At 67.1% G+C, this 230,686-nt stretch carries 212 protein-coding genes, 3 tRNA genes and 6 pseudogenes (2 of these 221 running past the window's edge); 90 read left to right on the top strand and 131 right to left on the bottom strand.

Annotation, left to right across the window (positions count from 1 at the left end; genetic code table 11):
* From C1A30_RS25500 to C1A30_RS25485, 4 genes are all read right to left on the bottom strand, one after another.
* Positions 1–386: the 5' portion of a VOC family protein gene (locus C1A30_RS25500; RefSeq protein WP_101951099.1), read on the bottom strand. 43 nt of this gene lie to the left of the window's left edge; 386 of the gene's 429 nt are visible here — the first part of the coding sequence; it begins with the start codon at positions 384–386; its stop codon lies beyond the left edge, outside the window.
* Between the two features lie 7 nt (positions 387–393).
* Positions 394–1,257: a DUF427 domain-containing protein gene (locus C1A30_RS25495; RefSeq protein ID WP_101951098.1), complete on the bottom strand. Its 864-nt coding sequence runs from the start codon at positions 1,255–1,257 to the stop codon at positions 394–396.
* Between the two features lie 90 nt (positions 1,258–1,347).
* Positions 1,348–1,977: a TetR/AcrR family transcriptional regulator gene (locus C1A30_RS25490; RefSeq protein WP_200828431.1), complete on the bottom strand. Its 630-nt coding sequence runs from the start codon at positions 1,975–1,977 to the stop codon at positions 1,348–1,350.
* Between the two features lie 44 nt (positions 1,978–2,021).
* Positions 2,022–2,699 carry a TetR/AcrR family transcriptional regulator gene (locus tag C1A30_RS25485; protein ID WP_101951097.1) on the bottom strand — a complete coding sequence of 226 codons (678 nt, stop codon included), beginning with the start codon at positions 2,697–2,699 and terminating at the stop codon, positions 2,022–2,024.
* 123 nt (positions 2,700–2,822) lie between these two features.
* Here C1A30_RS25485 and C1A30_RS25480 point away from each other — a divergent pair, with 123 nt between their 5' ends.
* Together C1A30_RS25480 and C1A30_RS25475 are read left to right on the top strand one after the other, a co-directional pair.
* A complete protein-coding gene (locus C1A30_RS25480) occupies positions 2,823–4,529 on the top strand; it encodes an MOSC and FAD-binding oxidoreductase domain-containing protein (protein WP_200828430.1) in 1,707 nt (568 codons plus the stop codon).
* A gap of 15 nt (positions 4,530–4,544) precedes the next feature.
* Complete coding sequence (locus C1A30_RS25475; protein WP_101951096.1) at positions 4,545–5,807, top strand: carboxylesterase family protein; 1,263 nt, start codon at positions 4,545–4,547, stop codon at positions 5,805–5,807.
* On the opposite strand, the gene hrpA is transcribed toward C1A30_RS25475, so the two are convergent.
* Positions 5,808–9,704 carry an ATP-dependent RNA helicase HrpA gene (hrpA, locus tag C1A30_RS25470; RefSeq protein ID WP_101951095.1) on the bottom strand — a complete coding sequence of 1,299 codons (3,897 nt, stop codon included), beginning with the start codon at positions 9,702–9,704 and terminating at the stop codon, positions 5,808–5,810. It lies immediately after the preceding gene.
* Positions 9,705–9,714: 10 nt separating this feature from the next.
* Positions 9,715–10,608 (bottom strand): mycobacterial-type methylenetetrahydrofolate reductase, encoded by an 894-nt coding sequence (locus C1A30_RS25465; protein WP_200828536.1) that lies wholly within the window; start codon positions 10,606–10,608, stop codon positions 9,715–9,717.
* A gap of 287 nt (positions 10,609–10,895) precedes the next feature.
* On the opposite strand from C1A30_RS25465, the gene C1A30_RS25460 reads away from it, so the two are divergent.
* Both C1A30_RS25460 and C1A30_RS25455 read left to right on the top strand, forming a co-directional pair.
* On the top strand, positions 10,896–11,108 hold the full coding sequence (locus C1A30_RS25460) for a hypothetical protein (RefSeq protein WP_101951093.1): 213 nt from the start codon (positions 10,896–10,898) through the stop codon (positions 11,106–11,108).
* A 43-nt stretch (positions 11,109–11,151) separates the two neighbouring features.
* Entirely contained in the window at positions 11,152–11,670 is a 519-nt protein-coding gene (locus tag C1A30_RS25455; protein ID WP_101951092.1) for a hypothetical protein, read from the top strand.
* A gap of 3 nt (positions 11,671–11,673) precedes the next feature.
* Here C1A30_RS25455 and C1A30_RS25450 read toward each other — a convergent pair whose 3' ends face one another.
* On the bottom strand, positions 11,674–11,910 hold the full coding sequence (locus tag C1A30_RS25450; protein WP_101951091.1) for a hypothetical protein: 237 nt from the start codon (positions 11,908–11,910) through the stop codon (positions 11,674–11,676).
* A gap of 104 nt (positions 11,911–12,014) precedes the next feature.
* Between C1A30_RS25450 and C1A30_RS25445 the strand changes: the two genes are divergently transcribed.
* Positions 12,015–13,415, top strand: coding sequence for a YdiU family protein (locus C1A30_RS25445; protein ID WP_235010369.1), 1,401 nt, complete (start codon positions 12,015–12,017; stop codon positions 13,413–13,415).
* Positions 13,416–13,433: 18 nt separating this feature from the next.
* On the opposite strand, the gene C1A30_RS25440 is transcribed toward C1A30_RS25445, so the two are convergent.
* The gene (locus tag C1A30_RS25440; protein ID WP_101951089.1) at positions 13,434–14,351 is read right to left on the bottom strand and encodes a CoA ester lyase; all 918 of its coding nucleotides are present in this window, start codon (positions 14,349–14,351) and stop codon (positions 13,434–13,436) included.
* A gap of 57 nt (positions 14,352–14,408) precedes the next feature.
* Here C1A30_RS25440 and C1A30_RS25435 point away from each other — a divergent pair, with 57 nt between their 5' ends.
* The 3 genes from C1A30_RS25435 (at position 14,409) to C1A30_RS25425 (ending at position 16,492) form a co-directional block, all read left to right on the top strand.
* A complete protein-coding gene (locus C1A30_RS25435; protein ID WP_101951088.1) occupies positions 14,409–15,164 on the top strand; it encodes a S9 family peptidase in 756 nt (251 codons plus the stop codon).
* Positions 15,165–15,235: 71 nt separating this feature from the next.
* On the top strand, positions 15,236–15,937 hold the full coding sequence (locus tag C1A30_RS25430; RefSeq protein WP_101951087.1) for a cutinase family protein: 702 nt from the start codon (positions 15,236–15,238) through the stop codon (positions 15,935–15,937).
* A gap of 39 nt (positions 15,938–15,976) precedes the next feature.
* Positions 15,977–16,492 (top strand): nitroreductase family protein, encoded by a 516-nt coding sequence (locus C1A30_RS25425; RefSeq protein ID WP_101951086.1) that lies wholly within the window; start codon positions 15,977–15,979, stop codon positions 16,490–16,492.
* Position 16,493: 1 nt separating this feature from the next.
* On the opposite strand, the gene C1A30_RS25420 is transcribed toward C1A30_RS25425, so the two are convergent.
* Both C1A30_RS25420 and C1A30_RS25415 read right to left on the bottom strand, forming a co-directional pair.
* Positions 16,494–17,081 carry a TMEM175 family protein gene (locus C1A30_RS25420; protein ID WP_235010191.1) on the bottom strand — a complete coding sequence of 196 codons (588 nt, stop codon included), beginning with the start codon at positions 17,079–17,081 and terminating at the stop codon, positions 16,494–16,496.
* Positions 17,082–17,108: 27 nt separating this feature from the next.
* Positions 17,109–17,765, bottom strand: a complete 657-nt coding sequence (locus C1A30_RS25415) for a hypothetical protein (protein WP_101951084.1) — start codon at positions 17,763–17,765, stop codon at positions 17,109–17,111.
* Between the two features lie 73 nt (positions 17,766–17,838).
* Between C1A30_RS25415 and C1A30_RS25410 the strand changes: the two genes are divergently transcribed.
* Complete coding sequence (locus tag C1A30_RS25410) at positions 17,839–18,861, top strand: zinc-binding alcohol dehydrogenase family protein (protein WP_235010189.1); 1,023 nt, start codon at positions 17,839–17,841, stop codon at positions 18,859–18,861.
* Here C1A30_RS25410 and C1A30_RS25405 read toward each other — a convergent pair whose 3' ends face one another.
* From C1A30_RS25405 to C1A30_RS25360, 10 genes are all read right to left on the bottom strand, one after another.
* Complete coding sequence (locus C1A30_RS25405; protein WP_200828429.1) at positions 18,862–19,728, bottom strand: hypothetical protein; 867 nt, start codon at positions 19,726–19,728, stop codon at positions 18,862–18,864.
* Positions 19,694–20,161 (bottom strand): cupin domain-containing protein, encoded by a 468-nt coding sequence (locus tag C1A30_RS25400; protein WP_101951081.1) that lies wholly within the window; start codon positions 20,159–20,161, stop codon positions 19,694–19,696. Before C1A30_RS25400 ends, C1A30_RS25405 begins: the two co-directional genes overlap by 35 nt.
* 23 nt (positions 20,162–20,184) lie before the next feature.
* Positions 20,185–20,907: an SDR family NAD(P)-dependent oxidoreductase gene (locus tag C1A30_RS25395; protein ID WP_101951080.1), complete on the bottom strand. Its 723-nt coding sequence runs from the start codon at positions 20,905–20,907 to the stop codon at positions 20,185–20,187.
* Positions 20,908–20,916: 9 nt separating this feature from the next.
* The gene (locus C1A30_RS25390; protein ID WP_101951079.1) at positions 20,917–21,477 is read right to left on the bottom strand and encodes a sigma-70 family RNA polymerase sigma factor; all 561 of its coding nucleotides are present in this window, start codon (positions 21,475–21,477) and stop codon (positions 20,917–20,919) included.
* Between the two features lie 77 nt (positions 21,478–21,554).
* On the bottom strand, positions 21,555–22,286 hold the full coding sequence (locus C1A30_RS25385; protein WP_200828428.1) for a triose-phosphate isomerase family protein: 732 nt from the start codon (positions 22,284–22,286) through the stop codon (positions 21,555–21,557).
* 48 nt (positions 22,287–22,334) lie between these two features.
* Positions 22,335–25,130 carry a LuxR family transcriptional regulator gene (locus C1A30_RS25380; RefSeq protein WP_101951077.1) on the bottom strand — a complete coding sequence of 932 codons (2,796 nt, stop codon included), beginning with the start codon at positions 25,128–25,130 and terminating at the stop codon, positions 22,335–22,337.
* Positions 25,131–25,250: 120 nt separating this feature from the next.
* A complete protein-coding gene (locus C1A30_RS25375; protein WP_101951076.1) occupies positions 25,251–26,006 on the bottom strand; it encodes an SDR family oxidoreductase in 756 nt (251 codons plus the stop codon).
* 79 nt (positions 26,007–26,085) lie between these two features.
* The gene (locus C1A30_RS25370; protein WP_200828427.1) at positions 26,086–27,105 is read right to left on the bottom strand and encodes a methyltransferase; all 1,020 of its coding nucleotides are present in this window, start codon (positions 27,103–27,105) and stop codon (positions 26,086–26,088) included.
* Positions 27,098–28,336: an RNA polymerase sigma factor gene (locus C1A30_RS25365; protein WP_101951074.1), complete on the bottom strand. Its 1,239-nt coding sequence runs from the start codon at positions 28,334–28,336 to the stop codon at positions 27,098–27,100. Before C1A30_RS25365 ends, C1A30_RS25370 begins: the two co-directional genes overlap by 8 nt.
* Complete coding sequence (locus C1A30_RS25360) at positions 28,333–28,740, bottom strand: YciI family protein (RefSeq protein ID WP_101951073.1); 408 nt, start codon at positions 28,738–28,740, stop codon at positions 28,333–28,335. The genes C1A30_RS25365 and C1A30_RS25360 overlap by 4 nt, the downstream gene beginning before the upstream one ends.
* Positions 28,741–28,909: 169 nt before the next feature.
* Here C1A30_RS25360 and C1A30_RS25355 point away from each other — a divergent pair, with 169 nt between their 5' ends.
* The gene (locus tag C1A30_RS25355) at positions 28,910–30,757 is read left to right on the top strand and encodes an FAD-binding oxidoreductase (RefSeq protein ID WP_101951072.1); all 1,848 of its coding nucleotides are present in this window, start codon (positions 28,910–28,912) and stop codon (positions 30,755–30,757) included.
* Here the strand turns inward: C1A30_RS25355 and C1A30_RS25350 are convergent.
* From C1A30_RS25350 to mdlC, 3 genes are read right to left on the bottom strand one after another with little or no spacing between them, the layout of a single operon-like run.
* Positions 30,735–31,721 (bottom strand): quinone oxidoreductase, encoded by a 987-nt coding sequence (locus tag C1A30_RS25350; RefSeq protein WP_101951071.1) that lies wholly within the window; start codon positions 31,719–31,721, stop codon positions 30,735–30,737. The two genes, C1A30_RS25355 and C1A30_RS25350, sit on opposite strands and share 23 nt — an antisense overlap.
* 10 nt (positions 31,722–31,731) lie before the next feature.
* Entirely contained in the window at positions 31,732–32,127 is a 396-nt protein-coding gene (locus C1A30_RS25345) for a tautomerase family protein (RefSeq protein ID WP_101951070.1), read from the bottom strand.
* A gap of 4 nt (positions 32,128–32,131) precedes the next feature.
* Positions 32,132–33,754 carry a benzoylformate decarboxylase gene (gene mdlC / locus C1A30_RS25340; RefSeq protein WP_101951069.1) on the bottom strand — a complete coding sequence of 541 codons (1,623 nt, stop codon included), beginning with the start codon at positions 33,752–33,754 and terminating at the stop codon, positions 32,132–32,134.
* A 96-nt stretch (positions 33,755–33,850) separates the two neighbouring features.
* On the opposite strand from mdlC, the gene C1A30_RS25335 reads away from it, so the two are divergent.
* A complete protein-coding gene (locus tag C1A30_RS25335; RefSeq protein ID WP_101952872.1) occupies positions 33,851–36,607 on the top strand; it encodes an AAA family ATPase in 2,757 nt (918 codons plus the stop codon).
* Positions 36,608–36,613: 6 nt separating this feature from the next.
* Here the strand turns inward: C1A30_RS25335 and C1A30_RS25330 are convergent, their stop codons facing one another.
* Both C1A30_RS25330 and C1A30_RS25325 read right to left on the bottom strand, forming a co-directional pair.
* Positions 36,614–37,444 (bottom strand): LLM class F420-dependent oxidoreductase, encoded by an 831-nt coding sequence (locus C1A30_RS25330; protein WP_101952871.1) that lies wholly within the window; start codon positions 37,442–37,444, stop codon positions 36,614–36,616.
* A 54-nt stretch (positions 37,445–37,498) separates the two neighbouring features.
* Positions 37,499–38,143: a dihydrofolate reductase family protein gene (locus C1A30_RS25325; protein WP_101951068.1), complete on the bottom strand. Its 645-nt coding sequence runs from the start codon at positions 38,141–38,143 to the stop codon at positions 37,499–37,501.
* Positions 38,144–38,221: 78 nt separating this feature from the next.
* Here C1A30_RS25325 and C1A30_RS25320 point away from each other — a divergent pair, with 78 nt between their 5' ends.
* The gene (locus C1A30_RS25320; protein ID WP_101951067.1) at positions 38,222–40,552 is read left to right on the top strand and encodes a Tex family protein; all 2,331 of its coding nucleotides are present in this window, start codon (positions 38,222–38,224) and stop codon (positions 40,550–40,552) included.
* Between the two features lies 1 nt (position 40,553).
* Here the strand turns inward: C1A30_RS25320 and C1A30_RS25315 are convergent, their stop codons facing one another.
* From C1A30_RS25315 to C1A30_RS25265, 11 genes are all read right to left on the bottom strand, one after another.
* Positions 40,554–41,039 (bottom strand): hypothetical protein, encoded by a 486-nt coding sequence (locus tag C1A30_RS25315; RefSeq protein ID WP_101951066.1) that lies wholly within the window; start codon positions 41,037–41,039, stop codon positions 40,554–40,556.
* A gap of 66 nt (positions 41,040–41,105) precedes the next feature.
* On the bottom strand, positions 41,106–42,236 hold the full coding sequence (locus C1A30_RS25310; protein ID WP_101951065.1) for an ABC transporter ATP-binding protein: 1,131 nt from the start codon (positions 42,234–42,236) through the stop codon (positions 41,106–41,108).
* A 3-nt stretch (positions 42,237–42,239) separates the two neighbouring features.
* Positions 42,240–43,145 (bottom strand): carbohydrate ABC transporter permease, encoded by a 906-nt coding sequence (locus C1A30_RS25305; protein ID WP_235010188.1) that lies wholly within the window; start codon positions 43,143–43,145, stop codon positions 42,240–42,242.
* Complete coding sequence (locus C1A30_RS25300; protein ID WP_101951064.1) at positions 43,142–44,035, bottom strand: carbohydrate ABC transporter permease; 894 nt, start codon at positions 44,033–44,035, stop codon at positions 43,142–43,144. Before C1A30_RS25300 ends, C1A30_RS25305 begins: the two co-directional genes overlap by 4 nt.
* A gap of 7 nt (positions 44,036–44,042) precedes the next feature.
* Positions 44,043–45,323, bottom strand: coding sequence for an ABC transporter substrate-binding protein (locus C1A30_RS25295; RefSeq protein WP_101952869.1), 1,281 nt, complete (start codon positions 45,321–45,323; stop codon positions 44,043–44,045).
* 5 nt (positions 45,324–45,328) lie between these two features.
* Positions 45,329–46,639: an alpha-galactosidase gene (gene melA / locus C1A30_RS25290; RefSeq protein WP_101951063.1), complete on the bottom strand. Its 1,311-nt coding sequence runs from the start codon at positions 46,637–46,639 to the stop codon at positions 45,329–45,331.
* Positions 46,636–47,556, bottom strand: a complete 921-nt coding sequence (locus C1A30_RS25285; RefSeq protein WP_101951062.1) for a DMT family transporter — start codon at positions 47,554–47,556, stop codon at positions 46,636–46,638. Before C1A30_RS25285 ends, melA begins: the two co-directional genes overlap by 4 nt.
* Before the next feature lie 16 nt (positions 47,557–47,572).
* On the bottom strand, positions 47,573–48,544 hold the full coding sequence (locus tag C1A30_RS25280) for a BadF/BadG/BcrA/BcrD ATPase family protein (RefSeq protein ID WP_101951061.1): 972 nt from the start codon (positions 48,542–48,544) through the stop codon (positions 47,573–47,575).
* 7 nt (positions 48,545–48,551) lie between these two features.
* A complete protein-coding gene (locus C1A30_RS25275) occupies positions 48,552–49,691 on the bottom strand; it encodes an SIS domain-containing protein (RefSeq protein WP_235010186.1) in 1,140 nt (379 codons plus the stop codon).
* Positions 49,684–50,997 carry a D-tagatose-bisphosphate aldolase, class II, non-catalytic subunit gene (locus C1A30_RS25270; protein ID WP_101951059.1) on the bottom strand — a complete coding sequence of 438 codons (1,314 nt, stop codon included), beginning with the start codon at positions 50,995–50,997 and terminating at the stop codon, positions 49,684–49,686. Before C1A30_RS25270 ends, C1A30_RS25275 begins: the two co-directional genes overlap by 8 nt.
* Positions 50,994–51,851 carry a class II fructose-bisphosphate aldolase gene (locus C1A30_RS25265; protein WP_101951058.1) on the bottom strand — a complete coding sequence of 286 codons (858 nt, stop codon included), beginning with the start codon at positions 51,849–51,851 and terminating at the stop codon, positions 50,994–50,996. Before C1A30_RS25265 ends, C1A30_RS25270 begins: the two co-directional genes overlap by 4 nt.
* Before the next feature lie 129 nt (positions 51,852–51,980).
* On the opposite strand from C1A30_RS25265, the gene C1A30_RS25260 reads away from it, so the two are divergent.
* Entirely contained in the window at positions 51,981–52,760 is a 780-nt protein-coding gene (locus C1A30_RS25260) for a DeoR/GlpR family DNA-binding transcription regulator (RefSeq protein WP_101951057.1), read from the top strand.
* On the opposite strand, the gene C1A30_RS25255 is transcribed toward C1A30_RS25260, so the two are convergent.
* Together C1A30_RS25255 and C1A30_RS25250 are read right to left on the bottom strand one after the other, a co-directional pair.
* Positions 52,757–53,095 (bottom strand): hypothetical protein, encoded by a 339-nt coding sequence (locus tag C1A30_RS25255; RefSeq protein WP_101951056.1) that lies wholly within the window; start codon positions 53,093–53,095, stop codon positions 52,757–52,759. The two genes, C1A30_RS25260 and C1A30_RS25255, sit on opposite strands and share 4 nt — an antisense overlap.
* Complete coding sequence (locus C1A30_RS25250; protein WP_101951055.1) at positions 53,092–54,240, bottom strand: hypothetical protein; 1,149 nt, start codon at positions 54,238–54,240, stop codon at positions 53,092–53,094. Before C1A30_RS25250 ends, C1A30_RS25255 begins: the two co-directional genes overlap by 4 nt.
* Positions 54,241–54,350: 110 nt before the next feature.
* Between C1A30_RS25250 and C1A30_RS36375 the strand changes: the two genes are divergently transcribed.
* Complete coding sequence (locus tag C1A30_RS36375) at positions 54,351–54,479, top strand: hypothetical protein (protein ID WP_255413258.1); 129 nt, start codon at positions 54,351–54,353, stop codon at positions 54,477–54,479.
* Positions 54,480–54,481: 2 nt separating this feature from the next.
* On the opposite strand, the gene C1A30_RS25240 is transcribed toward C1A30_RS36375, so the two are convergent.
* Positions 54,482–55,483, bottom strand: a complete 1,002-nt coding sequence (locus tag C1A30_RS25240; protein WP_101951053.1) for a glycoside hydrolase family 6 protein — start codon at positions 55,481–55,483, stop codon at positions 54,482–54,484.
* 53 nt (positions 55,484–55,536) lie between these two features.
* Entirely contained in the window at positions 55,537–56,832 is a 1,296-nt protein-coding gene (locus C1A30_RS25235) for a S1C family serine protease (protein ID WP_101951052.1), read from the bottom strand.
* Between the two features lie 135 nt (positions 56,833–56,967).
* Here C1A30_RS25235 and C1A30_RS25230 point away from each other — a divergent pair, with 135 nt between their 5' ends.
* The 3 genes from C1A30_RS25230 to C1A30_RS25220 all read left to right on the top strand — a co-directional run bounded on the left by C1A30_RS25230 (position 56,968) and on the right by C1A30_RS25220 (position 59,838).
* On the top strand, positions 56,968–58,005 hold the full coding sequence (locus C1A30_RS25230; protein WP_101951051.1) for an alpha/beta fold hydrolase: 1,038 nt from the start codon (positions 56,968–56,970) through the stop codon (positions 58,003–58,005).
* A gap of 82 nt (positions 58,006–58,087) precedes the next feature.
* Entirely contained in the window at positions 58,088–58,732 is a 645-nt protein-coding gene (locus C1A30_RS25225; protein WP_101951050.1) for a class I SAM-dependent methyltransferase, read from the top strand.
* 83 nt (positions 58,733–58,815) lie between these two features.
* On the top strand, positions 58,816–59,838 hold the full coding sequence (locus C1A30_RS25220; protein ID WP_101951049.1) for a fused (3R)-hydroxyacyl-ACP dehydratase subunits HadA/HadB: 1,023 nt from the start codon (positions 58,816–58,818) through the stop codon (positions 59,836–59,838).
* A 13-nt stretch (positions 59,839–59,851) separates the two neighbouring features.
* Here C1A30_RS25220 and C1A30_RS25215 read toward each other — a convergent pair whose 3' ends face one another.
* Positions 59,852–60,907 (bottom strand): glycoside hydrolase, encoded by a 1,056-nt coding sequence (locus C1A30_RS25215; protein ID WP_101951048.1) that lies wholly within the window; start codon positions 60,905–60,907, stop codon positions 59,852–59,854.
* A gap of 150 nt (positions 60,908–61,057) precedes the next feature.
* Here C1A30_RS25215 and C1A30_RS25210 point away from each other — a divergent pair, with 150 nt between their 5' ends.
* Positions 61,058–61,894: a class I SAM-dependent methyltransferase gene (locus C1A30_RS25210; RefSeq protein WP_200828426.1), complete on the top strand. Its 837-nt coding sequence runs from the start codon at positions 61,058–61,060 to the stop codon at positions 61,892–61,894.
* Here the strand turns inward: C1A30_RS25210 and C1A30_RS25205 are convergent.
* Positions 61,870–62,463 (bottom strand): DUF308 domain-containing protein, encoded by a 594-nt coding sequence (locus tag C1A30_RS25205; protein ID WP_101951047.1) that lies wholly within the window; start codon positions 62,461–62,463, stop codon positions 61,870–61,872. The two genes, C1A30_RS25210 and C1A30_RS25205, sit on opposite strands and share 25 nt — an antisense overlap.
* A gap of 76 nt (positions 62,464–62,539) precedes the next feature.
* Positions 62,540–63,115, bottom strand: coding sequence for a TetR/AcrR family transcriptional regulator (locus C1A30_RS25200; protein WP_101951046.1), 576 nt, complete (start codon positions 63,113–63,115; stop codon positions 62,540–62,542).
* 58 nt (positions 63,116–63,173) lie between these two features.
* On the opposite strand from C1A30_RS25200, the gene C1A30_RS25195 reads away from it, so the two are divergent.
* The gene (locus C1A30_RS25195) at positions 63,174–64,142 is read left to right on the top strand and encodes a GlxA family transcriptional regulator (RefSeq protein ID WP_101951045.1); all 969 of its coding nucleotides are present in this window, start codon (positions 63,174–63,176) and stop codon (positions 64,140–64,142) included.
* Here C1A30_RS25195 and C1A30_RS25190 read toward each other — a convergent pair.
* The 5 genes from C1A30_RS25190 to C1A30_RS25170 form a co-directional block, all read right to left on the bottom strand.
* Complete coding sequence (locus tag C1A30_RS25190; RefSeq protein WP_101951044.1) at positions 64,139–64,561, bottom strand: cupin domain-containing protein; 423 nt, start codon at positions 64,559–64,561, stop codon at positions 64,139–64,141. The two genes, C1A30_RS25195 and C1A30_RS25190, sit on opposite strands and share 4 nt — an antisense overlap.
* A complete protein-coding gene (locus tag C1A30_RS25185) occupies positions 64,558–65,475 on the bottom strand; it encodes an NADP-dependent oxidoreductase (protein ID WP_101951043.1) in 918 nt (305 codons plus the stop codon). Before C1A30_RS25185 ends, C1A30_RS25190 begins: the two co-directional genes overlap by 4 nt.
* Positions 65,476–65,493: 18 nt before the next feature.
* Positions 65,494–66,132, bottom strand: coding sequence for an HD domain-containing protein (locus tag C1A30_RS25180; RefSeq protein WP_101951042.1), 639 nt, complete (start codon positions 66,130–66,132; stop codon positions 65,494–65,496).
* A gap of 75 nt (positions 66,133–66,207) precedes the next feature.
* Positions 66,208–67,338: a 1,4-beta-xylanase gene (locus C1A30_RS25175; RefSeq protein ID WP_200828425.1), complete on the bottom strand. Its 1,131-nt coding sequence runs from the start codon at positions 67,336–67,338 to the stop codon at positions 66,208–66,210.
* Between the two features lie 109 nt (positions 67,339–67,447).
* Entirely contained in the window at positions 67,448–67,885 is a 438-nt protein-coding gene (locus C1A30_RS25170) for a hypothetical protein (protein WP_101951040.1), read from the bottom strand.
* Between the two features lie 238 nt (positions 67,886–68,123).
* Between C1A30_RS25170 and C1A30_RS25165 the strand changes: the two genes are divergently transcribed.
* A complete protein-coding gene (locus tag C1A30_RS25165) occupies positions 68,124–70,103 on the top strand; it encodes a hypothetical protein (protein WP_142392661.1) in 1,980 nt (659 codons plus the stop codon).
* 10 nt (positions 70,104–70,113) lie between these two features.
* On the opposite strand, the gene C1A30_RS25160 is transcribed toward C1A30_RS25165, so the two are convergent.
* A complete protein-coding gene (locus tag C1A30_RS25160) occupies positions 70,114–71,442 on the bottom strand; it encodes an MFS transporter (protein WP_142392660.1) in 1,329 nt (442 codons plus the stop codon).
* Positions 71,443–71,658: 216 nt separating this feature from the next.
* Between C1A30_RS25160 and C1A30_RS25155 the strand changes: the two genes are divergently transcribed.
* Genes C1A30_RS25155 through pdxA form a run of 5 tightly spaced genes read left to right on the top strand, consistent with a single transcriptional unit; the run spans position 71,659 to position 76,196 of the window.
* Positions 71,659–72,723, top strand: coding sequence for a zinc-dependent alcohol dehydrogenase family protein (locus C1A30_RS25155; RefSeq protein ID WP_101952867.1), 1,065 nt, complete (start codon positions 71,659–71,661; stop codon positions 72,721–72,723).
* A gap of 33 nt (positions 72,724–72,756) precedes the next feature.
* The gene (locus C1A30_RS25150; RefSeq protein WP_235010185.1) at positions 72,757–73,104 is read left to right on the top strand and encodes a PfkB family carbohydrate kinase; all 348 of its coding nucleotides are present in this window, start codon (positions 72,757–72,759) and stop codon (positions 73,102–73,104) included.
* Positions 73,101–73,652 (top strand): LOG family protein, encoded by a 552-nt coding sequence (locus C1A30_RS25145; protein WP_101951036.1) that lies wholly within the window; start codon positions 73,101–73,103, stop codon positions 73,650–73,652. The genes C1A30_RS25150 and C1A30_RS25145 overlap by 4 nt, the downstream gene beginning before the upstream one ends.
* An 18-nt stretch (positions 73,653–73,670) precedes the next feature.
* Entirely contained in the window at positions 73,671–75,110 is a 1,440-nt protein-coding gene (locus tag C1A30_RS35845) for a four-carbon acid sugar kinase family protein (RefSeq protein WP_200828424.1), read from the top strand.
* Between the two features lie 54 nt (positions 75,111–75,164).
* On the top strand, positions 75,165–76,196 hold the full coding sequence (gene pdxA / locus C1A30_RS35840) for a 4-hydroxythreonine-4-phosphate dehydrogenase PdxA (protein WP_200828423.1): 1,032 nt from the start codon (positions 75,165–75,167) through the stop codon (positions 76,194–76,196).
* A 37-nt stretch (positions 76,197–76,233) separates the two neighbouring features.
* On the opposite strand, the gene C1A30_RS25135 is transcribed toward pdxA, so the two are convergent.
* Entirely contained in the window at positions 76,234–77,043 is an 810-nt protein-coding gene (locus tag C1A30_RS25135) for a DeoR/GlpR family DNA-binding transcription regulator (protein WP_235010184.1), read from the bottom strand.
* Positions 77,044–77,234: 191 nt separating this feature from the next.
* Here C1A30_RS25135 and C1A30_RS25130 point away from each other — a divergent pair, with 191 nt between their 5' ends.
* Complete coding sequence (locus tag C1A30_RS25130) at positions 77,235–78,581, top strand: MFS transporter (RefSeq protein WP_160112787.1); 1,347 nt, start codon at positions 77,235–77,237, stop codon at positions 78,579–78,581.
* A complete protein-coding gene (locus tag C1A30_RS25125) occupies positions 78,568–79,461 on the top strand; it encodes a cyclase family protein (protein WP_101951033.1) in 894 nt (297 codons plus the stop codon). The genes C1A30_RS25130 and C1A30_RS25125 overlap by 14 nt, the downstream gene beginning before the upstream one ends.
* A 689-nt stretch (positions 79,462–80,150) precedes the next feature.
* On the opposite strand, the gene C1A30_RS36180 is transcribed toward C1A30_RS25125, so the two are convergent.
* The 9 genes and pseudogenes from C1A30_RS36180 to C1A30_RS25085 form a co-directional block, all read right to left on the bottom strand.
* Positions 80,151–80,294, bottom strand: coding sequence for a trypsin-like peptidase domain-containing protein (locus C1A30_RS36180; RefSeq protein ID WP_235010183.1), 144 nt, complete (start codon positions 80,292–80,294; stop codon positions 80,151–80,153).
* A 904-nt stretch (positions 80,295–81,198) separates the two neighbouring features.
* Positions 81,199–81,492 (bottom strand): annotated as a pseudogene (locus C1A30_RS25120) (intein-containing replicative DNA helicase); the annotation flags it as partial.
* A gap of 388 nt (positions 81,493–81,880) precedes the next feature.
* The gene (locus tag C1A30_RS25115) at positions 81,881–82,870 is read right to left on the bottom strand and encodes a LacI family DNA-binding transcriptional regulator (RefSeq protein WP_235010367.1); all 990 of its coding nucleotides are present in this window, start codon (positions 82,868–82,870) and stop codon (positions 81,881–81,883) included.
* Between the two features lie 5 nt (positions 82,871–82,875).
* Positions 82,876–83,526 (bottom strand): nucleoside/nucleotide kinase family protein, encoded by a 651-nt coding sequence (locus tag C1A30_RS25110; RefSeq protein ID WP_101951031.1) that lies wholly within the window; start codon positions 83,524–83,526, stop codon positions 82,876–82,878.
* Entirely contained in the window at positions 83,523–84,443 is a 921-nt protein-coding gene (locus C1A30_RS25105; RefSeq protein ID WP_101951030.1) for a PfkB family carbohydrate kinase, read from the bottom strand. The genes C1A30_RS25110 and C1A30_RS25105 overlap by 4 nt, the downstream gene beginning before the upstream one ends.
* Positions 84,421–85,203 carry an ATP-binding cassette domain-containing protein gene (locus C1A30_RS25100; protein ID WP_101951029.1) on the bottom strand — a complete coding sequence of 261 codons (783 nt, stop codon included), beginning with the start codon at positions 85,201–85,203 and terminating at the stop codon, positions 84,421–84,423. The genes C1A30_RS25105 and C1A30_RS25100 overlap by 23 nt, the downstream gene beginning before the upstream one ends.
* A complete protein-coding gene (locus tag C1A30_RS25095) occupies positions 85,200–86,195 on the bottom strand; it encodes an ABC transporter permease (RefSeq protein ID WP_101951028.1) in 996 nt (331 codons plus the stop codon). Before C1A30_RS25095 ends, C1A30_RS25100 begins: the two co-directional genes overlap by 4 nt.
* 8 nt (positions 86,196–86,203) lie before the next feature.
* Positions 86,204–87,202 (bottom strand): substrate-binding domain-containing protein, encoded by a 999-nt coding sequence (locus tag C1A30_RS25090; protein WP_101951027.1) that lies wholly within the window; start codon positions 87,200–87,202, stop codon positions 86,204–86,206.
* Between the two features lie 217 nt (positions 87,203–87,419).
* On the bottom strand, positions 87,420–87,986 hold the full coding sequence (locus C1A30_RS25085; protein WP_101951026.1) for a TetR/AcrR family transcriptional regulator: 567 nt from the start codon (positions 87,984–87,986) through the stop codon (positions 87,420–87,422).
* A gap of 131 nt (positions 87,987–88,117) precedes the next feature.
* Here C1A30_RS25085 and C1A30_RS25080 point away from each other — a divergent pair, with 131 nt between their 5' ends.
* On the top strand, positions 88,118–89,146 hold the full coding sequence (locus tag C1A30_RS25080) for an aldo/keto reductase (RefSeq protein WP_101951025.1): 1,029 nt from the start codon (positions 88,118–88,120) through the stop codon (positions 89,144–89,146).
* Between the two features lie 71 nt (positions 89,147–89,217).
* Here the strand turns inward: C1A30_RS25080 and C1A30_RS25075 are convergent, their stop codons facing one another.
* The 16 genes and pseudogenes from C1A30_RS25075 to rpsF form a co-directional block, all read right to left on the bottom strand.
* Entirely contained in the window at positions 89,218–90,903 is a 1,686-nt protein-coding gene (locus C1A30_RS25075) for an FAD-dependent oxidoreductase (protein WP_101951024.1), read from the bottom strand.
* Positions 90,896–91,159 (bottom strand): UBP-type zinc finger domain-containing protein, encoded by a 264-nt coding sequence (locus C1A30_RS25070; RefSeq protein ID WP_101951023.1) that lies wholly within the window; start codon positions 91,157–91,159, stop codon positions 90,896–90,898. Before C1A30_RS25070 ends, C1A30_RS25075 begins: the two co-directional genes overlap by 8 nt.
* Positions 91,156–91,608 (bottom strand): thioredoxin, encoded by a 453-nt coding sequence (gene trxA, locus C1A30_RS25065; protein WP_101951022.1) that lies wholly within the window; start codon positions 91,606–91,608, stop codon positions 91,156–91,158. The genes C1A30_RS25070 and trxA (C1A30_RS25065) overlap by 4 nt, the downstream gene beginning before the upstream one ends.
* 13 nt (positions 91,609–91,621) lie before the next feature.
* Entirely contained in the window at positions 91,622–94,246 is a 2,625-nt protein-coding gene (clpB, locus tag C1A30_RS25060; protein WP_101951021.1) for an ATP-dependent chaperone ClpB, read from the bottom strand.
* Positions 94,228–94,545, bottom strand: a complete 318-nt coding sequence (locus C1A30_RS25055) for a chaperone modulator CbpM (protein WP_101951020.1) — start codon at positions 94,543–94,545, stop codon at positions 94,228–94,230. Before C1A30_RS25055 ends, clpB begins: the two co-directional genes overlap by 19 nt.
* Positions 94,542–95,456, bottom strand: coding sequence for a DnaJ C-terminal domain-containing protein (locus C1A30_RS25050; RefSeq protein WP_101951019.1), 915 nt, complete (start codon positions 95,454–95,456; stop codon positions 94,542–94,544). Before C1A30_RS25050 ends, C1A30_RS25055 begins: the two co-directional genes overlap by 4 nt.
* Before the next feature lie 6 nt (positions 95,457–95,462).
* Entirely contained in the window at positions 95,463–95,981 is a 519-nt protein-coding gene (locus tag C1A30_RS25045) for a nucleotide exchange factor GrpE (protein WP_101951018.1), read from the bottom strand.
* Between the two features lie 6 nt (positions 95,982–95,987).
* Positions 95,988–96,314 carry a hypothetical protein gene (locus C1A30_RS25040; protein ID WP_235010182.1) on the bottom strand — a complete coding sequence of 109 codons (327 nt, stop codon included), beginning with the start codon at positions 96,312–96,314 and terminating at the stop codon, positions 95,988–95,990.
* Between the two features lie 18 nt (positions 96,315–96,332).
* On the bottom strand, positions 96,333–96,464 hold the full coding sequence (locus C1A30_RS36370) for a hypothetical protein (RefSeq protein WP_255413257.1): 132 nt from the start codon (positions 96,462–96,464) through the stop codon (positions 96,333–96,335).
* A gap of 74 nt (positions 96,465–96,538) precedes the next feature.
* Positions 96,539–96,688, bottom strand: a pseudogene (locus C1A30_RS35835) (replicative DNA helicase); the annotation flags it as partial.
* Positions 96,689–96,721: 33 nt separating this feature from the next.
* Positions 96,722–97,150 carry a hypothetical protein gene (locus C1A30_RS35830; protein ID WP_200828422.1) on the bottom strand — a complete coding sequence of 143 codons (429 nt, stop codon included), beginning with the start codon at positions 97,148–97,150 and terminating at the stop codon, positions 96,722–96,724.
* 398 nt (positions 97,151–97,548) lie between these two features.
* Positions 97,549–100,638: a replicative DNA helicase gene (locus tag C1A30_RS25030; protein ID WP_200828421.1), complete on the bottom strand. Its 3,090-nt coding sequence runs from the start codon at positions 100,636–100,638 to the stop codon at positions 97,549–97,551.
* A 484-nt stretch (positions 100,639–101,122) separates the two neighbouring features.
* Positions 101,123–101,578, bottom strand: coding sequence for a 50S ribosomal protein L9 (rplI, locus tag C1A30_RS25025; protein WP_101951017.1), 456 nt, complete (start codon positions 101,576–101,578; stop codon positions 101,123–101,125).
* A 19-nt stretch (positions 101,579–101,597) separates the two neighbouring features.
* Complete coding sequence (gene rpsR / locus C1A30_RS25020; protein WP_101951016.1) at positions 101,598–101,852, bottom strand: 30S ribosomal protein S18; 255 nt, start codon at positions 101,850–101,852, stop codon at positions 101,598–101,600.
* 42 nt (positions 101,853–101,894) lie between these two features.
* Complete coding sequence (locus C1A30_RS25015) at positions 101,895–102,401, bottom strand: single-stranded DNA-binding protein (protein WP_101951015.1); 507 nt, start codon at positions 102,399–102,401, stop codon at positions 101,895–101,897.
* Between the two features lie 80 nt (positions 102,402–102,481).
* Positions 102,482–102,772 carry a 30S ribosomal protein S6 gene (gene rpsF, locus C1A30_RS25010; protein ID WP_101951014.1) on the bottom strand — a complete coding sequence of 97 codons (291 nt, stop codon included), beginning with the start codon at positions 102,770–102,772 and terminating at the stop codon, positions 102,482–102,484.
* Between the two features lie 235 nt (positions 102,773–103,007).
* Here rpsF and C1A30_RS36175 point away from each other — a divergent pair.
* Positions 103,008–103,232: pseudogene (locus tag C1A30_RS36175) on the top strand (hydrolase); the annotation flags it as partial.
* Here the strand turns inward: C1A30_RS36175 and C1A30_RS25000 are convergent.
* The 15 genes from C1A30_RS25000 to C1A30_RS24930 all read right to left on the bottom strand — a co-directional run bounded on the left by C1A30_RS25000 (position 103,169) and on the right by C1A30_RS24930 (position 119,452).
* Positions 103,169–103,741: an HD domain-containing protein gene (locus C1A30_RS25000; RefSeq protein ID WP_101951013.1), complete on the bottom strand. Its 573-nt coding sequence runs from the start codon at positions 103,739–103,741 to the stop codon at positions 103,169–103,171. The pseudogene C1A30_RS36175 and the gene C1A30_RS25000 sit on opposite strands and share 64 nt — an antisense overlap.
* Positions 103,738–104,577, bottom strand: coding sequence for an inositol monophosphatase family protein (locus C1A30_RS24995; RefSeq protein ID WP_101951012.1), 840 nt, complete (start codon positions 104,575–104,577; stop codon positions 103,738–103,740). Before C1A30_RS24995 ends, C1A30_RS25000 begins: the two co-directional genes overlap by 4 nt.
* Positions 104,574–105,776 carry an alpha-D-ribose 1-methylphosphonate 5-triphosphate diphosphatase gene (locus tag C1A30_RS24990; RefSeq protein ID WP_101951011.1) on the bottom strand — a complete coding sequence of 401 codons (1,203 nt, stop codon included), beginning with the start codon at positions 105,774–105,776 and terminating at the stop codon, positions 104,574–104,576. Before C1A30_RS24990 ends, C1A30_RS24995 begins: the two co-directional genes overlap by 4 nt.
* Before the next feature lie 31 nt (positions 105,777–105,807).
* Complete coding sequence (locus C1A30_RS24985; protein WP_235010181.1) at positions 105,808–106,476, bottom strand: ATP-binding cassette domain-containing protein; 669 nt, start codon at positions 106,474–106,476, stop codon at positions 105,808–105,810.
* Positions 106,477–106,559: 83 nt separating this feature from the next.
* Positions 106,560–108,380, bottom strand: a complete 1,821-nt coding sequence (locus C1A30_RS24980; protein WP_101951009.1) for an alpha-D-ribose 1-methylphosphonate 5-phosphate C-P-lyase PhnJ — start codon at positions 108,378–108,380, stop codon at positions 106,560–106,562.
* On the bottom strand, positions 108,377–109,495 hold the full coding sequence (locus tag C1A30_RS24975; RefSeq protein ID WP_101951008.1) for a carbon-phosphorus lyase complex subunit PhnI: 1,119 nt from the start codon (positions 109,493–109,495) through the stop codon (positions 108,377–108,379). The genes C1A30_RS24980 and C1A30_RS24975 overlap by 4 nt, the downstream gene beginning before the upstream one ends.
* Positions 109,495–110,076, bottom strand: coding sequence for a phosphonate C-P lyase system protein PhnH (gene phnH / locus C1A30_RS24970; RefSeq protein ID WP_160112786.1), 582 nt, complete (start codon positions 110,074–110,076; stop codon positions 109,495–109,497). Before phnH ends, C1A30_RS24975 begins: the two co-directional genes overlap by 1 nt.
* Complete coding sequence (locus tag C1A30_RS24965) at positions 110,073–110,495, bottom strand: phosphonate C-P lyase system protein PhnG (protein WP_101951007.1); 423 nt, start codon at positions 110,493–110,495, stop codon at positions 110,073–110,075. The genes phnH and C1A30_RS24965 overlap by 4 nt, the downstream gene beginning before the upstream one ends.
* Entirely contained in the window at positions 110,492–111,247 is a 756-nt protein-coding gene (locus C1A30_RS24960; protein WP_101951006.1) for a GntR family transcriptional regulator, read from the bottom strand. Before C1A30_RS24960 ends, C1A30_RS24965 begins: the two co-directional genes overlap by 4 nt.
* A 96-nt stretch (positions 111,248–111,343) precedes the next feature.
* Positions 111,344–112,981 (bottom strand): phosphonate ABC transporter, permease protein PhnE, encoded by a 1,638-nt coding sequence (gene phnE / locus C1A30_RS24955; protein ID WP_235010180.1) that lies wholly within the window; start codon positions 112,979–112,981, stop codon positions 111,344–111,346.
* Positions 112,978–113,775 (bottom strand): phosphonate ABC transporter ATP-binding protein, encoded by a 798-nt coding sequence (gene phnC / locus C1A30_RS24950; protein WP_101951005.1) that lies wholly within the window; start codon positions 113,773–113,775, stop codon positions 112,978–112,980. Before phnC ends, phnE begins: the two co-directional genes overlap by 4 nt.
* A complete protein-coding gene (locus C1A30_RS24945; RefSeq protein ID WP_101951004.1) occupies positions 113,772–114,734 on the bottom strand; it encodes a phosphate/phosphite/phosphonate ABC transporter substrate-binding protein in 963 nt (320 codons plus the stop codon). The genes phnC and C1A30_RS24945 overlap by 4 nt, the downstream gene beginning before the upstream one ends.
* 182 nt (positions 114,735–114,916) lie before the next feature.
* Positions 114,917–116,563 carry a glycosyltransferase family 87 protein gene (locus C1A30_RS24940; protein WP_369974179.1) on the bottom strand — a complete coding sequence of 549 codons (1,647 nt, stop codon included), beginning with the start codon at positions 116,561–116,563 and terminating at the stop codon, positions 114,917–114,919.
* A complete protein-coding gene (locus C1A30_RS24935) occupies positions 116,560–119,034 on the bottom strand; it encodes a transglycosylase domain-containing protein (RefSeq protein ID WP_101951003.1) in 2,475 nt (824 codons plus the stop codon). Before C1A30_RS24935 ends, C1A30_RS24940 begins: the two co-directional genes overlap by 4 nt.
* On the bottom strand, positions 119,027–119,452 hold the full coding sequence (locus tag C1A30_RS24930) for a DUF5318 domain-containing protein (RefSeq protein ID WP_067797988.1): 426 nt from the start codon (positions 119,450–119,452) through the stop codon (positions 119,027–119,029). The genes C1A30_RS24935 and C1A30_RS24930 overlap by 8 nt, the downstream gene beginning before the upstream one ends.
* Before the next feature lie 112 nt (positions 119,453–119,564).
* Here C1A30_RS24930 and C1A30_RS24925 point away from each other — a divergent pair, with 112 nt between their 5' ends.
* The 9 genes from C1A30_RS24925 to C1A30_RS24885 all read left to right on the top strand — a co-directional run bounded on the left by C1A30_RS24925 (position 119,565) and on the right by C1A30_RS24885 (position 127,745).
* On the top strand, positions 119,565–120,425 hold the full coding sequence (locus C1A30_RS24925; RefSeq protein ID WP_101951002.1) for a DUF1707 domain-containing protein: 861 nt from the start codon (positions 119,565–119,567) through the stop codon (positions 120,423–120,425).
* Positions 120,426–120,533: 108 nt separating this feature from the next.
* On the top strand, positions 120,534–121,079 hold the full coding sequence (locus C1A30_RS24920) for a PadR family transcriptional regulator (protein ID WP_101951001.1): 546 nt from the start codon (positions 120,534–120,536) through the stop codon (positions 121,077–121,079).
* A 28-nt stretch (positions 121,080–121,107) separates the two neighbouring features.
* A complete protein-coding gene (locus C1A30_RS24915; RefSeq protein WP_101951000.1) occupies positions 121,108–122,184 on the top strand; it encodes an inositol-3-phosphate synthase in 1,077 nt (358 codons plus the stop codon).
* 10 nt (positions 122,185–122,194) lie between these two features.
* Positions 122,195–123,097: an alpha/beta fold hydrolase gene (locus tag C1A30_RS24910; protein ID WP_101950999.1), complete on the top strand. Its 903-nt coding sequence runs from the start codon at positions 122,195–122,197 to the stop codon at positions 123,095–123,097.
* Positions 123,098–123,145: 48 nt separating this feature from the next.
* Positions 123,146–123,937, top strand: a complete 792-nt coding sequence (locus C1A30_RS24905) for an LLM class F420-dependent oxidoreductase (RefSeq protein WP_101950998.1) — start codon at positions 123,146–123,148, stop codon at positions 123,935–123,937.
* Between the two features lie 57 nt (positions 123,938–123,994).
* The gene (locus C1A30_RS24900) at positions 123,995–124,699 is read left to right on the top strand and encodes a GntR family transcriptional regulator (RefSeq protein ID WP_101950997.1); all 705 of its coding nucleotides are present in this window, start codon (positions 123,995–123,997) and stop codon (positions 124,697–124,699) included.
* A gap of 48 nt (positions 124,700–124,747) precedes the next feature.
* Positions 124,748–126,511: an ABC transporter substrate-binding protein/permease gene (locus tag C1A30_RS24895; RefSeq protein WP_101950996.1), complete on the top strand. Its 1,764-nt coding sequence runs from the start codon at positions 124,748–124,750 to the stop codon at positions 126,509–126,511.
* Positions 126,511–127,245 (top strand): amino acid ABC transporter ATP-binding protein, encoded by a 735-nt coding sequence (locus C1A30_RS24890; RefSeq protein ID WP_200828420.1) that lies wholly within the window; start codon positions 126,511–126,513, stop codon positions 127,243–127,245. The genes C1A30_RS24895 and C1A30_RS24890 overlap by 1 nt, the downstream gene beginning before the upstream one ends.
* A gap of 56 nt (positions 127,246–127,301) precedes the next feature.
* Positions 127,302–127,745, top strand: a complete 444-nt coding sequence (locus C1A30_RS24885; RefSeq protein WP_101950994.1) for a MarR family winged helix-turn-helix transcriptional regulator — start codon at positions 127,302–127,304, stop codon at positions 127,743–127,745.
* Positions 127,746–127,756: 11 nt separating this feature from the next.
* Here the strand turns inward: C1A30_RS24885 and C1A30_RS24880 are convergent, their stop codons facing one another.
* Positions 127,757–129,097 carry an amylo-alpha-1,6-glucosidase gene (locus C1A30_RS24880; protein ID WP_101950993.1) on the bottom strand — a complete coding sequence of 447 codons (1,341 nt, stop codon included), beginning with the start codon at positions 129,095–129,097 and terminating at the stop codon, positions 127,757–127,759.
* A gap of 53 nt (positions 129,098–129,150) precedes the next feature.
* Between C1A30_RS24880 and C1A30_RS24875 the strand changes: the two genes are divergently transcribed.
* Positions 129,151–129,816: an SDR family oxidoreductase gene (locus tag C1A30_RS24875; RefSeq protein WP_101950992.1), complete on the top strand. Its 666-nt coding sequence runs from the start codon at positions 129,151–129,153 to the stop codon at positions 129,814–129,816.
* A gap of 7 nt (positions 129,817–129,823) precedes the next feature.
* Here C1A30_RS24875 and C1A30_RS24870 read toward each other — a convergent pair whose 3' ends face one another.
* The gene (locus C1A30_RS24870) at positions 129,824–131,095 is read right to left on the bottom strand and encodes a lipase family protein (RefSeq protein ID WP_235010178.1); all 1,272 of its coding nucleotides are present in this window, start codon (positions 131,093–131,095) and stop codon (positions 129,824–129,826) included.
* 67 nt (positions 131,096–131,162) lie between these two features.
* Between C1A30_RS24870 and C1A30_RS24865 the strand changes: the two genes are divergently transcribed.
* A complete protein-coding gene (locus tag C1A30_RS24865) occupies positions 131,163–131,579 on the top strand; it encodes an ester cyclase (RefSeq protein WP_101950990.1) in 417 nt (138 codons plus the stop codon).
* 25 nt (positions 131,580–131,604) lie between these two features.
* Here C1A30_RS24865 and leuS read toward each other — a convergent pair whose 3' ends face one another.
* Positions 131,605–134,445 (bottom strand): leucine--tRNA ligase, encoded by a 2,841-nt coding sequence (gene leuS, locus C1A30_RS24860; protein ID WP_101952862.1) that lies wholly within the window; start codon positions 134,443–134,445, stop codon positions 131,605–131,607.
* A 186-nt stretch (positions 134,446–134,631) separates the two neighbouring features.
* Between leuS and C1A30_RS24855 the strand changes: the two genes are divergently transcribed.
* Complete coding sequence (locus tag C1A30_RS24855; RefSeq protein ID WP_101950989.1) at positions 134,632–135,537, top strand: LpqN/LpqT family lipoprotein; 906 nt, start codon at positions 134,632–134,634, stop codon at positions 135,535–135,537.
* An 82-nt stretch (positions 135,538–135,619) separates the two neighbouring features.
* On the top strand, positions 135,620–135,961 hold the full coding sequence (locus tag C1A30_RS24850) for a hypothetical protein (RefSeq protein WP_067798037.1): 342 nt from the start codon (positions 135,620–135,622) through the stop codon (positions 135,959–135,961).
* A gap of 2 nt (positions 135,962–135,963) precedes the next feature.
* Here the strand turns inward: C1A30_RS24850 and C1A30_RS24845 are convergent, their stop codons facing one another.
* Positions 135,964–136,569 (bottom strand): YqgE/AlgH family protein, encoded by a 606-nt coding sequence (locus C1A30_RS24845; protein ID WP_101950988.1) that lies wholly within the window; start codon positions 136,567–136,569, stop codon positions 135,964–135,966.
* Between the two features lie 118 nt (positions 136,570–136,687).
* Here C1A30_RS24845 and C1A30_RS24840 point away from each other — a divergent pair, with 118 nt between their 5' ends.
* The 4 genes from C1A30_RS24840 to C1A30_RS24825 all read left to right on the top strand — a co-directional run bounded on the left by C1A30_RS24840 (position 136,688) and on the right by C1A30_RS24825 (position 145,582).
* Entirely contained in the window at positions 136,688–137,971 is a 1,284-nt protein-coding gene (locus C1A30_RS24840; RefSeq protein WP_101950987.1) for an MFS transporter, read from the top strand.
* Between the two features lie 10 nt (positions 137,972–137,981).
* Complete coding sequence (locus C1A30_RS24835; protein ID WP_101952861.1) at positions 137,982–138,755, top strand: TIGR03084 family metal-binding protein; 774 nt, start codon at positions 137,982–137,984, stop codon at positions 138,753–138,755.
* A 133-nt stretch (positions 138,756–138,888) separates the two neighbouring features.
* Complete coding sequence (locus C1A30_RS24830; RefSeq protein WP_101950986.1) at positions 138,889–142,233, top strand: AAA family ATPase; 3,345 nt, start codon at positions 138,889–138,891, stop codon at positions 142,231–142,233.
* A 37-nt stretch (positions 142,234–142,270) separates the two neighbouring features.
* A complete protein-coding gene (locus C1A30_RS24825) occupies positions 142,271–145,582 on the top strand; it encodes an adenylate/guanylate cyclase domain-containing protein (protein ID WP_101950985.1) in 3,312 nt (1,103 codons plus the stop codon).
* Here C1A30_RS24825 and C1A30_RS24820 read toward each other — a convergent pair.
* Together C1A30_RS24820 and C1A30_RS24815 are read right to left on the bottom strand one after the other, a co-directional pair.
* On the bottom strand, positions 145,577–146,065 hold the full coding sequence (locus C1A30_RS24820; RefSeq protein ID WP_101950984.1) for a pullulanase: 489 nt from the start codon (positions 146,063–146,065) through the stop codon (positions 145,577–145,579). The genes C1A30_RS24825 and C1A30_RS24820 overlap by 6 nt on opposite strands.
* Before the next feature lie 6 nt (positions 146,066–146,071).
* A complete protein-coding gene (locus tag C1A30_RS24815; RefSeq protein ID WP_101950983.1) occupies positions 146,072–147,520 on the bottom strand; it encodes a CCA tRNA nucleotidyltransferase in 1,449 nt (482 codons plus the stop codon).
* A 109-nt stretch (positions 147,521–147,629) separates the two neighbouring features.
* Here C1A30_RS24815 and C1A30_RS24810 point away from each other — a divergent pair, with 109 nt between their 5' ends.
* The 8 genes from C1A30_RS24810 (at position 147,630) to C1A30_RS24775 (ending at position 158,664) form a co-directional block, all read left to right on the top strand.
* On the top strand, positions 147,630–148,388 hold the full coding sequence (locus tag C1A30_RS24810; RefSeq protein WP_101950982.1) for an NUDIX hydrolase: 759 nt from the start codon (positions 147,630–147,632) through the stop codon (positions 148,386–148,388).
* Positions 148,385–150,781 carry a DUF6049 family protein gene (locus C1A30_RS24805; RefSeq protein WP_101950981.1) on the top strand — a complete coding sequence of 799 codons (2,397 nt, stop codon included), beginning with the start codon at positions 148,385–148,387 and terminating at the stop codon, positions 150,779–150,781. Before C1A30_RS24810 ends, C1A30_RS24805 begins: the two co-directional genes overlap by 4 nt.
* A 47-nt stretch (positions 150,782–150,828) precedes the next feature.
* Positions 150,829–154,524, top strand: a complete 3,696-nt coding sequence (murJ, locus tag C1A30_RS24800) for a murein biosynthesis integral membrane protein MurJ (protein WP_101952860.1) — start codon at positions 150,829–150,831, stop codon at positions 154,522–154,524.
* Between the two features lie 64 nt (positions 154,525–154,588).
* The gene (gene sigM / locus C1A30_RS24795) at positions 154,589–155,155 is read left to right on the top strand and encodes an RNA polymerase sigma factor SigM (protein WP_101950980.1); all 567 of its coding nucleotides are present in this window, start codon (positions 154,589–154,591) and stop codon (positions 155,153–155,155) included.
* 6 nt (positions 155,156–155,161) lie between these two features.
* Complete coding sequence (locus C1A30_RS24790) at positions 155,162–155,923, top strand: hypothetical protein (protein WP_369974178.1); 762 nt, start codon at positions 155,162–155,164, stop codon at positions 155,921–155,923.
* 82 nt (positions 155,924–156,005) lie between these two features.
* Positions 156,006–156,986 carry a thioredoxin-disulfide reductase gene (gene trxB / locus C1A30_RS24785; RefSeq protein WP_101950978.1) on the top strand — a complete coding sequence of 327 codons (981 nt, stop codon included), beginning with the start codon at positions 156,006–156,008 and terminating at the stop codon, positions 156,984–156,986.
* On the top strand, positions 156,983–157,318 hold the full coding sequence (trxA, locus tag C1A30_RS24780) for a thioredoxin (protein ID WP_101950977.1): 336 nt from the start codon (positions 156,983–156,985) through the stop codon (positions 157,316–157,318). The genes trxB and trxA (C1A30_RS24780) overlap by 4 nt, the downstream gene beginning before the upstream one ends.
* Positions 157,319–157,467: 149 nt before the next feature.
* Complete coding sequence (locus tag C1A30_RS24775; protein ID WP_101950976.1) at positions 157,468–158,664, top strand: N-acetylmuramoyl-L-alanine amidase; 1,197 nt, start codon at positions 157,468–157,470, stop codon at positions 158,662–158,664.
* A gap of 3 nt (positions 158,665–158,667) precedes the next feature.
* On the opposite strand, the gene C1A30_RS24770 is transcribed toward C1A30_RS24775, so the two are convergent.
* The 9 genes from C1A30_RS24770 to rpmH form a co-directional block, all read right to left on the bottom strand.
* Entirely contained in the window at positions 158,668–159,486 is an 819-nt protein-coding gene (locus C1A30_RS24770; protein ID WP_101950975.1) for an acetyltransferase, read from the bottom strand.
* Positions 159,487–159,703: 217 nt separating this feature from the next.
* Positions 159,704–160,690: a ParB/RepB/Spo0J family partition protein gene (locus C1A30_RS24765; RefSeq protein ID WP_101950974.1), complete on the bottom strand. Its 987-nt coding sequence runs from the start codon at positions 160,688–160,690 to the stop codon at positions 159,704–159,706.
* A gap of 31 nt (positions 160,691–160,721) precedes the next feature.
* Positions 160,722–161,699: a ParA family protein gene (locus tag C1A30_RS24760; protein WP_101950973.1), complete on the bottom strand. Its 978-nt coding sequence runs from the start codon at positions 161,697–161,699 to the stop codon at positions 160,722–160,724.
* Positions 161,696–162,397 (bottom strand): 16S rRNA (guanine(527)-N(7))-methyltransferase RsmG, encoded by a 702-nt coding sequence (gene rsmG / locus C1A30_RS24755; protein WP_200828418.1) that lies wholly within the window; start codon positions 162,395–162,397, stop codon positions 161,696–161,698. The genes C1A30_RS24760 and rsmG overlap by 4 nt, the downstream gene beginning before the upstream one ends.
* Positions 162,398–162,447: 50 nt before the next feature.
* Complete coding sequence (locus C1A30_RS24750; protein ID WP_101950972.1) at positions 162,448–163,002, bottom strand: R3H domain-containing nucleic acid-binding protein; 555 nt, start codon at positions 163,000–163,002, stop codon at positions 162,448–162,450.
* A 35-nt stretch (positions 163,003–163,037) separates the two neighbouring features.
* Complete coding sequence (gene yidC, locus C1A30_RS24745) at positions 163,038–164,033, bottom strand: membrane protein insertase YidC (RefSeq protein WP_235010365.1); 996 nt, start codon at positions 164,031–164,033, stop codon at positions 163,038–163,040.
* A 43-nt stretch (positions 164,034–164,076) separates the two neighbouring features.
* Positions 164,077–164,370: a membrane protein insertion efficiency factor YidD gene (yidD, locus tag C1A30_RS24740; RefSeq protein WP_101950970.1), complete on the bottom strand. Its 294-nt coding sequence runs from the start codon at positions 164,368–164,370 to the stop codon at positions 164,077–164,079.
* Positions 164,367–164,732 (bottom strand): ribonuclease P protein component, encoded by a 366-nt coding sequence (gene rnpA, locus C1A30_RS24735; RefSeq protein WP_101950969.1) that lies wholly within the window; start codon positions 164,730–164,732, stop codon positions 164,367–164,369. Before rnpA ends, yidD begins: the two co-directional genes overlap by 4 nt.
* Before the next feature lie 21 nt (positions 164,733–164,753).
* Positions 164,754–164,897 carry a 50S ribosomal protein L34 gene (rpmH, locus tag C1A30_RS24730; protein WP_003890928.1) on the bottom strand — a complete coding sequence of 48 codons (144 nt, stop codon included), beginning with the start codon at positions 164,895–164,897 and terminating at the stop codon, positions 164,754–164,756.
* 570 nt (positions 164,898–165,467) lie between these two features.
* Between rpmH and dnaA the strand changes: the two genes are divergently transcribed.
* The 10 genes and pseudogenes from dnaA to C1A30_RS24680 all read left to right on the top strand — a co-directional run bounded on the left by dnaA (position 165,468) and on the right by C1A30_RS24680 (position 177,432).
* Positions 165,468–166,970 carry a chromosomal replication initiator protein DnaA gene (gene dnaA, locus C1A30_RS24725; RefSeq protein WP_101950968.1) on the top strand — a complete coding sequence of 501 codons (1,503 nt, stop codon included), beginning with the start codon at positions 165,468–165,470 and terminating at the stop codon, positions 166,968–166,970.
* Positions 166,971–167,512: 542 nt separating this feature from the next.
* Complete coding sequence (dnaN, locus tag C1A30_RS24720; RefSeq protein WP_101950967.1) at positions 167,513–168,712, top strand: DNA polymerase III subunit beta; 1,200 nt, start codon at positions 167,513–167,515, stop codon at positions 168,710–168,712.
* A 19-nt stretch (positions 168,713–168,731) separates the two neighbouring features.
* Positions 168,732–169,637 (top strand): annotated as a pseudogene (gene gnd / locus C1A30_RS24715) (phosphogluconate dehydrogenase (NAD(+)-dependent, decarboxylating)); the annotation flags it as partial.
* A complete protein-coding gene (recF, locus tag C1A30_RS24710) occupies positions 169,638–170,798 on the top strand; it encodes a DNA replication/repair protein RecF (RefSeq protein ID WP_101950965.1) in 1,161 nt (386 codons plus the stop codon).
* The gene (locus C1A30_RS24705) at positions 170,795–171,355 is read left to right on the top strand and encodes a DUF721 family protein (protein WP_101950964.1); all 561 of its coding nucleotides are present in this window, start codon (positions 170,795–170,797) and stop codon (positions 171,353–171,355) included. The genes recF and C1A30_RS24705 overlap by 4 nt, the downstream gene beginning before the upstream one ends.
* A gap of 237 nt (positions 171,356–171,592) precedes the next feature.
* Positions 171,593–173,620, top strand: a complete 2,028-nt coding sequence (gene gyrB / locus C1A30_RS24700; RefSeq protein ID WP_101950963.1) for a DNA topoisomerase (ATP-hydrolyzing) subunit B — start codon at positions 171,593–171,595, stop codon at positions 173,618–173,620.
* A gap of 34 nt (positions 173,621–173,654) precedes the next feature.
* Entirely contained in the window at positions 173,655–176,162 is a 2,508-nt protein-coding gene (gyrA, locus tag C1A30_RS24695) for a DNA gyrase subunit A (protein ID WP_101950962.1), read from the top strand.
* 28 nt (positions 176,163–176,190) lie between these two features.
* Entirely contained in the window at positions 176,191–177,030 is an 840-nt protein-coding gene (locus C1A30_RS24690) for a DUF3566 domain-containing protein (protein WP_101950961.1), read from the top strand.
* Between the two features lie 126 nt (positions 177,031–177,156).
* Positions 177,157–177,230: transfer RNA gene (locus C1A30_RS24685), tRNA-Ile, on the top strand.
* 129 nt (positions 177,231–177,359) lie between these two features.
* Positions 177,360–177,432, top strand: a tRNA-Ala gene (locus tag C1A30_RS24680).
* A 13-nt stretch (positions 177,433–177,445) separates the two neighbouring features.
* On the opposite strand, the gene C1A30_RS24675 is transcribed toward C1A30_RS24680, so the two are convergent.
* Positions 177,446–177,694, bottom strand: coding sequence for a hypothetical protein (locus tag C1A30_RS24675; RefSeq protein WP_101950960.1), 249 nt, complete (start codon positions 177,692–177,694; stop codon positions 177,446–177,448).
* Between the two features lie 249 nt (positions 177,695–177,943).
* Between C1A30_RS24675 and C1A30_RS24670 the strand changes: the two genes are divergently transcribed.
* The gene (locus C1A30_RS24670; RefSeq protein WP_101950959.1) at positions 177,944–178,588 is read left to right on the top strand and encodes a hypothetical protein; all 645 of its coding nucleotides are present in this window, start codon (positions 177,944–177,946) and stop codon (positions 178,586–178,588) included.
* Positions 178,589–178,595: 7 nt separating this feature from the next.
* On the opposite strand, the gene C1A30_RS24665 is transcribed toward C1A30_RS24670, so the two are convergent.
* Both C1A30_RS24665 and cwsA read right to left on the bottom strand, forming a co-directional pair.
* Complete coding sequence (locus tag C1A30_RS24665; RefSeq protein WP_101950958.1) at positions 178,596–179,945, bottom strand: L-serine ammonia-lyase; 1,350 nt, start codon at positions 179,943–179,945, stop codon at positions 178,596–178,598.
* A gap of 4 nt (positions 179,946–179,949) precedes the next feature.
* Positions 179,950–180,372: a cell wall synthesis protein CwsA gene (gene cwsA, locus C1A30_RS24660; protein WP_101952858.1), complete on the bottom strand. Its 423-nt coding sequence runs from the start codon at positions 180,370–180,372 to the stop codon at positions 179,950–179,952.
* Positions 180,373–180,454: 82 nt separating this feature from the next.
* Between cwsA and C1A30_RS24655 the strand changes: the two genes are divergently transcribed.
* Positions 180,455–181,000 (top strand): peptidylprolyl isomerase, encoded by a 546-nt coding sequence (locus tag C1A30_RS24655; protein ID WP_200828417.1) that lies wholly within the window; start codon positions 180,455–180,457, stop codon positions 180,998–181,000.
* A gap of 3 nt (positions 181,001–181,003) precedes the next feature.
* Here the strand turns inward: C1A30_RS24655 and C1A30_RS24650 are convergent, their stop codons facing one another.
* Together C1A30_RS24650 and crgA are read right to left on the bottom strand one after the other, a co-directional pair.
* Complete coding sequence (locus C1A30_RS24650; protein ID WP_101950956.1) at positions 181,004–181,423, bottom strand: PH domain-containing protein; 420 nt, start codon at positions 181,421–181,423, stop codon at positions 181,004–181,006.
* A 155-nt stretch (positions 181,424–181,578) separates the two neighbouring features.
* Complete coding sequence (gene crgA / locus C1A30_RS24645) at positions 181,579–181,842, bottom strand: cell division protein CrgA (RefSeq protein ID WP_067798178.1); 264 nt, start codon at positions 181,840–181,842, stop codon at positions 181,579–181,581.
* Positions 181,843–181,938: 96 nt separating this feature from the next.
* Between crgA and C1A30_RS24640 the strand changes: the two genes are divergently transcribed.
* Positions 181,939–182,688, top strand: coding sequence for a DUF881 domain-containing protein (locus C1A30_RS24640; RefSeq protein WP_101950955.1), 750 nt, complete (start codon positions 181,939–181,941; stop codon positions 182,686–182,688).
* 71 nt (positions 182,689–182,759) lie between these two features.
* On the top strand, positions 182,760–183,434 hold the full coding sequence (locus C1A30_RS24635) for an aminodeoxychorismate/anthranilate synthase component II (RefSeq protein ID WP_101950954.1): 675 nt from the start codon (positions 182,760–182,762) through the stop codon (positions 183,432–183,434).
* Here C1A30_RS24635 and pknB read toward each other — a convergent pair.
* From pknB to C1A30_RS24600, 7 genes and pseudogenes are all read right to left on the bottom strand, one after another.
* Positions 183,412–185,292 carry a Stk1 family PASTA domain-containing Ser/Thr kinase gene (pknB, locus tag C1A30_RS24630; protein WP_101950953.1) on the bottom strand — a complete coding sequence of 627 codons (1,881 nt, stop codon included), beginning with the start codon at positions 185,290–185,292 and terminating at the stop codon, positions 183,412–183,414. The two genes, C1A30_RS24635 and pknB, sit on opposite strands and share 23 nt — an antisense overlap.
* Positions 185,289–186,587, bottom strand: coding sequence for a protein kinase (locus tag C1A30_RS24625; protein ID WP_101950952.1), 1,299 nt, complete (start codon positions 186,585–186,587; stop codon positions 185,289–185,291). The genes pknB and C1A30_RS24625 overlap by 4 nt, the downstream gene beginning before the upstream one ends.
* Positions 186,584–188,059 carry a D,D-transpeptidase PbpA gene (gene pbpA / locus C1A30_RS24620; protein WP_101950951.1) on the bottom strand — a complete coding sequence of 492 codons (1,476 nt, stop codon included), beginning with the start codon at positions 188,057–188,059 and terminating at the stop codon, positions 186,584–186,586. Before pbpA ends, C1A30_RS24625 begins: the two co-directional genes overlap by 4 nt.
* Positions 188,056–189,465, bottom strand: coding sequence for an FtsW/RodA/SpoVE family cell cycle protein (locus tag C1A30_RS24615; protein ID WP_101952857.1), 1,410 nt, complete (start codon positions 189,463–189,465; stop codon positions 188,056–188,058). Before C1A30_RS24615 ends, pbpA begins: the two co-directional genes overlap by 4 nt.
* A 930-nt stretch (positions 189,466–190,395) precedes the next feature.
* Positions 190,396–190,821, bottom strand: a pseudogene (locus C1A30_RS36450) (PP2C family serine/threonine-protein phosphatase); the annotation flags it as partial.
* Positions 190,822–190,925: 104 nt separating this feature from the next.
* A complete protein-coding gene (locus C1A30_RS24605) occupies positions 190,926–191,393 on the bottom strand; it encodes an FHA domain-containing protein (RefSeq protein ID WP_101950950.1) in 468 nt (155 codons plus the stop codon).
* 163 nt (positions 191,394–191,556) lie between these two features.
* Positions 191,557–192,987, bottom strand: a complete 1,431-nt coding sequence (locus tag C1A30_RS24600) for a DUF3662 and FHA domain-containing protein (RefSeq protein ID WP_101950949.1) — start codon at positions 192,985–192,987, stop codon at positions 191,557–191,559.
* Positions 192,988–193,247: 260 nt separating this feature from the next.
* Between C1A30_RS24600 and C1A30_RS24595 the strand changes: the two genes are divergently transcribed.
* Together C1A30_RS24595 and C1A30_RS24590 are read left to right on the top strand one after the other, a co-directional pair.
* Positions 193,248–193,330, top strand: a tRNA-Leu gene (locus tag C1A30_RS24595).
* 117 nt (positions 193,331–193,447) lie between these two features.
* Positions 193,448–194,629, top strand: a complete 1,182-nt coding sequence (locus C1A30_RS24590) for a hypothetical protein (RefSeq protein WP_101950948.1) — start codon at positions 193,448–193,450, stop codon at positions 194,627–194,629.
* Here C1A30_RS24590 and C1A30_RS24585 read toward each other — a convergent pair.
* The gene (locus C1A30_RS24585) at positions 194,626–195,204 is read right to left on the bottom strand and encodes a TetR/AcrR family transcriptional regulator (protein WP_101952856.1); all 579 of its coding nucleotides are present in this window, start codon (positions 195,202–195,204) and stop codon (positions 194,626–194,628) included. The two genes, C1A30_RS24590 and C1A30_RS24585, sit on opposite strands and share 4 nt — an antisense overlap.
* Positions 195,205–195,340: 136 nt before the next feature.
* Between C1A30_RS24585 and C1A30_RS24580 the strand changes: the two genes are divergently transcribed.
* The 4 genes from C1A30_RS24580 to C1A30_RS24565 all read left to right on the top strand — a co-directional run bounded on the left by C1A30_RS24580 (position 195,341) and on the right by C1A30_RS24565 (position 199,654).
* Positions 195,341–197,584 (top strand): molybdopterin-dependent oxidoreductase, encoded by a 2,244-nt coding sequence (locus C1A30_RS24580; protein ID WP_101950947.1) that lies wholly within the window; start codon positions 195,341–195,343, stop codon positions 197,582–197,584.
* A 10-nt stretch (positions 197,585–197,594) separates the two neighbouring features.
* On the top strand, positions 197,595–198,092 hold the full coding sequence (locus tag C1A30_RS24575; protein WP_101950946.1) for a pyridoxamine 5'-phosphate oxidase family protein: 498 nt from the start codon (positions 197,595–197,597) through the stop codon (positions 198,090–198,092).
* The gene (locus C1A30_RS24570) at positions 198,092–198,568 is read left to right on the top strand and encodes a nitroreductase family deazaflavin-dependent oxidoreductase (protein WP_101950945.1); all 477 of its coding nucleotides are present in this window, start codon (positions 198,092–198,094) and stop codon (positions 198,566–198,568) included. The genes C1A30_RS24575 and C1A30_RS24570 overlap by 1 nt, the downstream gene beginning before the upstream one ends.
* A 120-nt stretch (positions 198,569–198,688) precedes the next feature.
* Positions 198,689–199,654 (top strand): hypothetical protein, encoded by a 966-nt coding sequence (locus tag C1A30_RS24565; RefSeq protein ID WP_101950944.1) that lies wholly within the window; start codon positions 198,689–198,691, stop codon positions 199,652–199,654.
* A 50-nt stretch (positions 199,655–199,704) separates the two neighbouring features.
* On the opposite strand, the gene C1A30_RS24560 is transcribed toward C1A30_RS24565, so the two are convergent.
* The 5 genes from C1A30_RS24560 to C1A30_RS24540 form a co-directional block, all read right to left on the bottom strand.
* Positions 199,705–201,918 carry a S8 family serine peptidase gene (locus tag C1A30_RS24560; protein WP_101950943.1) on the bottom strand — a complete coding sequence of 738 codons (2,214 nt, stop codon included), beginning with the start codon at positions 201,916–201,918 and terminating at the stop codon, positions 199,705–199,707.
* A 95-nt stretch (positions 201,919–202,013) separates the two neighbouring features.
* Complete coding sequence (locus tag C1A30_RS24555) at positions 202,014–202,817, bottom strand: thioesterase family protein (RefSeq protein WP_101950942.1); 804 nt, start codon at positions 202,815–202,817, stop codon at positions 202,014–202,016.
* A gap of 27 nt (positions 202,818–202,844) precedes the next feature.
* Positions 202,845–203,177 carry a GNAT family N-acetyltransferase gene (locus C1A30_RS24550; protein WP_101950941.1) on the bottom strand — a complete coding sequence of 111 codons (333 nt, stop codon included), beginning with the start codon at positions 203,175–203,177 and terminating at the stop codon, positions 202,845–202,847.
* A gap of 7 nt (positions 203,178–203,184) precedes the next feature.
* A complete protein-coding gene (locus tag C1A30_RS24545) occupies positions 203,185–204,150 on the bottom strand; it encodes a pirin family protein (RefSeq protein ID WP_101950940.1) in 966 nt (321 codons plus the stop codon).
* Between the two features lie 16 nt (positions 204,151–204,166).
* Positions 204,167–204,571, bottom strand: coding sequence for an EVE domain-containing protein (locus C1A30_RS24540; protein WP_101950939.1), 405 nt, complete (start codon positions 204,569–204,571; stop codon positions 204,167–204,169).
* A 72-nt stretch (positions 204,572–204,643) separates the two neighbouring features.
* Between C1A30_RS24540 and C1A30_RS24535 the strand changes: the two genes are divergently transcribed.
* Positions 204,644–206,191, top strand: coding sequence for an acyl-CoA carboxylase subunit beta (locus C1A30_RS24535; protein ID WP_101950938.1), 1,548 nt, complete (start codon positions 204,644–204,646; stop codon positions 206,189–206,191).
* A gap of 173 nt (positions 206,192–206,364) precedes the next feature.
* On the opposite strand, the gene C1A30_RS24530 is transcribed toward C1A30_RS24535, so the two are convergent.
* Complete coding sequence (locus C1A30_RS24530) at positions 206,365–206,655, bottom strand: WhiB family transcriptional regulator (RefSeq protein WP_101950937.1); 291 nt, start codon at positions 206,653–206,655, stop codon at positions 206,365–206,367.
* 340 nt (positions 206,656–206,995) lie between these two features.
* On the opposite strand from C1A30_RS24530, the gene C1A30_RS24525 reads away from it, so the two are divergent.
* Positions 206,996–207,691, top strand: a complete 696-nt coding sequence (locus C1A30_RS24525) for a helix-turn-helix domain-containing protein (RefSeq protein ID WP_101950936.1) — start codon at positions 206,996–206,998, stop codon at positions 207,689–207,691.
* Here C1A30_RS24525 and C1A30_RS24520 read toward each other — a convergent pair.
* Positions 207,688–209,160 (bottom strand): annotated as a pseudogene (locus C1A30_RS24520) (MinD/ParA family protein); the annotation flags it as partial. The gene C1A30_RS24525 and the pseudogene C1A30_RS24520 sit on opposite strands and share 4 nt — an antisense overlap.
* Positions 209,161–209,649: 489 nt before the next feature.
* Between C1A30_RS24520 and C1A30_RS24510 the strand changes: the two are divergent.
* The 14 genes from C1A30_RS24510 (at position 209,650) to eccD (ending at position 224,721) form a co-directional block, all read left to right on the top strand.
* Positions 209,650–210,255: an EspA/EspE family type VII secretion system effector gene (locus C1A30_RS24510; protein ID WP_101950934.1), complete on the top strand. Its 606-nt coding sequence runs from the start codon at positions 209,650–209,652 to the stop codon at positions 210,253–210,255.
* Positions 210,245–210,595: a type VII secretion target gene (locus tag C1A30_RS24505; protein WP_235010176.1), complete on the top strand. Its 351-nt coding sequence runs from the start codon at positions 210,245–210,247 to the stop codon at positions 210,593–210,595. Before C1A30_RS24510 ends, C1A30_RS24505 begins: the two co-directional genes overlap by 11 nt.
* Positions 210,592–211,428, top strand: coding sequence for an ESX secretion-associated protein EspG (locus C1A30_RS24500; protein WP_101950933.1), 837 nt, complete (start codon positions 210,592–210,594; stop codon positions 211,426–211,428). Before C1A30_RS24505 ends, C1A30_RS24500 begins: the two co-directional genes overlap by 4 nt.
* A gap of 2 nt (positions 211,429–211,430) precedes the next feature.
* Complete coding sequence (locus C1A30_RS24495; protein WP_200828416.1) at positions 211,431–211,904, top strand: YbaB/EbfC family DNA-binding protein; 474 nt, start codon at positions 211,431–211,433, stop codon at positions 211,902–211,904.
* Positions 211,897–213,618 (top strand): type VII secretion AAA-ATPase EccA, encoded by a 1,722-nt coding sequence (eccA, locus tag C1A30_RS24490; protein WP_101952853.1) that lies wholly within the window; start codon positions 211,897–211,899, stop codon positions 213,616–213,618. Before C1A30_RS24495 ends, eccA begins: the two co-directional genes overlap by 8 nt.
* 3 nt (positions 213,619–213,621) lie before the next feature.
* Entirely contained in the window at positions 213,622–215,085 is a 1,464-nt protein-coding gene (gene eccB / locus C1A30_RS24485; RefSeq protein WP_101950932.1) for a type VII secretion protein EccB, read from the top strand.
* Entirely contained in the window at positions 215,085–217,316 is a 2,232-nt protein-coding gene (gene eccCa / locus C1A30_RS24480) for a type VII secretion protein EccCa (RefSeq protein ID WP_101950931.1), read from the top strand. Before eccB ends, eccCa begins: the two co-directional genes overlap by 1 nt.
* Positions 217,317–217,419: 103 nt before the next feature.
* Complete coding sequence (gene eccCb / locus C1A30_RS24475; protein WP_101950930.1) at positions 217,420–219,201, top strand: type VII secretion protein EccCb; 1,782 nt, start codon at positions 217,420–217,422, stop codon at positions 219,199–219,201.
* Between the two features lie 146 nt (positions 219,202–219,347).
* Positions 219,348–219,644 carry a PE family protein gene (locus C1A30_RS24470; protein ID WP_101950929.1) on the top strand — a complete coding sequence of 99 codons (297 nt, stop codon included), beginning with the start codon at positions 219,348–219,350 and terminating at the stop codon, positions 219,642–219,644.
* Between the two features lie 41 nt (positions 219,645–219,685).
* Positions 219,686–221,002, top strand: a complete 1,317-nt coding sequence (locus C1A30_RS24465) for a PPE family protein (RefSeq protein WP_101950928.1) — start codon at positions 219,686–219,688, stop codon at positions 221,000–221,002.
* 82 nt (positions 221,003–221,084) lie between these two features.
* Positions 221,085–221,387 (top strand): WXG100 family type VII secretion target, encoded by a 303-nt coding sequence (locus C1A30_RS24460; protein WP_067798276.1) that lies wholly within the window; start codon positions 221,085–221,087, stop codon positions 221,385–221,387.
* Between the two features lie 34 nt (positions 221,388–221,421).
* Complete coding sequence (locus tag C1A30_RS24455) at positions 221,422–221,709, top strand: WXG100 family type VII secretion target (protein ID WP_101950927.1); 288 nt, start codon at positions 221,422–221,424, stop codon at positions 221,707–221,709.
* A gap of 94 nt (positions 221,710–221,803) precedes the next feature.
* A complete protein-coding gene (locus C1A30_RS24450) occupies positions 221,804–223,195 on the top strand; it encodes a MinD/ParA family protein (RefSeq protein WP_101950926.1) in 1,392 nt (463 codons plus the stop codon).
* Positions 223,192–224,721, top strand: a complete 1,530-nt coding sequence (gene eccD / locus C1A30_RS24445) for a type VII secretion integral membrane protein EccD (RefSeq protein WP_101950925.1) — start codon at positions 223,192–223,194, stop codon at positions 224,719–224,721. The genes C1A30_RS24450 and eccD overlap by 4 nt, the downstream gene beginning before the upstream one ends.
* Here the strand turns inward: eccD and C1A30_RS24440 are convergent.
* The 6 genes from C1A30_RS24440 to C1A30_RS24415 all read right to left on the bottom strand — a co-directional run.
* The gene (locus C1A30_RS24440; protein ID WP_067798287.1) at positions 224,718–225,059 is read right to left on the bottom strand and encodes a YbaB/EbfC family nucleoid-associated protein; all 342 of its coding nucleotides are present in this window, start codon (positions 225,057–225,059) and stop codon (positions 224,718–224,720) included. The genes eccD and C1A30_RS24440 overlap by 4 nt on opposite strands.
* Positions 225,056–226,621, bottom strand: coding sequence for a PPE domain-containing protein (locus C1A30_RS36445; protein WP_101950924.1), 1,566 nt, complete (start codon positions 226,619–226,621; stop codon positions 225,056–225,058). The genes C1A30_RS24440 and C1A30_RS36445 overlap by 4 nt, the downstream gene beginning before the upstream one ends.
* A gap of 27 nt (positions 226,622–226,648) precedes the next feature.
* Positions 226,649–228,046 carry a type VII secretion protein EccE gene (eccE, locus tag C1A30_RS24430; RefSeq protein ID WP_101950923.1) on the bottom strand — a complete coding sequence of 466 codons (1,398 nt, stop codon included), beginning with the start codon at positions 228,044–228,046 and terminating at the stop codon, positions 226,649–226,651.
* Positions 228,043–229,377: a type VII secretion-associated serine protease mycosin gene (mycP, locus tag C1A30_RS24425; RefSeq protein ID WP_369974208.1), complete on the bottom strand. Its 1,335-nt coding sequence runs from the start codon at positions 229,375–229,377 to the stop codon at positions 228,043–228,045. Before mycP ends, eccE begins: the two co-directional genes overlap by 4 nt.
* Before the next feature lie 256 nt (positions 229,378–229,633).
* Positions 229,634–229,891 carry an HPr family phosphocarrier protein gene (locus C1A30_RS24420; protein WP_101950921.1) on the bottom strand — a complete coding sequence of 86 codons (258 nt, stop codon included), beginning with the start codon at positions 229,889–229,891 and terminating at the stop codon, positions 229,634–229,636.
* Between the two features lie 26 nt (positions 229,892–229,917).
* Positions 229,918–230,686, bottom strand: the final stretch of a protein-coding gene (locus tag C1A30_RS24415; RefSeq protein WP_101950920.1) for a fructose-specific PTS transporter subunit EIIC. Its footprint extends 1,229 nt past the window's final position; the window shows 769 of its 1,998 coding nt (coding positions 1,230–1,998); its start codon lies off the right edge, out of view — the gene reads right to left on this strand; the stop codon is at positions 229,918–229,920.

The following is a 230,686-nucleotide window of genomic DNA, read 5'->3' as shown; positions in this document are numbered from 1 at the left end:
GGATCGCGGAACTCGGCGAAGGTGGCGTAGTCGGTCCTGTCCGGATCGACGCCGGCGACGTACCCGCCTTGCCACTGGCCACCGCGAGTGTCCTTGTGCCTGAGTTCTCCGACATCGACGCCACGCTCGCCGAGTTCACGCCTCGCTGCCACGATGTCGGACACCACCAGGTAGAGGCCGCGCACCGAACCTGCGGGCGCATCGGTCAGTCCGACGCCGAATTGGATGGAGATACCCGACCCGTCGGGTGTCAACTGAATGACGCGGAAGTGCGGTGCGGGTGCGTAGTCGACGTCGAGGCCGAAGCCGACCTGGTCACGGTAGAACGCCAGCGACTGGTCAGGATCGGCGACGGGAAGGATGACGACTTCCAACGATGCTTTCATCGCGGCCTCAGACCTTTTGCAGGATCTCGTCGACGTCGAGACCGCGGTCGATGCCATGTGGCACCACGTTCTGGCCCGGTTCGAGGTGCAATTGCTCGCCGTCGAGGTAGACGTCGATCTTGTCGGGTTCGAAGGACAACAGGTTGCTCACCCGCGCCACTTCCGGCCAAGCCTCGATATACGACCATGCCGCACGCTTGGCGGCGCCGACGGTGTAATAACTAGCCAGTCCCTTGTAGGGACAGAAGGTTTGACCCTCGACGAGGACAAGCGCGGATTCGTCCACATCGTCGCGCGGTACATACCACCGCGGCGCGAAGCCGGATTCGTAGAGGGCCAGCGGTCGATGGGTGTCGGCGATGACCCGATCGCCGTCTCGCACCACCAGATGGCGTGAGGTGGAACGGATGTCGATGCGGTGGTAGAGGTCGGCCGCATGTCCGACGATGCGCTCGTCTTCTTCGTAGAACGCATCCATTGCCCGCCATGCAAATGCCACCCGATCGGCCAGCACATCGGCATGCTCCGGCAGCGAGCCGAACTCCCAGGCCGCGTGGCTCGCCTCGTGTCCCTCGACACGAACTGTGAACCAGTGAGTCTCGCCGAGGTCTCGATGCGCCGTAACACGATCTTCCGAGGTCAGTACGTCCGGCCGAATATCGGCTCTCGGAAAGTAGGCGACTGGATAGCGGCCTGGCTCGTGCAGCAGCACGACGTCGTCGCTGTCCACGATGAACTGGTCGCCGAACTTGACGCGCATCCGGCGGCGCAGCGGTTCCGCGTACAGGATCCGCTCAGGCATCGGTTGGGAAGTCAGGAAATGCCCGACCGTCGCGGTGGACAACGGGCCTTGTTGCCAGGCGAGTCCCATGGCTGCATCCTCTCGAACTGGGCTATGTAACCCAGTATTCTCGCCCTTCGGGCCGCTGGTGTCCAGCGCTGCCTTGCTGGGGGGATGCTGTCAGGATCTGCCCCGCGGCATGAACGAACGCACATAGGCGACCGCGGCGTTGACCGACACCTGCATCGGTTCGACGCTGTTGGCTGCATAGGTGAGCATCGCGCCGCCCTGATGGGCGATCACCAGCGCGACGGCGAGATGGCGCGGATCGGCGTCCTCGCGTAGATCGCCGCGCTCCCGCATCGTCGTGAGTCCGGCCCGAAACAGTTCGATCCACTGGTCGTAGCCCGCCGCGAAGTCGTCATGGATCTGGTCGTCACTTTCCAGCAGTTCGCCGACCAGCGAGCCGAAGGAACATCCTCCGCGCCGGTAGACCGTTTCGGCGTCGACGACGCACGCGTCCGCCCATGCCTGGAGCGCCTCGATGCTGTCCAGCCGACCCAGCCGCGGTTGGGTGTGAAACCGAAGGGTGTCTGTGCGGCGGACGTCGATCACCTGCCGGGTCAAGTCGCGTTTGTCGTCGAAGTAGTGAGTCAACTGCGATCCGCTGACGCCCGCGACCGCGCGTACATCCTCGAGGCTGGTGCCTTCCACACCGCGCTCGAACATCAGCGTCGCGGTCGCGTCGACGATCCGCTGACGCACCGAAAGCCCCTTGCGGGTGAACCGCCTCGAGTTGTCGTCGGACACGGTCTCGCCACCTTTGGCCCCACCAACTACTTCGCGCGCCGAGCCTACCTCTGCCGGCGGCGGCCACGTGGCCGGCGCGGCGGGCGGGGCGTCCGTTCCGCCGGGTCCTTCGCGAACAGCCTCAGGTAGTTGACCGCGTACCGGACCGCGTCGGCATGCGGCCACTCCTGCCGGTACGCGAAAGATACGGTGCCCCCGCCCTGGTGAGCGGCGACGATCACGGTCCCCAACTGCTCCGGGTCCGCCTCGGCGACCAGAACGCCGCGGTCCTTCATTCCCGCAATGGCTTGCGCGAGCAGTTCCACCCACTTCCCGTACCCGGCCGCGAGGGTCGCGCGTGTTTCGGCGTCGGACTTCATCAGTTGTCCGGCCAACGCGTGAAAGGTGGGCGTGCCCTCATAACCGATCTTCCTCAGGTATTTCATGTTGAGGTCGGCCCAGCGCTCGAAGTCGTCGAACGACTGCAGGCCGCCGAGTTTGGGCTGCCGGTGAAAGTCCAGCACGACGTCCGTCTGCCGGCTGATCACGGCTCGAATCAACGCCTGCTTGTCCACGAAGTAATGAGCAAGCTGAGAGCCGCTCACCGACGCCGCCTTTCGCACGTTCGCCATGCTCAGCGAGGACAGGCCGCGGGCGACGATCAGCTCGGCGGCGGACGTCACGATCCGCTCCCGAGTAGCCCGCCCCTTAGCCGTCAGCGGACGGTCATCGGCACGGGCCACGGCGTCAGATTAACCGCCGACCCGGTATCTTTGGGCCGGCTGGCCCATTTTTGTGAACTCTGCGCCCGCCCACGGTGTTACGTTGGACGTCGACGGCGGGGACCGCTGACGTGAGGAGGCGGCATGACTGCCAGGCTGATGTCGGTGAACGTCGGGATGCCGAACGACGTGTCGTGGAACGGAAAGACGGTGCGCACCGGCATCTGGAAGAGCCCGGTCGACGGACCAGTGATGGTGCGCAGGCTCAACATCGACGGGGACGGTCAGGGCGACCTCGCCGGTCACGGTGGCGAGCAACGCGCCGTGATGGTCTATCAGACCGAGTCGTACGACTACTGGCGCGACGTCCTTGGTCGCGACGACCTGGTGCCCGGCAACTTCGGTGAGAACTTCACCGTCACCGGCATGGCCGACCACGACGTCTGCATCGGCGACCGCTACCGCATCGGCGAGGCCGAGTTCGAGGTCACCCAGCCCCGTGTCACTTGCTTCCGGGTCGGTATGCGTATCGGCGAGCCTGACATGCCGAATCTGCTTGTCGCACACCGTCGACCAGGTTTCTACTTCAGGGTCATCGCCGAAGGCTTCGTGCAGACGGGCGACGATATCGTGCTGACGCGTCGGGGCAGGCACCAGCTCAGCGTCGCCGACGTCGACGCGCTGCTGTACCTGTCCGGTCGGGACAAGGATCTGCTGGACAAGGCCGTCGACGTCCCTGCCCTCAGCCCGGGCTGGCAGCAGTCGTTCCGCGACATGCTCACATCGGCCGAAAATCCCAGCGTGTCAAGACAAGTCGGATGGCCGGGGTTCCGGCCGCTGCGAGTGGCGGCCACGCACCGTGAGAGCCCCGCGGTGTTGTCGATCAGGTTGGAGGCGGCCGACGGCGGCGGCCTGCCTGCTGCGCTGCCCGGTCAGTACCTCACGGTGAAGGTCCCCGATGCAGGCGATCCGGCGCCGACCCGCAGCTACTCGCTGTCAGGGCCACCGGGCGCGGGGTATTACCGAATCAGCGTCAAACGCGAGGAACACGGCCAGGTCAGCCGCTGGCTGCACGACCACGCCGAGTCAGGCGTCGTGTTGGACTGCGCCGCGCCGCGAGGCGACTTCTACCTCGTCGAAGGCACCGGCCCTGTGGTCCTGGTGTCCGCGGGTGTCGGCGTCACACCGGTGATGGCGATGGCGCACGCGTTGGCGGCCGCGGGGAGTACCCGGCAGACCTGGTGGCTGCACACGACGCAGGCCGAAGCGACCTATGCGTTCGCCGACGAGGTCGCGGCCCTGCTCGCAGCACTGCCCGACGCACGCTCGCACGTGTTTTACACCCGCGCGGCCGACGGGCCCGCGCGGCTGGATCGGCAATCGGTGGCGGCACTGGGGCTGCCGACCGACGCGACCGCCTATCTGTGCGGCCCCGGCGCGTTCATGGCCGACATCCGTGACGCCCTCGTGGCCGCGGGACTCGACCCCGCGCACATCCACACCGAGCTGTTCGGCGCGTTGCCGCCGATCAATCCCGGCGTCGTGGGCGCGCCCCCTGCGACCCGACCACACCCACCCGCCGGCGCGCCGGGCACCGGTCCGCGAATCACGTTCTCCCGCAGCGGGCTCACCGTCAACTGGGCGCCCGCGCACCGCACCCTGCTCGAACTGGCCGAGGCATGCGACGTGCCGACCCGGTACTCCTGCCGCAGCGGCGTCTGCCACACCTGCATGACCGCGGTGATCGAGGGCACCGCCGACTATCTCGAGCCGCCGCTCGACGCGCCGCCCGAGGGCTCGGTGCTGGTGTGCACGACGACGCCGCACACCGATCTCGTTCTGGATCTGTGAGGCTACGGTGGACGTGTGCAGCAGCGACGCCTCGATCCACCCGCGGGACCGCTGCTTGCTGACGACGACGGCACTCTGCTGCACGCCAGGGGGATCCGATACGGGCGCGCCGCGCGGTTCGCGGCACCGCAGGCCCTCGCCCCGTGGCCCGATGTCATCGACGCCACCGCCCGCGGCCCGGCGTGCCCGCAGCTGTCGTCCCGGTTGGAGTGGGTGACCGGTCCGGTCGTCGACGGTCTCGCGCAGAGCGAGGACTGCCAGGTCCTGTCGATAACCGCGCCGAGCGATGCGGACGGGCTGCCCGTCATGGTCTGGTTCCACGGCGGCGCATACGTATCCGGCAGCGGTGAAGCGCCGAAGTACGACGCCGACGTGCTCGCGCGCGACGGCCGCGTCGTCGTGGTCCGGGTCAGCTACCGGCTCGGCGTGCTGGGCTACTTGAGCCCCAGCGGCGTGGACAACCTCGGACTGCGCGACCAGATCCTGGCGCTGCAGTGGGTCCGCGACAACATCGCTGCCTTCGGTGGCGACCCCGACAACGTGACCGTCTTCGGCCAGTCAGCGGGCGCCGACTCCGTGTACTCGCTGATGTTGTGTGAGCACACGGCCGGCCTGTTCCACCGTGCGATCATGCAGAGCGCGCCGCTGGGTGTGCTCACCGGCCGGGAGGCGATGACGGCGGCGATGCGCTCGGCGGCCGCGTCGGTCACCACAGGCGAAGTGCTCGATACACAGACCGCGGCCGCGGCCGCCGCCGCACGATTCGGACTCGTCAGCGGCATGCCGTTCGCCCCGATCATGGGCCTCGATCCGCTGCCACCTCAGGCGCAGACCGACGCGCGGTTGGCCGACGCGGCGCGGCGCATCGAACTGCTCATCGGCTACACCCGCGACGACGGCATGCCGTTCGTCGCCATGGATCGTCGCATCACTCGGCTGAAACGCTATGGCCCCATTGGCCGTATCGCCGAACGCGCCGCCTCGGCCGTGATGACGCGCCGTGCGTTCGGCAAGCCGGCGCATCGGCTCGCCGACCTGTGGCGCGAGAACGGCGGCCGCAGTGCGACATTCCGGGTCGACTGGGCACCGTCACCGATGGGTGCGTGCCACTGCATAGAACTGCCGTTGCTGTTCGACGCGGCGGCGTGGGAGGGCGCGCCGATGCTGGGCGGTCGTCGGGTCGACGGTCTGCTGGCAGAGTCGATGCGCCGCAACTGGACCGGGTTCGCGCACCGCGGCGTCAGTGGACTCGATTCGGCCACACTGCGGTTCGGCTAGTCACCGCGTGACCGCGTCGATCGCGCGGTAGATCCGCTGCTCGCTGACCGGCCTCGCGGTGCCCAGTTGTTGGGCCCACAGGCTGACCCGTAGCTCCTCGATCATCCAGCCGATGTCGCAGACGTCCTCGGCGGCCACGCGCGCCGGTGAAAGCGCTTGGCGTAGTTCGTCATACGCGTCCTCGACGGCGTGCACCCGCTGCATCCGGTCGCGGTCGCCCGCGGCGTCCCGCGGCAACCGCTCCAGCCTGCGACCAATGGCGGCCAGGTAGCGGGCGAGGTCACCGAGTCGCGATGCACCGGTGGCGGTGACGAATCCGTCGGTCAGCAGCCGGTCGAGTTGCGCGCGGATGTCGGCGACCGCGTCGGCTTGCGGCTGCGACGGGTGGGCTGGGATAGCCACCTGCACCTCGTTGGCCGCGGTGAGCACCTTCTCGACCCGCCCGACGATGTCCACCGTCGCCGAGGCCAGTGCGCCCGCCACCCGCTGCGCCAACGCCGTGAACTCGGCGCGGTTGGACACCGGGGTCGGTGCCAACGCCGCGACCGCGGCGTCCGCGCAGTCGTCGAGCAGCGCGGCGAGCGAGCCGTCCGGATTCGAGCCGAGCAACAGTCGGGTGCGGGGATTCAGCCGTCGCTCAACCATCTTCACCGGCGACGCGACCGTCAGCCGGATCAGTCGCCGCACACCTGGGCCCATCGCCGCATCCTGTTCGGCTTGGGTGGCGAACACCCGCACGTCCACCGCCCTGCCTGCGTCGACGAACGCCGGATAGCCGCGCACAGTGTGGCCACTGGTGTGGCGTTCGATGACGCGCGGCAACTCGTCGAGGTCGTCGGGCCAGCCTCGCAAGCCGGTGCGTTCCAGCCCGTCGGCGACCGCGGCCGCCACCGCCTGTCGTGTCGGCGCGGCCAGTCGGTCTTGCAGGGCACCGAGATCCTTACCGCGCGCAACCTCTGTGCCGTCCGCCGACTCGACCGCGAAGGTCACGCGCAGGTGCGACGGCAGCTTGTCGAGGTCGAACGCGCCGATCGGGACCAGCACCCCCGACAGCCGTTGTAGCGCCCGCTGCAGCGACTGCAGCAGCGGTTCGGTGCCCGGTTCGAGACTGGCTAGCACGGCGCGGGCGGTATCCGGTGCGGGAACGAAGTTGCGTCGCAATTCTTTCGGCAGCGATCGGATCAGCGCGGTGACGAGTTCCTCGCGCAGCGCAGGCACGTGCCAGGCGAATTCGTCGCCGCCGAGTCGGGCCAGCACCTCGACCGGCACGTGCACGGTGATGCCGTCGTCCTCGGCGCCTGGCTCGAACTTGTAGCTCACCGGCAGCGACAGGTCACCGGCCTGCCATGCGTCTGGCCGGTCGTCGGCGGCATCTTCGGTGCGCAGCAGATCGTCGCGGCCCAACGTCAGCAGATCCGGCGTGCGGTGCCGCTGCTTTTTCCACCACGCGTCGAAGTGGCGGGCGGAGACCACATCGGCGGGGATACGTGCGTCGTAGAACGCGTAGATCTCGTCGTCACCGACAATGAGGTCGCGGCGACGGGCCCGCTCCTCGATCTCCTCCAATTCCTCACGCAGGCGGGCGTTGTCGCGGAAGAAGTGGTGCCTGGTCCGCCAGTCCCCCTCCACCAGGGCATGCCGGATGAAGAGCTCGCGCGCCAGTTCGGGTTCGATCTGGGCGTAGTTGACGCGGCGGCGCGGCACCAGCGGCAGGCCGTACAGCGTCACCCGCTCGAAGGCCATCACGGCGCCGCGTTCGGCTTCCCAGTGCGGTTCGCTGTAGCTGCGCTGCACCAGGTGGTCGGCGATCTTCTCGATGCCCTCAGGTTCGATGCGCGCCGCGATCCTGCCGTACAGCCTGCTCGTTTCCACCAGTTCCGCAACGACCACCCAGCGCGGTGGCCGCCTGGTCAGCACCGACCCTGGCGCCAGCACGAACTTGGTGTTGCGCGCGCCGGTGTAGTCCCGCGCATCGCCTTCGCGCAGCCCGATGTGCGACAGCAGACCGGCCGTCAGCGCCGCGTGGATGCTGGCAGGGTCGGCGTCGTCGTCGGTTTCGCGGATGCCGATGTCGCGGGCGATGCTGCGCAGTTGTCCGACGAGGTCCTGCCACTCGCGGATCCTCAGGTAATGCAGGAACTCTTCGCGGCACATCCGCCGGAACGCGTTGCCGGAGCGCTCTTTTCGTTGCTCTCGTAGGTAGCGCCACAGGTTCAGGTAGGAGATGAAGTCGGAGCGCTCGTCGGCGAACCGGGCGTGTTTCTGGCGGGCCGCCTCCTCACGGTCGGTGGGCCGTTCCCGCGGGTCGGGGATGGACAGCGCCGCGGCGAGCACCAACACCTCGCGCACGCATCCTTCGGTGTCGGCCTGCAGAATCATCCGTCCGATCCGCGGGTCGACGGGTAGCCGTGCCAGCCGCCTGCCGACATCGGTGATCGCGCCGTCACGGTCGAACGCGCCGAGTTCCTGCAGCAGCAGTACCCCGTCGCGGATGCTGCGCTTATCGGGTGGATCGAGGAATCCGAACTGCTCGATGTCGCCGAGTTGCAGCGCGGCCATCTGCAGGATCACCGCGGCGAGGTTGGTCCGCAGAATCTCGGGATCGGTGAATTGGGGCCGGGATTCGAAATCCTCTTCGGAGTACAGCCGGATGCACACGCCCGGTGCCACGCGGCCCGATCGGCCCGCGCGCTGCGCCGCGGACGCCTGGGAGATCGGCTCGATCGGCAACCGCTGCACCTTGGTCCGGCGGCTGTATCGCGAGATGCGCGCGGTGCCGGGGTCGACGACGTAGCGGATGCCCGGCACGGTCAGCGACGTCTCGGCGACGTTGGTGGCCAGCACCACCCGGCGGCCGGTGTGTGGCGCGAACACCTTCTGCTGCTCGGCGGTCGGCAGCCGGGCGTACAGCGGCAGCACCTCGGTGTTCTTCAGGTCGCGCAATGCGTCTGCGGTGTCGCGGATTTCGCGTTCACCGGACAGGAACACCAGCACGTCGCCCGGCGGCTCGGATTCGAGTTCGTGGATCGCATCGACGATCGCCTCGGTCTGGTCGCGCATCTGCGTGCGCACGATCTCGTGGTCGGGGTCGTCGGGATCGTCATCGTCGGCATCGGAGGGCAGGACCACTTCCAAAGGGCGATAACGGATTTCGACGGGATAGGTGCGGCCGGACACCTCGACGATCGGCGCGTCGTTGAAGTGTGCCGCGAACCGCGCAGGCTCGATGGTCGCCGACGTGACGATCACTTTCAGGTCAGGCCGCCGCGGCAGCAGCTCACGCAGATAACCGAGCAGGAAGTCGATGTTCAGGCTGCGCTCGTGGGCTTCGTCGAGGATCAGCGTGTCGTAGCGCAGCAGCCGCCGGTCGCGCTGCATCTCGGCGAGCAGGATGCCGTCGGTCATCAGCTTCACCAGCGTGCGGTCGCTCGCCTGGTCGGTGAAGCGCACCGTGTAGCCGACGGCGTCGCCGAGCGGGGTGCCCAGTTCGTCGGCGATGCGTTGCCCCACGGTGCGGGCGGCGAGCCGGCGCGGCTGGGTGTGCCCGATGGTGCCGCGGATGCCGCGGCCCAACTCCAGGCAGATCTTCGGCAGCTGGGTCGTCTTCCCCGACCCGGTTTCGCCCGCGACGACGACGACCTGGTGTTCGGCGATGGCCTTGGCGATCTCGTCGCGCCGGTCGCTGACCGGCAGATCGGGATAGGTGATCGTCGGTACGGCGGCACGGCGAGTGGCCACGAGCGCCTCGGCGGCGGTGAACTGCTCGGCGATCTGCGACAGCTTCTCGGGGCTGACGTTGCCGCGCAGATTCTTGATCCGACGGCCGAGCCTTGCGGCGTCGCGGATTGTCAGGCCGTCGAGGCGCTTTCGAAGTTCGGAGACAGACGGCTCGGACACTCCGGCCAGGTTAGCCGTTGGCGGGTGACCAGTAGTCGAGCATCTCCGCGAACGTCTCGAAGGCGGGCGCCGACGCGCCGTACGCCGCTTCGAGGTGGATGCTCAGTGGGAAGCCCAGACCGCCGACGCCGTCGACGACGCGCTTGTACAAGTCGACCATCATCTTGCGCTTCTGGGCCGGGTCGGTCTCCGCCAACTGCGTGACGAACGCCTGCTCGTCGGCGACCGCGGCGTTGCCGGGGTCCTGGATCAGCCAGTTGATCAACCCGACGCGCGCCTCGACCTTGGGCACGAACCCGAAGGACAGCAGTATCTCTGGCCGGTGGTCGGTGGTCTTGGCGAATTCGGTGAGGAAGCCGACGATCGCGTCGGAGTACAGCAACTGCGTCATGCCGTACGTCGCGCCCTGATCGCATTTGAAGTTGAACCGGCCGTGTTCGCCATCGCGGGTCGGAATCAGGATGGCGCCACGGTTGGGCACGAGTTCGGTGTAGATCGACAGCGCGTCGGTGGGTGCGACGCCCGAGCCCTCACCGTCGTTCATCGTGCGCGGCACCCCGACGAACGCGATGCCGTCGAAGCCCGCGTCGCGCAGGTTCGTCAACCGGTGCCGCAGCGCGGACTCGTCCATGAAGGCGGTGACCTGAGTGCACAACCCCTTCAGGCCGGGCAGTTCGGGTTTGATGACGTTCCAGAAGTCCAACACGTCCATCCGGGGCTTCATCTCGATGGGACGGTCCTCGTCCTCCTCGATCATCCCGGGGATCATCACGTGTCCGATCCGGTCGTCGATGCCGGTCTCCTTGGCGAAGCGCACCACCTTGCGCGCTTCCTCCACGGCCTGTTCGGGGCCGAGATCGGCGTTCGGGGGTACCAGCTCGAACGCGACGGTGTTGAGGGTCAAGAGGTTGCTCCTCATTGCACGATTGTCTGTCCGTCCGGAAGGGCGACGATGACCGCCGGGGAGGAGCAGACCTCATCTACTGCTTTTCGAGATTAGCGGCTCTACTCATCTCGTCGGCCATCGCCTGCACTGCCCCTGGCGGTGATTGCATCCCCGGCGCAATCCTGCCAGGCCGGGTACAGATGCTGCCAGCGGGATGACCGCGTTCTACCTGGGCGTTTCACTCGTCAGATAGGTATGCCGGGTTCGCCGGCGATCCGAAGAGATTGTCCAACGAGGAGCTTCGAATGAAGAAGATCACCTTTGCCACCGCCGTATCGGGTGCGCTGGTGGCGTTGGCAGTCGGACTCGCGGGCCAGGCCGCGGCGGACGCAGGCAGCGGTTCGAATGTCGTGGCGCCCGCGCCGGTGTATCCGCAGTCCGCGTACGGCGGCGCGAATCCGTACACGCCGTACGGCGTCGACCCGTACGTGCCATACGGAGTGTGGGCACAGCACTAACTGACCTTGATTTGCATGGCGTGAGGCACAATTGGGGCATCCAATGGTGCTCTCGAGATGTTCCTGGCGCTTGCCGGCCGGGTGTGTCGCCCTGCTGGCGCTGCTGACCGCCTGCGGCACGGACGGTTCGGTCGCACCCAAGACGACGTCGACCGCGACGACGGTGGCCGCCGCGACCACATCCATCCCCGCACCGCCGCCCGCGCCACCGCAGCGCACCGAGAAGTGGATTGACCTCCAGGTCGGACAGTGTCTGGCCGACCCGCCGCCGACCGATCCGAGCGTCGTCACGGTGCCCGTCGTCGACTGCGCGCTGCCGCACGCCGCGGAGGTCTATCTGCGCACCGACGTCGAGGTCAACGCCGCGATCGCCGACGTCGCGGATCAACGGTGCCGCGCGGGACTGCAGCAGTACACCGGGCAGGCGCCGGGGCCGCTGGCGATGACGTACCTGATCGACTCCAACCAGGACCGGACGTCGGACAACCCGATGCCCAGCACGGTCATCTGCCTTTTACAGGCGGCCGGTGGCGGACCGCTGACGGGTTCAGCGCGCCGCTGAGAGTTACTGCATCACAACGTTATTCGGCGCCGGCGGAGGCGGCGGCGGGTCCGGCAGGCACAATCCGGTGTTGGCGTAGTCGAAGTAACGGCCCGGCAGGCAGAACGGCGCGCAATGGTCGGTGGTGCCCGTCTCGCCGTCGGCGCACGCGGTGTTGACCGCGGGCGGTGCGGTGACGGCGGACGCCATCGCTGCTGTCAACGCCAACGCGGACAGCGCCGCGATCACAACCCGTCGCATCGGCTCAGTCTAGGTGCGACAACATCCGTAGTCTGGGTGAAGTGAGCATTGCTTCGGATGCCACCGTCGTTTTGGATGACCGGTTCGCCCGCGAACTGCCCGAGATGACGGTGCCCTGGAAAGCCGAGGAGCCACCCGAGCCCCGCCTGCTGATCCTCAACGACCAGTTGGCCGCCGATCTGGGTCTGGACGCGGCATGGCTGCAGACGCCTGACGGCGTGCGGTTCCTGGCCGGCGTCGCGGTACCCGAGGGCGCCACCCCCGTCGCGCAGGCGTACGCCGGCCATCAGTTCGGCGGGTACGTCCCGCGCCTTGGTGACGGACGCGCACTGCTGCTCGGCGAGATCGCGCGGCCCGACGGTGCGCTTCGCGATGTCGCGCTCAAGGGGTCGGGCGCCACTCCGTTCGCCAGGGCCGGCGACGGCCTGGCGGCAGTCGGCCCGATGCTGCGCGAGTACCTCATCAGCGAGGCGATGCACGCGCTCGGGATCCCGACCACCCGGTCGCTGGCGGTCGTCGGAACCGGTCGCGACGTGATCAGGGAGACCCCGTTGCCGGGCGCGCTGCTGGTCCGGGTGGCGAGCAGCCATCTGCGGGTCGGCAGCTTTCAATACGCCGCCAACGCCGGGGATGTCGACCTGGTGCGCCGGTTGGCCGAGCACGCCATCGCCAGGCATCATCCGGCCGCGGCGGAGGCGGCCAATCCGTATCGCGCGCTGTTCGAGGCGGTGGTCGCGGCGCAGGCGTCGCTGGTCGCGCAGTGGATGTGCGTCGGCTTCGTGCACGGGGTGATGAACACCGACAACATGACCATCTCCGGCGAGACCATCGACTACGGGCCGTGCGCGTTCATGGAGGCCTACGACCCGGCCACGGTGTTCAGCTCGATCGACAGCTGGGGCCGCTACGCGTACGGGCAGCAGCCCGCGGTCGCGGCGTGGAACCTCGCCCGGTTCGCCGAGACGCTGCTGCCGCTGTTCGCCGACGACGCCGACCACGCGGTCACGCTTGCCCAGGAGTCACTCGACGGGTTCCGCAGTCGGTACACGGCGGCGATGACGACGGGCATGCTGGCGAAGCTCGGGCTGCGCGACGTCGACGACGAGGTGGCCGTCCCGCTGCTCACCGAACTGCTCGACCAACTCGAGCAGAGCCGCGTCGACCACACGTCGTTCTACCGACACCTGGGACGGGCGGCCCGCGGCGACACCGAGCCCGCGCGTGGCCTGTTCGTCGACCTCGCCCGGTTCGACGGTTGGCTGGCGCGGTGGCGGGCGTTGGGCCCGGACGCCGAGTCGATGGACCGCGTCAACCCGGTGTACATCCCGCGCAATCACCTGGTCGAAGAGGCGTTGTCTGCGGCCACCGCCGGCGACCTCGATCCGCTGGGCCGGCTGCTCGACGCCGTCACCGCGCCGTACGACGAACGGCCCGGTCTCGAGCGCTACGCCGAACCGGCGCCCGACGACTTCGGGTCGTCCTACCGGACGTTCTGCGGCACCTAGGCGCGAACGTCGCGAAACCTAGTAGTGGTAGGTGTCGGACGGCGCAGGCATGTGCACCGGCTCGTCGTCGAAATGCGACACCTCGATGCCGTACGAGCGGGCCAGCTCCAGGATCTTGGTGGCCCTGGCGATGCGCGGCAGGTCGGACCCGTTGCGGATCTCTCCGCCGTCGCGCTCGAAGTCCGCGAAAAACTCCTTCGCCCACGCTATTTCGTCCTGCGACGGGGACAGTCCCTCGTTGACGACGGCGCACTGGTCGGGGTTCAGGCAGATCTTGCCGGTCATCCCGAACTCCACCGACACCGCAGTCGCCTCGATGAGCTTCAGTGGATTCGAGCCGATGGTCGGCCCGTCGATCGCGCTGGGCAGATGCGCGGCCTTGGCGGCGATCGTGAACCGGGACCGCGTGTAGGCCAACGTGGCCGGGTCGTCCCCGAAGCCGGTGTCGCGACGGAAGTCGCCGATGCCGAACGCGAGCCGGAAGGTGCCCTTGGCCGCCGCGATCTCGGTGATGCGCTCCAACCCGCGGGCCGTCTCGACCAGCGCCACGATCGGCACGCCTGCCAGCCGCTTCGCCGTCTCGGTGACGTGGTCGACCGATTCGACCATCGCCAGCATGACGCCGCCGACGGAGGTGCCTGCGAGGGCCTTCAGATCGTCGGCCCACCACGGCGTGCCGAACCCGTTGATCCGCACCCAGTCGGAGTTGCCTGCCGCGAGCCACTGCACGACGTTGTCGCGTGCGGCGGTCTTGTCCTTCGGCGCGACCGCGTCCTCGATGTCCAGTACGACGATGTCGGCGCGTGAGTGAGCGGCGGCCTGGAACCGGTCAGCCTGCGCGCCGTTCACCAGCAGCCAGCTCCTCGCGAGAACCGGATCGATACGCGAACCGACGTCGGCCGGGTCCGGCGCATCGGTGGTGACCTGTTCAGACATGCGTCAATGCTGGCCTAACGGTGGCGGCAAGGCAAAGGGGGGTGGTAAACCTCCGGCATGGCCGAGCGTGTCACCTTCCTCAGCTCGACGGGGCCCGCTCTGGCAGGCACCATCGACCGGCCCGCCGGCGAGCCGCGCGGCTGGGGCGTCTTCTCGCACGGATTCACCCTCGGCAAGGACTCGCCCGCAGCGGCGCGCATCTGCAAGCAGCTCGCCGAGGACGGCATCGGCATGCTCCGCTTCGACGCCCTTGGGCTCGGCGATTCGGAGGGTGATTGGGGCGACGGGTCGTTCACCGTGAAGGTCAACGACGTGATCCGGGCGTGCGAGTACATGGCCGAACAGGGCACACCCGCCGACATTCTCGTCGGCCATTCCTTCGGCGGTGCCGCGGTGATCGCCGCTGCGCGACAGTGTCCCGGGGTGTCCGCGGTGGCCACCATCGGCGCGCCGATGGACCCTTCCCACGCCGAACAGCAATATGACGCGGTGATCGACCAGGTGCTGTCCGAGGGCAGCGCGCAGTGGATGGTCGGCGGGCGCTGCCTGACCCTGAAGCGGGCGTTCGTTGAGGACGTCCGCGCGGCGGCGCTGCACGACAAGATCCGCGGCCTGAAGATGCCGCTGCTGATCCTGCACTCCCCGACCGACAACACCGTCGGCATCGCCAACGCCAGCGAGATCTTCCGCACCGCGCGTCATCCGCGCAGCTTCGTCTCCCTTGAAGGATCCGAACACCTGCTGACCGGTCCTGGGCAGGCGCGCCGCGCCGCGCGGATCATCGGCGCATGGGCCGACGCCTATCTCGGGTAGGCGTTTGGTGTCCAAACGGGCCGGGTATTCACCCGCGGCATTCGCGAAGCGACGTTGTTCGGGAGTCTCCAATGAGCGTCATCGGTCGGGTTGTCGGTGCGGCCGCCATCGCGGTTTCGACGGTCTGCGGCAGTGTCATCAGTAGTGCGGGTGCGGCGGCGGCGCCCTGCCCCGACGTCGAAGTGATATTCGCCAGAGGCACTTTCGAGCCCGCGGGTGTCGGCGGGACGGGGCAGGCGTTCGTCGATGCGTTGAGCAGTCGGCTCGCCGGTAAGTCGGTCGACGTTTACCCGGTCAACTATCCGGCGTCGCTGGACTTCGCGACCGCCTCCGACGGTGTGGTCGACGCGAGCAACAAGGTTCGCGACGTCGCGAACAGTTGCCCGGACACCAAGATCGTGCTCGGCGGCTACTCACAAGGAGCGGCGGTCGTCGCGTACACGACCGTCGATTCGGTGCCGAACGGTTTCGCGCTTCCCGCGGGCATCACCGGGCCGATGGCTCCGGAAGTGGCCAAGCACGTCGCGGCGGTGGCGTTGTTCGGCAAGCCCTCGAGCGGTTTCCTGCAGATGATCTACACCGGGGCGCCGCCCATCACGGTCGGGGCGCTGTACACGGGCAAGACCATCGACCTGTGCATCCCCGAGGACAACATCTGCTCGACGACCGGGACCGACAACGCCGCGCACAACCTGTACGCGGTCAACGGCATGACGGAGCAAGCCGCTGACTTCGCCGCCCAACGCGTCACGTCGAACGGGTCGAGAACATAGGAACCGAATATCTGCGGGCGCCCCGGCGTTGAGTAACCCGTGGACACCTGGGATGCGATCCGAGCCCGTCGAAACGTCAGGACTTATCGGCCCGATCCGGTGCCCGACGACGCTCTGCAGCGGATCGTCGAGGCGGGCTGGCGCGCCCCGTCGGCGAAGAACCGCCAGCCGTGGGATTTCGTCATCGTCACCGATCCCGGCCAACTACAGGAACTTTCGACCGTCTGGCCAGGCGCCGGCCACATCGCCGCGGCGCCAGCGGCCATCGTTCTGGTCGCGCCGGTGCCGCCCGACGAGCGACGCAAGCTGGTCGACCAGTACGACCTGGGTCAGGCCACGCTGGCGATGACCCTCGCCGCGACCGACCTGGGCATCGGCACCGGGCACTCCTCGGTCGGCGACCAGGAGAAGGCCCGCGCGATTCTCGGCGTGCCCGACGACCACATCGTGGCCTACCTGCTCGGCGTCGGCCATCCGGCCGACCGCCCGCTGAAGCCGATCGTCAAACCCGACCGCAGGCCGATCGACGAGGTCGTGCACCGAGGCAAGTGGTGAGTCAGGACGCTTGGGCGCCCGGGACGTCCGGGCGCAGATAGCCGATCAGGCACAGACAGATCAGCGCCATCGCGATCGCCGGCCACCACAGCGCCAGCACCGCCGCCACCACGAACACTCCGATCGTCACGAATGACCGCATCCGCAGCAGTCGGCGCATCCGCTGCGACACGTCTTCATGGGCCGGCCGATCGACTGCTTCCCAGCACAGCGCGAGGTAAGTGATGTTGACCAGGACGAAGACGCCCGCGTACAGCGCCACCGGAGCCGACGCCAATCGACTGTCGGCGATCCACTCGGTGGTGAACGGGATCAGCGACACCGAGAACAGGTGCGCGAAGTTGAACCACACCAGCCGCGACGTGGCCGCTTCGGCGTAGCCGAACAAGTGATGGTGGTTCACCCAGACGATCGCGATGAAGAAGTAGCTGACCGCGTAGCTCAACCCCGTCGGCCACAGCGGCAGCAGGTCACTGAACCCGTCGGCGTGCGGCGGCTTCAGTTCCAGTACCAGCACCGTGATGAGCACGGCGAAGACGCCGTCGGAGAACAGGCGCACTCGGTCCGCATCGAGCTGTCGCGTAGCCACGCCGACCTCCCGCATCTTTGGCGAAGTTCATCCGTCGAGCTCACCAAGAATCCCACGCTCGATGGCGGCGCGGGAGCGCTCCGGCAGCACGATCAGGCCGTCGAGTTCGCGCGCGGCGACGGCATAGGCCTGCTCCCGCTCCTGTCGCGTCGCACCCTCGTCCACCGCGACCCGCAGGGCGCTGCGCGCGCGGGTGAGTCGCTGCTGCTCGGGTTTGGTGAAGTCGTTGCGCCGCTTGCGTATCGCCTCGCTTTCCGCCACGTCGAAGGCCGTCACGTAGTTCTCGACGGCGTCCAGGTACTCGCGGGCGGCGTCGCCGTCGTCGAGGAGATCCTCGGCGGTAGCGGGCCGCAGCAGATCCGCCCGCAGTTTGGCCCGGTGGAAACGCTCGGTCAGCGGGTTGCGCATATCGGTCATCAGCGGGAAGTCGAGCAGCTTGCCGATGTCCAGTTCGTAGTCCAGCCAGCGGGTGTCTGTTCGGTCGTGCTCCTTGATCGTCCGGGTGATGGCGCGCCACTGCGCGGCCCGACTGGTCGCCGTCGTCGCCGCGGCGCCCACTGACTCGCGGTCCTGCTGCTGGCGGTCGCGAGCAGCGGAGATGGCCTTCACTCCGGCGAACCCGAGACCGATGAGCGGCACGACGACGATCAACAACTCGACGAGTCGGACCAACAACAGCCCCATGACGCCAGGATGCCATCGCGCCGGGATTACGCGTATTCTGGGTTGCTCAACCCAATCTTGTCTGGAGGCCGGCATGCCGAATGCACTCGCCGTCGTACGTGAGCAGTCCAGTGATCGGAGCATGCGCGCGATCATCCTGACCAAGTTCGGTGGGCTCGACAGTTTGGTCTACACCGAAATCCCGAAGCCGCTGCCCAAGGACGGCGAAGTCGTGATCGAGGTCAAGGGCTTCGGCATCAACCACGCGGAGATGCACATGCGGCGCGGCGAATGGGCCGAGGCCGCCGAGGTCAGCGGCATCGAGTGCGTCGGCGTCGTCGATTCCTGCCCCGGCGGCGAGTTTCCGGTGGGCGCCAAAGTGGCGGCGCTGATGGGCGGTCTCGGGCGAACCATCAACGGCAGTTACGCCGAATACACCCGGGTACGCGCCGCGAACGTCGCCGTCATCGAATCCGACCTGCCGTGGTCGCAACTCGCCGCGCTGCCGGAGACGTACGCGACGGCATGGACATGTCTGTTCCGCAACCTCGAACTCGCTGCGGGGCAGACCATCCTGATCCGCGGCGCCACTTCGTCTTTCGGACAGGCCGCAGTCAAGATGAGCGTGGCCGCGGGTGCGCGGGTCATCGCCACCACCCGCAGTCGCGAACGGTTCGGACTGCTCGAACAACTCGGCGTGTCGCGCGTCGAACTCGAGGCGCGGGATCTGGCGGGCCGCATCGCCGAGTCGAAACAACTGGACGCGGTGCTCGATCTGGTCGGCAACAGCACCATTCTCGACTCCCTCGACATGCTGCGCCGCGGCGGCAGCGCATGCCTGGCGGGGTGGTTGGGCGGACTCGACCCGATCGGCGACTTCAACCCGTTGGCGCGGATGGCCAGCGGGGTGAACTTGAACTTCTTCGGCAGCTTCGTGTTCGGCACACCGGGTTTCCCGCTGTCGGACGTGCCGTTGCAGGACATCGCGCAACAGGTGGCCGACGGCCGATTGGAGGCCGCCCCGTCGCGTGTGTTCCCGTTCGACCAGATCCACGAGGCGCACCGCGTCATGGAGTCAGGCGAGGCCGGCGGGAAGATGGTCGTGGTGCTCGACTGACTAGCCCGCCATTGACAGGCGTGTCGCGGGCGCCAGCCAGGTCGCGATGTTGCGGACGTAGTCCTTGAAGACGTCCAGCCGGGACGGGTCGGCCTTGATCTGCGTGCCAGGCAGCTCGGTGACGAAAGTCGGCGCGCCGCAATCCAGATCCCAGTTGTAGTCGGCGAAGTGGTGGAATGTCGATTCGGCGATCGCCCGGCCGATGGTGCGGCCGTCGGGTGAGCGTTCACCGTCCAGCACGACGGCGAGGTTGAAGTGCCGACCGGTCGCGGTGCTGCGGCCCCGCGCGACCGCGGTGGCGAATGGTCCGGTCGCCGATACCAGGCCCTCGTGTGGGTGGGCCGGGAACCATTCGATCCGTCCGCTGGCCGTCCTGTGGGTGCGCAGCAACTCGTGCACCGGTCCGTCGACGAGCACCGGTTGATAGTCGCCGTTGGCGCCGGAGTGGTAGTTCGGCCACGAGATGGTCGGGGTGTCCTGATCGTCGCACATCGTGGCCGGGTCGATGCTCTTGTCGTGGAACTCGTTGACCACGCCCAACGAGCCGAGTCTGCTTATGCAGCAACCCAAGTCCTGATGGTCACGGGCGGTGAGCACACCTCCGCCGTTCTCCCGGAACCGGCGGATCGCGTACGCGTCGGCGGCTGACAAGCCGTCGCCGACGTCGACGGCCATCAGCCACAGTTGGTCGTAGCCGAGGTCGTCGAGGTGGCTGAGCACCGGATCGTCTCCGTCACGTTTGGCCCGGTTACGCGCCACCACCTCGTGGCCTGCGGCGCGCAGTTCCTCGGCGAGCAGTGAGAACCTGGCGACGTCCCAGTCGTCGGAACTCTCAGTAATCGTGGTTTGCAAGAGGATTCGTGACATCGGGATCAACTCCGTTCCAATCGACTTCGGCAGTGACGCGTAGATGCGCCCTGGCGGCCAGTTCCTGGTCGTCGACCAGGGTCAGCATCGGCTGGCCCGGCACGCACAGCATGGTGACGGTGAAGCGGCATCGGATGTCGTCGCGGTTGTTGGCGTCCGAGTAGTGGATGACGTCGCCGCCGGGTTCCCAGAACGCCTCGCCTGCCCGAATCACCCGCGGTGCTTGGCCTTCGAGTTCGAAGAGCATCTCGCCCTCCAGCATGAAACCGAAGGCCGGTCCGCTCGGATGCTTGTGCGGGGGCGCGCCTGCGCTGCCGGGCGGGTAGTCGATCACCACGGTCATGGCGTGCGCCCCCTCGCGGATGAACGGCGGTTGTACCTCCTGCACAACCGACAACGCGCCTTCCCAGTCGGGGTCGTACTTCTTGGGCATCGAGTTTCTCTCCTTGCTTTGCGTCAGACCGCCGTGCCGCCGCCGTCGACGTGCAAGGTCGACCCGGTGATGAACGTCGACCGCGGGGAGGCGAGGAACAGGATCGCCTCGGCGATTTCCTCGGGTTTGGCGGTGCGGCCCAGCGGCAGCGCGCGACCCAACTCTTCGTTGGTGTCGCCCCACTCCGCCTCGACGCCTTCGGTTTTCGTCGGGCCGGGTGCGACACTGTTGACCCGCACGCCGTGCGGGCCGAATTCAGCGGCCCAGGTTCGGGTCAGCGATTCCAGCGCCGCCTTCGATGCGCTGTACGCGCCAGCGCCGGGGACTCCCCGTGACGCGACCATCGTGGTGACGTTGATGATGCTGCCGTGTCCGCGTTCGACCATCCCCGGTACCAGTCCGGCGGCGAGGAAGTAGCTGGCGCGGACGTTGGTGTCGAAAGTCTTCTCGAACGACGTCACGTCCTGGTCGACGGTGAGCGAGGCAGGAAAGCTCGCGGCGTTGTTCACCAGGATGTCGATGTCCCCAGCCTGGGCCACAAGCGATTTCACCGACTCGATGTACGACAGGTCGGCCTGGACGAAGCGCACGCTGCCGTCGATCGCGGCTGCGGCCGCCTTCCCGCGCTCTGCGTCGCGTCCCGAGATGACGACCGTCGCGCCTTCGTGGGTCAGCAGCCGCGCGGCTGCCAGGCCGATGCCTGCCGTTCCTCCGGTGACCAGGGCTGTCTTGTACGCCAATTCCACTGCTGACTCCTATGCGACTTGTGGTTCGATGTCGGCCAGCGCGATGCGCAGCCGTTGCCTGCCCCGCGATGCGCGTGACATCACGGTTCCGTGTGGGATGCCGAGGATCGCGGCGGTTTCCGCGTACGTGTAGCCCTGGACGTCGGCGTAGAACACCACCGAACGGAAACCGTCGGGCAGTGCGGTCATCGCCGCCTTGATCACGTTGTCGGGCAGCGCATCGAGCACCTCGGCTTCGGCGGACCGGTGCGCAGTGTTCGTCCGCGCGGCGCTGTCGGCAAGGTCGTGCTCGGTGATCACGTCGACGGGGACCTCCGAAGGGCGGCACTGGCGGGCGCGGAAGGCGCTGATCCACCGGTTGTGCAGGATCCGGAACAGCCACGCCTTGAGGTTGCTGCCGTCGTGGAACGTGTGAAACCCCGCGTAGGCGTGCATGAGTGCGTCCTGCAACAGGTCTTCGGCGTCGGCCTCGTTGCGGGTCAGCCGGCGGGCCCGGCGAAGCAGCACGTCGAACAGCGGTTCGGTTTCGCGGGCGAAGCGCGCGGCGAGGTCGGCATCGGGTCCTGGCATGTTGACCAGACTCGCGCGGATCGAGGTGAAGCGAACCCTTGGTTTTCCGTAGTCAGTGGTCCGTGGTTCGTGGTGCGCTAGCCGGTCAAGGTCTCGACCGCTTCGTCGAGGACCTGCCGCAGCCCGTCGATCCGGTGCGCGCGTCGGCCAAGGAACACCCCGTCGAAGCCGGGGTGCAGCGCGCGCAGTGTGCCCGGTCCCGCCGTGCCGCCGTAGATCAGCCGGCCCGCCGGTCCGGCCAACGCGGGCACGGAGGTCTTGAGCGCCTCGCCGACACGTAGAACGTAGCCGGTGTCGGCCGGCGCGTCGGCGCCGATCGCCCACTGCGGTTCGTACGCGATGACCACCGGTTGGCCCGCCAGTTGATCGGTCACCAGGCGGGCCTGCCGAACCACCTCGGCTGCGGCGGTGTCCGGGTCGTGGACGGCCTCGCCGACACAGATCAACGGCACCAGCCGGTGCCGCGCCGCGGCCGCGGCTTTGCGGTTTACCACGACGTCGTCCTCGCCGAACAGGGTGCGGCGCTCGGCGTGGCCGACTTCGGCGTACTGGCAACCCATTTCGGCCAACAAGGCGGCGGTGACTTCGCCGGTCACCGGGCCTGGTTCGGCCCAGCTGACGTCCTGGCTGCCGACCCGCACCCCGAACCGGCCGAGGGTGTCCAGCGCCCGTTCCAGCAGCGGGAACGGCGGCATGACGGCCAACTCGACGGCGGCCGGTAGCGGGTGGTCGGTCAGCAGGTCGGCGACGCCGGCCAACCAGTCACGGGCCTGGGCATAACCGAAGTACGCCTTGAGGCTCACCGCCACCAAGACAGCTTTTGACTCCGACAACTCAGTCTCCCAAGGCATCTCGTACTAGCTGGCCCAGGAGACGGTGCGCAGCTGTCGGCGCGACTTGATGCCGAGCTTGGCGAAGACCTTGCGCAGATGCCATTCGACGGTGTGGGTGCTGATAAACAGCTGCGCGCCGATTTCCTGATTGGTCAGCCCGTCCCCGGCCAGCCGCGCGATCTGCGCCTCCTGCGCGGTCAGCTCACCACCTGAGCTGTGCGGCTTGTTGCGCACCGTCTCACCCGTCGCGACCAACTCCCGGCGGGCGCGCTCGGCGAAAGCGTTGGCGCCCATCTTGGTGAACAGCTCGTGGGCGTCGGTGAGTTGGCGTCGAGCGTCGATCCTGCGGTTCACCCGGCGCAGCCATTCGCCGTAGTGCAGATGCGCCCGCGCCAGGTGCACCACGACGCGGGTGCGGCCGAGGCGTTCGATTGCCTCGGTGTACAGCGCATCGGCGTGCTCGTCGTCGGCGACCAGGGCTTGGGCGTTGGCAAGTGCGCCCAGTCGCCAATCCGTTCCGCTCGCGCCGGCGTGCGCCTCGAACCGCGCTACCGCCGCCGCGGCGGTTTCGCCGTCGCCACTGTGCGTTGCGGCCTCGATCAATTCGAACAGGCCCCAACCGTAGAACCCGAGATCCTCGTAACGACTGGCCTCCGCGGCGGCCGCGGCAGCCTCGTCGTATCTGCCGAGACCGTTGTAGAGCACCGCGGTGGCGTATCCGGTGAGCCCCAACAGCCGGCCTTCACCCCGGGCGATTCCATCGGCGGTCGCCGACTCGATGGCCTTGACCGCGTCGGCCGCGTCGCCCCGCCATGCCGACAGCAGCAGCGAGTGATACCGGACCGGCGAGAGGTGGTCGGTCGAGGCAGAGATCGAATTCGCCTCTTCGATCAACGTCGCCGACGCGGCGAATTCGCCTGCCAGCAAGTGCGCGCCCGCCCGGTACACCAGCGCGCGCGGCAGCACGTCCAGCGCGCCTGCGTCTCGGGCCTGGCGCACCACCGCGCTGGACAGTTCCTCGATGGCCGACTCGTCCCACAGGTCGTGAGCCGCCGATTCCTGCAGGATCGGAAACGCAGGCACCATCCAACGCCGGACCTGCAGATCATTCGAATGCGCCAGTTCGCACATCGCGTCCAGCGCGGCGCGCAGTGGGCCCGCGCCCGCGCTCACCCCGCCGGTGATCCGCTCGGCGATGCCCTTCAACATCAAGTCGATGCCCCGCGGCGCGGCGGACGACCGGTCGATGACGGCACCCGCTGCCGCAGCCGCATCCGACAGCGCCCCGGGTTCACCGAGACGCCCGGCGTACAAGATGGCGGCGATCGATTCGGCGTACGTTTCACTGGCGGCGTAGTCGTCGAGGTTCTCGAGTTGCTTTGCGGCATCGAGTAATTCGCGCGCAGTGGCGAAGACGCTCGGGGCACCGGCGTGGCCTCCCCGACTGCGGGCGAATTGCATCTGTGCGCGCAGCCGCGCCACCTCGGCTTTCTGCAGATTCGACAACTGCCCCAGTTCGGCGATCGCGAGCAGCTCATATGCCGCCTCCGGCGCGGCGGCGTCCCGTTTGGCGCGGGCGGCCGCGAGCGCCCTGGCGCTGCGCAGCGCAGGCTCGGACGTCAGCGCGGTGGCGCGTTCGAGGAATGCCGCCGCCGCGGCGATACCGCCTCGGCTCTGCGCGCGGCTTGCCGACGCCTCCAACTCCGCGGCCACGCAGTCGTCGGGTCCCGCCGCGGCGTTGGCAGCGTGCCAGGCGCGGCGGTCCGGGTCCGACTGCGGATCGGTGGCGTCGGCCAACGCCCGGTGGATGGTTCTGCGGTCGATCAGATCGGCGGCGCGATAGGCGGCCGACCGCATCAGCGGGTGGTGGAAACGCATCCGCGGACCGAACTCGATCAAACCGTCGGCCTCGGCGGGCGCCAGCGCGTCCACCGGGATGCCCAGTTGCGCGGCGGCACGCAGGAACAACGCCGCGTCCCCGACCGGTTCGGCGGCGGCGAGCAGCAGCAGCCGCTGGGTGGGTTCGGGCAGCGCCTGGATGCGGCTGACGAACCCGTCCTCGAGTGCCGCCGCCGACGAGCGCTTGCCGGAGATCCAGAAGCCGCCCGCGAGCTCGGTGGCCGACACGCTGCGCGGCACCTCGAGGAGGGCAAGCGGGATTCCCCTGGTCTCGGCCACGATGCGGTCCCGCACTCGTGGGTCGACACTGCCCACCATCACCGAATCGAGCAACTCCCGCGCGTCGCCGTCAGACAGTCCGGTGACCGGAAGTTTAGGCAGCCCGGACAATGCCGCGGCGCCGCGGTCACGCGCCGCGAACAGCACTGCGACGGGTTCGGCGAGCAGCCGGCGGGCCACGAACGCCAGCGTCTGCACCGACACCGCGTCCAGCCACTGCGCGTCGTCGACGATGCAGAGCAGGGGCTGGGTGGTGGCGGCCGCGGCCATCAGTGACAGCACCGCCAGCCCGACCAGGAAGCGGTCCGGTGGCGCCCCAACCCCGCGGCCGAACGCGACGTTGAGCGCTTCGCGTTGCGGCTCCGGTAGTTCGTCGAGGTGCTCCAGCAGCGGCGCGCACAGTTGCTGCAACCCGGCGAACGCGAGTTCCATATCCGATTCGACACCCGCCACACGCACACAGCGGAACTCCGACGAGTTATCGGATACGAAGTCCAGAAGCGCCGTTTTTCCGACGCCTGCCTCACCGCGCAGCACCATAACCTGGCTGGTGCCGGATCGGGCGGTCGACAACAGACCCCGCAGCGTCTCGCATTCGCTGTCGCGACCGCGAAGACGTTGCCCCCCATCCTGACTCGACATAGACACCACCGCGTTTGTTTGCAGTGGTGACCTTACCCGTAAGCCGTTCCTGAACCGCAAGCGGCCTGATCTTGATCAGGCGTTGATCACCAATCCGCCTGCGGCCCAGGAGGTTTCAAGCTACGCCGTTGCGGCGGCTTGCAGCAGCCAGTCCTCGAACCGGGTGTCGAACAGGGTCGCGCCCTGCGCCGGGCACAGCGTGCGCTCGCCGATGTCGATGCCCCAGTACTGCGCCTTCGGGTCGGCGAGGACCTCGCGGGTATCGCCGCGGGCGGTCAGCGCGGTCCTGATCAGGTCGGGCAGCAGAACCGCCTCCGGCCCACCTATTTCAGTGATGCCCTTGACCGCCGCGTTGACGGCAGCGATGGCGAGTCCCTCGGCGACGTCCGCGGCGGCCATCGGCTGGAAGTACGCCGGTGGCATCCGCACCACGCCGTCGACGGTCGCCGAGTCGGCGAGCGTGTTGACGAACTCGAAGAACTGCGTCGCGTGCACCAGGGTGTACGGAACCGGTCCCTCGGCAATCAGGTTCTCCTGCAGCAGCTTGCCCTCGAAGTAGCCGCTGTGCGGGGCCAACTGTGCGGTGCCCACCACCGACAGCGCGACGTGGTGGCCCACCCCGGCGTCCTTCTCGGCGGTGAGCAGGTTGGTGGTGGCGGTGCGGAAGAACTCGATGGCCGCATCGTCGAGCGTCGGCGAATTCGACACATCGACCACCACCGAAGCCCCTGCCAGCACCTCGGCCAGGCCTTCACCCGTGAGCGTGTTCACCCCGGTCGACGGCGCCGCGGCGACCGCCTCATGACCGCGGCGGGTCAAGTTGTCCACCAGTTTGGAGCCGATGAGACCGGTGCCCCCGATGACGACGATTTTCATGGCGATCCTTCCGTTGTCTGACCTTCCTGACGGCCAGAACGGGCGGATGCCCGCGAAGTCATCCCGCGGGGTTGATGCGTTATTTGATCCCGACGACCATCGAGTCGGGGCCGGCGAGGTGCTCGACGTAGCTGTTGCTGAAGCCGGTGTCGGCCATCCAGCCGCGGCAGTCGGCACCGGTGAAGTCGAATCCGGTGGGCCCCTCGATCAGCATGTTGAGGCTCATCAGCAGGCCGAACGCGTTCTGCCGCCGGTCGTCGTCGATGAGCGCCTCGTAGACGATCAACGCCCCGCCGGTGGGCAGCGCGTCGTATGCCTTGCGCAGCAGCAGTAACTTCTCGTCGAGATCCCAGTCGTGCAGGATGTGGCCCATCACCAGCACGTCGGCGGTGGGCAGCGGGTCGGCGAAGAAATCGCCGCCGACGAACTGCAGCCGGTCGGTCAGACCATGTTGTGCCACATAGGAATTGAAGATCGGCCCGACAGGCGCCAGATCGAATCCGCCGCCGGTCAGATGGTCGTGCGCGGAGGCGATGGCGACCGGCACAGCCCCTTGTGCGCAGCCGATGTCGATCACGCTGCGGTAGTCGCCGAATCCGAACTTGGCCGCGATGGCGTCTCCCGCGGCCCGGCTCAGGCCGGTCATCGCCGCGGTGAACACCGCGAGTTTCTCGGGATCGGCGTAGAGCGTTGCGAAGAAGTCCCCGCCGGTCTTGGCCTCACTTTGCGGCTGCCCCGTCTGCAGCCCCTCGGTCAACGACCCCCAGAACGGGTACAGCCGAACGGCGGCCATCTCCAGCACGCCGCCCAGGTAGGTGGGTTTGGCCGGGTCGAGGAAGAGGTCGGTGTCCGGCGTGTTCGAGTACCTGCCGTCTTCGCGGTCGAGCATGCCCAGCGCGACGAGCGCGTCGAAGAAGTCGCGCGCGCCGCGCATATGCAAGCCGAGACGGGCGCGTAGTTCCTCGGCGTCCAGTGGTCCTGTCTGGGCCAGCAACCCGAAGATTCGGAGTTCGACGGCGCTCAGCAGCGCCCGTGAACCCCAGAAGCCGAAGCCCAGTTGCATGATGCGGTCGGGCGCCGCTGCGTTTCGGTCAGTCATTCGACTTTCCCCCTTTGTGGTCAGCATGACCCGAAATTGGATTCCGGGTCGGCGGATTCACCCGATCACGGCGTGGCCGCTGTTTTGCGTTGCCGGCCTGCTGGCGGAGGGTGGCCGCCCGCAGCGTGAGGTGGTTGCGTTCGGCGACGTTCTGCGCTTGTTCGGCCGCCTTCGCGTAAAGCTCTGCGGCCGTGGTCAATTCGCCTGCCTGCTCGTGCAAGTAGGCCGACGACGCGGTGTATCGCGGCAGCCCGGGATCGACCTCGGCGAGCGCGGCGAGGCCTGCGTGCGGGCCGTCGGCCTGTCCGACCGCCACCGCCCGGTTGAGCTTCGCGATCGGACTGTCGGTGAGCCGGACGAGTTCGTCGTACCACTCGACGATCTGTATCCAGTCGGTCTCGTCGGCGGTCTGCGCGTCGGCGTGCAGTGCGGCGATCGCCGCCTGCGCCTGGTACTCGCCGAGGCGATCGCGGGCCAGTGCGGCCTGCAACACCGCGACGCCCTCGGCGATCAGGTCGCGGCGCCACAGAGTCCTGTCCTGATCGGCCAGCGGGACGAGGCTGCCGTCGGCGCGGGTCCTGGCCGCGCGCCTGGCGTGATGCAGGAGGAACAACGCCAGCAGCCCCGCCGCCTCCGGGTCGTCGGTGGCCGCGGCCAGCTGTCGGGCCAGCCGGATGGCCTCGGCCGCGAGGTCGACATCGCCGCTGTAGCCCTCGTTGAAGACCAGATACAGCACCTTCAACACGGTGCGCAGATCGCCGGGCTGGTCGAGCCGGACGTCGGAAACCGTGCGTTTGGCGCGGCTGATCCGTTGCGCCATGGTCATTTCCGGCACGAAGTAGGCCTGCGCGATCTGGCGGGTGGTGAGCCCGCCGACCGCCCTCAGCGTCAGCGCGACCGCAGACGCAGGGCTCAGGCTCGGGTGCGCGCACAGAAAGTAGAGCTGCAGTGTGTCGTCGACGACCTCGGTCGGACCCTGCGGCGGTTGTTCGGACACCAGGTTCTCGCGCTGTCGCCGCGCGGCGTCCGAGCGGACCAGGTCGATGTGGCGCCGCCACGCGGTGGTGATCAGCCAGCCCTTGGGGTCGTCCGGACACCGATCCGGCCACACCTCGATCGCTTTGAGCAGCGCCTCCTGCACGGCGTCCTCGGCGGTTGCGAAGTCCGCACCGCGGTGCACCAGAGCAGTGAGCACACTCGGGATCAGATCCCGCAGCTCGGCCTCGTTCATTCGGTGACGGTCGGCGGATGGGTCAGAAACGGCCGCAACTCGAGCCACTCGTGGATCGGTTTGCCGCCTGCGCCTGGCGCCGCGGACAGTTCGCCCGCCAACTCGACAGCGCGCTCGTATGAGTCGACATCGATGATCATCCAGCCCGCGATGAGGTCCTTGGTTTCGGCGAACGGTCCGTCGGTGACCGGCGGCTTGCCTTCGCCGTCGTGACGGACCCACACCCCGTCCGGCGCGAGGGCCTGGCTGTCGACGTACTCGCCGCTGGCCTGCAGCTTGGCCGCGAAGTCGTTCATGTACTTGATATGTGCCTCGACCTCGGCGGGCGCCCACTGGTCCATCGGCACGTTGTTCACGGCTGCCGGAGCGCCGCGGTAGTGCTTCAACATCAGGTACTTGGCCATGGTTTTCTCCCTTCGCGCTGGCGACCCTAGTTGGTCGCCTACCCCATAGACGGAGCCGTCAGTCGGTTCTCGACATATGGCCCCGGAGTCAAGTCCCGGGGAAAGCCCGGGGTCGCCCGGCGTGTCCAAATGCCAGGGTGAAGCCGAACACGACAGAACTGAGGCCGATATGGACAGCAGCGCCCTGACCGCATTCGCCGCCGCCGTCTCGAACAGCGTCGTCACCGATGTCGACGCCTTGACCGCACGCGGCCGTGACTACTGGGGCTTCGGCGGCGTGCCAGGACTCGCGGTCCGGCCCACGTCTCGCGACGAGGTCGTCGCCGTGGTGAAGATCGCCGCGGCGCGCGGCATCCCCGTGGTCACCCGCGGCGGCGCGTCGAATTGCAGCGCGGGCATGATGGCCGCCCCGGACCGGGTGATGCTCGACCTGTCGGCGATGAACCGCGTCCTCGCTGTCGACCCCGAAGCGCGCACCGCCCGGGTGGAGCCCGGCGTCATCAATGCGGATCTGCAAGAGCATTTGCGGCCGACCGGCCTGTGCTTCTCGCCCGATCCGGTGTCGGCGCCGCTGTCCACGGTCGGCGGCAACATCATCGAAAACGCCGGTGGTCCGCACGCATTGAAGTACGGCGTCACCTATGACCACGTGATCGCCGTCGAACTGGTGCTCGCCGACGGCGCCGTTGTCACGCTGTCCGCCGACGACGCCGGACCCGACCTGCTTGGCCTGATCATCGGGTCCGAGGGCACCCTCGGCATCGTCACCGAGGCGACCGTGGCGTTGCGGCCGATCGCGCCCGTCACGCACAGTCTGATGGGCAGTTTCGCCTCGGCCCACGCTGCCGCCGAGGCCGTCGCAGAGATCATCGGGACCGGCACGGTGCCCGCCGCCCTGGAATGGCTGGACCGCGCGGGCATCGCAGGCCTGCAAGCCTTCACCGACACCGGCTATCCCACCGACGTCGACGCGATCGTCCTCGTCGACGTCGACGGCACCGCGTCGGAAGTCGAGCGCGACAGGGCGACGGTGGAGAAAGTGTTGCGGCGCAACGCTATCGAGGTTCGTGTCGCGACCGACGAAGCTGCCCGAGACAAGCTCTGGTACGGCCGGCTACACGCCCCCGACGCCGTCGTGGCGAGCGGACACGACTACTTCATCGGCGATGTCACGGTGCCGCGCAACCGGATACCCGATATGCAGGAGGCGATCCAGGCGGCCGCGACCAGGCACCGCGACGGTCTTCTGTTCATCGCGGTAGCGGGGCACGCCGGCGACGGCGATCTGCATCCCATTTCGTTCTTCGACCACACCAATCCGAAAGCGGCCGCCGCCCTTGAGGCTGCCAACAACGAGATCATCGACGCCGCACTGGGGATGGGCGGTACGTTGACCGGCGAGCACGGCGTCGGCACAGAGAAGCGGCAGTTCATGCGCAAACGCTTCTCCGCCGTCGAGATCGCCGCCCAACGCGCGATCAAAACCGTCTTCGATCCGACCGGGCTGTTGAATCCGGGTGTGATGCTGCCCGATACAGCAGACGACGAGCCAGCCGTCGAAGCCTTCGCGACAGCCGTTCGTGCGGCGCTGGACCGCCGCCTAGGGGCCGGCGATCCCGGTCCGGCCGTCGGCGGGAAGGCGTCGGGTGATACCCGGATCGACATCAACTCGGCCAATCTGAGCCTGGTCGTCGGTGCCGACGTCACCCTCAACCACCTCGCCCAACGGTTGGCCGAGAACCGGATGACGTGTGCCGCCGTGCCCGAGGACCCCGACGCACGCACCGTAGGTGACCTCATCGCCACCGCCGACGGTCACGACCGGCACGCGGTTCGCACCAGTCTGCTCGGCCTCGAAGTGGCCCTCGTCGACGACGGGTCAGCGGCCCGGTTCGGCGGCGAGACGATGAAGGACGTGGCAGGGTACGACGTCAAGCGTCTGTTCATCGGCGGCGCGGGCGCGTTCGGGCAGATCGTCTCGGCGACCTTCAAGATCAGGTGCGTGGCGGCGGACTGAGGACCGTCGACCCGTACGTCCTCCGTGCCGCGAGGTCGGCGTGCGCCTGTGCGGCGTCGGCGAGCGCATACCGCCCGCCGATGGTGATGGTCAGCGTGCCGGTGATGATGGCGTCGAACACCTCGACGGCGCGCCAGGAGAATTCGTCGTACGTTCGGTTGAAGTGGCTCCGGCGCGGCCTGGTCAGGTACACCGATCCGGCCGCATTGAGTCGCTGCGGATCGACCGGAGGTACCGGCCCACTGGCCGCGCCGTACAACACCAGCGTGCCGCGGATCGCCAGACTCGCCAGGCTCGCGTCGAACGTCGTCCTGCCGACGCCGTCGTACGCCGCGGCGACACCGCGGCCTTGTGTCAACTCGCGAACAGCGGCGCCGAACACGTGGGGATCGTCGGGATAGTCCAGCACCTCCACGGCACCGGCCGACCGCGACAGGTCGGCCTTCTGCGGCGTCGACGCCGTCGTGATCACGCGGGCGCCGAGGCTGGCCGCCCACTGCGTGAGGATCAGCCCGACGCCACCGGCACCCGCGTGTATCAACACGGCGTCACCGGGTTTGACCTGGTACACCGAATTGACCAGACAGTGCGCGATCAGCCCCTTGAGCAGCGCCGCGGCGGCGGTGTCCGCGCTGATCCCGTCGGGCACATGCGCCACCAAAGATGCCGGCACCAAACAATATTCGGCGTACGCACCCGTTGCGTCGGCGCAGACGACGCGGTCGCCGGTCTGCACCGTCGAGACGTCGTCGCCGACCGCGACGACCGTGCCACAGACCTCGCTGCCCGGCACATACGGCAAATCGTGCGGGTAGGCACCCGATCGGAAGTAGGTGTCGATGAAGTTCACGCCGATCGACTCCGACGCGATCAATGCCTGCCCTCGGTTGGGCGACGGCATAGGCCTCTGCACGAGGCGCAGGACCTCTGGTCCCCCGGTCTGTCCTACCTCGATGGCGTGCACCGGTGCTGCGTCACCCGGACGTCAGCCACCTGTGCTCTTCACCTGGGTCCGGCAACACTCGGCCGCCCTCCATGGCGAATCGCGCAGGACTGTTACCGATGATCACCAGCACCCGCTCCGCGGGAAATCCGGTCACCCGTGTGGCGGCCTCGTTGATCTCGGTGAGCAACCGGGTGGTCTCGTCGTCGGGATGGCCGGTGCGCACCCATCCGTTGATGATCAGCGGTTGCGCGGGTTTGGCGTCGGTGTAGACGTCCTCGGCGGGCAGTTCGTGGAACACCACGTTGATGTAGGCGCTCGGCACATGGTTCACCCGGGAGTGGATCCGCGTTATCTCAGCCGCGAGTTCGGCCTTGACGGCCGGAGTCACAGTCGACGCGGCGACGGTGCAGGTGTAGACAGGCATGCCGTCAGCCCAGGAACGGCAGTTGCGGCTGGGTCGGCGCGACGATCACCGTCGGCCCGTCGGCGGTCAGTGCCGCTCCGAACGCCGATGCCAGCTCGTCGGTGTCTGCGACGGTCACCGACCGCAGGCCAAATCCCGTTGCCAGCGCGGCGATGTCGAGCCCCGGCAGCTGCAGCCCCGGTACTCCCGGCGTCTTCTCCAGCAGCGCAAAGGATTTCAGAATCGCGTATTCGCCGTTGCGCAACACCACGAACACGATCGGCAACTTGTGCTGGGCGGCGGTCCAGATCGCCTGCACGGAGTACTGGAACGAGCCGTCGCCGATGGTCGCCACGACGGTCCGCTGCACTCCGCGCGCCCGATCTCCGAGCGCCACACCGACCGCCGCGGGCACACCCCAGCCGATTCCGCCGCTGCCGGTGGCGAAGAAGCCCGCGCTGCGGGTGGTCGGCAACCAGGTCTGCTGTTCGGCGATGGTCGACGTCGACTCCATCACCAGAGCCGAGTCTGCCGGTTTCAAGCCGCTCAACACCTCATACACCGCATTCGGTGTCATCGGCGCCGATGCCGGCGCCTCTGGTTTGCGCTCGATGACCCGCGGCGGCGGAGGCTGCCGGTCCGCCGGAACCTGCACCGTGTCTGTCAGATACCGCAGGGCCAGGCCCACGTCACCGATCAGGCTGTCACCGACCGGCGCGACCGCGGCGAGGTGTGGATCAGCGGTGATCTGCAGCAATTCGGTGCCTTCGGGGAGGTATTCGCCCGCGACGTACGGGTAGTAGCGGAAGACCTGTGCGCCGATCACCACCACGAGGTCGTGCCCGTGTACGACTTCTTCGACCCCGGCGATGGTCATCGGCAAGGTGCCCGCGTAGTAGGGATGATCTTCGGGGAACGAGATCCGGTCCGGTAGCGCACCGTTGTACACCGGGGCTTTCAGCTTGTCGGCGAAAGCCACACCGGCGTCCCAGGCTCCCGCACGGTCCACTTCGGGGCCCAGCACCAGCAGCGGCCGGGTCGCCTTGCCGATGCGCTCGGCGAAACTGCGCAGTCGATCCAGATCGGGCGCGGTCCGTTCAGTGACGTTGCGTACCACGGCAGGTCCGAGCGCAGGCTGCTCCCAGTCGTCGAGCGGGATGGAAAGGAACACGGGGCCCGCAGGCGGTTGGATCGCGGTCGCGTAGGCCCGCATGAACGCGGCGGGCACGTCTTCGGCGCGCGCCGGTTCATACGCCCACTTGACCCAGGGTTGCGGCAGCACGGTCGCGTCCCGGTTCGCCAAATACGGATCGCACAACAACATTTCGCGGGTCTGCTGACCGGCCGTGACGATCAGCGGGGTGTTGGCGCGGTAGGCGGCCACCAAACTGCCCATCGCATTTCCGGTACCGGCCGCGGTGTGGAGATTGACCAGCGCAGGCCGCCCGGTGGATTGCGCGAAGCCGTCAGCCATCGCGAGCGCGGAGGCCTCCTGCAGTGCCAGCACGTAGGTGAAGTCATCCGGAAAGTTGCAAAGGAAAGATTGTTCGGTGGATCCGGGGTTGCCGAAAATTGTTGTCAAGCCGAGAGTTCGGAGGAGCTCATAGGTCACCTCATGGACGGTTTTACCGCCGGTCGTCGAAGCCATGGCGACGAGTCAAGCACCGGCGAGCCGTCGTCGACCCCGGGAGAATCCCCGGTTTACCGGCTGCCAGGGACGGTTGTTCGTGTAACTATGTTCGCCATGCGTGCCGACGCTCACCCGGGGGCCTTTGTGGGCCGCCGACGTGAGCAGCAGCTACTCGCCGGACTACTCGGCGGTGCGCGTGAAGGCCACAGCGGCGTGCTCGTCGTGCGCGGCGAGGCCGGTATCGGCAAGACCGCCCTGATCGATGCCGTCATCGGGCAGGCGGTGGAGTTCCGAGCCATCAGATGCAGTGGCGCGGAGTCGGAGATGGAACTGGCCTACGCCGGCGTCCAACAGGTCTGCGCGCCCCTGACGAAGCTGTTGGACCGGCTGCCCAAACCACAACGCGCGGCGTTGGAGACGGTCCTCGGGGTGGCCGAAAGCGGCGCCGCACCCGACCCTCTTCTGGTCGGCCTCGCCGTGCTGACGCTGCTCGCGGAAGCCGGATCCCAGCAGCCGACGGTCTGCGTCATCGACGACGCACACTGGGTCGACGCCGCGTCGGTACAGGCGCTGGCGTTCGCGGCGCGCCGGCTGCTGGCCGACCGGGTCGTGATGCTCTTCGCTGCCCGCCATCACGTCGACCAATTGAGCGGATTGCCCGAGCTGGTCCTCGGCGGCCTGAGCGACTCGGATGCGCGGGCGCTGTTGTCGGCCCTGATGCCGGGACGGCTGAGCGACAGTGCGCGGGAAAGCATTCTCGCCGAGTCCGGTGGAAACCCGTTGGCGCTGCGCGAACTTCACGGTGCGTTGAGCCCGGTCGAGCTGGCAGGCGGATACGGCCTTGCCGAGGCGAAGTCCATCTCCGGCCGCATCGAGGACACGTATCTGCGCCAGTTCCACGCCCTGCCCGAACCGACCCGCCTGTTGCTGCTCATCGCCGCCGCCGAGCCGACGGGCGAACTGCCATGGCTGTGGGCGGCCGCCGCACGCCTCGGGATCGGCGTGGACGCGGCCGCACCCGCCGAGCGGGCCCGGCTGGTCACATTCGACGGCCGGGTCCGGTTCCGCCACCCGCTGGTGCGGTCCGCCATCTACGGCGACGCGCCGCTGGCCGACCGCCGCCGGGTGCACGATGCGCTCGCCCACGTCATCTCCGGACGCAACACCGCCGATCACCGGGCGTGGCATCGCGCCCGCTCGGCCGAGGTCCCCGACGAAGACATCGCCGTGGAACTGGTGGCGGCTGCCGAACAGGCGCGGGCGCGCGGCGGCGTCGCGGGCGCTGCGGCGTTCATGTCCGAAGCCGTCGCGGCGACACCGGATCGGACCCGACGGGCGCGGCGCGCCCTGGCTGCAGCGGAGACCAATCTCGACGCCGGGGCCTTGGACAAGGCGGGCCGGCTGCTTGACCTCGCCGCCGAGTTGACCGACGACGACTGGATCGGCGCGCATGTCGAGTTGATGCGGGCGAAGGTGGCGTTCGCGGCACATCGAGGCCGGGACGGACCGCCGCTGCTGCTGGCCGCCGCCACGCGACTGAACACGGTGGACGCGAGCTTGGCGCGCGAAACCTACCTCGAGGCGTTGATGTCCTCGCTCATCGTGGGTCGGCTACCCGCCGATGAAACCAGTTCGCCCGCGACCATCGCGCGTGCGGCCCGCGCCGCAGTGCCGGCACGGGCGTCGTCGCGGTCGGTCGACATGCTGCTGGACGGGCTCGTCATCCGTCTCACCGACGGATACGTTGCCGGCGCACCACTGCTGAAAGCAGGCATCGCCGAATATGCGCGGGAGGCGGCGGCGAAAACTGCCCAGCCGCGGTGGCACGACATCACCATGCGGGTGTGCCTTGACCTCTTCGACCTCGACAACTACACGGCGCTCACCAAGAGTCAGCTCGAGATGCTGCGCGCTGCAGGCAAACTGACGCAGATCGCCTCACCGCTGTCGACCTACGCCGGGTTGTGTGTGACGGGCGGCGAGTTCGGCAAGGCCGCGGCGGCGCTCGATGAACTCGACCTCATCGCCGCGGCGACCGACACCCCGCCGCACCGGGTGATCGGCCCGTACCTGGCCGCGTACCGGGGCCGGCAGAAGGAATGCCTGGAATCCGCCGAAGCGACCATCGAGGCGTCGACCGTTCGCGGCGAGGGCACCGACGTCACCGTGGCGCGCTACGCGGTAGCGATCCTGCACATCGGACTGGCGCAGTACCCCGAGGCTCTCTCCGCGAGCCTGTACGGCCTGGAGTACGACGACGTGGGCATGGCCAACTATCTGATGATTGAAACCATCGAGGCGGCCGCCCGATGTGGAGAGACTCCGTTGGCCTCCGAGGTTCTCGACGAACTGTCGCAGCGGGCCAAGGCCAGCGGAACGGACACCGCACTGGGGCTGGAAGCGCGCAGCCGAGCGCTGATCGCCGGTGACGCGGACGCCGATGTCGAGTTCCGCCGGGCTCTCGATCATCTGCAGCGCAGCCCCGCTGTCGTGTACCGGGCCCGCACGCATCTCGCCTACGGCGAATGGTTACGGCGGGTCAGTCGCAGGGCGGATGCCCAGGCGCAACTTCGCACCGCGCATGACATGTTCGACACCATGGGCGCAGAGGGCTTCGCCGCCCGTGCGCGCCGCGAACTGCAGGCCGCCGGGGAGAAGGTCCGCCAGCGCGGCCAGGGCACCATGACGCCGCTGACCACCCAGGAGCGTCATATCACCCGGTTGGCTCGTGAGGGCTACACGAACTCCGAGATCGGCGCGCAGTTGTTCATCAGCGCGCGCACCGTCGAGTGGCATCTCGGCCGCATCTACGCCAAGTTGGGCGTCACGTCACGCCGCGAATTGCGCAGCGTCGCTCTGCAACTGGTGTGACTGTAGTCAGCCGCGATACCGGGACACTTCTTCGGCGTACTGGTCGAGCAGGCGCAGTGAGTCGTCCCGCGGCTTCGTCGGCAACAGCAACGCGATCTGGCCGTAGCCGAGTTCCTCCATGGCGCGCCAGTAGTCCTGGTCGACCGGGGTACCGAACTGCGCGAGCGGCACCGCGTGACCCGCCCCGGAGGTCATTTGATCGACGCGTCGCTTCAGGTGCTCGACCGGCAGCGGGTTTGAGATCCAGCCCGCGTCGTGGCGGATCACCCGCTTGACGGTGGCGTCGGAATCACCGCCGATGTAGATCGGCGGGTGCGGTTTCTGTACCGGTTTGGGCCGCATGTACGACGCCTCGAAGTCCACGTATTTGCCGTGGTACTCGGCGGGTTCGGTGGTCCACAGCGCCTTGATGGCTTCGATGCGTTCGTCGAGCAGCTTGCCGCGCGTCTTCGGGTCGGTGCCGTGATTGCGCATCTCCTCGAGGTTCCAGCCCGCACCCACCCCGAACACGAATCTGCCGTTGGAGATCAGGTCGATGCTGGCGGCTTCTTTCGCGGTGATGATCGGGTCACGTTGGATGAGCAGCGCGACCCCGGTGAACAACTCGATCGTCGAGGTCACGGCCGCGGCGGCGGCCAGCGTCACGAACGGGTCCAGGGTCCGGTAGTAGATGGACGGCAGTTCGCCACCGAGCGGATAGGCCGACTCCCTGCTGGCCGGGATGTGCGTGTGCTCGGCAATCACAAACGAGTGAAATCCGCGCTCCTCGATGGCGCGGGCCAGCGACGCGGTGTCGATGGTGTCGTCGTTGACGAACGTGGAAATCCCGATTTTCATCTGCACGTGTTTCAGGCTAGCCCCGGCCCGCTGGGATTCGACTGAAACCGCCGCTCAGCGGCGCCAGAACAGATGGTGGGTCACGCCGCTCGGGCTGGGCACGACGTCATGGTGGAATTCATCGTCGAGTTCGTCCGGTGAGTGCCACAACCGCGAGCCCGACCCGATCTCCACCTCTGACACCGCCACATGCAGCGTGTCGACAAGGCCGGCGTCCAGGAACTCCCGGATGGTGCTCGCGCCGCCGCCGAGGCGGACGTCCTTGCCGTCGGCGGCCGCGCGGGCTGTCGCGAGTACGGTCGCCGGATCGGCGTTGACGAAGTGAAAAGTCGTGTCGGACAACGTGAACGACGGCCGCTCGTAATGCGTCAGCACGAACACCGGGGTGTGGAACGGCGGGGTGTCACCCCACCAGCCCTGCCAGTCGTGGTCGCGCCACGGGCCGCGGGGGGGACTGAACTTGTTGCGGCCCATGATTTCTGCACCGATGTTGTTGGCGAAGTCCCGCGTGAAATAGTCGTCGAGACCCCTGCTGCCGCCCGGGTCGGTACGGTTGGGCCAACTCGCCGTCGCACCTGCCCAGGCAAACATCGAGCCAGGGTCGGCGTCGCCGAAGGGGTGATCCAGGCTCTGATTCTCCCCCGCCCCGAATCCGTCGCTGGACACGTTGAAGTTCTGGACTCTCAATAGTTGCACCACGTTTTTGTCTCCTCGTCGTAGACATGCCCATGATCAGACCACCGCTCGGCGCAGAAGTCATCGCTGTAGAGTCTTCGCGTGGCTGAAAGCTCAACCGTGAAGTCGATAAATGCCCGTCTCGCTGCGGAATTGGCCGTCGGCGAAGGTCAGGTGGCCGCTGCTGTGCGGTTGCTCGACGAGGGTGCAACCGTCCCGTTCATCGCCAGGTACCGCAAGGAGGCGACCGGCAGTCTCGACGACGGCCAATTGCGCCAGCTCGACGAACGCCTGCAGTATCTGCGGGAACTCGACGACCGTCGGGCCGCGGTGCTGGCCTCCATCGGAGAACAGGGCAAACTCACCGACGAGTTGAAGGCCGCCCTGCTGGCCGCTGACACCAAGGCGCGCGTCGAGGACATCTACCTGCCCTACAAGCCGAAGCGGCGGACCAAAGCGCAGATCGCCCGCGAGGCCGGCCTCGAACCCCTCGCCGACCGGCTGTTGGCGGATCCGAATCTGCTGCCCGAGGACGCGGCCGCGGACTTCGTCAGCGCCGACGTGGCCGACGCCGCCGCGGCGTTGGACGGGGCGCGGCACATCCTCGCCGAGCGCGCCGCCGAAGACGCCGAACTCGTCGGCGCTGTCCGCGAGAAGTTCTGGTCGAGCGGTTCACTCAAGACGGCGCCCTGGTCTGCGGATACTGCGAAAAGCGAAGCGGCGCAGAAGTTCCGCGACTACTTCGAGTATGCCGAGGCGTTGGAGAGCATGCCGTCGCACCGGGTGCTCGCCGTGCTGCGCGGTGAGAAGGAAGAGGCGCTTGCGCTGACGTTCGACGGCGGTGACGACGCCGAATACCAGGCCATGATCGCGAGGACGCTCGGCATCGACATGACAGCCAACGCGGCCGCGACGCCGTGGCTGGCCGCGACCGTCGACTGGGCCTGGCGCACCAAGCTGATGATCTCTGCCAGGGTGGACGCCCGCATCCGGTTGCGGCAACGCGCCGAGGAGGAGGCGGTGGCGGTGTTCGCCAAGAACCTCAAGGACCTCCTGCTCGCGGCGCCCGCAGGCAACCGCACCACGCTGGGCCTCGACCCCGGCTACCGCACCGGCGTCAAGGTGGCCGTCGTCGACGGCACAGGCAAGGTCGTGGACACGTGCGCGATCTTCCCGCATCAGCCTCAGCGGCAATGGGATTCAGCGAAGGCGGTGCTGGGCGCGCTCGTCGCGCGGCACGGCGTCGAGTTGATCGCCGTCGGCAACGGCACGGCGTCACGCGAAACCGACGCGCTGGCCACCGAACTGATCGCCGACATCCGGGCCGCCGGCGGTAAGGCACCCGCGAAGGCGATGGTGAGCGAGGCGGGCGCCTCGGTGTATTCAGCGTCCGCCTACGCGGCGCACGAGTTGCCGACGCTCGACGTCACCCTGCGCGGCGCGGTGTCGATAGCGCGACGACTGCAGGATCCGCTGGCCGAGCTGGTGAAGATCGAGCCGAAGTCGATCGGTGTCGGCCAGTACCAGCACGACGTGACGCCCGGCACGCTGGCCCGCAGCCTGGACGCCGTCGTCGAGGACGCGGTGAACGCGGTGGGTGTCGACTTGAACACCGCGTCGGTCCCGTTGCTGGCCCGCGTCTCTGGCGTCTCGGAATCGTTGGCCGAGGCCATCGTCGCCCACCGCGACCAGACCGGGCCGTTCCGGAACCGGAAGGCCCTACTGAAGGTTCCTCGCCTCGGCCCGAAGGCATTCGAGCAGTGCGCAGGCTTCCTGCGGATCCGCGGCGGCGACGATCCCATCGACGCGTCCGGTGTGCATCCCGAGGCGTATCCCGTGGTCCGGCGCATCCTCGACCGCTCAGGCGTCACGCTCGCCGAACTGATCGGCAACGAGCGCACGTTGAAATCCCTTCGACCCGCCGACTTGGCCGACGACCGGTTCGGCATCCCGACGGTGACCGACATTCTCGCCGAACTCGAGAAGCCGGGACGCGATCCGCGGCCCGCGTTCACCACCGCCACTTTTGCCGCCGGTGTGGAGAAGGTGGCCGACCTCAAGGTCGGCATGGTGCTGGAAGGCGTGGTCACCAACGTCGCGGCGTTCGGCGCGTTCGTCGATGTCGGCGTCCATCAGGACGGTCTCGTGCACGTATCCGCGATGGCCGACCGGTTCGTGTCCGACCCGCACGAGGTGGTGCGCTCCGGACAGGTCGTGCGCGTCAAGGTGCTCGATGTCGACGTCGAGCGCCAGCGGATCGGGCTGACGCTTCGGCTCAACGACACCCCCGCGCCCAACCGGGGAAAGCGGCCCGATCCGCAGCGCGGCAAGCGGCCAAACCCCGGCCGTGGCAAGGACTCTGGGCGTCGTGAGCCCAGCCAAGCGCAAGGCTCGATGGCAGAGGCCCTGCGCAAGGCCGGCTTCGGCAGGTGACTCAGGTCAGCCGCAGGTTCCAGGTGGTCGAGCCTTCGTCAGAGTCGGTGCTCATCGGCACGTCGCGAGTCCAACTGGCGATATAGGTCCAGTCCGAGTCCTCCACCCACGCCAACGTGTCGAAGCTGGTCGCCCGTTGGCGGATGGGTCGGACGTACAAGTCGACGTCGTCCTTGATCCACATGTCGTCGCCACGAATTCTCAACTGCAGCACCAGGTGGCCGTGTAGCCCGTTGGAGAATTCGAACCCGTATCCCGGATAGGGCATGGGGTTTTGGCCAACGCCCGGCGGCAGCTGTGGTGTCTTGTCGTTTCTGCGCGGCAGCTTCGTCGGGCCCATGTAGTCGTAGTTCCGGATGGCACCACGCTCGAGGTCGTCCTCTGTCGGGTAGTCCAGGTTCAGCACGCGAAGCGAATTACCGTCGCGCAACACGCTGGCCTGGACCAGGCTGTCGGTTCCCGCATCCAGCGAATCCTTGGTTTCCACAACCAGTCTGATCGATCCTATCCACATCGCTGATCCCCCCTTGCATACAACTGTGTCAGCGTGTGGCTAGCTTCTCAGTGCCCCGATTGTTTGGCTTGCGTAGTCAACTACCTGTTTTGCGTCGCCGGTTTCCGCATCGAAGAAGTAGGTACGCTCCCGCGGTAGCTCGAGCCCGATCTGCGCACCGCTTGGCAACTCGGTTCCCGCAGGCGCGGACACGATCACCTGCACCTGATCCGTCGTCGCCAGCACGCCTTCACCGCGCACGTCGACCTGCGTTGTCACCAGGACATGACTGCCGAGAGGCTCGACGAAGTCGACACGGGCTTTAACCGTGCCTTCGACAGGGCTGGTGTGCAGCACCAGGTGTTCGGGCCGCGCCCCGACGGTCACGGGACCATCAGGCGCCGGGACCGCGGTCACCCCGATGCCGCCGATGTTCAGCACCCCGGCACGGACGACACCCGGAATCAGGTTCATCGGCGGACTGCCCATGAACGCGGCGACGAACGTGTTGGCGGGGCGGTTGTAGATGTCGTCGGTGGTGCCGATCTGCTGTACTTCGCCACCTGCCATCACACACAGCCGATCGCCGAGGGTCATCGCCTCGACCTGGTCGTGCGTGACGTAGATCGATGTCACGGGGACTTCCCGGTGCAGTCGCTTCAGGTCGCCGCGAACTTGGTTGCGCAGCTTGGCATCCAGATTCGACAGGGGTTCGTCCAGCAGGAACGCCTGGGGTCGCCGGACAAGGGCCCGGCCCATCGCGACGCGTTGTCGCTGACCGCCGGACAGTTGGCCGGGCTTGCGGTCGAGCAGTTCGGTGATCTGAAGCAATTCTGCGGTCTCTTTGACTCGCCGCTCGACTTCGGTGCGCGGCGTCCGGCGCTGACGTAACCCGTAGGCGAGATTGCGGTACACCGACATGTGCGGATAGAGCGCGTAGTTCTGGAACACCATCGCGATATCGCGCTCGCCGGGCGCCAGATTGTTGACGACCTCGCCGCCGATCCTGATCTCGCCCGAGGTCGGTTTGTCGAGACCGGCCAGCAGGCGCAGCGCCGTGCTCTTGCCGCAGCCGGACGGGCCGACGAGAATCAAGAACTCGCCGTCGGCGACCGTCAGGTCCAGACCGTTGATCGCCGTCACTCCCCCGGCATACCGTCGGGTGACGCCGGAAAACTCCACCTCTGCCATGGATCAACCCTTCAGTCCGGTATTGGCCACCGACTGGACGAAGTAGCGCTGCGCACCGATGAAGACCAACAGCATCGGCAGCAGGCTCATCACGTTGGCCGCCATCAGCAACGGCCACTTCACCCTGTGCGCACCCTGGAAGTAGCTGAGCCCCAACGGAACCGTCATCTGGTCATGCGACGTGATCACGATCAACGGCCACAGGAAGTCGTTCCAGGAGGTCAGCACCGTCAGCGCGGCGAGAGTGGACAACGCGGGCAGCGACAACGGCAGCACGATCTTGACCAGCACACCCAGCCGCGACGTGCCGTCGACGCGGGCGGCCTCCTCGAGTTCGACGGGCACCGTCTGAAAGAACTGGCGCAGGAAGAAGATTCCGAACGCCGTCGCCAGATTGGGCAGCATCAGTGCGCCGATGTGGTCGATCCCGAGACCCTCGGCCACATTGTCCCCGAACCACTTGACGATCAGGAACACCGGGATCATGGTCACTTGGAACGGCACCATCAGCGTCGCCATCAGCGTGACGAAAAGCGCTCCGCGACCGAGGAATCGGATCCGCGCGAACGCGTAGCCGGCCAGGCTGCAGACCACCAGATTGCTCACCAGCACGACAAACGTGACCGTCAGGCTGTTGAGGAAGAAGTGGCCGAACGGTGCCGCCGCCCACGCTTCGGAGTAGTTCTCGAACCGCGGATGCTGCGGAATCAGCACCGGTGGGAATCGGTTCGCCTCACCTTCGGTTTCCAGCGAGGTGACCAGCATCCAGAGCAACGGGACGACCAGCAGGAAGCTCAGCGGGATCAGCACCAGATGCCACGGGCTGAACGGCAGTCGCATGCGGGAGGTCGGTTCAGGCTCGGTGGGTGCCTTGGCCGTATGGGGTCGCGTCGGCAGATCGATGCTCATGAGGTGTGCACATGCTTCCTGGCGATACGGAACTGGACGGCGGTGATCAGCAGGATCACCACGAACAGCGCGTAGGCCATCGCCGCGGCGTAGCCGGCGTCGAACTGCACGAAGGCGCGGTCCCACAGGTAGTACACGATGACGGTGGTGGCGCGCAGCGGTCCGCCACGTGTGGTCGCATAGACCTCGTCGAACAGCTGCAGCGCATTGATCGTCAGCCAGACGACGAGGAACAGATTCGCCGGGCCGAGCAGCGGCACCGTGATGGTGCGGAACCGCGTGGCGGCAGACGCCCCGTCGATCGCCGCTGCCTCGTGCAACTCGGTTGGAACACCCTGCAGCGCAGCGAGATACACGATGACCGAGAAACCGGTCCACCCCCAGATCGTCATGGCCACGATGACATAGAGCGCCTGCGACGGGGAGGCCAGGAACGGCTGTGACGGCACCCCGACGGCGTTGAGTGCCGCGTTGACGATGCCGTAGTCACGGTCAGTCAGCCACAGGAAGATGATGCCCTGGGAGATCGTGGAGACCGCCATCGTGATGTACGCGGTCGTTCGGTACACCGAGATGAACCGCACCGAGCGGTTCATTGCCGCCGCGACGAACAGACCCACCAGCATCGTTCCCGGAACGAACAGGGCGGTGTAGATGATGGTGTGCCTGATCGCCTCGACGAACACCGGGTCCTCGGCCAACTTCCGGTAGTTGTCGAGACCCACCCACGGCGTCTCAGGGGTCAGCAGGTCGGAGTGCTGAAAGGACAACATCAGCGACATGACGACCGGCAGCAGCCCGAATATCCCGATCAGCACTGCCGCCGGGCTCACCAGTGTCCAGCCCGACAGGCTTTCCGAGTGACCGATGCGGCGCAGCAGTGCGGGCATCTGCCGACTACTTACCGGCCAGTGCCGTGTCGGCGGCCTGCGCGGCGCCGTTGAGGGCCGTCGCAGGCTGATCCTTGCCGAGCATGACCGCCACGATCGCCTGACCGAGCGCCTCGGACACAGCGGGATACTGCTCGACCTGGGGCCTGACCTTCTTCACATTGTTCAGGTTCTCCACGAATGTGGTGCTGCCGGGCAGCTTTTCATTCATTTTGGCCAGAAGTTCCTGATCCTTGCCGACGGAGACGCGGGTAGGCAGGTCCCCGGTCTGCAGCGAGAACTCCTTGACCTGCTCGGGTGCGGTGAGCCACTTGACGAAGTCGAGCGCCGCCTTCTTCTTCTTGTCCCCGTTGTTGAACACCACCCAGTTGTCAGGCCCCGAGATCGTCTGGTGCGAGTCACCGGCACCAGCGAACGTCGGCATCACCTGGACGCCGTACTCGATGTCGGTCAGCGAGCTGAGATCCCACGGTCCGGTGACCAACATCGCGACCTTGCCGCTGTTCATCAGCTTGGGTCCGTTGTCGTTGGTGGTATCCAGGTACAGCGACTTGTCAGTGACCGCCATCTGCTGCAGCGTAGTCAGCGCCTTCACGCCCGCCTCCGAATTGAACGTGGCATGCGCATTGTCGGGTGACAGGATGTCGCCGCCCGCCTCCCAGAGCATCGGGATGTAGTGCCAGACCGTGTCCTCGCTGCCGTCGGCCGGAATCAGCCAGCCGTACTGTCCCTTCGCCGGATCGGTCAGCTTCGCGGCGGCTGCGCGGAAGTCGTCCCACGTCCATGTCGGTGACGGCGGCGCGATCCCGGCGTCGGCGAAGAGCTTCTTGTTGTACACGATCGCGAGGTTGTCGACCAGCGCCGGGACGCCGACGACTTTGTCTCCCACCGTGGCCGCTTCCCGCTCTGCGGGGTAGAAGTCGTCCCATTTCCAGTCCGGCCCGGAGACGACGTCCTTCATGTTCACCAGTTGCGGGATCTTGGCGATGTTCGGCGACCACGACCCGAACATGTAGGCGACGTCGGGTGCGCTGTTTCCCCGTACCGCGGTCAGAACTTTCTGCAACACCAGGTCATTGCTCGAATACAGTTCCGTGACCTTCACGTCCGGGTGCGCCTTGTTGTACTGGTCGATCAGACCCTTGAAGGCGTCGCCTTCGGTGTCCTGGTATCCGTGCCACACGGCGATCTCGGTCGGCCCCGAAGATGAGGTGCCGCCTCCGCCGCACGCGGCCAGCACCAACGTGAGGACAGCTACCACTGCGAGGCACAGCCGGCGTCGAATCACGGTAATCACTCCTTTGTCGGTGAGCGCAGCGGCTCGGGTAGCAGGTCACCGTGTGCGACCGTCAGTTCGTCACACAGCTGCCAGATCTGGTCCACGGTCAGCGTCGCCGCCGTGTTGGGGTCCACCATGGCGGCCGCGCGGACCAGGCGCGGGTCCGCGTCAACGGCGGCACGCACCGCCAACTCGACGGGGCCGAGGAAGTTGCGGTTGAGCGCGGCGCATTGCGGCGGTAGGTCGCCCACCCGCATCGGATGTGCGCCCAGTGCATCGAGCAGGGTGGGGACTTCGACGGCCAGACCGTCGGGCAGATTGGTGATCAGACCCGCGTTGATGACATTGGCGGAGATCACCCGGGGCGTACCGGTCTGCAGCGAATGGATCACCTGGGGGGCGTACTCGGTGGAGGTGGTGTCCACCGCAAGGGACTCGGTGTGCGCCAATTCCGCTCGTACGCGGTCGTATTCGGCGAGGTTGCGCTCGCTGATGGAGACGTACTCGCCGATGTTGATCCGTAGCCGCTCGACCTCGGCCGGGTGGTGGACGTACCAGGGGACGTATTCGCTGGAGTGCTCGCTGGTCTCGGTCGGGTAGTAGCCGAGCCGTCGGTACATGTCGACCCGGACGCGCCGGCGCAGTTCGGGGTCGTCGTGGATTCGCTGATCCAGCAACGGGTACAGATCCTGGCCTGCGCGCTCCCACTGCAGCACCCAGGCCTGGTGGTTGACACCCGCCGACCAGTAGGACACCTCGTCGTATGGCACGCCGACGAGCTCGCACAAGCCGACCATCGTCCAGTACACGGAGTGGCACAGCCCGAGCACTTTCACGTCAGGCGCGACGTGGTGCAGGTAGGTGATGTTCATGGCCATCGGGTTGGTGTAGTTCAGCAGCCACGCATCCGGGCACACCTGCTGCATGTCGCGGGCGATGTCGGCCAGCACGGGAAATGTCCTGAGCCCACGGAAGATTCCCCCGATGCCGATGGTGTCGCCGATGGTCTGGTGCACGCCGTACTTGGCCGGGATGTCGAAGTCGCGCACCGTGGCTCGATGCATGCCGACCTGGATGACGTTGATGACGTAGTCGGCGCCGTCGAGCGCTCGACGCCGGTCCAGTGTGGCAACGACCTCTGGTTGCGCGCCTGCCGCCCTTGCGGTGGCGCGTGCGATCGCCTCGGCCGTTTCCAGCCGTTGCGCGTCGATGTCGTGCAGCACGACCCGAATCGAGGCCAGTTCGGGGAATGACAGGATGTCGCCGAGGAGTTCGCGGGTGAATTCGACGCTGCCCGCGCCGATGATGACGACGGTCGGTTTCACGTGAGGCTCCTCGACTTGGTGGGCACCGCCGGTGTCGGGGCGTCACCGCGCTTTTCGTCGCTGTAGACCATCAGCGTCGAACCGACGAGCGCCAGCACGATGCCGACGGCGCCGTACGGGCTCGGCAGGGTCTGGTAGGCGATCAAGGAGACGACGATGGTCAGCGCTGGAGCGAGGGCGTTCGTCGTTGGCGCGACGATGGTGGCCTTGCCGCGGCTGAGCGCCATCACCAGGAACAGCGCGCCGACCGCGTTCAGCAGCTGGGTGGCGGCGGTCAATGCCGGTGCCTGCCAAGGGAAATCGAGGGGTAACCCGCCGAGCGAGAGCAGCGCGACCGGGATCAGCAGAATCCCGCTGATGGCCATCCAGCCGAAAGTGGTCGCGTCGTTGACGCCGATGGTCGCTGTCTTCCGCATGAAGTACGCCTGTACGCCCCACGCTACGCAGATCAGGATCGCCAACGGCAACCACGGACCCGACGAACCCTCGGAGCTGGCGCTGGTGATGCTGAACAGCACGATGGCGGCCAGCGCGGCGATCAGCCCGACGAAGGCCAGCGTGCTGATCCGTTCGCGCAGCAGAACCATCGCCATGATCACCGTGATGGCGGGCGAGATCGACACGATCGGGAAGATCAAATAGGCAGGGCCCATGGTCAGCGCCTGGAACAACAGCAGTTGGCCGCCTGCGCCGGTGAGGCCGATGAGTAGACCGTAGATGGTGGCTTGCGGTCGCCGGTCGAAGCGTTGGCCGCGCAGAGCGAAGACCGCTGGGATGATCATCGTCAGTGCCCAGATGCTGTAGATCATCTGGTCGGGGTAGCCGTAGCGCGTCGCGGGCAATGCCGAGAACGCTCCCCATATTCCCCAGAACAGGATCAGGAGTGCGGCATAGAAGATCCAGCTGCGGTTTGTCATGGTGTCCGCCTTCGAATCAGGTTGGGCTGGTGCTGAGTTGGTGTAGTGCGCTTGAGCTAAGTGGCTGGCCGCTGTGTTTGGCCGCGTAAAGCGCTGCACCCAGCGCCGGGTCGAGCAATGGGCGCTGTAGGTCGTACTTGGCCGGCTGCCGCTGCACTGCGGCGAGGAACCGTGTCAGGAAGCCCTCGTCGGAGAACATGCCACCCGAATAGGACACCGGCACCGTCTCTTGGTCGGTGAATCCGACCAGCTTTCGCGTCGTTTCGATGAGTGTCACGAGTTCGTCTGCTGCCTCGGACAGGATCTTCGCCGCCACGGCGTCGCCTGCTTGTGCCGCTTTGCACACCGTGGTCGACAGTGCCGCAATGGAACTGCGGTTCCCTGCCCACTTCTCGATCACCAGGCTCACGACGTCCAGGTCTCCTGCCAACTGCAGGTGGTCCTTGAGCAGCGAGTACAGCGGGCCCCGGGCCAGCCTGCCGTCGCTCATCCGGCTGAACGCGTTCAGGCCCGCGGTGGCCACCCAGTACGCCGAGCCCTCGTCGCCGAACAGCTCACCCCAGCCGCCTACCCGATGGCCGACGCCCTGGCGCTCGCCGTAGGTCATCGAGCCAGTGCCGCTGATCACGTTGATGCCGTCTTCGCAGGCAAGTGAGCCCGCCCACCCGCAGACCATGTCGTTGTTACAGCTGTAGCGATCATGGCCAAGCACCCGGGCAGGAACCGCATCGAGTCGTTCGACGTCCTCGCTCGCCTCGCCGTACCCGGGAATGCCGAAGAACGCCGCGGCGATTTCGGCAGGCGTGATGGCAGCCTGACGGCAGATCTCGGAAACGCCTTGGCTCAGCACGCGTTCGACGACGTCGAAGCCGTCGTTGAAGTAGTACGACGTCGGAGCCGTCGCACGAGCCAGCACGTGTCCGCCGTCGTCGATCAGCGCGAGCGCGGTTTTCGATCCGCCGCCGTCGACACCTAGGTAGCGCGCCATGATCTCCTCACCGGCCCGTCGGGGTTTGCGCGGTTGACATGGGGTAGATGGTGACGCCGCGCACGACACGGCTGACTTCGCCGGATGGGAAAGGATTATCCGGTGTCTTGCCGTGTTCCAGTGCGGTGAACAGCGCGAGGTACTGCGCGAACACCAGATAGCTCAGCGCGACGAGCGGGTCGTCGAGACCCTCGAGCCCGGGTAACACGACGGCAGGGCCGTGTGATGGCGGTATCGGTTGGGTGCTGATGACCGTCAGGGCGTCCTCGCCGAGTTGGGCGCGGATTTCGGCGATGATGTCGAGGTCGTAGCGACGCGTGTACGGGTCCGTGGAGACATAGACGACGACATGGGTGTCGGCATCCAGGACCGACTTCGGCCCGTGTCGAAAACCCAGCGGAGAATCGAAGTAGGTCACGACTTCGCCCGCGGTCAACTCCAGCAGCTTCAACGCCGACTCGCGCGCCAGCCCTTCGAGCGGACCACTGCCGAGGTACACGATTCGCTGCTTCTTGGCTTGCGCGAGGGCGCGGATATCGGACTGCAACCCGGCGACGTGTTCCGCCGCTCGGGCCAGCGCGTCGGCATCTTCGCGGTCGGCCGGTCCGAGCATCAACAAGCAGGACAACAACATCGACGTGAGGCTCGACGTCATCGCGAAGCCCGTGTCGTTGGTGCGCTCCGGCATGAAGACGATCCGTGAGTTCGCGCGACCGCTGTGTGCGCGACCCAACTCACCGTCGCGGTCGCATGTGTAGACGAGATGCCAGACGTCGGTGACGATCTCGTCGGCGAGCGCGGTCGTGGCCAGGCTCTCGGGACTGTTCCCGGATCGCCCGAAGGACACCATCAGCGTCGGGGTTTCGCGCTCGAGGTGATCCAGCGGGTTGGCGACGATGCTGGTGGTGGAAATGGCCTCGACGCGCCGATGGAGATGGCGCCGCAGCGCGGGCGCGGCGATCTCGCCCGCGAAGGCCGAACTGCCCGCCCCTGTCAGGATCACCCGCAGATTCGGTCGGCCCAAGACGTCACGCAGGAAGCTCTCGACGTCGCCATCCGACCGCGCGGCCACCTCACGCCAGGCACCCGGTTGTTGCCCGATCTCGAGAATCGTTGCGCCACCGTCGTTGTGGGAAGAATCAGGCATTGGCATCTCCTGTCGCTTGTGCGTATGGCCGCAGCGCGTCGCGGATTCGGTCGATCACCAGCGATTGCGCGATGGGTTCCAGTTCGCCTGCCCGAATCCGCTCGTACTGGCCGGGCAGGAATTGACTGATCAGTGGCAGCGGTATGCCGGTGCGGTCGAGGTTCGTCAGCAGCGTTCGCCGCGCCGCGTCGACCTTTTCGTCGGCCCAGTAGTAGCGCAGCCGGTCACTGTAGCTGTATCGGCGGGAAGTGCGCTGCGTGACGGGATCACCCTCGTAGTACCCACGCCAGTGGTCCGGCTCGGCCAACATGCGCCGCTCGATCACCTCGACCAGATTGGACCGCGACGGTCGCGGCACGAGCTCGGCTTCGATGAGGCTGAGCGCGAACAGCGCCTCGCGCATCGCGAAGGTCAGCGCCGGCCCGACCTTGAGGACAGCCCAGTGGTCCTCGACCAGTTCCCGCAGTCGCGCGGGTCGCTGGTAGTCGGTGGAATGCGCTTCGAACACCAGGGTGTCCTCGTCGTCGAGCACACGGCGCAACTCGACGGTCGCGTCGCGGTCGTAGTCGATGACGTTGAGGTGGTCGAATTCGACACCGGGCTGGACCACCAGAGCCATCACCCGCGGCCAGACATGCGTGAGACCGACTTCGGCGAAGGCGTTGCGGTGCGCGGCGATGGTCCGACGAGCCCGCTCGGCCGAGGTCGGGGTCAAATGGCTCAGCGTCTCGTGCGCGCCGCCGGGCACTGGCACCTCGGTGCCGATGACGTAGGCGGGTCCTGCCAGACCGCTGCGGTTGGCGGTGTCTTCGGCGACCTCGAGCAGGCGCGCGGTGCGCGTCGCGACGAGCTCGTCGGACAGGACCGCCGGATCATCTGCGCACGCCATGCTGCAGTCGAGGTGGATCTTCCGGTAACCCGCTTCCACGTAGGCGGCAATCAGAACTTCGGCGTTATCCATTGCGACGCTGGCCTTTTCGCGCTGCCACCGGTTCGGCCCGAGGTGGTCGCCGCCGAGCACCACACGCTCAGCGGCGAAGCCGCTTTCCTCGGCGATGCGGAGAACCAGGTCGCGGAACTCCGCCGGGCGCAGACCGGTGTACCCGCCGAACTGGTCGACCTGATTCGACGTCGCTTCGATCAGCACACAGCCGCCGTCGACATCGGCTTGCGCGATGGCGGCCGCGATGACCGTCGGATGCGCCGAGCACACCGAGTAGACGCCCACCGGCTTGCCTGCCTTGTGCTGTCGGATGGTGTGGGCGAGCCAATCTTCGAGGACTGTGCGTGATTCGCTGTTGTTCATCGCGCGACGGCCTGACACAGGTCTGCCACGGCGTCGGCTATGGCCTGCCGCCCCGCCGCGAGGTAACCGCGGGGGTCGGGCTTGGCGGTGTCGCCCCCGAACGCTGACCGGATGGCGCCCGTGTATGCGACGTTGAGTGCGGTGCCGATGTTGATCTTGCGAATTCCGGCGTCTACCGCCTCCCTCAGCTGATCGTCGGGCACCCCTGACGATCCGTGCAGCACAAGGGGAATCGCGATGTTGTCGCTGAGCTTGCGAATCAGCGCGAGATCGAGGTCGGCATCACGGGTGGTCATCGCGTGGGCGCTGCCCACCGCGACTGCCAGCCCGTCCACACCGGTCTGCTCTACGAATGCCACCGCTTCGGCGGGATCGGTGCGCGCTCCCGACGCGTGCGCTGAGAGCGGTTCGTGGTCCTTGCCACCGATCTCGCCCAACTCCGCCTCGACCCACAGTCCTGCGCCGCGGGCTTGGCGCGCGAATGAGCGAGTCTGATCGATGTTGCGCTGGTATGGCAGGTGGGCGGCGTCGATCATGATCGAGGTGACGCCGAGGTCGACCTGCTCGAGCGCTTCGGTGATGAGCGCCTCGTCCCGAAAGTGATCGAGGTGCACGGCCAGCGGCGTCGAGGAGCACCTGGCGACGTGGGCGCAGGCCGCGATCAGCGGCGCGATGCGACCGCCGTGGAACTTCACCGTGTTTTCGCTGACCTGCAGCAGAGCGGGAACGCCAGCGCGCTCGGCACCTTCGGCGATGCCTTCCGCGTGCTCGAGGGTGACGACGTTGAAAGCGAGCACGGCGGCGTGCGCGTCCACCGCCGACGCGACCAGGTCGGCGGTGGCTGCCACAGTCACGTTGCCGACCGGTGTCGGAAGGTGTCGAACATTCGTCGATGATGGAAAGCTCGCTCAAACCACGCAATACAAAGCCGCGAAACGATCAGGAAAACTGAGCGTCTCCGTCATCTCGAGAGGTTGTCCGCGATGTCCATCAAGCGCACGGACCGCATCCGTCAGGTTCTCTCACTGCTTCGCGCCCGCGGCGAGGTGACGTCACAGCTGCTGTGCGATGAGTTGGGGGTGTCGGTGGCGACGTTACGGCGGGACCTCAGTGAACTCGAGGAACAGGGCCTCCTGGTGCGGACCCACGGCGGCGCCCGCGCGCTGGATCCGAGCGGAAGCGAGATTCCTGTCCGGCTGCGTGACCATCGGACCGTGGCGATAAAGCGGCGCATCGCCCAACATGCCGCGGCGCTGATTCCCCCCGGCGCGCAGGCGGTTGCCCTCACCGGCGGTGTCACCACGGCCGAGGTGGCCCGGTCGTTGAAGGGCCGCCCTCAGATGACGATCGTGACGAATTCGTTGACCATCGCCGCCGATTGCGCGGTGGACGCCCACATGAAGGTGATCGCGACCGGTGGCCTGGTGCGGGCGAACACCCTCGAGGCCGTCGGCCCGATGTCCGAACACGCCTTTCAAGTCGTGACAGTCGGGACCGCAGTTCTGGGTGCGGACGGGATGTCCGCCGAAGTCGGGGCGACGACCTTCGACGAAGCCGAGGCGCGCACCGCGATCGCCATGGCCGCGAACGCGCAACGGGTCGTGGTCGCCGTCGACGGTTCAAAGATCGGCAAGATCACGCTGGCGAAGATGGTGTCGCTCAACGAGATTCATCATCTGGTCACCGATTCGTCAGCTGACAGGGATCAACTGGACCGGATCGCGTCGGCCGGTGTGCGCGTGCACGTCGTGGAGGCGCCCTAACAGCCTCTGGTGTCCAGCAGCGAGCACGGTCCGACAGGACCGCGGTTGTCCGGTGGCGGATTCTCACCATCCCAGATGCTCAGCGAGACATTGCCCTGGCCCCAGTTGACGGTGTAGAAGGTGTGGCAGATGTTCCAGTCCCAGTTCGGCGGGCCGGGGGAATTGAACGGGCCGCCGGGGCCGCCACCCGGATCGTCGCCCGGGCACCAGGTGTACGGTCCGCCGGGCGGCGCCGCCGCAGCGGTGCCCGCGACCAGACCCAGACCGGCAACGGCCCCCATTACCGCCAATGTCGTTGCCAAGCCGGCAATTCCGCGCACCGTCATGCTCATCATTGAGCCCTTTCACCTTTGGTGTTGAGGCGGGAGACCAACCCGAAGCTCTCGGCGAGCGTCAGCCAATCGGTCCCTGAGACCTCGTAGTCGGCCCGCGCCGCTTCGGTGGGAATGTCGCCGGTCCAGGAGAACCGGAAGTCCAGGCCCGACACGCTGTCACGGCATCCGACGGACAACGGCTGCACGCCGGGAATGGCTACCCGCATGCCGGGTGAGGTGGACCAGTAGTTGGTAGCGGCGTCGCTCATCAGGTTTCCCGCAGAGGGGAACCAGTGGTAGCCCTGCATGGGGCGGAAGGTCACCGGCGTCGCGGTCACCTGTCCCGGCGACACCGACGCGATCAGGTTGTTGGTGACCGCATCGTGCACGCGGATCACGTCCGGGCTCACCTCGATGGCCAGCCGCGGTTGGCCGAGTGACCCCATGAACTGTTGCTGTTTGCGGACCGAGAACGAGCTGATCTCTTGAACTTTCAGCGAGTTCGTGAACAGCAGGCAACGCACCGGCTCGTCGGGCCCCGGCCGCCGCACGTCAAGCCCGGTCCGTCGGCTGACCATGGTCAGGATCTCGTCGAACTCGTTGGCGGGCAACGACGCATCGACGTCGATGGCTTGCCCGTACCCGGCGTCCGGCGCTTGCAGCGGTGTCCTCGCCGATACGCGTCGGTCCCGTCCGCCGAGGATGAATCGCTTTGTGCCGCAATACAGATGCAGCGCTGTACCCATCGTCGCGCCGCCGGTCACTCCCCAGGTGCCCAGCTTCGCGCCGGTGAACGGGTACACCTCGCCGGGACGGGTGCTCACGGTCAGGCCGTCGTCGGTGACCGAGACGATCAACTTCCGCCGCCGCGACCACCAGTACCAGCCGTAGACGCCAGCCAAGAGAAGAACCAACAGCCCGAATTGGAATCCGTGCCCGACAGCCTGCTGCACCCATTTAGCGCTGTCGGCAGACATCGACTGCAGGCCCACGAACGCGGCGCCGAGCACGACGGCGAACGCCAGCACTGCAATGACCATGATCAGGTAGGACTTGCCCGGGCTCTGCTTCCAGGCCGGCGTGGTGATCGAGGCGACTTTGGATCCCCAGAACGGGGGCTCTGCCTCGAACTGGCGCGCTCCAGGCAAAGGTTTGTCGATGTTCATGCCCGCGAAACTAAGTCGCCCCGCCACGGTGGGCTGGAGTAATCGACTACCCCACTTGGGTGCCGGTTGCTACCCGATTACCTGCCGCGCAGTTGGGGTATCAGGCCGCCATGACAACATCAGAAGGAAATGTAAAGCCGCAGCCCGCCGCTGAAGAGGAGGCGTTGGCGCCCGGCACGCCGGGCGCCGAGGCACTACCGCTACCCGACGACGAAGTCGACAAGCCGTCGCAGGAGTAGCGCTACCGACCGGCGTTGCGCGCCAGTTCGACCGCGAACGAGTTCACGAAGTTGCCTGCCGGCGGGTCGCCGCGATTGCATGACCCGTCGGACTCGCCGGGCCGTTTGATCCACAGATACGCGTCGGCGTGCGGGCCTGCGGTGGCCGTGGTCGGCGGAGTGCCCAGTGCCCGGCCGTCCGGATTGCACCAGTCCAGTGGGGCGGCGGCCGCAGGCCCGGCGCCGTTGCGCGACGTGTCGATCACGTAGTGCGAACCGTTTGTGAGGCCGGAAATGGCTTCGCCGTAGCCGATTTCGTCTTCCGTCGTGAAGAAGTTCGCGGTGTTGAGACTGAAGCCCCGCGCGTGGTCGATGCCGGCCTGGTTGAGCCGGCCAGCCATGTCGTCGGCGCTGTGCCAGCGCAGGTGACCCGCGTCGATGTACACCGCCGCGGCGGGATTGCGGGTCAGCGTATCGACCGCGTACCGGATCAGGTCGTAGCGTTCCTGGCGCTGATCCCCCGACAGGCAGTCGGCCATCGCCAGCGCGTCGGGTTCGACGATCACCGCCGCGGGCGCGGACCCGATGCCTGCGGCGATGCCGTCGATCCACTGCCGGTACTCGGCCCCGCTGCCGAATCCGCCTGCGGCGAAGCTCCCGCAATCCCGGTGCGGGATCCCGTAGATCGCGAACACGGGCAGGGCCCCTGCGGCCTGCGCGTCGCCGACGTACTTGGGGACGGTGGACGCCGAGGAACCGGGAACGAGCCAGTACGCCTGCGGCGTGTTGGCGATGGCGGTCAACTCGGGACTCGGCGGGTCGGCCTGCTGCGCGGCGCGCATCGCCGACGACGTCGGGTTGACGTAGAACGGCATCCCGGCCAACGGGTTTCCGTCGTCGGCGGCCAACCGCACGGCAGGTACCGGACCGACCGACACCGCGTCGGCGATGAGGCCAAGACAGGTCGCCGTTGCGAGGAGGGGAGCGATCAACCGCGTGACTGCGCGAGCAGCTGTGGACGTCACCCCGGGGAAATTAATGGGTCGAAGCGGCTTGCGCCAATCCCCGGGGTCGCCCGTCAGGCCTTGCCGAGCGTGACCTGGGTGGTCTGCGTCGCGCCGGACTGGTCCATATAGCTCAACGACACCGTGTCCCCGGGTGCCTTCGACCGGACCGCGGCCACCAGCGCCTCGGGACCGTCGATCACCTGGTCGTCGAGCTTGGTGATCACCGCCCCGCTGGGCACCCCCGCGGCCGCGGCGGGTCCGCCGTCGACGACCTCGCCGATGGCCGCGCCGCCGCCCTTGGTGCCGTCGTCGCTGAGCTGCACACCCAGCGAACCGTGGCTGGCGGTGCCGGTGGAGATCAGCTCGTCGGCGATGCGCTTGGCCTCATCGGACGGGATCGCGAAGCCCAGCCCGATCGATCCGCTCTGGCCGCCGCCGGAGCCGTCGCCGCCGCCCATGCTCGCGATCGCCGAGTTCACGCCGATCAGCTCACCCTTCATGTTCACCAGGGCGCCGCCGGAGTTCCCGGGGTTGATCGCCGCGTCGGTCTGGATGGCGTCGATCACCGAGACGTTGTTGCCGTCGCCTTCACCGGCCGCAACCGGTCGGTTGAGCGCGCTGACGATGCCGTTGGTCACCGTGCCCTGCAGGCCGAGCGGTGAGCCGATCGCCACCACCTGCTCGCCGACCTTCACGTCCTTGGACGATCCGATGGCGATCGGCGTCAGCCCGGACACGCCCTGCGCTTTCACGACAGCCAGATCGCCGGTCGGGTCGGTGCCGACGACGGTGAACGGCGCCGTCTGACCGTTGGCGAAGGTGACGGTCTTCTTGATTCCGGCACCGTCGGTCGAGTCGGAGGACGCGGGCTGAGCGGCCTGATCGGCACCGGCGGCGGGCGCCACCACGTGGTTGTTGGTCAGGATGAGCCCGTCGGGGCTCAGCACGATGCCGGAGCCGGTGTCGCCCTGGTCGCCCATGTCGATCTGCAGCTTGACGACGCTGGGCATCACCTTGGCCGCGACCTGCTCCACGCTGCCTGCCGGTGCCTTGGCGGCGGTCTGCGGCGCCGCGGGCAGCTGGGTGATCGGCGGCCGGGACGCGGTCGGTTCGTGGGCCAGTGTGAGGGCCCCGGTCGCGGCCGCGCCGAGTCCACCACCGACTACCGCGACCACCGCGGCGCCCGCAATGATGGCGCCGCGGCGGGAACCCTTGGGCCGAATCCGCGGGATCGGCGCCGTAACCGGTTCGTGCGCAGCGTGATACCCGTAGTACGGCGGCTGGTTGTAGCGGTAGTCGTACCGCATGTTGGCGGGAATGTAGGTGTGCCCATTCGGGTTTGGCTGCCCCGGAGGCTGGTTCGTCATGGTCTTCCGTTCTTCTTGATTCGTGAATCAGCCCAGTGGCTTCAGCAACAAAGTGCCCGCGGTGGCTGAGACGGGACTGAGAGCCTGCTCAGGGAAGTCCGAGACTTTGCTCTGGACCGTCGTACGCTCATGGGGATGTCCGAGAGGTCCGAGATTCGGTTTCTCCACCTCGGCGCCAGGCGGTTGGCGTACGAGGTGCGCGGACACGGCCCGCCGCTGATCGCCCCGGCGTGGTGGGTCAGTCACCTCGAACTCGACTGGCAAAGCGCCGGTGTGCGGCGATTCTGGGAAGGCGTCGCGCAGGACCGCACCCTGATCCGCTACGACCGGTTCGGTGTCGGCATGTCCGACCGCACCGTGCGGGATACGGATCTGACCCTCGACGGTGAGGTCGACGTGCTGCGTGCGCTGGTCGACGAACTCGACCTCGACCGCGTGACGGTCATCGCGGGGTCGTCGGGAGCCTGCACGGCAGTGGCCTATGCGGCCAGGTTTCCCGAACGCGTGGAGCGACTCGTGCTGTACGGGGCGTATTCGCACGGCGAGGCGCTGACACCGCCCGGCGTCGGGGACGCGATCGTGGCAGCGGTGCGCGCCCACTGGGGCCTCGGATCACGCATGCTCGGCGACATCTTCCTCGGCGGCGCCGACGCTGCAGATCACGACGCCTTCGCTCGATTGCAGCGCGAATCGGCCAGCGCCGAAACCGCCGCCGCCGTACTGGGTTTGGTGTATCGCCTCGATGTGCGCACACACCTGCCGCGGGTGCGTCAACCGACGACGGTCGTGCATCGCCGCCATGACCGTGCGGTGCCGTACCGGCTCGGCCGTGAGGTCGCTGCCGCCATCCCGTGCTCGACATTCGTTCCGCTGCAAGGGGTTTCGCACTTCCCGTGGCATGGCGACGTGGACGGCGTTGCACGCGCGTGCCGCGCGGCGCTGACACCGCAGCACCCTTCCGCTGTCGATGAACAGGCTCAGGGTCTGCTGTCCGGTCGTGAACGCGAGATCCTCGGCTGCGTGGCCCGGGGTCTCGGCGACCGCGAGATCGCCGAACAGCTGATGTTGAGCCCGCACACCGTGCACCGCCACGTCGCGAACATCCGCCGCAAGCTCGGGCGGACGTCCAGGACGGCGGCGGTCGCCGAGGCCGCCCGGCTCGGCCTGTTGTGAACTGGCCGGAACCGGCCAGCGCCGAGAGATGGCCCGTCTGAGGGATGCTGGCGGAGCCGCGCTGTTCATAGATTCATCTCCCATGACCGATATCGCCATCGACGCCAAAAGCTCGGCGTGGCTGCGAGCCTTCGCCGTGCTGTACGACCCGTTCCTCTGGCTCGGCGAGATCGCCGGGATGCGACGGCGGCGGCGCGCGCTGGTGGCCGCGGCCAGCGGGCTGGTCGTCGAGATCGGCGCAGGCACCGGATTGAACGTCGCGCATTACCCCGACGCGGTCGACGAGCTCATCCTCACCGAGCCAGAGCCGGGTATGCAGCGCAAACTCACCCGGCGCCTGCAGCGCCTGTCACTGCCCGCACGCGTCGTGGACGCGCCTGCGGAACGGCTGCCGGTGCCGGACGCGAGCGTGGACACGGTCGTTTCGACCCTCGTGCTCTGCACGGTCGACGATCCGCAAGGCGCGCTGCGCGAGATCGCTCGCGTCCTTCGTCCCGGTGGCCAGCTGCTGTTCATCGAACACGTACGCGCAGGCTCACGGCTGTTGGCGGCGTGGCAGGACCTGCTGATGCGCCCCTGGCGGGGCTTCGCAGGCGGATGCGTGTGCAACCGCCCGACCCTGGACCTGATGCGCGGTTGCGGGTTCAGCGTGGAGGCCGACGACGCGGTGTGGCGCGGGATGCCCGCGGTCGTCCACCCGCTGGCGATCGGGCGCGCCACCCGGTAGTCGCGGGTAACGGCGCAGTCTGCTCGCGTTACTGTCTTTCGGTCGGCCCCAGCGAAAAGCCGACGGAAAAGTAGAGCAAATCCATGACTGCACCAACAGAATCGTCTGCGCTCGAGGAGCGGGTCGGCCACTACTACCAGATGGACGGCACCTACCTCGTCGGCCGCGAGAAGCTGCGCGAGTACGCGCGCGCCGTGCAGGACTACCACCCGGCGCACTGGGACGTCGCCGCCGCCGCCGAACTCGGCTATTCCGACCTGGTCGCGCCGCTGACCTTCACCTCGACGCCCGGCATGACGTGCAACCGGCACATGTTCGAGCAGGTGGTCGTCGGCTACGACACCTACATGCAGACCGAAGAGGTCTTCGAACAGCACCGCCCGATCGTCGCGGGCGACGAACTACACGTCGATGTGGAACTGACGTCGGTGCGCAGGTTCGCGGGCCGTGACCTGATCACCGTGACCAACACCTTCACCGACACCGCGGGGGAACGGGTGCACACGCTGCACACCACCGTGGTCGGCGTGACCGCCGAGGATCTCAATCCGGAGATCAAATCGGCCGTGCACAACGCGATGATGCACGACGTGGACATCTTCGGGATCGGCGAAGCCGACTACCAGAAGACCGTCCGTCCCGAGGGCGAGGTCCGCATCGCCGACGACTCCGCCCGCACGCCGGGCACGCCGTCCTTCGACGACGTGCAGGTGGGCGACGAAGTACCCGCACGCCATATGCGGCTGTCCCGCGGCGATCTGGTGAATTACGCCGGAGTGGCGGGTGACGCCAACCCGATCCACTGGGACGAGGGCATCGCGAAGTTGGCGGGGCTGCCCGACGTGATCGCCCACGGCATGCTGACGATGGGTCTGGGAGCCGGGTTCGTTTCGGCGTGGTCGGGCGACCCCGGCGCGGTCACCCGCTATGCGGTGCGGTTGTCGGCGCCTGCGATCGTGTCTGCCGCCGAGGGCGCCGATATCGAGTTCAGCGGCCGGATCAAGTCGTTGGACCCGGCGACGCGCACCGGCGTGGTCATCGTCGGCGCGAAGTCCGACGACAAGAAGATCTTCGGCCTGGCGACGATGCAGATGCGCTTCCGCTGACGCCGCCGGCCGGTCAGCGGCGTGGTGTCGTGGTGACGTGCACGTGGTCGAAGTGGCCGTATCCCGATGATTGCGGGCCTGCCGGCGTGTAGTACGTGCCGCGCCAGATCACATCCTGCAGACCGAATCGCGCCGCGTTGCCCATCACGAACGCCTTGATCTCGTCTCCCAGCGCGATGCCCTCGGGGCTGCTGGGATTCGGAATCATGATGTCGATGGCGAGGCCGTTGGGGTGCCACGGCTTGGAGTCCGGCCGCACCCCGTCGATGGTCGCGATCTGTGGGAACCGCGCGCTGACGGCGCGGGCGACGAGCACGGTGTTGGCCTGCAACCCGGCCTCGTTCGCGACGCCGACGGGCAACGCCTCCGGGATGTCACTGAATGGTCCTGGCATCGCGAGGACCGGCGGGTCGGCCGGCGCAATCGGAGGCGGGATCGCGGCGTCGATCACCGCCTGCTGTTGCGGCGTCAACGCCGCGTACTGCGCCTCCGCCGCCGCGATCTGACGCTGCAGATCGCGGTATTTGCCCTGCAGATCCGCGCGCACCGTCGCAGACTGCTCGGCCGCGGCTTTCGCGTCGCCGGCCGACACCTCGGAGGCCCTGGCAGCGGCCGCGGCTCGCGCCCCTGCCGCTTTGAACTCCCGCATCTGGTCCGCCGTCTGCGTGAGCACCGCCCGCTGCAGCGACAGGTGGTCGATCAGCTGTTGCGGGGAAGCGGCGGTCAGCACCGCTGCCGATGAACCGGTGCGTCCACTCATGTACTCCATCGCCGCAATCCGGTCGGCAGCGACTTGAATGGGCGCGAGTTGGGCGTTCGCCACGTCGAGCAGCCGCAGATCGGCGCGGTGGCGGTCTTCGGCGGCCGTCTGCGCAGCCAGTTTTGCGTCGGCGTCGCGCTGGGCAGCCGTGACCGCCTCGCGCGTCTGCAGCGCCTGACGGGACAGCTCGTTGAGTTTGGCGAGCGCGTCAGCCGCCGGGTCCGCGTTGACGTCGCCCGCCATCGACATGGCGAGCACCAGCGCCCCAGCAGCGAGACCACCCACCGCCTGCCGAAGAGCCCGACTCATTCGGATTGTCACGATCCTTCGTTGCAGGGACCGACTGTGGCCCGGCTACATATGTCTGGGTATGTCTCGGACAGGCTATGAACTGACACCGCCCATGTCTAATCAGCCGGCTGGGCTCACCAGGTCGACACGGCTCGGTAGCTTCGGTACATGCACTCTGACGACCCGGACAGGGCGGACGCCAGCATGCTGACCGGGGTCTCCGAGACGGCATTGCTGACGCTCAACGGCAGGGCACATCAGGCAAGCCTGCGCGACGCCATCATCGAGGACCCGATGGCGATCCGGCTTGTCGAATCGATCGACTTCGACTTCGACAAGTTCGGCCGCAAGGGCCAGGAGATGGCGTTACGCTCGCTGGCCTTCGACCGTGCCGCACTTCAGTACCTGACGGATCACCCCTCGGCGACCGTGGTCGCCCTTGCGGAGGGCTTCCAGACCAGCTTCTGGCGTCTGAACAGCGCCCTTGCGGATAGCCAATTCAATTGGGTCACAATCGACTTCGAACCCATCATCCGGCTACGGCAACGGCTGCTGCCAGCGTCTCCGCGGATCAAGTACCTTGCCCAATCCGCTCTGGATTTCAGCTGGATGGATGCGATCGAGACTGATCGCGGCGTGTTCATCACCGCCGAAGGGCTGCTGATGTATCTGCAACCCGAGGAAGCGATGGGCTTGATCGCCGCGTGCGCCAACCGGTTTCCCGGCGGCCAGATGGTCTTCGATCTGCCGCCGGTGCTGGTGAAGAAGTTCGCGCCGAAAGGCATCCGCTCGACGCGTCACTACCGCGTGCCCCCGATGCCGTTCAGCCTGTCGCAGGCCCAACTGGCTGAACTGGCGCACACCGTGCCGGGTATCCGCGCCGTACGCGATCTACCCATGCCACGGGGCCGGGGGTTCTTCTTCAACACGGTTTTTCCCGCCTTTTGGCAACTGAAGCTGACCAAGCAGTACCGCGGTGCCTACACGCTGCTCGAGTTCGGTTGAGCCGAGCGCGCATTCCTGACGGTCAACCACACCGCCGCCAGCAGGAAGTAGAACGCACCGAAGGCGGCGTAGGGGGCGATGGCGGTGATCTGCGGGATCTCCACTCCGTTCGCCTTCACGATGAACGAGCCACCCGCGGCCGCCGACTGGATGCCGCTGATGATCATGGGCCACTGTGCCCCGTAGCCCTTCCAGCGGCGCACCCCGGTGGCAAGCTGCAGAATGCCCGCGAGCGCGGCCCACACCCCGAACACGGCGAGCACGGCGTTCATGCTCTGCGTCAGGGCGATCGCCACGGCAATCGTGGTCACCACGCTGACCGCGAAGTTGAACGACTGCGTCGGATTCTGCCGGAGACCGTGACTGCGTTGCGCGTCAACGAGATTGGCGAGGGCATCCCATGCCGGGTAGATCAGCAGCAGCGCCGCCACCACAGGGGTGCGGTGGGCCAGGCCAAAGGCGGCGCCCACCCACACGATGGAGAACGCCGCTCGGGTGAAATAGTAGTTCTTCAGCCAGGCGTTGCCCTCGACGGTGTTCGGCGTTTGTACGGTTGTCTTCGTCGTCATCTCATATTCCTGCCGTTCGCATAGGGGATCCACCGAAGACGCGTCGTGCGGCTTCGGAAGCTCTTGTGTGACTTACTTATTCGGCGATCAGCCGGTCGATCACCGCGCCCACGATTGCGCCGAACAACTTCGGGTCGCCGTACACACGCGCCGACGACATGGCGCCGTGCACCGTCGCCATCAACGCCTCGGCCTCCGCGTGGGCGTCTTTTGTCAGCGCGATGCTGCCCTGCCGCACACCGCGTTCGAGCACCGCGGTCAGCCAGGCCGACAGCGCCTGGAAGTATCCGCGGATTTCGACCACGATCTCGTCTGGGAGTACGGGAATCTGCGTGGCGAGTAACGCGCACAGGCAGTAGCTGGTTTCGGGATCGCCGATGCAGGACTCCCAATACCCGGTGTAGCCGCGCAGCTGGCCCAGCGGATCCGGCACGTCACGTTCGATCAGTGCGAGCCCCATCTCGGCCTCTTCGCGGTACTGCTTCACCAGCGTCCGCACCAGGTCGAACTTGGTGGGGAAATGGTGGTGGATGCTCGCCTTGCGAATGCCGACCACCGAAGCGATGTCGGCATAGCTGAATCCGTTGTAACCGCCCGTGATGATCGACGTACGCGCAGTTCGCAGGATCGCTTCGGGCGTTGTCGTGGCCATGCGCAGTAGCCTACCTTCTAGTAGGTAGGGCGTCTAACCGGCGGGCGATAATCAGTGCATGCCGGTGCGTCGCGTCGCGATCTTCGTCTACGACGGCGTGACGCTGTTGGATGTCGCCGGGCCAGCGGAAGTGTTCAAGGAGTCGAACCGGTTCGGGGCGGACTACCAGATCGCGCTGGTGTCGTCGACCGGCGAGTCCGTCGCATCGAATCTCGGTTTCAAAGTCGACGTCGACGGCGCGGTCTGCGACGACACCGAACCGGACACCTACTTGGTGCCGGGGTCCGACCGCTTTCCGCGGACCCCTGTGCCGGATGCGCTCGCCGAGGCTGCCCGGCTACCGGCCGCCGGGGCGCGTCGGGTGGCGTCGATCTGCACGGGCGCCTTCATCCTGGCTGCCGCGGGCCTGTTGAACGGTAAGCGCGCGACCACGCATTGGAAGGTCGCTCACCAACTCGCCTCCCGTTACCCGACGTGCCGCGTCGAACCGGATGCGATCTACGTCCGCGACGGCAACACGTACTCGTCGGCGGGTGTGACCGCCGGAATCGATTTGGCGCTCGCGCTTCTCGAAGAGGATCACGGCCCCGAGTTGACTCGCGACGTCGCCCGCTCGCTGGTGGTGTACATGCAGCGTTCGGGCGGCCAGTCGCAGTTCTCCGCGCCGCTGCAAGGGCCACCGCCCCGGTCTCCGGCGCTGCGGTCCATCACCGACCTGGTGACGGCGGACCCGCACGGGGATCACTCGCTGGGTGCGCTCGCCAAGCATCTCAACGTGAGCACCCGCCATCTGACACGGCTGTTCAGCGATGAACTGTCCACTACGCCGGCGCGGTATGTGGAGGACATCCGCTTCGACATGGCCAGGGCACTGCTCGACCAACGGCACAACGCGACGCAAGCCGCGGAGCTGGCCGGCTTCCCGAGCTACGAGAGCATGCGACGGGTGTTCGCAAGGAAGCTGGGCATCAGCCCCGCGGCGTATCAGCGCCGGTTCAGCACGGCTCGCCGCGCCGCCGAGGATTAGTCGTCGGTCTTGAGCTGGGCGCCCGTGTCGGAGACAAAGACGACGAACAGTTTGGCCGGCTGGGTTTGGCTGGTGTTCTCAGTTGCCACGTGGTGCGCGCCGGGCTGCTCGGACCAGTTGTCGCCTTGGTGATAGACCCGCGCGGGCTCGCCCTCGACCTGGCTGCTCACGTCGCCTTCGAGCACGTAGGCGTAGACGAAAGCATCGCCGTGCCGGTGGGGCGCCGCATGGACGCCCGGCGGAAACGTGACGATTGCGGAGGTGAAGGTCTTGCCCGGCACGTTCGGCAACGCCTGGGTGAACAAGAGCGCCAAGCTCTCCTGTTCCGACTCGGGCTGCGCGGCAGAGGTGCCGCAGGCGGCGATCACGCCCGCGATAGGGATGGCAAGCAGACTCGCTGCGAGTCGGTTCCGGCTCACTTCGCCACCTCGATGATGGTCTTGCCGGGCGAACGTCGGCCACTGGTGAAGACGTCGACGGCCTCGTCGAGCGGTCGCAAGTCGCCGACGAGAAGCCGCAGCCGTCCGTCGCGCACCCGCTGGGCGAGGTCGACAAGCTGAGCGCGGTCCGGTTCGACGACGAAGAACACGGCGCGGCCGTCCTTGGGACGCGCCGTGGGCGGCATTGCGATGCTCACCAGGGTGCCGCCCGCCCGGACCAATGCAGCGGAGCGCTCGAGGACGTCGCCGCCGAGGACGTCGAAGACCACGTCGACCTCCCCGACACTGTCCAGTGCGTCTTCTTCCATGTCCAGGAATGCGTGTGCGCCGAGGCCGAGGACGACGTCGTGGTCCTTGGTCCGTCCGGTGCCGATCACCCGAGCGCCTACTTCGAGGGCAAGCTGTACGGCGACGGACCCCACTCCGCCCGCGGCGCCGTGGATCAGTACGGTCTGGCCGGCGGTGAGGTCGGCGTGGACGAACAGGCCCTGCCACGCCGTCAAGCCTGAAATGGGCAGTGCCGCAGCCTCTGTGAAGCCGATGTCGGCGGGTAGCGGGGCGAGGTTGCGCGCTTCCACAGCGGTGTATTCGGCCAGCGAACCGTCGCGACACCAGTCGGCGAAGCCGAACACGCGCTGGCCGATGCTGAGACCTGTAGTGCCGTAACCCAATTCGACGACGACTCCGGACAGTTCATGCCCGGGCACAGATGGCGTGCGGTCGCGGCCCGCCCGGTCGGTCCAGGTGGCGGGCCAGTCCAATTCACCCGGCGTGAATCCAGCGGCGTGAACGCGCACGATCACGTCGTTCTCGGCGGCGTGGGGGTGAGGGATATCGGTCAACGTCAGGCCGGCGACACCGGCGTCACGGTCGTGCACCGTGATGGCTTTCATATCGGTTCCTTGTTCTCGTCAGCTCGGCCAGGGTGCGCCGAGCATGCGCTCGACAGTGGTGATTCGCCGGTGGTCGGGGATGAAGTGCTCCACCACGTCGGCGTTGACGGTGCCGTTCGTGGTTTCCGGGCGGTGCTTGAAACCGTCGAAATACGCTTGCAGGAACGCGGTTTTGAAGTCACCGCGCGGATGGACGGCCAGTATTTCGTCGATCTCGTCAGCGTTGAGGTCGTCGAGGCCGTAGCCGATCACGTCGGTCAGCACGCCGAGATAGGTGGTGGCGATTTCGGGGCCCATCCGATCCGGGATGCCGGGCGTCGTGTGCAGCGCGATGGCCGCCCAGACGGTGTCGGCCGCCGCGGTCGAGAAGCCGCGGTCGAGCAGGAACTTGCGGCCGTGGTCGGCGCCGTCGACCTCGAAACGCTGTTCGGCGGTTGAGAACGGTGTCACCAGACCGGTGTCGTGGAACATCGCGGCGACGTATTGGAGTTCGGGATCAGGTGTCAGACCCAGCCGGCGGGCATGTAGCCGGCCGAAGAGGAACACTCTGCGCGAATGGTGGTAGAGCAGCGGGCTGGTCATCTCCGAGGCGATGCGGGTCGACTCGGCAACCGCGGCCGTTTCGGGTACCTCCACCCCTGCGATTACTTCGGACATGCCATCAATGCTGCGGCCGCGGGGGTGGGCCGCGCCGCCTTGTTTCAGCCAGAAACCCCTCAAATGCGGACGTCGCTAGGCGCGTTGGCTGGCGAGCTTCTGGATGAGGCGAATCTCGTTGTCGTCGTGGGCCTGTCCGCTGGGGTGGATCAGATCGCTGAACCATGTCTTGGGCATCGTGGTGTAGGGATGCTTCCAGGAATCCCACGGCAAGTACGTCTGCGTCCGGCCCGCGACGAAGCCCCAGTTGTATGCGCCGACGTTGCGTCGCTTGGCGACAGGCAGGATCCCCTCCACAGTGCTGCCGAGGCTGCGCGCCAGATACTCGGTGCACACGATCGGGCGGCCGAGCGGAGCGAGTTCGTCGATGCGGGCCTCGAATTCGTCGGGATTTCCGTAGTTGTGAAAGCTGATGATGTCCGACTGCTCGAGTTGCACACTGCAGATCGCGCTGCGGCTGCCCGGGTCCCGCCAATGCCCTTGCCACACACCGCTTGTCAGCGGCTGGATCGGGTTGACGGCGCGTGCCCACTGAAACACGTGCGGCAGAAACGCGGCGACCAGTTGTTGTTTGTCCGGGTCTTCGACCTTGCGGTAATCGGCGGACGGATTGTCCGGCTCATTCCACACGTCCCAGCCGAGGACGCGGGGATCGTTGCGGAACAGGCCCACCACGCCGGTGACGTAGCTCTGCAGGACGGGGGTGTAGGCCGGGTCCTGCAGGCGGTAGGCACCCGGGCTCTGCACCCACCCGGAGTTGTGCACGCCTTTGATCGGCGGGCGCTGGCGGCCCGCTCGCGGGAGCGGGTCCCAGCAGGAGTCGAACAGGACGAACAGCGGCTTGATGTTGCGGCTCGCCGCGATGCTGACGAAGTCGCTGAGGCGGCGGCTGAAGCCGGCCTGGTCTGCGGCCCACAGCTGGTCATGCAGGAACACCCGCATGGTGTTCATCCCGATGCGCTGCGCGACGCTGAGTTCGCCTGCGATGCGGCGCGGGTCGTAGGTGTCCGGCTGGAACATCTCGAACTGATTGACGGCGTTCGAGGTGACGTAGTTGGCGCCAAGCAGCCAACCCTGCTTCGCGTACCAGGCGTTGGCGCGGTCGGCCGGCCAACGACCCGTGTCACCGGAAGCCAGCGGAACTTTGCTCAATGTCGCAGCTGCCGCGAGGTACAGCGGGAGCTTCAGAGCCGTTCGCCGGTGCACCAGGTGAAGATAGTGTCCGCGGTGGGCCTGAATGGCCCGCCGGGTCAACCTGCAACACAACAGGTTTTGAATCGTTATGTATGACGCTGACGTTCGTCTTTTCCGGCAATCACGGGGTGATGCGGAGTTCGGCGCCCGGGTGTGAGCTGAGCGTGACGACGACTGTGCCGCTGCCGGTGTCGAACGTGGTGTTGGCGTAGCCGATGAAACCGTAGTGCCCGTGGATCGTCGATACCGCGGTGATGTCTTTGCTGCCTGAGGCGCCCGTGTCGAGGTTCGTCCAGGCCGCGGTCACGGTGAGTGCGCAGGAACCGTCATAGACGCCGGCGTCGTAGTGGATCGCGACGCGCACGCCGTTCTCGACACGATCGCCCACCGGCACTGGCGTCACCTGCGCCTCGGCGCTGACATGGCCGGCGCACGTCGGGGACGCCAGCACCGGGACCGGATCCAGTTGAGCGAACGCTTCAGCGTGGGCCGTCGGCAGCCACCACCATGGCGCAGCAACCGTCGCGGCGAACACGCCGACGGCTCGGAACGGGGTCATGCCTGGGTTATCGGCGGTGGCGGGTCCGGCGTTAGCGAACAATTCGTCGGGCTGCCAAAGGGGCGGTCGCGGAGGCGATTTCGGTTTGTTTCTGTGGGTGTCTATGCGTGACCTGTGGCTTGGTGATGAGTCCCGCCCGAAGGGTGGGGCCGGGTATCGGGAATACGTAAATTTTAGTTGTGCTTAGTAGTTGTGGTGCGTGAAGTCGCGCCACCCGGTGGTCGTTGAGGAGGTTGGTATGACGACTCTGAGTCCCCCACCCGCCCGCGAAGACCACATACCGTCGGCCGCGCCGCCGTCACGGTGGCGCAGGTTGATACCGCGGTCGCGTCGGAGCAGGATCGCGGTCGCCGCCGGACTGGTTGTGGCCCTCGTCGCAGGGGTGCTGGGCGCAACGTACGAGGCCTCGCCGGGAGGCGCGTTGTGGGGTGCGGAGAAAGCGGTCTTTCCCGAGCACGCCCAGGATGTGGCGCTGGCCGCGGTGGTCAGCGATCTGAAGAAGGCACAGGACATTCTCGGCAGCGGCCAACAGCCCACACCTGACGAGCTGACCGGTGCGCGTACGTCGCTCAATCAGGCCAAGCAGGATCTGGACTACTTGTCGCCATCGCCAGAGCGGACAAGCCTGCAGAACCTGTATCTACAACTGACACAACAACTTCTGCAGTACACGCCCGACTCGGTGCAGCAACTGCCTCCCCTGCCTGCGCCGCCGCCTGACGCGCCGCCGGTTGCCGACCCTGGCAACCCGCCGCCGGACTCGACGGATGCGGCGCCCTCCTGGGGATACCCGATCACCGACGAATCCGCGACCGCACCGCCGCCAGGCGTTCCGGGTGCGCCGGAGGCCGACTGGCCGCAACCGTACGATCCGCCGCTGACACCGGACCTCGAAGACCTGGGTTATTACGACCCGTCATGGGGACAGCTCTACGGCTACGACCCCGGCGACTGGTACAACTACGACCTCAGCGGCTACAACGAGTACGGCTACGACTTCTTGGGCTTCGACCGGTGGGGCTACGACCGTTGGGGTTTTGACCGGTGGGGCTATGACCGCTGGGGCTACAACTGGGTGGGTTACAACTGGGCGGGCTATGACCGCCATGGCTGGGACCGCGACGGCCGCAACGAATGGGGCCAACGCCGCGGTCACCCCGGTGATCCGCGTAATCAGGACTGGTACAACCGCCACCACCGGTACGAGCAGTACTACCAGTGGAAGTTCCGGAACAACGACCCGGTGTATCGCCGCACGCAGTGGGATCACGCACGGGGATTCAATCCTGATCAGTACCAGAACTGGAACAGGAACCGGGATTGGCACAATCCGCTCAAACGGGACTGGGCGCCGCTGGCCGCCACGGCCGTCAACGCGCACGTGTCCACGCCGGTGGTGAATTTGAAAGCGTCGCTGACGCAGTTCATCTCGACGGACAAGGCGACGAGGAACTCCGGGTCACTGATGAAGGACCTCAGGGACAAGTCGGTGCGTGACTTCAGCCGCGAACTCAACCCGCGGACCACGGTCTCCATCGGCTCTGCCCCGACGTCGGTGCTCGGAAAGCGACCGGCAGCGCCAGGGGCGAACCGTCAAACATCGTTTGCGCCACCGGCTTTGACGGCATCCGCGCCGATCGCACCGCCGTCGAAGGTGTCACAGGGATTCAGTGCACCCAAACTGTCGCCGGTGCCCGCTTACACACCGCCGAAGGTCAGGCAGCCGGTGCGCACACCGGATCAGGCGAGGTCCCCCGGCAGGACGGGCCCGCCGAACGACGGGGTGCCTAGCGATGCCAGGCCCCAACCCAACCCCGAGGCGGCTCCCCCGCGGGAACGCTCTGCACCACAGACGAACCCGGATCAGCAGGCGCCGCAACCGGAACCGCGCGACCGCGCCGCGGCGCCGGATCGGCAAGAGCATGCCGCGCCGGCTCCCGAGGCGCCGGCGCAAAAGGCACCCGTGCAACAAGCGCCCGCCCCGCGGGAGCAGGTTCCGGATCGGCCCGCCCGACAAGCGCCGTCCGAGCGCGAAGCGCCCGCACCACGTCAGGCGCCGCGCGAAGCGCCTGCACCACGGGCTGTTCCCGCGCCACGGCAGGCACCGGCACCGCGTCAAGCGCCACGTCAGGCGCCGGCACCGCGTCAATCACCCGCACCGCGGCAGGCACCCGCGCCGCGCCAGTCGTCTCGATGCGCAATGCCGTTGTGTAGGTGACGATTTCGAGTCAGTCCGGCAGGACCTGGCCCTTGGTTTCCGGCGCCAAACGGACCAGGCCGATGCCGAGCAGGAACACCACCGCCGTGAGGCTGATCGGGATGGCCAGCCCTCCGGTGGCGTGGATGCCGTAGCCGATGAGGAAGGTGCCGACGGCGGCGACCCACCGGGACAGGGTGGTGGTGAAGGCGAACGCCGTCGCGCGCATGCGGGTGGGGTACTGCTCGGGCAGCCAGATGGTGAAGACCGCGAAGTTGGCGCCTGCGAGGCCGAGGACCGGCAGGAACGCGAAGGTCAGACCGATCGACTGCAGCGGATAGCCCACCCCGTAAGTGCCGATCGCACCGATCGCCAGCAGCCCGAACAGCGCCGCGAGTGTGCGGCGCCGTCCGAACCGGTCGGCCAGCGGCGGAACGAGGAAGCAGCCGACGATGGTGAAGACCGCGACCGTCATCGCCGACAGCCCGGCGAGGCGCACCGTGCCGTCGTGGCCGTACCCGGCGTGCTCGGCCAGCGCGGTCATGGCGGTCGGAACATAGGTCGAGCCGGCCCACAACCCGATCACACACACCGAGAGCAGCAGCAGATTGCCCACGGTGCGGCCTCGGTAGGGCGGGCTGAGCACGTCGACGACGGGCTGCCAGAAGGACTGCCGACGTACTTCGCCGGAGTGCTGCTGCCAACGCTCCGGCTCGGGTGTGGCGCGGCGGATGAGGAAAACCGCCAACGCTGGGATGCCGCCAATGAGGAACATGCCGCGCCAGCCGAGTTGCGGGCCTGCCACCAGGTAGAGCGCGGACACGGCGAGGACGCCGAAGTAGGCGGCCGAGTGCATCGCGCCGCCGAATCGGGCGCGCACCCGCTCGGGCATGATCTCCGACAGCAGGGTGCCTGCCATGGCCCATTCACCGCCGATGCCGATGGCGGCGATGAACCGGAACGCGTTCCACTCCCATACGTTGGTCGCTGCGCCCGCCAGTGCGGTGAAGATGCCGTAGAGCAGGATCGAGGCCGTCATGGCCGGCATCCGTCCGAAGCGGTCGGCGATGGGTCCCCAGATCGCGGAGCAGCCCCAGCCGAGCAGGAAGATCGCTGCGCTGATCTGGCCGTACCACCCGATGTTGGCGGCGGTGGGCTCAATGCCCTCACGCGGCAGCAACGCCACCATGGTCGGGGCCAGCACGAGACCGAACACGGTCCAGTTGAAGCCATCCATCGCCCAGCCGCCGAAGGATCCCCAGAACGCTCTGCGCTGCGTTTTCGTCAACCGTGCTGGATCATCTACGCGGGTGGTGGTGTCAGCGTTTACTGCGTGCGTCGGGTCCTGGCTGATCGTCACTGCGGTTCTCGATTCTGGCGTCGCACGGGGCACCGCGTCGCCGGTGACCTAATGGATCATTGGATAAGCCAGTCAACCAGTGATCTACGCGACCTGTCAATCAGTCATGTGTCCTTCAACACCTACAACGCGAGGGGCGCGATATTTCAGCGTCATTTGACCGACGAAACGTTCCGGCTGGCCGGGTTGGCGCCATTGATCGGAAAGATGGGCGCTATGCGCGCAATGATGATGGACCGCGTCGGCGAAGCCCTCGACATTCGGCAGGTGCCCGACCCCCTGCCGCCCGACGGCGGCGTAGTGGTGGACGTGTACTTCACTGGGTTGTGCCGCAGCGACTGGCACGCCTGGGCCGGCCACGACGACATCGCGCTCCCGCATGTGCCCGGACACGAACTGGCCGGCGTCGTCTCGGCGGTGGGTCTCGGGGTGCAGAAGTGGGCGGTGGGCGACCGGGTGACGGTGCCGTTCGTGTGCGGCTGCGGAAGGTGCCAATGGTGTGAATCCGGGAACGCACAGGTGTGCCCCGACCAAGAGCAGCCTGGCTTCACGCACTGGGGGTCGTTCGCCGAGTACGTCGCCCTGCACGCCGCCGACACCAACCTGGTAGCCATTCCGGACTCAGTGTCGTTCGAGGCCGCTGCGAGCCTGGGCTGTCGGTTTGCCACCGCCTACCGTGCCCTGACCGCCCGCGCCCGCCTTCGCGCCGGCGAGTGGGTGGCCGTGGTCGGCGTGGGCGGGGTGGGCCTGAGCTCCGTGATGATCGCCAAGGCGCTGGGCGCCAACGTCATTGCTGTCGACCGCACCGCCGGCGCGCTGAACGCTGCGAAAGCCCTTGGGGCCGACCATATCCTGGTCGCCGAGGGCTCGGACGTTCCCGCCCGGGTGCACGAGATCACCGACGGCGGCAGCCACGTGGCAGTCGACGCCGTCGGCCTCGAGCAAACGTGTGAGGACTCGATCCTCAGCCTGCGTCGCCGCGGTCGCCACGTCCAGGTGGGGCTGCTGCCCCCGGTGAGCGGTCATCCACGGGTTCCGATGGCTCGCGCCATCGCGTGGGAGCTCGATCTCCTCGGCAGCCACGGCATGGCGGCGGCCGACTATCCAGAGATGCTCGCCATGATCGATAGCGGTGACCTGCGCCCCCAGGACCTGATCGAGCACATCATCGGCTTGGAAGAGGCCGCCGCACTCCTGCCGACCTTCGACAACGCATCCCCCGCGGGGATAACGCTCATCAACCCACGCCCATCGCGCGCTGAACCCGCGGGTACGGACTGACAGCACTTCCTGCATAGTGTTCGCGATTGTGACGTGGCCGTCGAAGCATACGGCCGGTGGCCTCGACCCGGTGGCGATCGCGGTAGGTCCGGTAGGTGTCAGGATCCGGCCGCGTCGCTGGCGGTCTTGCGTGCGGCGGGGGTGGCGGCCGTGGGCGCCCAACTCGGCGCCCGCGGCGCCCTGCTCGCCGACCGTATCGTGGCCGCGCCTCGAGTACGAGCGGTGGATCCGACCGGAGCCGGCGACACGTTTTGCGGCGCGTTGGCCGGTCGGCTGGCCCGCGGCGCCAGCCTGGGCCAGGCGGTGAAAACGGCGTGCGCGATCGCGGCCGAGTCGGTCCGCCGGGTCGGCGCCACCGCGCTTGTCGGGAGCACACTGTGACCGTCGTCGCGGTGGTCGGCTCGGCCCGGCTGATTGCTCCAGATCCGCGATGGCAGCAGGCCTTCGAGCTTGGCGCAGGTATCGCCGCCCGCGGCTGGACGCTGCTCACCGGCGGCTACGGCGGTCTGATGGGCGCGGCCAGCGAGGGTGCCGGACGCGCGGGTGCGGCAGTCATCGGCCTGCCGATGCGCGGCTGGACCGAACTGACCCCGACGCCGTTTGCCACCGAGTTGCGTTGGTGCGGTAGTTACGCGGAGCGGGTAGCCGAGCTGATGCGCGCGGATGTGGTCGTCGCGGCAGCGGGAGGGATCGGCACACTCGCCGAGATCACCGGCGCGTGGGCTGCACTGCAGACCGAACCGCGCGCGCCAGGGCTGGTGTTGTTGGGCGAGCCGTGGCGCAGGCTGCTCGCCGAGATCGGCGAGGCCCTCGTCGTGGGGCAGGAGGATCTCGACCTGCCCTTGCTGGCGGATACGGTGCCAGCGGCGCTTGACGCGATCCAGCTGGCCCTGACCGCCTGCGAGCGCAGAGCGGTTCCGCGGGGGTAAGCGTCTGGGCGGCGCTAGTTGGCGACAGACTTCGACCAGCGCTGTTGCGTGTTTAGCGCGGTTTCTGGGGGAACCGCGCACAACGCGCAGTTTTGTTATCCTGGGCTCGACGTCGGCGGCGCGGTGGAGGTGACGGCATCGGTGACAGAGCTTGGTGCAGCGCAGCGACCTGGACTTGCGGTTGCGGTGATCGCGGACGACCTGTCCGGGGGCGCGGATACCGGGGTCAGCTTCGCCCGTGCCGGCCTCGACGTGGCCATCCAATTGGACGCGGCTGTGGAGCCGCCCGGCTGGGCGCAGGCCGTCGTGCTGCCGACCGACTCGCGCGACCGGGGCGCCGACGAAGCCTCCGCCCTCGTGACGGATGCGGTGACCGCCCTGGCCCGGCGCCGCCCCGCCCTCTGGTACAAGAAGATCGATTCAACGCTGCGCGGCCACCTCGGTGTGGAGCTGACGGCGACCATCCAGGGCGTCCGTCCGGACCTGACCGTGCTCGCCCCGGCGTTTCCCGCCCACGGGCGCACCGTGTCGGGCGGGCGCGGCTTCCTGGGCGGTATGCCGCTCGAGGACACCTCGACGTGGCAGGCCCAGGGGATGCGCGGCCCGGCCGACCTGCCCGCCATGATGCGCGCCGCCGGGTTGCGCGTTGCCGCCCTGCCGCTGGCCGACATCCGCTCCGGACTGGCTGCCGAGCGGCTGTCCGCCGCCGCTGGGGCGGCCGACGTCATAGTGTGCGATGCCGAGTCAGAAGACGACCTGGCCGCGACAGCCGCCGCCGGCGCCCTCACCGGCCTGCACCTGCTCTGGGCCGGCTCCGCGGGCCTCGCCGCCCACCTCGCCGCCACTCTCGGCGAACAGCCCGGTGCACACACCGGCGACAAGTCCCGCGCAAAGCCCTGCGCCCTGCCGGGACCCGGGAACGCCTGGGCGCAAGCGCCGGCCCTGGTCGTGGTGGGCAGCGCCGCCGGTGCCGCCGGGGCGCAGCTGCGCTACCTGGAGACCCGGCCGGGCGTCCGAGTAATCCGCGTACACCCGGCCGCGATACTCGACGACCGCGCCGGCGCCGGCCACGATGTGGCCAGCGCTGCGCAGGCCATCGGCGAAGCCATCGCCGCAGGCTGCGACGTCGCCATCGGCCTGGTAGCGCAGGACGCGCCCGGTAGCCGAGTGCTCGACCCCGTCATCAGCCGGGTAGTCTCCGCAGCGCTCGGCGCCCTGGCCGGCCGGTTCCGCGACCAGGTGGGAGGCATCGCCGCTACCGGGGGCGACACTGCGCTCGCCGTGCTGGCCGCCTGCGGCGTGAGCGTGCTGTGCCCGGTCGGCGAGGTGGTGACGGGCGTGCCGGTCTGCCTGGCCGGCCACGACGACCGCCCGGTGGTGACCAAGGCCGGCGCATTCGGCGGCGAACGAGTGCTCGCGCAATCCCTCGACCTCCTGCACGGCCGCGATGCCGGCTAGCAGGCCCACCCACGCCGGACTCCAGGCGCTGGACTCACCGAAAGGAAGGCCTCCGTGCCCGAATCTGACCTCACTGCCGTTCGCCCGCTCGTTGCCATCACCATGGGCGACCCGGCGGGCATCGGGCCGGAGATCATCGTCAAGGCCCTGGCCGACCCGGCGGTGGCCGACATTTGCAGGACCGTGGTGATCGGCGACGCGGACCGACTGGCCCGCGCGGCTGCCGTCTGCGGCCTGAACAGCAAGATCGTCAACGTCGACGGCCCACAGGACGTGCAGGGCAAGCCCGACACCGTCGAAGTCATCGATCTGGACCTGGTCCCGGCCGAGCTGCCGTTCGGCGAGCTGTCGGCGGTTGGCGGCGAAACCGCCTACCAGGCCATTCGCGTTGCTGCTGCGCTCGCCGTCGAGCGCAGGGTCGATGCCATCTGCACCGCGCCGCTGAACAAGGAGGCGTTGCACCTGGCCGGACACGTCTACCCCGGGCACACCGAGATGCTGGCCGAGCTGACCGGCACGCCCGAGGTGTCGATGATGCTGACCAGCCCGAAGCTGCGGGTCATCCACGTCACCACGCACATCGGCCTGCTCGACATGGTGGACAAGATCGAGCCCGGCCTGGTCTACCGGACGATCAAGCGCGGGCACGAAGCCCTGGTTCGGGCAGGCATCGCCAACCCGACGATTGCCGTGTGCGGCATCAACCCGCATGCGGGCGAGAACGGCCTGTTCGGCCGCGGTGAGGAGGAGCAGAAGGTGGCGCCGGCCATCGCGCAGGCCCGCGCCGAGGGCATCGACGCCCAGGGCCCGCTACCCGCCGACACGGTGTTCTTCCGGGCCGGGCGGGGCGACTTCGACCTGGTGGTGGCGATGTATCACGACCAGGGTCATGGCCCGGTCAAGGTCATGGGTCTGGAGGCGGGCGTCAACATCACGGTCGGCCTGCCGGTCATCAGGACCTCGGTGGACCATGGCACGGCGTTCGACATCGCCGGGACGGGTAAGGCGGATCACCTCAGCCTGATCGAGGCGCTGCGCCAGGCCGCTCAGTTGGCCACAGCCAGGGACGCAGCCGCACCGGCGTAGCCCAGGGTAGGGCGAGGTGGAGCGGCCAGCCCGCCGCTCAGGGCAGGGCGTCGCCGTCGCCCGCCACCAGCACGGTGGCCCCGCTGAGCGCGCGGAACGGCGCCAACTGCTCCGCGCTGGCGTCGCCGTCAGTGATCAATGTCCACGGCCGCTCGATCGGCGCCCACGCGTCGAACGGCGCCTGGCCGAGCTTGGAACTGTCAGCCAGCACGTACACGTGGTCGGCCCGGTTCATCATCAGCTCCTTGAGCCGGGTCTGCACCGCGCTGGCCTCGCAGATGCCGAACTTCGGGTGCAGCGCGTCCGCGCCGAGGAACGCGCGGTCCGCCGTCAGCCGGGACAGGCTCAGCTCCGCGAGCGGGCCGACGAACCCCTGGCTGATGTGGCGCAGGTCGCCGCCCAGGCACACCATGTGCACGCTTTGGGCGTCGGCGAGCTCGCCGAGCGTGGTCACCCCGTTGGTGATGACGGTGAGCGCGTCGCGTCCGCGCAGCCGGCGTGCCAGCCGGCCAGTGGTGGTGCCGGCGTCGAGGATCACCGTCTCGCCGTCGGCGACGAACGTCGCGGCCAGTCGGGCGATCTGCTCTTTCTGCGCAGTGGCCATCGCGGCGCGCTGGCCCAGCGTGGCTTCGCGGCCGGCGCTGGTGGCGATGGCTCCGCCGTAGGTGCGGGCCAACTCGCCCCGCTCGGTGAGCAACGACAGGTCACGGCGGATGGTGGACGGCGTCACGTCGAAGGACTCCGCCAGCTGCTCCACGTTGACCAGGCCCTGCGCCGACGTGAGCCGCTTGATCTGGTCACGGCGCGCACTGGCCTTGAGCCGCCCGGTTCCCTTACCCGCCGTCACTGCCGCCGGTTCCCCTCTGAACGCGCCTGCGGTCGTCTGCCGCTTGACATGGAGCATATCGGCCGTGCCGGCCGCAGCGATTCTCCGAGGGCCTAGATATTGCTCAGAACGCGCAATATTGCTAATTTATGCGCAATTTGCGCAACAGAATAGTGCCGCCGTGGAACGCGGTCCAGTCACAGGAGGTGTGGGTGAGCGACAGCACAAAGTCGTCGTCGGGCAGCGTGTTCCTGGTATGGCTGACGGTTTTCCTCGGCTGGTCGGTGACGGCACTCGACCTGCAGATCGTCAGCTTCGTCCAGGAGCCCATGGCGGCGTCGCTGCACGTGAGCACGGGGTCAATCGGCAATGCGTTCTTCCTGTATGCCGTCGGCCTCGGCCTCGGGGCGTTGGTCCTCGGCTACTTCAGCGACGTCTTCATCGGCCGCAAGCGGGCCTTCCTCTACGGCATCCTCGGCACCGTCATCATGACCGGGCTCACCGGGTTCGTGCACAACATTCCCGAGCTGCTCGTGGTCCGGTTTCTGGCCGGCCTGTTCTCCGGCGGCGAGTGGGCTCTGGGCCTGGCCATGCTCTCGGAGTTCGCCCCGGTCAAGCGCCGCTCGCTGCTGTTGGCGGGGACACAAGCCGGCGTCGGTGTCGGCTTCGGCCTGGCCAACGTCTTCGCCCAAACATTTGCCTCGCCGACGGCCCTCGGCTGGCGCTGGGCCTACTTCGCCTCGTTCGGCTTCGCCGCGCTGTCCTATCTCGTTCGGCTGCGACTGCACGAGTCACCGGCCTGGACGAAGATCGCCTCCGTGCGCGACCGCGCGGCCGGTGAGGTCACCCAGGGCCTCCGCGCGCTGTTCACCAAGAAGCAACTCAGGTACACGATCATCGCCCTGGCCGTAGCCTTCCTCATCGGCGCACCGCAGGGCGCCTGGGACTTCTCCTATCCAGCCTGGTACGCCCACGGCGGCATCACCGGCCAGCCGATCCCATCGGTGTCCGGCGACACCATTACCTACGCCTACGAGGTCGCGCTGGTGGTCTCCACGGTGTTCGGCGGCTGGTTCATGGACAAGGTATCGGCCAAGTGGCTGCTGCCGTTCGTCTGGATCGCGGTGCCGTTCACCCTGCTCATCTGGCGGGCGCCGTTCGACCAGGGCGCGCTGCCGGTGGCGTCCTACCTGTTCATCGCCGGCTTCTTCCGCCAGCTCGGCTGGAGTGTCACCGCCGCCTACTTCGTCGTGTTGTTCCCCACCCGCATCCGCGGCGTCGGCATGGGCCTGGCCGTGGTTGCCGAGTGGATGCTCGGCTACGGCGCCTCCGCCTACTGGGGGCCGAGCCTGGTCAGCGCGGGCAATTGGAACCTGTTCTGGCTGTTGCAGGTGATCCTGCTGGCGCTCATCCCCATCCCGATGGTCATCGCGGGCGTCGAGACCAAGGGCCGTAGGCTCGACTTCCAGGAAGACGACGACTCCCCGCTGGCCGCGTCGGCCGCGTCGGCCGCCTCGGTCGGTGACGGACTCGGAGGAGAGAAGATTGCGCGAGCCTGACCCGGCTGAGATCGGCCGCGTCGGTGACCTCGGCCCCGCCGACGTGCTTGCCGCTCTCGGCGCGGCCAGGACCGGCCGGGTCTACGACCTCGATGCGGGCCGGTTCGTCGGTATGCCGCAGTGGGACGGGCACCCGACCTTCAGCTTGACGCCGTATCGCACGCCGCATGGCGTCCGGCTGGGCGGCGACGTCCCCCTCTTCGCGCCGGAGCGCAACGCGGCCGGCCTCGGGATGGTCACCGAGCTGATGATCACCGGCATGCACACCGGCACCCATCTTGACGCCCTCTGCCACATCACGGACGGTGACGACACGTGGTACGGCGGATACTCAGCAACCGACTGCTGCGGAGACTTCGGCCCCGTGCGGGCCGACGCGGCCACCATCCCGCCGATCATCACCCGCGGCGTCCTGCTCGACGCCGCGGGGCACCTCGGCGAGCCGTACCTACCACAGGGCTACGGCCTCGGCCGCGACGTGCTGGCCGAAGTGGCCAAGGCGCAGGGCACCGAGATCCCGCCCAAGAGTTGCGTGCTGGTGCGTACCGGCCTGATGTCGGTATGGCCGGACCGGCAGCGCTACGCGGCCACCGACGGGGCAGGTATCGACCTGGACGGCGCCCGCTGGCTCATTGACGACCTTGGCTGCGCAGTGCTGGGCTCCGACACCTCCACCGTCGAGCAGATCCCGTCGGCCGACCCGGCCAACCCGCACCCGGTGCACCACTTCGCGCTGCGTCAGCGCGGCGTCCACTTGCTGGAGAACGCCTTCCTCGAAGACCTGGCCCGGGATGAGGCCTACGAGTTCGCCCTGGTCTGCCTTCCGCTCAAGATCGCGGGAGCCACCGGGTCGATGGTTCGCCCGGTCGCGGTCGCCTGAGTCATAGGACTACGAGATTTCGGCCGTAAGCTGCGGCAGCACAACGAGCCTCACCTGATGACATCCGCGGTTCGTCTCATTCTTCAGAGCACACCTGTTCGTGGTGCGGTCGAAGGCCGAGTCGACCCAGTTCCTAACAGGAAATGGGGATTCCCAAGAGCCCGTCATTGCCTTCCTTCTGCTAAGCCACCACACCCGCGCATCGGACGTTCAGCGCACTGCGCGTCATGCATGAGGGCGCTCCGGTTGCAGTGCAGGCGGATTCAGCCCCGCTAGACGATGACCTTATCGAGCGACCTCACCGCTACGGAACAAAATATACTGAGCCACAAGCGATCCTAGAAATCACACCTGCAACACCGCTGAGCAATGGCCCATTTCCTTCTTACCGGCACGGGCTTCGACGATGTCGCGCCGCTCGCCGTCGTGCAACAGACGGGTTCCTACGCCGATTCGTCCCGACGCGGACGAATCATCAATACGTCTCACGCTGTCCCGCAGTGGGTTCCGTACAGCCATTCATTGGCGCAGCACCGCCACGATGGCCACCGCCGTGCCCAGTTCTTGCTATTTGCTGTCGAGACGCAACGAAGAATGACAGGACACGCCTGGCTGCTGTGCAGTCACTTCGAGCACTGTTGCCGAGGGGATGGCGAAACCAATGGAAACCGCTCCGACACCGGGGGAATTTAGACCTCCTTGATGCCGACGACCGTGCCTTGATGATCGAGGAGGGCACCGCCGGAGTTCCCCGCACTGATCGGCGCAGCGGTCTGGGTCAGGTCCGCCAGCGAAGGAGGCTGCGGTGCTGAACCGGGAACGTCGCGGTGCACCCGGAAATCGCCCCGGCGGACACCGTGCCTTGGAACCCGAGTGGGCTGCCGATCGCGACGGCGGGCTCACCCCGCTGCGGCAGCTCAGTCCGAAAGTGGGGTGCGGGCAGGTTTTTCGTTTCGAAGCTGTGAAACCCTGATTTCTGACTTGAGGACGCGCGGCTCTGCCGCTTTGAGTCTCGCGCTCATTGCGCTCGCCCCAGGATGTGCCGGTAAACCACCAAAACGAACACATGCCGAACGTCTGCAGAATACAGCCGTGGCAGTGATCGGCGACAGGCCGATAGGAGACCCGCACTTTGTGATGCGCCACAGGTCGCGTCGGCGCTCACTGTTGAAACTGTTGACGCCACGTCGGGCTTCACCGCCACGGTGGCGTAGGCGCAGGACTCCGAAGTGCAGTACGTGAAGTTCCGTCGGCTGAACCGTTTCACTGGTAGCGTTTGGTGAGGCGGTGTCGGCGAGGCTGAAGCGCAGAAGAACGCCGGCATCCTTAACATCACCGGCACCGGATACGGCTGTTTTACCGACAACGCAGGGCGGCCGGCTACCGTGCCATTCGTCATCAGGGCGGTCTGTGAATCCGTTGACAGTTATCGATGCGACTTCCGCCATAGAACCCTAGGACATCGCCGATAACATGCGATGAGGTCGGCTGGAAACGCGACACCTGAACGCTAATGTGATGATAGACAACGGCTTTGCGGCGTCTCTCAGCTCCATTTGTGTGGCTTCTCAGTTTCTATGTCCACCAGCACATCCTTCGAGTGAGTCTTACTGCGCCATTCTCAGGGCGTGTCCACGCCGGAATTTCTCAAGCTTTGTCCACCCAGTGGGTGGGTCCTAAGACCGCAGGCGTGAGTGCCGGTGGTCAGCCCGGCCGGGTGACACATAGCTGTCCGGCGCTGCGCAAACCAAAGAGGCCTAGACCATCCAGCCACTGCGCGATCGGGTTGCGCTTTCCGTGCGTCAACCGAAACGGGGCTGGTAACCGCAACGTCGTGACGCGCGCAGCCGCGTAATCATCGCGGATCGCTGTGACGCCGAAGTGCGCGGCCGCAACCGTCACAGCAATCAGATTGGCTTCGTCAATTGATGCGTATCGAATCGGCTGTCGTCTGACGCATGAACCGTCACCAATCATGTACGTCAACAGGATTACCTCGGAATCGTCCATCCGAGTGGTCCAAGAGGGTTCGGACAGTCAGCGGACGACGGCTACCCTACTGCCAAACCGCTTAAAATGGCGAAATTTGTTGCGCCCACGTACAGGTCGCTACATAGCCGAGCGAGACGCCGCTGTCGGTTCTCATACGTCGTGTCCTACTGAGACGCGTTGAGATGCAGCAACGCAGGTCGTCTCACGTGATGTCATCCCCGATCTGTCTCATAGTCGTGTCATCCTTCGGTACGAGCTGATTCGCGTGGTTAACTCGGGCGGCAACCGTGTGTCGTGACAGCGTTCCCTGTTTCAGTGGTTTCGTCCCTGTGACATCCCTGCTCCGTTAGTGAGAACATGATCCAAAGCTGCACAACTTTTTTCGGCGCAACCGCCGAAGCAAACAGGGCCGAAGGCGCGGGGCGGGTCAGGGGCATCCGCACGAATTGCGGTGATGGAAGGTCGTTGGGACCTGAATATGTTGCGGCGGCCCATCATGTCCCTGAACGCGGCCCAGTAGCAATCGGACCGCAGTGGCGCCGATCGTTTCGACATCCTGCGCTGCCGCAGTAAGCTTGGGTTCGAAGAGATCCGACCATTCGAAGTCGTCGTAGCAGACGAACGCCACGTCACCGGGAACCGACAAGCCAAGACTACGAATGGCTTTGAGTGTTCCGATAGTCATGGCGTTGTTCATCGACACTAGTGCGGTGGGCCGGTCGTCGCCCGACATCAATGCGCGGACTTGACGTTTCGCCACGTCCATATTGGAGTCGCCATCGAGGATCAAATCGGCGTCGACCACGATACCGCGATCCGCGAGTGCTGCGAGGTAACCGTCGAATCGCTCGGTGGTGGAGGAAATCCCGGGACGGCCGCGGACGACTGCGATCCGACGGTGACCGAGGTCGAGCAGGTGCTCGGACAACGACCGTGCCGAGAGGAAGTTCTCCGAGCCGACCTGGTCGCACTCGATGTCGGCGCGGCGATCGATCAGAACCAGCGGCGTTCCCGTACGGGTGATTTCGGGGAGAGTGATCCGCTCTGACCCGGCCGCGGGTGCCACAATCATCCCGTCCACCTTGCGGTCCAGAAGCGAGTCGATCACGCGCTTCTCCGACTCCACTTCGTCGTGCGAATCTCCCACGACCAGCACATAACCGGCGTCCGACAGGGCCCGTTCCACGGCGTGAACCAGATTCCCGAAATACGGGTTCGTCAACGCGGAGATCGAGAGCCCGACCGTGTGCGTGCGACCGGCCGCGAGCGAACGCGCGACGACGTTGCGCCGGTAACCGGTCGCCTCGATGGCCGCTTCGACGCGCAAGCGTGTAGCCGTGTTGACCTTGCGCGTGCCATTGAGCACGTGCGAGACCGTGGATGCAGAGACGCCCGCGATCCGGGCGACATCGCCCATCGTGGTCACGGGAGACGCACGATCCGGTCCGCGCGACACGCGGTCGACTCGATCAACTGGGCATTGCGCTCGTCGGGTCCGAGAGCCCAGCGCGCCGCGTCCTCCGGGGACTTGCCGTACGCCTCGTGGCGGCGCAGCAGCCGAGCATGGCGAACTTCGGTGTCGAGGGCCAAGAACCAGACTTCGTCGATAGCGGCCCTCGCTGTAGGCCACGCGTCGCACTCCAGGAGGAGGTAGTTGCCCTCGGTGACGACCAGAGGCACCGTGGCAGGGATAGGAATCGAGGAGGCGATCGCCTCTTCGATCTCGCGTCGGAACCGCGGTGCGTACACGACCGGGTCGTCCACGCGCTGCGCCCGAAGCGTCGCGATCAACCGTGCATACCCACCGTCGTCGAATGTGTCATGCGCGCCCTTGCGCTGCCGGCGCCCCAGGTCGAGCAGTACTTCGTTGGCCAGATGAAAACCGTCCATCGGGACGAGCACGGCGACGTCCGGACCCAGGGCTGTGACGAGGTGATCTGCGACGGTCGATTTCCCGGCTCCAGGAGCACCGGTGAGACCGAGGATGCGGCGTTCGCCGGGAACGACAAGCGCCTTTGCCCACTCGACGAGCTGGTCGAGTGTGACGTCCTGCACATCCTGCTCGATGGTCACCGTTCTCGCTTCCGGGTCTGTTCACTAGAGAGTTTGCTCAGCCACGCCCGCGGGCCGACCACCGAACACCGTAGTGCTGCAACGCGAGCCGAGCGATCGATGCGCTCGGCAACACCGCTGTCGGCTTGGGTCGAGTAGAAGGAATATGCGCCGTGGAAGACATCGCCGGCGCCCAGTGTGTCGACCACCGCCACCGGTTGCACCGGCACGGATCCGGACTCGCCATCCGACCACCATTGGACGGGATCGCCGCCGTGCGTGATGACGACGGTGCGCACACCGCTGCCGGCCAGCGTCGCGGCGGTGGCCTCCGGGGTGTCGGCGCCCGGCGTTCGGAAATCGTGGGAGCACACCATGTCCGTCGCGTGCGCAACGATGTCGGCCATCACGGGTTTCCATCGGCCGGCGTCGACGACGAGCGTGGTCCCGCGTGCTGCGGCATGTCGAACGGCAGCACGGGCGATCAATGGGTGGTGCCCGTCGACGAGCACCACGTCGGCACCGGCTACGCGATCAGCAAGGTTCGTCGGGGGCGACGCATCGGAGCTCACGGCGTCGAGCGAGACGACAGATCGGTCGCCCGTCGATTCGACGACCGACACGGCGGAGACGGGCACGGCTCGGTTCGTCCCTGCGGCCGCGTCGACAACGCTGACGCGATACGCAGCAAGGTCGGCGCGAACCAACCCTGCTACCGGATCGTCGCCAAGGGCGGTCACGAGGATCGCGTTGCCACCCAGCGCTGCGAAGGTGACGGCCGCGATAGCGGCCGGCCCACCCGCGGCGACGAACTGAGCGGTCGACGTGATCTTCTCGTTCACTGCAGGTGGTTTCGCGATGCGGTGAATCACATCGAGGGTCGCCAAGCCGACGAAGACCCCGACGGGGGTTCTCTCAGAGACCGGCGCGTTCCTCATCAGTCGGCTCCTCTGCACCGGTCATGAGCGCGACGACCTCGGACATCGAGCGCTTTTTCGGATCGACCACTCCCGCACGTTGCCCGAGCCGGTGGATGTGGATCCGGTCGGACACCTCGAACACGTGTGGCATGTCATGGCTGATGAGCACTACCGGGATGCCCCGGTCGCGAATCGATTTGATCAGGTCGATGACCTGACCGGATTCCCGCACGCCGAGGGCCGCGGTCGGCTCGTCCATGATGATCACGCCGCGGCCGAACGCCGCGGCCCGCGCCACCGCGACGCCTTGCCGCTGCCCGCCCGACAGTGTCTCCACGGCCTGGCCAACCGACTTGATGCCGATCTTCAGGTCCGTGAGGTGCTGCGAGGCGTCCTGGCGCATCCTGGGCATGTCCATCCGACGGAAAAGCTTGCCCGCGAAGCCTTTTCGCCGGATCTCCCGGCCAAGGTAGAGATTCGATGCGATGTCGAGTGCCGGCACCACCGCGAGATCCTGGTAGACCGTTTCGATTCCGGCCGCTCTGGCGTCTCGGGTGTTCCTGAACGACACGCGCTTGCCGTTCATGAAGATCTCACCCGCGTCCGGAACGATCGCACCCGCCAAAGCCTTGATCAGACTGGACTTTCCGGCGCCGTTGTCGCCGACGACCGCCAGGACCTCTCCGGCGCGGAGTTCGAAGTCGGCTCCGTTGATCGCGGTCACGTTGCCGTACTTCTTGACAAGTCCGCGCGCTTCGAGAACGGGCGCTCCGGTCATTGTGACCTCCTGCGCGCGAATTGGTCCACCGCGACCGCCACGATCACGAGGATGCCGGTGGCGATGTTCTGGTAGAGGCTGTCGACCCCGGCCTGGGTGAGGCCGTTGCGGAGAACGGCGACGATCAGCATGCCCACCAATGTGCCGCCGACACCACCGCGGCCACCGAACAGACTGGTTCCGCCGATGACGACCGCGGTGATCGTCTCGAGATTGGCGTTCTGATAGGCGTTCGGGTCGGCGTTGGGTATGCGGCCCAGCGCGGCCCATGCGGCGATCGCCGCGATCAGGCCCGTCACGATGTAGACGCTGAACAACACCCGTCCCGACTTGACGCCCAACAGATCCGACGCCTGCGGATTGCCGCCGACGGCGTAAACATGCTTGCCCCAAGCGGTTTGGGACAGCGCGTACCACACGACGGCGTACACCAGCAGCATCGCGACCACGCCGTACGTCGTCGAGAACGTCCCGATGCGAAACGACGTGCCGAGGAACGTGAGCGGCCCGGGCTCCACGCGGTAGGTCTCGCTGCCAGCGAGCAGGCGGGTGCCCGCCAGTATCGCGGTGAACGTTCCCAACGTGACGATGAACGGCGGCAATCGCAGGGTCGTGACGAGTCCGCCGTTGATCGCACCGAACGCCACGCACACCAGTAGCGTGGCGCCCAGCGCGAGGAACGGTCCACCGGCGCCTGCGGTCTGGGCCATCACGATGGTGCCGAACACGGCCACCGCGCCGATCGACAGATCGATGCCTGCGGTGAGGATGATCAGCGTCTGGCCGACGGCCAGTATGCCGACGACCACCGACTGCTGCAGGATCAGCGACACGTTCTGTGGGTTGAGGAACGAGTCCGAGACCGAGCTGAAGATGACGATGGCGATGACGAGCGCCGCCAGCGGACCGACCAGCGGTTCCCGCAGCAGGCCGGCCACGTTGAGACGGCGCGCCACCGGTGGCGTCGCGGTCGGGGGAGCGGTGGTGGTCATGGAAGTGTTCAGCCCCAGCAGTTCTGTGCGCCCCAGGCGCTGTCCTTGGACTCCAGGCCGGCAACGGGCTTGTCCGTGATGAGCTGCGAACCGGTGTCGTTGAACCCGCTGGGTTTGGTGCCGTCCTTGGCGAACTTGACCACCGCCTGCACGCCGAGTTCGGCCATCTTGGCCGGGAACTGCATCACCGTCGCCCCGATCTTGCCGGCCTTGACGTCGGCGACCCCGGTGCAGCTGCCGTCGATCGACCCGATGGTGACCTGACCGGCCTTGTTGGCGGACTGGATCGCCTGGTAGGCACCGGCGGCGGCCGGTTCGTTGATCGTGTAGAGCGCGTTGACGCCCGGGGCGCGTTGCAGCAGGTTCTCCATCGCGGTCTGCGCCTTGGTCTGGTCGCCGTTGGTGTTCTCCCGCCCCACGATCTCCGGCGAGTTCTCGGTGAGACCGAAGCCCTCGAGGAACCCGTCGTGGCGGAAGGTGTCGACGGTGCCGCCCGGCGTGCCGTCGAGCATCACGACCTGAGGCGGGGTGTTGCCCAGCGCCGCCTTGACCCACTTGCCCTGGGCCACGCCCGCGGCCTTGTTGTCGGTGGCGAACGTGGCGTCGACGGCGTCCTCGGGGTCGGTTGCGGTGTCGAGTGCGATCACGACGACGCCCGCGTCGCGCGCCTTCTTGATCGCGTCGAGCACGCCAGTGGAGGAGTTCGGGGTGATCAGGATGCCCTTTACACCCTGGCCGATCATGTTCTCGATGGCCGTGACCTGGCCTTCGTTGTCACCGTCGAACGCGCCGGCGACCGCGATCAGCTGGGCACCGTCTTTGTCGGCTTGCGCCTGCGCAGCCTCACGCAATTTCACGAAGTACGGATTCGAATCCGTCTTGGTGATCAGGCCAACCTTGACGCTGTCCGAACCCGACCCGCCGCAGGCGGTCAGACCGAGAACCAGCGAGCCTGCCATCAGGACAGTCCCGACCGTGAGCGTGCTCTTCTTGGCCTTTCCGAACATGTGAGCTCCCTGTCGCCTGAAGCGACGCCGGTCGCGCCGCGTCTCTGCAGGAGCTTAGAGCTGACGCAAGCGCTTGCGCATGCGCTTGCGTGAAATTCTCCGGGCAGTTCAACCGGGTATCGATCGGACCGAGGACCGTCTCGCCGTGCTGGTGCGTGATGCGGCTTCGGATCGTCCGGACGTCGGCGGGAATTCCATTCCATCCGCGGTACGGAACTCAGCCTGCCGACGGGTCGCGCAGCCCATCGATGAAGATCTCCACCATCCGCTGGTTGTAAGCAACGCCTTCGCCTGGCACCGGTTGGCACAGCAGGGCAACGGCGTACAACAGGTCCCTGGCCGCCACATTGCCACGGATGGCGCCGGTGCCGACTGCGGCTGTAATCAGTTGTTCGACAACGGGTTCGAGACGCTGAAGGAAGTACCCGGGCAGCGCGGCGAACGCCGGATCGCCGGAGTGCAGCGCACTGGCGAGCCCGCGTTTCGTCGCGACGAACTCGGTGAAGCGCTGCAGCCAGAGAGATAGCGCCTTGGCTGGCTCGTGCGCTGCGCTCAGCACCGGGCCGGCGTCGGCACACTCGTCGATCTCGTGCGCCAGCACGGCGGCGATCAGATCGGAGCGCTGCGGGAAGTGCCGATACAACGTCCCCGCCCCGACACCGGCCGCGTCGAGGATCTCTTTGACCGGGGCATCCACTCCCGACTGGGCGAATACCTCCTTGGCCGCCTCGAGCAGTGCGCCGATGTTGCGCTGAGCGTCAACACGCTTGCGGCGCTCACCCATGCGAGTCGCCTCCCGTCTTCCGCCACCGGTTGCGTTCCGGAATGACGTTCCGTATTTTTGTGGAAGCCTGTTCCGGATATTCCAGACTACCGGTTGGCCCCATGATCGCCATGCGCCCAAGGAGATAGGTCATGCATTACCGTCCGCTCGGCCGAACCGGTATCAAGGTCAGCCCATACGCCCTCGGCGCGATGATGTTCGGGGTGCCCAAGATCGGCAACCCCGACCACGACGAATCCATCCGCATCATTCACAAGGCGCTCGCCGCGGGAATCAATCTCGTCGACACCGCGGATGTCTACGGCGATTCCGAAATAGTCGTGGGCAAGGCGCTCAAGGGTCGACGCGACCGTGTCGTGCTCGCGACCAAGTTCGGCCGCCCCCTCGGCGATGATCCCAACCAGCGCGGCACCTCTCGCCGCTGGATCATGACCGCGGTCGAGAACTCGCTGCGCAGGCTGCAGACCGATTACCTCGACGTCTATCAGATTCACCGCCTCGATCCCGACACCGACATCGAGGAGGTGCTCTCGGCGCTGTCCGACCTCGTCCATAGCGGAAAGGTCCGCGTGATCGGATCCTCGAATACGCCGACCTCCGTTTTCGTCGAAGCCCGCTGGGTCGCCGAGCGCCGCGGGTTGCATCGATTCCGCACCGAACAGCCTCCGTATTCGATCCTCAATCGCGGCATCGAAGCCGAGATCCTGCCCCTGGCCCAGCGCGACGGCGTCGGTGTCCTGGTGTGGGGGCCCATGGCACAGGGCATGCTCACCGGCCGCGTCCGCAAGGGTCAGCAGACTGATTCGCACCGCGCGCCACTCAACGAGACCTTCCGCGACGAACATCGTCTCGACATCGTGGAGCAACTGGTGGCACTGTCCGACGAGGCTGGTCTGTCGATGCCGCACATGGCCATGGCGTTTGCGATCAGCCACCCAGGGGTGTCCAGCGCCATTCTGGGATCACGCACCATCGGGCAACTCGACCACTTGCTCGCCGGCCTCGACGTGACGCTGACCGACGACGTGCTCGATCGCATCGACGAGATCGTCCCGCCCGGCACCGACGTCGGCGGGACATTGATTCAGGCCTTCGTTCCTCCGGCTATCCAGCTCACCGAACTGCGTCGTCGGCCACTGAGCGCCCGGTCTGCGATCTGACCGATCGCGAAAATGCGCCAGCTGTCGGCGCGGCGGTTAGTTCTGACCCCGAATACACGAAACGCAAGCGATCAGGTGCCGAAGTACTCGTGGATCTGGCGGATCGCCATGGATCCCTCGCCGACTGCGGAGGCCACCCGTTTGACCGAGCCGCGCCGGACGTCGCCTGCCGCGAACACACCGGGCCGACTGGTCTCCAACATCAGCGGCTGGCGTTGCGTTCGTCCCTGCTCGCCGGTGTCCGAATACAGCGCGGCCTGGCCGGTCGGCACAAAGCCGTGGTCGTCGAGTTCGAGAGCGCCGGCGAGCCACGAGGTATTGGGATCCGCGCCGATGAAAACGAACAGCGCGCGGGTCTCGATCACATGATGCTCGCCGGTCCGTTTATCCTCGGCCACCACCGCCGTCAGCGCACCGTCTCCGTGCACCTCCCGGATCTCGGTACAAGACCGCACGGTCACTCGCGGGTGCTGGTGGATCTGGTCGACAAGATATCGGGACATGCTTTTGTTCAGGTCATCGGCGCGGATCAGCACGTACACCTTCGCAACCCGCGCGGCGAGGAAGATCGCCGCCTGCCCCGCCGAGTTACCACCCCCGACGATGACGACGGGCCCCGTACCGCACATCAACGCCTCTTGGAAGGTGGCGGCGTAGTACACGCCGTTGCCCTCGTACGATTCGATCCCCGGTACGGCGAGCTTGCGATACCGCGCTCCCGTGGCAATCACGATGGCACGGGCGATCAGCGGCGCTTGATCGGCGAGTCGGAGCAGGTGGTGTCCGCCGTCGGATTCCAGCCGTGTGACCTCCGCCGAGATCATGATCCGCGCGCCGAACTTGCCGGCCTGTAGGACGGCCCGTTCGGCTAGGTCGGCACCTGAGATGCCACCCGGGAATCCGAGGTAGTTCTCGATTCTCGATGACGTCCCGGCCTGCCCTCCGGTTGCGATCCGCTCCATGACCGCAGTGGTCAGACCGTCCGAGGAGCCGTACACCGCCGCGCCCAGCCCGGCCGGCCCAGCGCCTACCACGACGACGTCGGATTCGTCGGGCACTGTGTCGGGGACCGGCAGCCCGACCCGGCGGGCCAGCTCGGTGTTGGTCGGGTTGCGCAGCACTTCACCGCCCCAGATCACCACCGGGGTGTCTTGGGGCGATACTCCGAACCGCTGCAGCAGCCGCTCGGCGTGTTTGTCACGTTCCAGGTCAATCCATCTGTGCGGTAGCCGGTTTCGCGCCGCGAACTCCCGCAGCCGCGCGGTGTCGGGGTCATAACAGGAGCCGATGATCCGGAACCCGGTGCCGTCCTGGATCAGCAATGAGCGACGCACCAGGTACGCGCGCAGGATGAGGTCACTGAGCACGGGATCGTGGGCAACCAGTGCCCGCACCCGATCGGTCGGTACCACGAGTACTTCGCCGGGTTCGACCACTTCGGCGGTGTAGAAAGCGGCCTGACCTTCCAGATCGCCCAGCTCTCCAAGGAACCGCCCGGGACCATGCACCCGGATTACATGCCGGTTGCCTTCATCGTCGGTAGTGGTGACGGCGACCTTGCCGGACAGAATGACGAAGAAGTAGTCGGAGCGCTCACCCTCGCGGACAAGCGTTTCGCCCGCGCCCACCGCGCGCCGGGCGCCGCCAACCTCGAGAGGGGCAATCTGTTCGTCGGACAATCGCGGGTACGCGCCGTAGACGTCCGGGGTTTCCGGCAGCGGAGTCGACGCAGGCTGGTCGGCGACGTCCTCAGACATAGTTCTCATGGACGTAGCACCAGCGCCACATCTCCCCCGGCTCCATGGACTGCACGATCGGGTGGCCCACGGTGTATGCGTGGGCCCGAGCATGCCGCATCGGTGACGAGTCACAGCAGCCGACGTGCCCGCATGTCAGGCACAGCCGCAGGTGAACCCACGGTGTGCCGAGCCGCAGGCATTCCTCGCAGCCGTCCGCGCGTGGGCTCACGTTGCGGATCGCCGCCACATCCGGGTCGATCATCGCCGACGTCATGACCGTGCCTCCTTCGCGCTGTCGGCCGACAGCGTCTGGTCGAGCCATTTGCGTAGCGCCGCAACGGGAGCAGCGCCTGCCTGGCGTCCAAGTACTTGCCCCCGGTCGAGAAGCAGCAGAGTCGGCACCGCCTGCACCCCGAATCGCTGCGAGATTGCCGGTGCTTTGTCCACGTCGACCTTGACCAGTTTGAGTTGTCCGGCGCGTTCGGTGGCGAGCTGTTCCAGCGCCGGGCTCACCATGCGACACGGTCCACACCACGTCGCCCACAGGTCGACAAGTACTGGGACCGAGGACTTTTCGGCGACGTCAGCGAAGTCTGAGTCGCCGGCCTCGGCGATCCACGGCAGCCACTGATGACAGTTGGCGCACCGCGGCCTCCCTGTCCCTGCCGCGGCTACTCGGTTGCGTTTTCCGCAGTGTGGGCACGTCAGGATATTTGTTGCCATGGGATGTTCTCCGTCACGCCGCCATTGCCGGTTCCGAATACCCCACGGCGAGTTCGCCGCTGTCCACTGTGATACGGATCTTGCCGCCGCCCGCGACGTCGCCGCGCAACAATGCCCGGCCGATCTTCGTCTCCACCTCGTGGGCAATGTAGCGGCGCAACGGCCGCGCCCCGTACACCGGATCGTAGCCGTGTTCGGCGATCATCCGGCGAGCGTCCGGCGTGATGTCGAGCTCGATCTGCCTTTCCGCCAACCGATCCCGCAGCTCCGCCAGCTGCAATTCGACGATCCGTTCGAGCTGCGGCATCGACAGCGGCGTGAACAACACGATGTCGTCGACGCGGTTGAGGAATTCGGGCCGGAAGTGGCCGCGTAGTTCGGCCATCACCCGGTCACGCGCGTCGGGCTTGATTTCGCCGTCCGCGCTGACGCCGTCGAGCAGGTGGTGCGAGCCGATGTTGGAGGTCATGATGACCACCGTGTTGCGGAAGTCGACCTGACGTCCCTGTGCATCGGTCAGCCGGCCGTCGTCGAGCACTTGCAGCAGGGTGTTGAACACGTCGGCGTGCGCCTTTTCGATCTCGTCGAGCAGCACCACCGAGTAGGGCTTGCGACGCACAGCTTCGGTGAGCTGACCGCCCTCCTCGTAGCCGACGTATCCCGGTGGCGCACCGACTAATCGGCTCACCGTGTGCCGCTCCTGGTACTCACTCATGTCAAGCCGGACCATGTTGTCCTCGCTGTCGAACAACGCGGCGGCCAACGTCTTGGCGAGCTCGGTCTTACCGACCCCGGTGGGCCCGAGGAAGATGAACGAGCCGATCGGGCGGCGCGGGTCCCGGATGCCGGATCGGGCCCGAATCACTGCATCGGCGACCAGCTGGACCGCTTCGTCCTGGCCGATCACCCGCTCGTGCAGTATTTCGTCGAGCCGCAGCAGCTTTTCCCGTTCGCCCTCCTGCAAGCGCGCGACCGGTATGCCGGTCCATGCGGCCACGATTTCGGCGATCTCGTCTTCGGTGACGACTTCGCGCAGCAGCGGTTTTTCGCCCTGCTTGGACCTCAGCTGTTCCTCGGCCGCCTGCAGTTTGCGTTCCAGTTCGGTGATCTGGCCGTAGCGCAACTCGGCTGCACGGTTGAGGTCGTAGTTGCGTTCGGCTTCTTCGGCCTCGTGTCGCAGCTGCTCGAGTTGTCCGCGCAGTTCCTGCACCCGCCGGATGGCCTGCCGTTCGGCATCCCATTGCGCGTGCCGGGAATCGGCCTCCGCTCGTAGATCGGCCAGTTCTTTGCGTAGTTCCTCGAGGCGGCCCTTACTCGCTGCGTCGGTCTCCTTTGCCAGCGCCGCCTCCTCGATCTCGAGCCGGGTGACTCGACGAGTGATCTCATCCAACTCCGCTGGCATGGAGTCGATTTCGGTGCGCAGCCGCGCACACGCCTCGTCCACCAGGTCGATGGCCTTGTCGGGCAGGAAGCGGTCGGTGATGTAGCGGTGCGACAGGGTTGCCGCAGCCACCAGTGCGGCATCCTGGATCTTCACCCCGTGAAACACCTCGAGGCGTTCGCGCAGCCCGCGCAGAATCGAAATGGTGTCCTCGACGTCAGGTTCGTCGACCAGCACGGTCTGGAACCGTCGCTCCAGCGCAGCATCCGTTTCGATGTGCTTACGGTATTCGTCGAGGGTGGTTGCGCCGATCATGTGCAGTTCGCCGCGGGCGAGCATCGGCTTGAGCATGTTGCCGGCGTCCAGGGACCCCTCCGTCGCCCCGGCGCCGACCACGGTATGCAGCTCGTCGACGAACAGCAGGATCTGGCCCTCGCCGGCCTTCACCTCTGACAGCACCGCTTGCAGGCGTTCCTCGAACTCGCCGCGGTACTTCGCCCCTGCCACCAGTGAGCCCATGTCGAGGGAAAATATTGTCTTGTCGCGCAAGCCCTCTGGGACGTCACCACGCACGATGCGCTGGGCGAGCCCTTCGACGATCGCGGTCTTACCGACGCCGGGGTCGCCAATGAGCACGGGGTTGTTCTTGGTCTTGCGGCTCAGGATTTGGATCACCCTGCGGATTTCGGCGTCGCGTCCGATCACCGGATCCAACTTGCCTGCACGCCCTTCGGCCACTAGGTCGCGGCCGTACTTCTGCAGCGCATCGTAGGCACCCTCGGGGGTCGCGGAGGTGACCCGCTGGTTGCCGCGGACCTTGGTCAGCGCAGTGAGAAAGGAATCCCGAGTCACGTTGTGGGAGGCCAGAATCCGTCCGGCGGCGCTCGCCGAGCCCTCTTCTGCGAGAGCGATGACAAGGTGCTCCACCGATACGTATTCGTCCTTGAGTCGCTTGGCTTCCCGCTCGGCGGCTTCCAGAACGTTCGCCAGGCGCCTGGTGACAGAGACCTGGCCCGGCGTGGCGCCCGGGCCGCTCACCTTCGGGCGCCGGTTCAACTCGCGCTCCAAGTCCGCGCGCAGCACCGCGGAGTCGGCGCCGGTCTGATCCAGCAACCGGGGTACCAGCCCCTCGGGCTGGTCGATCAGCGCCATCAACAAGTGTTCGCCGTCGACCTCGGTGTGACCCATCCGGGTTGCGATGCTCTGAGCGTCGGCCAACGCCTCCTGTGACTTCTGCGTCAGCTTGTTGATGTCCACAGCGATGTCCTCCTTCGGCGAGACGCTGATTCCAGTTCGTCGATGCGGTCCAGAAGATCGAGCACCAGCCCGATCGCCGCGTAGTTCAGTCCCAAACCTGTTCGCAGCCGCTGGATGCGAGCCACTGTGGCCAATGCAGACGGGGCAAACCGCGGCTGCCCGCGGGCATCCTGGCTGCACGGCAGCAGGCCCAGTGCAACCAACCGGCGCACCATGTCGGGATGCAGCCCGCAGCGTGTCGCGAAGACGTCGAGCTGCATTTCGGGGCGCCGCGCCAGCACATACCGTGGAGCGGTCATCGTCCCCTCCTGGGGTCGAACGTGGATTCGGCAGCCAGTTGCTTGAACAGCTCGCGTTCCCGTGCGGTCGGTTTGGGCGGCACCATCACCTTGATTTCGGCGTACAGGTCACCTGCGGCGCCGCGCGGGTTTGGCATACCTTCACCGCGCAGCCGCAACCGACGCCCGGTCGAGGACCCTTGCGGCACCTTGACTTTGGCTTCGCCGCCGGGAGTCCGAATAGCGACGGTGGTGCCCAGTACCGCCTCCCACGGCGACACCGGCAGATCGACGATGATATTGCGGCCGTCGAGCCGGAACCGGGGATGAGGCATGATGCGCACCACCAGGTAGAGATCTCCGGCCGGTCCATCGCGGCTGCCCCTGCCGCCCTCTCCGGCCAACCGGATCCGTTGACCATCGATGACACCGGCGGGGATGTTGACCGAATAGTTGCGACCATCCAGTGAGATCTGCCGTTTGCCACCCCGGTAGGCCTCCTCGACGGTCAGCTCCAGCACCGCTTCCTGGTCAGCGCCCGGAATCGGCCCGAATCCGCCACTGCCGCCGAACATGTCGCCGAAAAGGTCTTCGATGTTGATGCCGCCTGCGCCGCCGAAACCCTGGCCGTAGCGCACCCGCGCACCGGACGGGCCTCCCCCGCGGAAGCCACCCGCACCGGCGCCCACCCGCTCATCCCAGTCCTCGGGAACCTTACGGAAGTCTTCGCCGAATCGGTCGTAGCGCCTGCGGGTCTCGGAGTCCGACAGTACGTGATAGGCCTCGTTGATCTCCTTGAACCGGTCTTCGGCCGCTGGATCCTTGTTGACGTCGGGATGATACTTGCGCGCCAATGTGCGAAACGCCTGCTGGATCTGATCGGTGGTGGCGTCCCGCGACACCCCGAGCACTTCGTAGTAGTCGCGGGCCACGTAGCATCACTCTCCGCGTCGACTGACCACCACGGCCGCCGGCCGCAGCTGCCTCGAACCTTCGCCGTAGCCCGGTCGAAGCACTTCGACAACCGTGCCGGGCGCGCTGTCCGGCTGGTCCACCACACCGACCACCTCGTGACGCTCCGGGTCGAAGGGGACCCCTGCTTCCGCGTCGCGCGGATAGCCGAGCCGCTCGAGGACCTGTAGCGCTTGATCGAGAATGCTCCGCACGCCCGCGACGACCGCATCGGACTGGTCACCGGCATGACTGATGGCCCGCTCCAGGTCGTCCACGATGGGCAGCCATGCGCCGGCCACTCTGGATCGTTCGGTAGCTCGTTCCCGGTCCAATTCGCGGGCATACCGCTTGCGCAAATTGTCCAGATCGGCGGCGGCGCGCCGCCAGCGGTCCTCGAGCTGAGCCAGCTCGGAATCACGTTGAGACACAACCTCTTCTGGTTGGTTGTCGGCTACCCGGTCACCGTCCTGCTCGGCGTTGGAATGCTCTGCGGGGCTGACCATTGCGGCTCAGCTCCGGTCGAACTCGGCGTCGACCACGTCGTCGTCACCGACAACAGGGCCCTGGCCGTCGGCGGCCGAGTGGCCGTTGCCGCCACCGGTCGGCATGGGTTGCAAGCCGTACAGCACCTGCTGCAGTTCGGACGTCAGCGACTGCACGCGGTCCATCGGTGCGTCTTCCTTGATGGCTTGACGCGCGTCGGCGACCAACATCTCGGCGCGGGCCCGGTCGTGCGGCGCCGCGGACTCGCCCAGCTCGGTGAGCCGGCGCTCGACCGAGGCGCACCGCCGTGAGGACGAGCAGCTGCGTAAGCATGGTGATGCCCTGCTCGGCACAAGAAGGAACGGGACTTTCTAGCGCAGTGCGTAGGTGATGCCTATTCGATGCTTGACCTTCTCCCCGGCGTAGATCCGAACGGTCCGGCTTTGGTGTGGCTGGCGGATCAATTCCTGATCCTGCGTCGGGGTGATTGCCCGCCTGCGCATGCGATGACGCTGTGATGCCCCTGCTCGTCGCGCGATGACGTGGAGATGACATCTTGAGAACGGAGGGTGGGCGTTTACGCCTTGGCCATGTTGGTGAAGCGGGACAAATGCAGTTGGTGCGCAACGGTAATCGTCTTGGTGGGGCCGTTGCGGCGCTTGCCCAAGATCAGGTCCGCTTCACCTCCGCGCGGATCGTCATGCTCGAAGGCATCCGGCCGATGTAACCATTCGCTAGCGCACTACCAGGCCCTGCGCGGTCACAGGATGGCGTTCGGCTCCGTCGATGACGCACGCGTGCCGCTCACCCAAATGCGCGATGCCGACCACCTTGTCCCAATAGATGTCGTTCGTCGCCAAGTCGTGTAATACCGGATCCTCCAGAATGACCGACAACCGGTGCAGTCGCTCTCGTAACTGCGCAATCCAAAGAGGCCGAGACCATCCAGCCACTCCGCGATCGGATTGCGCTTTCCGTGCGTCAAGCGAAACGGGGCGGGTAACCGCAACGTCGTGACGCGCGCGGCCGCATAATCATCGCGGATCGCTGTCACGCCGAAGTGCGCGGCCGCAACCGTCACAGCCATCAGGTTGGCTTCGTCAATTGATGCGTATCGAATCGGCTGTCGTTTGACGCACGAACCGTCACCAATCATGTGCGCCAACAGGATGACCTCCGAATCGTCCATCCGAGTAGTCCAGGTCGGCTCGGACAGCCGGCGGACAACCGCTACCCTGCTGCCAACGCTCAACTCAGTCACGGGTTTCCAGCCATCGACCTTCCGGACTTGTTGCGCCGATGGGAGTTCGAGTTCACGCCCCGAGGCAAGGCTCAACCGGAAGACCTCCTGCCGAGATGACACAATGCGCCCACCCACGCGTCGCCTGGCAAGCCGCATCCTGTCGCTGCGCCAATTGGTCCAGTGGAACTTCGAACCCGTTGTCTGCCCGCGCCACTCGCATCTGCTGTAGCGGCGGACCGTCATGCGCCAAACTGCAATTGTCCCCTCCGGTCATGACCGGAGGCTACCGGGACCTACCGACACCGCTTGCTTGGCGAAATCTGTTGCGGCCGAGAGGCCGCGGCTTACGCCTTGGCCATGTTGGTGAAGCGCGACAAATGCAGTTGGTGCGCAACGGTAATCGTCTTTGTCGGGCCGTTGCGATGTTTGCCCAGGATCAGGTCCGCTTCACCGCCGCGCGGGTCGTCACGCTCGAACGCATCCGGCCGATGCAAAAGTATGACCATATCGGCATCCTGTTCGAGACTATTATGTAAGCTAATTAAATTAGCAACGAAATTATGCGTGCCGTCGACCGTCCCGTCGTAGACATCTTGCGCACCGATGCTGGTGATCTCGACGATCTTGTCCCACATGACGTCATTGGTCGCGAGATCATGGAGCTTTTCGTTGTCGAGGATCGCAGCAGCTCTGTGCAGACGTCGGCGGCCAACACTGTGCTTCCACATCGTCGAACCGCAGAACTGGGTGTTCATCATTCGAGCGAACTCGCGGTGTGTCATTTGCTTCGCAGCGACCGCGTCCCGAACGTGCGTCCACACCTCCTTCGGCACGGTGTCCGAAGACACTCTGCCGCGTTCGATCTTTTCCAGCTGGGTGAGAACCTGCCTTGCGGCGAAGAACTTCTCGCCATGCGCGTCCACACTTCGCAGGAAACGAATTTGATTGTCTGCTCCCGAAATCTGGACATGCCAGGAGTCCCGGTAACCCGTCTTGCGCGCGCGATAAGTACGGGCACCGATACCGAGTCGCAGCAATAGTGCTGCCACATCGTCTGCAAGCCGCCGGCTCGTTGTGGCGTAATAGATCCGCGCCTGGCCGTTCTTGTTGTCCCACCGCACGGAGCCGTCGGTCGCCCATAGATGGCGTAGGAACAACGCGATCTGATCATTCGGTAGTCCGAAAATCTCGGCAGGAACGAACTTTTCGTAACTGCGCTTGCCGAACAGCCCCAGCCGATCCAGCCAGGCGGCGATCGGATTCCGCTTCCCGTGAGTCAACCGATACGGCGCCGGCAACCGCAGCGTCGTGACCCGCGCGGCCTCATACTCGTCGCGGATGGCAGTGACTCCGAAATGCTGCGCGGCCTTCGAGACCGCCACGAGATTCTGCTCGTCGATACTCGCGTATCGGATCGGCTGCCGCTTCACACACGAGCCGTCACCGATCATGTGCGCCAGCAGGATGACCTGTGACTCGTCCATGCGTTGCGTGTCAACAGGTTCAGGCACCCGCCGCGGCACCGCCAGCCGGTCACCGACTTGGAGCTCCCCGAGCGGCGTCCACCCGTCCAACGTCATGAACGGGTGATTCGCTGTCGCCTCGATCTCGCGCCCAGAGGCCAAGCGCATCTTGAAGACTTCCTTATGACCGCTGTAGAAGACGTTGGTCATCGGGCGCGCAACCATCCGCTTGCGCTCGTCCAGCGACCACACCAACGGCCGCTCCCCCGTCCGCATCAGCTCACCGAAGGTCACCTCGGCACCGTTGTCGGCCCGCAGGATTCGCGTATTCGCCGTGAGGCAGCCCGACTCACGCAGGTCAGACACCATGGGCTTCTTGTCGGTGCGCTGCTCCGGTCCACGGTTCAGCTGGCTGATCGCCACGACTGGAACATCGAGTTCCTTGGCCATCAGCTTCAGGCTGCGCGAGAAGTCCGACACTTCCTGCTGACGCGATTCGTACTTCTTGCCCGACGTCATCAGCTGCATATAGTCGACGACAATCAAACGGAGACCGGCTTTTTGGGAAAGCCGCCGGGCCTTCGCCCGAATCTCCATCATCGTGAGGTTCGGCGAATCGTCGATATACAAAGGCGCTTCGCTGATTTCGCTCATCCGACGGGCCAACCGCGTCCAGTCGTCGTCGCTCATCCGGCCCGACCGCATGTCGGCGAGCTTGATCTTCGCCTCCGCCGACAACAGCCGCATCACGATCTCGGACTTACTCATTTCCAGACTGAAGATGACGCTCGGCAGATGGTGCTTGATCGAGCACGACCGCATGAAATCCAAACCGAGCGTTGAGTTGTGCGTCGGTACCATGCCCCGGCCAGCCAGATAGAGATGCGCGCTGTTGTCCACCTCCACACACCGCACCGGAACCGTACGCACCCGCCGCACCGCGTCGATCTGCAGCACCGGCGCCATCAACGTCGTCGCAGCCCCGTGGTAGCGCGCCATCGAACCGGCCGCCGCGATGGTGTCCACACCGGCGCGCAGTTCCGCGGTGGTCCTGATCCCGTAGCCCGTCGGCCACTGGTGCGCGGCATCCGCGACAATGACTGTGCCGTCGGAGAATTCGACCTCATAGCACGGCCGGCCGAGCATCACGTCGGTGGCGGCGACCACCTTGGTGGGCTGGCCGTCGGCGCCGAGCAACAGATCGCCCACCGCGACGTCTCCCATGGTGGTCCAACCCGACGGCGTCGGCAACGGGGTGTCGAGCTTGAGCGCCTTCCCCACACCCGGCCGCGCCGCGATGATGATCATCTGACCGGCGTGCAGGCCGTTGGTCACCTCGTCGAGTTCGACGAAGCCCGTCGGAACGCCGCGCGCGATACCGCCCTGCGACGCGATCGCATCGATCTCGTCCATGGTGGGCTGCAACAGTTCCTCGAGCGGCACGAAGTCTTCCGTCGTGCGCCGCTCGGTGACGTCGTAGATCTCCGACTGCGCCCGGTCCACGATCTCGTTGACGTCCGCGCCGTCGGCGCCGGCATAGCCGTACTGCACGACCCGGGTGCCCGCCTCCACCAGCCGGCGCAGCAGCGCCTTTTCCGCCACGATGCCCGCGTAATACCCCGCGTTGGCCGCCGTCGGCACCGTGGAGATCAGCGTGTGCAGATACGGCGCCCCGCCGATCCGGCGCAACAGGCCACGCCGATCCAACTCGGCCGCCACCGTCACCGCATCAGCCGGTTCACCGCGGCCGTACAGATCGAGGATCGCGTCGTAGACGTTCTGATGCGCCGGGCGATAGAAGTCACCGGGCCGCAGCTTCTCCAGGACGTCGGCGATCGCGTCCTTGCTCAGCAGCATGCCGCCCAGCACGGACATCTCGGCCGCATTGTCCTGAGGGGGCTGCCGACCGTAGTCCTCACTGGGAGGCGGCGAGTCCATACCCGAATGGCCGAGGTCATCCACGACAGCCACGGAGCGACTCACCCCTTCCACCAGATCGAACGTACATTCGATAGTCTGCCACTTGACTATAGGGGCGTCGACCGACAATTCCCCCTGGCAAGCCTCGAACAACGGCCCGCGACGGCCAACGCTAGACGTTGCTAGGACCCCTACAAAGTGGCCCTGTTCATGAAGTTGTGGATGGCGTGTGGATAGGTCTGGACGGGCATGTTGAGTCGTTGGGGAGAACCTGTGTATGGACCTCTTTGTTCAGTGCATTCACGCAGATAGCCGCACGATAACCGTGGTTCATACCTGTGGATGACAATTGCCTCGGCGTGTCGGCCCTGGTTGCGGTCTCGGGCGTGTTGTGTTTCGCGCAAGGGCCCAAGAGGTTAACAGCTTGTTAGGTTCGCTGGGGTCTGAACCTGCCATGTTGTTCGCCAGCAGATACAGCAACGGCCGGGTGAAGATCGATCATGGTCTTCACCCGGCCGTATTGACGCTGAGGTAATTAACCTGCGACTACGTTGAGGGACACCGAGGCGTCGACCTCGGGGTGTAGCCGCACGGCAACGAGGTGCGTGCCCGTCGACTTGATGTGCGCCTTGGGCAGTTGCACCGTCCGCTTGTCGAGGTTCGGTCCGCCGGCCTTCTTGATGGCAGCAACGACGTCGGCCGCCATCACCGAACCGAACAGCTTGCCGGTGTCACTGGCCGACTTGACGGACAGCTCGACAGGACCGAGGCCTTCGAGCGCGGTCTTGAGCTCCTTCGCGTGCTCGAGGCCCTGTACCGCCTTGGCCTCACGGGCGCGGCGGATCTCCTCGGCCTGGCGCTCGGCTCCGCGGGAAGCGACGATGGCCAGCCCGCGCGGCAGCAGGTAGTTGCGGCCGTAGCCGTCCTTGACCTCGACAATGTCGCCGGATACTCCGAGGTGGTCGACTTCTGCAGTGAGAATCAGCTTCATCTTTTCGTCCTGTCCTGCTCTATCGCGTTGACGAGCTGAAGGGCAGCAGCGCCACCTCGCGGGCGTTCTTGACCGCGATCGCGATGTCGCGCTGGTGCTGCACGCAGTTACCGGTCACCCGGCGGGCGCGGATCTTGCCCCGCTCGCTGATGTAGGTGCGCAGCAGCGCCGTGTCCTTGTAGTCGATCGCCTGCCCCTTCTTGGAGCAGAAGACGCACTTGCGCGTCTTGACGGGCTTTTCCGGCGCGGGGCGCCGCTTGTTGGCCTTGGCCATGTGTCTATCTCTTTCCGGGTATCACTGATTGAAAGTTGGTTGTCAGAAGGGCGGTTCGTCGTCGCTGCCCGCGAACGAGCCCGACGCCGGGGCGCTGCCCCACGGATCGTCCTGCTTGGCTTCCGAGCCGCCGCCGCGGGAACCGCCGCCGCCGCTGCCGAATCCGCCGCCACCGCCGCCGCTGCGGCTGGCCTTGTTGACCTTGGCGGTGGCGTACCGCAGCGAGGGGCCGATCTCGTCGACCTCGACCTCGACCACGGTGCGCTTCTCGCCCTCACGGGTCTCGAATGAGCGCTGCTTGAGCCTGCCCTGCACGATCACCCGCGATCCGCGGGTCAGGCTCTCGGCCACGTTCTCGGCCGCTTCGCGCCAGATGTTGCAGCGCAGGAACAGCGCTTCGCCGTCCTTCCACTCCCCGCTCTGGCGGTCGTAGATGCGCGGCGTCGACGCGACCGTGAAGTTCGCAACGGCCGCACCTGACGGCGTGAAGCGAAGTTCCGGATCGGCGGTCAGGTTTCCGACGACGGTGATGGTGGTGTCACCAGCCACGAGTTCCTCCTGGAGTTGGCCGTGTGCGGCAGTCGCAGGCGAGCCTACGGAAGCACTCCGACGCGCACACGCCGTTCCGACTAGTGCTTGTCGGTCCGCAGCACCTTGGTCCGCAGAACGGACTCGTTCAGGTTGAGCTGACGGTCGAGCTCGGACACGGTCGCGGGCTCAGCCTTCACATCGACGACGGCGTAGATGCCCTCGGCATGCTTGGCGATCTCGTATGCCAGCCGGCGCTTGCCCCAGATGTCGACCTTGTCGACACTGCCGCCGTCCTTGCGGACCACGTTGAGGAACGCCTCCAGCGACGGAGCTACGGTGCGCTCGTCGAGTGTGGGGTCGAGGATGACCATGATTTCGTATGGACGCATAAGGAACCCATCACCTCCTACGGTCTGGTCGGCCACGGTCGTTCCGTGGCAGGAGGGTCGCCTGCGTCGGCAACCGGCCCAGGCTACTCCAATGGCAGCTGATCTGCGAAATCGTCCTACGCCGCGCCTTACACTGCGGCCATGTTCTCCGAGACGCGCTATGCGCTGAACGGGGAATTGCGGGTCGCCTATCGCGCGTCGGCGCCGGGCGAGCGCGACATCGTGTTCTTCTCGACACACCGGCGAATGCGAAGTCCGCGGCGACGACATCGGCGGCATCGCGGTGCACATCGGCGCCCGCGTCGCCGCGTTGGCCGGGCCCAACGACGTGCTCGTGTCGAGCACCCTGCGCGACCTCGTCATCGGGTCAGGTCTCGAGTTCGACGACCGCGGCTCTCACGAACTGAAGGGCGTCCCCGGCGAATGGCGGTTGGCTGCCGTTTCGCACAGCCGTCCGTAGGCGTCGAGCACGTCGACGATCGAAACCACCGGCCCGTTCGGATCTTTGGCGTTGTCATCCCAACGCCGCACCAGTACCGCCTCTTCGGCGTTCGGGTGCGCCGCGAAAACCGCCACCTCCGTCTCGTTCATCGGCCCGCCCTGCCGCATCAACGACGCCACTGACGCTGCGCTCAAGTGCGCGTGATACGCGCTGTCGGCGGCGACCAGGTAACGCTTGGCGGGGACGTGCTCGGCGATGATCCAGGCGGCCCGCTGCCCGACGTGGCACTTCGCGAACTCAGCGCCGGCAAGCTCATGCGGGAGCTCCGGCCACTGCGCGCGAACCGGCGTGGCCCGGCCGACGTCGTGCAGCACCGCGGCCAACAGCAACTCGTCATCGGCACCGGCACCGGCGGCGTACCACCCGGTCTGCAGCGCATGGGTGCGCTGATCCACCACCTCGTCGCCGTAGGGCAACCCGGCGAGACCATCGATCAGCCCGGCGAGCTCGTCACGGGTCAGCGTCACTGCGTGTCCCTACCATCCGCGTCGTCGTTGAGGATGTCGACCAGCTCTTCGGCAAGCTCGCGCGTCGCCGCCACCACCCCCGACCACCGTCGGGTCAGATCCGGATCGAGCTCCAGCGGCCTGCCCCGGACGTCGAGCACCGCACCGCCCGCCGCGGGCACCATCACCATCGCCGCCGCCAGATCCATGATCCGGTGGGTGTCCGACCCGGCATCGGCGAACGCGTCAGTGGACCCCTCAGCGACCAGCGCTGCCTCCAGGCAACTGGTGGACAGGATCCGTACCCGGGCAGCCCTTCTGGCAACCCGCCACCATGCGTCGTCATCGGGACCGTGCGGGCGCAGCAGGCTGACTGCCGCACCGTCGAGAGTCTTCCGACCTGTCGTCCGGTAGGGCGCGGGCTGGCCCGCGACCGCACGCCAGCACCGCCCGGTGTCGAACCAGCATGTCAGCGCCTCGGTTGCGACGCCGTCGATCGCAAGCACGCCGGCGAACGCCGAAAGTGGCACTCCCGCAGCCGCATTCGCGGTACCGTCGACCGGATCGACCACCAAGGTGAGCGCCGAGCCGTTGTCGATGACGCCGATCTCCTCGCTGAGCAGGTTGACCTTGTGCTTGTCGATGACCGCGGCGATCGCCGTGTCGACCAGGATGTCCAACCGCATCGTCGGTGTGCCGTCGGCGCCCATCTCGACCTTCTCTGCCAGCGCAGCCCGGTCGTATTGCACACGGGCCGAACCGAATTCGGCGGCCGCCGCCCGCACCGCGTCGGCGAGAACAGGATGGGTGCCCGGCGGCACATCTGGTTCTGGAACCGGCCAGCCGATATGACTCATCGGGCGCTCACCAGGACCGAATGCACGACCGGCCACAGCGGCCCGGTCGCGATCAACGCGATATCGGCGCGCAGGCCAGGCTGCAATCGGCCACGGTCCGTAATCCCCGCCACGTCGGCCGGTCCCGCGGTCACCAGACCGATAGCAGCCGGTAACGCAAGCAACCCGTCACCCTCCAGAGCGAAGACCGCGGCCAGCAGACCAGACGGCAGGTAGTCCGACGCGATCGAGGTCACCAGGCCCCTGCCCACCAACTCTCGCGCCGACGCATTGCCGTTGTGCGAACTGCCGCGCAACACATTCGGCGCGCCCATCACCACAGGCAAGCCGCGCTCCCGTGCGGCTTCTGCGGCTTCGACCGTGGTCGGGAACTCGGCGACCGCGCCACCGCGTCCCACCAGTTCCTCGACTTCGGCGGCCGAGGTGAGATCGTGCCCCAGCAGCCTGATCCGGCCCGCACCCGCCTGTTCGCTCAGCCACGACATCGTCGCATCCCGCAACCCGAGACGGCTGTCACGTTCGGCGATCAACTCGTCGACGTGCTCGACCGCCTCCTCCTGCGAGAAGCCGCGGGTCCCAACGATGTAGCGCTCGTAGTAGCGCCGGTCGGCGTACTGGCCGATCCCCGGGGTGTGGTCCTCGTGCGACACCAGCACCTGTTGCGAGGTGATATCGGCCAACCGCTCCTGCAACGCCCGCAGCCCGTCGGCCGACCGCACATCGAGCCGGTAGAGCAGCCGGTGGTCGACCAGGCCGTCGGCGGCGCGCGCGTCGATCGCCGCGCAGACCTGCTGTGCGCCTTCAACTGTGCGCGGCACGCCGCGCCCGAAGCTGTTCTCGAATCCGGTGCCGTGGAAAACGGTTGTGACCGCCGCGGCGCGCAGTTTTGCTTCGAACGACAGCAGCGCGAAGTCGAGCGGCAACTCGGCGCCGGGCCTCGGCAGCCGCTCCTTCTCCAGCCCGTCGCTGTGCGTGTCGACCAAGCCGGGGATGCACAGCAGACCCTCCCCGTCCACATCGGCTTGTACGCCGGGCCGGTGCGGCTCGACGGCGGCGATCAGACCGCCGCGCACCGCGACCAGCGCATCGTCGAGCACCCGATCGGGCAACACCGCCCGCACGTGTCCCAACACGTAATCGTCCGGCGGCGCGGCCAACGGCCAATGCCCCAACCGTGATTCGGACAGCTCAGTCGTCATGCGCGGTCCCCCCCAGTTCCTCGCTTGCGAGTCATGCGGCTCCCTCCAACATTTCGTTCGGTGCGCCGTCGCCGACGATGCGGCCGTCACGCATGAGGACCACCCGTGACGCCAGCTGACGCATCGCGGCGAGGTCATGGAAGACGGCGAGGACCGCGACGCCCTGCGCCGTCAGCGATGCGATCAGCTCCAGCGCCGCCTCCCGGTTCACCGGGTCCAGTGCCGACACCGGCTCGTCGAGCAGGAGCAGCCGGGGCGGCGACACGGTGCCCGCTGCGAGGTTCACCCGCTGCCGCTCGCCACCCGAGAGCACCGAGCAGTCCACATCCCACAGCGCCTCGTCGAGGTTGAGCCTCCGCAGCGCATCGACCGCGGCATCCCGCGCCTCCGCCCGGTTCAGCCCGCGCCTACGCGCCGTCGCCGCCACCACATCCAACGGGTCCGTGCGCGGCGGCGCGTTGAGAAACTGTGACACGTAACCGAATTCACGACCACGGAGGCGCGCCATCGCCCGGTCCGACAGCCCGGTCAGCTCGACCCGCTCGTCCTGCGCGACCCGCAGGGCCACCGACCCGGAGTCCGGCAGGTAGGTCCGGTTCACGCAGCGCAGCAGTGACGACTTGCCAGCCCCGCTCGGCCCAGCCAGCGCGACGTGTTCGCCCGGGTGCACATCGACGTCGACATCGTACAGCGAATTCACCGTTCGCCCGTCAATCGTGTGCAATGTGAACGACTTTCGCAACGCGCGAATGGACAACACAGTGTTTGCTTCGGACACAGCTATCACCTCCTGGCCGCGGCAACGAGCCGCTGGGTGTAGGGCTGATGGGGATCGTGGAACAGCTGGTCGGTGAGACCCGCTTCGATGACGCGTCCCAGATGCATGACGATGGTGCGATCGGTCAGCGCTTCGACGACCGAGAAGTCGTGGCTGACCACGACGGCCGCGACATCGCGTTCGGCCAGCAGGCTGCGCAACAGGTCGACCACCCCGGCCGCCACCGACGCATCCAACCCTGTCGTCGGCTCGTCGAGCAGCACCACCGGCGGTTCGGTGGCCAACGCCTTGGCGATCTGTACCCGTTGACGCATCCCACCGGAGAACGTGCCGACCGGGTCATCCATACGGCTCAACGGAACTTCCACCCGCTCAAGCAGTTCCGCGGCGCGGTTGCGGATGTTGTGGTAGTTCCGCCAGCCCGCCGCGGTCAGCTGCTCGGCGATGTTGCCGCCGGCGCTCACCCGCAGATTCAGTCCGTCAGCCGGGTTTTGGTGCACCACCGCCATACCGTCGATGCGCAACCGGCGCCGGTCGGCATCGGGTAACCGGAGCAGGTCTGTCCGGCCCGCGTCCAGCGTGGCCAGATGGACCGATCCCGCGGTGGCTTGTTCGTCGCCGATCACGCACTTGAGGACCGTCGACTTACCGGAGCCGGATTCGCCGATCACTCCGAGTGCCTCGCCGGGTGCGACGTCGAAGGACACATCCCACGCCGCAACGATGGCCCCCGTGTCGGGGCTGACCGCGGTGCCGTACCCGGGGCCGGTGCCGGGCACCGCGTGCACACCACCGGGACCGTGCACCTTGCCGATCGAGTCGACACGCAGCAGCCACTCCGCGGCAGGGCTGCCGGTCTGCCTGCGCGGGACCGGGCGGTTCCGCGAGGCCGCCGCCGTCGCCGCGGCCCGCCTACGCGGATCGGGCAGTAAGTGCAGTGGGGACCGTTGGCGATGGGCGACGCGGTCGGCGTCGTCGTCGCGCACCCGCGCACACCATTCGGTGTCGCTGCACACGAACCCGCCGCTGGTGCCGGCGGGCACCAGGAAGACATCGTCGCTGCCGCACAGTGTGCACACCGCGCCCTCGGCGTACTCCACCTCGAACGGCACGTCATCGAACGTCAACGGCGTCACATCGGTGTGCGGCGGGATGGCCATGATCCGCTTCTCCCGGCCCGCGCCGTAGAGGTTGATGTGCTCGCTGTGGTGCAGCCGGGGAACGTCCCAGCGGGGCACGGGCGACGTCGTCATCACATAGCGCCCGCCGACCAGCACCGGATAACCGGTGGTCCTGGTGATCATGCCGTTGTGCACGATGTCCTCGTACAGGTTGACCCACATCAGGGCGTAGTCGTTCTCGGCATGCATGCGTTCGCATTCAGCGACCGACTTCTGCACCTTGCGCAGCACCTCGGCCACCGGAACCTGGAAGACGAGTAACTTGCCTGCGCCCAGCGCCTCCTCGGGCACTCGATGCCGCGTCTGCACGACGGTGGCCTCCCGCGTGTCCACCGTTTCGGCGCATCCGGTCGTCGCGGCGATCATCCGGCGCAGGTTGGTTGCGTTCACGCCGGCGTCGTCGCCCTGATCGATGACTTTCACGGTGTCTTCTGCACCGATCACTGCCAGCGTCACCTGCAGGCCGCCGGAACCCCAGCCGCGGGCCACCGGCATCTCCCTGGATCCGAATGGCACCTGATATCCGGGCACACAGACCGCGGTCAGTACGGCGCGGCGAATTTCTCGCTTGGCACCCTCGTCGAGGATCCCGGCCGGTGCGGCCTCGGCCGCCAACTCGGTAAGCAGTTCTGCAGTCGACGTCATGCGCGTTGTCCCCCAATCGTTTCCGGAACTGCGACGGCCACCTCAGCGCGCTCCGCGTCCTGCAACGCCTTCTTGCGCTCCACCATCGAGCGGAATGTCACGTAGTGCGGCAGCTTGAGATGCTCAAGGAAGCCGCCGGAATCCAGCCCGTCCGTGGTGAGCAGCAGCAACTGCTCCAGCGGTCCCGACCGGCCGAACCGGCGGTTGGCGATGTCCATCGCCGCCATTGCGATCGCTTTGCGTTCGTTGTGGCCGAAGCACAACCCGTACCCGACGTCGAAGCGGCTGCGGTCCTCGTCGGCGCCGTCGAGATCTTCGATCGCCTCGGCCTCGGTGACCCGGAACGACCCCAGCGTCACCGGGTCCCCAGTGTGCGGATGCTTCACCCGCAGCGGCACGCGGCCGTGCCGGACCTCGCCGAGCGTCACCTCGTGGATGTCACCGTCCGGCCCGAGGATCGACCGGTACCACAACGCCACCAGCGCACCGGTTTCCGCGCGCGCCATCGCGGCGAGCACGGCCGAGCGCGGTGCGGGCGGCCGGGCGGGTACCCGGGAGATGTCCACCGGTTCGGGGTCGCCGCCGCCGCGATGGTCGACGGCCAGATCCATCTCGCGCAGCAGGTCGAGGAACCGGCGTGGGCTGCATTGCTCTGGCGTGCGCGGCTGGCTGGTTGTCTTGGCCGCTCCAGCCTCCTCGACCGGAGCAGGGGACGCTGTCGGCTTGTCAAGCAGTCGACGCGTGTAATCGCTTGTACGGCCCAGCAATTGAGGTCCATCGGGGTCGCGGTACGCCGACACGATGCGCCGCATGATCACCATTTCGTCGGGATCTGCAGGCTCGCTGACCGCCAGCCGCGGCAAGGTGGAGCGGTGCGCGCGGACCAGGTGCGCAGCCTCCTGCGGATCACCCTCCGCCTGTCGCAAGGCCGCGGCCGCAGTGTCCTCGTCGTACAGCGCGCCTTCACCCATCACGCGGTCGACCGCGTACCGGAACCTGGCGGTGATCTGTTCCGTCGACGCCCATGGCACCGGCGCATGATCGCGGCCCCGGCGAACCAGATCCTCGGCGGCCAGGATGGCTTGCATGCCTCCGCGTGCTCCCGCGTAACCCATCAGTTCTCCTCCGTGATCGAGGTGGTGCGTGGTAACCCGACGACGCGGCCGTCGAGGGTGATCAGCAGGACATCTATGCCTGCCGGATAGCCGGCCACCGCTTCGGCTCTGGCGGCGACGAATCCGGGCGGCAGACCCACCGGCGAGAGCGTCGTCTCGCCTGCGATTCCCGGGCCTGACAGCCGCCAGCGGCGCGGACCGCCGTGCACCTCGGGCACGGCAATCGACACCAGGGCGGCCGCGCTCGGATCCGCGGCGGTGCCCCTGGCGAAATCTCTGACGTCGGCTTCGGTCACCGGACGCAGCACGGCGACCAACCTGGCCAGCTCCGCAGGCCACAGTGGGGCACCCGTCGCCGTCGTGACCGCATCGCCCCACCGGTCCTCCGCGTGCTCCAGCACGCACACACCGGTGCCGAGGTCGGCCAGCGCGAAGATCGGTATCACCGCGGGCGCCAGCGTTCTCAGCGGATCGTCCGGCAGCATCATCGCGCTACCCGGTCGCGCCAGCGCCTCGAGCACCGCACGGAACACCTGCTGCGTATCCGTCGGGTGTAACGCCGCGGTGAAGACTCCGGTCACGTCAGCTCCTCGAATTCGACGATGGTGGGCGCCAATTCGGCCCATTCGCGGTCATGGCGCTGCGCCAGCCTGCGGGCCACCTCACGACACAGCTCGTCGATCGCGCCTGCCTGCGGGCGCCCCGCCTCGGCCTCGGCGTCCAGCACCGCCGCGGCCAACACCGCCGCCCGGTCGTCGCCGAGTCGCATCGCCCAGCCGCGGTGCCCAGCGAGTTCGACCTCCGCTCGGCAGGCCAGTACGTCACCGATCAGAAACCGTTCGCCTGCAACAGGTTCGCGGATCTGTGTCGACACACAACCGACCTCGGGTGCGACCAGCACCCGGATCTCGGCGCCGTCTGCCAGGCACGCGTCGGCCAGCTCACGCAGTTCACCGACCTCGGCCTCGGCCAACAGCCCGCACCGCTGCGAGCGATTCACTTCGCACCGTCTTCCTTGACATGGTTCTGTCCGGTCGCCGAGTTGTCTTCCAGCTCGACCACTACCCGCACCGCATCCGCACGCGTCCACGCGCTGCTGGTCAGCAGCACCTCGCCCGACGCGGCATCGCGACTGAGGCTGTCGATTCGCCACACGGGCACGCTGGCCTCGATGCCCAACTCCCGCAACACTTCCGACGGCGGAATGTCGAGGCTGGCCCGGCACCATGCGCGCACCGGTTCGACGCCGCCCAGCTGCCGGAGCACCATGTCGACCGACTCGTAGCTGTGCAGCGCAATGTCGAGATCGGGGGCAGCCTCCAGTGGAATCAGTTCCTGGGTCACCGAGGCAAGCAGGTCGTCGATGAAGAAGTGCCGGGTGACCCGGTAGACCGGGGTGCCTGCCGGGCACCCGAGGCGTGCCGCGTCTTCCGCGGGCACCGCGGTGCGCTCCACGTTCTTGGTCTGCGATCGCGGCACGGCGCCCGCGGCGGCAACCGTCGCGTGCCACGACGCCGGCCTGGTGCGAGAGATCAGATAGTCGATACGCCGGTTGACGAACGTGCCTGCGCCCTGGATCCGGCGCACCACGAGCCGTCGCTCCAACTCCTGCAGTGCGGAACGGGCCGCAGCCCGTCCGACACCGAATCGGCTGGCGACCTCCGGCTCGCTGCAGACCCGGGTGCCCGGCGCACACGACGCCAGTTCGCCGGCCAGCTGATCGGCGATGTCAAGGTATCTGGTGGACGTCATGCCAGCCACGGTGCTCTGACAGCTTGTCCGGACGACTTCACTGCGGCCAACGCCGATTCCTCCGAAAGTGAACATCTCGAACAGTTGTCGCGGACCTCATCGCAACTCGTGCCGCAGCCACACGGCCAACCCTTCGACGATCAGCACGGTCACGAATACCATCAGCAAAATTGTTGTGACCAAACCGAACTCGATGATCTGAGCTGCACTGAGGAGATCGAACCCGATCCCGCCTGCACCCACGATGCCCAGCAACGTCGCAGACCGGATGTTCACGTCGAGTTGATAGAGCACGTGCCCGACGAAGGCCGGCGCGGCCGGTGGCAGCGTTCCGGTGAAGAAGACCTGCCAGCGTCCTGCCCCGGTGGCGCGGACGGCCTGCTCCGGGCCCGGATCCACTTCCTCGAGCGAATCCGCGACCAGCTTGCCGAGCAGCCCGACCGCGCCGACTGCCAGCGCCAAGGTGCCTGCGACGGCCCCAAGCCCGGTTATCACCACGAACACCACGGCAAGGATGAGTTCGGGGACACCGCGGATACCCACGATCAGGAGCCGGAACGCATGGGCGATGCGCGGCGTCGGTGCGACGTTGCGCGCCGCCAACGCGCCGAGCGGCAACGCCAACACTGCGCCGATCGTGGTGGCGCCCAAGGCAATCTCCACCGTCTGGTACAGATCGGCCAGCAGCGTGGTGAAGATTCCGCCGGTCTGCGGCGGCCAGAACAGCCCCGCTGTTTGCGGGATTCCGTGCAGCGACCTCAGGAATCGCAGCGGGTTCAATTCGGCGCCCCAGGCCGATGCGGCGATCACCAACGCCGTCACCACCGCATAGCAGAGCCGCCGCAGCCGGCGCAGCGCCCACGGCGGACTGATCTGTTCGCCGCGCTGCATCGGCGCCCCGGCACCGCGGAGTTCGCCGCCGTTGCGCAGCAGTACCCGCCGAATGGAGCCGGATAGCAGTTCGACACCCACACACAGGGCCAGTACGACGACAGCCAGCGCCATACCTCTGCGGTAGTCGACTTGTTTGAACGCCAAGGCAATCTGATAGCCGAGGCCGTCGACGCCGACGAAGCCGAGCAGCACCGAGATCCGCAGGTTGATGTCGAACCGGTGCAGCGCGGTCGCGACGAATGCGGGCAGCACCTGCGGGAGCACCCCGGAGATCAGTTCCTGTGTCGGTGTGGCGCCCGCGGCGCGGATCGCGGTGCGGGGGCCTTCTTCGATCTGTTCGATCGCGTCCGCGTAGAGCTTGCCGACCATCCCGACTGAATGCAGGCCCATCGCCAGGACCCCGGTCATCGAGCCGAGCCCGAAGATCCGGAAGAAGATGATGGCCAGCACCACATCCGGGACCGCCCGGACCACAACGATCAGGGCTCGCGAGCCGTAGCGCGTCACACGTCCGGGTGCGGTGTTGGCGGCGGCCATGATCGCCAGCGGCACGCTGATGACCACCGACAGCAACGTGGCGGACACCACGATCGACAAGGTCTCGCCCGACCACGCCAGCAGTTCACCCAGCGACGGAAAGTCGAGCGGGAACATTCTGGCCGCGAAACCCGCGGCGTTGGAGGCGCTGTCGACGAAAGTTGCGACGTTGATGCGCAGATCGGCGACAGCCCAGCAGCCCAACGCCGCCAGCGCCGCGAGCACGAGCCAGGCGGCAGTGCGGGCCGGCCGCCTGGCTGTCGCCGAATTCGGCAGCGCTGGCGGGGGCGCAGTGGTCGTCAACCGACTGCAGCCGCCGCCGGCATCGGCGCTGCACCGACCTTCGCGTACAAAGCCATCGCGTCCTCACGATCGAGGGTGGCCACCGGCGTGTCCAGCACCGCCCTCCCGCCGCGCACACCGATCACCCGGTCGCCCCAGCTCAACGCCAGGCTGACCTGATGCAGACTGCACAGCACGGTCAACCGCCGTTCCGCGCTGATCTCTCGGATCAATCGCATCACCTGCGCCGACGACTCCGGATCCAGCGAGGCGACCGGTTCGTCGGCGAGCAGGATCTCGGGCTGCTGCATCAGTGCCCGCGCCACCGCGACCCGCTGCTGCTGACCGCCTGACAGGGTGTCAGCCCGCTGAAAGGCCGTGTCCTGCAGTCCCACCCGGTCCAGGTGCGCCAGCGCCTGGTGGCGCAACGCCTTCGGATAGCTGAACAATCCCAGCCTCGGTCCACGCAATCGGCCGAGCGCACCGGAGCAGACATTTTCGAGCACGCTCAGGCTGCCGACCAGATGAAACTGCTGGAACACGAAGCCGACTCGACGACGAAGCCGGCGCAGCTCAACGCCCGCCGCTCTGCCGACGTCGGTGCCGAGCACGGTGATCGTGCCGGATGTGGGCCGGTGCAGGCCGTCCACGTGGCGCAGCAGCGTGGATTTCCCCGAGCCCGACAGTCCGAGCAACACCACGATCTCACCCCGCTGGACTGTCAGCGAAACATCCCGCAGTGCCGTGATTTCCGGACCGAATTGCTTGCTGACGGATTCGAATCGGATGGCCACGCCGCTCGGGTCGCCGGTCATGACTGACCGCTGCACTGCTTGGCCTTGGTGATGTCGCAAACCTTGCGCACCCCGTCGTAGAACGAGTTGTCGACCTTCGCCCAGCCCCAGTCGCCGGAGTCGTCGGCGGTCGTGCAGTTCGGGGTGCAGAAGCCGTTGGTGTTCAGGTAGTCGATGTTGGCCTTGGTGCTGAACGCGTCGGCGATCTTGGCCTTCAGATCCGGTGCCAGGTCATCGCTGAGGGCAATTGGCGCACCGGCGATCACATCGGACTTCCAGATCACGTCCAGCTGGCCAGGTTTCAGCTGTCCCTTGCCCGGCAGGGTGGTGTCGATCATGCTGTCCTCGGCGAAGCCGGCGTCGCACTGACCGCTGAGTACGGCGAGCACGGAGGCGTCGTGGCCGCCAGCCATCACGGGCGTCACGTCTTTGGTCGGGTCTATTCCCGCCTTCAGCAGCGCAGCGGACGGGTAGAGGTAGCCAGACGTCGAGGCGGGGTCGACGAAGCAGACCTTCTTGCCCTTGTAATCGGCGAGCGTCTTGATGCCGGTGTCGGGTCGGGTGATCCCGTAGGACTGGTAGCCGGGCGTTGCCCCCTTCTTCAGCACCTGGGCCGCCACCGGCGTGGTCTTCACGCCGCTGTTCTGTGCGGTGATCAGAGAGAACGCGCCGTATTGGGCGATGTCGACCTTTCCTGACCGCTGCGCCTCGATGACGGCCGAGTAGCTGGTGGCGCTCTGGAAGGTGACCTTCTTGCCGATTGCCTTCTCCAACATGGCGATGACCGGCTTGTAGTCCTGCTGGAGACTCTGCGCGTTCTCGGCAGGCACCGCCGCCATCACGAGTTGGTCGGGGTTGCGACCACCCCCGGATGAAGTGCTACCGGCGCCGCTGGCGCCCTGGCCGCAGGCCGCTAGCAGCAGCGCCGCCAGCAGGGCTATACCGGCGGTACCGGCCGGCCGTCGGGAAGCAGCGAACATCGGGTATCTCCTCTCCGCCCGACGGTGATTCCACCGGACGTGCCGATGGTGGTGGCACTCGATGCGGACCAGGGGACGGTTGGGTTACCAGTAGGCCAACTCCGGGCGTGCATTGGGGGCGCCCTTTCGCACGAATCCGCCCGTACACCAACACAATCAGCCGGTGCTGTGAGGCAACCGCGCTACGTGCTCCGTTGACCCGCGAAATCCGGTTCTGGCTCGGGTTCAGGCGCGGGGATGACGCTGATCCGGTCCGCCTGCGGCCGCAGCCAATCGGGCAGCCAGCGCGGCGGATCGTCGTTGGCGTGTTCGAACACCCCGCCGGACGGGTCGTCGACCTCACCTCGGCACCGGACCAGATCCAGCTCGGGCCGATAGATCTGCCGAATCACCAACGCACACAACACGATCACCGCAATGTCACGCAACAACACAGTCACGGTGAACGGCTGCTCTGGCAGCCCGCGGTTCTGCTCGCCGTAGAGGTACAGCATCCGCGGTATCCACACCAAAGCGTCGATGGTCATCCACGCCAACAGGATCCTCCGGTGCGGCAGCGCCAGCACCGCCAGCGGCACCAGCCACAGCGAGAACTGCGGGCTCCACACCTTGTTCGTCAGCAGGAACGCCGCCACCACCAGGAACGCGACCTGCACCAGGCGCGGTCGTTGCTTGGCCGTCAGCACCACGTAACCGATTGCCACACAACAGGCTACGAACAGCGCCGCGCTGACGGTGTTGAGTATCGTCGGCGGCTGCCAGAAGCCCAGGTTCTGATCGAAGCCGCCCAAACCGGTGAACGACTTCACCACGTTGTAGAGCGAATCCATGTCGTCGCCGCGACGAGTGTTGAGCCGGAAGAACTCCGACCAGCCCCGCGGGAACAGCACCATGATCGGCAGGTTCACCACCAACCAGGTCACCACCGTGGCGACCGCCGCCTTACCCACCTCACGCATCCGCCCGGTGCGCAACGCCAGCAACACCATCGGCACGAACAACAGCAGCGGGTACAGCTTGGCCGCCACCCCCAGTCCGATCAGCGCGCCGGCCAGCCACGGCTTCCTACGCGCCCACGCCAACAGTGCACCGGTCGCGAAAGCCGTTGCGAGAGCGTCGAAATTCGTGAACGCCTGGAAAATCAGGATCGGAGACGCCGCCACCATCGCCGCGTCCCACACCCGCCGCTGCCCCGCCAGTCGCGCGCTGGCCCACACCGTGACCAGCCACGCGAGCGCCAACCCGAACGCGGCGATGTTGAAGAACATCACCACCTCCGCGATGATCGGGATCGACACCAGCTTGGTCACCGCGGTGTAGGTCTTGGCCAACGCCATCGACACGTACTGATAGATCCCGGTCAGCACCGGATATTCCATGTAGCGCACGGCGATGTTGCCGTCGTACTGCCGCTTCGGCTTACCGTCGCTGTCGGTCTCGATCCAGCTGGACTTGTACGGAAACTTCCCGAGGTTCAACAACTCCGCCGTGTACAGCGGAACGGTGTCGGAGTAACACAGTTCGTAATAGGCCCGCTGGTTCTGCCAGTTGCCCACCCGCTGATCGGCGGTGCCCGTGCCGGTGGTCTGCAGGCAGGCGGCCTTCGTCGTATAACCCAGCGCCAGGAACACCAGCGCGATGATCAGCATCACGCGCAGCGGAGTCAGGAAACGCTGCCTGCCGATGAGGGCGTGCCGCCCTACCGGGCCACCGATCACCTCGGAGAGCGCGGCGCCGATCGTGTCGGTGCGACTGGGCAGGTCACGGTCGTCCAGACTGCGCCGATCGTCGGCCAGCCTTGCGGGCGACACCACCTCACGGTCGGTCACGGAGGCGGCGGTGGTCCGGGCGGCGGGCCTCCCGGCACCGCCGGAACGGCTGCACCTGGCGCAGGCGGCTCCACCGGCACGGTGGTCGGCGGGCCGATCGGGATCGTGATGCCCGGCGCCACTTCGATCGTCGGCTGAATCACCGTCTCCGACGGGGTCGGCGGCGCCAGACTCGTGGTCGACGGCGGTGGCGGCGCTTGCGGCACACCGGCATACCCGCCGATCTCGGCGGGCTTGGGGAACTTCTCATTGTCGGTACCCTCCAGCGCGCCATCCATGGTCGCTTTCCAGATGTCCGACGGCAGACCCGAACCGTAAACCGGTGCGCCCGATTGGGTAACGAGCGGTTTGGTGCCTTCGGTGGTGCCCACCCAGACCGCCGTCGACAACGACGGGGTGTACCCGACCATCCACGCATCCCTGTTCGCGTCGGTGTCGCCGAGCTGGTTGGTACCGGTCTTGGCCGCTGACGGGCGCCCGCCGGCCAGGTTGTGTCCACGCGACCAACCGGCGATCGGCTGCATCGCCGACGTCACGTTGTCCGCCACGGACTTGTCGATCCGCTGCTCACCCCCGTTGTTCTCCTGGCTGGCGTCGAACAACACCTCGCCGCGCGAGTTGACCACCTTCTGCACAAAATGCGGCTTGTGATACACGCCCGATGCAGCCAGCGTGGCGTACGCCGACGCCATGTCGATCACCCGGGTCTGGTACTGGCCCAACACGACTCCGTTGTTGGGCGGTCCGCCCTTGCCGTCCTCGGACAGCGTGTGTTCGACCCCGGGGAAGCTCTCGGCGATGCCTGCCTTGTGCGCGGCGTCGGCCACGTCCTGGGGGCCGTTCTTCAGTTTCAGCATCAGCCGGTAGTAGCTGGTGTTGAGCGAGCGCTTCAGCGCCTCGGCGATGTTGCAGACACCGCAGCCCTCACCCTCGACGTTGGTGATCTTGATGCCGTTGACCGTGACCGGTGAACTGTCCACCTGATAGCCCAGTCCCATGCCCTGCTCCAGGGCGGCCACCAAGGCGAACACCTTGAACGACGACCCCGTCGGCAACCCGGCCTGCGCGAAGTCGAAGCCGTTGGCGTCCGTGCCGCCGTAATACGCCTTCACCGCACCGGTCTTCGGGTCGATCGACACGATCGCGGTGCGCATGTCGGGGTCCTGACCGTCGAGGTACTTCGCGGCCGCGTCCTCGGCGGCCTTCTGCGCCTTCGGGTCGATAGTCGTGGTGATCTGCAGACCCTGGGTGTTCAGCGTGCGCTCGTCGATGTTGAACAGGTCGAGCAGTTCCTGCTGGACCTGCCGTTCGATCAGGCCGTTGGGGCCGGTGGTCTGGTTCTGCGAGCGTGCCTGCTCCGGCGGCACGGTGGCCGGGAACTGTTGTGCCGCACGGTCTTGTTTCGACAGCGCGCCGATGTCGACCATGCCGTCGAGGACCCAGTTCCACCGCTCCGTCGCGCCCTCGGGGTTGACGGCCGGATCCAAACCCGAAGGGCGCTGGATGAGCGCAGCCAGCAACGCGCCCTCCGCGACCGTCAACTGCTCGACCGGTTTGTCGAAGTACGCCTTGGCCGCCGCCGAGATGCCGTACGCGCCGCGGCCGAAATAGATGATGTTCAGATACGACTGCATCACTTGGTCTTTGGACCATTCGCTGGACATCTTCGTCGAGATGACCAGTTCCTTGGCCTTGCGGACGATGCCCCCGAGGCCCGAGCGGGCGTCGCCGACCAACGCGTTCTTCACGTACTGCTGGGTGATCGTCGAGCCACCCTGCAGATCACCGCCGAAGATGTTGTTCTTGAACGCCCTGGCGAAACCGGTGAACGAGAAGCCCGGATTGGAATAGAAGTCGCGGTCCTCGGCGGCCATCACCGCGTCACGCACATGCACCGGAATCTGGTCGATGGTGACGTCCACCCGATTGCCTTCGGGCGGAACGATTTTCGCCAGTTCGCTGCCGTCACTGGCCAGGATCGTCGATACCTGGTTGGTCCTGATGTCGCCGGGCTTGGGCACGTCGACGATCAGGTAGGCCATCCCGAAGGTGACCAGCGGCAGCACGATCATCACCGCGACGCCGGCGTACAGCGCGCGGCGCACCCACTTCCAGTTGATCTGCTCGCGCCAACTGGGCTTCGGAGTCTGCGGTGGCGGCGGGCCGCCACGCGGTCCACCGCCGCCGGGCGGGCGTCGCGGCGGGGGCGGCGGTGGCTGCTTCGGCGGTGCCAGCGGGGTGCCGTCCAGCGCCCGTTTGACCACGTCGATCGGATCACGCAGATGCGGAGGCGGGCCGTTGCGCACCGCAGGGATCACGGCGGTCGCGCGGTCGTCGGGTGGCGCGCCGGCGGCCCGGTGTCGCGGTGGGCCGTCGGGTCGGTGCTGTTGGGGGCGCGAACCCACGCCATCAGCCGCGCGCCCCGTGCGGGCCTCACTGGCTGACCGGTCGTGGCGCCCTTCGTTATTCACTGGCCGTGCGCGCGGTTCCGCGCGCGGTTCGTGTGCCACGAGACCCCTTTGGCGGCGGGACCGCGCCGAGCACATACGACTTGACCAAGTGATTCCAACTGCAGGTGCGGCATACCTCCACCACGTGTACGGAGAACTCGTCGTAACGGGTCGCCAGCAGTACCAGCTCCTCAGCAGTGCGGGCCGAGCCTGACACGGCGCCCAGGTGGTCACCGAATACCCACGACACGAGGGTGAGCTGTTCCTTGCGGCAGATCGGACACATCACCGAACTGGGCTTCCCATGGAACTTCGCGGCCCGCAGCAGGTAGGGGTTGGCGTCGCAGACCTCCGAGACGCCGGTGCGGCCCGAGTACACCTCGGCCAGCAGGGACCGGCGCCGCAGGGCGTAGTCCACCACTTGTCGCTGCAGTCGCACGGAGACCAGAGTACGTCGGCCTCGCTACCACCGAGGCGTGACTACGCCGCCGCACCCCCGGCAACGTCATCTGGTCTGCGCCGATAGCAACCGAACTTTTACGATCATCGTCGTGGCGACACGGCATACACCGGGAACGCGGGCGAAGGACAGCGACCGCAACGACACCTGCCAGATCCTCGACAGTGCCCTCGCGGACGGCCAGCTGTCGATGGAGGAACACCGGACCCGCGTCGCGCTGGCCACCGGAGCCGAGACGCTGGGCGATCTGCAGTCGCTGGTGTCGGATCTGCAGACCAACAACGCCCCGGTGCAACTTCCTGACCTCAAGAGGCGGCCCAAGATCGCCGCGGGCGGCGGCAATTGGAAGTACGGGCTCGCGGTGTCGGTGGTCCTCGTGCTGCTCGGCGTTGCGATCGGCTGGGGGCTGTACGGCAACACCACGTCGCCGCTGAGCTTCACGTCCGACCCGGGCGCCAAATCCGACGGGATTCCCGCGAAGGTCGTGACGCCGCCCAAACAACTGCAGTCCCTCGGCGGGCTGACCGGATTGCTGGAGCAGATGCGCCAGCGGTTCGGCGACACCATGGGCTACAGCCTGGTGGTCTACCCGGAGTACGCCGTCCTCTGGCGGCCCGACCCCACCGACGAGCGCCGCAAGCTGAGCTACACCTACCGCGGCGGCTTCGACGATCCGACCACCTCGGCCAAGGACGAGCGCGACGTCCTGGTAGATCTGTCCGCGTTCGACGTCAAGACCGCTGTCGGCCTGCTGCGGGGCACGGCCGAGACGGTCGGGCTGCAACCCAAGGACGTCAAGGCCGACAACACCTACCTCACCATCGACCCGGCGCGCGATCCGCTGACTCCCGGCGCGCTGGAGTTGCGCGCCAACGTGTCGAGTGATTTCGGCAGCGGCTCGGTCACCTTCGCCGGTGACGGCACCATCAAGCGGGTCGACACGGTCAGCTGACGCTGCAGGAGCCCCTGCCGCGGCCCACTGTTGGCGCCGAATATATCGGCGCGATACTATTGCGCGAGGTGTCGAACCGTCGTAGCGGCCAACCAGGGAGGTGGTTCCATGTTGGAGCTCGCCATCCTTGGCCTTTTGCTCGAATCGCCGATGCACGGCTATGAGCTGCGCAAACGGCTGACAGGTCTGCTGGGTGCCTTTCGGGCGTTCTCCTACGGATCGCTGTACCCGGCGCTGCGCCGCATGCAGGTCGACGGTCTTATCGTCGAGGACGCCGCACCCGAGGGGATCCCGAAAGTGCGTCGGGCGCGGCGCGTGTACCGGCTCACCGATGCCGGTAAGCAGCGCTTCGCCGAACTCGTGGCCGACACCGGTCCACAGAACTATTCCGACGACGGCTTCGGTGTGCACCTCGCGTTTTTCAACCGCACGCCGGCCGAGGCCAGGATGCGCATCCTCGAGGGCCGTCGTCGGCAGGTGGAAGAACGCCGTGAGGGTCTGCGTGAAGCAATTGCGCGGGCCAGCAACTCGCTCGATCGCTATACCCGGCAGCTCCATCAGTTGGGTCTGGAGTCCAGCGAACGTGAAGTCAAGTGGCTCAACGAATTGATAGCGGCGGAACGGACGGCGCAGGGCCGTGCCGAGCAGCCGTAGGCATTACGAGTTAGAGGGAGAAGTCGTCATGACTGAAAACACCGAGGTACGGGTCGCGATTGTCGGTGTGGGCAACTGCGCATCCTCGCTGGTTCAGGGTGTGCAGTATTACCAGGACGCCGACGAGACGGCCACGGTGCCCGGTCTGATGCATGTGCGCTTCGGCCCGTATCACGTCCGCGACGTGAAGTTCGTCGCCGCGTTCGACGTCGACGCCAAGAAGGTCGGTTTCGACCTGTCCGAGGCGATCTTCGCGTCGGAGAACAACACCATCAAGATCGCTGACGTGCCGCCCACCAACGTGATCGTGCAGCGCGGCCCGACGCTCGACGGCATCGGCAAGTACTACGCCGACACCATCGAGGTGTCCGACGTCGACCCGGTCGACGTGGTCAAGGTGCTCAAGGACGCAGGCGTCGACGTGTTGGTGTCCTACCTGCCCGTCGGATCGGAAGAGGCCGACAAGTTCTACGCGCAGTGCGCAATCGACGCGGGCGTGGCGTTCGTCAACGCGCTGCCGGTGTTCATCGCCTCGGATCCGGTGTGGGCCAAGAAGTTCGCCGACGCCGGTGTGCCGATCGTCGGTGACGACATCAAGAGCCAGGTCGGTGCGACCATCACCCACCGCGTGATGGCCAAGCTGTTCGAGGACCGCGGCGTGCAGCTCGACCGCACGATGCAGCTCAACGTCGGCGGCAACATGGACTTCCTCAACATGCTCGAGCGCTCGCGGCTGGAGTCGAAGAAGATCTCCAAGACCCAGGCCGTCACCAGCAACCTGCAGCGTGAGTTCAACACCAAGGACGTGCACATCGGCCCGTCCGATCACGTCGGCTGGCTCGATGACCGCAAGTGGGCCTACGTGCGCCTCGAGGGTCGTGCGTTCGGCGACGTGCCGCTGAACCTGGAGTACAAGCTCGAGGTGTGGGACTCGCCGAACTCGGCAGGCGTGATCATCGACGCGGTGCGCGCGGCGAAGATCGCCAAGGACCGCGGCATCGGCGGCCCCGTCGAGGCGGCGTCGGCCTACCTCATGAAGAGCCCGCCGAAGCAACTGCCGGACGACATCGCCCGCACGCAGCTCGAGACGTTCATCGAGGGTTAGCCTCGACGGCGTGACAAACGCCGACGTTTCCGACGACGAACTGGCCGGCCTCGACGAGTTCGGGCTGCTTCACGAGAACGCCGAGCAGATCGCTGCCGACGCGATCCCGTCGGTGCGGCGCATCGATGTCGGGCAGATCAGCGCGCTGAAGTGGGGCGAGGAGCCACCTGAGGTGGTGTTCCTGCACGGCGGCGGCCAGAACGCCCACACCTGGGACACCGTGATCGTCGGCCTCGGCGTGCCCGCACTGGCCGTCGACCTGCCCGGCCACGGCCGCTCGGCGTGGCGGGAAGACGGCGACTACGGGCCGAAGCTCAACGCCGAAACCCTGCGGCCGGTGTTGCGTGAGCACGCACCCAATCCGCGACTCGTCGTCGGCATGTCGCTGGGCGGGCTGACCGCATTGCGCATCGCCGCCACCGAACCCGCGCTGGTGCCGCAACTCGTACTCGTCGACGTGACGCCGTCGGCACCCGAGCGACACGAGCAGATGACCAAGGCGCAGATGGGCACCGTGGCGCTGGTCCGGGGGGACCGGACGTTCCCCACCTTCGGAGCCATGCTCGACGTGACGGTGGCCGCCGCCCCGAACCGGGACCGGAAATCGTTGCGCCGCGGCGTCTTTCACAACTCCAAACAGCTCGACGACGGCACCTGGACGTGGCGTTACGACTCGTTCCGCAAGGGTGACGGCTTCGAGAACCTCTGGGATGACGTCCCCGCCATCACCATGCCGACAACGCTGGTGCGCGGCGCCAACTCCTACTTCGTCAACGACGACGACGCCGAGGCGTTCGCCAACCGCGCGCCGGGATTTCAGGCCACGCACGTCGTCGCCGACTCCGGACACTCGGTGCAGGGCGACCAACCCGCGGCACTCGTCGAGATCCTGCGCGGCGTGCTGGCCGGCTAGCACTCGCAGGAAAGGCAGGCGGTCGAATAGGCGTCTAGCCTCGTAGCGGTGAGCTTCCCCATTCGCATCGGCGTGCAACTGCAGCCGCAACATTCCCCGTCCTACGACAACATCCGCGACGCAGTTCGGCGTGCCGAGGATCTCGGCGTCGACGTCGCCTACAACTGGGACCACTTCTTCCCGCTGTACGGCGATCCCGACGGCCCGCACTTCGAGTGCTGGACGATGCTTGCCGCGTGGGCCGAGCAGACCTCACGCATCGAGTTCGGCGCGCTGGTGACGTGCAACTCGTACCGCAACCCCGACCTCCTCGCCGATATGGCCCGCACTGTCGACCACATTTCCGGCGGGCGGCTGATCCTCGGCATCGGCTCCGGCTGGTTCCAGCGCGACTATGACGAATACGGCTACGAATTCGGAACCGCGGGCGCCAGACTGAACGATCTCGCTGCGGCGTTACCCCGGATCAAGGCACGCTTCGCCAAGCTCAATCCGCTGGCCACGCGCGACATCCCGATCCTGATCGGCGGGATGGGCGAGAAGAAGACGCTTCGCATGGTCGCCGAATACGCCAGCATCTGGCACGGCTTCGTCGATCGCGAAACTTATCCGCAGAAGGCGCAAATCCTCGCGGAGCACTGCAATGCGGTCGGGCGCGACCCCGCGCACATCGAGCGGTCGGCCGGCTTGGAAGGCGAGGGCGATGAGTTGCTTGTCAACGCCGACGCGCTGATCGAACTGGGCGTCACCCAGTTCACCGTCGGCGTCAACGGACCTGACTACGACCTGACCAAGGCCGAGGCGCTGTGCCGGTGGCGGGACCGTCGCCAAGCGAGTTAAACCGAACGCCGCGGTTCGCCTCCCGGGGCGGCGGCTACGTGAGATGCTCATCGCGCCATGCCCAAGAAGTATGGGGTCAAAGAAAAAGACCTCGTGGTCTCGCATGTCGTCAACCTGGTGCTGACTGGCAAACTGCGCTCGGGGGACCGGGTTGATCGCAACGAGATCGCCACCGAACTAGGACTATCGCGCGTCCCGATCCAGGAAGCGGTGGTCCAGCTCGAACATGACGGCATCCTGTCGACGCAGTATCACCGCGGCGCGTACGTCGAGCGATTCGACGAGTCGGTGGTGCGCGAACACCACGAACTCTATGGCGTGCTCAGTGGTCTCGCGTCGGCCCGCGCCGCCGTCGACGGGCGGCCGCGGATCCTCGACCAGTTGGCTGTGTTGATGGAGGCCATGCGCAGCAGCAAAGACTCGCGCACATTTCAGGAGACGGCATGGCAGTTCCGCAACCTGATCAACGACGAATATGCGGGCCCGCGACTGCAGGCGGCGATCCGCGCGTCGCAGACGTTCATCCCGCGCGGGTTCTGGCTGAGCTACCTCAACAACCACGACGAGATGCTGCCCTTCTTCGAAGCGGAGACCGCCGCCATCCAGCGCAGTGATCCCGACGGGGCGCGGGCGGCGTGCGCAGGACGTTCCGAAGCGATGGGCCGGATCATGCTCAACGAGTTGGTGCGGCGGGGCGTCTTGCGCCCTTCCGGAGCCGCATGGCCGGCGACATCCAGCTCGGGTGCCTCGATTGCGTTCTAACTGAGCGCAACGCGATTCCGTCGGGCGCTCGGCGGCTACCTTGCTCTGATGACCGCCGTGAAGACCTTCGTCGTCGCCTTGGTCGCGCTGTTGATCTGTAGCCTCGGTCTGGCTGCGCCTGCGGCCGCCGATCAGTGCGCGCCACCTGGAGTCCAGAGCGCCAGCCCGCTGCCGACCAATCTCGCGAAGGCCGCGACGGGTCCCGACGCTGACAAGTACACCACCGCGACGGTCGAACCGCTGTCCGCCGTCGACGTGAACGCGCTCGGCCTCGGCGTGCCGGGCACGCTGACCGTCGGCACGCTGTCCGATGCGCCGCCGAGCATCTGCATCAACTCCGCGGGCCAGTTCACCGGCTTCGACAACGAACTGCTGCGCGCGATCGCGGACAAGCTCGGGTTGAAGATCAACTTCGTCGGCACCGAGTTCTCCGGGCTGCTGGCGCAGGTCGCGTCGCGGCGCTTCGACGTCGGCTCGTCGTCGATCACCACCACCGACGCCCGACGCAAGACCGTCGGCTTCACCAACGGCTACGACTTCGGCTACTTCTCGCTGGTGGTGCCGTCCGGTTCGCCGATCACCGGGTTCGACAAGCTGGCGGCCGGCCAACGCATCGGCGTCGTGCAGGGCACCGTGCAGGAGGCGTACGTCATCGACACGCTGCACCTGCAGCCGGTGAAGTTCCCCGACTACAACACCGTCTACGCCAGCCTCAAGACCCGGCAGATCGACGCGTGGGTGGCGCCGTCGCAGCAGGCGTCGGGCACGGTGCAGCCCGGCGATCCGGCGCAGATCATCGAAAACACCTTCAGCTTGGACAATTTCGTCGCGTGGGCGGTCGCTTCGGAGAACAAGCCGTTGATCGACGCGCTGAACTCGGGGCTGGACGCGATCATCGCCGACGGCACCTGGGCGCGGCTGTACTCGGACTGGGTGCCGCGCGCGCTGCCGCCGGGGTGGAAGCCCGGGTCGAAGGCGGCGCCCGCGCCGCAGTTGCCGGACTTCGCCGCGATCGCGGCGCAGAACGAGAAGCCGGCGACGGGCGCGGCCGCGCCGAAGTCGACCCTGTCGCAGCTGAGGGATTCGTTCCTCAACTGGGACCTGTACAAGCAGGCGTTCCCCGATCTGTTGAAGACCGGCTTGCCGAACACACTCATTCTCACCGTGTGCGCGGCGGTGATCGGACTGGTGCTCGGCATGGCGCTGGCCGTCGCGGGGATATCGCGGTCGCGGTGGCTGCGGTGGCCGGCCCGGGTGTACACCGACATCTTCCGAGGGCTGCCGGAAGTGGTGATCATTCTGTTGATCGGGCTCGGAGTCGGGCCGGTGGTGGGCGGGCTGACGGGTAACAACCCGTATCCGCTCGGCATCGCGGCGCTCGGTTTGATGGCCGCGGCGTACGTCGGGGAGATCTTCCGGTCCGGAATCCAGAGTGTGGAGCCCGGCCAGCTGGAGGCCTCGCGCGCGCTGGGCTTCAGCTATCCGTCGTCGATGCGGTTGGTGGTCGTTCCACAAGGAGTGCGCCGCGTCCTTCCTGCGTTGATGAACCAGTTCATCTCGCTGTTGAAGGCCTCGTCACTGGTGTACTTCCTCGGGCTGGTGGCCAATCAGCGGGAGTTGTTCCAAGTCGGCCGAGATCTCAACGCACAGACCGGAAACCTGTCGCCGCTGGTCGCCGCAGGACTGTTCTATCTGTTGTTGACGGTGCCGCTGACGCATCTGGTGAACTTCATCGACACCCGGCTGCGGCGCGGCCGTGAACCAGGGCGCGAAGATCCGCTCGAGTTGTCGACGTCGCAGGAGATGATCTGATGGCTGCTGATCCGGTGTCGTTGGCCGCCAACGATATTCACTTGTCCTTCGGCCCGAACGCGGTGCTGCGCGGTGTCGATCTCGATGTGCCTGCCGGCACCACCACGGCGGTGATCGGGCCGTCGGGGTCGGGGAAGTCGACGCTGCTGCGGACGCTGAACCGGCTGTACGAACCGGACAAGGGCGACATCCTGCTCGACGGACGATCGGTGCTGGCCGACAATCCCGACGAGTTGCGCCAGCGCATCGGGATGGTGTTCCAGCAGTTCAACCTGTTCCCGCACCGCACCGTGTTGGACAACGTGACGCTGGCGCCGCGCAGACTCAAGCGGCTGGGCGCGGAGCAGGCACGTGAGTTGGCTTTGGCGCAGTTGGACCGCGTCGGGCTGCGGAACAAGGCCGATGTGCGGCCGGGCACGCTGTCCGGTGGGCAGCAGCAGCGGGTGGCGATCGCGCGGGCGCTGGCGATGTCGCCGCAGGTGATGTTCTTCGACGAGGCGACGTCGGCGCTGGATCCCGAGTTGGTCAAGGGCATCCTGGCGTTGATCGCGGATCTGGGCGCGGATGGCATGACCATGGTGGTCGTCACGCACGAGATGGGGTTCGCGCGGTCGACGTCGAATGCGGTGGTGTTCATGGATCACGGTCAGGTGGTCGAGTCGGGTCCCCCCGAGCGGATTTTCGAGGCCGCCGAGACCGACCGGTTGCAGCGATTCTTGTCGCAAGTTTTGTGAGGTTAATTGACGCGCATACACATGTGGCAGCCTCCGACAGGTTAGACTGGCGAATTATGGGGGAGACCGATACCCAGGTGGGCGAACTCGCTGGTGAGCTACAGCGCGTGCTTTCCAAAGTGTTCTCGGTGCTGCGGCGGGGCGACACCAGTCGGAACGAGGCCGGGGACCTGACGCTGGCCCAGCTGTCAATTTTGCTGACGTTGCTCGATCAGGGCCCGATCCGGATGACGGAGTTGGCTGCGCATGAACGCGTGCGCACGCCGACCACCACGGTGGCCATCCGCCGGCTGGAGAAGTTGGGCTTGGTGAAGCGCTCGCGCGATCCGTCGGATCTGCGGGCCGTCCTGGTCGACATCACGCCGAAGGGGTTGGCGCAGCATCGCGAGGCGCTGGCCGCCCGGCGCGCCCATCTGGCGACGCTGTTGGCGAAGCTGTCGCCGGAGGACCTCGAGACGCTGACGAAGGCGCTGGTTCCGTTGGAGCGGTTGGCCGAATAGCTCGGGTTGGTTCAGCCCAGCCAGTCGAGCACTGCGGCGGCGGTCCACGACTGCTGCATGCTGCCGAGCGGTTCGCCGGTGAACGGTTCGTAGTACTCCGCGAAGGTGCCGTCGCTGGCCTGTCGCAGGCCTTCGCGTTTGAGCATCAGCGCGCGTTCGGACCATCCGCGCCGCGCGAAGCACCACGAGAACAACCACGTCATCACCGGCCACACCGGGCCACGCCAGTATTCGCGGGGCCGGAAGTCGCGCGAAACCGGTGACGTCGACGGGATCAACGCGTACCGCATGTCCGGATGCCCACAGAACCGCGGCCCTTCCAGCAGGCGCAGCAGGGTGCGCTCCTTGTCGTGCGGCAGTCCGCCGCACAGCAGCGGCGCGAACTGCGCGACCGTCTCGGTGGCCACCCACGCGTCGGCGCGCAAGTCGAAATCCCTTGCGGCGCCAGTGCGTTCGTCGGTGGTCTCGACGACGCCCCTGCGGAACCGCTCTGCCCACGCATACAGGTCCTTGACGTCGGCGTTCGGCCGCTTGTAGTCCTCGCCGATCTCGGCAAGCACCGTGCACGCCACCGACAACACGGCGGACACAAACACGTCCTCGACCGCGAAACTCATCACCTTGGGCAGCAACTCGTCGTCGTAGCGCACCGACTTCATCTCCTCGAGCAGCCACAGATAGCGGTCGTACTCCAGATCCGACGGCCGCTGGCTGGCGTCGGTGACGATGGTGTTGTCCTCGCGCTGATACTCCGGGACGTTGCCTGGAACCACGTTGGCGTACGCGCTGTCCCAGCGGGGCGAGTTGTCCATGCCGGACTCCCAGCCGTGGTACAGCGTCACGCGGCCGTGCGACTTCGGGTCGCGGGCCTCGGCCAGCCAGCGGTGCCAGCGCACGAGGTCGGCCCAGCGGCGATCGAGGAATGACTCGGCGACCGCACGGGTGGACCGGCCACGGGAGCGCGCTTGGTCGAGGATGCGCTGCACGGCGATCGCGTGCACCGGGGGCTGGGTGATGCCCGACGTGTGCCGGGTGCGCGGCGCGTTGGCGGCGAGCGCGGACGTGGCCCAGCGGGCCGGTCCGGGGAAGTAGCCGTCGACGCCGTTGGCGAAGACGATGTGCGGGATCATGCCGTTGCGCCACTGCGCGGACAGCAGCGTGTCCAGTTCGACGACGGCGCGCTCGACGCTCAGCGGCGCGAGCCCGATCGCGACGAACGCGGCGTCCCAACTCCACATGTGCGGGTACAGCAGCGGCGCCGCAGTGGTCATGGTGCCCAGGTCGTTGCCGCGCAGCAGATATGCGGCGCGGGCGGCGAGCTGGGTCGGCGCGAAGCTGTGGTCGGGTGGCATCCGTTCAATAATGCGACGCGTCGCTATGAATCGCAGGTCGGTACGGTTTGGACATGCCGACCGCGATGATCACGGGCGCTAGCGGTGGCCTCGGTGCGGCGATCGCCGAGGCGCTGGCGCCCACACACACGTTGTTTCTGGCAGGCAGGCCGTCGTCGAGGCTCGACGACGTCGCGACCAGGTTCGGTGCCACGACGTGGCCGGTCGATCTGGCCGACGTCGACGAGATCCCGGCCGCCGTCGAGCCGATCGACGAACTGGACGTGCTGATCCACAACGCCGGCGTGGCGTTCCCTGGGCGGGTCGCCGAGTCGAGCATCGACGAGTGGCGGATCACCATGACCGTCAACGTGATTGGCGCGGTGGCGCTGACTTTGGCGCTGTTGCCTGCGCTGCGGGCCGCCAACGGTCACGTGGTGTTCATCAATTCGGGTGCGGGCATCAACGCGTCACCGGGCCTGGCGTCGTACACGGCGAGCAAGTTCGCGCTGCGCGGGTTCGCCGAGTCACTGCGCGGCGACGAGCCGTCGCTGCGGGTGACGTCGGTGCATCCTGGCCGGATCGCGACCGTCATGCAGGAAGGCTTGGTCGCGTATGAGGGCCGCGACTACGACCCGTCGCATTACCTGAGCCCGCAGACGGTCGCGAAGGTGGTCGCGGATGCGGTGAATGCACCGGCCGATGCGCATATTCACGAGGTGATAGTCCGGCCGCGGTGAGCGCGGGCTACCTCACTGCCCTTCCGAGGATGACCTTCGTTGTGATGACGGCGAGTTTGAGCATGCCGACTCCAGTGGACGGGTTGAGCAGCACGGGCCACTTGGTCCTGGTTCGGTGTTCGTCGAGCGGACGCTCGTCGAACCGGTCTCGAAGCCATTGCAGTGCCGCCGGCGCGGACAGCGGATGCAACAACAAGTGCTCGCAGAACCGGTCCCGGTGATAGGTGACTGCCGCGCCGCCATCGTCGTATTTCTGCACCAGCGCGTCGATGTCGTCGACACTGATGATTCCGTCGTGCACGGCCTGCACGACCAGCACAGGCACGTCGGGGATCGACTTACCGAGTTTGGTTTCCTCGAAGATGTGGCGTACCTCGGGCAGATCCCAGAGTTCGTCGGCGGACATGTCCACATAGGAGCCGATGTCCACGCCGCGCAGTCGCCACACCGCCTCGGCGGTCGTCATCGTGTGCAACTCGTCGAGCAGGGCTTTGCCTTCCGCGGTGGCATGCTCGTTGACGACGTGTTGTGCGCCGGGAAAGACGTGGGTCAGCGAGGTGATCATCAGCGCGGCGAGACCGGCGAAGAAGCCGCAGTTGAGGCGCCGCGCCACGCTGCCCGGATCTCCGACCGGTGAACCGAGTGCCGCACCGACAATGTTCAGTTCAGGGGCGTAGTCGCTGCGGAGTTCTGCCGCCCACGCCGAGGCCAGCCCGCCGCCGGAATACCCCCACAGCGCCACCGGCGCGCAGGGTCGAAGACCTAACTGCTCCTGCTGCAGGGCCGCGCGAACGCCGTCGAGGATCCGGTAGCCGGGCTCGCGCGGAGCGCCCCACATGCCGTGACAGCCCTCATGATCGGAGACCGACACCGCCCATCCTTCGGCCAGCGCCGCTGCCACCAACAGGTACTCGGCCTGGGTGAACGCGCCGACAGGGCGCGCACCAAGGCGCATTGCGTGCGAGGGGAAGCACCGGGACGTCACCGCGTCGATGGCGCACTGATAGGACAACAGTGGGTAAGGCCGCGCGGGGTCGGGCTGCGCAGGGATCAACACCGTCGTGACGGCGACCTCCGGTTCGCCGTGCAGGTTGGTCGTGCGGTACAGCAATTGAGTCGCGGTCACCCGCTGCGCGATGACGCCGAGAAACCCGATCCGCACATCGCGCGAGCGCAGGACCGCTCCGGGCTCGGCCTCGGCATAGCCGGGCGGCGGGTCGTAGAACGGGTCGTCATCGGGCGTGGTCGTGTACTCCGCGACGGCGGCAGGGCTGTTCACGCAGAATGCGATACCCGCGGTATCGCATTCTCAACCGTTGAACAGTGGTTGGGGTGCACAATTCGCTATGAGCACCATCAAAGACACCGCCGAACGATTCTTCGAGGCGTGTGAAACCGGAAAGGGTTGGTCGGGGTGTGAGCCCTATTGCCATCCCGATGCGACATTCGAGGCGCAGACCGACGCGCTGGCTGACGTGACGACGCTGCAGGCCTACACCGAGTGGATGAAGGGGCTGATGGCGATCCTTCCCGATGGCAACGCCGAGGTGCGGTCGTTCGCTGTCGACGAGGACCGCAACAACGTCGCCGTGTTCGGCGTGTTCCGCGGCACGCATACCGGCGATGGTGGACCGGTGCCGCCGACAGGTAAGTCCGCTGAAGCCGATTACGTCTACGTGATGGACTTCGACGGCGACAAGATCCGGCACATGACGAAGATCTGGAACGACGGCATCACGATGCGCCAACTCGGCTGGACGTAGCGGGAAGGCCGCCGGGTCGCGCCGCCTACACGACGATGTTGACCAGCCGCCCGGCCACGACGATCACCTTCTTCGGCGTCGCGCCGTTGATGAACGCCTGCACCTTCTCGTCGGCCAGCGCCGCCGCCTCCAGCGCGTCGGCGTCGGCATCCGCAGGCACCGTCACACGCCCCCGCACCTTCCCGTTGACCTGCACCGGGTACTCGACGGTGTCCTCGACGAGGTACTGCGGATCGGCAACCGGGAACGGCCCGTGCGCTAACGACGTGTGGTGCCCCAACCGCTTCCACAACTCCTCCGCGAGATGCGGAGCCAGCGGGGCGACCATCAACACCAGCGGCTCCAACGCCGCCCGCGACCGCACCTCGTTCTTGGTCAGGTAGTTGGTGTACTCGATCAGCTTGGCCGCCGCGGTGTTGTTGCGCAGCGCCGCGTAATCCTCCGACACCCCTGCGATCGCGCGGTGCAACTGCCGCAGCGTCTCGTCGTCCAGCGCCTCATGCTCGGCGACCCGCACCGCGCCGGACTGCTCGTCCACCACCAGCCGCCACACCCGCTGCAGAAACCGGTATGCCCCAACGACATCCTTCGTCGCCCACGGCCGCGACGCCTCCAGCGGGCCCATCGACATCTCGTAGACCCGCAACGTGTCCGCCCCGTAGCTGTCGCAAATCTCGTCGGGCGACACCGAGTTCTTCAGGCTCTTGCCGATCTTGCCGAACTCCTGGTTCACCTCGATCTCGCCGTCGGGGCCCGGCCAGTAGAACTTGCCGTCACGCTCGACGACTTCCGCCGCAGGCACGTACGTGCCCCGCGCATCGGTATACGCGAACGCCTGGATGTAGCCCTGGTTCACCAACCGTCGGAACGGCTCCTTCGACGACACATGGCCGAGGTCGTAGAGCACCTTGTGCCAGAACCGCGAATACAGCAGATGCAGCACGGCATGCTCGACACCGCCGACATACAGGTCGACGCCGCCCGGGTCCTTCGCGCCATGCTCGGCAGGCCGCGGCCCCATCCAGTACGCCTCGTTTTCCTTGGCGCACATCTCTTCTGAGTTGTTCGGGTCGGTATAGCGCAGCTCATACCAGGAACTGGCCGCCCACTGCGGCATCACGTTGGTGTCACGGGTGTACGGCTTGAGCCCTTCACCGAGATCCAACTCGACGTGCACCCAGTCGGTCGCCTTGTTCAGCGGCGGCGACGGTTCACTGTCCGCGTCGTCGGGGTCGAACAGTACCGGCGAGTAATCCGGCACATCCGGCAGTTCGACCGGCAGCGCCGACTCCGGCAGCGCGTGCGCGCGACCCTCAGCGTCGTAAACGATCGGAAACGGCTCACCCCAGTACCGCTGCCTCGCGAACAACCAGTCACGCAGCTTGTACTCGATCCGCGGCTGGGCCCGTCCCTCGGCCGACAGGCGTTCGGTGATGGCCTCTTTCGCCGACGCGACCGACAACCCGTTGAGATATTCCGAGTTGACCAGCTCGCCGTCGCCGTTGTACGCCGCCTGCGAGATATCGCCGCCGGCAACGACTTCGACGATCGGCAGGCCGAACTCGGTGGCGAACTCCCAGTCGCGCTGGTCGTGCCCTGGCACCGCCATGATCGCCCCGGTGCCGTATCCGATCAGCACGTAGTCAGCGATGAATACCGGAATCCGTTGGCCGTTGGCCGGATTCGTCGCGTAACTGCCGACGAACACACCCGTCTTGGTCTTGTTCTCCTGGCGTTCCAGGTCGGACTTCGCGGCGATGGCGGTCCGATACGCGGCCACCGCCTCCGCGGGCGTCGCCGCGCCGAACGTCCACCGCTCGTCGACACCCGCAGGCCATTCGGCCGCCGTCAGCTTGTCCACCAGATCGTGCTCCGGCGCGAGCACCATGTACGTCGCACCGAACAGCGTGTCGGGTCGGGTGGTGAACACCTCGATGTCACCCGCCTCGGTCGCGAACAGCACCGACGCTCCTGTCGAGCGGCCAATCCAGTTGCGCTGCATGGTCTTGACCTTCTCCGGCCAGTCCAGCAGGTCGAGGTCATCGAGCAGGCGATCGGCGTAGGCGGTGATGCGCATCATCCACTGCCGCAGCCTCTTGCGGAACACCGGGAAATTGCCGCGCTCGCTGCGCCCGTCGGAGGTGACCTCCTCATTGGCCAGCACGGTGCCCAACCCCGGGCACCAGTTGACCATCGAGTCGGCCAGGTACACCAGCCGATACGAGTCGATCACGTCGGCACGCTCATCGGCCGACAACTCTGACCAGACCCGGCCGCCGTCCAGAGTCCTTGCCCCGGAATCGAATTCGGCCACCAGTTCCGAGATCGGCCGCGCCTTGTTGGCCGCCTGGTCGAACCACGCGTTGTAGATCTGCAGGAAGATCCACTGCGTCCACTTGTAGTACTCGACGTCGGTGGTGGAGAAGCTGCGACGGGTGTCGTGCCCGAAGCCGAGCCTGCCGAGCTGGCGCCGGAAGTTGACGATGTTCGCTTCGGTGCGGATCCGCGGGTGCGTGCCGGTCTGGATGGCGTACTGCTCGGCGGGCAGGCCGAACGCATCGAAGCCCAGAGCGTGCAAGACGTTGCGCCCCGTCATCCGGTAGTAGCGGGCGTAGACGTCGGTGGCGATGTATCCGAGCGGGTGCCCGACGTGCAGGCCCTCGCCCGACGGGTACGGGAACATGTCCTGGACGAACATCTTGTCGGCGGGCACCGGCGACCCGTCCTTCGGCGCCAGGGAACCCACCGGGTTGGGTACTTCGAAAGTCCCGAGCGCGTGCCACCGCTCTTGCCAGGCGTGCTCGATCTGCCCGGCCAGCTCCGCGGTATAGCGGTGCTGCGGGGTGTCGACCTCGGGCTCTGTCACGTGAACAGGGTATAAGCCGCCGGCGGCGGCCTCGCGGGCCACGGGTTGGTCTCGGTTCCATTGCGGAGCGGTCAGAGGTTGATCCCAGGTCGGTCCCGGCTCTGGTGGCTAACGCTCGGCGCGGGATACGGTCGGCGCCTGACTGGGATATGACGCACCCCGAAGCACTTGGAAGGACCGCCGTCGATGAACGAGATCGCCCGCCGCTGGCGGCTTCTGGCAGGTGGCACGGCAGCCGGTTTAGCTGCTGTCGTCGGCTTCGCCGGAACTACCGCATCAGCAGAGCCGGTGTTCCCGCAACCGCCGTTGCCGATGCCCGCGACCGTCACCCAGACGGTCACCGTGGCGCCCAACGCCGCGACGCCCCAGATGCTCGGCCAGCCCGCTGTGGCGCCCGCCACAGCGGCACAGGTGGCGGCGGTGCCGGGCGGCATCGAGATTCCGGCCGTGCCCGCCCCGCCGCCCGTGACGATCACACCTGCCGCGTCGGGCACCCTCGCCGAGTACTTCAAGTCGAAGAACGTCGCGATGGAACCGCAGAACAGCCGCGACTTCAAGGCGCTCAACATCGTGCTGCCGATGCCGAAGGGCTGGTCGCAGGTCCCCGACCCGAATGTGCCCGACGCGTTCGCGGTGATCGCCGACCGCGTCGGCGGCAACGGGCTGTATTCGACCAACGCGCAGGTCAAGGTCTACAAGCTGGTCGGTGACTTCGACCCGAAGGAGGCCATCAGCCACGGCTTCGTCGACAGCCAGGTCCTGCCGGCGTGGCGGGCCACCGACGGTTCGCTCGCCGACTTCGGCGGATTCCCCTCATCTGTCATCGAAGGCACCTACCGCGAGAACTCGATGACGCTGAACACCTCGCGACGCAACGTCATCGCCACCGTGGGCCCCGACAAGTACCTCGTGTCGCTCGCCGTGACGACAAGCGTCGACCAGGTCGTCGCGGCGGCGGACGCCACCGACGCGATCGTGAACGGTTTCAAGGTGAGCCTCCCCGGGCCACCGACCCCGGCACCACCGCAAGCCCCCGTGCCGGGCCTGCCCCAGTTATCGGCGCTTTCGCAGCCGACGGGGCAAACGGGATAGTCGTCGTCCCCCGGGCGAAGCCTGGCGCCCGGGGGACGGCCTCATTCGGCAGACTGCCCGCCGGGCTCGTATTGTGTGGCGCATGCTCATCGCCGCGGTGCTCTGTTTGTGCGCCGCCGTCGCGACCGCCGGGCTCGGCGTCTGGCTGCTGACCCGCCCTCGCTCCGGTGACTACGTGCGTCAGGTGCTGCGCGGCGTCGCGCCGATCCAACTGGCGGCCGCGGTGATGCTCGCCGCAGGCGGTGCGGTCGCGCTGTCAGCCAAACCACAGACCGGGTTGGTGGTGATCATCGTCTGCGTCATCGGTGCGATCAGCACCGTGGCGGCCGGCTGCTGGCAGAGCGCCAAGGTGGTTGCTGCTGGACAGGCCGCCGCGCCGGACTGCGCAGGCTCCTGCGCGAGTTGCACGCTGTCCTGCAAGTGAATTCAGTTGCGGCTGACGTCGATCGGGTGGCTGGCCAGCAGCGACAACGGCAACGGCTGACGGCGCAGCACCCGCGACCACAGATCCACCCTCGGTTCGACCAGCACGTCAGATGGCAACGCCGACAGCACAATCCAGTCGTCGCGCTCGATCTCGCCCTCGAGTTGACCGATCGTCCAGCCTGAGTAGCCCGCGAAGATCCGCACCCCTTCGACCACCGGAGCGATCGCGTCGGGATCCGCGTCGAGGTCGACCATCACCATCCGGCCCTGCACATGCCGCAGCCCCGGCGTCCCATTGGCTTCCATGCCGACCCGCAGCGTCGCCAGGCACAGCGCCGCGTCGCGCTTCACCGGCCCGCCGATGAACATGGTCTTCGGCTTGGCGGCGAGCTTGGCCCATTGCGGCAGCACGTTGTACACCGCGGTTTCACTGGGCCGGTTCAGCACGACTCCGAGGGTGCCGCCGTCGTTGTGCTCGACGATGTAGATGACGCTGCGGCGGAACGTCGGTTCGAGCAGATCCGTGTTGGCCAACAGCAAGGTTCCCGCACGCACCCGCTGCGCCGCAGGAGCGACGAAGTCCTCGGGATCTTCTGAGTGCGCCACATCACCATCATGGCACCGGCAACGGGTCGTCGTGGGAACAAGCGCGGCCCGCCGGGATATTTGTACTGTGGGTCGGGTTGCCGATCCGCAACACCGCTCAACCAGGACGTGATTTTTCTTGGCCGACACCCGCCCTCCGATCGCGCTGTGGCGATCGGTGCGAACGCTGCCCGAGTTCTGGCGGCTGCTCGAACTGCGGGCCGTCAGCCAAGCCGGTGACGGTCTGTTCCAGGCGGGCCTGGCGGGCGGGCTGCTGTTCAATCCCGAACGGGCCGCGAGCCCGTGGGAGATCGCCGCCGCGTTCGCCGTTCTATACCTGCCGTACTCGCTGCTCGGCCCGTTCGCAGGCGCGCTGCTGGACCGCTGGGACCGCCGCGTGGTGCTGATCGCCGCGAATCTCGGCAGGCTGCTGCTCGTCGTCGGGGTCGGTGCGCTGCTGGCCGCGGGCGCCGGCGATTACGCGATTCTGTTCGGCGCGTTGATCGTCAACGGTTTCACCCGCTTCGTGTCGTCCGGGTTGTCCGCGGCGCTGCCCGACGTGGTGCCCCGCGAACAGGTGATCACGATGAACGCGGTGGCCACCGCCACCGGTGGCGTGGCCGCGTTCGGCGGCGCACTGTTCATGCTGGTGCCGCGCTGGCTGTTCGGCGCCGACGACACCGGCGCCGCCACAATCATTTTCATCGTCGCCGCGCCCGTCGCCGTGGCGTTGCTGCTGTCGGTGCGGTTCCCGCCGCACATCCTCGGACCGCACGAGAGCAAGCGGTCGATCCACGGGTCGGTGCTCTACGCGGTGGCCACCGGTTGGCTGCACGGCGCCCGCACGGTGCTCGCGGTGCCGACCGTGACGGCGACGCTGTCCGGGTTGGCCGCCCACCGGATGGCGATCGGCATCAACACGCTGCTGGTGCTGGTGATGGTGCGGCAGACCAACCTCGGCGGCGTGGCGGGGCTGGGCACCGCGGCGACGTTCTTCGCGGCCACCGCTGTCGGATCCTTTTTGGCGACCGCACTGACGCCGAGCCTGGTGCAACGCTTCGGCCGCTACGCCGCGCCGAACGGCGCGCTGGCCTTCGCCGCGATCGTCCAATTGTGCGGCGCAGGCTTACAACTTCCTGTGATGGTGCTGTGCGGTTTCCTGCTCGGCGCCGCCGGGCAGGTCGTGAAACTGTGCGCCGATTCCGCCATGCAGATCGACGTCGACGACGCGTTGCGCGGGCACGTGTTCACCGTGCAGGACTCGCTGTTCTGGATGTCGTTCATCGCCGCGATCGCGTTGGCGGCGAGCGTCATTCCGCCCGACGGCCGCCAGCCCGCGCTGGTGCTCGCCGGCGTGGCGGTGTACCTCGCAGGTCTGGCCGCGCATGCCGGCATTGCCCGGCGCGGCGCGACACCGGGTTAAGGTGAGCCGCATGGCGACAGCGGGGCCGATGGTGGCCGACCTTCGTGCGGAGAGCAACGAGCTGGACGCCTTGGTGGCCGACCTGCCCGCCGAGCGGTGGGCCGACGCCACACCGGCAGCCGGATGGACCATCGCACACCAGATCGCGCATCTGCTGTGGACCGATCGCGTCGCGCTGACCGCGGTCACCGACGAGGCGGGCTTCGCCGACGTGCTGGACGAGGCGGCCAAGGATCCGACGGGCTTCGTCGATGCGGGCGCCGAGGAACTCGCCGCACTGCCGCCCGACCGACTGCTCGCCGACTGGCGCCAGACCCGGGCCCGGCTGCATGACGAACTGTTGGGTGTCGCGGATGGCCGCAAGCTGCCGTGGTTCGGCCCGCCGATGAGCGCCCCGTCGATGGCCACCGCCCGGTTGATGGAGACCTGGGCACACGGCCTCGACGTCGCCGACGCGCTCGGGGTCAAGCGGCCAGCCACCGCGCGGCTACGATCCATCGCCCACATCGGCGTGCGCACACGCGACTTCGCGTTCTCGATCAACGGGCTGACCCCGCCGGCGGACCCGTTTCGCATCGAGCTTCGGGCGCCCGACGGTTCGACGTGGGAGTGGGGTCCCGAGGATGCCGCGCAACGCGTGACCGGTTCGGCCGAGGACTTCTGCATGTTGGTGACGCAGCGGCGGGCCCGGGCAGAGCTCGACGTGCAGTCCGTCGGCGCCGACGCCGAGACGTGGCTGGGCATCGCGCAGGCGTTCGCCGGTCCGCCCGGGCCGGGACGCTGACGGCGCCGAATTTGCGCGCAGGGCTGTGAATTTCACCTTTCAACGACCCTGAGCGCAATTTGTGTCAGGTGCCCACTACCCGCCAGCGACCTGTCGCACCATTGACCTGACGCTTCTCGGAGCGGGGGAACACATGGATTTCTACGCGGTGCTCGACGAGACGGTGGCACTGCTGCGGAGCCGGGGCCGGGTGTCCTACCGCGCCCTCAAGGAACACTTCGGCGTCGACGACGAGCGAGTCGACGCGCTGCGCAGCGAGTTGCTCTATGCCTACCCGGACGAAGTCCGCGCGGACGAACACGGGCTGGGGTGGACCGTCGGACGCCGCGGAGAGCGTCGACAGCTGACTGTGTGCTTCTGCGACCTGGTCGGGTCGACGACGCTGGCCGGCCGGTTCGATCCAGAGGACTGGCGCGAGATCATCGCCGCCTACTACGACACCTGCGGCAAGGTGATCGCCCGCTTCGAGGGACACATCGCCCAGTACCTCGGCGACGGCCTGTTGATCTACTTCGGCTATCCCCGCGCCCACGAAGACGACGCTCAGCGCGCGGTCAGGGCGGGCCTGGGCATCATCGACGCGGTGGGCAGGCTCAACGCCGTGCTGTCGGAGAAACGCGGCGTTTCGCTCGCCGTTCGGTTGGGCTGCCACACCGGGCTGGTGGTGGTCGGCGACGAAGTGGGCGGCACCGGCCACGACGACATGGTGCTCGGCGACACCCCGAACATCGCGGCCCGTCTGCAGGCCCTCGCCGAGCCGAACACGTTGGTGATCGGCGGCTTGACGCACCAACTGCTCGGCGGCGTGTTCGCGTGCGAGCCGCTGGGTGCCCCGCGGCTCAAGGGGGTCGACACCCCGGTCGAGGCCTACCGGGTGATGTACGAGAGCACCGCACGAACCCGCTTGGATGCGCTCGCGGATACGGGCCTGACACCGCTGATCGGGCGGCAGTCCGAACTGCAGCTACTCGAAAAGGCTTGGCAGGAAGTCAGAACCGGTCAGGGCCAGGTCGTGTTGGTGACCGGCGAGGCCGGCATCGGCAAATCCCGGTTGGTGAAGGCGCTGACCGAGCACGCCGCCCGCGAGCAGGCGTGGTTCACGCACCTGCAGTGTTCCCCGTACTACCAGCACACCGCGTTCTACCCGGTGATCGACCTGTTGGAGCGGATCGTCCTGCGTTTCGGGCGCGACGAGACACCCACGCAGAAACAGCGCAAGTTGGAGGGCTTGCTCGTCGAAAGCGGCCTGCCGTTGGCCGAGACTGTGCCGCTGTTCTCCTCGCTGCTGTCGATTCCACTTGGCGCTGAATATGTTTCGCTGGAGATGTCTGGAGAACAGCTCAAGCAGCAGACGATGCGGGCGTTGCTGACCATCCCCTTGCGCAGGGCTGAGAAGCAGCCGGTGATGCTCATCGTCGAAGACCTGCACTGGATCGACCCGTCGACGCTGGAGTACTTGCGCATGCTCGCCGACGAAATCCGCGCGGCACCGATCCTGGCCCTTTTCACCACCCGCCCTGATTTCGAGTCACCGTGGACCGAGCACCCCGACGTCGCCGTGATGGAGCTGCGCCGCCTGCCTGGCGACGCCGCCGCTGAGTTGAGTCGACAAGTAGCGCAAGGTAAGTCACTTCCCCTGCAGGTGCAGGCAGAAGTGGTGGCGAAGACCGACGGCGTTCCGCTGTTCATCGAGGAGCTCACCAAGATGCTGCTCGAATCGGGGCTGCTCGAGGAGCGCCGCGATCACTACGTGTTGACCGGACTGCTGCCGCCACTGGCCATTCCCAGCACGCTGCAAGACTCGCTGATGGCGCGGCTCGACCGGCTGGCGCCGGTCAAAGGGTTGGCGCAACTGTGCGCGACGCTGGGGCGAGAATTCAATTACTCACTGCTACAAGCAGTTTCGCCGTGGGACCACCGGGACTTGCGGCACGGCCTCGAGCAGTTGGTCACCTCGGAGTTTCTGCACCAGGACGGCATACCTCCCGAGGCGGCCTATCGTTTCAAGCACGCGCTGATTCAGGACGCGGCGTACCAGTCGCTGCTCAAGAGCACGCGGCAGCAACACCATCAACGCATCGCCAACACACTGGAGTCGGCGTTTCCCGAGACGGTCGAGTCTCAACCCGAGCTGTTGGCCCACCATTACACCGAGGCCGGCCTTGCCGCACAGGCGATCGTGTACTGGCAGATTGCCGGCCGACGAGCACTGCAACGCTCCGCCAACCGCGAAGCCGCGAGTCATGCGGCCCGCGGCTTGGAGTTGCTCAGCACCCTGCCTGAAACGCCCGATCTCGCCAAGCACGAACTGTCCCTGCAACTCACGCTGGGAGGCGCGTCCGGCTTTGTGACTGGTCCGCAATCGGTCGAGCACGTCTTCGCGCGAGCCTGCGAACTGGCGCGAGAGGTCGGCAGCGCACTGGAACTCTTTCCGGCGCTTTCCGGCCTGGCGCACTCCAAGATGGTGCTCGGACACATGCACGAAGCGCGGGCCCTTTCAGAGGAATTCCTGCAGCTGGCCCAGCGACACGACGATCCGCTCATCCTCGCTGTCGGACACTCGATGCTCGCCTACACCGCGTGGTGGCAGGGTGACCTCGTCAACGTGCGCGACCACAGCGGTCAGTCCTTGGCGTTGTACAACCCGCAGCAGCACAGCACCGGTTTCCTGCCCTACGACCAGGACCACGGCATCGTCTCGGGATATCTCGCCGCGCTCAGCAAGTGGATGCTGGGCTACCCGATTCAGGCGATCCAGGCGATGGAAGCCACGCTCGCGCACGCCCGTGAACTGCACAATCCGAACAGCGTCGGAATCTCGCTTCTCTTCCTCGCCCAACTGCATCAGCTTCGTCGCGAGCCCGAACCGGCGACGGCGCGCGCGCAGGAGGCTCTGGCGCTGGCAGCGGAGCACGGCCTTCCCGCGCTGGAACTGTGGTGTCTTCTACCGCGGGGCTGGGCCGCCGCTTATCGCGGCGACTTCGGTGCGGGGATCGCTGACATCCGTGAGTCGATGCATCGCCGAGCGTCGATAGGCATGGGAGCGGTGTGGCCCTGGTATTTCGCGCTGCTGGCCGAGACGCAATGCTGGGCGGGGCAGATCGACGACGGGCTGACCTCGGTGGAAGAGGGGCTCGGGTGGGTGGAGCGCAATGACGAGCGCCTCTACGAAGCCGAGATACACCGGATCAAAGGCGAGCTACTACTCAGGCACCGGGCCCACGCCCACGCTGAGAGCTGTTTCGAGAAGGCGCTGGCCGTTGCGCGCGGCCAGCATGCCAAATTTTGGGAACTGCGTGCCGCGATGGGACTGGCCCGGTTGTGGCGGCAGGTCGGCCGGCGAGAGGACGCGCACGCGCTGCTGACGCCGATTCATGCGTGGTTCACCGAAGGCTTCGACACCGCAGACCTTTGCGACGTAAAGCATTTCGTCGATGAGCTCGATTCGCATAGCCGTCATGACGCACCATTGAACTAACGCTTCGTTTCGAGCGAGGCACGCCGGGGGGCACGTCGTGGACTTTTACGCGGTGTTCGATGAGATGGTCGAACTTCTGCGCAGCCGTGGCCGCGTGTCTTACCGCGCTTTGAAGGAGCACTTCGGCCTCGACGACGCGCGACTGGACGCGCTGCGGACCGAATTGCTGTTCGCCCACCCCGGCGTCACCGAGGAGGGGCAGGGGCTGGTCTGGACCGCCGAACATCACGGCGAACGGCGCCAGCTGACCATGTTTTTCTGCGACCTCGTCGGATCGACGTCGTTGGCCAGTCAGTTCGATCCTGAGGAATGGCGCGAGATCGTCACGTCCTACTACGACGCATGCGCGAAGGTGATCGCCCGCTTCGACGGCCACATCGCTCAGTACCTCGGTGACGGCCTACTCGTCTACTTCGGTTATCCCCATGCCCACGAAGACGACGCGCAGCGCGCTGTCCGCGCCGGTCTCGGCATCATCGACGCCGTCGGGCAGCTCAACCCCGCCCTTTCCGAAAAGTACGGGGTGTCACTCGCGGTGCGGATCGGCTGCCACACCGGACTGGTCGTCGTCGGCGAAGAAGTCGGCGGGACCGGTCAGGAGGACATGGTCGTCGGCGACACACCGAACATCGCGGCCAGACTCGAGGCGGTCGCCGAACCGAACACACTGGTGATCGGGACCACCACGCACCAGATACTCGGTGGACTGTTCGCATACGAGTCCCTGGGCACGCCACCGCTCAAAGGGATTTCCGCCCCGCTTCAGGTGTATCGGGTGCTCTACGAAAGCACAGCGCGAACCCGACTGGAGGCGCTCGCCACCACCGGGCTCACCCCGCTGGTGGGCCGGGACGCCGAGGTTGCGCTGGTCGAGCAGATCTGGGGTCAGGTGGTCGACGGCCACGGCCAGGTGGTCGTGATCACCGGTGAGGCGGGCATCGGCAAGTCGCGGTTGGTCAAGGAACTGACGGACTACGCGTCGTCCCGACAAGCTTGGTTCACGCATATGCAGTGCTCGCCGTACTACCAACACACCGCGTTCTATCCCGTGATCGATCTGATGGAGCGGATCGTGTTGCGCTTCGGACGCGATGACTCGCCGGCACAGAAGCTGACCAAGCTGGAGGGCTTCCTGGTCGAAAGCGGCTTCTCGCTGCCGGAGACGGTTCCGCTGTTCTGCTCCCTGCTCTCGATTCCGCTCGGCGCCGACTATGTGTCACCAGACCTACCCGCAGATCAACAGAAGCTGGAAACCCTGCGCGCCCTGACGGCGATTCCGCTCCGCAGGGCACAGAAACAGCCGGTGATGCTGATCGTCGAAGATCTGCACTGGATCGATCCGACGACCCTGGATTACTTGTCCATGGTGGTCGATGCGATCGTCGCCGCGCCGATCATGGCGGTGTTCACCTGCCGTCCCGACTTCTCACCGCCGTGGCGTGACGCCCCCAACGTCAGTGTGGTCGATCTCAACCGCCTGCCCAGCGACGCCTCGGTCGAATTGGCTCACCAGGTGGCGCGAGGGAAATCGCTACCGCCGCAGGTCGTCTCGGAGGTGGTCGCCAAGACCGACGGGGTGCCGTTGTTCATCGAGGAACTCACAAAGATGCTGTTGGAGTCGGGCATGCTCGAAGAACGCGTGGGCCGCTACGCACTGATGGGTCCGCTCCCGCCACTGGCGATCCCGAACACCCTGCAGGACTCGTTGATGGCTCGCCTCGACCGGCTGGCGCCGGTCAAAGGATTGGCGCAACTGGGCGCGGTCCTCGGCCGCGAGTTCAGTTATCAACTGCTGCAGGCGGTTTCGCCACTGGACGACGATGCCCTGCGTGATGGTCTCGAGCGACTGGTCGCGGCCGAGTTCTTCTACCAACACGGTGAGCCGCCTGAGGCGACCTACCGCTTCAAGCACGCGCTCGTGCAGGAGTCCGCTTATCAGTCGCTGTTGAAGAGCGCCCGCCAACAGCATCATCATCGCGTCGCCGACGTGCTGGCATCTCGCTTCCCCGCGACGGTTCAGACGCGGCCCGAACTGCTGGCGCACCATTACACGGAAGCCGGGTTGACGGAACAAGCCATTCCCTACTGGCAGATCGCAGCACAGCGCGCACTGCAACGGTATGCGAACCACGAGGCGGCCAGCCATGCGAGCCGCGGACTGGAATTGCTTGCCGCGCTTCCTGATACACCGCAACACGCCCAACTGGAACTGTCTCTTCAGCTAGTCCTGGCCCCGGCTGTGAGTTTCATTCGCGGACCCCAGGCCGTCGAGGACATTCACGCCAAGGCGCTCGAGTTGGCGCGCCGTGGGGGCAGCACTCCTGAACTATTCCCGGCGTTGGCCGGTTTCGGGTACGGGCAGATGGTGCACGGTAAGCTGCGCGAGGCCAGGGCCTTGGCCGAGGAATTCCTCGAGTTGGCACAGCCGCAAGGCGATCCGCTGGTACTCGCCGTCGGACACCGGATGCTGGCCTATACCGCATGGTGGCAAGGCGATTTCGCGGACGCCCTCGAGCACAGCCGTGCGGGTTTGGCGCTCTACCATCCCGACCAGCACCGTATCTGCCTGATGCGCTACAGCCAGGATTCCGGAGTCGTCTGTGGATATGTCAGCGCGCTCGCGCACTGGGCCCTTGGCTACCCGGCCCTGGCGGTGCAGACCATGGAACGGACGATCGCGCACGCCCGAGCGCTCGCCCATCCGTACAGCATTGCGATAACACTTCTGTTCGCCGCTCAGCTTTCGCAACTGCGGCGCGACACCGTGAGCGCACGCACTCAGGCCGAGGAGGCGCTCGCGATATCCGCCGAACATGGTCTGGACGCGGTGTGGTTGTGGTGCCTTCTCCCCCGTGGGTGGGCGACCGCACAAGAGGGTGACGTGCCCTCGGGGATCGCGGACATCCGCGAAGCGATGTCACGACGCAGGGCGGCCAATATCGGCGCGGTGTGGCCATGGTTCTATGCGCTGTTGGCCGATGCACATCTTCAACTCGAACAGTTCGACGAGGGACTGGCGGCTGCAGAGGAGGCGCTTGGCTGGGCGCGGCGCAATTCCGAACATCTCTATGAGGCCGAGGCGCATCGGGTCAAAGGCGAGCTGTTGTTCGGTAGCACACACGATCCCGCACAAGCCGAACCGTGCTTCCGTCACGCCTTGACCGCCGCACGGGAGCGGCGGGCGAAGTCCTTCGAGCTGCGCGCGGCGATCAGCCTCGCCCGGCTGTGGTTGCAGCAGAACCGAATCGACGATGCTCGCGCGCTGCTGGCGCCCGTCTACGACTGGTTCACCGAGGGCTTCGACACCGCCGATTTGATCGATGCGAAGGCGCTTCTCGATCAGCTATAGCTGGCTGGCCGCGTCGGCCCTGCCGTCGCCGTCGGAATCGGCGAGCTTGACGTCCCAGTTGCCGTCACCATCGGTGTCCACATATGCCACGTCGCCGGAGAGGGCGCGATCCGCCAACCCGTCGCCGTCGATATCCGACAGCCGGTCGTCGAGTTGTCCGTCACCGTCGACATCGACCATGGGTCCGCCTGTGTGCTCGATGCCGTCGAGGCCGAACCACCGCAATTGGCCGGCCCTGTCGACGCTGACCGCCCAGGTGCCGGTGCCGTCGTCGGTGAAGAACGCGGCCTGCGCGTCGTGGTCGCGGACCATGTGTTCGGCCAGCCCGTCGCCGTCCAGGTCGGCCATCGCGTCGTCGATCACGCCGTCGCCGTCGAAATCCAGCCCGACCGCGTCCAGCGCGCCATCGCCGTCGATATCGACATTCGGGTCGGCAGTCCACATGGTCGCCGAGCCGTCCGGATCGCCAAGGCAGTACTCCACGATTGATCAGACGTCGCGGCCGCCTCGCGCGTTCCACCACTTGGTCAACTCGTCAACCGCCTCGTCATGGCTCAACGGCCCGCGGTCCAGTCGCAGCTCCTTCAGATACCGCCACGCCTCCCCCACTTCGGGGCCTGCGGGTATGCCGAGGATCTTCATGATCTCGTTGCCGTCGAGGTCGGGCCGCACCCGCGCGAGATCCTCCTTGGCGGCCAACTCCTCGATGCGGCGCTCCAGGTTGTCGTAGTTGGCCTGTAGCCGCGCCGCGCGCCGCTTGTTGCGGGTGGTGCAGTCGGCGCGCACCAGCTTGTGCAGCCTGGAAAGCAGCGGACCCGCGTCGGTGACGTATCGGCGCACCGCCGAGTCGGTCCACTTGCCGTCGCCGTATCCGTGGAAGCGCAGGTGCAGGTACACCAGCTGGGACACGTCGTCGACCATCTGCTTGGAGTAGCGCAGCGCCCGCATCCGCTTGCGCACCATCTTGGCGCCGACGACCTCGTGGTGGTGGAAGCTGACGCCTCCGTCGGCCTCGTGCTTGCGGGTGGCCGGCTTGCCGATGTCGTGCAGCAGCGCCGCCCACCGCAGCACCAGATCCGGCCCGTCATCCTCGAGGGCGATAGCTTGCCGCAAGACCGTCAGCGAATGCCAGTAGACGTCCTTGTGCTGATGATGTTCGTCGATGGCCATCCGCATACCGCCCACCTCGGGCAGCACCACGTCGCCGAGACCGGTCTGCACCATCAGATCGATGCCCGCGACCGGGTCGGCCCCGAGCAGCAGCTTGTCCAGTTCCGCGGCGACGCGCTCGACCGTGATGCGGCTCAATTGCGGCGCCATCTCGAGCAATGCGGTCAGCACCCGCGGCGCGACGGTGAAGCCGAGTTGCGAGACGAACCGCGCGGCCCGCAGCATCCGCAGCGGGTCGTCGCCGAAGGACACCTCCGGTCGCGAGGGGGTGTCGAGCACCTTGTCCCTGAGCGCCGCCAAACCGCCGAGGGGATCGAGGAATTCGGCGGGCCCGGTCGGCGTGATGCGCACGGCCATCGCGTTGACGGTGAAGTCGCGGCGAACCAGATCGTCCTCGAGTCGGTCGCCGAACCGCACCTCCGGGTTGCGCGACACCTGATCGTAGGAGTCGGCGCGAAACGTGGTCAGTTCCAGCCGCAGGCCGTTCTTGCCGACGCCGAGGGTGCCGAACTCGATGCCGGTGTCCCATAGCGCGTCGGCCCACGAGCGGAGCAACTTCTGCATCTGCTCGGGCCGCGCGTCGGTGGTGAAATCCAGGTCGCTGTCGAGCCGACCCAACAGCGCATCGCGCACGCTGCCGCCGACGAGATACAACTCGTGGCCGGCGTCAGCGAAGATTGCGCCCAGTTCGCTCAGCAGTGCGCTGTGGCGGTTCAACGCCTTGGCGGCGCCGGCCAGCAGTTCGGCATCAGCAGCAGATTCGGGCACGTTCGATAACCCTAATCTGACGGTGCCACAGGCCGCGAATGTGCAACGGGTCAGTCACGACCGGTGAGTGCGGCGGGGCCGAAACTTCATGGCAGCTACCATCGCTTAGGTGTCGGACGGCGAGCAGGCCAAACCACGACGGCGCCGGGGGAGGCGCCGCGGCCGACGCGCGGCAGGCCCGCCCGAATCGACCGAACACCGCAACGCCAAAGCACTGTCGAGTAAGCAGGATCAGACCAACGGTCAGGCCAAACCGCAGAAATCCCGTCCGCGCCGGCCCACCGACCGGCTGCGCACCGTGCACGAAACCTCGGCGGGCGGGCTGGTGATCGACGGCATCGATGGCCCGAAGGAGACCCAGGTCGCGGCGCTGATCGGGCGCATCGACCGGCGGGGCCGCATGCTGTGGTCACTGCCCAAGGGCCACATCGAACTGGGTGAGACCGCAGAACAGACCGCTATCCGGGAAGTCGCCGAGGAGACCGGTATCCAGGGCAGCGTGCTGGCCGCGCTCGGCAGCATCGACTACTGGTTCGTCACCGAGGGGCGCCGCGTGCACAAGACCGTGCACCACTATTTGATGCGGTTCCTCGGCGGTGAACTGTCCGACGAAGACGTCGAGGTCAGCGAGGTGGCGTGGGTGCCGCTGCGGGAGTTGCCCTCGCGGCTGGCCTACGCCGACGAACGACGGCTCGCCGAGGTCGCCGGTGAGCTGATCGACAAGTTGCATGCGGATGGGCCAGCCGCATTGCCGCCACTGCCGCGGACCTCACCGCGCAGGCGCGCCCAGACGCACTCGCACACCCGCAACCGCCGTCCCGACGAACAGCCATCTCGCCGGACGAACGGGTGCGGACAAGGGCCGTGACAGTGGTGCTGGCGCGACTGCTCGCCGCCCTGGCGCTGCTGACGCTCATCGCCAGCCCGATCGCATTCCCGCGCGCCGCCGCGGCTGAGCCGGGCGCGGCGCCGTTCCTTCAGATCCGCATCGACCGCATCACCCCCGAGGTCGTCACCACCACCAGCGAGCCGTTGGTCACCGTCACCGGATCGGTCGCCAATGTCGGCGATCGGCCGGTCCGCGATGTGGTGGTGCGCCTCGAGCACGCCGCCGCGGTGACCTCGTCGGCCGGGCTGCGCACCAATCTGACGGGCAACGTCGACCAATACGAACCCGTCGCCGATTTCATCACGCTGGCGCCGGAATTGGTTCGCGGACAAGCTGTTCCGTTCACACTGAGCTATCCACTGCGGTCCGCGGAGCTGCCGTCGCTGCAGATCGACAAACCCGGCGTGTACCCGGTCATGGTCAACGTCAACGGCACCCCCGACTACGGCGAACCCGCCCGGCTCGACGACGCCCGCTTCCTGCTTCCTGTGCTCGGCGTTCCGCCCGAGCCCGCCGCCGAGACCCCGGCCGACGCGGTGACGGCGGTGGTGCCACCCGACACCTCCAAACCGGTCCGGTTGACCATGTTCTGGCCGTTGGCCGACAAGCCCCGGCTGGCCGCGGGCGCGCCAGGCGGCACCACACCGGTGCGGTTGATCGACGACGACCTCGCGACGTCGCTGGCGCCCGGCGGGCGGCTGGACATCCTGCTGTCGGCCGTCGAGTTCGCCACCAGCCCGCCCGTCGACCCCGGCGGCGAGGTGCGCAACGCCATGTGCCTTGCCGTCGACCCCGATCTGCTGGTCACCGTCAACGCGATGACGGGCGGCTACGTCGTCAACGACGCACCGGACGCGGGCCCCGGCACGCCGACGCATCCCGGCGCAGGCCAGGCGGCCGCGGTCGCGTGGCTCAACCGGCTCAAGGCGCTGGCCCAGCGCATGTGCGTGGCGTCGACCACCTATGCGCAGGCCGACCTCGACGCACTCCAGCGGGTCGACGACCCAGGCCTGAGCACGATCGCCACCAAGGGCGCCGCCGACATCGTCGATCAGATCCTCGGCGTCGCCACGACGCGCGGCGCGACGCTCGTTGGCGACGGACCGCTGACCCGGCCCGCCGTCGAGTTGCTTTCAGCGCAGGGCCCGACCGTCGCGATCGGCGCGGCCAACAGCCCCGCGCAAGACTCCGCCACCGGCGAGCCCTCGACAGCCGACGTGCAGCCGGTGCGGTACACCCCTCAAGTGGCCGTCGCGCCGTTCGACCCGATGGTCGGGGCCGCACTCGCTGGAGCCGGGACGGATCCGGCGTCGCCGTCGTATCTCGATCCGTCGCTTGACATTCCGGTCAAGCACGACTCGCAGGTGGCCCGCCGCCAGGACGCGCTGGGTTCCCTGTTGTGGCGTGGTCTTCACCCCGACACCGAACCGCGCTCCCAACTGCTGACCCCGCCGCTGACGTGGAACCTGTCCCCCGACGACGCGCAGGCGATCCTCACCGCCGTCGCATCGGCCATCCACGCCGGCCTGGCGGTGCCGCGGCCGTTGACGGCGGTGATCAGCGAGACCAACACCATCGCCCCCGACGACCTCGCCCCGATGCCCGACGGTGACCTCGGCAATCCGCGCGGCCGGTTCGACGACGGTGTCGTCTCGGGCATCGCCGCCGCGACCGGGCGGCTGTGGGGGTTGACGGGCGCCTTGACCACCGACGAGCGCACCGGGCTGACCGGCCCGCAGTACACGGCGCCGCTGCGGGAGGACCTGCTGCGGGCGCTGAGCCAGTCGGTGCCGCCGGATGCCCGCAACGGGCTGGCGCAGCAGCGGCTGACGACCGTCGGCCGCACCGTCGACGACCTGTTCGGGGCGGTCACGATCGTCAACCCCGGCGGCTCCTACACCCTGGCCACCGAGCACAGTCCGCTGCCGCTGGCGCTGCGCAACGACCTGCCGGTGCCGATCCGGGTCCGGCTGCAGATCGACGCGCCGCCCGGGATGACGGTGACCGATATGGGCGAGATCGTGCTGCCGCCCGGCTTCCTGCCCCTGAAGGTGCCGATCGAGGTGCACTTCACCCAGCGCGTCGCGGTGGACGTCGCGCTGCGCACCGCCGACGGCCTGCCGCTTGGTGAGCCGGTGCGGCTCTCGGTGCACTCCAACGCCTACGGCAAGGTGCTGTTCTTCATCACGCTGACCGGCGGGGCGGTGCTGGCGCTGCTGGTCAGCCGCCGGCTGTGGCACCGGTGGCGGGGTCAACCCGACCGCGCCGACCTCGACCGGCCCGATCCGATCGACGTCGCGATCGCCTATACCGACGACGTCGACGAATCGCCGCCGCCCGCGGTCAGCCGCTCCTCGGGTGGGGACACGTGAGCACCATCGGCGGCCCCCGCCCGCCGCAGCCCCCCCCGTTCAACAAGGTGCCGCCGCGGCACTCCCCGCCGCGGGCCCCTGCCTACCCGCCGCCGCGCAGGCCGCCACCGCAGCGGTTGCCGCGCGGGCCCGCCCCGCGACGGCGGGCAGGCCGCCCTGAGCTGTCCGACGCCGCGGTGGTGTCCCGGTCGTGGGGCATGGCGTTCGCGACGCTGGTCAGCCGGATCACCGGCTTCACCCGCATCGTGCTGTTGGCCGCGATCCTCGGTGCGGCGCTGTCGTCGGCCTTCTCGGTGGCCAATCAGCTGCCCAACCTGATCGCCGCGCTGGTGCTCGAGGCGACGTTCACGGCCATCTTCGTTCCCGTGCTGGCGCGCGCCGAGCGCGACGACCCCGACGGCGGCACCGCCTTTGTCAGGCGACTCGTCACGCTGGCCACCGCGCTGCTGGTGGTCGTCACCGTGCTCTCGGTGGCCGCCGCTCCCCTGCTGGTCCGGCTGATGCTGGGCAGCGACCCTCAAGTCAACCGGTCGCTGACGACGGCGTTCGCCTATCTGCTGCTGCCGCAGGTGCTGTTCTACGGGTTGTCGTCGGTGTTCATGGCGATCCTGAACACCCGCAACGTGTTTGGGCCGCCCGCGTGGGCGCCGGTGGTCAACAACGTCGTGGCAATCGCCACGCTGGGCCTGTACGTCCTTGTGCCCGGCGAACTTTCGCTGGATCCCGTCGAGATGGGCAACGCCAAACTGCTGGTGCTCGGGATCGGTACGACGCTCGGGGTGTTCGCGCAGACGGCCGTGCTGTTGGTCGCCATTCGACAGGAACGCATCAGCCTGCGCCCGCTGTGGGGCATCGACGCGCGGCTGAAGAAGTTCGGCACCATGGCCTCGGCCATGGTGCTGTACGTGCTGATCAGCCAGATCGGCTTGATCGTCGGCAACCAGATCGCCAGTGAGGCGGCGGCTTCCGGCCCGGCCATCTACAACTACACCTGGCTGGTGCTGATGCTGCCGTTCGGCATGATCGGCGTGACCGTGCTGACGGTGGTGATGCCCCGGTTGAGCCGTAACGCCGCCGCCGACGACATCCCCGCGGTGCTCGCCGATCTGTCGCTGGCCACCCGGCTCACCATGGTGACCCTGATCCCGATTGTCGCGATCATGACTGTCGGCGGACCCGCGATCGGCACCGCGTTGTTCGCCTACGGCAACTTCGGTGAGACCGACGCCGGCTATCTCGGCATGGCGATCACCTTGAGCGCGTTCACGCTGATTCCGTATGCCCTTGTGCTGCTTGCGCTTCGGGTGTTCTACGCCCGTGAGCAACCGTGGACACCGATCATCTTGATCGTCGTGATCACCACGGTGAAGATCGTGGCCTCGCTGCTGGCCCCCCACCTGACCGACGACCGCGAACTGGTGGCCGGCTATCTGGGCCTGGCCAACGGGCTTGGCTTCCTGGCCGGTGCCACGGTCGGCTACTTCCTGTTGCGCGCCAGCCTGCACGCGCCCGGCGGCAGACTGATCAGCCTCGCGGTGGTGCGGACCATCCTCGTCACGATCACCGCATCGTTGGTCGCCGGCCTGATCGCGCACATCGTCGATCAGCTTCTCGGGCTCGAATCGCTGACCCGCAACTGGGGCGGCGGCGGATCGCTGCTGCGGTTGACGGTGCTCGGCGTGATCATGGTGCCGATCATCGTCGGCGTGATGTTGGCCGCCCGGGTGCCCGACGCACAGGCCGCGCTGGCGGCCGTTCGGCGCCGCCTCGGCAGGGGCGGCGGACCCGCGCCTGGCGGTCAGGGCGGGGTAGCCGCACCGCAGGTGGCCCCGCCCGACCGGCCACGCCCAGGTGGCCCCCTCACGTACGCTGATCAGAGGAATTCGTTCGCGTCACGCCATCGTCAGTTCCCGGCGGCGGCCCGGCGCGAACCCCCGGCCAACGTTGCCGGTGACTGGCTCAGGAAGGGACCCGCGGTGACCGACGACCAAGCGACCGGCGCCGCCCCCGGTACTGACGGCACCGCCACGACGAAGATCCCGCGCCCGCCGGCCCCGGATTCGGCGCCCGCTGAGGACTTCGCGCCGGACGTGCCCGCCGAACCCGCCGAGACCCCCGCGCACGAGACAGCCGAGGCGAACGGCACGGCGCCGATGCCGATGTCCGGTCGCCCACCCGCCGACTACGGCGGCGATCCCACCCGCGAGGCCATGTCGTTCGCTCCCCCGCGGGAGCCCGCGATCGAATCCGCGACCTCCGACGAGGACGTCCACCTGATCCCCGGCGCGTCCATCGCCGGCGGTCGGTACCGGCTGTTGGTGTTCCACGGCGGCCCGCCGAACCTGCAGTTCTGGCAGGCGCTGGACACGGCGCTGGACCGGCAGGTGGCACTGACGTTCGTCGACCCCGATGCCACGCTGCCCGACGACCAGTTGCAGGAGATCCTGTCGCGGACGATGAAGCTGAGCCGTCTGGACATGCCGGGCGTCGCGCGGGTGCTCGACGTCACGAGCACCGGGTCCGGCGGTCTGGTGGTGTCCGAGTGGATCCGCGGCGGGTCGCTGGCCGAGGTCGCCGAGACGTCGCCGTCACCGATCGGCGGGGCGCGGGCGATCCAGTCGCTGGCCGCCGCGGCCGAGGCCGCACACCGGTCCGGTGTCGCGCTGTCGATCGACCATCCCAGCCGGATCCGGGTCAGCATCGAGGGCGATGTGGCGCTGGCCTTCCCCGCGACGCTGCCCGACGCGACTCCCGAGGACGACATCCGCGGCATCGGCGCCGCGCTCTACGCGCTGCTGGTGAACCGCTGGCCGCTGGCCGAGTCCGGGGTCCGCAGCGGATTGGCCAATGCGGACGTCGACGCCGCGGGCCAACCCGTCGAACCGCGCGCGGTCGACCGCGACATCCCGTTCCAGATCTCCGCGGCGGCGGCGCGCGCGGTGCAGGAAGGCGGCGGCATCCGCAGCGCGCCGACCCTGTTGAACCTCCTTCAGCAGGCCACCGCCGTCGCCGACCGCACCGAACTGATCGAACCGGTCGACGAGCCCACCGCCGCACCACCGGCCCGGTATCGCGGCGCCCCCGCCGACGACCCGGAGTCCGCGCGGCGACGGCGCAAGGGACTGCTGATCGGGTTGGGGGTCGGCGGCGCCATCATCGTGGTCGCGTTGGTGGTGCTCGCGTCGGTGTTGAGCCGGATATTCGGCGACGTCGGCGGCGGCCTCGGCGGCGACCAACTGGGCCTGAACGCGCCGACCACCTCGGCGCAAGCCAACGGCGGCGCCTCCACCGGTAGCGTCGTGAAACCCGTTCGGGTGACGGTGTTTTCGCCGGAGGGTGAGGCCGATGCACCCGATGAGGCCGGTAAGGCCATCGACGGTAACCCGGCGACGGCATGGCCGATCGACACCTACACCGACCCGGTCCCGTTCCCGAACTTCAAGAACGGTGTCGGATTGATGCTGCAACTGCCGCAGCCCACCAAGCTCGGCGAGGTCACCATCGACCTGGACAGCACCGGCACCGCGGTGCAGATCCGCGCGTCCCAGACACCCACCCCCGCATCGCTGGACGACACCACGGTGCTCGTGGGAGCCACCACGCTCAAGCCGGGGTCGAACACGATCAAGGTGGACAACCCGACACCGACCTCCAACGTGTTGGTCTGGGTGTCGACACTGGGCCAGGTCGACGGCAAGAGTCGCTCGGACATCGCCGAGATCACGCTCAAAGCCGCGTCCTAGCGTTCATCCCCAGCCCACCAAACTTGTGTCGGGAGCGACCTCCGGCGCCGTTTAGTGTTCGGCTGTGGGGAGTGTCGGGGGAATCGACCGGTCGGACAAGGAACTGCTGGCGGCGCATATCGCCGGTGACCGCTACGCGTTCGAGGAACTGTTCTACCGGCACCACCGCCAGTTGTACCGGCTGGCGCAGATGACCAGCCGGGATCCCGAGGACGCCGCCGACGCGCTGCAGGACGCGATGCTCAAGGCACACCGCAACGCGCCGTCCTTCCGGAACGATTCCTCCGTCGGCAGCTGGTTGTACCGCATCGTGCTGAACGCATGCCTGGACCGGTTGCGCCGCAACAGGACTCACGCCGCTACGACGTTGGACACCGACGCCTGCCACATCGGGGACCCGACACCGCGGGTGGACACCACGATCGTGATCGAGCGAGCGCTGATGCGGTTGCCCGTTGAGCAGCGCGCCGCAGTCGTCGCGGTCGACATGCAGGGCTACTCGGTGGCCGAAACCGCACGCATGCTCGGCATCGCCGAAGGCACCGTGAAGAGCCGATGCTCGCGGGGCAGGGCGAAGCTGGCCGAGACGCTCGCTTACCTACGGAACCGGGACGGCCGCGCCACCGTCTAACCGTGCGTGGTGGAGACTGGCTTGCGTCAGGGCGGGACACAACCGGCGGGGGCAGCGATGGACGACGAGCAGGCGCCGCTCAGTCTCCAGTTGCTGGCCGACCTGCAGGCCGGCCTCCTCGATGACGACACCGCCGCCGAGCTGCGCAGGCGGGTCCGCGACGACCCCGACGCCGCCGCCCTGCTGGCCTCCCTCGACCAGGTTCGCACCGACCTCCCCGACCTGGGCCGCGACGACGCCTCGGCGCCCGAGGTGCCCGCGGCGGTGACGGCCCGCATCGGCGCCGCGCTGCGCACACAGGGTCACGCCCCGGCCCATTCGGCCCGGCAGGCGCCGCGGTGGCAGCTCGTCGCGCTGGTGGCCGGGGTCGGCGCGGCGCTCGTCGGCGTCGTCGTCGGCGCGCTGATGTTGTCGCGCCCGCAGGCACCGACATGGTCGACGGGGCCGACCGCTGAACGCATCACGGTGTCGCGGCCTGCCACCGAACTGCCGCTGCCCAGCCCGCAGATCACCGCGCTGCTGACCCAGGCCCCGGATTGGGGGCCGCTCGCCGACCCCGGCAGGCGGGCGGCTTGTCTGTCCGGACTCGGCTACGCCGCCACCACCCCGGTGCTCGGCGCGCGGCCCGTCGACATGGACGGCCGACCGGGGATTTTGATGCTGCTGCCTGCCGATTCGCCCGGCAAGGTGCTGGCGCTGGTCGTCGCGCCCGATTGCACCGCCGGGCACACCGGGTTGCTGGCCAACACCCTGCTCGCGCGGCCGTAATCTGTCCTGCGAGCCGCGGGGAACACCGGGGCATACGCTGGTGTTTGTATCCGTGCCGACGTGATACGGCAGAAAGGTTCGCATGACCTCCTCATCCACCGTCCATGACGTGATCATCATCGGCTCGGGCCCGGCCGGTTACACGGCGGCCATCTACGCGGCCCGCGCCCAACTCAAACCGCTGGTGTTCGAAGGCACCCAGTTCGGCGGTGCGCTGATGACCACCACCGAGGTGGAGAACTACCCCGGCTTCCGCGACGGCATCACCGGACCGGAGCTGATGGACGAGATGCGCGAGCAGGCGCTGCGCTTCGGGGCGGACCTGCGGATGGAAGACGTCGACGCGGTGTCGCTGAACGGGCCGGTCAAATCGGTCACCGTCGGTGACGAGACCCACTACGCGCGCGCCGTGATTCTCGCGATGGGTGCCGCTGCCCGGCACCTCGGCGTGACCGGCGAAGAGGCGCTCATCGGCCTGGGTGTCAGCACCTGCGCCACCTGCGACGGCTTCTTCTTTAGAGACCAGGACATCGCGGTGGTCGGCGGCGGCGACTCGGCGATGGAGGAAGCCACCTTCCTGACCCGGTTCGCCCGCAGCGTCACGCTGATCCACCGCCGCGAGGAGTTCCGCGCCTCCAAGATCATGCTGGAACGCGCCAAGGCCAACGAGAAGATCCGCTTCCTCACCAACACCGCGGTCACCGAGGTCGAGGGCGACCCGAAGGTGTCAGGGGTGCGGCTGCGCAACACGGTCACCGGCGAAGAGTCCAAGCTCGCCGTCACCGGCGTGTTCGTCGCGATCGGTCACGATCCCCGCTCGGAGTTGGTGCGCGGGCAAGTCGACCTCGACGCGGAGGGCTATGTCCTCACCAAGGGTCGCACCACCAGCACCTCGGTGGACGGGGTATTCGCCGCGGGCGACCTCGTCGACCACACCTACCGCCAAGCCATCACCGCCGCGGGCACCGGCTGTTCGGCGGCCATCGACGCCGAGCGTTGGCTCGCCGAAAACGGTTCTGCCACAACCGATGACAACACTGATCTGATTGGAGCCCCAATATGACCGAGAAGACGTCCGCCACCGTCGCCGTAACCGACGACTCGTTCTCCGATGACGTGCTGACCAGCAGCACGCCTGTGCTCGTCGACTTCTGGGCCACCTGGTGCGGACCGTGCAAGATGGTCGCTCCGGTGCTCGAGGAGATCGCGAACGAGAAGGCTGGTGCGCTCAAGGTGGCCAAGATCGACGTCGACGCCAATCCCGCCACCGCCCGCGACTTCCAGGTGGTCTCGATCCCGACGATGATCCTGTTCAAGGACGGCGCCGCGGTGAAGCGCATCGTCGGCGCGAAAGGCAAGGCCGCGCTGCTGCGCGAGCTCGCTGACGTGGTCTAACGGGGCCAATCGCGGACCTGACACCCGCCTGGGGTTTTCTCCAAACGGGGAACCGTCTGCGACAATGCTGCGTAGCCAGTCTTTGCGTCGTCAGCGCCTTTTGGCCTGACAGTCCGACTGCTGGTGAGCCGGTCGGGGAAGGGTCGAGTATGTCGAGTCTGCGTCACGGTGACCGCGGGGGTGCGGTCACCGAGATCCGGGCAGCACTAGCAGCGTTGGGCATGCTCGAAAACCCCGATGAGGATTTGACCACCGGTAGACATGTCGCGCTGGATCTGTTCGACGACGACCTCGACCACGCCGTGCGCGCCTTCCAACAACATCGCGGACTGCTCGTCGACGGCATCGTCGGCGAAGCGACTTTCCGTGCGCTGAAAGAAGCTTCGTACCGGTTGGGCGCCCGCACGCTCAATCATCAGTTCGGCGCGCCGATGTACGGCGACGACGTGGCGACCTTGCAGGCCCGGTTGCAGGACCTCGGCTTCTACACGGGTCTGGTCGACGGGCACTTCGGCCTGCAGACCCACAACGCGCTGATGTCGTATCAGCGCGAATACGGCCTCTACCCCGACGGGATCTGCGGCCCAGAGACGTTGCGCTCCTTGTACTTTCTGGGTTCACGCGTCACCGGTGGCTCGCCGCACGCGATCCGCGAGGAAGAGCTTGTCCGCCGCTCAGGACCGCGGCTGTCCGGTAAGCGCATCATCATCGACCCGGGCCGCGGCGGGAACGACCACGGCCTGATCATGAGCGGCCCGGCCGGCCCGATCAGCGAAGCAGACATCCTGTGGGACTTGGCAAGCCGGCTCGAGGGCCGGATGACCGCCATCGGCATGGAGACCTTCCTGTCGCGTCCGGTGAACCGCGCACCCTCCGACGTGGAGCGGGCGGCGACGGCCAACACCGTCGGTGCTGATCTGATGATCAGCCTGCGTTGCGCCACCCAGCCGAGCCCGAATGCCAACGGCGTCGCGTCTTTCCATTTCGGTAATTCGCACGGCTCGGTGTCCACGATCGGCCGGATGCTTGCCGACTTCATTCAGCGAGAAGTGGTGGCGCGCACCGGATTACGCGACTGCCGCACCCACGGCCGGACCTGGGATCTGCTGCGGCTGACCCGGATGCCCACCGTGCAGGTGGACGTCGGCTACATCACGAACCCACGCGACCGCGCCATGCTGGTACAGGCGCAGGCCCGCGACGCACTCGCCGAAGGCATCCTCGCCGCGGTCAAGCGGCTGTATCTGCTCGGCAAGAATGACCGTCCCACAGGCACTTTCACGTTCGCCGAACTGCTGGCCCACGAATTGTCGGTCGAGCAGGCGGGCCGCGTCAGCCCCAGCTGAGTCCTAAACGCAGGGTCCGGCACCCGCACCGACGGGCTGCTGCAACTGCGCAGACTCCAGCAGCCGCTCCAGCGCCGCCTCGACGTCGGCCTTCCAGCCCAGCCCCTGCTCGAGTTCGAGCCGCAACCGCGGGAAGTAGCGGTGATGGCTGACGACGACGAAACCCGCGTCCTGCAGCAGATCGGCCTCCAGCACGCACTGCTCCACCGAGCAGTCGCCGAGCACCTCGACGACGGGGCGCAACTCCGGTGACACCGCGCGGGGATCCGACAGTTCGGCCACTTCGGCGGTGTGCCCGAACGCCTCGAGGGCGCGCACGCCGCGGCGAACCAGATCCCCCACCACCGAGGCGATCAGGTGACGCGACAAGCCGTCGGTGTCCTGACCGGATTCGACCCCCAGCGAGGTGAGCAGTACCGCGTCGGCACTGACCGGACCGGTCGGGAATCGACGTGCCCGCGGCACCGCGCGCGGCGGCGCGTAGAACGCGTAGCCAAGGCACGGGCTGTCCTCGGGCGGCAGCGGCATGTCGTGGTCGGGGTCGTCGACCTCGCTGTCGCGGCAGTGCACGGCCAACTGACCGCATGACCCCCACTCCAGCATGACCATCGACAGCCACGCTTCCTTCTCGAACTCGGGGTCGCTGAGGTGGTCGTCGGCCGCCGGAGCCGATTGGTCGGCGACGTTTCGCCCCGGAGCCGAGTGGTCGGCGACGTTTCGCCTCAGGGTGGACGGATCCACCTCCCAGTACACGCATCGGCGTGCGTGCTTGGGCAGCTGCTCGAACGCTTCGAGCCGCAGAGGCGTGATTCGCGCTGCCACTAAACTCCCCGAGTTCTACGCGGTGCTGACTTGCACGGCTGCCACTCCAGGATAGAAGCCCGCGGCGTCGGCGGCCTCTTTTCGCCAGGTTCGTTCACCGGTCGGCGCCCTCGGCTCGAATCGCGTTGTTGCACATGACTTTTCCTTCGGGAGCGGCGATCCGGCCAGCGGCCGCCGCGGTCAGTGTCACAGTGACGTAATTACGCCGTGTGATGGGTCAGCGGGTGGTCGAGTTCATCAAGTCGACAATCCGCTGCAAATCCTCGACGGAGCCGAACTCGACGACGATCTTGCCCTTGCGTTTGCCAAGACTGACTGTGACACGGGTATCGAACGCCGTCGACAGCTTCTCGGCAACGTCCTGCAGGCCGGGCATCTGAATCGGCTTGCGGCGCGGCGCGGTCGGCGTGGGCGCGGCCTCGCGGTTCGCCAGCGTGACCGCTTCCTCGGTCGCACGCACCGACAACCCCTCGGCGACGATCCGCGCCGCCAGTTCCTCCTGCTGCTCCGGCCCGCCTTCGAGCGACAACAGCGCGCGGGCGTGTCCGGCAGAAAGCACGCCGGCGGCCACCCGCCGCTGCACCGCGATGGGCAGCCGCAGCAGCCGGATCATGTTGGAGATCAGCGGGCGGGACCGGCCGATGCGGGCGGCGAGTTCGTCGTGGGTGACGCCGAACTCGTCGAGCAGCTGCTGATAGGCCGCCGCCTCCTCCAACGGGTTGAGCTGGACGCGGTGGATGTTCTCCAGCAGGGCGTCGCGCAGCATGCTGTCGTCGCCGGTTTCGCGGACGATCGCCGGGATGGTCGCCAGGCCGGCCTCCTGCGCGGCGCGCCAGCGCCGCTCCCCCATCACCAACTGGTAGCGCGGCGATCCCGGTACGGCGCGGACCACGATCGGCTGCATGAGACCGAACTCGCGGATCGAGTGCACCAGTTCGGCGAGCGCCTCCTCGTCGAACACCTGCCGCGGCTGGCGCGGGTTCGGGTCGATGGCCGACGGGTCGATCTCGCGGTACACCGCCCCGACGTCACCGACCGGTGCGCCGTTGGGGCCCGCGGCCGACGGTCCGCCGATCACCACGTCGGCCGCGGCGTCGCCCATCCGCGGGCCCAACGACGACGGGTCGCCGTCGGCTGGCCCGGTCGGAATCAGGGAGGCCAGTCCCCGGCCGAGACCGCTTCGCTTACGTGCCGGTTGAGTCATCGGTGCAATCTCCTCTTTCACACGAAACGAATCATCGGGGCATGGCCCGCTCGGCGAGTTCGCGGCTGGCGTCGAGATAGCTCATCGCACCGCGAGATCCGGGGTCGTAGTCGAGGATCGTCATCCCATATCCCGGCGCCTCGGACACCTTGACGCTGCGCGGGATCACGGTGCGCAACACCTTGTCACCGAAGTGCGCGCGGACGTCGGCGGCGACCTGGTCGGCGAGCTTGGTCCGGCCGTCGTACATCGTCAGGATGACGGTGGTGACATTGAGCGCGGGATTCAGGTGCGCCTTCACCATCTCGATGTTGCGGAGCAGCTGTCCCACACCTTCCAGTGCGTAGTACTCGCACTGGATCGGGATCAGCACCTCCGGCGCCGCCACAAGCGCGTTGATGGTCAGCAGGCCCAGCGACGGGGGGCAGTCGATGAACACGTAGTCGAAGTCGTGGTTCTGCAGTCCGGCCAGCGCGGTGCGGAGTCGGCCCTCCCGGGCGACCATGCTGACCAATTCGATCTCTGCGCCCGCGAGGTCGATGGTCGCCGGCACGCAGTACAACCGCTCGCTGTGCGGGCTGCGTTGCAGCGCGGCCTCCAGTGAGATCTCCCCGATCAACACCTCGTACGACGACGGTGTCCCTTCGCGGTGCTCGATCCCCAGCGCGGTGCTGGCGTTGCCCTGCGGGTCGAGGTCGATCACCAACACGTTCAGCCCCTGCAGCGCGAGCGCCGCGGCGACGTTCACCGCGGTCGTCGTCTTGCCGACCCCACCCTTCTGGTTGGCGATGGTGAACACTCGCTGATGCGCCGGGCGGGGCAGCCCGCCCTTGGCCGCGGCGTGCAACAGCTTGACCGCGCGTTCGGCCTCCGCGCCGATCGGGGTGTCCAACACGGCCGGGTCGGTCCACGACTCCTGTGGCGCCGCATCCCATGTTTCACGTGAAACATCGGCGGGTGGCTGCTGCTCCTCACGCGGCGAGTGTGCGCCGTCAGCAACCGGACTCATCCCTTCCTCCTGCCCGACCGCGACGATCGTCTGGCCGTCCGATCCGGTGGATCGCGCCGCGCCACGACCGCGGTCACGGGTGGATCCAAGTAGTCCGCGCCACATCTCATCACCCTTACATCGACCGCACCGAGCGATGCCATCACACGCCGGTGCTGTTGAATCTCTTGCTCTGCACGGTCGCCTTTGATGGCGATCATCCGGCCCTCCGCGCGCAACAGCGGCACGCTCCATCTCGTCAGTTTGTCCAATGGCGCCACCGCCCTGGAGACCACTGCGTCCATCTCCCCCGCTTCTTGCCGCACGGCCTTGTCCTCGGCCCGCCCCCGGATGATCGTGATCTTCAAGCCAAGGTCCTCGACCACCTCGCGCAGGAACTCGCTGCGGCGAAGGAGTGGTTCGATGAGCGTGAGCCGAAGATCCGGTCGGGCCAACGCCAACGGTATCCCGGGCAGCCCCGCACCACTACCGATGTCCGCGACGCGCTCGTCGGGACCGAGCAGCTCGTTGACGGCGGCGCTGTTCAATATGTGGCGGTCCCAGATCCGGCCGACTTCCCTCGGGCCCAGCAGGCCACGCTCGACGCCAGCGCCGGCCAGAATCTCCGCGTATCGGTTCGCGCGCTCCGCCTCAGATCCGAAGAGGACCGTGGCCGCTGCCGGCGCCGCGGACACCTCCGCATGTTTCACGTGAAACATCCTCCGGATCGAGCGGGCCGGCAGCGCGGCGAGAACTACATGGATGTAACTCAGTCGAGCAGGACGACCACGCGACGCGACGGCTCGACACCCTCGCTCTCGCTGTGCACGCCGTCGACCGCGGCGACCGCGTCGTGCACGATCTTGCGCTCGAACGGAGTCATCGGGCTCAGCTCCTCGCGCTCTCCCGACTCCAGCACCCGGCGGGCCACCTTCTCGCCAAGGGCGGCCAGCTCGTCCCGACGACGCCGGCGCCACCGCGCGATGTCCAGCATCAGCCGGCTGCGCTCACCGGTCTTCTGGTGCACCGCCAACCGGGTCAACTCCTGCAGCGCGTCGAGCACCTCGCCCTTGCGGCCGACCAACTTGTTCAGATCGCTGCCGCCGTCGATGCTCACCACAGCGCGGTCACCCTCGACGTCCAGGTCGATGTCCCCGTCGAAATCCAACAGGTCCAACAACTCCTCGAGATAGTCGCCGGCGATCTCCCCTTCGGCAACCAGTCGCTCTTCCAGATCGTCGTCGATCGTCCCGGATGTGCTTTCCGTCCCGTTGTCCTCGTCCGCCAGCTCGTCGCTGCGTTCCGTCGTCTCGGCGTCTGTCATGCCTGCCTCTCCCTCTCCACCGGAAACTGCTCCGGTCAACGCTTACGTTTCTTCGGCCGGGCGCCTGGGCGCGGCGCCGCACCCGGCTGGGGCGCGCTGTCGGCGTCCTGCACCGCGTCGCTCTCGACGCCCTCGCTCGCGGCGATCTCGGTTGCCTCGGCTTGCGCCTTACGCTGTGGTTTCGCACCCGGCTTTGGGGCGTTCGCCGCCCGCCGCTCCTGCGCCTCGACCTTCTTCGCCTCTTCCTCCTTGGCGATCATGCCGAACACGTAGTGCTGCTGGCCGAAGGTCCAGATGTTGTTCGCGAACCAGTACAGGATGATCGCCAGCGGCAGGAACGGTCCGCCCGCGACGACGCCGAACGGAAACACGTACAGCGCCAGCTTGTTCATCATCGCGGTCTGCGGGTTCGCCGCGGCCTCAGGGCTCTGCCGCGCCACCGACGCCCGGCTGTTGAAGTACGTCGCCACGCCCGCACAGATCATCAGCGGCAGTCCGACGGCGATCACCGCTCCCCGACTGAATTCGGTGAACGCGTCCAGACCGGTGGTCTGCGTCATGTACGCGCCGATCGGCGCGCCGAACAGATTGGCGTCCAAGAAGTGCGCGACGTCCGTCGGGCTGAAGATGTAGTTGCCGATCGACCGGTTCTGCTCCACCGACAGATTCAGGTGCCCGAAGCCCATCATCCCGCCGGTCCGGTTGAACGACCGCAGCACGTGATACAGCCCGAGGAACACCGGCACCTGCGCCAGGATCGGCAGGCATCCCATCAACGGATTGAAGCCGTGCTCGCGCTGCAGCTTCTGCATCTCCAGCGCCATGCGTTGGCGGTCCTTGCCGTACTTCTTCTGCAGCGCCTTGATCTGTGGCTGCAACTCCTGCATCTGCCGCGTGGTGCGGATCTGCCGGACGAACGGCTTGTACAGGATTGCGCGCAACGTGAAGACGAGGAACATCACCGCCAGCGCCCACGCGAAGAAGTTCGACGGACCAAGCACGAAAGCGAACGCCTTGTACCAAACCCACATGATTGCCGACACCGGCCAGTAGATGAAGTCCAGGCTGAACCAGTTAAACACGAGTCTCGCTTTCCACTTCGGCGCCGGATTGTGCACCCACACTGTCCCGGCGCGGGCTACGGCGACGCTCGGGTACCGGGTCCCATCCTCCCCGATGCCACGGGCCGCATTTCAACAGCCGCACCACCGCCAGCCACCCGCCCCGAATCAACCCGTGTTCGGTGAGCGCCTCCACCGCGTACTGGCTGCAGGTCGGGCTGAACCGACACGTCGGCAGCCGCATCGGCGAGATCGTGTGGCGGTACAACTCGATGAGGAAGATCAGGCCGCGAACGACGGGATTCATCGGTCCGCTGCCTCACGGCGCGGGCGGGTGCGGCGCAACGCCGTTCGCAGTTCCTGCTCCAGTCGCGCGGAGATGGCGTTGCGGCTACTTGGCAGCGCGCGGATCACGATGCGGTCCGCCGGGTCCAGTTCGTCGAGGAACGTTTTGGCGACATGCCGCAGGCGCCGGGACACCCGGTGTCGTTGCACCGCGCTGCCGACGGCTTTGGAGACAACCAAACCGATCCGCGGCCCGTTGTCGACACCGCCGTCCTCGGCGCGCAATGCGTGCACGACGAGATCGGGCTGCACCGCCCGTACCCCTTGACTGACAGTGGCGCCGAATTCGGTAGACCGCGTCATCCGGTACCGAGCCGGAAGCACCGCGCTAAACCCTGCGTCTAATCACGCAGTCAGCTTGCGGCGCCCCTTGGAACGCCGGTTCGCCACGATCGCCCGGCCGGCGCGGGTGCGCATCCGCAGCCGAAACCCGTGCACCCGCGCGCGACGGCGGTTGTTGGGCTGGAAGGTCCGCTTGCCCTTGGCCACGGCTGTTCACTCCTCGTTGCGTCTGGCATCCGCAACCCATGCCGATAACACGTCGTACCGGTGGGGACGCGATTGCCGTTGGTAAGCTCGTCCGTCTCGCTTGCTAACCGGCGCGGTCTCCAGACGAATCCGGGTCGCAGCCGTATCGCCGACGTTCGGGCGACTGTTCGAGGGTACTGACGAGATTTCGCTGGGTCAAACCTGGTCCGAGCGACCACCCGTCGCGGCCCGACGCTTTACATTCGCCACAGCCGTCACGCCCCCTCGGTGAGCAAAAATATGCATCCGTCCAATGTTGCAGAACGGTTGGCACCCGAAGAGAAAACTGTTAGCTTCTGCGAATGCCGCTTCGATAACGAAACGGCGACAGACAACGAAGCGGGGATGCCGACCAGTCGCGAGCCCACAGAGCGCACCATCACTGTGATGAGCCCCGGCCCGCGGCGTCCACGCCGGTAGACAACAGAGCGAGATGGCTGTCCTGTCTCCACAGGCTGTGGATAACTATGTGGACAGTTCGTCATCGTTCCTTTGGTCGTCTCCGGATCGGCCTCGAGGGGGTTGTGGTCATTGACAACTGACCCCGATCCACCCTTCGTCGCCGTATGGAACAACGTGGTTGCCGAACTCAACGGCGAAGGCCACAACGGCGAAGGCCACAACGGCGACTCGGCACTCCCCACTCTCACCCCGCAGCAAAGGGCCTGGTTGAAGCTGGTCCAACCCCTTGTCATCGCGGAGGGGTTTGCCTTGTTGTCGGTGCCGACCTCGTTTGTGCAGAACGAGATCGAACGACACCTGCGCGAACCCATCATTTCTGCATTGAGCCGTCAGCTCGGCCAGCGCGTCGAACTAGGTGTGCGCATCGCAGCCCCGACCCCAACCGAACCCGACGAGCCCGTCAACGGCTTCACCTCTGTGCCGCTCGGCACCGATCCCGACGAAGTCGACGAAGACTCCGAAGCGCTGGCCAGCGCCGAGGAGAGCTGGCCCTCGTACTTCTCCCACCGCCCGCAGGGCGCCCCCGCCGGCGAGCCGACCGCGGTCAACCTGAACCGTCGCTACACCTTCGACACGTTCGTCATCGGCGCCTCGAATCGGTTCGCTCACGCCGCGACGCTGGCGATTGCTGAGGCGCCCGCCAGGGCCTACAACCCGTTGTTCATCTGGGGTGAGTCCGGGCTCGGCAAGACGCACCTGTTGCACGCGGCCGGCAACTACGCCCAGCGGCTGTTCCCCGGCATGCGCGTCAAGTACGTCTCCACCGAGGAATTCACCAACGACTTCATTAACTCGCTCCGTGACGACCGCAAGGCCTCGTTCAAACGCAGCTACCGCGACATCGACGTGTTGTTGGTCGACGACATCCAGTTCATCGAAGGCAAGGAAGGCATCCAGGAGGAGTTCTTCCACACCTTCAACACGCTGCACAACGCCAACAAGCAGATCGTCATCTCCTCCGACCGGCCGCCCAAACAGCTGGCCACCCTGGAGGACCGGTTGCGCACCCGTTTCGAATGGGGGCTGATCACCGACGTTCAGCCGCCCGAGCTCGAAACGCGGATCGCGATCCTGCGCAAGAAGGCGCAGATGGACCGTCTCGACGTGCCCGGCGACGTGCTCGAATTGATCGCCAGCAGCATCGAACGCAACATCCGTGAACTCGAGGGCGCGCTGATCCGGGTCACCGCGTTCGCGTCGTTGAACAAGACGCCGATCGACAAGTCGCTGGCCGAGATCGTGCTGCGCGACCTGATCGCCGATGCGGGCACCATGCAGATCAGTACCGCGACGATCATGGCTGCCACCGCCGAATACTTCGAAACCAGCGTCGAGGAATTGCGCGGGCCGGGTAAGACCCGCGCGCTGGCGCAGTCCCGACAGATCGCCATGTATCTGTGTCGCGAGCTCACCGATTTGTCGTTGCCCAAGATCGGCCAGGCGTTCGGCCGAGACCACACCACGGTCATGTACGCGGAGAAGAAGATCCGCGGCGAAATGGCCGAGCGCCGTGAGGTCTTCGATCACGTCAAAGAGCTCACGACACGAATCCGCCAGCGCTCCAAGCGCTGACGTTTCGATCGTTCCTGACTCCGGGTAGCCCTCGGAGGACACAGCGCATCACAAAAAATCTTCGAAAAACTTGCGCACCGCCGGTATCAGTTGTCACACAGCCACGGTGTGGATACCCATGTGCACAACCTGCGATCAACCTTCGGATTTTCCGGTGTTTCGTTCACAACGCCGCCGAAGTCCACACTGCCTGCGCAGCTGCCCGGCATTCATCCACAACTGACGCACACCACGACACGCCCACCACGCTGGCCCGACACCGGGTTATCCCCAACGTCCACAACCCCTAATACTGTTGCTCGTATATCTCCAAAGATTGTTCTTCGAAGAAGCCACCTGGGGACACAACGATTCACCGGTCGGCGCGCCGCTTTGCGAACGTCCATGTCAGCCCGATCGATTAGCTTTCAAGTTGAGCCGGAAAGCTCTACGGTGGTTCATCGACAGCCGTTACGGTCGTTGGAGCGCATCGGGGAGACGCGTCGCGAGACACCGGGAAAACGCTGGTAAGACCTTGTTGTGGTGTGTATCGAAGGGACGCTATGAACGTGGCGACGACAACCGTTGGTCTCACCGATCTGAAATTCCGGTTAGTGCGCGAGGACTTCGCCGACGCCGTGGCCTGGGTTGCCAGGAATTTGCCCACCCGACCGACGGTCCCCGTCCTGGCCGGCGTCCTGCTCACCGGTACCGATGACGGTCTCACCATTTCCGGGTTCGACTATGAAGTTTCGGCCGAAGTCCAGGTTGCAGCCGAAATAGCTTCTCCCGGAAGCGTTTTGGTGTCCGGCCGGTTGTTGTCCGACATCACCAGAGCGTTGCCTGCCAAACCGGTCGACGTCAGCGTCGAGGGCACCCGCGTCTCCCTGACCTGCGGCAGCGCCCGCTTCTCGCTGCCCACCATGGCGGTCGAGGATTACCCGGCGCTGCCCGCGCTGCCCGAAGACACCGGCGTGATCTCGTCGCAGTTGTTCGCCGAGGCCATCGGCCAGGTCGCCGTGGCAGCCGGACGCGATGACACCCTGCCGATGCTGACCGGCATCAGGGTCGAGATCTCGGGCGAGAAGGTGGTTTTGGCCGCGACCGACCGGTTCCGGCTCGCGGTGCGTGAGCTGACATGGTCGACGACGTCGGCCGACATCGAGGCGGCGGTGCTGGTCCCGGCCAAGACGTTGGCCGAGGCGGCCAAGGCCGGTGCCGACGGAACCGACGTGCATTTGTCGCTCGGATCGGGATCCGCGGTCGGCGCGGACGGCCTGCTGGGCATTCGAAGCGAAGGCAAGCGCAGCACCACGCGCTTGCTCGACGCCGAGTTCCCGAAATTCCGTCAACTGTTGCCCGCCGAGCACACGGCGATCGCCACCATCGGTGTCGCGGAACTCACCGAGGCCATCAAGCGTGTGGCACTGGTCGCCGACCGTGGTGCGCAGGTGCGGATGGAGTTCGCCGACGACGTGCTGCGGTTGTCGGCCGGTGCCGACGATGTCGGCCGCGCCGAAGAAGACCTTCCGGTGTCGTTCTCGGGTGACCCGCTGACCATCGCGTTCAACCCGACGTATCTGACCGACGGCTTGAGTTCGTTGCATTCGGAGCGCGTGACATTCGGTTTCACGACCCCCAGTCGTCCTGCGGTGTTGCGTCCGGCAGGTGAGGATGATGGGTCTGTCGGTGAAAGTGGGCCGTTCCCGGCCGCGCAAACCGACTACGTCTACCTGTTGATGCCGGTGCGGCTTCCGGGCTGACCGGCCCTATCGCCACGAAAGAGGCGCGCACATGCAATTGGGTCTCGTCGGCCTAGGCAAAATGGGTTTCAACATGCGGGAACGCCTGCGTCAAGGCGGTCACGAGGTGGTCGGATACGACCCGCGGCCCGAGGTCACCGACGTGCCGACGCTCGCAGCGCTCGCCGAAGCACTCACCGCCCCCCGGGTGGTCTGGGTGATGGTGCCCTCAGGGCCGGTGACGCATGAAACCATCGCGGCGTTGGCCGATCAGCTCAGTGCGGGCGACATGGTGATCGACGGCGGCAACTCCCGCTACACCGAGGATGGTCCGCACGCAAAGTTGTTGGGCGACAAGGGAATCGCCTATATCGACGCCGGTGTTTCCGGCGGCGTCTGGGGCCTCACAGAGGGTTACGGCCTGATGGTGGGCGGCAGCAAGGCCGACGTGGAACGGGCCATGCCGATCTTCGACACCTTGCGTCCTGCCGGCCCACGCGAAGACGGATTCGTCCATGCCGGGCCCGTCGGCGCCGGACACTACGCGAAAATGGTGCACAACGGCATCGAGTACGGCCTGATGATGGCCTATGCCGAGGGTTACGAATTGTTGGCCGCCGAAGACTTGATCACCGACACCCAGGCGGTCATCCAGGCCTGGACCAACGGCACGGTGGTGCGGTCGTGGTTGCAGCAACTGCTGGCCAAGGCGCTGAAGGAAGACCCGGAATTCGACGCGATCAGCGGCTACACCGAGGATTCGGGCGAAGGCCGGTGGACAGTCGAAGAGGCGATCAACCACCGGGTGCCCATGCCGGTGATCGCGGCGTCATTGTTCGCGCGGTTCGCGTCCCGGCAGGAAGAGTCGCCCGCGATGAAAGCCGTGTCGGCGCTGCGCAACCAGTTCGGTGGCCACGCCGTCAAGAGGATCAGCGAGTCCGGCTAGGTGTTCATCCGTCGTCTGGGCTTACAAGACTTCAGATCCTGGCCGAAGGTCGACCTGGAACTGGCACCTGGGCGCACGGTGTTCGTCGGTCCCAACGGCTTCGGCAAGACGAATCTCGTTGAGGCGCTGTGGTATTCGTCGACGCTCGGTTCGCACCGGGTGGCGTCGGACGCGCCGCTGATCCGGGCCGGCGCCGAGCGCGCGGTGGTGTCCACCATTGTCGTCAACGATGGCCGCGAACTGGCTGTCGACCTGGAGATCACCGCGGGCCGGGCGAACAAGGCGCGGTTGAACCGCTCCCCCGTGCGCTCCGCGCGCGAGATCCTCGGTGTGCTGCGGGCCGTGCTCTTCGCGCCGGAGGACCTGGCGCTGGTGCGCGGCGACCCGAGTGAACGCCGACGCTACCTCGACGAATTGGCCACCACCAGGCGACCGCGGATCGCGGGCATCCGCGCCGATTACGACAAGGTGCTGCGGCAGCGCTCCGCGCTGCTCAAAACCGCGGGCCCGGCGCGGCACCGCGGCGACCGCAGCGTGCTGGACACCCTCGACGTGTGGGACGGACATCTGGCTGCGCACGGCGCGCAACTCATCGCCGCGCGCGTCGAACTGGTCAACCAACTGGCGCCCGAAGTGGAGAAGGCCTACCAACTACTGGCGCCCTCGTCGCGGCCTGCGGCCATTCAGTACCGCAGCGCCGTCGAGGTCGTCGAAAACGAAGCCGCCGCCGGAAACCACAACGCCGAGATGTTCGAGGCCGCGCTGCTGGAAGCGCTGGCCCGGCGCCGCGACGCCGAACTCGACCGCGGCGTCTGCCTGGTCGGCCCCCACCGCGACGACCTGGAACTGCGGTTGGGCGATCAACTCGCGAAAGGCTTTGCCAGCCACGGGGAATCGTGGTCGATGGCGTTGGCGCTGCGGCTGGCGGGTTACGAACTGCTTCGCGCCGAGGGCGGCGACCCGGTGCTGTTACTCGACGACGTGTTCGCCGAACTGGACAACGCGCGCCGACAGGCGCTGGCCAACGTCGCCGCGAACGCCGAGCAGGTGTTGGTGACCGCCGCAGTGCACGAGGACATCCCCGCGGACTGGGACGCCCGCCGGGTCGAGATCGCGATGCGCGACGACGACTCCGGCCGAGTATCGATGGTGGTGCCATGACATCCGACGACGACACCGCCGCAGGGCCGCCCGCACATCTAGCCAACCTGGCGGGCATGGATCTGGTGCGCCGAACGCTCGAGGAGGCCCGCGGCGCGGCCCGCATCCAGGGCAAGGATGTCGGTCGTGGGCGCACGTCGCCCGCCCGCCGCCGGGTGGCAGGGACCAGCCGGCGCCGCTGGTCCGGGCCAGGTCCGGACTCTCGGGATCCGCAACTGTTGGGTGCGGCGACCAGCGACCTGGCCCGCAGTCGCGGGTGGTCGGGCCGGGTCGCGGAGGGGTCAGTGTTCGGGCGGTGGCCGGGTCTGGTCGGCGAGCAGATCGCCGCGCACGCCGCGCCGACGTCACTGACCGACGGGGTGCTGACCGTCTCGGCAGAATCGACGGCGTGGGCCACGCAGCTCCGGATGGTGCAGGCGCAACTGTTGGCCAAGATCGCCGCCGCCGTGGGCGACGGGGTGGTGACGTCGCTGAAAATCGTCGGCCCGGTAGCGCCGTCGTGGCGCAAGGGGCGGTATCACATCGCAGGCCGTGGACCCCGCGACACGTACGGCTGAGGCCGTCGTTGCCGGTGGGCTGAGAGCCGCCAGAAGGCCGCGAGCCTACCTCCTGAGCGACTTCACGCACCTGAGATCGAGAAATTCCACAGACGGCGCAAATAGGTGTGCAGAAACGCCGCCTCAGAATCGGTCCTGGCACTATCTCCCGGTAGACTGTTCTCATGACTTGCCGACGGTGACCGATTCGCCGTCAGAGCACCACCCCCCATTCAGAAAGTAGGGAAGCTTCCGCCCGTGGCTGCTGCTAAGAAGAAAGCACAGGAACAGTACGGCGCCGATTCGATCAAGGTCCTCGAGGGCCTCGAGGCCGTCCGCAAACGACCCGGCATGTACATCGGATCCACCGGTGAACGAGGTCTGCACCACCTCATCTGGGAGGTCGTGGACAACGCGGTTGACGAGGCGATGGCCGGCTTCGCCACCGAGGTGTCCGTCCGACTCCTCGACGACGGGGGCGTCGAGGTCACCGACAACGGCCGCGGCATCCCGGTGGCCATGCACTCGACCGGCATCCCCACCGTCGACGTCGTGATGACGGTGCTGCACGCGGGCGGCAAATTCGAGGAAGGCGCCTACAGCGTCTCCGGCGGGTTGCACGGCGTGGGCGTCTCGGTGGTCAACGCGCTGTCCACCCGCTTGGAGGCGGACATCCGCACCGACGGGTACGAGTGGTTCCAGACCTACGACAACTCGGTCCCCGGCACGCTCAAGCAGGGCGAGAAGACCAAGAAGACCGGCACGACCATCAGGTTCTGGGCCGATCCCAATGTCTTCGAGACCACCAACTACGACTTCGAAACGGTGGCCCGCAGGCTGCAGGAGATGGCCTTCCTCAACAAGGGCCTGACCATCACCCTGTCCGATGAGCGGGTGTCGGCCGAGGAGGTCACCGACGAGGTCGTCAGCGACACCGCCGAGGCGCCGAAGTCGGCGGAGGAAAAAGCGGCCGAGGCGTCGGGTCCGCACAAGGTGAAGCACCGCACCTTCCACTACCCCGGTGGTCTTGTCGACTTCGTCAAGCACATCAACCGGACGAAAACGCCCATCCACCAGAGCATCGTCGACTTCGCAGGCAAGGGCGAAGGTCACGAGGTGGAGATCGCGATGCAGTGGAACGCCGGCTACTCCGAGTCGGTGCACACCTTCGCCAACACGATCAACACCCATGAGGGCGGCACCCACGAAGAGGGGTTCCGCGCCGCGCTGACCAGCGTGGTGAACAAGTACGCGAAGGACAAGAAGCTCCTCAAGGACAAGGATCCCAACCTCACCGGCGACGACATCCGTGAGGGCTTGGCCGCGGTGATCTCGGTCAAGGTGGCCGAACCGCAGTTCGAAGGCCAGACGAAGACCAAGCTCGGCAACACCGAGGTGAAGTCGTTCGTGCAGAAGATCTGCAACGAGCAGATGAGCCACTGGTTCGAGGCCAATCCGGCCGAGGCGAAAACCGTTGTGAACAAAGCGGTCTCGTCGGCGCAGGCGCGGATCGCGGCTCGCAAGGCGCGTGAGTTGGTGCGCCGCAAGAGCGCGACGGACATCGGCGGCCTGCCCGGCAAGCTGGCGGACTGCCGCTCCACCGATCCGCGTAAGTCGGAACTCTATGTGGTGGAGGGCGATTCGGCAGGCGGCTCGGCCAAGAGCGGTCGCGATTCGATGTTCCAGGCGATCCTGCCGTTGCGCGGCAAGATCATCAATGTCGAAAAGGCGCGCATCGACCGGGTGCTGAAGAACACCGAAGTCCAGGCGATCATCACCGCGCTGGGCACCGGCATTCACGACGAGTTCGACATCACCAAGCTGCGCTATCACAAGATCGTGCTGATGGCCGACGCCGACGTCGACGGCCAGCACATCTCGACGCTACTGCTGACGCTGTTGTTCCGGTTCATGAAGCCGCTGATCGAGAACGGCCACGTGTTCCTGGCGCAACCGCCGCTGTACAAGCTGAAGTGGCAGCGCTCCGAACCGGAGTTCGCCTACTCAGACCGCGAACGCGACGGTCTGCTGGAGGCAGGCAAGAAGGCCGGCAAGAAGATCAACGTCGACGACGGCATCCAGCGCTACAAGGGTCTCGGCGAGATGGACGCCAAGGAGTTGTGGGAAACCACCATGGATCCGTCGGTGCGGGTGCTGCGTCAGGTGACGTTGGACGACGCCGCAGCCGCCGACGAATTGTTCTCCATCCTGATGGGCGAGGACGTCGAGGCGCGCCGCAGCTTCATCACGCGCAACGCCAAAGATGTTCGCTTCCTTGATGTTTAGTGGCTAAGTAGACAACCAATAGGGCTGAAAATTCATGACTGATACCACGTTGCCGCCAGGCGACGAAGCCGGCGACCGCATCGAGCCTGTCGACATTCAGCAGGAGATGCAGCGCAGCTACATCGACTACGCGATGAGCGTCATCGTCGGGCGCGCGCTGCCCGAGGTGCGTGACGGCCTCAAGCCGGTGCACCGCCGGGTGCTCTACGCGATGTACGACTCGGGCTTCCGCCCGGATCGCAGTCACGCGAAATCGGCGCGCTCCGTTGCCGAAACGATGGGCAACTACCACCCGCACGGCGACGCGTCGATCTACGACACCCTGGTCCGGATGGCCCAGCCGTGGTCGCTGCGCTACCCGCTGGTCGACGGCCAGGGCAACTTCGGCTCGCCGGGTAACGATCCGCCGGCGGCCATGAGGTACACAGAAGCGCGGCTGACTCCGTTGGCGATGGAGATGCTGCGCGAAATCGACGAGGAGACAGTCGATTTCATCCCGAACTACGACGGGCGTGTGCAGGAGCCGACGGTACTGCCGAGCCGCTTCCCGAACCTGCTCGCCAACGGCTCGGGCGGTATCGCGGTCGGCATGGCCACCAACATCCCGCCGCACAACCTGCGTGAGCTGGCCGAGGCGGTGTACTGGTGCCTGGAGAACCACGACGCCGACGAGGAAGCCACCCTGGAGGCGGTCTGCGAACGCGTCAAGGGGCCCGACTTCCCCACCAAGGGTCTGATCGTCGGGTCGCAGGGCATCTCCGACATGTACAAGACCGGCCGCGGGTCGGTGCGCATGCGCGGCGTCTGCGAGATCGAAGAGGACAACCGCGGCCGCACCGGCATCGTGATCACCGAGCTTCCGTACCAGGTGAACCACGACAACTTCATCACCTCGATCGCCGAGCAGGTGCGCGACGGCAAGCTGGCAGGCATCTCGAACATCGAGGACCAGTCCAGTGACCGCGTCGGTCTGCGAATTGTGGTGGAGCTCAAGCGCGATGCGGTCGCCAAGGTGGTGCTGAACAACCTCTACAAGCACACCCAGCTGCAGACCAGCTTCGGCGCCAACATGCTGGCGATCGTCGACGGCGTGCCCCGCACGCTGCGCCTGGACCAGCTGATCCGGCACTACGTCAACCACCAACTCGACGTCATCGTCAGGCGCACCACCTATCGGCTGCGCAAGGCCAACGAGCGGGCCCACATCCTGCGCGGTCTGGTCAAGGCGCTCGACGCGCTCGACGAGGTGATCGCGTTGATCCGGGCGTCGGAGACCGTCGACGTCGCCCGGCAGGGCTTGATCGAGTTGCTCGACATCGACGAGATCCAGGCCCAGGCGATCCTGGACATGCAGTTGCGCAGGCTGGCGGCCCTGGAACGGCAGAAGATCGTCGACGATCTGGCCAAGATCGAGGCCGAGATCGCCGACCTGGAAGACATCCTGGCCAAGCCCGAACGGCAGCGCGCCATCGTGCGCGACGAGCTCGGCGAGATCGTCGACAAGTACGGCGACGACCGGTTGACGCGCATCGTCGCCGCAGACGGCGACGTCAGCGACGAGGACCTGATCGCCCGCGAGAACGTCGTCGTCACGATCACCGAGACCGGCTACGCCAAGCGCACCAAGACCGACCTGTACCGCAGCCAGAAGCGCGGCGGTAAGGGAGTCCAGGGCGCGGGGCTCAAGCAGGACGACATCGTCAACCACTTCTTCGTGTGCTCGACGCATGACTGGATCCTGTTCTTCACCACGCAGGGCCGGGTGTACCGCGCCAAGGCGTACGACCTGCCGGAGGCGTCGCGGACCGCGCGCGGTCAGCACGTCGCGAACCTGCTGGCCTTCCAGCCGGAGGAGCGCATCGCCCAGGTCATCCAGATCAAGAGTTACGAGGATGCGCCGTATCTGGTGTTGGCCACCAAGAAGGGTCTGGTGAAGAAGTCCAAGCTCACCGACTTCGACTCCAATCGCTCCGGCGGCATCGTCGCGGTGAACCTTCGTGACGGTGACGAACTGGTTGGCGCGGTGCTGTGCTCGGCGGAAGACGACCTGCTGCTGGTGTCGGCCAAGGGCCAGTCGATCCGGTTCTCAGCAACCGATGAGGCGCTGCGTCCGATGGGTCGGGCGACCTCCGGTGTGCAGGGCATGCGGTTCAACGAAGAGGACACCCTGCTGTCGCTGAACGTGGTCCGGCCGGACACATATTTGCTGGTCGCGACGTCCGGCGGCTACTCGAAGCGGACCGCGATCGACGAGTACCCGGTTCAGGGCCGCGGCGGCAAAGGGGTGCTGACGATCCAGTTCGACAAGCGCCGTGGCACTCTGGTCGGAGCGTTGATTGTCGATGACGACACAGAGTTGTATGCCATCACCTCCGGTGGGGGCGTCATCCGGACGGCGGCTCGCCAGGTCCGCAAGGCCGGGCGGCAGACCAAGGGTGTTCGCTTGATGAACCTGGGTGAGGGCGACACACTGATTGCCATTGCGCGCAACGCGGAAGAGGGCGACAGTACCGACGAGGTCAACACCGACGTCGGTGAGTAGCCGGTGGCGGACAGGTAAGGAGCCGTAGGTGAGTTCACCGAACGAGCCGGGGTACCCCCGCGCGGGCGACGCCCCCGGCAGCGCCAACGGCTCCGGTGGCGCGCCGTCGTCGAAGGAGAACGGCTCGCTCGGCAACGCGGCAGCCCGCGGCGGCAACGACGTCCCACCGTGGCAGCGGGGGCCCGCGAACCGGGCCCCACGTCAGCCGCAGCGTCAAGCTCCCGAGGGTGGCCACAACGCCGGTGTGGACGCTCGGCTGAACCGGTTCATTGCCGGCGGGTCCGGGTCGTCCGCGCAGGCGCCGTCGCACGAACAGGACGCGCCTGCGTTCGGTGAGCGCACCGAGACGGTGCGGCCCGAGAGTTACGCCAGTGAGCTGCCCGACCTGTCGGGGCCCGCGCCGCGACCGGCGCAGCCGCGCAAGGAACAGCAGCGGCCGACGTCGGAGCCGGCCAGCAGGCCCGCGGCGTCCAATCGCGTGCAGGTCAGCACCCGGCACAAGGGGCCGGTGCGGGCCAGCATGCAGATCCGCCGCATCGATCCGTGGAGCACGTTGAAGGTTTCGCTGGTGCTGTCGGTGGCGCTGTTCTTCGTGTGGATGATCGCGGTCGCGTTCCTGTACCTGGTGCTCGGCGGCATGGGCGTGTGGAGCAAGTTGAACAGCAACGTCGGCGACCTGCTGACCAGCGCGGGCGGCAGCTCCGGTGGTGAGTTGGTGTCCAGCGGAACGATCTTCGGCGGGGCCGCGTTGATCGGCCTGGTGAACATCGTGCTGCTGACGGCGATGGCGACCTGTGCGGCGTTCATCTACAACTTGACCACCGATCTGGTGGGTGGGGTGGAAGTCACGCTGGCCGACAGGGATTGAGATCCCGGCGGGGTAGGAGCGCTGGGGGCACCTCCCGCCCCGAAGGGGCAGGGGGACGACTGGGGGAATCAGTTTGGGCGGCGGCACAGCGGTGAGGTAATCTCGTCGCTCGGCCGTACGCATTTCGGGGCTATAGCTCAGGCGGTTAGAGCGCTTCGCTGATAACGAAGAGGTCGGAGGTTCGAGTCCTCCTAGCCCCACGGAAAGGTGCATACCTTGAGGCTGGTGTTCGTGCTCGCGGCCATCGCCGTTGCGGTGCTGGTGTGGCGGTCGCGGCACGGCGTCGAGGTGTGGCACACCGCGGCCGACGTGCCGTCCTGACCACATCAGGGGCCTTAGCTCAGTTGGTAGAGCGCTACCTTTGCAAGGTAGATGTCAGGAGTTCGATTCTCCTAGGCTCCACAGTCAACCCTTGCTAGCCATGCCGGCCGCGGTGATGGAACAGCAGCCCGCCGTACTCCCCGAACGGATACTGCGCCTGCGAGTCGAACGTCGGCGGCAGAGCACTCACCTGTGCGTTGCCTTCCGTCTGACACACGCTGGCATTGCCCGTGAAACTGCACGGCGGTGGCGTTGCGTCCGCTTGAGCCAGCGGTGCGAGGGTGATCGCGGCGGCGCCGCCCGCGGCGAGCAGGGCGGGCGTGATGAAATTGCGGATCTTCATGGTTCGGCCTTTCTTTGTTGAGTGGTTCCGTGTGAACCTGCTCGCCGAACGTAAGTCCGCGGGATGGTTGCTGGCTCGCTTGTGCGCACTGCCCGCACAACGAGCGATAAGCAAGTTCTGCGCATTGTGCTCGCTGATAATCTGGCAACTAGAGCTATTGAGATATCAACAGGAATTCCCTGTATTTTTAAGCGCGGCTGTCATCTACAGTTAACTGTCGAAGTCGTATTTGGGAACTGGGGGGCAACGATGAACCGTGACGACACCGATCAGGGCAGGCGCTCGCGCAGGCGCACGCAATGGGTAGCGGCGGGCGCCGTCGCGCTCGGCCTGGGAGCGGTGACTACGACGATCGTCACCGGGGGCACGGAGATGGGGTCGGTGCCGTCGGCGGCAGCCTCGACCACGGACGCGACCCCCTGGGTTCCACGCCCGAACACCCTGCCGCAGTTCTTCCCGGACATGAACTCTGAGGTCGGCGGTCAGGGCACCGTCAGGGCGCCGTCGGCCTCCAACCCGGTGTTGGCGTGGGCGGCCAAGGCCACCGACGCAGGCCAGGACATCCAAAGCGCCATCCGCAGTGCGGAAGCGGCCATCTCCGCGCGCGACGTCGCAGGCGCCAAGGCGGCCTGTCAGCGGATGAGTTCAGCGAACCAACGGCTCAGCAGCATGCTGCCGACGCCCGTAAAAGCGTTGACGTCCGAAGTCCAGGCCGTCGTCGATGAGATCGGCTCCGCGGCCAGCATCTGTCTCAACGCCGGGCCCGATGCGGGACAGGGTGAGATCGACGCCTTCACCTCGCACGTGAATTCCGCACTCGCGCACTACAACCGGGCTCTGCAGATCGGCGCGGACAACTCCGCCCCGCGGGACCGGCCGGGCTTGATGAACTGACCGCCGGTCAGCACTCGACGACGTTCAGGGCCAGTCCGCCCTTCGACGTCTCCTTGTACTTGTCCTTCATGTCGGCGCCGGTATCGCGCATCGTCTTGATCGCGGTGTCCAGACTGACGTGATGAGTTCCGTCCCCGTGCAACGCCATTCGCGCCGCGGTGATCGCCTTGACCGCGGCGACGGCGTTGCGCTCGATGCACGGGATCTGCACCAGGCCGCCGACCGGGTCGCAGGTCAACCCGAGGTTGTGTTCGATGCCGATCTCGGCGGCGTTCTCCACCTGGGCCGGTGATCCGCCCAGCACTGCCGCCAATCCGGCGGCGGCCATCGAGCACGCCGAACCGACCTCGCCCTGACAACCGACCTCAGCGCCGGAGATCGACGCGTTGGCCTTGAACAGCTGACCGATCGCCGCGGCCGTCAGCAGGAACTCCACGATGCCGTCGTCGGTGGCGCCGGGGACGAAACGCGAATAGTAGTGCAGGACAGCCGGAATCACGCCCGCCGCCCCGTTGGTCGGCGCCGTCACCACCCGCCCGCCCGCGGCGTTCTCCTCGTTGACGGCCAGCGCGTACACCGTCAACCAGTCCATCGCGTACAGCGGATCGTCGGCATCGAGCGACTCAGCTAGCAGACGTGCGCGCCGCTTGACCCGCAGCCTGCCCGGCAGCGTGCCCGACGCGGCCAGGCCCGCGCTGACGCACTCCTGAAACGCCGCCCAGATCCGCAGCAGGCCTGCTCGCAGATCGGGTTCGCGGCCCAACGCCGCCTCGTTGCGGGCCATCAATTCCGCGATGCTGCAATGGTTTTCGGTCGCAAGCCGGACCAGTTCCTCGGCGGTGTTGAACGGATACGGGACAGCGGGCTCTGCGCGGGGATGCGCGGCTTCGTGCTCGTCGACGACAAAGCCGCCGCCGACCGAGTAGTACACGCGCCGCGACAGTTCGGCGCCGTCGCTGTCGAAGGCTGAGAACACCATGCCGTTGCTGTGAAACTTCATGGCACGCAACGACAAAACGATGTCAGCAGCGTGGTCGAACAGAATCGTGTGGGTGCCGGCCAGCAACAGCTTGCCGCCGGAGTTGATCTCCTCGACCCTGGTCCGGGCGAACGCCGGATCGATGGTCTCGGGTTCGTTGCCCTCCAGTCCGAGCACCACCGCGCCGGGCGTGCCGTGCCCGGCGCCGGTCGCGCCCAGCGACCCGTACAACTCGACGCGTACCCGCGCCACATCGGGCAACAGCCCGTCGTCGCTGAGGTGTCGCGCGAACCGCCCGGCGGCGCGCATCGGCCCCACGGTGTGCGAACTCGACGGCCCGATACCAATGGAGAACAGATCAAAGACCGAGACGGCCATGGGATTACGGTCTTGGCGTCACGTCGACGCTTGGCGGCAACGGCGACGGTTCCGGCTGCATCGACCGGCGGACGATCGAGAACGCCACCGCTCCCCCGGCCAGCACCGCCGCGCCCACCGCGATGATCACCAGAGGCCGCCGCCTGCGCTTGGGCTTGCGGGCGTCGGCGATCACGGCGGGCAGGCTCGCGATCACGTCCTGCGCCGCCGCGAGTTCCTGAGCGATGGTGTCCTGCGCCTCGCCGATCTCCTTGGCCAGCCTGCTCTTCTCAAGGCTGCGGCGGATCCGCTCGGCCGCCGACTGGGCGCCCTGCAGACTCAGCCCAACTGTGCCGCGGGTGACGTCGACCGGACCGACCGCGGTGTACTTCAAGCCTCGGCCCAACCGCTGGCTCGGGGTCAACCGGACGTCCGTCTTCAAGCTCATGTCCACCTCTTCCGCGGCGTGATCGTCAGTCGCCTCCCAGCCTGCCACCAAGTGCCACCCCGCGTCGGCCGTTGGACGGCAGGTGGCACACTGTCATCCCGTGACGAGCCCCATTCAGACCGCGACCGCGACCCTGCACACCAACCGCGGTGACATCAAGATCGCACTGTTCGGAAACCACGCCCCCAAGACCGTCGCGAACTTTGTCGGGCTGGCGCAGGGCACCAAGGACTACAGCACCGAGAACGCGTCGGGCGGCTCGTCGGGTCCGTTCTACGACGGCGCGGTCTTCCACCGCGTCATCGACGGTTTCATGATCCAGGGCGGCGACCCGACCGGCACCGGTCGCGGCGGCCCCGGCTACCAGTTCGCCGATGAATTCCACCCCGAGTTGCAGTTCGACAAGCCCTACCTGCTCGCGATGGCCAACGCAGGGCCCGGCACCAACGGCTCGCAGTTCTTCATCACGGTCGGCAAGACGCCGCACCTGAACCGCAGGCACACGATCTTCGGCGAGGTCGTCGACCCCGAGTCGCAGAAGGTGGTCGACGCCATCGCCACGACGCCAACGGACCGCAGCGACCGGCCCACCGATCCGGTGGTGATCGAGTCGATCACGGTGTCCTGAGGCTCAACGAGAGCCGGCATAGCCGGCGGCAGTCAATGCGTCGAGCACGTTGAGCGGGTCGGTGCCCAGATCCCATCGGGTCAGCACCACCAGTTGATCGTCATTGGTGTCGATCTCGAGCAGCCGTACTTTCCGGGCCAACCGACGGAACTCGGTGATCCGGATGATCTTGATATCGGCGGGGCGAAGCAGGTTTGAGCCCGTCCACCCGCGGATAACTAGACCATCGTCACGGATTGCCAGTTTTGGTCGTGCGCGCCACGACGCGCTTGCAAACACGAGCAAACCCACTGCGGCAATCCCCAGCAGAATGCGGCCGGGAGGATCTGTGATCACGGTCACAGCAGCGATAGCCAAGATAAGCCCGATCATGCCGCAAGCTGCGATTCCGAGCGTGGAAGGGCTCCACTCAGTTTGCTGCATTGGTAACTAACACCCTTTTACCGTTGCTAATGGGGTTATCCACAAGTGCTATCCCCAATGGGGATGAATCACATCGGTGTGATCCGGTGACCGCAAGGTTGCTAAATGGGTAACGCGCGTAGACCAAGTTGAATTCATACCGATGGTCGGTGGGGCTAGCGCCACCGCATCGTGAGCAACAACCCGGTGATCATGAAAGCAAAGGCGATGGCGTAGTTCCACGGGCCGAGGTCGGCCAGGAACGGGATCGCGTTCGACGCGAGCTGGAAGACGAGCAGCCACACCAGGCCGATGAGCATCAAACCGCAGAACAACACGACGAACCACACGCTCGACGGCCCGGCCTTGACCTTGACCGGCGTCCGGCTCACCGGGTTGATGGTGAAGTCGTTCTTCTTGCGAACCTTGGACTTGGGCATGGCTACCTTTGCGGACAATCTGCGTACACAGTGCGACGATGTAACTACGAGCCTAACGCAGGAGCACCCTAGCCAAGAATTCCTGGAGACGAGCTGATGGACAAGCCGCGCCGTAGCGCCTGGCGGTTCGGCGTGCCGGTGGTCTGTCTGCTGGCGGGTCTGCTGCTGGCAGCAACACACGGCGTTTCCGGCGGCAGCGAAATCCGGCGTAGCGACGCGCCGCGCCTGGTCGACCTGGTGCGCGAGGCCCAGACGTCGGTGGATCGCCTTTCCGCCGAACGCGACTCACTGGCGTCGAGCATCGACAACCATCACGGCGGCTCCCCGGGCGCGGATGCGGCGCTGGCGGCGATCACCAACCGGTCGGCCAAGCTGGCCGTCGACGCGGGCCTGGACCCGATCCGCGGCCCCGGCCTCGTCGTCACCCTCAACGATGCGCAGCGCGACGCAGAAGGCCGCTTCCCCCGCGACGCCTCCCCCGACGATCTCGTGGTGCATCAGCAGGACATCGAGGCGGTGCTGAATGCGTTGTGGAGTGCCGGCGCCGAGGGCATCCAGATGCAGGACCAGCGGATCATCGGCACCTCGGCCCCGCGCTGTGTCGGAAACACGCTGCTGTTGAACGGTCGCACATACAGCCCGCCCTATGTGATCACCGCGGTCGGCGACGCGGCGGCCATGCAGGCGGCGCTGGCGGCCACCCCGCTGGTGACGCTCTACAAGCAGTACGTCGTGCGATTCGGCCTGGGCTACACCGAGGCGCCGCAGGCGCAGGTCGAGTTGGTCGGGCACACCGAACCGGTGCGGATGAAGTACGCGAAGCCCGCAGGCCCGGTCGGCTACTGAGTGATTTCGGTGTGATGAGTCGCGCTCGTCGCGACCGAACACCCCGAAATCGCGGTCTGTAGCCTGGCCTGATGCAGGTTTTGGTCGTCGACAACTACGACAGCTTCGTGTTCAACCTGGTTCAGTACCTGGGCCAGCTCGGGGTGCACGCGGATGTCTGTCGCAACGACGACGAGCGCCTGGCCACCGACGCCGACGTCGCGAAGGCCGCTGAGCAGTTCGACGGCGTGCTGCTCTCCCCCGGCCCCGGCACTCCGGAACGCGCAGGCGCGTCCATCCCATTGGTCAAGGCATGCGCTGCGGCGAAGACGCCATTGCTGGGGGTGTGCCTCGGTCACCAGGCCATCGGGGTCGCGTTCGGCGGCACCGTCGACCGCGCGCCGGAGCTGCTGCACGGGAAGACCAGCACCGTGTTCCACTCGAATACTGGTGTGCTGCAAGGGCTTCCGAACCCGTTCACCGCGACGCGGTACCACTCGCTGACAATCCTGCCGGACACCGTGCCCGCCGAACTCGACGTCATCGCCCGGACCGAGGGTGGGGTCATCATGGGCGTGCGTCATGTCGAGCTACCGATTCACGGTGTGCAATTCCACCCCGAGTCGATCCTCACCGAGGGCGGACACCGGATGCTGGCCAACTGGCTCGGCTTCTGCGGCGCCGCGCCCGCGGAGTCGTTGGTGCGGCAACTCGAGGACGAGGTCGCCGAGGCGGTGCAGGCCGCTACGACGCGAACGCCAGCGTGATCGGCGCGTCCTTGTTGACCGGCGTGCCCGCCGCCGGGCTCTGGGTCACCACCGCGTTGGTCCGCTGACCGCTGTTCTGCACGTCCGGCGCGCGGATCAACTGGCCGGTCCAGCCGTAGCCGGCCCGCAGGTTCGGTTCCACATCGGTCCAGAACCCGCCGCGCACGTCGGGCATGACGAACTGGTTGCACTGCGAGAGCTGCAACTGGATCGGGGTATCGACCGGCGCTTCCTGTCCGGCGGCCGGCACCGTGCCGACGACCTGACCGCACGGCGCCGCACTGTCGACCTGCACCGGCACGACATTCGCGAAGCCCGACGCCGTCAGGATCTGCCTGGCGGGCGCCTCCGTCTGCCCCTTGACGTCCGCCACCTGCCTGCTCCTCGGCCCGTCGCCGACGACGATGGTGATCTCGTTGGTCACCGCAGACGTCTGGTTCGGGCCGGGGATCGTGGTCAGCACCCGGTCTTTCTGCTCAGGGGTGGACTCCGACCGGGACTCTTTGAACTTGCCAAAGCCCGCATTGGTCAGCCGCTGCACGCAGTCGGCGTAGGTCATGCTCTTGCAGTCGACGACCTCACGCTGCTGCGGGCCCGACGACACGTTCAGCGTGATCTCGTCCCCCGCGCTGACCGACGTGTTGGCCGGCGGGTTGGTGTCGATGACGTGGTCGGGCGGCACCGTGGAGTCCGACTTCTGCAGCGGGTTGACCTTGAAGCCAGCGTTCTGCAGCTTGGCGATCGCGTCGGCGCTGACCATGTTGCGGACGTCGGGCACCTGCACGTCGCGGGTGTTGCCCCCGAACATGTTGATGGCGACCGTCACCACGACGGTCAGCACCGCCAGCACCGCCACTGCGATGAGCCAGCGCCCGACCGACCCGCCGCGGTCGTCTTTGTCGTCGTATCCGGGCTGCGGGCGTCCGACGGGGTCGATCCGGTCGGTGCGGTGCTCCGAGGTCGGCGCGGACAACAGCGACGTCCGCTCGGCGTCGGTGAGCACCTTCGGCGCCTCGGGCGCCTCGCCGCTGTGCACCCGCACCAGGTCGGCGCGCATCTCCGCAGCCGATTGATAGCGGTTGTCCGGGTTCTTCGCCAGCGCCTTGAGCACCACCGCGTCGAGTTCCGGCGAGATGTCATTGTGCCGCTGCGACGGCGGCGTCGGATCCTCGCGGACATGCTGATAGGCCACCGCGACCGGTGAGTCGCCGATAAAAGGTGGCTCGCCGGTGAGGATTTCGTACAGTACGCAGCCCAGCGAGTAGACGTCGGAGCGCGCGTCGACCTTTTCGCCGCGGGCCTGCTCGGGCGACAGGTACTGCGCCGTGCCGATCACCGCGGCGGTCTGGGTGACGCTGTTGGCGTCGGCCAGCGCGCGGGCGATGCCGAAGTCCATCACCTTCACCGCGCCGGCCTTGCTGATCATGATGTTGGCGGGCTTGACGTCGCGGTGGATGATGCCGTGCTGGTGGCTGAAGTTCAGCGCCTGGCAGGCGTCGGCGATCACCTCGATGGCCCGCTTGGCCGGCATCGGGCCCTCGGAGTGCACGATGTCGCGCAGCGTCACCCCGTCGACGTACTCCATCACGATGTACGGCAACGGCCCGGTCGCGGTCTCCGCCTCGCCGGTGTCGTAGACCGCAACGATCGCCGGATGGTTCAACGCCGCCGCGTTCTGCGCCTCCCGGCGGAACCTGAGATAGAAGCTGGGATCGCGGGCCAGGTCGGCGCGCAGCACCTTGATGGCGACGTCGCGGTGCAGCCGCAGATCGCGCGCCAAATGCACCTCGGACATCCCGCCGAAGCCGAGGATTTCACCGAGTTCATACCGGTCGGACAGATGCTGCGGGGTCGTCATTTCCATGTCTGTTCTGGTACCCACGGCGCCACCGGCACCTTTGCCGGCGACGCAACGAAGTCGGTATCCCCTTCACCATGACCGATGGAGCCCTCATCGGTCCAACCGGGCATCGCCGTCGGCGACTGGAAGGGGGTTGTCTGCGTAATCGTATTCGTCACGGTTGGCGGCGGTGACTGCCGGTCCTTCTTGTCTTGGGCGTTCAGCACGATCAGGATTGCGATCACGATGGCCAGGGCGCCGAGCACGCCCGCGGCCCACAGCAGCGCGCGCTGGCCTGACGAGAACGTGCGCCGCGGCGGCGGAGCGCTGCGGTGGCTGCCGGTGACGGGGCGCGGCCTGGCCGTGGTTGCCGGCGCCCGACCGGTCATGTCCGCGGCCGCCCGTGCCTGCGCGGCAGACGGTACCGCGGTGGGCGCTGCCCTGCCGATCGACGGTGCCTGGTTCGGCCGCGGCGGGCGGCGACCGGACCGCACCGCGGCGACCGCGTCGGCGAACGGCCCGCCGGACCGGCACCGCATACCCGGGGTCTTCACCAGCGTGATCTCGATGAGGTCGCGCACGGTGGGCGGCAGGGCGGCGGGCAGCGGCGGCGGGGTCTCCTTGATGTGCTTCATGGCCACCGTCAGCGCACCGTCGCCGGTGAACGGCCGTTTGCCCGAAACGGATTCGTAGCCAACAACTCCCAGCGAGTACACGTCGCTGGCCGCGGTGGCGTCATGGCCGAGCGCCTGCTCCGGCGCGATGTACTGCGCGGTGCCCATCACCATGCCGGTCTGGGTGACCGGGGCGGCGTCGACCGCCTTGGCGATGCCGAAGTCGGTGAGCTTGACCTGGCCGGTCGGGGTGATCAGGATGTTGCCCGGCTTCACGTCGCGATGCACCAGGCCCGCGGTGTGTGCGACCTGCAGGGCGCGCCCGGTCTGCTCCAGCATGTCGAGGGCGTGCCGCAACGACAGCCGTCCGGTCCGCTTGAGCACCGAGTTCAGCGGTTCGCCGTTGACCAGTTCCATCACCAGATAGGCGGTGCGGCCCTCGCCGTCCATCTCGGTCTCGCCGTAGTCGTACACGCTGGCGATGCCGGGGTGGTTGAGCATCGCGACGGTGCGGGCCTCGGCGCGGAACCGCTCGACGAATTCGGGGTCGGTCGAGTACTCCGCCTTGAGCACCTTGATCGCGACGCGGCGGCCGAGCCTGGAGTCGATGCCTTCCCACACCTGACCCATGCCGCCGGTGGCGATCAGACGCTGCAGCCGATACCGGCCGGACAGCGTGACTCCGACGCGTGCGCTCATGAACCCTCCCGAAGCGCCGCCGCGATGGTGGCGCGTCCAATGGGAGCGGCTACCGCACCGCCGGTCGCAGACAGCCGGTCACCACCGTTTTCGACCACGACAGCAACGGCAACCTTGGGGGCCGATGCCGGCGCGAAAGCGATGTACCAGGCATGTGGCGGCGTATTGCGCGGATCGGTGCCGTGCTCCGCCGTGCCGGTCTTCGATGCGATCTGCACGCCGGCGATGGCTCCCTTCTGCTGCGTCACCTGCTCGGCGGCGACCATCAAATCCGTAAGTGTATTCGCCACCTGCTCGGACACCGCCCGACGCTCCTCGCGCGGAGCCGTCGTGCTGATGTTGGCGAGGTCGGGTCCCTTCAGACTATCGACAAGATAGGGCTGCATGGTCACCCCTTTGTTCGCGATGGTGGCGGCGACCAGCGCGTTCTGCAGCGGCGTCAGTGCGACATCCTTTTGCCCGATACTCGACATGCCCAAGGCGGCGGCGTCGGCGATCGGGCCGACGGTGGACTCGGAAACCTGGAGCGGAATGGCCGGGGCGGGGCTGTCGAGCCCGAACGCCATCGCCGTCGACCGGAGCTTGTCCACCCCGGTGTTGATGCCGAGTTGGACGAAGGCGGTGTTACAGGACTTGGCGAACGCATCGCGCAGCGACGCGGTCGGGCCTGCGCCGCACGCCGCACCGCCGTAGTTCTCCAACGTTGCGGTGCTGTCCGGCAACGGAATTCGCGGCGCCGACGTCAACTGGGTGTTCTCCGTGGCACCGGCCTGCAGCGCGGCCGCGGTGGTGATCACCTTGAACGTCGAACCCGGGGGATAGGTCTGGGCGATGGCCCGGTTCAGCAGCGGCGAGTCGGGGTTGTCGCGCAGCCGCTGCCACGCCGTCGACTGCTCCTGAATGTCGTGGGTGGCAAGCAGATTGGGGTCATACGACGGCGACGACACCATCGCCAGCACCTTGCCGGTCGACGGCTCCAGCGCCACCACCGCGCCCTTGCACGGGCCGTTGCAGCCGTCCTCCATCGCATCCCACGCGGCCTGCTGCACCTGCGGATTGATGGTGGTCGCGACATTGCCGCCGCGCGGGTCGCGGCCGGTGAAGAAGTCAGCCAACCGCCGTCCGAACAACCGCTGGTCGGAGCCGTTGAGGATGGTGTCCTCGGCGCGTTCGAGGCCGGCGCTGGAATAGCTCAACGAGTAGAACCCGGTGACCGGGGCGTACGCCAGCGGGTTGGGGTAGACCCGCAGGAACCGGAACCGGCCGTTGGTCGACACCGAATACGCCAGCAGTTGGCCGCCCGCCGAGATCTGGCCCCGCTGCCGCGAGTACTCGTCGAGCAGCACCCGCTGATTGCGCGGATCCGAACGCAACCCGTCGGCGGTAAAGACTTGCGTCAGTGTGGCATTGGCCAACAGCAGCACGATCAGGGCCATGATCGTGACGGCTATCCGGCGCAGTGAGGTGTTCATACCTTCTCGATCACCTCGGTGCTCGCCGCCGCGATCGGCGTGTTGTGCGGCCGGGTGACGATCGGCCTGCGGGCGGCATGCGAGATGCGCACCAGGATCGCCAGCAGCACGTAGTTCGCCAACAGCGAGGAACCGCCGTACGACATCCACGGCGTCGTCAGTCCGGTCAGCGGGATCAGCCTGGTGACCCCGCCGACCACGATGAACAGCTGGATCGCCAGCGTCGCGGCCAATCCGGCGGCCAGCAGCTTGCCGAAGCTGTCGCGCACCGCGATCGCGGTGCGCAGTCCGCGGATGATCACGATCGTGTACAGCATCAGCACCGCGGCCAACCCGACCAGACCAAGCTCTTCACCGACCGCGGCGATGATGAAGTCGGTTGACGCGGCGGGCACGGTACCCGGTTGACCGTTGCCGAGACCGGTGCCGAAGATGCCGCCGGTGGCGAAGCTGAACAGCGACTGCACCATCTGATAGCCGGCGCCGTCGGGGTCGGCGAACGGATCGAGCCAGGTCTCGACCCGGACCCGGACGTGGTCGAAGAGGTAATAGGCGACAACGCTTCCCGCGGCGAACAAGGCTAGGCCGATGACCACCCAGCTGAACCGGTCGGTGGCCACGTACACCAGCACCAGGAACGACGCGTACAGCAGCAGCGAGGTGCCGAGGTCCTTCTCGAACACCATGACGCCGACCGACGCGATCCAGGCCGCCAGCAGCGGAGCCAGGTCACGCGGCCGGGGCAGGTCCATGCCGAGGAAATGCTTTCCCGCACTGGTGAACACGCTGCGCTTGGCCACCAGCACCGCGGCGAAGAAGATGAGCAGCAGGATCTTGGAGAACTCGGCGGGCTGAATCGAGAAGCCGGGCAACTCGATCCAGATCTTCGCTCCGTTCTGCTCCGACATCGAGCGGGGCAGCACAGCGGGAATGACGAGCAGCACCAGACCGGTCACGCCGCAGACGTAGCCGTAACGGGCGAGCATCCGATGGTCGCGCAGGAAGATCACCATCGCCGAGAAACTGACGACACCCACCAGCGTCCACAGCATCTGCTGATTTGCCGTGCCGCCCAAGCCCTTTCCCAGCGGGCCGCCGGCGGCCAAGTCGAGGCGGTGAATCATCACCAGACCGAGGCCGTTGAGCAGCGCGACGACCGGCAGCAGCAGCGGATCGGCGTACGGGGTGAAGCGCCTGATCGCCAGGTGCGCGCCGGTGAACAGGGCGAGATAGGCCACCGCATATTGGGCGAGGTCCCAGTGCAGCCCCTGCTCCTGGTTGGCCTCGACCAGAAGCAGCGCCACCGTGGTGATCACCGCCGCGAAGATGAGCAGGAACAGCTCGGCGTTGCGGCGGTTCGGCAGCGGCGGCATGACGGTGACGGGCGACTGCGGTTGGGTAGTCATGGCAGGGCTGCCCGTCGTGTGCGGGGCGTCATGACACTTCCCGGCAGTTCGTTCCCGGTTCTGGTGCGCGGGAGCGGTCACCGTGGTCGGGGTCTCGGGCTCGGGGGAGCCGGGGCTGGACTCGGGAATGCCTGGGACGACAGGGGTTTCGGGCAGATGCGGCGTCGGGGAGGTGGTGGTGGACGTCGGCGTGCGCGGTGCACACGTCGGCAGGACCGAGCTGCGGGCAAGCTCCTCGATCTGGGCGATGGCGTCGTCCAGCGAACCGGACGGCAGACCGGCCACCACCTGCGCACGCTCCGAGGGCCGCATGTCGTTCACGCCGAGCATGCGGCAGTCCAGGTTGCTCTTCGACTGCCCGACGCTGATCAGCGACAACTCATTTCGGGCGTTGAGACAGCCCAACAGGTAGGGCTCCTGGAGTGCTAAACCCAGAAAGGAACCCTGAACACCGCGCATGATCGACACCGTGCCGTCGTGCTCGGTGACGTAGTAGTTACTGCGCACGATCTCCCGGCCGACGGCAAGCCCGGCCAGCACCACGAGCACGAGCAGCACCGCCGCGATGATCATCCGTCGCCGTGACCGCGGCCTGCGTTGCGGCTCTTCGGGTTGCGGCAGAACGCGTTTGGCTTCGTTGCGGCGGGGGTTGAACGCCGACGCGCGGCCGGCCGCCGTGTTCGGCGGGGCGGTTTGATCGTCGTCACCGGATACCGCGCCTGCAAGGATGGGCTGGGTCTGCCCGTAGTCGTAGTCGACGACGTCGGCCACCACGACGGTGACGTTGTCGGGGCCGCCGCCGCGCAACGCCAATTCGATGAGCCTGTCCGCACTTTCGGCGACATCGGGGATCTGCAGCGCCTCGAGGATGGTCTCGTGGCTGACCGGATCGGACAGTCCGTCGGAGCACAACAGGTACCGATCGCCCGCCCGCGCCTCGCGCATGATCAGCGTCGGCTCGACTTCATGCCCGGTGAGCGCCCGCATGATCAGCGAGCGCTGCGGATGGCTGTGTGCCTCCTCGGCAGTGATGCGGCCCTCGTCGACCAGCGTCTGGACGAACGTGTCGTCCTTGGTGATCTGGACCAGTTCCCCGTCGCGGAGCAGATAGCCGCGGGAGTCGCCGATGTGCACCAGGCCAAGCCTGTTGCCCGCGAACAGGATTGCGGTGAGCGTGGTGCCCATGCCCTCCAGCTCGGGATCGGCTTCGACGTGTGCGGCGATCGCCGAATTGCCCTCGCGGACCGCGGAGTCGAGCTTGGACAGCAGATCGCCGCCGGGCTCGTCGTCGTCGAGGTGGGCGAGGGCCGCGATGACCAACTGGGAGGCCACCTCACCGGCGGCGTGCCCGCCCATGCCGTCGGCGAGGGCAAGCAGTCTGGCCCCGGCGTAGACCGAGTCCTCATTGTTGGCTCGGACCAAGCCGCGGTCGCTGCGCGCGGCATAGCGCAATACGAGCGTCACGGGCGCAGCTCGATTACCGTCTTGCCGATTCGAACCGGCGTGCCCATCGGAACCCGTACCGCCGTAGTCACCTTCGCCCTGTCAAGGTATGTGCCGTTGGTCGATCCTAGGTCCTCGACATACCATTCCGAGCCTCGTGGCGACAGCCTGGCGTGCCGGGTCGAGGCGTAGTCGTCGGTGAGCACCAGCGTGGAGTCGTCGGCGCGGCCGATCAGGATGGGCTGTGTGCCCAGCGGGATCCGAGTGCCGGTCAGCGCGCCCTCGGTCACCACGAGCTGCCGCACCACGTTGCGACGGCCCCGGTTGGGCAGCAACGAGCCGCGCAACGCCAGACCCCGCCGCACCATGACCGCTCCGGTCGGCGCATAGATATCGGTCCGCAGGATGCGCAGCACCGACCAGATGAACAACCACAGCAACAACAGGAATCCGACGCGCGTCAGCTGCAGTACTAACCCCTGCATCTGACGTCCTTCCCGTCCCCGTCCCGTACTCGTTCGCGTTGCGCCGGCCCGCCGATACCACCCGAGCCACCTTCGGCAACGTCACGATACTTGGACAGCGATCGACGTGAGGGTGAAGCGTTGGCTTCTCCCCGCCGTCGCCAGCCAGAACCGGGCCGAGCTTTCAGTGAACGCGGACGATGATCTCGGAGTGGCCCAACCGGATCACGTCGCCGTCAGCCAGCTGCCACTCCTGCACCGGGGCGTTGTTCACCGTGGTGCCGTTGGTCGAGTTCAGGTCTGACAGCAGCGCCACCTGGCCGTCCCATCGGATCTCCAGATGGCGACGCGAGACCCCGGTGTCGGGTAGCCGGAATTGGGCGTCTTGGCCACGGCCGATCACGTTGGCACCCTCGCGCAACTGGTACGTGCGGCCGCTGCCGTCATCGAGTTGCAGCGTGACCGACGTCGCACCCGTCGTCCCGTAGTCGCCCTGGCCGTAGCCGCCGTATCCGGCCGGCTGGCCCTGCTGGCCGTAGTCATACCCGCCACCGCCTGCGGGCTCGGCGTAACCCGGTTCGGCGTATCCGGCGCCGGCGGGCGGCTCGCCGTAACGGCCGTAATCCTGCTGGCCGCCGTACCCGGCGTCCTGCCGGCCGTAGGCCTGTCCGCCGTATCCGCCTTGATCGGGGTAGCCGCCCTGCTCCGGATAGCCGCCCTGGTCGGGATACGCCGGGCGCGGCTCCTGGCGGCCGTAGCCGCCGTCGGCCTGACGGCCGTAGTCGTAGTCACCGGCGGGCGGGCCGTAGCCGGGCTGGCCGCCCTGCGGCGGGCCATAACCGGGCTGGCCCCCCGGCGCCTGGCGGTCGCCCTGGGCCGGGTAGCCGCCCTGCTGAGGCGGGCCGTATCCGGCGGGCGGGCGCTGCTCGTAGGACGGCGGCGGGTAACCGCCCTGGTCCGGGTAGCCGCCCTGATCGGGGTAGCCGCCCTGCTCCGGGTAGCCGCCCTGGTCGGGATAGGCGGGCCGCGGCGGATAACCCTGGTCGCCCTGCTGCGGGTAGCCGCCCTCTTGAGGCGGATACTGGCCGCGATCGTCCGGACGGGGGTAGCGCTCGTCGTAGTACTCGTCGGCAGGCCGCCCCTGTCCCTGGCCGCGGTAACTGGGATTGTCGCTCATCGCTGGTACTCCTGGTTCTGCGTAGGACGCACGGTCTGGTGGTGGGGCGGTGTCGCCTCTGGTCGTATCGGGGTTGACCGCTCCACGCGCGCGAAACTGTCCGGTGTGCAGGTTCGGTGATGCCTCGAATCTGACGACCACATCACCATACGTTTGCCATCCCTGCTCATGGATGTATCCCTCCAAGTGCTTGGCGAACGTTGATGACGTGAGGTCGGGGTCGGCGCTCACTTTCTGATAGTCAGGCACACTGAGGGTAATGACGTAGTCGTTTGGCGCCAAAATACGGCCACCGAGCACTTCGCGCGCGTTGGCGTCGGCCTCACGCCGCAGCATGGCTTCGACTTCCTGCGGCACAATCGATCCGCCGAACACTCGGGCGAATGCGTCGCCGACAGTCGATTCGAGTTTGCGTTCGATGCGGTCGACCAGACCCATATCACCGCCCGCCTCACTCGTAGTTGTCCGTCGGCCCTGCCCACGGGCCGGTGCGCCAGCGTGTCGCCTGGGCACTTGACTTATCTGCATGGTATCGGCCGAGCGCGTCGCAGCGGGACCAACAGAATTCTGAGAATCGAATTGATGCAGGTCACGTTGCCTGATCGTGATGCACTCACAACGTATTGCCAGGGCCAGCGGGACGGATCGGTACGGTTGGGGGACCGGGTGTCGACCGTGATAGGCTCCCCCGGTTGTTGGGGCGAGTGGCGGAATGGCAGACGCGCTGGCTTCAGGTGCCAGTGTCCTTCGGGACGTGGGGGTTCAAGTCCCCCTTCGCCCACACAAGTGATGAGTCGAGGATGTGAATGTTCGCATTCACATCCTCGTTCTTTTGAATGTCCTCGGACACCCGTCGGGGGCCGTTGTATTTCGACTCAGGCACGGTAGCTTTTTGCGAATGCGGCTCGCATATATCGCTTTTCTGTCGGCTGTCCTGTTGACCGCGGCGTGCTCCTCGACCGTCGACGGCTCGGCGGTCAAGCCGTCAGACGTGGCGGCCGGGCCGACCGTTGACATCAGCAAGCTCGACGTCGGACCGTATCCGACGCAGCCCAGCCAGCCGCTGGGGGTGACGGGCGATGCCGACCGCGGAGTGTTCGTCGAATCGCAGCGGATGGCCAACAACGTCATCGGCCCGTGGGAGGTCGACCCGGCCATCACCGATTGGTTCGGCTTCGGCGCCACGGTGCTGCCCAACGTCGGCGCGCTGGCCCAGATCGGCCCCGAGACGTTCGCGGCTGCGGCCAGCCAGCACGGCTTCATCAACGGCTTCGCATCGGCGCGGACCCAGGACGGCCAGAAGATCCTGCTGAACGCGGTGCTGCGGTTCTCCGATCCGGACGCCGCCACTGCGGCAGCTGGCGAGTTCGGCGATATCGCGGCCAAGACGGGCGACGGCGTGCAGCCCGCGCAGATTCCCGGGCATCCGGACACGAAGGCGGCGGGCTACACCCAGACCGAGGGGTCGACCGGCAAGAAGTGGAACGCGGTGCGCGCGTTCACCGCGCACGGGCAGTACGTGTTCATGCAACTCGCGCAGGCGACCGACAACATGGACACCGCCATCGGGCTGGTGAGCAAGACCGTCGACCTGCAGGGCCCGGCGATCGACCAGTTCCGCGCGACCGATCCGTCCGAATTCGCCGACATCTCACTGGATCCGACCGGGCTGCTGGCGCGCACGCTGCCGGTGCCCGAGAAGGACGCCACCCCGATCCAGAACGCCACCTACGAACAGCGCGGCGCCCTGCAGTTCCAATCGGATCCGGCCCGCTCGGCGAAGTTGTTCGCCGACATCGGCATGGATCTCGCGGCGATGGCGAAGACGAACGTCTACCAGACCAAGGATCCGGCGGGTGCGGCCAAGATCGTCGAGGGGTTCTACGCCGAACTGCAGCCGACGTCGCAGCCGGCCAAGCCCGTCAACAACCTGCCGGACAGCCGCTGCCTGCAACTGGAGGACAAGACCTTCTACTGCCTGGGCGCGGCGGACAAGTACGCCATCGAGACCACGGCGGACAATCTGCTCGACGCCCAGCAGCAGGTCGCCGCGCAGTACGCCATGTTGTTGGCGGGTTAGTCGAGCACACCCCGCAGCACCAGTTCGCTCAACTCCTTGGCTGCCGTGTCGACGTCTTTGATGCGGCGCACGCAGACCGCATACCAGGCGCCGCCGGCGATCGCGTCCATGATGGTGTCGGCGCTGATGCCGGAACGCGCGACGCCGTCGGCGACCGCCGCGTCGACACGTTCGGCGAGTTGACTGCGCGCGGTGGCCTCCAGTCGGTCGCTGAGCACCCGCCGCATCCGGCGGTCCGAGCGTAAATCGTTGAGCAGTCCGGGAATTGACTCCCGCACCGCGGGGTCGCCGTACATGCGCAGCGCACCGCGGCACAACCGGGTGATCTCGGCGGCGAAGTCGTCCTCGGGCGGTTCGGGCCCGAGGTCTCCGAACAGCGCCTCGTGCACCAACTGCGCCTTCGAACTCCAGCGCCGGTAGACCGCGGGCCTGCTGACGCCGGCGGTGGTGGCGATCAGGTCGATGCTGGTGGCGGCGTAGCCATGGTCGACCAGCAGCCTGCGGGTGGCGGCCAGCACCGCGGTGTCGATCGACGGGTCGCGGCGCGAACCCTGCCGCCGATGTCGGCTCTCCATTTCGCCTCCCGCCACCCGCATTTGTCGTTACAGTGTGTCACAACAATTGTGCCGGCGAACGTGGGTTACCCGCACGCTCTGAGGCCGGCGGGCGTGCGGGTAACCCACGTTCGGCGCAGAAGCGGGAGGGCGCGCGATGACTGAAACGTTGGCGGGCGTCGGCGAGGACGGCCGGCACCTCTACACCTGTCCACTGTGTGAAGCCATGTGCGGCTTGGAGATTCGAGTCGCCGACGGCCGCGTCGCGGGCATTCGGGGCAACAGGGACGACACCTGGAGTCGTGGGCACATCTGCCCCAAGGGCGCCACCCTGGGTGCGGTGCACGAGGACCCCGACCGGATCCGCCGCCCGATGATCAAGGTCGACGGGCAGTGGCAGGAGGTCAGCTGGGACGCCGCGTTCCGGCGGTGCACCGAACTGCTGGCGCCGGTGATCGAGAAGCACGGCATCGGCGCGGTCACCTGCTACACCGGTAACCCGTTGGCGCACTCGTTCTCGTTGGGCCGCTACACCGGTGTGCTGCTTGGTATGTCGGGCATCCCGTTGTCGTATTCGCCGGGCACCGTGGACCAGTGGCCCAAGAACCTGTCGTCGCACCTGATGTACGGCGGCTGGTGGACGTTCCCGGTCCCCGACATCGAGCGCACCGATCTGCTGATCGTGATGGGCGCCAACCCGGCCGCCTCGCAGGGCTCACTGCTGGCGGCGCCCGACGTGATGGGCATCATCGACGGAATTCGCAAGCGCGGCAAGGTGATTGTGATCGACCCCGTACGTACCGCCACCGCCGCGCGCGCCGACGAATGGCTGCCGATCACTCCCGGCACCGATGCGGCGCTGCTGTTGGCGGTCGCGCACACGCTGTTCGCCGAGGACCTGGTCGATCTCGGCGCGGTGGCACCACACGTCGACGGCGTCGAGGTGATGCGACAGGTGGCCGCCGACTGGTCGCCGGAGCGCGTCGCCCGGGTCACCGGGATCGCCGCGGACCGCATCCGCGCGTTGGCACGCGAACTGGCCACCACTGCGCGCGCCGTCGTCTACGGCCGAATTGGATTGTGCAATCAGGAGTTCGGCAGTTTGGCCGGCTGGTTGGTGGACGTGGTGAACGTCCTCACCGGCCATTTCGACGTCGAAGGCGGTGCGATGTTCCCGCGCGCCGCGGCGTGGTCGGTCACCGTGCAGCCGATACCGGGCTTGGAAGACGGTGCGCCGGAGTTCGGCCGGTATCGCACCCGGGTGCGCGGCGCCAAGGAGGTGCTCGGGCAGGTGCCGGTGTCGTGTCTGGCCGAGGAGATCGCGACACCGGGGGAGGGGCAGATCAAGGCGCTGATCACCGTGGCGGGCAATCCGGTGTTGTCGACGCCTGCGGGCCACAAACTCGACGAGGCGCTGCCGATGCTCGATGCGATGATCTCCGTCGACCTCTGGCTCAACGAGACCACCCGGCACGCCGACGTGATCCTGCCCGCGCCGTCGCCACTCGAACAACCGCATCACGACGACCTCATCCTCAACTTCGCGATCAACAGCATCGCCAACTACTCGCCGCCGGTGTTCCAGCGGCCGGATCCGGACGCGCCGGCGGAGTGGGAGATCCTGATCCGGCTGACCGGCTTGTGCACCGGCACGCCCGCCGAGGACGTCGACGTCGCCGCCATCGACGACGGCTTCTTCGACTACATGGCGTTCACCGTCGGCCTCGACGGCGCCGAAATCCGCAAGCACTACCAACGCGGCGGCCCCGAGCGGATCCTCGACCTCACGCTGCGCACCGGACCGTTCGGCGACCGCTACGGCGAGAACCCCGACGGGCTGACGCTGGAGAAGCTGAAGGCACACCCCAACGGGATCAACTTCGGGCCGATGGTGCCGCGGGTGCCCGACGCGTTGGGCACCGCCGACGGCAAGATCCGGTTGGCGCCCCAGTATCTGCTCGACGACCTGCCTCGGCTCGCGGACCGACTCGACCGCGCGTCGGAGGAGTTGGTGCTGGTCAGCAGGCGACATCTGCGGTCCAACAACTCCTGGCTGCACAACGTTGGGCCGCTAATGAAGGGCCGCGACAGATGCACGCTGCTGATGCACACCGACGACGCTGCCAAGCGCGGTGTGGTGGCCGGCGACCTGGTCACCGTCGCGTCGTCGGCCGGGCAGATCGACGTGCCCGTCGAGGTGACCGACGCGATCATGCCGGGGGTGGTGTCGATGCCGCACGGGTGGGGCCACGGCAAGCCCGGCACCCGGATGTCGATCGCCAACGAATCGCCGGGTGTGAACACCAACATCCTGTCGCCGCCGACGTTCGTCGACGAACCCTCTGGCAACGGAGCGTTGAACGGTATCCCCGTGACGGTCACCTCGGCGGACGCCTGGTAGGGATGTAGCCGTGGGCAAAAACGAGCGGGCGAAAATCGTCATGAGCGACGAGGAAATCGCCGAATTCATTGAGCGCAGCAGGACGGCGACGATGGCCACCGTACTGCCCGACGGCAGGCCGCACCTGGTCGCGATGTGGTACGCGGTCGTCGACGGCGAGATCTGGTTCGAGACCAAGGCCAAGTCGCAGAAGGCGGTCAACCTGCGCCGCGATCCGACCATCACGGTGATGATCGAGGACGGGCAGAGCTACGACACGTTGCGCGGGGTGTCGATCGACGGCAAGGCGGAGATCGTCGACGACCCGGAAACCATTCTGCGCGTTGGCATCAGCGTATGGGAGCGATACACCGGCCCCTACTCTGAGGAGATGCGTCCGTTCATCGACCAGATGATGAACAACCGCATCTGCGTGCGCGTGGTGCCCAGCAGGATGCGCAGCTGGGATCACCGCAAGCTCGGTATGCCTGCCATGCCGGTCGGCGGCAGCACGGCGGCCTATCTCTGATGCCGCAGCAACGCCCCAAGCAGCTGGACTCGCCGCTGCTGCCGAAGATCTTCAAGTACGCGGGCAAGGCGCACGTCGCGGTGTACCGCCGCACGGGCGGCAGGATCGGCGGCAAATGGCGCATCGGCGCGGGTTTCCGCAAGCCGGTGCCGACGTTGCTGCTCGAGCACCGTGGCCGCAAGTCCGGCAAGGTGTTCGTCACGCCGCTGCTGTACATGTTCGACGGCGCCGACGTGGTGATCGTCGCGTCGCAGGGCGGTCGGCCCGAACACCCGCAGTGGTACCGGAACCTGGTGGCCAACCCCGACACCTTCATCGAGATCGGCGCCGACCGGCGGCCGGTGCATGCGGTGACCGCCGACGCCGAGGAGCGGGCCCGGTTGTGGCCCAGGCTGGTCGAGTTGTACGCGGATTTCGACAATTACCAGAGCTGGACCGACCGCGAGATTCCGGTCGTGGTGCTCAAGCCCCGCTGAGGGGACATTGCGACTTATCTCACACGCCGATCGCGTTCCGCTCGCTCCGTGCTGCGGGTAGCCGACGGATAGGTGCGCTGATGCGCCGATCCCGATACCAACCACAGGGGGCAAAACCTAATGGCTACAACAGAAACCGAAACCACGCTGCTCACGCAGCTTCGCACCGTGCTGGACTTGACGCATACCGAGATCCAGGTCGCCGAGACGCGTGTGGCGCAGGCCCGGACCGACGCGGTGCGTCGTGAGCTGACCCAGAACGCCGAGAACGGCCGCATTCGTGCCGAGGCGATCGAGAAGGCGATCCGCGATCTGGGCGGCTTTCCCGACACGATCGGGCCGTTCCTGGGCCGCGCCGCCGCCGCGGTGAAGGCGCTGACCGAGCAGGCGCAGCCGTTCGACGAGGCGCTGCTGGGCGACCTGGCGTTGGAGGACCAACTGCTGGACCGGTCGCGGTACATCAAGGCGCTTGCGGTGGCCGCGAAGCGTTCGGACATCGAGGGACTCGCCGACCGGTTGATCACTGCACACTCGGCCACCGTGAACTGGCTGACGACGGTGCTGGCGGAAAACGCGCTCGGCGGGCCCGCCGCGCTGCGGCGCACCCCGCTGCAGGCGGCCACCGGCACGGCGGTCAAGCTGGTGAATCTGCCGATGGGCTGGTCGGCGCAGTCGGCCGAACGGGTCGCGGAGTTGCTGCGCTCGGCGGGGCCTGCTGTCGACGATCTGGTTCGTCGCGCGCAGCGCGCGGGTGAGGTTGCACTCAAGGCGCTTTCGGCCTCGCGGGACGCGGCGCTGCAACGCGCCGAAGAAGTCAGCAGGGACGAGGGCGCAAACCGGGCCGCGGACGCACTGCATGCCGCGCGCACCGCGGGCGGTGTGCTGGACGCCGACGAGCTTCCGATCGCCGGCTATGACGAGTTGACCGTCGCGGAAGCCGTCGCCGAGGTCAAGGAACTCACCGACCCGGCCGACGTGCGGGCGATCGTGGCCTACGAGGAGGCTCACAAGAACCGCCAGCGGGTGGTGTCGGCCGCGCAGACGCGACTGGCCGATATCGCTCAGGAGGTCGTCGGCCTGAGCTGACCATGATCAACACTGCACCCCGCGGAAACGCCTGCGGGGTGCAGTGCGTTTCAAGACTGCAGTGATTCGACCGGCAGCAGCAGATTGCGTCCGCTTACCGTCCAAGCCACTCCGAACCACACATCGTCACTGCCGGACCAGCGCCGGATGACCACCTCATAGGTCTCGCCAGCCCTCGCGGCGAACTCGACGATCTCGTAGCTGTTGTCCCACGACGCCGATGTGCCCACTATCGCGCCGTGACTGTCACGCACGCTGAGGTCGAGATCGACCGTCAGCCTCGAGAACAGCGGGAAGCCCAGGAACGTACTGACCGCGCTGTCCCATGCCAGCGCAACTTTCACGCGCGCCGCCACCAGCAGCGGCGGAACGTGGATGTGATACCTGAAGGTGGCCAAGCCATCTCGGCCGATCGCCGACGATGACAACGTCCCGACGTCCCAGCCGTGACGCGAGGCCGATGCATTGCGCCGCCGCCTCTGCCGAGCGATGGCGACACCCGCGCCGGCGTCAACCGCACCGGCACCGTCGCGACCGTCGACGCCCGCCGAAACGTCTTGCCACCACGTCCCACCCCGAACGTTGCGGCCTGCGGCCGCCAGCATGATGGCCCGGCAGCCCTCCGGCCACGAGCTGAGCACCGGGTCGACGTCTTGGAGCAGCGCCACGACACCGGCCGCCGCCGGCGCGGCGAAGCTGGTGCCTGGCATGTTCTCGCCGACCGCCGCCACCCAGGTGCCGTTCGCGGCGATCTCGGGCAATTCGCGATCGCCGTGTGCGGTGCTCGGATTGCGGAAGGTCGAGTCGCCCGACATCGCACTGGCACTGTCGTTGTGGTTGCCAACTGACAGGGTGTTGTAGCCCTTGTGGTTGACATATTCGGCTTCGGGCGGATCGATGGCGTCGTCATCGCCTTTCCAGAAGTTGCCTGCCGCCTGCACGATGGTCGGATACGGCCACCGCAACGCGAGCCAGTCCTTCAGAACGTCATCGGATTGCAGTGTCGCGCTTCCCGGTTCACTCGACCGGTGGAAGCTCTGGCTGATAACCGTGCAGCCCTGATCACGCACGGCCCACAGCAGCGCGTCGTTGTCAGACGAATTGGCCGAGTAGAGGTCGCAGTCCGGCGCATGGCCGTGCGGCATTCTCGGCTCGGTGTTCTTGATGATCGCCGATGTCAGACGGGCATGCGCGCTGGCGTCGGGGCTGCTGGTGTAGCGCCCTTCGAAGCTCAGATTGGTGGTGTCGCTGGGCCCGTCCTCGAAGACGGCAACACGCACGCCGGTGCCGTCGAAACCGAGTGCGTGAGCGGTATTCGTGCGGGCGATGGCGATCGAGTTGCCGAGGTCGTTGGTCGCGGTTCGGTCGTCGAAGAATATTGCGCCGACCGCCTCGTCGCGCGACAACGCACGCAGTTGGTCCGCGGTGACCTCTGCGGTGACCAGAGGCAAGGTGTCATCGCGACGGGATTTACCGCGGACGGAAACATCATGACGGGCCAAAGCCTGTTGAAGATTGGCCAACGCCGGGCGCACCGATTCGGCCACCCGGGCTTCGCCACGGGGCGGTTCTGCGCTGCGTTGATCCGCGGGCTTTTCGTATGGCGCTGAGGGCAATTCGATGCGTGCCCACACCACGACCGGAATCCGCTCGCCGTGCGAGGTGGATCCGAGCCGCTCGTAGAGACCCGGATCCAGGCTGCCGAACTTCTGCGCGCGCCGCTTGTCCAGTGCCGTCAGGCGCTCACGGATGTCGACGACGCTGCCCTGCTCGTCGAAGGCCAACTCGGCCGGCTCACCGGTCGTGCGGTCGACGACCTTCATGACGTCGACATGGCCGTTCCTGCCCGTCTGCCCCGGTGCGAGCCGGTGGACATTCAAGTCGTCGAATTCGAGTCGGACGCTGTGCTCGACACGTTTGCCCGTCAGCGCCTTGCAGGACGCGGGAAGTACGCAGAAGGGTAGGCGCACCATTTCGGTGATGCGTTCACCCTTGGTGCTGAGCAGTTCATCGATCTCCAAGCGGTAAGCACCGAAGTGCGTAGTGGCACCGAGGTCCACCTTCACCGACCGACCATTTCGTGCGCGCGTGATTGTGGCGGGCACTTCGTCACTGCCGCGTATCACCCGGATGGCGCTCTGAACGCTCTGCGCGTCAACCGCGCCGGGCAATCGGATCGTGACCGTTGTCGCCGGGTCGACGATTTCGTCGGCTTCAATGCTGAAATGAACGCGGTCACTTGTGGCCGCACTGACAGGACCCATTTGTCAATCCCCCTCCAATGGACAACTGGATGGAGACAGCATCAACCCGGACGCGGCAGACACCGCGAGTATCCGACTACTCGACTTTTGAAAAGTTAAGGATGCGGCGGGTCGAAGCCCGGGTTCGCCAGGGCATTGGCCACGCCGCTCCCGATCGGGCCGTGCTGATCGACAATGGTGGCCGTGCCGGTCGCCACGCCGTCGTGGCTGTAATGGGTCAACGCGGCGAGGCCGAGGTACGGGCCTTGCGGCAGCCGGCTCAGTGTCAGCGTGTAGTCGGCGTTGATGAATTGCAAACCCTCGGTGCCGAAATGGGTCAGCGAGCTGACCATGTCACCGGCCATCGCGGCCCGAGTGAACGGGCTGAGTTCTTCGCCGTCGACCAACGGCCTGATGTCGCGGACCCAGATGTGTTTCGGCCCCGCGTGCTGCCACGCCTCCAGCCCGAACCCCGGGCCGGGGGTGTGGTCGTTTTTGCCGTAGGTCCACACCAGCATCGCCAGGCCGCGCGGAATCGGATCGGGGGACTCCGGAACGGGCGGCATGGTCACCGGTGACGACCAGACTTCCGCGGAGGGCTGTTCGCCGCGGCGCAGAAACAGAGCGCTGGCGCGGGCGACGACGGTATCGCCCTGGGTCATCAGCGCGTCGACCAGTTTCAGCCGACGGCCGTGCCGGGTGACCGACGTGTCGACGCGCACCGGTGCCAACGCGGCGGGCCGGAACAGGTCGACCGTCAGGCGGGTGGGCTGCAGCTCGGGTTCGCCGGCGTCGCGCTCGAGGACGTGGCCGAGCAGGCCGCCGACGTAGTTGCCGCTGATTGTCTGCCCCCACGGGCCGCGTGCGATCGACTGGGGGGTGAAGACGTCGCCGTCGGCCACGAAGAATGCGGTCGCCACGAAGGCGACGATATCGGGCTAGGCCATCTAACGATTAGCCAGCCAGCGTTCGACCTCGGAATCGGCCGGGTCGGCGACGTCGGCGAGCTCGGGGTGCTTGCCGACATAGCCGGCGACCATGGGGCACACGGCGACGATTCGCAGCCCCGCGTCGCGGGTGGCCTGCAGCGCCTCGGAGATGACGATGGTTCCCAGCCCGCGCCCACCGAACTCGTCGAGCACCTCGGTATGCGGGAAGATCCGCTGGCCGTCGCGATCGGCGTACTCGGTGAAGCCGACTTGCTGTCCGTCGACGGAGATGGTGAAGCGGTCGGGTTCCTGGGTGACTGTCGTCGGTGCGCCGGTCTTGTCGGTGGTCATGCCTCTTCTATACCCCGTGGTTGGGCCGCGGGCGCAACGTCGCATTTGGCAGCGGTGGCGCCGGGAGCCGCGATACCGCGCCCTGATATCCCTGCACTGCGCCGAAGCGCGCGTCATGGTTCTGCCACAGTTCGCGATACGCCGCGATGTCGTCGTGGCTGCGCCCGACGAAGTTCCACCACATCACCAGTTGCTCCGGAAACGGCGGGCCGCCGAGCAGCACCACACGGGCCGGCGCCTGGCCCCGGTTGGCCACGTGCAACCGCTCGCATCCAACGTCCTGGAACGCGAGGTCGGCCACGTCCAGCGGCGTGCCCGCGACCTCCACGCTGCCCTGATCGAGCAGCACGCCGTGCTCGAACGCGGGATCGACCTCGAGGCTCAGCTCCGCGCCCGGAGCCAGGTCGACCTGCGCGCCGAGCAGCGGGGTGAAGGTGTGCACGGGGGAGCGGTCGCCCTCGAGCTCGCCGAGAAAAACCCGCACCGTGGCGTCGCCGAGCCGTCGCGGCTGCGGCGCGTAGTGGGCGAAGTCGCGGTCGGTGTCCCGGTCGGCGTCGGGCAGCGCCACCCACAACTGGACGCCATGCAGCACCGTGGTGGCCGCGGTGGACACCTCGGAATGGCAGATGCCCGCGCCCGCGGTCATCAGGTTCAGCTCTCCCGGCCGCACCATCGCGTGCACGCCGGCGCTGTCGCGGTGTTCCACCTCGCCGCTGAAAAGCCAACTGACCGTTTGCAATCCGGTGTGCGGATGCGGCGGCACGTCCATGCCGGTGCCGCCTCGCACGTCGTGCGGACCGTAATGGTCGGCGAAACACCACGCCCCGATCAGCGACCGCTCCCGCTGGGGCAGGGTGCGGCGCACCTTGATGGCGCGCGGGCCACCCAGCGGCACCTCACGTGGATGCAGTACGCCCGCGAACGGCAAAGCGGCACAGGCGACTTCGGAGGGCGCCGGATCGGTGTTGCTCACGCACCCACGGTAGCCCTCAGCCGGAGTCGGTCATCGCCGAACGGAGCACGTCGAAGTCCTGGTCGCTGATCTTGAACACTCCAGCCCGGAACTTGTATCCCCACCGCGTCTTGTCCTCGATGAACTCGAGCTTCTCGAGCAGCGGGCGAATCGGAGTCTCGGTGCACTCCAGGAAGTCGACGGTGCGTCGCCACGTCTGGAAATCCTGATAGGGCTCGTCGTCGACGACTTGGCCGATCGCGGTGAACGCCTGCAACGGCTCACCCTTCGGATAATCGGTCTTCGGCGAATAGAAGACGATCCAGTCCCCCTTGGCCATCTTCTTCAACATGTGCGGCTTGCCGTGGTTGGCCTGTGTGAAGCGGCCCCGCACCCCACGCAGGACGTGGTCACGGCTGACGGTGTTCATCCATGCAGTCATGTCCGCACGGTAAGCCGGATCGCCGACAGATCGACGCCGGTAGCGCACCGCCTGTGGATAACATCGGACGCCATGCCTGAGGACCCCATGCGCGACGACTACGCGGAGTTGTTGAGACGGCGTGCGCTCACCGAGGACGCGGCCCGCCCCGATGCCGTCGAGCGCAGGCACGCCGCAGGTGGGCGCACCGCCCGCGAGAACGTCGACGATCTCGTCGACCCGGGTTCCTTCGTCGAGTACGGCCGGTTCGCCATCGCGGCGCAGCGGTTCCGCCGCGACGTCGACGACCTGATCGCGCGCACCCCTGCAGACGGCCTCGTCGCGGGCACGGCCCGCATCAACGGCGGCGCATGCGCCGTCCTCTCCTACGACTACACAGTGCTGGCTGGCACCCAGGGCGCGCTGGGACACCGCAAGAAGGACAGGCTGTTCGAACTCATCGAGCGGATGCGGCTACCCACGGTGTTCTTCGCCGAAGGCGGCGGCGGACGCCCCGGGGACACCGACTACCCGACGGTCTCGGCGCTGGACGCCCGCGCCTTCAAACTGTGGGCGGCGCTGTCGGGACTGGTGCCGCGGATCGCGATCGTCAAGGGCCGCTGCTTCGCCGGTAACGCGGTGATCGCCGGATGCGCCGATCTGATCGTGGCCACCGACGACGCGTCGATCGGCATGGGCGGACCCGCGATGATCGCGGGCGGTGGCCTCGGGGACGTCGCCGCCGACGACGTCGGCCCGATCTCGATGCAGGCGCCCAACGGCGTCGTCGACGTCGTGGTGGCCGACGAAGCCGAGGCCGTCGCCGTGACCAAACGACTACTCGGCTACTTCCAGGGCGCGACCAAGCCCGGCCCGGCCAGCGACCAAACACGTTTGCGCACAATGATCCCCGAGCGCGAACGGCGTGCGTACAAGGTGAACCCGATCATCGAGACGTTGGCCGACGAAGGCTCGGTGACGTTTCTGCGCGAGAGCTTCGCCAGGGAGATGGTGACCGCGTTGGCCAGGATCGAAGGCCGCCCGGTAGGCGTCATCGCGAACAACACCATGGTGATGGCGGGTGCCATCACGGCTGCGGCCGCCGACAAGGCCGCCCGGTTTCTGCAACTCTGCGATGCCTTCGGGTTGCCGGTGGTGTCGCTGGTCGACTGTCCCGGCTACATGGTCGGGCCGGCGGCGGAGGCAGAAGCGTTGGTGCGCCGGGCCTCTCGCATGTTGGTGGCGGGCGCCGCCCTACGTGTGCCGTTGGTAGCGGTGGTGCTGCGCCGCGGCTACGGGCTTGGCGCGCAGGCGATGGTCGGCGGCAGTCTGCACGAACCGTTGCTCACGGTCGCGTGGCCCGGCGCGCACCTCGGACCGATGGGGCTGGAGGGCGCGGTTCGGTTGGGCCTGCGCAAGGAACTCGAGAAGATCGTCGATGACGCGGAACGCGAGGAACGGGTTCGGCAGGCGACGGCCGCGGCGGAAGCAAATGCCAAGGCGCTCAACGCCGCTGCGCTGTTCGAAATCGACGATGTGATCGACCCCGCCGATACCCGCGATCTGATCGCAGCGACACTGTCCGCCGCCGCGGCAGAAGCTCAACCGCACCGCGGCCGGCGGTTCGTCGATACCTGGTAGGCGGAAAGTAGGGACGGTGCCGCCATGGCGCCTCTCGGCGAGTGGTCGCTCGAAGCGACGGTTTTGGATGGGGCCCGGGGCATGCCCGGCACCGTCGCACGAATCAACCGCTAGGCGGGACAAGATATTCCGTTCGCCGCCGACCCCACGTCATCGGCGGCGAACGGTTGACCTCAGGCCGATTCCGCGAACAACCGGCGGTCGCGGACCGGGTATCCGTTGCGCTCGGCCAGCGACCGCAACTGCCGCAGGGCAAACGTCCTGCCACGGCCGCCCTCGGGGATGACGATGCCTGCCCACAGTCCCTCGGCCCGCGGCAGCTCACACGCCTCGCGCGCGCACATCCAACGCCGCGGGCATTCCCGGCAGATGGCCTTCGCTTCCTCGTCAGCTCTGGTGGTCCACCGCTCAGGGTCGCGGGTGCATGCGCCGATCGGGGTCTCTTCCCACTCCGGTGTGTTCATAAGTGTTGCTCCTCTGCCACGCTCTGCGGCGATTGGCCGCGATGGCGCCAAACGTAACGCACAAACCGTAGCAACGCAACGGTTAGCTAGAGAGCCGGCGGTGCGGCTCGAAGTAGCAAAAGGTGCAGCGAGCAGTATCGAAATGAGCGCTGCCAGCACCGATGCGTGATACGCCAAACGTGTAATTCCGTAGCGTTGTTACGGTTAAACTGGTCGCAAAACCATAGCTGTGCGATGTCTCAGTTCGGCAAAACGTGCGGCCAAGTCGTAGCAGTCGACCGCCGGCTGGTTACTATTGCGACACCCTGCGCAGCACCCACCCAGCGAGGTAATCGCCGCCATGACAGACGTCGACCCCGGACTGGTGCGCGCCGGAGCGGCGGCCGCCGCCCGCCGACGCGAACTCGACATCAGCCAGCGCAGCCTCGCCGCCGACGGAATCATCAACGCCGGCGCGCTGATCGCGTTCGAGAAGGGCCGCAGTTGGCCGCGTGAACGCACCCGAGCAAAGCTGGAAAAGGTCCTGCAGTGGCCTCCCGGCACCATCGCCCGACTGCGCAACGGTGAGCCCGCAGCACCGGACAAGCCGACCGAACCGGACGCGGATGAAGGGCCCTTGATCGCGCAGGCCATCGTCGCTGCGGTGCACTCACTGGGCGACGCAATCGATGCGCTACCCCCCGTCGACGACGCGCAGTACACGCCGCGCGTCGCAGCGATCCTCGCTGACCTGCGTCAGCTCGAGGCGGTCGCCGCCCGCGCGGCTCGCATCGGCCAGGTCACCCCGGCGCTGATCAAGGCCCTCGGCACGGTGCGGCGTCAGATCGACGACCTGACCAACCTCGCCGCGGCCGCGCCGCGCGCGACGCTCGGTCAGCGGCTCTACGCCAGTCGCAGGCGCGCCAATCTCACTCTCGCCGAAACCGCGCAAGCCGCAGGCGTTTCCGAGGACGACATCGCGCACGCCGAAGCGGAGCAACCGGTGTCTGCCGCCTCGGTCGACGCGATCGAGGCGCTGCTCAAACAGCTCGACTAGTAGCGCTCTCTGCTGCGGTCGTCGCGTGTCGGGAAGTGGCTTGCCAGCGCTGCGGCGATCTCGATGAACCGCCGCCGTGTCGCAGGCGACATCTGGCTGGTGTGGTCGATGACGCCGCCCGGCCGCAAGTGTCCGTCAAACGGCACCTCGACGACCTTCTGACCCTGGCTGGCGAACTGCTGCGCCAGAATCGACCGAGTCCTCTTGTCCGCGTGCCCATCTGAGTCGTTGAGCACGATCACCGTGCGCTGCAGCAGACTGTTCAGACCGCGGGCCGCCAGCCAGTCCATCGTCTGCCCCGCCGCCGCCGCGCCGTCCACCCACGGTGATGACACGACGATCAACGCGTCGAGATCGCGCAGCACCTCCTGCGTGACCGGAGAGTCCATGGTCGAGCTGCAGTCGACGATCGAGATCGAAAAGTACTTGTCCAGGCGCGATGTCGCCTCCCGGTAGATCGCGGGATCGAGCACCCGGCGGCGCGCGGGCGTCGCCTCGCCTGCGAGCACGAACAGTCCAGCCGCATTGTTTCCGACGCGGCTGCGGACGTCGGCGAACGTCTCGAGGTGCTGGTCTGAGGCGAGCTCCCAGTAGGAGCCCTGCGCTTTCGGGTCGACCCGGCTGCCCAACTTGCCGAACGCGGTGTCGGCGTCGATGGCCACCACCCGGTCGTCCTGGCGCAGTTCGGCGAACACCGACCCGACACTGGCCGACACGGTGGTCTTGCCGACGCCGCCCTTACCCATCACGCCGATCTTGTAATGCCCGCGCAGCACCGACTTGATGGACGCCTCCAGTTCGGCTTCGCGGATCTCCTCGGGTGACGGGCCCAGATTGATCAACCCGAAGCTGGCCTTGAACAGCGCGAGTCGCCAGCCGCGGCCCGGCGGTTTGCGTTTCGCGGGCACCAGGTCGTCGGCCCTGATCCGATCCGCATACGACGCCGGTGGCATGGGTGGCGCGGCGCTTGGCTCGGGAGGAGGGTAGAGCGGCGCATTCCACGGCTGCGTCGGCGGCCCCGGGTGCTGCGGCGGAGGAGGCGGGGTGGGGCGTGGGGCACGCGGCGGTTGCGGTTGCTGTCGGAGCCACCACACCAGGCCGCCCCCCCGGTGCCCCAGCGGCCGCCCGAGCCCTCCGTCCCGCAGGACGAGGCCAAAACCCCGACCCCGGAGCAGCGCCAGCCCCCCCGGCCGGGGGTTCTGGATCAGAACCGGCCCGTCGGCGGCTTCGGACCGCCGCCGGGCCGGTCCGGATCCAGAAACGGCGGCGGGGGAGGTTCGGGCTGCGGTGGGGTCGGAGTCTGGTCGCGGTCCTGCGGAACGAAGTCGACGGGCGGCCGCGACGGCACCGGGGGAGTGGCTTGCTGCGGTTGCTCCGGTTTGGGCTTGGGCGGTTCGTAGTCGGTCTCTTCGGGCCCGGTCCAGCCGAGTTCTCGGCGCAAAGCGTCGTCGCGGTCGGTCACTGCACATCTCCTCCTTCGCTCCCGGACGACGCGTATGTCCGCCACTGTTCAGTATCAACTACACCGCGTCCGCACCTCCGCATACCGGAGGCAAGGTGCGCCGCCGCCGGCCAGCAAACTCGTGCGGCGCGTCGGTATTCGGCGCGCATGTTCGTTGGACGACTCCGACGGTATGCCGAATGCGACCCGAGGTGGACTTGCCCCGAAACGCTTCACCTGCTGCTGTCCGCGCGCGCCGGAAGGCTTTGCTGATGCTCGCGTATGATGTGGACGCAGCCCTGCAAATGTGGGATGAGACATTGCTAGGTGGAATGTCCAACCGGTGCCATGCGTCCGCGATCGGGCCACAAACTGGTGCACTGAGCGCCCGGTTTCCGCTGGTAGGCTGTGATGCGGCGCACGGTGGTGCGCCGTTGGGTCATTCGGGGCAGCCGACGGGTCGTGGCAAATAGTCTGGGCGACCCGCTACGGCGGGAGTTGATGGAGTTTGTGCACGGTGAAGGTCAATGGCGCGCTGTTCGAGCACGGCAGGACGGTCATCGGCGGCCTCAAGGACGCGACTGGGCAGGGCGCGCCTGACCCCGGTGAGGCCTTCGACCGGGCGCAACGCGCGTTCGACGATGTCAACGACACGCTGAAGTCGGCCGCACCAACCGGCTGGCACGGCCCCGGCTCCTACACCTACGCGGATCAAAACACGCGGCAGCAACTGCGGTCAGAGGCCATGGCCGGTGCCGACCGCGAGGTGTACAGGGTGCTGCGCCGCGAGGCCGACCAGATCGCGCTGTGTCGCGGCCACCTCGACGACCAGAGTCAGTTCCTCGCGGACACCAGCGCCGCCTCGCCGCTGCACGGCGCCCCGCGGTACGGCGAGGCCATGAAACTGGCTGTCGAGATGACCGCCCTGCAGTCCGCCCTCGGCGAGAGCTGCTATCGGCTGAACCTGCTTCGGTCCGAGGTGGCGCAGAACGCCGCCGAACTGCAGCAGGCGGTCGGGCGGTACGCGGGCGTCGCCGATGCGGCCGGACTGCCGCACGTGTCGGTGCGGGATACCTTTGATGCCTGCGATCCGGTCGTGCTACCAGCGCGGGATGGAAGGTAAGGGAACGCAAGACATGCCCGGCGACGAGTTGCGTGTTGTGACGGCCCATTTGACCGAGCTGGCCGGTACGCAGGGCCGCGCGGCGGCTGCGATTAGATCGGCGACGGCGGTGGCCGACGGCGCCGACGGAGTGGTCAGGCAGACCCACGGCGCTGTCGCTTCCGCCTCGGCAAGTGCGCTGACGGCGGTGTTGGCGGCGCGTCGAACCGCGGCGACTCGGATGGCCGACATCTCAGCGGATTTGAGCGCCAAGCTCTCCGCGGCAGCGAAGCAATACGAGCAGGCTGACGAAGCGATGACCGGCGTGTTGCGCAGCCAGATGCAAACAGGGCAATCATGACAAGTCCGCCAACGCATTTCGACGACGTGGTTGGCGTCGAGGTCACCATCGACGGAATGCTCGTCATCGCCGACCGGCTCAACGTGATGGATTTTCCCGTCGCCCTTGGCATCCGGCAGAACATTCCGCAGGAAGACCTGCGCAACATCGTCTGGGAGCAGGTGGCCCGCGACCTGACCGCGCAGGGCGTCCTCGACGTCTTCGGCGAACCGCATCCCGAGGTGGCGGCCATGGTCGACACCCTGAGTCGCGCCGACCGGACCCTGGAAGGCCGGTGGTGGCGCCGCGACGTCGGTGGCAAGATGGTCCGCTTCGTGGTGTGTCGTAAGGGGGATCGCCATGTTGTTGCCGCGCGCGACGGTGACATGCTCGTGTTGCAACGCGTCGCGCCCCAGGTCGGGCTGGCGGGCATGGTGACGACGGTGCTCGGCACCGCCACCCCGGCCGATGTCGAACCGCTGACCGGTGTGGCAAGCAAATTGGCTGAATGCACCTCGGCAAACCAGCTGTCGCAATACGGCATCGCGCCGTCGTCGGCGCGCGCGTACGCCGAGATCATCGCGAATCCCGCCAGCTGGGTCGAGATCATCGCCAGCGAGCGGCATCCCGGCGGTACCCAGACCCAGACCGACGTCGCGGCCGGCGTGCTCGACTCGAAACAGGGCCGCATCGTGTCGATCCCGCGGCGGGTCAACGGCGAACTGTACGGCAGCTTCCTGCCCGGCGGGCAGGACAACCTGCAGCGCGCACTCGACGGGCTCGTCGAGTTCCTGCCGTCGCACAAGTGGTTCGACCACCACACCGACGGAAACACCGACGGATATCAGGACTGAGCTTGGCCACCTCCCCACACGATTCCGACGACGAGCGCGACGATCTGGCCGCGCTCGACTTCTCGGCCGCCGACGACGAGCAGGGCCAGTCCGTTCTCGACGCGTTGGCCGGCTACGCCGAAGAGACCGTGGAGGACGAGCAGGCGCAGCTGTTCACCGTGACCAACCCGCCAGGCACGGTCACGGTGACCACCTACCTGGACGGCCGCGTCAAGCACATCGACCTGTCACCGAAGGTGACCGAGATGACCGAAGCCGATCTCGCCGACGAGATCGTTGTCATCGCCCAGTTGGCCACCCAGGACGCCAGATCAGCCCAGTACGCCCACATGCTCGAAGGCATGCGGCAGCAGGGCCACGACGACGTCGCAACCCGCGACTTCCTTACCCGAGATCTGGATCTGCCCACTCCGGAAGAGGCCAAAGAGGCTCGGGCGCAACTGTTTTCAACTAGATATGCAGGTGGTCATGACTGAGCATCTAGCCAGCCTCTTCGGCAGCGCCGTCGGCATACTGGCCAGCTCCCAATCGCGTTCGTTCGAATTGTTCAGCGAGATCACGACTCTCGACGAGACGGCATGCGACGCATGGGTGGGCCGGATCCGCTGCGGAGACACCGACCGGGTGACACTGTTCCGCGCCTGGTATTCGCGGTCGAACTTCGGGCAACTCGCTGGGGCCGCCGAGATTCCGATGAACAGCCTCAACGCCAGGATCCCGATCGGCGGGATGTTCGGCGACATCACCTATCCGATCAACTCGCCGCTGGCGATCACGATGGGTTTCGCGGTGCACGAGGCGTCGATAGGTAACTACGCCGACGCGATGGAGGCGCTGGAGGACGTCCCGGCCACCGGCGCAGAGCATTTGGTGTCCTGGGTCAAGGCGGTGATCTACGGCGCCGCCGAGCGGTGGACCGACGTGATCGACGAGGTGCGGGGTGCCGGTAGCTGGCCGGACAAGTTCCTGGCCGCTGCGGCCGGGGTCGCACACGGGGTGGCGACGGCAAACCTCGGGCTGTTCACCGAAGCCGAACGCCGCCTGACCGAATCCAATTCGTCGCCGGCGGGGGAGGCGTGCGCGCCGGCGATTGCCTGGTATCTGGCGATGACCCGCCGGAGTCAAGGCAACGAGGAAGCCGCCCTGGCCCTGCTCGAGTGGCTGCAGGCCACCCACCCGGAGCCGAAAGTCGCTGCCGCGCTGCGAGATCCGAATTACCGACTGGTGACCACCACGCCGGAGAAGATCGCGTCGCGACGCGACCCGTGGGATGCGGCCAGCGTCGTCGCGGATACGTCGGGTCGGGAGAGGTTGCTCGCCGAGGCGCAGGCCGAACTCGACCGGCAGATCGGCCTGACCCGCGTCAAGGAGCAGATCGACGCCTACCGCGCGGCCACCCAGATGGCCAAGGTCCGCGCCGCGCGCGGTATGAAGGTCGCCCAGGCCAGCAAGCACATGATCTTCGCAGGCCCACCGGGCACGGGTAAGACGACCATCGCGCGGGTGGTGGCCAACATCCTCGCGGGCCTGGGCGTCATCGCCGAACCCAAGCTGGTCGAGTCCTCCCGCAAAGACTTCGTCGCCGAATACGAAGGCCAGTCCGCGGTGAAGACCAGTCGCACCATCGATCGGGCCGTCGGCGGCGTGTTGTTCATCGACGAGGCGTACACACTGGTCCAGGAGCGCGACGGGCGCGCCGACCCATTCGGCACCGAAGCCCTGGACACCCTGCTGGCGCGGATGGAGAACGACCGCGACCGCCTGGTGGTGATCATCGCCGGGTACAGCGCCGACATCGACCGCCTGCTGGAGACCAACGACGGGCTGCGGTCGCGGTTCGCCACCCGTATCGAGTTCGACTCGTACACACCCGACGAGATCGTCGACATCGCGAAAGTCATTGCCGCCGCCAACGACTCGACTCTCGACGAGGAAGCCGCCAAGCGGGTGCTCGACGCGGCCACGCTGCTGTCGGAGCGGTCGCTGAACGGCAAACCCGCGCTCGACATCGCGGGCAACGGCCGGTATGCGCGTCAACTGGTGGAGGCGGGCGAGCAGAGCAGGGACATGCGACTGTCGCGGTCGGTGGACTTCGACAGCCTGGGCGTCGAGCAGCTCAGCGAGATCAACGGGGAGGACATGGCCGCCGCGATATCGGCGATCCATGCCCGCCTGAACATCAACGAGTAACCGATGGCAAGTTTCCGGCTCACCACCAAGGTGCAAGTCAGCGGCTGGCGATTCCTGCTGCGCCGGGTCGAGCACGCGATCGTGCGGCGCGACACCAGGATGTTCGACGACCCGCTGCAGTTCTACAGCCGTTCGGTGTCGGCGGGCATCGTCATCGCGGTGTTGATATGCCTCGGCGCTGGCCTGCTGGCGTACTTCAAGCCGCTCGGAAAGCGGGGCGGCGACACGCTTTTGGTGGACCGCAGCACCAACCAGCTGTACGTGGTGATGCCGGGCACGGGACAACTGCGGCCGGTGTACAACCTGACATCGGCCCGGTTGGTCCTCGGCAACGCCAACAGTCCGGTGGCGGTGAAGTCCGACGAGCTGAACAAGATGCCGAAGGGCCAGCCGATCGGAATTCCCGGCGCGCCGTACGCCACCCCGGTCGGCGGCGCTGCGTCGACGTGGACGTTGTGCGACACCGTCACCAAACCCGACAGCGTCGCTCCGACGGTGGAGACGTCGGTGATCATCCAGTCACTGCGCCTCGACAGCTCGGTCGGCCCGATGCGGCCCGATCAGGGCGTGCTGGTGTCGTACAAGGACAACGACTGGCTGGTCACCAACGACGGCAGGCACGCGATCGACCTCGCCGACCGTGCCGTCACCTCGGCCGTGGGCATTCCGGTCACCGCCAAGGCCACCCCGATCTCCGAAGGGCTGTACAACGCGTTGCCGAACGCGGGTCCGTGGCAGCTACCGGACGTACCCGCGGCGGGCGCGCCGAATACCGTTGGCCTGCCGCCCAATCTGGTGATCGGGTCGGTGTTCACCACGGTGGGTGATTCGGGTGAACAGCATTACGTGGTGCTGCCCGACGGGGTGGCGAAGGTCAACGACACCACCGCGGCAGCCCTGCGCGCCACCAATTCGTTCGGACTGATCGCGCCGCCCTCGGTGGAGTCCAGCATCGTCGCGAAGATCCCAGAGCGGGTGTACACCTCGCCGCTGCCGGACAAACCGATGGACATTCTGCTTCGCGAGGATGCACCGTCGATGTGCTGGGCATGGCAGCGCGAACCGGGTGACCAGGCGCCGAAGACCACCGTGATCAGCGGCCGCCACCTGCCGATCCCGGCGTCGGCGATGACCACCGGCATCAAGCAGATCGACGGCACCTCAACGGTTTACATCGACGGCGGGCAGTTCATCCGGCTGCAGTCACCGGATCCCAGGTACGGCGAGAGCCTCTATTACATCGACCCGCAGGGCGTGCGCTACGGGCTGCCCGATGAGGAGACGGCCAAGACGCTCGGCCTGATCGGCCCGAAGACGGCTCCGTGGCAAGTGGTTTCGCTGCTGGTGGACGGGCCGGTGCTGTCGAAACAGGCGGCGCTGCTGGAGCACGACACCCTGCCCGCCGACCCGGACCCGCGCAAGATCGAAGGCGCGCAGCCGGCAGGCGCGAGCGTAGGAGGCGGCTGATGACGACGAAGAAGTTCACGCCGATCATCAAGCGCGGACCGCGGTTGACGCCGGGCGAGATCACCGTCACCCCGCCTGACGATCTCGGCATCGAGATCCCACCCTCGGGTATCCAGAAGGCGCTGCCGTGGGTGATGGGCGGCGGCATGCTCGGGATGATCGCGATCATGATCTTCACCGGCATCCGTCAACTGTCGCCGTACATGCTGATGATGCCCCTGATGATGGTGATGGCCACCGTCGGCTTCATGGCCGGCGGCGGACCCGGCGGCAAGCGAGTACCCGAGATCAACGCCGACCGCAAGGAATACCTGCGCTATCTGGCCGGCCTTCGGACGCGAGTCACGTCGTCTGCTGCCGCGCAGGTGACATTCTTCAATTACCACGCACCGCATCCCGAGGACCTGCTGTCGCTGATCGGCACCAACCGGCAGTGGTCGCGGCAGGTCAACGCCGACTTCTACGCGGCCACCCGCATCGGCATCGGCTCGGAGCCTGCAGTCGACCGGCTGTTGAAGCCCGCCGTCGGCGGTGAGCTGGCGGGCCCGCAAGGGGCACCGCAAGCGCACCTCGAGCCGGTCAGCCACATGTGGGTGACGAAGTTCCTGCGCACCCACGGCCTCATCCACGACTGCCCGAAGCTCGTTCAGCTGCGGACCTTTCCGACGATCGCGATCGGCGGTGACGCGGCGGGCGCCGCCGGGTTGCTGCGCGCGATGATCTGCCACCTCGCGGTATTCCATCCGCCGGATCTGCTCCAACTGCGGGTCCTCACAGACAACCCGGAGGACCCGGACTGGGCGTGGCTGAAGTGGCTGCCGCACGTCGCGCATCAGACCGACACCGACGCCGCTGGGCCCACCCGGTTGGTGTTCACCCGCCCCGACGGATTGAGCGATCTGACCGCCCGCGGACCGCATACCGCCGACTCGGTGCCGAGCGGACCCTACGTCGTCGTCGTCGACTTGACCGGTGGCAGAGCGGGATTCCCGGTCGACGGACGGGCCGGCGTCACCGTGATCACGCTGGGCAACCACCGCGGTTCGGTGTATCGGATCCGCGTCGACGCCGACAGCACGGCCGACGACAGGCTGCCCAATCAAACGTTCCGGCTCGTCACCAGCGTGGCCGACTCGATGACACCGGCACAGGCGGGCCGGGTGGCCCGCAAGCTGGCGGGCTGGTCGATCACCGGCACCATCATCGACAAGAGCGTGCGGGTGCACAAGAAGGTCGCCACCGAGTGGCACCAGATTGTCGGCGCGCAGACGGTCGAGGAAGTGACGCCTGCCAGGTGGCGGATGTTCACCGACACCGACCGGGACCGGTTGCGGATCCCGTTCGGCCACGAACTCAAGACCGGCGAAGTGATGCACCTCGACATCAAGGAGGGCGCGGAATTCGGCGCCGGCCCGCACGGAATGCTGATCGGCACAACGGGTTCCGGTAAGTCCGAGTTCCTGCGCACGCTGATCCTGTCCCTGGCGGCCACCCATCACCCCGACCAGGTCAACCTGCTGCTCACCGACTTCAAGGGCGGATCGACGTTCCTCGGTATGGAGAAGCTGCCGCACACCGCGGCCGTCGTCACCAACATGGAAGAGGAAGCCGAACTGGTCAGCCGGATGGGCGAGGTGCTCACCGGTGAACTGGACCGCCGCCAGTCGATCCTGCGGCAGGCGGGTATGCAGGTCGGCGCCGCGGGCGCACTGTCCGGGGTGGCCGAATACGAGAAGCACCGCGAGCGGGGTGCCGAGCTGCCGCCGCTGCCAACGCTTTTCGTCGTCGTCGACGAGTTCGCCGAACTGCTGCAGAACCACCCCGACTTCATCGGCCTGTTCGACCGCATCTGCCGTGTCGGCCGGTCGCTGCGGGTGCACCTGCTGCTGGCCACCCAGTCGCTGAACACCGGCGGTGTGCGGATCGACAAGCTCGAACCGAACCTGACATACCGTATCGCGTTGCGCACCACCAGTTCTGCCGAGTCGAAGGCCGTGATCGGCACGCCAGAGGCGCAATACATCACGAACAAGGAGAGCGGCGTCGGGTTCCTGCGGGTCGGCATGGAAGACCCGGTCAAGTTTCAGAGCGTGTGGACCGGGGTCAACTACGAACCGGCGGCACCGGTCGAAGACAACGGGGAGGTCCGACCCCGTGCGCAGACCGACGGCCGGTTGCGCATCCATCAGTTCACCGCGGCCCCGATCTTCGATACGGCGGTGAGCTCATGACCGTGAAAAACGCTCGGACGTGCGCCGAGACTACGGAATATGCCGATTTCGGCGCGAAATCCGTCAAAAACCGTAGCCCCGCCGGGGCCGCGAAAGGTGAGGCATGAGCATCGAGTCTGACCAGAGAGTGCTGCGTGAGGTGGTCCTCGACCAGTTGACCACCGGCGAGATTCGCGCGTACCGAATGTGGTTGCCGCCGTTGGCCGATCCGACCCCGGTGAACGAACTCGTCGAGCGGGACCGGCAACGCCAACCGCTGCGTTTCGGGCTTGGCATCATGGACGAACCGCGGCGGCACCGACAGGAAGTGTGGGGCATCGACGTATCGGCGGCAGGCGGCAACATCGCTGTCGGCGGCGCTCCGCAGACCGGCAAGTCGACGTTCCTGCAGACGTTGGTGCTTTCGGCCGCGGCCACCCACACGCCCCGCCAGGTGCAGTTCTACTGCATCGACCTCGGCGGTGGCGGGTTGATGTATCTGGAGGACCTGCCACACGTCGGGGGGGTCGCCACCCGGTCTGAACCCGACCGGGTGAACCGCGTCGTCGCGGAGATGAAAGCCGTTCTGCGGCAACGAGAAGCGATGTTCAAGCAGCACCGCGTCGGGTCGATGGCCGCGTACCGCCAGATGCGCGAGGACCCGAACCACCCCGCGGCCGCCGACCCGTTCGGCGACGTCTTCCTGGTCATCGACGGCTGGCCCGCCTTCGTCGCCGAGTTCCCCGACCTCGAGCCCGTCGTCCAGGATCTGGCCGGGCAGGGCTTGGCGTTCGGCGTACACACCATCATTTCCACCCCGCGCTGGACCGAGCTGAAGTCACGCGTGCGCGACTACCTGGGCACCAAGGTCGAATTCCGGCTCGGCGATGTCAACGAAACGCAGATCGACCGGATCACCCGCGAAATTCCCGCCAACCGGCCCGGCCGCGCGGTGTCGATGGAGAAGCACCACCTGATGATGGGAGTGCCCCGACTCGACGGCGTGCACAGCGCCGACAACCTGGTGCCCGCGATCTCGGAGGCGGTGCAGATCATCGCCGCCCGCAACGCCGAGCAGGCGCCGCGCGTGCGGGTGCTGCCGGAACGCATCTACCTACACGAGCTGGACCCGCACCCGCCAGGCCCCGACGCCGACTACCGCACCAGGTGGACTGTGCCGCTGGGTATTCGGGAGTCTGACCTGTCGGTGGCCTACAACCCGATGTACATGACGCCGCACCTGTTGATCTTCGGCGCACCGAAGTCGGGCAAGACGCGTATCGCGCACGCCGTGTCGCAGGCCATCTGCAAGCGCAACAGCCCGGCGCAGGTGCGGTTCATGCTCGCCGACTATCGGTCGGGTCTGCTCGACGCGGTGCCCGAGAGTCATCTGCTCGACGCCGGCGCCGTCAACCGCAACAACGCCACGCTCGAAGAGGCCATCAAGGCACTGGCGGTCAACCTGCAGAAGCGGCTGCCCCCACCGGACCTGACCACCGCGCAATTGCGGGCCAGGTCGTGGTGGACGGGCCCGGATGTGGTGCTGCTCGTCGACGACTGGCACATGATCGTCGCGGCCAGCGGCGTGGTGCCCCCGATGGCGCCGCTGTTCCCGCTGCTGCCCGCGGCGGCGGACATCGGCCTGCACATCATCGTCACGTGCCAGATGAGCCAGGCGCATCGAGCGACCATGGACAAGTTCGTCGGCGCCGCCTACGGCGCGGGGTCGCCGACCATGTTCCTGTCCGGGGAGAAGCAGGAGTTCCCGTCGAGCGAGATCAAGCTCAAACGGCGTCCGCCCGGCCAGGCGTTCCTCGTCTCGCCGGACGGCAAGGAGGTCATTCAGGCGGCCTATGTGGATCCACCGGAAGAAGAAGTGTCGGCAGCACCCCTCGGGGGCCGCTAGACTATGACAAAGACGCTCAGCAAAGTCGGAAACGACGTGCCAGCAAAGTGGTCGGGGACCAGATTTCGGTACGTTTAGGCAATTGTCGTTGGGCTGCGCACAAACCAATATGCAGGGTTTTTGACACGGAAAAGGAGTATCCGCAAATGCAACCCATGGAACACAATCCCGGGGCCGTCGGCCTCGGTGCCCAGGTGGTCGCAAACGGCGCCCGTGGGCTGGCGTCCGGCACCACGGCCTCGGCGGCCGTGACGGCGTTGGTGCCCGCCGGTGCCGAAGAGGTCTCCGCGATGGCGGCGGCGGCCTTCGCCGCAGAGGGCGTCGAGAGTCTCGCGCAGAACACGTTTGCGCAGGAAGAACTCACGCGGGCGGGTGCCGCGTACATGGAAGCAGCGGGCATCTACACCGCGGTCGACGGCGCCAACGCCGCCGCTCTTTCCTAGTAGCCGCAGTCGATCAGGCAAATCTGGGTTCTTAGTCGATCATGATCTGGCATGCGATGCCGCCCGAGTTGAACACCGCGCGGTTGATGTTTGGGGCCGGCTCGGTGCCGATGCTCCAGGCCGCCGCGGGCTGGGAGGCGTTTGCGATCGAACTGGAAACTCAGGCCGACGAGTTGGCGGGCACCCTGGCCGCGCTGACCTCGGCGTGGAGCGGTACGGCCAGTGAACGAGCCGTCTCCGCAACCATGCCGATGGTCGTCTGGCTACGCACCGTGTCGGCGCAGGCGCAAAAGCGCGCATTGCAGGCGACCGCGCAGGCCAACTCCTACGACATGGCGATGATCACCACGCCGCCCATTCCGGAGATCGAGGCCAACCACGTCACCCACGCCGTGCTGGAGGCCACCAACTTCCTCGGCATCAACACGGTGCCCATCGGAGTCAACGAGTTCGACTATTTCGTGCGGATGTGGAACCAGGCCGCAGGCGCGATGGACGTCTATGCCGCTGAGACGGCGCTGAACATTCTGTTCGAGCCGATCATGCCGATGAAGCCGATTGTCATCCCCGGCGTCGGCGAGGCCGCGACGGGTGCGGCGCTGGGCCAGGCCGCGGCGATGACCGCCGGGGCGGTGGCTCGCGAAACGGCGATCGCCCACGTCGGCGCGCAGGCCACCATCGAATCGGCGGGCTTGCAGACAGGGCGCGCCGCGGCGCAGGCCAATCAGATGGCGACCACCGCAGAGGGTCAGGCGCAGAAAGCCCAGAACGCACAACAGTTTTCGCAACAGGGTCAACTGCAGCAGGGCGCGCAGCAAGGCATGCAGATGGGCATGCAACTGGCCTCGCAGCTGGGTTCGACGCTCGGACAACTGCCGCAGCAGGCCGGCCAGATGGTGATGCAGCCGATGCAACAGCTGACCCAGCCGCTGCAGCAGGTGTCGTCGATGTTCAGCCAGATGGGCGGGCTGGGCGGCGACAAGGGCGCCCAGATGGGCCTGATCGGCACCAGCCCGCTGTCCAACCATCCACTGGTGGGCGGTTCGGGTGCGGGTTCGGGCGCAGGTCTGGTGCGGGCCGCGTCACTGCCCGGTGCGGGCGGCACGGCGGCGCGCACCCCGCTGATGTCGAAACTCGTTGGGGCGGAACTGGAGCCGACGGTTTCGCCGGTGTCCGTCGCCGCAGGCGCTGCGGCAGGCGCGTCGGCGGCAGGGCTGGCGCCGGTCGGCTCGGGCGGCGGCGCGGGGCCGATGGGCATGATGGGCCACGGCCAGAAGAGCGGTGGGACGAAGCAAGCGCTGACGGCACCGTCGCCGCTGGTTTACGACCTGGCCGAAGACGAAGAAGACGACTGGTAACCGAAGACTTCCCGGCCAAGGGGTCGGAAAGACTCGCCATTGGTTTTGGTGAGGACACGCAGAAGAAAAGGAAATTATCCAGATGGCACAGATGAATACAGATGCCGCTGTCCTCGCCAAGGAGGCAGCGAATTTCGAACGGATCTCCGGTGAACTCAAGGGCGTCATCGCCCACGTCGAGTCGGTCGCCGGCGCGCTGGCAGGGCAGTGGCACGGCCAGGCAGGCACCGCGGCGCAGGCCGCGCTGATGCGGTTCCACGAGGCGGCCGCCCGCCAGGTGCAGGAGTTGAACGACATCTCGGCCAACATCCACACCTCCGGTGTGCAGTACACCTCGACCGACGAGGACCAGCACGCCACGCTGACCAACGCGATGAACCTCTGACCGACAACGACTTACGAGAAACGGAGAAAGACTTATGACCGAACAGCTGTGGAACTTCGCCGGTATCGAAGGCGGCGCAAGCGACATTCAGGGCGCCGTGGCCACCACCGCCGGCCTGCTCGACGAAGGCAAGGGATCGCTCGCGGCGCTCGCCGCGGTGTGGGGTGGCACCGGCTCGGAGGCCTACCAGGCCGTGCAGATGCGCTGGGACAGCACCTCCAACGAGCTCAACGCAGCTCTGCAGAACCTGGCATCGACCATCAGCGAGTCCAGTGCAACGATGGCTCAGACCGAAGCCGGCGTCACCGGGATGTTCGCATAACACGATCGAGCACGCGGGTGGGCGAGGCGGTCCGAAGACCCGGCTCGCCCACCACGTGTGTCGCAGCGTGACCTAGTAGTGATGAGAGGTACCCATGTCGGCTGACTATGACCGGCTATTCCACTCCCCGGGCTCCTCGGTGGACGCTGTGCAGACAGCCGACGAGGAAGCGGAGAACGGCGCCGCGGCGCCCGCCGGTGCGCACGGCCGCAGCGATGTGACGCCGCCGCCGATGCCCATCGCACCGACCAAGACCGCCGCCGCCCCTGCCCCGCCGCCGCGGCAGACCGAGGTGACCACGCAGATGCCGCCCACCAGGACGGCGCCGCAGCCGCGTCAGGCCAACGGCATGATGCGCGCACCGCAGTCCGCGGGCGCGGCGGGCGCTCGATTCGAGCAGCCACGCTCGGCGCCCACACCGGCGCCGAGGCCTGCGCCCGCGCCTGCCCCGTCACAGCATTTCGCCGAGGCGCAATCCGAGGCGGGCAATGCCTGGCGGACGAATCAAGCGCAGGCCAGTCAGCCGGCCACGACGTCGGCGGCGACCATCGGCAATCACCGCGCCATCGACGCGCTGTCTCATGTCGGGGTCAAGTCCGCGGTCAAGATGCCGTCGCAGCGCGGCTGGCGGCACGTGCTGTACATGCTGACGCGGATCAACCTGGGGCTGTCGCCCGACGAGCTCTACGAGATGGATCTGCACGGCAGGATCCGGCGAAATGCCCGCGATTCCTACCAGATCGGGATATTCGGGCTGAAGGGGGGTGTCGGTAAGACCGCGGTCACCGTCGCACTCGGCTCGGCGCTGAGCAAGGTCCGCGGTGACCGGATCCTCGCCGTGGACGCCGACCCGGACGGCGGCAACCTCGCCGACCGCGCAGGCCGCCAGTCGGCAGCCACCGTCTCGGATCTGTTGGCGGACAAGGAGTTGGCCCGCTACAACGACATTCGCGCCTACACCAGCATGAACGCGTCGAACCTGGAGATTCTGTCCTCCGAGGAGTACAGCGGGGCGCGCCGCGAGTTCAACGATGAGGACTGGACGAACGCGACCAACATCGTGTCGCGGTACTACAACCTGGTGCTCGCCGACTGCGGTGCCGGGCTGTTCCAGCCCGCGGCCCGCGGCGTGCTGTCGACGGTGTCGGGTCTGGTGATCGTCGCGAGCGCGTCGATCGACGGCGCGCGGCAGGCCGCGGTGACCATGGACTGGTTGCGGCAGAACGGTTATCAGGATCTGCTCGGCCGGTCCTGTGTGGTGATCAACCACGTCACGCCGGGCAAGCCGAACATCGACGTCGAGGACCTGGTGCAGCAGTTCGAACGGCACGTGCCCCCGGGTCGCGTGATCGTGCTGCCGTGGGACAAGCACATCGCCGCGGGCACGGAGATCCAACTCGAGCTGCTCAGTCGCAGCTTCCAGCGGCGGATCACCGAGTTGGCGGCTGCGCTGTCCGACGACTTCGACAGGCTCGAACGGCGTTGACCTCCGCCGCCGCAGCAGCATCCACGTCCAGCGTCACCCCGGGTAGGCCGTCCACCACGCGGGTGACGATCCTGACCGGCAGGCGCATGACGGACCTCGTGCTGCCCGCGGCGGCGCCGATCGAGACGTACATCGACGAAACCGTCTCGGTGCTCGGCGAATTGCTGGAGGACACCCCCAAGGACGTGCTGGCCGGTTTTGACTTCACGGCGCAGGGCGTGTGGGCGTTTGCGCGGCCGGGAGCACCGCCGCTCAAGGCCGACGAATCGCTGGACGACGCAGGCGTGGTGGACGGCGCGTTGCTCACGCTGGTGTCGGTCAGCCGAACCGAACGCTATCGGCCACTGGTCGAGGACGTGATCGACGCGATCGCGGTGCTCGACGAGTCGCCGGAGTTCAACCGCACCGCACTGAATCGCTTTGTCGGCCTTGCCATTCCGGTGGCCGCGTTGGCGATCACCGTGATGGCGCTGCTCGCGTGGTCGCGCACCAGCCACGACTGGTACTGGCCGGTGGCGCTGGGCGTGCTGGGGCTCGCGATTCTGGGCGGCAGCATGCTGGCCAAGAACCGCTTCGACAACGTCGACATGGCGGAAAGCCTGCTGGCGGCCGCGGTGCCGGTGCTGGCGGGCGCGGCGACGCTCGCGGTGCCGTTGCCCCGCGGCGTGGACGGCCTCGGTGCGCCGCAACTGGCGGGCGCGAGCGCCGTGGTTCTGTTGCTGACACTGGCCACCAGGGGCGGGCCGCGCAGGCGCGCGGAGTTGGCGTCGTTCATGTCGGTCACCTCGATCGCGGTGACCGCTGCGGCCATCGCCTACGGATACGGTTGGCAGTACTGGGTGCCCGCGGGCGCCATCGCGTTCGGGTTGATCGTCGTGACCAACGCGGCCAAGCTGACCGTCGCGGTCGCCCGCATCGCATTGCCACCGATACCGGCGCCCGGCGAGACCGTGCACAACGACGAGTTGCTCGATCCCGTCGCGACGTCCGAGGCGATCGACGAGGAATCGTCCACATGGCAGGCGATCATCGAGTCGGTGCCGGATTCGGCGGCCCGACTGCACGAGCGCAGCGTGCTGGCGAAGCGGTTGCTGATCGGCTTCGTGACGGCGGGCGCGTTGGTGTTGGCCGTCGGCGCGATCACCGTTGTGGTGCAAGGCCATTTCTTCATCCACAGCCTGATCGTCGCCGGTCTGGTCGCGGTCATCTGCGGCTTCCGGTCCCGGCTCTACGCCGAGCGCTGGTGCTCGTGGGCACTGCTGGCGGCGGCGGTGGCGGTGCCGACGGGCGTCATGGTCCGGCTCTGCCTGTGGTACCCGCACAAGGCGTGGTTGGTGCTCGGCATCTACACGGCGGTCGCGATCGTGGCGCTGATCCTCGTCGGCGCCACCGAGGGCGTGCGGCGGGTGTCGCCGGTGACCAAGCGGATCCTCGAACTGACCGACGGTGCGGCGATCGCGGCGGTCATTCCGCTGCTGTTGTGGATCGCCAGCGTCTACGACGTGCTGCGCAACATCCGGTTCTAGTCGGCAGGGCTCTGCAGGCCCGCGGTGATCTCCGCGACGGCGGCGTCGATGCGTTCGCGATCGGCTTCGATCGACTGGGTCGCGGCCGCCATGGCGTTCTGCAGCGCCTCGTTGATGCGCTGCTCCACCGTACGCGCGCCGAGGCGCAGCAGGCCCTCGGAGATGAAGGCCGCCGTCAGGTAGTGATGACCGTTCAACGTCACTTCCACCGTCTCGGCTTCGTCTGTGGCGGTGAACGTTTCGCTGTTCATCTTGTGCAGTTGGTCGTCGACGATCGACTGCAACCGCTGCGCCTGCTTGAGCACGGCAGCGACCTGCGGATGCATGTCGTCGGTCACTTGGAATCCTTGTCCGCCACGTCCCTGCGCCGGCGGTTGCCGATCACCGCCTCTGTCCACGGCCGGTCCTCGGTGTAGAGGTCCTCGTCGGGCGACAGATTCGGATCCCGCCGCTTCTCCTTGCCCTGGCTACCGTGTCCGGCCCCGTGCATCGGCGCCATGCCGCCACCCATCGCGCCGCCCGCGGCGGCCCCGGCCGAACCGGCGACGGGTGTGGTGGATGCCGGGCGCGTCGGCGCCGTCGGCGCCACCGTTTCGGCACCGACGGCGGGAGACAACGGCATCGACGGACCGCCACCGCCGCCGCCGGCGCCGCCGCCACCCGCGCCGGAGCCGCCACCTCCGCCGAGTGCGGCCGGTTTGAGGCTGGGATCCGTTGGCAACTTGGGGGTTCCGGTCGACGGACCGCCACCAGGCAGACCGCCGGGCATGCCGCCGGAAGGCGCTCCGCCTCCTGACGGCGAACCGCCACCGGACGGCGAGCCACCCCCTGACGGTGCGCCACCGCTGGATTGCTGGTCGCCTGCGGGCTGGCCGCCGGTCTGCGGTGCGGCCGAGGCGGGCTGTGCGGCCGACGTCGGCTGTGCCGCGGAAGCGCCGCCCCCGGGCCCGGATCCGCCTGCGCCACCGGGGGATCCGTCGCGGTCGGTCGGTGCCTTAGCGTCGCGGGCGTTGGGATCCCTGGTGGCTGCGGTCGGGTCGAGGCCACTGTTCGGTGGGTTCTCGGGTTGAATCACCTTGGGCGACATGGCCGCCGCGTATTGACCGACGAGCTCTTCGGACGCCGCCTGCGCCTGCTGCATCTGCGCGAACAGCGCGGCCACCGCAGCGCCGTCCGTCGCGGCGGTCAACTTCTGCTCGGCCTGCGCGTACATCTCGGCGAGCGGCCGATGCGCCGCGCTGACGCTCTGATGCACGTCGGCCAACCGGGTGGCCTCGGTCGACAACTCCTCCCACGAGTTGGCGAGCGTGTCGAGCCAGGAGCGATAGCTGTTGAACTTGGCGTACGCGGCCTCGGCCGCCATCCCCTCCCAGTCACCGACGCGACCTTCGAAAGCCGGTGCGGCGCCACGGATCTGACCGGCGAAACCCTTCCACAAATCGGCGGAGTTCCGCAGCGACGCGCCTTGGTCGCCCGCGTCGAGCTGTTGCTGAACGATCGGGGGAGTCGCGAATCCGCCGGGGGCGATCGCGGCGGGAGCGGGGATCTGTCCCGGCGGGGCAGGCACGGGTTCAGGCGAGACGGGTTGCGTCATCACCGTGATCGGTTTGCTTCCGTCGCTGTCCAGTGACTGCTGCGACGCGGTGTCGACGGCCTGGTAGGCCACTCGGGTGGCGTCCAGCGACTCGGCGAGGCGTTCACCTTCCTTGGTGCCCCACGCCTGGTACATCCAGACGACCAGGGACACCAGACCCAGACGCATCGCCGCCTCGGTCGACACCTGGTGCGCGCTTGGCGGCGCAATCTGGCCCTGCGCCCCAGACTGAGGCATGGCCGCGAGTTCGGTTCGAATCGCGGCGGATTTGCGTTGCAGATCCTCGAGATCGACTCGCATGGTCATCGGGGGCACACCTCCTTCGTCATTGCGTCATTGCTCCAGCGCCATCTGGAAACGGCTTTCCTCGCGCGGATTGATCAACCGGATCGGCAGCTGACGGTGTCGTGGCGTATCGATGAAGTTGTTGCGCAACACCACTCGGCCGATCCCCGGATGCGGTCCGAGATAGGTGGTGGCGTTGGGCCACGCCACCTTCGCCACCTGGCCGATGCGCCCGTTGACGAACCCGGCGAACTCACGGAACTGCGGGCCAAGGGTCACCACCGCACCCGCCGCCGCCGACCGCACCACGAACTGGGTGAACAACCGCGCGTCGCCGAGGTTGATGCTGACGTCGATGTCGTCGAACGGCATGTACACCGGGTAGCGGTCCGCCGTCTCACCGACAAGCACGCCAGCTGACCCGATCGGCAGTTCGTAGTGGCGGTCGCTCACCGGGCTGATGCCGTGCAGGGCCGCGCGCTGCCCGCCGAACAGACAGGAAAACCCGCGCGGCGTCGTCGGATTGGCCAGCGTCGTCAGCAGCACCGTGGTGGTCGGCGCGACGCCGGGGCGGATGCGGACCCGGGTGATGGTGTGATCCGCGCGCGCCGACCACCACACGTCGGGCCCGCCGGACGCGCTGTACGCGGCGGTGAATGTGCTGCGGCCCTTGATCGCCGACCACGTCTCGCGTTCGAAACTGATCTCGGTGGCCCGGTCGAAGTCGTCGAACGCGCGGATGGGTCGGGCGTCGATCCCGTTGCCGGCCAACTGATCTGCGATCCGGGTGGCCGACGAAACCAGGTAGCGCGCAAGGCCTTCCACCCCGGACGCCCGCCGCTGTGAGGACTTGCGGGTGTGTTCGGGGTCGGCCCTCAGCACGATCCAGGTTCGCCGATTGGCCGGCGCCGGATACGGCCCCACCACCTGCTCGTAGAGCGCCACCAGGCTCGCCGGTGCGGTCTTGCCGACCCGGTAACCCGCGGAGACCACGTCGGCCTCGAGGTCGGGGCAGTGCGCGGCGATCAACCGCTCGACCAGTCGCGTGTCGACCACGTCATCGGTGTATGCCTGCCCGCCGACGATCACCGTCGGCGTGAACGGCCGTGGCACCAATTCGATCGCCGACACGAGATAGTCGTCCTGCCAGCGCACCGCGACGTGATCGCCCGGCATCACCGTCGCACCGACCGCGGGTTCGGACGGCAGGTCGGGCACGTTGCGGTGGCGTCGGCGCCACGCGAACAGCGCTGCCACCCAACCGGTTACCCGCCGGCCGCGGATGGTCAGCACCACGGCCAGCGCGATCAGGACGCTGAGCGTGACGCCGATCCACAGTTGACGCGGCGGCAGGAACACCGCGATGCACGCCGGGATCAGCACGGCCGCCCAGACGGCGTGGCCGGTGGTGAACCGGAAGCCGAAGATGCTGAGGATCTTGTTCATCGGCGCCTCAACGCGCGTCGGGCCAGTGCGCCGAGTCCGAGTGCGACGGCAAGGCCGCCCGCGGTCAGCACCACGGCGGTGATCGGGCGGCGGTCCGGCGGCGGCACGTACACCGGCGGCGGCAGTTGCTTGACCTTGTACGGCACCTGCTCGGGTCCGGCGGGCACGTCCCACGTCAGCGCGGCGACCGGGTCGATGACCCCGGCGCCGACCTCGTTGTTGACCCCGCCGCCCGGATGCCGCGCGGTCGCGGTGATCCGGTTCATGATCTGGGCGGGCGTCAGGTCGGGGAACCGCTGTTTGAGTAGCGCCGCCAGCCCGGAGACGTATGCGGCCGCGAACGACGTCCCGGTGATCGGGATGGGACCGTCCTGTCCTTGCAGCGCGTTCACCGGATTGCCGTCGTAGCCGAGCGCGATGATGTTCTCCGCGGGGGCGGCCGCGTCCACCCACGGCCCGTTCATCGAGAAGTTGCTGGGCAGTCCGTTCTGTGCGATGCCGCCGACGGTGAGCACCAGCGGCGAGTACCACGCCGGGCTGACGATGGTCTGCACCTGCTTCCAACCGCGCGGATCGGCGGGGATGCCCGCATCGGGCGGCGGGTTCTGGCTGCAGTCCTGGCCGGTGTTGCCCGCGGCGACGATGATGACCGCGCCCTTGACGTTGACGGCGTAGTTGATCGCGGCGCCGAGGCCGGTCTCGTTGATCGGCCGGGTCACCTTGTAGCAGGCCGCCTCGCTGATGTTGATCACCTGCGCGCCGATGTTGGCGGCGTGCACCACGGCGCGGGCCAGGCTGCGCAGCGAGCCCGCGGTCTGAGTGGTGTTCGGATCGTTGGGATCGGTGCGCGCACCGACCGGCTGGAACGCCTCCGACGTCTGCCGCAGCGAGAGAATCCGTGCGTCGGGGGCCACGCCGATGAACCCATCGGTGGGTGACGGGCGGCCCGCGATGATCGACGCGGTCAGCGTGCCGTGGCTGTCGCAGTCGCTCAACCCGTTGCCGGTGTCGACGAAGTCGCCGCCGGGTTCAGCGGGCACCCGCGGCGATCCGTTCACGCCGGTGTCGATCACGGCGACAGTTACCCCGGCGCCTGTTGCGAACTTCTGGGCGTCGCTGATCCGCAGGTAGTCGTTGGCCCACGGCTTGTCGGCGAAGTTGGAATTCGGGAACACCGTCGGCGTCGAGCACACCCGGCGCTGTTCGGTCGGCTGGTCCGGGCCCGTTTCGTCTGGCGGGACGACAGCCGGGTCGATGGTCGGGGGTTCGATCGCGACGGCGGGGGGAGCGCTCAACAACGCCAGGATCAGCGTTGCCAGCAGCACACCGATGCGGCGCACGCGCGGTCACCCCTTCCGGATTCGGACTCCCCAGCAGTGTGCTGACAAGCCCACAGCAAACAATGTACCGGCCCGATGGCAGGACGAATCCTCACGTCACGGCCATCGGGCCCGAACACGCTAGCCAAGTCTAAGGTGCTGCGGCGGGGGTGATGTTCGCTAACTGTTCGGCGGCTCGAGCGCCGAAACGGCATTCCGGCACGCCTCTTCTCGAACTTTGCGTGCTGGAATGCCGTTTCGCGGGAAATCAGGCGTCGAGGTCCTGGGCCACCAACTCGGCGACCGTCTTCAGTGCGTCCTCGTCGTCGGAGGCCACGGTCACCTCGGCGCCGTTGCCTGCGCCCAGGGTCATGATCATCAGCGCCGAACCGGCGTCCACCGGATCCCCGCCGTCCATCGAGAGCGTGACGGGTACGCCGGCGTTGACGACGGCCTCAGCAATGATCGCGGCGGGGCGGGCGTGCAGGCCGATGGCCGATCCGACGACGACGGTTTTGGTGGGCATGTGCTTCTCCTTATCGGGTGGGGGGACTAGGCGGCGACCAGGGCCGGGGATTCCTCGGCCTTGACGCTGGGCTTGATGAACTGCTTGGCGGCGACGACGGCCAGCGCACCGGCCACGGTGCCGACCGCGAGTGCGACCAGGAACCACAACAGGTGACCGATCGCGAAGAACACGAAAATGCCACCGTGCGGGGCCTTGAGCGTGACGTCGAACGCCATGATCAGCGCGCCTGTCACGGCGCCGCCGAACATCATCGACGGGATCACCCGCAGCGGGTCGGCCGCCGCGAACGGGATGGCGCCTTCGGAGATGAACGAGGCACCGAGAAGCCAAGCGGCCCTGCCGTTTTCGCGTTCAGGTTCGGTGAAGAGCTGCGGCCGGACCGTGGAGGCCAGCGCCATCGCCAACGGCGGCACCATGCCTGCGGCCATCACTGCCGCCATGATCCGCAGCGACGCCGGATCGGCGACGTTGAGGCCTGCGGTGGCGAACGCGTACGCCGCCTTGTTCACCGGACCGCCGAGGTCGAAGCACATCATCAGGCCGAGCACGATGCCGAGGATGATCACCGACGTGCCGGACATGCCGCCCAGCCAGTTGGTGAGGCCGGACGTGACCGCGGCCAGCGGACGGCCGAGCAACAGGAACATCAACAGGCCGACGACCAGTGACGCGAACAGCGGGATGATCACGACCGGCATCAAACCCCGGCCCCACTGCGGCACGTTGATCCTGGCGATCCACAGCGCCGCGAACCCGGCGATCAGGCCGCCGACGATGCCACCGATGAAGCCG

Origin of the sequence: Mycobacterium sp. 3519A, from assembly GCF_900240945.1 — a bacterium.
Lineage (GTDB): Bacteria > Actinomycetota > Actinomycetes > Mycobacteriales > Mycobacteriaceae > Mycobacterium.
This window is presented reverse-complemented; position numbering and strand designations above follow the sequence as displayed.

Bases quoted from the DNA above. Each gene is read 5' to 3' on its own strand.
- C1A30_RS25495 (WP_101951098.1), bottom strand. From the start codon at position 1,257: ATGGGACTCGCCTGGCAACAAGGCCCGTTGTCCACCGCGACGGTCGGG.
- C1A30_RS25480 (WP_200828430.1), top strand. From the start codon at position 2,823: ATGACTGCCAGGCTGATGTCGGTGAACGTCGGGATGCCGAACGACGTG.
- C1A30_RS25460 (WP_101951093.1), top strand. From the start codon at position 10,896: ATGAAGAAGATCACCTTTGCCACCGCCGTATCGGGTGCGCTGGTGGCG.
- C1A30_RS25455 (WP_101951092.1), top strand. From the start codon at position 11,152: ATGGTGCTCTCGAGATGTTCCTGGCGCTTGCCGGCCGGGTGTGTCGCC.
- C1A30_RS25450 (WP_101951091.1), bottom strand. From the start codon at position 11,910: ATGCGACGGGTTGTGATCGCGGCGCTGTCCGCGTTGGCGTTGACAGCA.
- C1A30_RS25445 (WP_235010369.1), top strand. From the start codon at position 12,015: ATGACGGTGCCCTGGAAAGCCGAGGAGCCACCCGAGCCCCGCCTGCTG.
- C1A30_RS25440 (WP_101951089.1), bottom strand. From the start codon at position 14,351: ATGTCTGAACAGGTCACCACCGATGCGCCGGACCCGGCCGACGTCGGT.
- C1A30_RS25435 (WP_101951088.1), top strand. From the start codon at position 14,409: ATGGCCGAGCGTGTCACCTTCCTCAGCTCGACGGGGCCCGCTCTGGCA.
- C1A30_RS25430 (WP_101951087.1), top strand. From the start codon at position 15,236: ATGAGCGTCATCGGTCGGGTTGTCGGTGCGGCCGCCATCGCGGTTTCG.
- C1A30_RS25415 (WP_101951084.1), bottom strand. From the start codon at position 17,765: ATGGGGCTGTTGTTGGTCCGACTCGTCGAGTTGTTGATCGTCGTCGTG.
- C1A30_RS25410 (WP_235010189.1), top strand. From the start codon at position 17,839: ATGCCGAATGCACTCGCCGTCGTACGTGAGCAGTCCAGTGATCGGAGC.
- C1A30_RS25405 (WP_200828429.1), bottom strand. From the start codon at position 19,728: ATGTCACGAATCCTCTTGCAAACCACGATTACTGAGAGTTCCGACGAC.
- C1A30_RS25400 (WP_101951081.1), bottom strand. From the start codon at position 20,161: ATGCCCAAGAAGTACGACCCCGACTGGGAAGGCGCGTTGTCGGTTGTG.
- C1A30_RS25390 (WP_101951079.1), bottom strand. From the start codon at position 21,477: ATGCCAGGACCCGATGCCGACCTCGCCGCGCGCTTCGCCCGCGAAACC.
- C1A30_RS25380 (WP_101951077.1), bottom strand. From the start codon at position 25,130: ATGTCGAGTCAGGATGGGGGGCAACGTCTTCGCGGTCGCGACAGCGAA.
- C1A30_RS25375 (WP_101951076.1), bottom strand. From the start codon at position 26,006: ATGAAAATCGTCGTCATCGGGGGCACCGGTCTCATCGGCTCCAAACTG.
- C1A30_RS25370 (WP_200828427.1), bottom strand. From the start codon at position 27,105: ATGACTGACCGAAACGCAGCGGCGCCCGACCGCATCATGCAACTGGGC.
- C1A30_RS25365 (WP_101951074.1), bottom strand. From the start codon at position 28,336: ATGAACGAGGCCGAGCTGCGGGATCTGATCCCGAGTGTGCTCACTGCT.
- C1A30_RS25360 (WP_101951073.1), bottom strand. From the start codon at position 28,740: ATGGCCAAGTACCTGATGTTGAAGCACTACCGCGGCGCTCCGGCAGCC.
- C1A30_RS25355 (WP_101951072.1), top strand. From the start codon at position 28,910: ATGGACAGCAGCGCCCTGACCGCATTCGCCGCCGCCGTCTCGAACAGC.
- C1A30_RS25345 (WP_101951070.1), bottom strand. From the start codon at position 32,127: ATGCCTGTCTACACCTGCACCGTCGCCGCGTCGACTGTGACTCCGGCC.
- mdlC (WP_101951069.1), bottom strand. From the start codon at position 33,754: ATGGCTTCGACGACCGGCGGTAAAACCGTCCATGAGGTGACCTATGAG.
- C1A30_RS25335 (WP_101952872.1), top strand. From the start codon at position 33,851: ATGCGTGCCGACGCTCACCCGGGGGCCTTTGTGGGCCGCCGACGTGAG.
- C1A30_RS25330 (WP_101952871.1), bottom strand. From the start codon at position 37,444: ATGAAAATCGGGATTTCCACGTTCGTCAACGACGACACCATCGACACC.
- C1A30_RS25310 (WP_101951065.1), bottom strand. From the start codon at position 42,236: ATGGCAGAGGTGGAGTTTTCCGGCGTCACCCGACGGTATGCCGGGGGA.
- C1A30_RS25305 (WP_235010188.1), bottom strand. From the start codon at position 43,145: ATGAGCATCGATCTGCCGACGCGACCCCATACGGCCAAGGCACCCACC.
- C1A30_RS25300 (WP_101951064.1), bottom strand. From the start codon at position 44,035: ATGCCCGCACTGCTGCGCCGCATCGGTCACTCGGAAAGCCTGTCGGGC.
- C1A30_RS25285 (WP_101951062.1), bottom strand. From the start codon at position 47,556: ATGACAAACCGCAGCTGGATCTTCTATGCCGCACTCCTGATCCTGTTC.
- C1A30_RS25280 (WP_101951061.1), bottom strand. From the start codon at position 48,544: ATGGCGCGCTACCTAGGTGTCGACGGCGGCGGATCGAAAACCGCGCTC.
- C1A30_RS25275 (WP_235010186.1), bottom strand. From the start codon at position 49,691: ATGCCTGATTCTTCCCACAACGACGGTGGCGCAACGATTCTCGAGATC.
- C1A30_RS25270 (WP_101951059.1), bottom strand. From the start codon at position 50,997: ATGAACAACAGCGAATCACGCACAGTCCTCGAAGATTGGCTCGCCCAC.
- C1A30_RS25260 (WP_101951057.1), top strand. From the start codon at position 51,981: ATGTCCATCAAGCGCACGGACCGCATCCGTCAGGTTCTCTCACTGCTT.
- C1A30_RS25255 (WP_101951056.1), bottom strand. From the start codon at position 53,095: ATGATGAGCATGACGGTGCGCGGAATTGCCGGCTTGGCAACGACATTG.
- C1A30_RS25250 (WP_101951055.1), bottom strand. From the start codon at position 54,240: ATGAACATCGACAAACCTTTGCCTGGAGCGCGCCAGTTCGAGGCAGAG.
- C1A30_RS36375 (WP_255413258.1), top strand. From the start codon at position 54,351: ATGACAACATCAGAAGGAAATGTAAAGCCGCAGCCCGCCGCTGAAGAG.
- C1A30_RS25235 (WP_101951052.1), bottom strand. From the start codon at position 56,832: ATGACGAACCAGCCTCCGGGGCAGCCAAACCCGAATGGGCACACCTAC.
- C1A30_RS25230 (WP_101951051.1), top strand. From the start codon at position 56,968: ATGTCCGAGAGGTCCGAGATTCGGTTTCTCCACCTCGGCGCCAGGCGG.
- C1A30_RS25225 (WP_101951050.1), top strand. From the start codon at position 58,088: ATGACCGATATCGCCATCGACGCCAAAAGCTCGGCGTGGCTGCGAGCC.
- C1A30_RS25220 (WP_101951049.1), top strand. From the start codon at position 58,816: ATGACTGCACCAACAGAATCGTCTGCGCTCGAGGAGCGGGTCGGCCAC.
- C1A30_RS25215 (WP_101951048.1), bottom strand. From the start codon at position 60,907: ATGAGTCGGGCTCTTCGGCAGGCGGTGGGTGGTCTCGCTGCTGGGGCG.
- C1A30_RS25210 (WP_200828426.1), top strand. From the start codon at position 61,058: ATGCACTCTGACGACCCGGACAGGGCGGACGCCAGCATGCTGACCGGG.
- C1A30_RS25205 (WP_101951047.1), bottom strand. From the start codon at position 62,463: ATGACGACGAAGACAACCGTACAAACGCCGAACACCGTCGAGGGCAAC.
- C1A30_RS25200 (WP_101951046.1), bottom strand. From the start codon at position 63,115: ATGGCCACGACAACGCCCGAAGCGATCCTGCGAACTGCGCGTACGTCG.
- C1A30_RS25195 (WP_101951045.1), top strand. From the start codon at position 63,174: ATGCCGGTGCGTCGCGTCGCGATCTTCGTCTACGACGGCGTGACGCTG.
- C1A30_RS25185 (WP_101951043.1), bottom strand. From the start codon at position 65,475: ATGAAAGCCATCACGGTGCACGACCGTGACGCCGGTGTCGCCGGCCTG.
- C1A30_RS25180 (WP_101951042.1), bottom strand. From the start codon at position 66,132: ATGTCCGAAGTAATCGCAGGGGTGGAGGTACCCGAAACGGCCGCGGTT.
- C1A30_RS25170 (WP_101951040.1), bottom strand. From the start codon at position 67,885: ATGACCCCGTTCCGAGCCGTCGGCGTGTTCGCCGCGACGGTTGCTGCG.
- C1A30_RS25165 (WP_142392661.1), top strand. From the start codon at position 68,124: ATGACGACTCTGAGTCCCCCACCCGCCCGCGAAGACCACATACCGTCG.
- C1A30_RS25155 (WP_101952867.1), top strand. From the start codon at position 71,659: ATGCGCGCAATGATGATGGACCGCGTCGGCGAAGCCCTCGACATTCGG.
- C1A30_RS25115 (WP_235010367.1), bottom strand. From the start codon at position 82,870: ATGGGCGATGTCGCCCGGATCGCGGGCGTCTCTGCATCCACGGTCTCG.
- C1A30_RS25105 (WP_101951030.1), bottom strand. From the start codon at position 84,443: ATGAGGAACGCGCCGGTCTCTGAGAGAACCCCCGTCGGGGTCTTCGTC.
- C1A30_RS25100 (WP_101951029.1), bottom strand. From the start codon at position 85,203: ATGACCGGAGCGCCCGTTCTCGAAGCGCGCGGACTTGTCAAGAAGTAC.
- C1A30_RS25095 (WP_101951028.1), bottom strand. From the start codon at position 86,195: ATGACCACCACCGCTCCCCCGACCGCGACGCCACCGGTGGCGCGCCGT.
- C1A30_RS25090 (WP_101951027.1), bottom strand. From the start codon at position 87,202: ATGTTCGGAAAGGCCAAGAAGAGCACGCTCACGGTCGGGACTGTCCTG.
- C1A30_RS25085 (WP_101951026.1), bottom strand. From the start codon at position 87,986: ATGGGTGAGCGCCGCAAGCGTGTTGACGCTCAGCGCAACATCGGCGCA.
- C1A30_RS25080 (WP_101951025.1), top strand. From the start codon at position 88,118: ATGCATTACCGTCCGCTCGGCCGAACCGGTATCAAGGTCAGCCCATAC.
- C1A30_RS25075 (WP_101951024.1), bottom strand. From the start codon at position 90,903: ATGTCTGAGGACGTCGCCGACCAGCCTGCGTCGACTCCGCTGCCGGAA.
- C1A30_RS25070 (WP_101951023.1), bottom strand. From the start codon at position 91,159: ATGACGTCGGCGATGATCGACCCGGATGTGGCGGCGATCCGCAACGTG.
- trxA (WP_101951022.1), bottom strand. From the start codon at position 91,608: ATGGCAACAAATATCCTGACGTGCCCACACTGCGGAAAACGCAACCGA.
- C1A30_RS25055 (WP_101951020.1), bottom strand. From the start codon at position 94,545: ATGACCGCTCCACGGTATGTGCTGGCGCGGCGCCCCGAAATGCAGCTC.
- C1A30_RS25045 (WP_101951018.1), bottom strand. From the start codon at position 95,981: ATGGTCAGCCCCGCAGAGCATTCCAACGCCGAGCAGGACGGTGACCGG.
- C1A30_RS36370 (WP_255413257.1), bottom strand. From the start codon at position 96,464: ATGCGCAGGCGGGCAATCACCCCGACGCAGGATCAGGAATTGATCCGC.
- C1A30_RS35830 (WP_200828422.1), bottom strand. From the start codon at position 97,150: ATGGACGATTCGGAGGTCATCCTGTTGGCGCACATGATTGGTGACGGT.
- rplI (WP_101951017.1), bottom strand. From the start codon at position 101,578: ATGAAGCTGATTCTCACTGCAGAAGTCGACCACCTCGGAGTATCCGGC.
- rpsR (WP_101951016.1), bottom strand. From the start codon at position 101,852: ATGGCCAAGGCCAACAAGCGGCGCCCCGCGCCGGAAAAGCCCGTCAAG.
- rpsF (WP_101951014.1), bottom strand. From the start codon at position 102,772: ATGCGTCCATACGAAATCATGGTCATCCTCGACCCCACACTCGACGAG.
- C1A30_RS24995 (WP_101951012.1), bottom strand. From the start codon at position 104,577: ATGAGTCATATCGGCTGGCCGGTTCCAGAACCAGATGTGCCGCCGGGC.
- C1A30_RS24990 (WP_101951011.1), bottom strand. From the start codon at position 105,776: ATGACGACTGAGCTGTCCGAATCACGGTTGGGGCATTGGCCGTTGGCC.
- C1A30_RS24980 (WP_101951009.1), bottom strand. From the start codon at position 108,380: ATGACGTCGACTGCAGAACTGCTTACCGAGTTGGCGGCCGAGGCCGCA.
- C1A30_RS24975 (WP_101951008.1), bottom strand. From the start codon at position 109,495: ATGGGTTACGCGGGAGCACGCGGAGGCATGCAAGCCATCCTGGCCGCC.
- C1A30_RS24960 (WP_101951006.1), bottom strand. From the start codon at position 111,247: ATGACGTCCACCAGATACCTTGACATCGCCGATCAGCTGGCCGGCGAA.
- phnC (WP_101951005.1), bottom strand. From the start codon at position 113,775: ATGACCGGCGACCCGAGCGGCGTGGCCATCCGATTCGAATCCGTCAGC.
- C1A30_RS24945 (WP_101951004.1), bottom strand. From the start codon at position 114,734: ATGTTCGCTGCTTCCCGACGGCCGGCCGGTACCGCCGGTATAGCCCTG.
- C1A30_RS24920 (WP_101951001.1), top strand. From the start codon at position 120,534: ATGTTGGAGCTCGCCATCCTTGGCCTTTTGCTCGAATCGCCGATGCAC.
- C1A30_RS24915 (WP_101951000.1), top strand. From the start codon at position 121,108: ATGACTGAAAACACCGAGGTACGGGTCGCGATTGTCGGTGTGGGCAAC.
- C1A30_RS24900 (WP_101950997.1), top strand. From the start codon at position 123,995: ATGCCCAAGAAGTATGGGGTCAAAGAAAAAGACCTCGTGGTCTCGCAT.
- C1A30_RS24895 (WP_101950996.1), top strand. From the start codon at position 124,748: ATGACCGCCGTGAAGACCTTCGTCGTCGCCTTGGTCGCGCTGTTGATC.
- C1A30_RS24890 (WP_200828420.1), top strand. From the start codon at position 126,511: ATGGCTGCTGATCCGGTGTCGTTGGCCGCCAACGATATTCACTTGTCC.
- C1A30_RS24885 (WP_101950994.1), top strand. From the start codon at position 127,302: ATGGGGGAGACCGATACCCAGGTGGGCGAACTCGCTGGTGAGCTACAG.
- C1A30_RS24880 (WP_101950993.1), bottom strand. From the start codon at position 129,097: ATGCCACCCGACCACAGCTTCGCGCCGACCCAGCTCGCCGCCCGCGCC.
- C1A30_RS24875 (WP_101950992.1), top strand. From the start codon at position 129,151: ATGCCGACCGCGATGATCACGGGCGCTAGCGGTGGCCTCGGTGCGGCG.
- C1A30_RS24865 (WP_101950990.1), top strand. From the start codon at position 131,163: ATGAGCACCATCAAAGACACCGCCGAACGATTCTTCGAGGCGTGTGAA.
- C1A30_RS24855 (WP_101950989.1), top strand. From the start codon at position 134,632: ATGAACGAGATCGCCCGCCGCTGGCGGCTTCTGGCAGGTGGCACGGCA.
- C1A30_RS24850 (WP_067798037.1), top strand. From the start codon at position 135,620: ATGCTCATCGCCGCGGTGCTCTGTTTGTGCGCCGCCGTCGCGACCGCC.
- C1A30_RS24835 (WP_101952861.1), top strand. From the start codon at position 137,982: ATGGCGACAGCGGGGCCGATGGTGGCCGACCTTCGTGCGGAGAGCAAC.
- C1A30_RS24830 (WP_101950986.1), top strand. From the start codon at position 138,889: ATGGATTTCTACGCGGTGCTCGACGAGACGGTGGCACTGCTGCGGAGC.
- trxB (WP_101950978.1), top strand. From the start codon at position 156,006: ATGACCTCCTCATCCACCGTCCATGACGTGATCATCATCGGCTCGGGC.
- trxA (WP_101950977.1), top strand. From the start codon at position 156,983: ATGACCGAGAAGACGTCCGCCACCGTCGCCGTAACCGACGACTCGTTC.
- C1A30_RS24775 (WP_101950976.1), top strand. From the start codon at position 157,468: ATGTCGAGTCTGCGTCACGGTGACCGCGGGGGTGCGGTCACCGAGATC.
- C1A30_RS24765 (WP_101950974.1), bottom strand. From the start codon at position 160,690: ATGACTCAACCGGCACGTAAGCGAAGCGGTCTCGGCCGGGGACTGGCC.
- C1A30_RS24760 (WP_101950973.1), bottom strand. From the start codon at position 161,699: ATGAGTCCGGTTGCTGACGGCGCACACTCGCCGCGTGAGGAGCAGCAG.
- rsmG (WP_200828418.1), bottom strand. From the start codon at position 162,397: ATGTTTCACGTGAAACATGCGGAGGTGTCCGCGGCGCCGGCAGCGGCC.
- C1A30_RS24750 (WP_101950972.1), bottom strand. From the start codon at position 163,002: ATGACAGACGCCGAGACGACGGAACGCAGCGACGAGCTGGCGGACGAG.
- yidC (WP_235010365.1), bottom strand. From the start codon at position 164,033: ATGTGGGTTTGGTACAAGGCGTTCGCTTTCGTGCTTGGTCCGTCGAAC.
- yidD (WP_101950970.1), bottom strand. From the start codon at position 164,370: ATGAATCCCGTCGTTCGCGGCCTGATCTTCCTCATCGAGTTGTACCGC.
- dnaN (WP_101950967.1), top strand. From the start codon at position 167,513: ATGAACGTGGCGACGACAACCGTTGGTCTCACCGATCTGAAATTCCGG.
- C1A30_RS24705 (WP_101950964.1), top strand. From the start codon at position 170,795: ATGACATCCGACGACGACACCGCCGCAGGGCCGCCCGCACATCTAGCC.
- gyrA (WP_101950962.1), top strand. From the start codon at position 173,655: ATGACTGATACCACGTTGCCGCCAGGCGACGAAGCCGGCGACCGCATC.
- C1A30_RS24675 (WP_101950960.1), bottom strand. From the start codon at position 177,694: ATGAAGATCCGCAATTTCATCACGCCCGCCCTGCTCGCCGCGGGCGGC.
- C1A30_RS24670 (WP_101950959.1), top strand. From the start codon at position 177,944: ATGAACCGTGACGACACCGATCAGGGCAGGCGCTCGCGCAGGCGCACG.
- C1A30_RS24665 (WP_101950958.1), bottom strand. From the start codon at position 179,945: ATGGCCGTCTCGGTCTTTGATCTGTTCTCCATTGGTATCGGGCCGTCG.
- cwsA (WP_101952858.1), bottom strand. From the start codon at position 180,372: ATGAGCTTGAAGACGGACGTCCGGTTGACCCCGAGCCAGCGGTTGGGC.
- C1A30_RS24650 (WP_101950956.1), bottom strand. From the start codon at position 181,423: ATGCAGCAAACTGAGTGGAGCCCTTCCACGCTCGGAATCGCAGCTTGC.
- crgA (WP_067798178.1), bottom strand. From the start codon at position 181,842: ATGCCCAAGTCCAAGGTTCGCAAGAAGAACGACTTCACCATCAACCCG.
- C1A30_RS24640 (WP_101950955.1), top strand. From the start codon at position 181,939: ATGGACAAGCCGCGCCGTAGCGCCTGGCGGTTCGGCGTGCCGGTGGTC.
- C1A30_RS24635 (WP_101950954.1), top strand. From the start codon at position 182,760: ATGCAGGTTTTGGTCGTCGACAACTACGACAGCTTCGTGTTCAACCTG.
- pknB (WP_101950953.1), bottom strand. From the start codon at position 185,292: ATGACGACCCCGCAGCATCTGTCCGACCGGTATGAACTCGGTGAAATC.
- C1A30_RS24625 (WP_101950952.1), bottom strand. From the start codon at position 186,587: ATGAGCGCACGCGTCGGAGTCACGCTGTCCGGCCGGTATCGGCTGCAG.
- pbpA (WP_101950951.1), bottom strand. From the start codon at position 188,059: ATGAACACCTCACTGCGCCGGATAGCCGTCACGATCATGGCCCTGATC.
- C1A30_RS24615 (WP_101952857.1), bottom strand. From the start codon at position 189,465: ATGACTACCCAACCGCAGTCGCCCGTCACCGTCATGCCGCCGCTGCCG.
- C1A30_RS24605 (WP_101950950.1), bottom strand. From the start codon at position 191,393: ATGCAGGGGTTAGTACTGCAGCTGACGCGCGTCGGATTCCTGTTGTTG.
- C1A30_RS24600 (WP_101950949.1), bottom strand. From the start codon at position 192,987: ATGGGTCTGGTCGACCGCATCGAACGCAAACTCGAATCGACTGTCGGC.
- C1A30_RS24590 (WP_101950948.1), top strand. From the start codon at position 193,448: ATGCGGCTCGCATATATCGCTTTTCTGTCGGCTGTCCTGTTGACCGCG.
- C1A30_RS24585 (WP_101952856.1), bottom strand. From the start codon at position 195,204: ATGGAGAGCCGACATCGGCGGCAGGGTTCGCGCCGCGACCCGTCGATC.
- C1A30_RS24580 (WP_101950947.1), top strand. From the start codon at position 195,341: ATGACTGAAACGTTGGCGGGCGTCGGCGAGGACGGCCGGCACCTCTAC.
- C1A30_RS24570 (WP_101950945.1), top strand. From the start codon at position 198,092: ATGCCGCAGCAACGCCCCAAGCAGCTGGACTCGCCGCTGCTGCCGAAG.
- C1A30_RS24565 (WP_101950944.1), top strand. From the start codon at position 198,689: ATGGCTACAACAGAAACCGAAACCACGCTGCTCACGCAGCTTCGCACC.
- C1A30_RS24560 (WP_101950943.1), bottom strand. From the start codon at position 201,918: ATGGGTCCTGTCAGTGCGGCCACAAGTGACCGCGTTCATTTCAGCATT.
- C1A30_RS24550 (WP_101950941.1), bottom strand. From the start codon at position 203,177: ATGACCACCGACAAGACCGGCGCACCGACGACAGTCACCCAGGAACCC.
- C1A30_RS24540 (WP_101950939.1), bottom strand. From the start codon at position 204,571: ATGACTGCATGGATGAACACCGTCAGCCGTGACCACGTCCTGCGTGGG.
- C1A30_RS24535 (WP_101950938.1), top strand. From the start codon at position 204,644: ATGCCTGAGGACCCCATGCGCGACGACTACGCGGAGTTGTTGAGACGG.
- C1A30_RS24530 (WP_101950937.1), bottom strand. From the start codon at position 206,655: ATGAACACACCGGAGTGGGAAGAGACCCCGATCGGCGCATGCACCCGC.
- C1A30_RS24525 (WP_101950936.1), top strand. From the start codon at position 206,996: ATGACAGACGTCGACCCCGGACTGGTGCGCGCCGGAGCGGCGGCCGCC.
- C1A30_RS24505 (WP_235010176.1), top strand. From the start codon at position 210,245: ATGGAAGGTAAGGGAACGCAAGACATGCCCGGCGACGAGTTGCGTGTT.
- C1A30_RS24500 (WP_101950933.1), top strand. From the start codon at position 210,592: ATGACAAGTCCGCCAACGCATTTCGACGACGTGGTTGGCGTCGAGGTC.
- eccA (WP_101952853.1), top strand. From the start codon at position 211,897: ATGACTGAGCATCTAGCCAGCCTCTTCGGCAGCGCCGTCGGCATACTG.
- eccB (WP_101950932.1), top strand. From the start codon at position 213,622: ATGGCAAGTTTCCGGCTCACCACCAAGGTGCAAGTCAGCGGCTGGCGA.
- eccCa (WP_101950931.1), top strand. From the start codon at position 215,085: ATGACGACGAAGAAGTTCACGCCGATCATCAAGCGCGGACCGCGGTTG.
- eccCb (WP_101950930.1), top strand. From the start codon at position 217,420: ATGAGCATCGAGTCTGACCAGAGAGTGCTGCGTGAGGTGGTCCTCGAC.
- C1A30_RS24470 (WP_101950929.1), top strand. From the start codon at position 219,348: ATGCAACCCATGGAACACAATCCCGGGGCCGTCGGCCTCGGTGCCCAG.
- C1A30_RS24465 (WP_101950928.1), top strand. From the start codon at position 219,686: ATGATCTGGCATGCGATGCCGCCCGAGTTGAACACCGCGCGGTTGATG.
- C1A30_RS24460 (WP_067798276.1), top strand. From the start codon at position 221,085: ATGGCACAGATGAATACAGATGCCGCTGTCCTCGCCAAGGAGGCAGCG.
- C1A30_RS24455 (WP_101950927.1), top strand. From the start codon at position 221,422: ATGACCGAACAGCTGTGGAACTTCGCCGGTATCGAAGGCGGCGCAAGC.
- C1A30_RS24450 (WP_101950926.1), top strand. From the start codon at position 221,804: ATGTCGGCTGACTATGACCGGCTATTCCACTCCCCGGGCTCCTCGGTG.
- C1A30_RS36445 (WP_101950924.1), bottom strand. From the start codon at position 226,621: ATGACCATGCGAGTCGATCTCGAGGATCTGCAACGCAAATCCGCCGCG.
- eccE (WP_101950923.1), bottom strand. From the start codon at position 228,046: ATGAACAAGATCCTCAGCATCTTCGGCTTCCGGTTCACCACCGGCCAC.
- C1A30_RS24420 (WP_101950921.1), bottom strand. From the start codon at position 229,891: ATGCCCACCAAAACCGTCGTCGTCGGATCGGCCATCGGCCTGCACGCC.